This window comes from Clostridium pasteurianum DSM 525 = ATCC 6013 (assembly GCF_000807255.1).
In the GTDB taxonomy this organism is placed as follows: domain Bacteria; phylum Bacillota; class Clostridia; order Clostridiales; family Clostridiaceae; genus Clostridium_I; species Clostridium_I pasteurianum.
This window is the reverse complement of record NZ_CP009268.1, coordinates 230,687-461,372: the sequence shown is the minus strand read 5'-3', so window position 1 is coordinate 461,372 and position 230,686 is coordinate 230,687. Positions and strand designations below refer to the sequence as shown.

General features: G+C 30.4%; 212 protein-coding genes, 3 pseudogenes, 1 riboswitch and 1 other annotated feature (2 of these 217 cut by a window edge). Of the genes and pseudogenes, 38 read left to right on the top strand and 177 right to left on the bottom strand.

Annotated elements, in window-relative coordinates; translation table 11 throughout:
• From ilvD to CLPA_RS02075, 4 genes are all read right to left on the bottom strand, one after another.
• A protein-coding gene (gene ilvD / locus CLPA_RS02090; protein WP_004455101.1) for a dihydroxy-acid dehydratase crosses the window boundary here: on the bottom strand, nt 1-1,642 show its 5' portion. 20 nt of this gene lie to the left of the window's left edge; only the first 1,642 of its 1,662 coding nucleotides appear in the window; the start codon lies at nt 1,640-1,642; the stop codon falls past the left edge of the window.
• A gap of 99 nt (nt 1,643-1,741) precedes the next feature.
• Nucleotides 1,742-2,428 carry a FadR/GntR family transcriptional regulator gene (locus CLPA_RS02085; RefSeq protein WP_004455100.1) on the bottom strand — a complete coding sequence of 229 codons (687 nt, stop codon included), beginning with the start codon at nt 2,426-2,428 and terminating at the stop codon, nt 1,742-1,744.
• Nucleotides 2,429-2,714: 286 nt separating this feature from the next.
• Nucleotides 2,715-3,824: a DUF4179 domain-containing protein gene (locus tag CLPA_RS02080; RefSeq protein WP_003441150.1), complete on the bottom strand. Its 1,110-nt coding sequence runs from the start codon at nt 3,822-3,824 to the stop codon at nt 2,715-2,717.
• A 1-nt stretch (nt 3,825) separates the two neighbouring features.
• The gene (locus tag CLPA_RS02075; RefSeq protein ID WP_003441149.1) at nt 3,826-4,386 is read right to left on the bottom strand and encodes a sigma-70 family RNA polymerase sigma factor; all 561 of its coding nucleotides are present in this window, start codon (nt 4,384-4,386) and stop codon (nt 3,826-3,828) included.
• Between the two features lie 564 nt (nt 4,387-4,950).
• On the opposite strand from CLPA_RS02075, the gene CLPA_RS02070 reads away from it, so the two are divergent.
• On the top strand, nt 4,951-5,511 hold the full coding sequence (locus CLPA_RS02070; RefSeq protein ID WP_003441148.1) for a DJ-1/PfpI family protein: 561 nt from the start codon (nt 4,951-4,953) through the stop codon (nt 5,509-5,511).
• A 49-nt stretch (nt 5,512-5,560) separates the two neighbouring features.
• Here CLPA_RS02070 and CLPA_RS02065 read toward each other — a convergent pair whose 3' ends face one another.
• The 7 genes from CLPA_RS02065 to CLPA_RS02035 form a co-directional block, all read right to left on the bottom strand.
• Nucleotides 5,561-7,000, bottom strand: a complete 1,440-nt coding sequence (locus tag CLPA_RS02065; RefSeq protein WP_003441147.1) for a sensor histidine kinase — start codon at nt 6,998-7,000, stop codon at nt 5,561-5,563.
• A gap of 42 nt (nt 7,001-7,042) precedes the next feature.
• Nucleotides 7,043-7,738, bottom strand: coding sequence for a response regulator transcription factor (locus CLPA_RS02060; RefSeq protein WP_003441146.1), 696 nt, complete (start codon nt 7,736-7,738; stop codon nt 7,043-7,045).
• Between the two features lie 28 nt (nt 7,739-7,766).
• The gene (locus CLPA_RS02055; protein ID WP_003441145.1) at nt 7,767-8,534 is read right to left on the bottom strand and encodes a lantibiotic immunity ABC transporter MutG family permease subunit; all 768 of its coding nucleotides are present in this window, start codon (nt 8,532-8,534) and stop codon (nt 7,767-7,769) included.
• The gene (locus CLPA_RS02050) at nt 8,531-9,289 is read right to left on the bottom strand and encodes a lantibiotic immunity ABC transporter MutE/EpiE family permease subunit (protein WP_003441144.1); all 759 of its coding nucleotides are present in this window, start codon (nt 9,287-9,289) and stop codon (nt 8,531-8,533) included. The genes CLPA_RS02055 and CLPA_RS02050 overlap by 4 nt, the downstream gene beginning before the upstream one ends.
• Nucleotides 9,286-9,984, bottom strand: coding sequence for a lantibiotic protection ABC transporter ATP-binding protein (locus CLPA_RS02045; RefSeq protein WP_003441143.1), 699 nt, complete (start codon nt 9,982-9,984; stop codon nt 9,286-9,288). The genes CLPA_RS02050 and CLPA_RS02045 overlap by 4 nt, the downstream gene beginning before the upstream one ends.
• 165 nt (nt 9,985-10,149) lie before the next feature.
• On the bottom strand, nt 10,150-11,241 hold the full coding sequence (locus tag CLPA_RS02040; RefSeq protein WP_003441139.1) for a radical SAM/SPASM domain-containing protein: 1,092 nt from the start codon (nt 11,239-11,241) through the stop codon (nt 10,150-10,152).
• A gap of 21 nt (nt 11,242-11,262) precedes the next feature.
• Complete coding sequence (locus tag CLPA_RS02035; RefSeq protein WP_003441136.1) at nt 11,263-11,826, bottom strand: TetR/AcrR family transcriptional regulator; 564 nt, start codon at nt 11,824-11,826, stop codon at nt 11,263-11,265.
• Between the two features lie 187 nt (nt 11,827-12,013).
• Here CLPA_RS02035 and CLPA_RS02030 point away from each other — a divergent pair, with 187 nt between their 5' ends.
• Nucleotides 12,014-12,997 (top strand): Gfo/Idh/MocA family protein, encoded by a 984-nt coding sequence (locus CLPA_RS02030; protein ID WP_003441133.1) that lies wholly within the window; start codon nt 12,014-12,016, stop codon nt 12,995-12,997.
• A gap of 242 nt (nt 12,998-13,239) precedes the next feature.
• Here CLPA_RS02030 and CLPA_RS02025 read toward each other — a convergent pair whose 3' ends face one another.
• The 4 genes from CLPA_RS02025 to CLPA_RS02010 form a co-directional block, all read right to left on the bottom strand.
• Nucleotides 13,240-13,692 (bottom strand): C40 family peptidase, encoded by a 453-nt coding sequence (locus CLPA_RS02025; RefSeq protein ID WP_003441130.1) that lies wholly within the window; start codon nt 13,690-13,692, stop codon nt 13,240-13,242.
• Between the two features lie 476 nt (nt 13,693-14,168).
• Nucleotides 14,169-15,050 carry an IS3 family transposase gene (locus CLPA_RS02020; RefSeq protein ID WP_003441126.1) on the bottom strand — a complete coding sequence of 294 codons (882 nt, stop codon included), beginning with the start codon at nt 15,048-15,050 and terminating at the stop codon, nt 14,169-14,171.
• Between the two features lie 44 nt (nt 15,051-15,094).
• On the bottom strand, nt 15,095-15,424 hold the full coding sequence (locus CLPA_RS02015; RefSeq protein WP_003441125.1) for a transposase: 330 nt from the start codon (nt 15,422-15,424) through the stop codon (nt 15,095-15,097).
• 206 nt (nt 15,425-15,630) lie between these two features.
• Entirely contained in the window at nt 15,631-15,918 is a 288-nt protein-coding gene (locus tag CLPA_RS02010; RefSeq protein WP_003441120.1) for a YciI family protein, read from the bottom strand.
• A gap of 104 nt (nt 15,919-16,022) precedes the next feature.
• Here CLPA_RS02010 and CLPA_RS02005 point away from each other — a divergent pair, with 104 nt between their 5' ends.
• A complete protein-coding gene (locus CLPA_RS02005; protein ID WP_003441117.1) occupies nt 16,023-16,616 on the top strand; it encodes a TetR family transcriptional regulator in 594 nt (197 codons plus the stop codon).
• A 93-nt stretch (nt 16,617-16,709) separates the two neighbouring features.
• Here CLPA_RS02005 and CLPA_RS02000 read toward each other — a convergent pair whose 3' ends face one another.
• Both CLPA_RS02000 and CLPA_RS01995 read right to left on the bottom strand, forming a co-directional pair.
• The gene (locus CLPA_RS02000) at nt 16,710-16,952 is read right to left on the bottom strand and encodes a hypothetical protein (protein WP_003441115.1); all 243 of its coding nucleotides are present in this window, start codon (nt 16,950-16,952) and stop codon (nt 16,710-16,712) included.
• Nucleotides 16,953-17,077: 125 nt separating this feature from the next.
• Nucleotides 17,078-18,637 carry a glycoside hydrolase family 32 protein gene (locus CLPA_RS01995; protein ID WP_003441113.1) on the bottom strand — a complete coding sequence of 520 codons (1,560 nt, stop codon included), beginning with the start codon at nt 18,635-18,637 and terminating at the stop codon, nt 17,078-17,080.
• A 550-nt stretch (nt 18,638-19,187) separates the two neighbouring features.
• Here CLPA_RS01995 and CLPA_RS01990 point away from each other — a divergent pair.
• Both CLPA_RS01990 and CLPA_RS01985 read left to right on the top strand, forming a co-directional pair.
• Nucleotides 19,188-19,571 (top strand): helix-turn-helix transcriptional regulator, encoded by a 384-nt coding sequence (locus tag CLPA_RS01990; protein ID WP_076719242.1) that lies wholly within the window; start codon nt 19,188-19,190, stop codon nt 19,569-19,571.
• Between the two features lie 105 nt (nt 19,572-19,676).
• A complete protein-coding gene (locus CLPA_RS01985) occupies nt 19,677-20,261 on the top strand; it encodes an ATP-dependent Clp protease proteolytic subunit (protein ID WP_003441108.1) in 585 nt (194 codons plus the stop codon).
• 220 nt (nt 20,262-20,481) lie between these two features.
• Here the strand turns inward: CLPA_RS01985 and CLPA_RS01980 are convergent, their stop codons facing one another.
• The gene (locus tag CLPA_RS01980) at nt 20,482-20,931 is read right to left on the bottom strand and encodes a hypothetical protein (RefSeq protein ID WP_003441105.1); all 450 of its coding nucleotides are present in this window, start codon (nt 20,929-20,931) and stop codon (nt 20,482-20,484) included.
• Nucleotides 20,932-21,173: 242 nt separating this feature from the next.
• Entirely contained in the window at nt 21,174-21,881 is a 708-nt protein-coding gene (locus tag CLPA_RS01975; RefSeq protein WP_003441102.1) for a nitrite/sulfite reductase domain-containing protein, read from the bottom strand.
• A gap of 337 nt (nt 21,882-22,218) precedes the next feature.
• On the opposite strand from CLPA_RS01975, the gene CLPA_RS01970 reads away from it, so the two are divergent.
• Nucleotides 22,219-23,193 carry a 2-keto-3-deoxygluconate permease gene (locus CLPA_RS01970; RefSeq protein WP_003441100.1) on the top strand — a complete coding sequence of 325 codons (975 nt, stop codon included), beginning with the start codon at nt 22,219-22,221 and terminating at the stop codon, nt 23,191-23,193.
• 93 nt (nt 23,194-23,286) lie between these two features.
• On the opposite strand, the gene CLPA_RS01965 is transcribed toward CLPA_RS01970, so the two are convergent.
• The 4 genes from CLPA_RS01965 to CLPA_RS01950 all read right to left on the bottom strand — a co-directional run bounded on the left by CLPA_RS01965 (nt 23,287) and on the right by CLPA_RS01950 (nt 26,321).
• On the bottom strand, nt 23,287-23,547 hold the full coding sequence (locus CLPA_RS01965; protein WP_003441096.1) for a hypothetical protein: 261 nt from the start codon (nt 23,545-23,547) through the stop codon (nt 23,287-23,289).
• A gap of 74 nt (nt 23,548-23,621) precedes the next feature.
• Complete coding sequence (locus tag CLPA_RS01960; protein WP_003441092.1) at nt 23,622-24,038, bottom strand: hypothetical protein; 417 nt, start codon at nt 24,036-24,038, stop codon at nt 23,622-23,624.
• 67 nt (nt 24,039-24,105) lie between these two features.
• Nucleotides 24,106-25,080 carry a WYL domain-containing protein gene (locus tag CLPA_RS01955; RefSeq protein ID WP_003441089.1) on the bottom strand — a complete coding sequence of 325 codons (975 nt, stop codon included), beginning with the start codon at nt 25,078-25,080 and terminating at the stop codon, nt 24,106-24,108.
• Nucleotides 25,080-26,321 carry a WYL domain-containing protein gene (locus CLPA_RS01950; protein ID WP_003441087.1) on the bottom strand — a complete coding sequence of 414 codons (1,242 nt, stop codon included), beginning with the start codon at nt 26,319-26,321 and terminating at the stop codon, nt 25,080-25,082. Before CLPA_RS01950 ends, CLPA_RS01955 begins: the two co-directional genes overlap by 1 nt.
• 330 nt (nt 26,322-26,651) lie before the next feature.
• Here CLPA_RS01950 and CLPA_RS01945 point away from each other — a divergent pair, with 330 nt between their 5' ends.
• From CLPA_RS01945 to CLPA_RS01935, 3 genes are all read left to right on the top strand, one after another.
• On the top strand, nt 26,652-27,884 hold the full coding sequence (locus tag CLPA_RS01945) for an RtcB family protein (protein WP_003441085.1): 1,233 nt from the start codon (nt 26,652-26,654) through the stop codon (nt 27,882-27,884).
• A 551-nt stretch (nt 27,885-28,435) separates the two neighbouring features.
• Entirely contained in the window at nt 28,436-29,542 is a 1,107-nt protein-coding gene (locus CLPA_RS01940) for an SPFH domain-containing protein (RefSeq protein WP_003441083.1), read from the top strand.
• A gap of 243 nt (nt 29,543-29,785) precedes the next feature.
• Complete coding sequence (locus tag CLPA_RS01935; protein ID WP_003441080.1) at nt 29,786-31,444, top strand: HEAT repeat domain-containing protein; 1,659 nt, start codon at nt 29,786-29,788, stop codon at nt 31,442-31,444.
• A gap of 333 nt (nt 31,445-31,777) precedes the next feature.
• Here CLPA_RS01935 and CLPA_RS20665 read toward each other — a convergent pair whose 3' ends face one another.
• Both CLPA_RS20665 and CLPA_RS19955 read right to left on the bottom strand, forming a co-directional pair.
• Nucleotides 31,778-31,966 carry a hypothetical protein gene (locus tag CLPA_RS20665; RefSeq protein WP_143756623.1) on the bottom strand — a complete coding sequence of 63 codons (189 nt, stop codon included), beginning with the start codon at nt 31,964-31,966 and terminating at the stop codon, nt 31,778-31,780.
• A 100-nt stretch (nt 31,967-32,066) separates the two neighbouring features.
• Complete coding sequence (locus tag CLPA_RS19955; RefSeq protein WP_003441078.1) at nt 32,067-33,071, bottom strand: amidase domain-containing protein; 1,005 nt, start codon at nt 33,069-33,071, stop codon at nt 32,067-32,069.
• A 375-nt stretch (nt 33,072-33,446) separates the two neighbouring features.
• On the opposite strand from CLPA_RS19955, the gene CLPA_RS01925 reads away from it, so the two are divergent.
• Nucleotides 33,447-33,914 carry a hypothetical protein gene (locus CLPA_RS01925; protein WP_003441077.1) on the top strand — a complete coding sequence of 156 codons (468 nt, stop codon included), beginning with the start codon at nt 33,447-33,449 and terminating at the stop codon, nt 33,912-33,914.
• A gap of 482 nt (nt 33,915-34,396) precedes the next feature.
• Here CLPA_RS01925 and CLPA_RS01920 read toward each other — a convergent pair whose 3' ends face one another.
• From CLPA_RS01920 to CLPA_RS01865, 13 genes and pseudogenes are all read right to left on the bottom strand, one after another.
• Nucleotides 34,397-34,996 carry a hypothetical protein gene (locus CLPA_RS01920; RefSeq protein ID WP_152982478.1) on the bottom strand — a complete coding sequence of 200 codons (600 nt, stop codon included), beginning with the start codon at nt 34,994-34,996 and terminating at the stop codon, nt 34,397-34,399.
• 23 nt (nt 34,997-35,019) lie between these two features.
• Nucleotides 35,020-35,643, bottom strand: coding sequence for a response regulator transcription factor (locus CLPA_RS01915; RefSeq protein WP_003441075.1), 624 nt, complete (start codon nt 35,641-35,643; stop codon nt 35,020-35,022).
• Nucleotides 35,621-36,730, bottom strand: coding sequence for a sensor histidine kinase (locus CLPA_RS01910; RefSeq protein WP_003441074.1), 1,110 nt, complete (start codon nt 36,728-36,730; stop codon nt 35,621-35,623). The genes CLPA_RS01915 and CLPA_RS01910 overlap by 23 nt, the downstream gene beginning before the upstream one ends.
• Before the next feature lie 71 nt (nt 36,731-36,801).
• On the bottom strand, nt 36,802-37,902 hold the full coding sequence (locus tag CLPA_RS01905) for an ABC transporter permease (RefSeq protein WP_003441073.1): 1,101 nt from the start codon (nt 37,900-37,902) through the stop codon (nt 36,802-36,804).
• A complete protein-coding gene (locus tag CLPA_RS01900) occupies nt 37,899-38,738 on the bottom strand; it encodes an ABC transporter permease (RefSeq protein ID WP_003441072.1) in 840 nt (279 codons plus the stop codon). Before CLPA_RS01900 ends, CLPA_RS01905 begins: the two co-directional genes overlap by 4 nt.
• Before the next feature lie 29 nt (nt 38,739-38,767).
• Nucleotides 38,768-39,700, bottom strand: coding sequence for an ABC transporter ATP-binding protein (locus CLPA_RS01895; protein WP_003441071.1), 933 nt, complete (start codon nt 39,698-39,700; stop codon nt 38,768-38,770).
• A gap of 430 nt (nt 39,701-40,130) precedes the next feature.
• Nucleotides 40,131-40,589 (bottom strand): peptide deformylase, encoded by a 459-nt coding sequence (gene def / locus CLPA_RS01890; protein WP_003441070.1) that lies wholly within the window; start codon nt 40,587-40,589, stop codon nt 40,131-40,133.
• On the bottom strand, nt 40,590-40,826 hold the full coding sequence (locus CLPA_RS01885; protein WP_003441069.1) for a helix-turn-helix transcriptional regulator: 237 nt from the start codon (nt 40,824-40,826) through the stop codon (nt 40,590-40,592).
• 237 nt (nt 40,827-41,063) lie between these two features.
• A complete protein-coding gene (locus tag CLPA_RS01880) occupies nt 41,064-42,626 on the bottom strand; it encodes a glycoside hydrolase family 32 protein (protein ID WP_003441068.1) in 1,563 nt (520 codons plus the stop codon).
• 443 nt (nt 42,627-43,069) lie between these two features.
• Nucleotides 43,070-44,566 (bottom strand): glycoside hydrolase family 68 protein, encoded by a 1,497-nt coding sequence (locus CLPA_RS01875; RefSeq protein WP_003441065.1) that lies wholly within the window; start codon nt 44,564-44,566, stop codon nt 43,070-43,072.
• Between the two features lie 339 nt (nt 44,567-44,905).
• On the bottom strand, nt 44,906-46,333 hold the full coding sequence (locus CLPA_RS01870; protein WP_003441062.1) for an MFS transporter: 1,428 nt from the start codon (nt 46,331-46,333) through the stop codon (nt 44,906-44,908).
• A gap of 227 nt (nt 46,334-46,560) precedes the next feature.
• Entirely contained in the window at nt 46,561-46,689 is a 129-nt protein-coding gene (locus CLPA_RS20660) for a lmo0937 family membrane protein (RefSeq protein WP_143756646.1), read from the bottom strand.
• Nucleotides 46,690-46,857: 168 nt separating this feature from the next.
• Nucleotides 46,858-47,223: pseudogene (locus CLPA_RS01865) on the bottom strand (RNA-guided endonuclease InsQ/TnpB family protein); the annotation flags it as partial.
• 155 nt (nt 47,224-47,378) lie between these two features.
• Between CLPA_RS01865 and hcp the strand changes: the two are divergent.
• Nucleotides 47,379-49,040 carry a hydroxylamine reductase gene (gene hcp, locus CLPA_RS01860; protein ID WP_003441057.1) on the top strand — a complete coding sequence of 554 codons (1,662 nt, stop codon included), beginning with the start codon at nt 47,379-47,381 and terminating at the stop codon, nt 49,038-49,040.
• 109 nt (nt 49,041-49,149) lie between these two features.
• Here hcp and CLPA_RS01855 read toward each other — a convergent pair whose 3' ends face one another.
• From CLPA_RS01855 to CLPA_RS01830, 7 genes are all read right to left on the bottom strand, one after another.
• A complete protein-coding gene (locus CLPA_RS01855; RefSeq protein WP_242834546.1) occupies nt 49,150-49,740 on the bottom strand; it encodes a TorD/DmsD family molecular chaperone in 591 nt (196 codons plus the stop codon).
• Nucleotides 49,741-50,000: 260 nt separating this feature from the next.
• Nucleotides 50,001-50,576 (bottom strand): DMSO/selenate family reductase complex B subunit, encoded by a 576-nt coding sequence (locus CLPA_RS01850; RefSeq protein ID WP_003441050.1) that lies wholly within the window; start codon nt 50,574-50,576, stop codon nt 50,001-50,003.
• Between the two features lie 36 nt (nt 50,577-50,612).
• Nucleotides 50,613-50,882, bottom strand: coding sequence for a molybdopterin dinucleotide binding domain-containing protein (locus CLPA_RS21515; protein WP_257786238.1), 270 nt, complete (start codon nt 50,880-50,882; stop codon nt 50,613-50,615).
• Nucleotides 50,883-52,928: a DMSO/selenate family reductase complex A subunit gene (locus CLPA_RS01845; protein ID WP_236900368.1), complete on the bottom strand. Its 2,046-nt coding sequence runs from the start codon at nt 52,926-52,928 to the stop codon at nt 50,883-50,885.
• A 234-nt stretch (nt 52,929-53,162) separates the two neighbouring features.
• Nucleotides 53,163-53,624: a YbaK/EbsC family protein gene (locus CLPA_RS01840; protein ID WP_003441047.1), complete on the bottom strand. Its 462-nt coding sequence runs from the start codon at nt 53,622-53,624 to the stop codon at nt 53,163-53,165.
• 259 nt (nt 53,625-53,883) lie between these two features.
• Entirely contained in the window at nt 53,884-54,477 is a 594-nt protein-coding gene (locus CLPA_RS01835) for a sugar O-acetyltransferase (protein ID WP_003441045.1), read from the bottom strand.
• Nucleotides 54,478-54,740: 263 nt separating this feature from the next.
• Nucleotides 54,741-56,375 carry an MFS transporter gene (locus CLPA_RS01830; RefSeq protein WP_003441042.1) on the bottom strand — a complete coding sequence of 545 codons (1,635 nt, stop codon included), beginning with the start codon at nt 56,373-56,375 and terminating at the stop codon, nt 54,741-54,743.
• 257 nt (nt 56,376-56,632) lie between these two features.
• On the opposite strand from CLPA_RS01830, the gene CLPA_RS01825 reads away from it, so the two are divergent.
• Nucleotides 56,633-57,211 (top strand): TetR/AcrR family transcriptional regulator, encoded by a 579-nt coding sequence (locus CLPA_RS01825; protein ID WP_003441039.1) that lies wholly within the window; start codon nt 56,633-56,635, stop codon nt 57,209-57,211.
• A 102-nt stretch (nt 57,212-57,313) separates the two neighbouring features.
• Here CLPA_RS01825 and CLPA_RS01820 read toward each other — a convergent pair whose 3' ends face one another.
• The 5 genes from CLPA_RS01820 to CLPA_RS01800 form a co-directional block, all read right to left on the bottom strand.
• Nucleotides 57,314-57,955, bottom strand: a complete 642-nt coding sequence (locus CLPA_RS01820; protein ID WP_003441036.1) for a YidC/Oxa1 family membrane protein insertase — start codon at nt 57,953-57,955, stop codon at nt 57,314-57,316.
• A gap of 373 nt (nt 57,956-58,328) precedes the next feature.
• Nucleotides 58,329-58,496 carry a DUF2992 family protein gene (locus CLPA_RS21505; protein ID WP_003441022.1) on the bottom strand — a complete coding sequence of 56 codons (168 nt, stop codon included), beginning with the start codon at nt 58,494-58,496 and terminating at the stop codon, nt 58,329-58,331.
• Complete coding sequence (locus CLPA_RS01810) at nt 58,486-59,046, bottom strand: hypothetical protein (protein ID WP_003441020.1); 561 nt, start codon at nt 59,044-59,046, stop codon at nt 58,486-58,488. The genes CLPA_RS21505 and CLPA_RS01810 overlap by 11 nt, the downstream gene beginning before the upstream one ends.
• A gap of 16 nt (nt 59,047-59,062) precedes the next feature.
• A complete protein-coding gene (locus CLPA_RS01805) occupies nt 59,063-59,884 on the bottom strand; it encodes a hypothetical protein (protein ID WP_003441018.1) in 822 nt (273 codons plus the stop codon).
• 105 nt (nt 59,885-59,989) lie between these two features.
• Entirely contained in the window at nt 59,990-61,165 is a 1,176-nt protein-coding gene (locus CLPA_RS01800) for a phosphoribosylaminoimidazolecarboxamide formyltransferase (protein WP_003441016.1), read from the bottom strand.
• A gap of 35 nt (nt 61,166-61,200) precedes the next feature.
• A riboswitch (ZMP/ZTP riboswitch) is annotated at nt 61,201-61,285 on the bottom strand.
• A 286-nt stretch (nt 61,286-61,571) separates the two neighbouring features.
• Between CLPA_RS01800 and treP the strand changes: the two genes are divergently transcribed.
• The 3 genes from treP to treR all read left to right on the top strand — a co-directional run bounded on the left by treP (nt 61,572) and on the right by treR (nt 66,103).
• Nucleotides 61,572-63,515, top strand: coding sequence for a PTS system trehalose-specific EIIBC component (gene treP, locus CLPA_RS01795; protein ID WP_003441014.1), 1,944 nt, complete (start codon nt 61,572-61,574; stop codon nt 63,513-63,515).
• Between the two features lie 109 nt (nt 63,516-63,624).
• Complete coding sequence (gene treC / locus CLPA_RS01790; RefSeq protein ID WP_003441013.1) at nt 63,625-65,304, top strand: alpha,alpha-phosphotrehalase; 1,680 nt, start codon at nt 63,625-63,627, stop codon at nt 65,302-65,304.
• Nucleotides 65,305-65,392: 88 nt separating this feature from the next.
• Nucleotides 65,393-66,103 (top strand): trehalose operon repressor, encoded by a 711-nt coding sequence (gene treR, locus CLPA_RS01785; protein ID WP_003441011.1) that lies wholly within the window; start codon nt 65,393-65,395, stop codon nt 66,101-66,103.
• 237 nt (nt 66,104-66,340) lie between these two features.
• Here treR and CLPA_RS01780 read toward each other — a convergent pair whose 3' ends face one another.
• From CLPA_RS01780 to CLPA_RS01765, 4 genes are all read right to left on the bottom strand, one after another.
• The gene (locus CLPA_RS01780) at nt 66,341-66,967 is read right to left on the bottom strand and encodes a nitroreductase family protein (RefSeq protein WP_003441007.1); all 627 of its coding nucleotides are present in this window, start codon (nt 66,965-66,967) and stop codon (nt 66,341-66,343) included.
• Nucleotides 66,968-67,352: 385 nt separating this feature from the next.
• Nucleotides 67,353-67,661: a winged helix-turn-helix transcriptional regulator gene (locus tag CLPA_RS01775; protein ID WP_003440999.1), complete on the bottom strand. Its 309-nt coding sequence runs from the start codon at nt 67,659-67,661 to the stop codon at nt 67,353-67,355.
• Between the two features lie 164 nt (nt 67,662-67,825).
• Nucleotides 67,826-68,383, bottom strand: coding sequence for a hemerythrin domain-containing protein (locus tag CLPA_RS01770; protein ID WP_003440996.1), 558 nt, complete (start codon nt 68,381-68,383; stop codon nt 67,826-67,828).
• A gap of 4 nt (nt 68,384-68,387) precedes the next feature.
• Entirely contained in the window at nt 68,388-69,008 is a 621-nt protein-coding gene (locus tag CLPA_RS01765; protein ID WP_003440993.1) for a hypothetical protein, read from the bottom strand.
• A 449-nt stretch (nt 69,009-69,457) separates the two neighbouring features.
• Between CLPA_RS01765 and CLPA_RS01760 the strand changes: the two genes are divergently transcribed.
• The 3 genes from CLPA_RS01760 to CLPA_RS01750 all read left to right on the top strand — a co-directional run bounded on the left by CLPA_RS01760 (nt 69,458) and on the right by CLPA_RS01750 (nt 72,031).
• Entirely contained in the window at nt 69,458-70,087 is a 630-nt protein-coding gene (locus CLPA_RS01760) for a TetR/AcrR family transcriptional regulator (protein WP_003440991.1), read from the top strand.
• A 369-nt stretch (nt 70,088-70,456) separates the two neighbouring features.
• Complete coding sequence (locus tag CLPA_RS01755) at nt 70,457-71,326, top strand: hypothetical protein (RefSeq protein WP_080751503.1); 870 nt, start codon at nt 70,457-70,459, stop codon at nt 71,324-71,326.
• A gap of 228 nt (nt 71,327-71,554) precedes the next feature.
• The gene (locus CLPA_RS01750) at nt 71,555-72,031 is read left to right on the top strand and encodes a flavodoxin domain-containing protein (RefSeq protein WP_003440988.1); all 477 of its coding nucleotides are present in this window, start codon (nt 71,555-71,557) and stop codon (nt 72,029-72,031) included.
• A gap of 259 nt (nt 72,032-72,290) precedes the next feature.
• Here CLPA_RS01750 and CLPA_RS01745 read toward each other — a convergent pair whose 3' ends face one another.
• The gene (locus CLPA_RS01745) at nt 72,291-73,235 is read right to left on the bottom strand and encodes a methylenetetrahydrofolate reductase (RefSeq protein WP_003440975.1); all 945 of its coding nucleotides are present in this window, start codon (nt 73,233-73,235) and stop codon (nt 72,291-72,293) included.
• 311 nt (nt 73,236-73,546) lie between these two features.
• The gene (locus CLPA_RS01740) at nt 73,547-74,293 is read right to left on the bottom strand and encodes an EFR1 family ferrodoxin (protein ID WP_003440973.1); all 747 of its coding nucleotides are present in this window, start codon (nt 74,291-74,293) and stop codon (nt 73,547-73,549) included.
• Between the two features lie 336 nt (nt 74,294-74,629).
• Here CLPA_RS01740 and CLPA_RS01735 point away from each other — a divergent pair, with 336 nt between their 5' ends.
• The gene (locus CLPA_RS01735; RefSeq protein WP_003440971.1) at nt 74,630-75,085 is read left to right on the top strand and encodes a MarR family winged helix-turn-helix transcriptional regulator; all 456 of its coding nucleotides are present in this window, start codon (nt 74,630-74,632) and stop codon (nt 75,083-75,085) included.
• A 66-nt stretch (nt 75,086-75,151) separates the two neighbouring features.
• Here CLPA_RS01735 and CLPA_RS01730 read toward each other — a convergent pair whose 3' ends face one another.
• Nucleotides 75,152-76,354: an aminotransferase-like domain-containing protein gene (locus CLPA_RS01730; RefSeq protein ID WP_003440968.1), complete on the bottom strand. Its 1,203-nt coding sequence runs from the start codon at nt 76,352-76,354 to the stop codon at nt 75,152-75,154.
• Between the two features lie 62 nt (nt 76,355-76,416).
• Nucleotides 76,417-76,670 (bottom strand) — a binding site (T-box leader).
• Nucleotides 76,671-76,872: 202 nt separating this feature from the next.
• On the opposite strand from CLPA_RS01730, the gene CLPA_RS01725 reads away from it, so the two are divergent.
• From CLPA_RS01725 to CLPA_RS01710, 4 genes are all read left to right on the top strand, one after another.
• Complete coding sequence (locus CLPA_RS01725; protein ID WP_143756627.1) at nt 76,873-77,754, top strand: AraC family transcriptional regulator; 882 nt, start codon at nt 76,873-76,875, stop codon at nt 77,752-77,754.
• Between the two features lie 84 nt (nt 77,755-77,838).
• The gene (locus CLPA_RS01720; RefSeq protein ID WP_003440962.1) at nt 77,839-79,509 is read left to right on the top strand and encodes a glycoside hydrolase family 13 protein; all 1,671 of its coding nucleotides are present in this window, start codon (nt 77,839-77,841) and stop codon (nt 79,507-79,509) included.
• A gap of 97 nt (nt 79,510-79,606) precedes the next feature.
• Nucleotides 79,607-80,215, top strand: coding sequence for a sugar O-acetyltransferase (locus CLPA_RS01715; RefSeq protein WP_003440959.1), 609 nt, complete (start codon nt 79,607-79,609; stop codon nt 80,213-80,215).
• Nucleotides 80,216-80,380: 165 nt separating this feature from the next.
• Nucleotides 80,381-82,771, top strand: a complete 2,391-nt coding sequence (locus CLPA_RS01710; protein WP_003440955.1) for a glycoside hydrolase family 31 protein — start codon at nt 80,381-80,383, stop codon at nt 82,769-82,771.
• Nucleotides 82,772-83,191: 420 nt separating this feature from the next.
• Here CLPA_RS01710 and CLPA_RS01705 read toward each other — a convergent pair whose 3' ends face one another.
• From CLPA_RS01705 to CLPA_RS01695, 3 genes are all read right to left on the bottom strand, one after another.
• A complete protein-coding gene (locus CLPA_RS01705) occupies nt 83,192-83,395 on the bottom strand; it encodes a DUF6440 family protein (RefSeq protein ID WP_003440951.1) in 204 nt (67 codons plus the stop codon).
• A gap of 225 nt (nt 83,396-83,620) precedes the next feature.
• The gene (locus CLPA_RS01700; RefSeq protein WP_003440948.1) at nt 83,621-84,211 is read right to left on the bottom strand and encodes a hydrolase; all 591 of its coding nucleotides are present in this window, start codon (nt 84,209-84,211) and stop codon (nt 83,621-83,623) included.
• A 28-nt stretch (nt 84,212-84,239) separates the two neighbouring features.
• A complete protein-coding gene (locus tag CLPA_RS01695; RefSeq protein ID WP_003440945.1) occupies nt 84,240-85,448 on the bottom strand; it encodes a multidrug efflux MFS transporter in 1,209 nt (402 codons plus the stop codon).
• Between the two features lie 188 nt (nt 85,449-85,636).
• Here CLPA_RS01695 and CLPA_RS01690 point away from each other — a divergent pair, with 188 nt between their 5' ends.
• Nucleotides 85,637-86,200 carry a TetR/AcrR family transcriptional regulator gene (locus tag CLPA_RS01690; protein ID WP_003440927.1) on the top strand — a complete coding sequence of 188 codons (564 nt, stop codon included), beginning with the start codon at nt 85,637-85,639 and terminating at the stop codon, nt 86,198-86,200.
• A gap of 233 nt (nt 86,201-86,433) precedes the next feature.
• Here CLPA_RS01690 and CLPA_RS01685 read toward each other — a convergent pair whose 3' ends face one another.
• The 26 genes from CLPA_RS01685 to CLPA_RS01560 form a co-directional block, all read right to left on the bottom strand.
• Entirely contained in the window at nt 86,434-86,721 is a 288-nt protein-coding gene (locus CLPA_RS01685) for a Dabb family protein (RefSeq protein ID WP_003440924.1), read from the bottom strand.
• Between the two features lie 49 nt (nt 86,722-86,770).
• Nucleotides 86,771-87,115 carry a nuclear transport factor 2 family protein gene (locus CLPA_RS01680; RefSeq protein WP_003440920.1) on the bottom strand — a complete coding sequence of 115 codons (345 nt, stop codon included), beginning with the start codon at nt 87,113-87,115 and terminating at the stop codon, nt 86,771-86,773.
• Nucleotides 87,116-87,272: 157 nt separating this feature from the next.
• Nucleotides 87,273-88,046 (bottom strand): hypothetical protein, encoded by a 774-nt coding sequence (locus CLPA_RS19950; protein ID WP_003440915.1) that lies wholly within the window; start codon nt 88,044-88,046, stop codon nt 87,273-87,275.
• A gap of 20 nt (nt 88,047-88,066) precedes the next feature.
• A complete protein-coding gene (locus tag CLPA_RS01670) occupies nt 88,067-89,185 on the bottom strand; it encodes a 5-methyltetrahydropteroyltriglutamate--homocysteine S-methyltransferase (RefSeq protein ID WP_003440912.1) in 1,119 nt (372 codons plus the stop codon).
• A gap of 21 nt (nt 89,186-89,206) precedes the next feature.
• Entirely contained in the window at nt 89,207-90,139 is a 933-nt protein-coding gene (locus tag CLPA_RS01665) for a LysR family transcriptional regulator (RefSeq protein WP_003440909.1), read from the bottom strand.
• Between the two features lie 202 nt (nt 90,140-90,341).
• Nucleotides 90,342-91,082 (bottom strand): metallophosphoesterase family protein, encoded by a 741-nt coding sequence (locus CLPA_RS01660; protein WP_003440907.1) that lies wholly within the window; start codon nt 91,080-91,082, stop codon nt 90,342-90,344.
• Nucleotides 91,083-91,113: 31 nt separating this feature from the next.
• Nucleotides 91,114-91,242 (bottom strand): DUF1737 domain-containing protein, encoded by a 129-nt coding sequence (locus tag CLPA_RS20230; RefSeq protein WP_003440904.1) that lies wholly within the window; start codon nt 91,240-91,242, stop codon nt 91,114-91,116.
• Nucleotides 91,243-91,332: 90 nt separating this feature from the next.
• The gene (gene nagB / locus CLPA_RS01650) at nt 91,333-92,058 is read right to left on the bottom strand and encodes a glucosamine-6-phosphate deaminase (protein ID WP_003440901.1); all 726 of its coding nucleotides are present in this window, start codon (nt 92,056-92,058) and stop codon (nt 91,333-91,335) included.
• Nucleotides 92,059-92,262: 204 nt separating this feature from the next.
• Nucleotides 92,263-93,081, bottom strand: coding sequence for a hypothetical protein (locus tag CLPA_RS01645; protein ID WP_003440898.1), 819 nt, complete (start codon nt 93,079-93,081; stop codon nt 92,263-92,265).
• An 81-nt stretch (nt 93,082-93,162) separates the two neighbouring features.
• Nucleotides 93,163-93,591, bottom strand: coding sequence for a 2-thiouracil desulfurase family protein (locus CLPA_RS01640; RefSeq protein WP_003440894.1), 429 nt, complete (start codon nt 93,589-93,591; stop codon nt 93,163-93,165).
• Between the two features lie 222 nt (nt 93,592-93,813).
• Complete coding sequence (locus CLPA_RS01635; RefSeq protein ID WP_003440891.1) at nt 93,814-94,755, bottom strand: lysylphosphatidylglycerol synthase domain-containing protein; 942 nt, start codon at nt 94,753-94,755, stop codon at nt 93,814-93,816.
• A 7-nt stretch (nt 94,756-94,762) separates the two neighbouring features.
• The gene (locus CLPA_RS01630; protein WP_003440888.1) at nt 94,763-95,821 is read right to left on the bottom strand and encodes a glycosyltransferase; all 1,059 of its coding nucleotides are present in this window, start codon (nt 95,819-95,821) and stop codon (nt 94,763-94,765) included.
• On the bottom strand, nt 95,808-96,791 hold the full coding sequence (locus CLPA_RS01625) for a glycosyltransferase family 2 protein (protein WP_003440885.1): 984 nt from the start codon (nt 96,789-96,791) through the stop codon (nt 95,808-95,810). The genes CLPA_RS01630 and CLPA_RS01625 overlap by 14 nt, the downstream gene beginning before the upstream one ends.
• A 28-nt stretch (nt 96,792-96,819) precedes the next feature.
• A complete protein-coding gene (locus tag CLPA_RS01620; RefSeq protein ID WP_003440882.1) occupies nt 96,820-98,274 on the bottom strand; it encodes a glycosyltransferase family protein in 1,455 nt (484 codons plus the stop codon).
• Between the two features lie 316 nt (nt 98,275-98,590).
• Nucleotides 98,591-99,454, bottom strand: a complete 864-nt coding sequence (locus CLPA_RS01615) for an FAD binding domain-containing protein (RefSeq protein WP_003440879.1) — start codon at nt 99,452-99,454, stop codon at nt 98,591-98,593.
• Nucleotides 99,448-99,924 carry a (2Fe-2S)-binding protein gene (locus CLPA_RS01610; RefSeq protein ID WP_003440877.1) on the bottom strand — a complete coding sequence of 159 codons (477 nt, stop codon included), beginning with the start codon at nt 99,922-99,924 and terminating at the stop codon, nt 99,448-99,450. Before CLPA_RS01610 ends, CLPA_RS01615 begins: the two co-directional genes overlap by 7 nt.
• Nucleotides 99,908-102,046, bottom strand: coding sequence for a xanthine dehydrogenase family protein molybdopterin-binding subunit (locus CLPA_RS01605; RefSeq protein WP_003440874.1), 2,139 nt, complete (start codon nt 102,044-102,046; stop codon nt 99,908-99,910). The genes CLPA_RS01610 and CLPA_RS01605 overlap by 17 nt, the downstream gene beginning before the upstream one ends.
• 47 nt (nt 102,047-102,093) lie before the next feature.
• The gene (locus CLPA_RS01600; protein ID WP_003440871.1) at nt 102,094-102,660 is read right to left on the bottom strand and encodes a nucleotidyltransferase family protein; all 567 of its coding nucleotides are present in this window, start codon (nt 102,658-102,660) and stop codon (nt 102,094-102,096) included.
• 83 nt (nt 102,661-102,743) lie between these two features.
• Nucleotides 102,744-103,832 (bottom strand): 4Fe-4S binding protein, encoded by a 1,089-nt coding sequence (locus CLPA_RS01595; RefSeq protein ID WP_003440868.1) that lies wholly within the window; start codon nt 103,830-103,832, stop codon nt 102,744-102,746.
• A gap of 134 nt (nt 103,833-103,966) precedes the next feature.
• Nucleotides 103,967-105,304, bottom strand: a complete 1,338-nt coding sequence (gene ssnA / locus CLPA_RS01590; RefSeq protein WP_003440866.1) for a putative aminohydrolase SsnA — start codon at nt 105,302-105,304, stop codon at nt 103,967-103,969.
• A 17-nt stretch (nt 105,305-105,321) separates the two neighbouring features.
• Nucleotides 105,322-106,704 (bottom strand): dihydropyrimidinase, encoded by a 1,383-nt coding sequence (hydA, locus tag CLPA_RS01585; protein WP_003440863.1) that lies wholly within the window; start codon nt 106,702-106,704, stop codon nt 105,322-105,324.
• 222 nt (nt 106,705-106,926) lie between these two features.
• Complete coding sequence (locus tag CLPA_RS01580; RefSeq protein WP_003440861.1) at nt 106,927-108,111, bottom strand: YgeY family selenium metabolism-linked hydrolase; 1,185 nt, start codon at nt 108,109-108,111, stop codon at nt 106,927-106,929.
• A 161-nt stretch (nt 108,112-108,272) separates the two neighbouring features.
• Nucleotides 108,273-109,859, bottom strand: a complete 1,587-nt coding sequence (locus CLPA_RS01575; RefSeq protein ID WP_003440857.1) for an N-acyl-D-amino-acid deacylase family protein — start codon at nt 109,857-109,859, stop codon at nt 108,273-108,275.
• A 396-nt stretch (nt 109,860-110,255) separates the two neighbouring features.
• Complete coding sequence (gene yqeB / locus CLPA_RS01570) at nt 110,256-111,056, bottom strand: selenium-dependent molybdenum cofactor biosynthesis protein YqeB (protein WP_003440854.1); 801 nt, start codon at nt 111,054-111,056, stop codon at nt 110,256-110,258.
• A 139-nt stretch (nt 111,057-111,195) separates the two neighbouring features.
• Complete coding sequence (gene mocA, locus CLPA_RS01565; protein WP_003440849.1) at nt 111,196-111,774, bottom strand: molybdenum cofactor cytidylyltransferase; 579 nt, start codon at nt 111,772-111,774, stop codon at nt 111,196-111,198.
• Between the two features lie 627 nt (nt 111,775-112,401).
• Nucleotides 112,402-113,289 (bottom strand): LysR substrate-binding domain-containing protein, encoded by an 888-nt coding sequence (locus tag CLPA_RS01560; protein ID WP_003440847.1) that lies wholly within the window; start codon nt 113,287-113,289, stop codon nt 112,402-112,404.
• A 120-nt stretch (nt 113,290-113,409) separates the two neighbouring features.
• On the opposite strand from CLPA_RS01560, the gene CLPA_RS01555 reads away from it, so the two are divergent.
• The gene (locus CLPA_RS01555; RefSeq protein ID WP_003440845.1) at nt 113,410-114,960 is read left to right on the top strand and encodes a nitrite/sulfite reductase; all 1,551 of its coding nucleotides are present in this window, start codon (nt 113,410-113,412) and stop codon (nt 114,958-114,960) included.
• Nucleotides 114,961-115,086: 126 nt separating this feature from the next.
• Here the strand turns inward: CLPA_RS01555 and CLPA_RS01550 are convergent, their stop codons facing one another.
• The 12 genes from CLPA_RS01550 to selD form a co-directional block, all read right to left on the bottom strand.
• Nucleotides 115,087-115,962 carry a VIT1/CCC1 transporter family protein gene (locus CLPA_RS01550; protein WP_003440843.1) on the bottom strand — a complete coding sequence of 292 codons (876 nt, stop codon included), beginning with the start codon at nt 115,960-115,962 and terminating at the stop codon, nt 115,087-115,089.
• Nucleotides 115,963-116,225: 263 nt separating this feature from the next.
• Nucleotides 116,226-116,915: a hypothetical protein gene (locus tag CLPA_RS01545; RefSeq protein WP_003440842.1), complete on the bottom strand. Its 690-nt coding sequence runs from the start codon at nt 116,913-116,915 to the stop codon at nt 116,226-116,228.
• A gap of 23 nt (nt 116,916-116,938) precedes the next feature.
• Entirely contained in the window at nt 116,939-118,447 is a 1,509-nt protein-coding gene (locus tag CLPA_RS01540; RefSeq protein ID WP_003440840.1) for an IMP dehydrogenase, read from the bottom strand.
• Between the two features lie 88 nt (nt 118,448-118,535).
• Nucleotides 118,536-119,402: a GGDEF domain-containing protein gene (locus CLPA_RS01535; protein ID WP_003440838.1), complete on the bottom strand. Its 867-nt coding sequence runs from the start codon at nt 119,400-119,402 to the stop codon at nt 118,536-118,538.
• A 340-nt stretch (nt 119,403-119,742) separates the two neighbouring features.
• Nucleotides 119,743-120,453: a selenium cofactor biosynthesis protein YqeC gene (yqeC, locus tag CLPA_RS01530; RefSeq protein WP_003440837.1), complete on the bottom strand. Its 711-nt coding sequence runs from the start codon at nt 120,451-120,453 to the stop codon at nt 119,743-119,745.
• On the bottom strand, nt 120,453-121,106 hold the full coding sequence (locus CLPA_RS01525) for an HAD family hydrolase (protein ID WP_003440835.1): 654 nt from the start codon (nt 121,104-121,106) through the stop codon (nt 120,453-120,455). Before CLPA_RS01525 ends, yqeC begins: the two co-directional genes overlap by 1 nt.
• A 332-nt stretch (nt 121,107-121,438) precedes the next feature.
• Nucleotides 121,439-122,092, bottom strand: a complete 654-nt coding sequence (locus tag CLPA_RS01520; protein WP_003440834.1) for a response regulator transcription factor — start codon at nt 122,090-122,092, stop codon at nt 121,439-121,441.
• On the bottom strand, nt 122,085-123,275 hold the full coding sequence (locus CLPA_RS01515; RefSeq protein WP_003440833.1) for a sensor histidine kinase: 1,191 nt from the start codon (nt 123,273-123,275) through the stop codon (nt 122,085-122,087). Before CLPA_RS01515 ends, CLPA_RS01520 begins: the two co-directional genes overlap by 8 nt.
• A gap of 142 nt (nt 123,276-123,417) precedes the next feature.
• Nucleotides 123,418-125,598 (bottom strand): MMPL family transporter, encoded by a 2,181-nt coding sequence (locus CLPA_RS01510; RefSeq protein WP_003440832.1) that lies wholly within the window; start codon nt 125,596-125,598, stop codon nt 123,418-123,420.
• Nucleotides 125,599-125,859: 261 nt separating this feature from the next.
• Nucleotides 125,860-126,123: a putative Se/S carrier protein gene (locus tag CLPA_RS01505; RefSeq protein ID WP_003440831.1), complete on the bottom strand. Its 264-nt coding sequence runs from the start codon at nt 126,121-126,123 to the stop codon at nt 125,860-125,862.
• Nucleotides 126,124-126,132: 9 nt separating this feature from the next.
• Complete coding sequence (gene yedF / locus CLPA_RS01500; RefSeq protein WP_003440830.1) at nt 126,133-126,768, bottom strand: sulfurtransferase-like selenium metabolism protein YedF; 636 nt, start codon at nt 126,766-126,768, stop codon at nt 126,133-126,135.
• 154 nt (nt 126,769-126,922) lie between these two features.
• Nucleotides 126,923-127,957 carry a selenide, water dikinase SelD gene (gene selD / locus CLPA_RS01495; protein ID WP_003440829.1) on the bottom strand — a complete coding sequence of 345 codons (1,035 nt, stop codon included), beginning with the start codon at nt 127,955-127,957 and terminating at the stop codon, nt 126,923-126,925.
• Between the two features lie 140 nt (nt 127,958-128,097).
• Here selD and CLPA_RS01490 point away from each other — a divergent pair, with 140 nt between their 5' ends.
• On the top strand, nt 128,098-129,234 hold the full coding sequence (locus tag CLPA_RS01490) for an aminotransferase class V-fold PLP-dependent enzyme (RefSeq protein WP_003440828.1): 1,137 nt from the start codon (nt 128,098-128,100) through the stop codon (nt 129,232-129,234).
• A 12-nt stretch (nt 129,235-129,246) separates the two neighbouring features.
• Here CLPA_RS01490 and CLPA_RS01485 read toward each other — a convergent pair whose 3' ends face one another.
• From CLPA_RS01485 to CLPA_RS01450, 8 genes are all read right to left on the bottom strand, one after another.
• On the bottom strand, nt 129,247-130,017 hold the full coding sequence (locus CLPA_RS01485) for an acyl-CoA dehydratase activase (protein WP_003440827.1): 771 nt from the start codon (nt 130,015-130,017) through the stop codon (nt 129,247-129,249).
• A 60-nt stretch (nt 130,018-130,077) separates the two neighbouring features.
• A complete protein-coding gene (locus tag CLPA_RS01480; RefSeq protein ID WP_003440826.1) occupies nt 130,078-131,229 on the bottom strand; it encodes a double-cubane-cluster-containing anaerobic reductase in 1,152 nt (383 codons plus the stop codon).
• A gap of 192 nt (nt 131,230-131,421) precedes the next feature.
• Nucleotides 131,422-131,802, bottom strand: coding sequence for a RidA family protein (locus CLPA_RS01475; RefSeq protein ID WP_003440825.1), 381 nt, complete (start codon nt 131,800-131,802; stop codon nt 131,422-131,424).
• A gap of 176 nt (nt 131,803-131,978) precedes the next feature.
• On the bottom strand, nt 131,979-134,552 hold the full coding sequence (xdh, locus tag CLPA_RS01470; protein WP_003440824.1) for a selenium-dependent xanthine dehydrogenase: 2,574 nt from the start codon (nt 134,550-134,552) through the stop codon (nt 131,979-131,981).
• Between the two features lie 109 nt (nt 134,553-134,661).
• Entirely contained in the window at nt 134,662-135,888 is a 1,227-nt protein-coding gene (gene dpaL / locus CLPA_RS01465) for a diaminopropionate ammonia-lyase (RefSeq protein WP_003440823.1), read from the bottom strand.
• Nucleotides 135,889-136,395: 507 nt separating this feature from the next.
• On the bottom strand, nt 136,396-136,866 hold the full coding sequence (gene moaC, locus CLPA_RS01460; RefSeq protein ID WP_003440822.1) for a cyclic pyranopterin monophosphate synthase MoaC: 471 nt from the start codon (nt 136,864-136,866) through the stop codon (nt 136,396-136,398).
• 258 nt (nt 136,867-137,124) lie between these two features.
• Nucleotides 137,125-138,870 (bottom strand): ABC transporter ATP-binding protein, encoded by a 1,746-nt coding sequence (locus CLPA_RS01455; RefSeq protein ID WP_003440821.1) that lies wholly within the window; start codon nt 138,868-138,870, stop codon nt 137,125-137,127.
• Nucleotides 138,863-140,605: an ABC transporter ATP-binding protein gene (locus CLPA_RS01450; RefSeq protein WP_003440820.1), complete on the bottom strand. Its 1,743-nt coding sequence runs from the start codon at nt 140,603-140,605 to the stop codon at nt 138,863-138,865. The genes CLPA_RS01455 and CLPA_RS01450 overlap by 8 nt, the downstream gene beginning before the upstream one ends.
• Nucleotides 140,606-140,750: 145 nt before the next feature.
• Between CLPA_RS01450 and CLPA_RS01445 the strand changes: the two genes are divergently transcribed.
• The gene (locus CLPA_RS01445; protein ID WP_034830451.1) at nt 140,751-141,617 is read left to right on the top strand and encodes a LysR family transcriptional regulator; all 867 of its coding nucleotides are present in this window, start codon (nt 140,751-140,753) and stop codon (nt 141,615-141,617) included.
• A gap of 174 nt (nt 141,618-141,791) precedes the next feature.
• Here CLPA_RS01445 and CLPA_RS01440 read toward each other — a convergent pair whose 3' ends face one another.
• The 16 genes from CLPA_RS01440 to CLPA_RS01365 all read right to left on the bottom strand — a co-directional run bounded on the left by CLPA_RS01440 (nt 141,792) and on the right by CLPA_RS01365 (nt 162,438).
• Nucleotides 141,792-142,280, bottom strand: coding sequence for a NifB/NifX family molybdenum-iron cluster-binding protein (locus CLPA_RS01440; RefSeq protein ID WP_003440815.1), 489 nt, complete (start codon nt 142,278-142,280; stop codon nt 141,792-141,794).
• A gap of 19 nt (nt 142,281-142,299) precedes the next feature.
• On the bottom strand, nt 142,300-143,658 hold the full coding sequence (locus tag CLPA_RS01435) for a nitrogenase component 1 (protein ID WP_003440811.1): 1,359 nt from the start codon (nt 143,656-143,658) through the stop codon (nt 142,300-142,302).
• Entirely contained in the window at nt 143,651-145,123 is a 1,473-nt protein-coding gene (locus tag CLPA_RS01430) for a nitrogenase component 1 (protein ID WP_003440809.1), read from the bottom strand. The genes CLPA_RS01435 and CLPA_RS01430 overlap by 8 nt, the downstream gene beginning before the upstream one ends.
• A gap of 875 nt (nt 145,124-145,998) precedes the next feature.
• The gene (locus CLPA_RS01425) at nt 145,999-146,607 is read right to left on the bottom strand and encodes a Fe-only nitrogenase accessory AnfO family protein (RefSeq protein WP_003440807.1); all 609 of its coding nucleotides are present in this window, start codon (nt 146,605-146,607) and stop codon (nt 145,999-146,001) included.
• Nucleotides 146,608-146,634: 27 nt separating this feature from the next.
• Complete coding sequence (locus CLPA_RS01420; RefSeq protein ID WP_003440804.1) at nt 146,635-148,182, bottom strand: hypothetical protein; 1,548 nt, start codon at nt 148,180-148,182, stop codon at nt 146,635-146,637.
• A gap of 421 nt (nt 148,183-148,603) precedes the next feature.
• Nucleotides 148,604-149,764: an amidohydrolase family protein gene (locus CLPA_RS01415; RefSeq protein WP_003440800.1), complete on the bottom strand. Its 1,161-nt coding sequence runs from the start codon at nt 149,762-149,764 to the stop codon at nt 148,604-148,606.
• Nucleotides 149,765-149,831: 67 nt separating this feature from the next.
• On the bottom strand, nt 149,832-150,419 hold the full coding sequence (locus CLPA_RS01410) for an amino acid synthesis family protein (RefSeq protein WP_003440797.1): 588 nt from the start codon (nt 150,417-150,419) through the stop codon (nt 149,832-149,834).
• A 372-nt stretch (nt 150,420-150,791) separates the two neighbouring features.
• Nucleotides 150,792-152,150, bottom strand: coding sequence for an MFS transporter (locus CLPA_RS01405; protein WP_003440793.1), 1,359 nt, complete (start codon nt 152,148-152,150; stop codon nt 150,792-150,794).
• A 24-nt stretch (nt 152,151-152,174) separates the two neighbouring features.
• Complete coding sequence (locus CLPA_RS01400) at nt 152,175-153,533, bottom strand: MFS transporter (RefSeq protein ID WP_003440790.1); 1,359 nt, start codon at nt 153,531-153,533, stop codon at nt 152,175-152,177.
• 396 nt (nt 153,534-153,929) lie between these two features.
• Entirely contained in the window at nt 153,930-154,754 is an 825-nt protein-coding gene (locus CLPA_RS01395) for a UPF0280 family protein (protein ID WP_003440787.1), read from the bottom strand.
• A gap of 2 nt (nt 154,755-154,756) precedes the next feature.
• Entirely contained in the window at nt 154,757-156,268 is a 1,512-nt protein-coding gene (locus CLPA_RS01390) for a DUF362 domain-containing protein (protein ID WP_003440783.1), read from the bottom strand.
• Nucleotides 156,269-156,405: 137 nt separating this feature from the next.
• On the bottom strand, nt 156,406-158,670 hold the full coding sequence (locus tag CLPA_RS01385; protein ID WP_003440781.1) for a xanthine dehydrogenase family protein molybdopterin-binding subunit: 2,265 nt from the start codon (nt 158,668-158,670) through the stop codon (nt 156,406-156,408).
• Complete coding sequence (locus CLPA_RS01380) at nt 158,663-159,148, bottom strand: (2Fe-2S)-binding protein (RefSeq protein ID WP_003440779.1); 486 nt, start codon at nt 159,146-159,148, stop codon at nt 158,663-158,665. The genes CLPA_RS01385 and CLPA_RS01380 overlap by 8 nt, the downstream gene beginning before the upstream one ends.
• A complete protein-coding gene (locus tag CLPA_RS01375; protein ID WP_003440775.1) occupies nt 159,123-160,040 on the bottom strand; it encodes an FAD binding domain-containing protein in 918 nt (305 codons plus the stop codon). Before CLPA_RS01375 ends, CLPA_RS01380 begins: the two co-directional genes overlap by 26 nt.
• A 145-nt stretch (nt 160,041-160,185) precedes the next feature.
• Nucleotides 160,186-161,055, bottom strand: a complete 870-nt coding sequence (locus tag CLPA_RS01370) for an NAD(P)-dependent oxidoreductase (protein WP_003440772.1) — start codon at nt 161,053-161,055, stop codon at nt 160,186-160,188.
• Nucleotides 161,056-161,229: 174 nt separating this feature from the next.
• Nucleotides 161,230-162,438, bottom strand: coding sequence for an MFS transporter (locus tag CLPA_RS01365; RefSeq protein ID WP_003440771.1), 1,209 nt, complete (start codon nt 162,436-162,438; stop codon nt 161,230-161,232).
• 210 nt (nt 162,439-162,648) lie between these two features.
• Here CLPA_RS01365 and CLPA_RS01360 point away from each other — a divergent pair, with 210 nt between their 5' ends.
• Nucleotides 162,649-163,536: a LysR family transcriptional regulator gene (locus tag CLPA_RS01360; RefSeq protein ID WP_003440770.1), complete on the top strand. Its 888-nt coding sequence runs from the start codon at nt 162,649-162,651 to the stop codon at nt 163,534-163,536.
• Nucleotides 163,537-163,647: 111 nt separating this feature from the next.
• Here the strand turns inward: CLPA_RS01360 and CLPA_RS01355 are convergent, their stop codons facing one another.
• The 20 genes from CLPA_RS01355 to CLPA_RS01260 all read right to left on the bottom strand — a co-directional run bounded on the left by CLPA_RS01355 (nt 163,648) and on the right by CLPA_RS01260 (nt 183,127).
• Nucleotides 163,648-164,622: a molybdopterin-binding protein gene (locus tag CLPA_RS01355; RefSeq protein ID WP_003440769.1), complete on the bottom strand. Its 975-nt coding sequence runs from the start codon at nt 164,620-164,622 to the stop codon at nt 163,648-163,650.
• Nucleotides 164,619-165,641 (bottom strand): XdhC family aldehyde oxidoreductase maturation factor, encoded by a 1,023-nt coding sequence (locus CLPA_RS01350; RefSeq protein WP_003440768.1) that lies wholly within the window; start codon nt 165,639-165,641, stop codon nt 164,619-164,621. The genes CLPA_RS01355 and CLPA_RS01350 overlap by 4 nt, the downstream gene beginning before the upstream one ends.
• A 24-nt stretch (nt 165,642-165,665) precedes the next feature.
• Nucleotides 165,666-166,595 (bottom strand): ABC transporter permease, encoded by a 930-nt coding sequence (locus tag CLPA_RS01345; protein ID WP_003440767.1) that lies wholly within the window; start codon nt 166,593-166,595, stop codon nt 165,666-165,668.
• Complete coding sequence (locus CLPA_RS01340) at nt 166,595-167,671, bottom strand: ABC transporter permease (RefSeq protein ID WP_003440766.1); 1,077 nt, start codon at nt 167,669-167,671, stop codon at nt 166,595-166,597. The genes CLPA_RS01345 and CLPA_RS01340 overlap by 1 nt, the downstream gene beginning before the upstream one ends.
• Nucleotides 167,652-169,187, bottom strand: coding sequence for an ABC transporter ATP-binding protein (locus CLPA_RS01335; RefSeq protein WP_003440765.1), 1,536 nt, complete (start codon nt 169,185-169,187; stop codon nt 167,652-167,654). The genes CLPA_RS01340 and CLPA_RS01335 overlap by 20 nt, the downstream gene beginning before the upstream one ends.
• Before the next feature lie 19 nt (nt 169,188-169,206).
• The gene (locus tag CLPA_RS01330; RefSeq protein WP_003440763.1) at nt 169,207-170,316 is read right to left on the bottom strand and encodes a BMP family ABC transporter substrate-binding protein; all 1,110 of its coding nucleotides are present in this window, start codon (nt 170,314-170,316) and stop codon (nt 169,207-169,209) included.
• Between the two features lie 178 nt (nt 170,317-170,494).
• Nucleotides 170,495-172,246 (bottom strand): sigma-54 interaction domain-containing protein, encoded by a 1,752-nt coding sequence (locus tag CLPA_RS01325; RefSeq protein WP_003440761.1) that lies wholly within the window; start codon nt 172,244-172,246, stop codon nt 170,495-170,497.
• 240 nt (nt 172,247-172,486) lie between these two features.
• Entirely contained in the window at nt 172,487-172,885 is a 399-nt protein-coding gene (locus tag CLPA_RS01320; protein ID WP_003440757.1) for a bacteriohemerythrin, read from the bottom strand.
• Nucleotides 172,886-173,004: 119 nt separating this feature from the next.
• Entirely contained in the window at nt 173,005-174,267 is a 1,263-nt protein-coding gene (locus CLPA_RS01315; protein ID WP_003440754.1) for an Nramp family divalent metal transporter, read from the bottom strand.
• 133 nt (nt 174,268-174,400) lie between these two features.
• Nucleotides 174,401-174,661: a DUF6637 family protein gene (locus tag CLPA_RS01310; protein ID WP_003440751.1), complete on the bottom strand. Its 261-nt coding sequence runs from the start codon at nt 174,659-174,661 to the stop codon at nt 174,401-174,403.
• Between the two features lie 24 nt (nt 174,662-174,685).
• Nucleotides 174,686-175,315 carry a uracil phosphoribosyltransferase gene (gene upp, locus CLPA_RS01305; RefSeq protein ID WP_003440748.1) on the bottom strand — a complete coding sequence of 210 codons (630 nt, stop codon included), beginning with the start codon at nt 175,313-175,315 and terminating at the stop codon, nt 174,686-174,688.
• 30 nt (nt 175,316-175,345) lie between these two features.
• Complete coding sequence (rpiB, locus tag CLPA_RS01300; RefSeq protein WP_003440745.1) at nt 175,346-175,786, bottom strand: ribose 5-phosphate isomerase B; 441 nt, start codon at nt 175,784-175,786, stop codon at nt 175,346-175,348.
• Between the two features lie 82 nt (nt 175,787-175,868).
• A complete protein-coding gene (locus tag CLPA_RS01295) occupies nt 175,869-176,321 on the bottom strand; it encodes a low molecular weight protein arginine phosphatase (RefSeq protein WP_003440744.1) in 453 nt (150 codons plus the stop codon).
• A 210-nt stretch (nt 176,322-176,531) separates the two neighbouring features.
• Nucleotides 176,532-177,584, bottom strand: a complete 1,053-nt coding sequence (locus CLPA_RS01290; protein WP_003440743.1) for an L-threonylcarbamoyladenylate synthase — start codon at nt 177,582-177,584, stop codon at nt 176,532-176,534.
• Nucleotides 177,585-177,743: 159 nt separating this feature from the next.
• The gene (locus CLPA_RS01285; RefSeq protein ID WP_003440742.1) at nt 177,744-178,472 is read right to left on the bottom strand and encodes a ZIP family metal transporter; all 729 of its coding nucleotides are present in this window, start codon (nt 178,470-178,472) and stop codon (nt 177,744-177,746) included.
• A 100-nt stretch (nt 178,473-178,572) separates the two neighbouring features.
• Complete coding sequence (locus CLPA_RS01280; RefSeq protein ID WP_003440741.1) at nt 178,573-179,154, bottom strand: hypothetical protein; 582 nt, start codon at nt 179,152-179,154, stop codon at nt 178,573-178,575.
• Between the two features lie 28 nt (nt 179,155-179,182).
• Nucleotides 179,183-180,262, bottom strand: coding sequence for a peptide chain release factor 1 (gene prfA, locus CLPA_RS01275; RefSeq protein WP_003440737.1), 1,080 nt, complete (start codon nt 180,260-180,262; stop codon nt 179,183-179,185).
• A gap of 250 nt (nt 180,263-180,512) precedes the next feature.
• A complete protein-coding gene (gene prmC, locus CLPA_RS01270; protein ID WP_003440735.1) occupies nt 180,513-181,364 on the bottom strand; it encodes a peptide chain release factor N(5)-glutamine methyltransferase in 852 nt (283 codons plus the stop codon).
• 213 nt (nt 181,365-181,577) lie between these two features.
• The gene (locus CLPA_RS01265; RefSeq protein WP_003440731.1) at nt 181,578-182,540 is read right to left on the bottom strand and encodes a DUF1385 domain-containing protein; all 963 of its coding nucleotides are present in this window, start codon (nt 182,538-182,540) and stop codon (nt 181,578-181,580) included.
• A gap of 2 nt (nt 182,541-182,542) precedes the next feature.
• Nucleotides 182,543-183,127 carry a thymidine kinase gene (locus CLPA_RS01260; protein ID WP_003440728.1) on the bottom strand — a complete coding sequence of 195 codons (585 nt, stop codon included), beginning with the start codon at nt 183,125-183,127 and terminating at the stop codon, nt 182,543-182,545.
• Nucleotides 183,128-183,298: 171 nt separating this feature from the next.
• Between CLPA_RS01260 and rpmE the strand changes: the two genes are divergently transcribed.
• A complete protein-coding gene (gene rpmE / locus CLPA_RS01255; RefSeq protein ID WP_003440724.1) occupies nt 183,299-183,511 on the top strand; it encodes a 50S ribosomal protein L31 in 213 nt (70 codons plus the stop codon).
• 88 nt (nt 183,512-183,599) lie between these two features.
• On the opposite strand, the gene rho is transcribed toward rpmE, so the two are convergent.
• The 3 genes from rho to CLPA_RS01245 form a co-directional block, all read right to left on the bottom strand.
• Nucleotides 183,600-185,264, bottom strand: a complete 1,665-nt coding sequence (rho, locus tag CLPA_RS01250) for a transcription termination factor Rho (protein ID WP_236900403.1) — start codon at nt 185,262-185,264, stop codon at nt 183,600-183,602.
• Nucleotides 185,265-185,642: 378 nt separating this feature from the next.
• The gene (locus CLPA_RS21000) at nt 185,643-185,801 is read right to left on the bottom strand and encodes a hypothetical protein (protein WP_155760345.1); all 159 of its coding nucleotides are present in this window, start codon (nt 185,799-185,801) and stop codon (nt 185,643-185,645) included.
• Between the two features lie 120 nt (nt 185,802-185,921).
• A complete protein-coding gene (locus tag CLPA_RS01245) occupies nt 185,922-186,278 on the bottom strand; it encodes a hypothetical protein (protein WP_236900367.1) in 357 nt (118 codons plus the stop codon).
• Between the two features lie 293 nt (nt 186,279-186,571).
• On the opposite strand from CLPA_RS01245, the gene CLPA_RS01240 reads away from it, so the two are divergent.
• Nucleotides 186,572-186,865, top strand: a complete 294-nt coding sequence (locus CLPA_RS01240) for a hypothetical protein (protein ID WP_003440688.1) — start codon at nt 186,572-186,574, stop codon at nt 186,863-186,865.
• 440 nt (nt 186,866-187,305) lie between these two features.
• Nucleotides 187,306-188,904 carry a CTP synthase gene (locus tag CLPA_RS01235; RefSeq protein ID WP_003440685.1) on the top strand — a complete coding sequence of 533 codons (1,599 nt, stop codon included), beginning with the start codon at nt 187,306-187,308 and terminating at the stop codon, nt 188,902-188,904.
• Nucleotides 188,905-189,093: 189 nt separating this feature from the next.
• Here the strand turns inward: CLPA_RS01235 and CLPA_RS01230 are convergent, their stop codons facing one another.
• From CLPA_RS01230 to ypeB, 4 genes are all read right to left on the bottom strand, one after another.
• The gene (locus CLPA_RS01230) at nt 189,094-190,722 is read right to left on the bottom strand and encodes an IS1182 family transposase (protein WP_034830312.1); all 1,629 of its coding nucleotides are present in this window, start codon (nt 190,720-190,722) and stop codon (nt 189,094-189,096) included.
• 107 nt (nt 190,723-190,829) lie between these two features.
• Complete coding sequence (locus CLPA_RS01225; protein ID WP_003440682.1) at nt 190,830-191,246, bottom strand: YwiB family protein; 417 nt, start codon at nt 191,244-191,246, stop codon at nt 190,830-190,832.
• 194 nt (nt 191,247-191,440) lie between these two features.
• Nucleotides 191,441-192,472: a D-alanine--D-alanine ligase family protein gene (locus tag CLPA_RS01220; protein WP_003440679.1), complete on the bottom strand. Its 1,032-nt coding sequence runs from the start codon at nt 192,470-192,472 to the stop codon at nt 191,441-191,443.
• A 191-nt stretch (nt 192,473-192,663) separates the two neighbouring features.
• Nucleotides 192,664-194,037 carry a germination protein YpeB gene (gene ypeB, locus CLPA_RS01215; protein WP_003440676.1) on the bottom strand — a complete coding sequence of 458 codons (1,374 nt, stop codon included), beginning with the start codon at nt 194,035-194,037 and terminating at the stop codon, nt 192,664-192,666.
• Between the two features lie 296 nt (nt 194,038-194,333).
• On the opposite strand from ypeB, the gene CLPA_RS01210 reads away from it, so the two are divergent.
• Nucleotides 194,334-195,497, top strand: coding sequence for an MGDG synthase family glycosyltransferase (locus CLPA_RS01210; protein WP_003440673.1), 1,164 nt, complete (start codon nt 194,334-194,336; stop codon nt 195,495-195,497).
• A 526-nt stretch (nt 195,498-196,023) separates the two neighbouring features.
• On the opposite strand, the pseudogene spoIIR reads toward CLPA_RS01210, so the two are convergent.
• A pseudogene (gene spoIIR, locus CLPA_RS21500) lies at nt 196,024-196,641 on the bottom strand (stage II sporulation protein R); the annotation flags it as partial.
• Nucleotides 196,642-196,791: 150 nt separating this feature from the next.
• On the opposite strand from spoIIR, the gene CLPA_RS01200 reads away from it, so the two are divergent.
• The gene (locus CLPA_RS01200; RefSeq protein WP_003440666.1) at nt 196,792-197,205 is read left to right on the top strand and encodes a LysM peptidoglycan-binding domain-containing protein; all 414 of its coding nucleotides are present in this window, start codon (nt 196,792-196,794) and stop codon (nt 197,203-197,205) included.
• A gap of 514 nt (nt 197,206-197,719) precedes the next feature.
• On the top strand, nt 197,720-198,604 hold the full coding sequence (locus tag CLPA_RS01195; RefSeq protein WP_003440664.1) for an HDOD domain-containing protein: 885 nt from the start codon (nt 197,720-197,722) through the stop codon (nt 198,602-198,604).
• A gap of 117 nt (nt 198,605-198,721) precedes the next feature.
• Here CLPA_RS01195 and ispE read toward each other — a convergent pair whose 3' ends face one another.
• From ispE to CLPA_RS01170, 5 genes are all read right to left on the bottom strand, one after another.
• Nucleotides 198,722-199,564, bottom strand: coding sequence for a 4-(cytidine 5'-diphospho)-2-C-methyl-D-erythritol kinase (ispE, locus tag CLPA_RS01190; RefSeq protein WP_003440660.1), 843 nt, complete (start codon nt 199,562-199,564; stop codon nt 198,722-198,724).
• Between the two features lie 135 nt (nt 199,565-199,699).
• A complete protein-coding gene (locus tag CLPA_RS01185; RefSeq protein ID WP_003440657.1) occupies nt 199,700-201,262 on the bottom strand; it encodes a DUF3794 and LysM peptidoglycan-binding domain-containing protein in 1,563 nt (520 codons plus the stop codon).
• Between the two features lie 510 nt (nt 201,263-201,772).
• Nucleotides 201,773-202,009, bottom strand: coding sequence for a Veg family protein (locus tag CLPA_RS01180; RefSeq protein ID WP_003440655.1), 237 nt, complete (start codon nt 202,007-202,009; stop codon nt 201,773-201,775).
• A gap of 245 nt (nt 202,010-202,254) precedes the next feature.
• Nucleotides 202,255-203,235 carry a sporulation peptidase YabG gene (gene yabG / locus CLPA_RS01175; RefSeq protein WP_003440652.1) on the bottom strand — a complete coding sequence of 327 codons (981 nt, stop codon included), beginning with the start codon at nt 203,233-203,235 and terminating at the stop codon, nt 202,255-202,257.
• A 114-nt stretch (nt 203,236-203,349) separates the two neighbouring features.
• Nucleotides 203,350-204,354, bottom strand: a complete 1,005-nt coding sequence (locus CLPA_RS01170; protein WP_003440649.1) for a CotS family spore coat protein — start codon at nt 204,352-204,354, stop codon at nt 203,350-203,352.
• Nucleotides 204,355-204,537: 183 nt separating this feature from the next.
• On the opposite strand from CLPA_RS01170, the gene CLPA_RS01165 reads away from it, so the two are divergent.
• On the top strand, nt 204,538-205,665 hold the full coding sequence (locus CLPA_RS01165) for a glycosyltransferase family 4 protein (protein ID WP_034830471.1): 1,128 nt from the start codon (nt 204,538-204,540) through the stop codon (nt 205,663-205,665).
• Between the two features lie 20 nt (nt 205,666-205,685).
• Here CLPA_RS01165 and CLPA_RS01160 read toward each other — a convergent pair.
• The 5 genes and pseudogenes from CLPA_RS01160 to CLPA_RS01140 form a co-directional block, all read right to left on the bottom strand.
• Nucleotides 205,686-207,014, bottom strand: a pseudogene (locus tag CLPA_RS01160) (IS701 family transposase).
• A gap of 181 nt (nt 207,015-207,195) precedes the next feature.
• Entirely contained in the window at nt 207,196-208,224 is a 1,029-nt protein-coding gene (locus CLPA_RS01155) for a CotS family spore coat protein (RefSeq protein ID WP_003440644.1), read from the bottom strand.
• 142 nt (nt 208,225-208,366) lie between these two features.
• Nucleotides 208,367-209,125: a protein kinase family protein gene (locus CLPA_RS01150; RefSeq protein WP_003440643.1), complete on the bottom strand. Its 759-nt coding sequence runs from the start codon at nt 209,123-209,125 to the stop codon at nt 208,367-208,369.
• Nucleotides 209,126-209,131: 6 nt separating this feature from the next.
• Nucleotides 209,132-209,344 carry a hypothetical protein gene (locus CLPA_RS01145; RefSeq protein ID WP_003440642.1) on the bottom strand — a complete coding sequence of 71 codons (213 nt, stop codon included), beginning with the start codon at nt 209,342-209,344 and terminating at the stop codon, nt 209,132-209,134.
• Between the two features lie 8 nt (nt 209,345-209,352).
• Nucleotides 209,353-210,363 (bottom strand): CotS family spore coat protein, encoded by a 1,011-nt coding sequence (locus CLPA_RS01140; RefSeq protein WP_003440641.1) that lies wholly within the window; start codon nt 210,361-210,363, stop codon nt 209,353-209,355.
• 155 nt (nt 210,364-210,518) lie between these two features.
• On the opposite strand from CLPA_RS01140, the gene CLPA_RS01135 reads away from it, so the two are divergent.
• A complete protein-coding gene (locus CLPA_RS01135; protein WP_003440640.1) occupies nt 210,519-211,661 on the top strand; it encodes a glycosyltransferase family 4 protein in 1,143 nt (380 codons plus the stop codon).
• A gap of 254 nt (nt 211,662-211,915) precedes the next feature.
• Here CLPA_RS01135 and CLPA_RS01130 read toward each other — a convergent pair whose 3' ends face one another.
• The 10 genes from CLPA_RS01130 to CLPA_RS01085 all read right to left on the bottom strand — a co-directional run bounded on the left by CLPA_RS01130 (nt 211,916) and on the right by CLPA_RS01085 (nt 223,888).
• Nucleotides 211,916-213,181 carry an ABC transporter substrate-binding protein gene (locus CLPA_RS01130; protein ID WP_003440637.1) on the bottom strand — a complete coding sequence of 422 codons (1,266 nt, stop codon included), beginning with the start codon at nt 213,179-213,181 and terminating at the stop codon, nt 211,916-211,918.
• 315 nt (nt 213,182-213,496) lie between these two features.
• The gene (locus CLPA_RS01125) at nt 213,497-214,876 is read right to left on the bottom strand and encodes a radical SAM/SPASM domain-containing protein (RefSeq protein ID WP_003440633.1); all 1,380 of its coding nucleotides are present in this window, start codon (nt 214,874-214,876) and stop codon (nt 213,497-213,499) included.
• Between the two features lie 591 nt (nt 214,877-215,467).
• Nucleotides 215,468-216,304: a carboxylating nicotinate-nucleotide diphosphorylase gene (gene nadC / locus CLPA_RS01120; protein WP_003440630.1), complete on the bottom strand. Its 837-nt coding sequence runs from the start codon at nt 216,302-216,304 to the stop codon at nt 215,468-215,470.
• Nucleotides 216,285-217,586 carry an L-aspartate oxidase gene (locus tag CLPA_RS01115; protein WP_003440628.1) on the bottom strand — a complete coding sequence of 434 codons (1,302 nt, stop codon included), beginning with the start codon at nt 217,584-217,586 and terminating at the stop codon, nt 216,285-216,287. The genes nadC and CLPA_RS01115 overlap by 20 nt, the downstream gene beginning before the upstream one ends.
• Before the next feature lie 4 nt (nt 217,587-217,590).
• Nucleotides 217,591-218,499 (bottom strand): quinolinate synthase NadA, encoded by a 909-nt coding sequence (nadA, locus tag CLPA_RS01110; RefSeq protein ID WP_003440625.1) that lies wholly within the window; start codon nt 218,497-218,499, stop codon nt 217,591-217,593.
• A gap of 229 nt (nt 218,500-218,728) precedes the next feature.
• A complete protein-coding gene (locus CLPA_RS01105; protein WP_003440623.1) occupies nt 218,729-219,505 on the bottom strand; it encodes a hypothetical protein in 777 nt (258 codons plus the stop codon).
• 169 nt (nt 219,506-219,674) lie between these two features.
• Entirely contained in the window at nt 219,675-220,649 is a 975-nt protein-coding gene (locus tag CLPA_RS01100; protein ID WP_034830476.1) for a glycosyltransferase family 2 protein, read from the bottom strand.
• A 22-nt stretch (nt 220,650-220,671) separates the two neighbouring features.
• On the bottom strand, nt 220,672-221,868 hold the full coding sequence (locus CLPA_RS01095) for an ABC transporter permease (RefSeq protein ID WP_003440617.1): 1,197 nt from the start codon (nt 221,866-221,868) through the stop codon (nt 220,672-220,674).
• The gene (locus CLPA_RS01090; RefSeq protein WP_003440614.1) at nt 221,865-222,581 is read right to left on the bottom strand and encodes an ABC transporter ATP-binding protein; all 717 of its coding nucleotides are present in this window, start codon (nt 222,579-222,581) and stop codon (nt 221,865-221,867) included. Before CLPA_RS01090 ends, CLPA_RS01095 begins: the two co-directional genes overlap by 4 nt.
• Before the next feature lie 41 nt (nt 222,582-222,622).
• Nucleotides 222,623-223,888 carry an efflux RND transporter periplasmic adaptor subunit gene (locus CLPA_RS01085; protein ID WP_003440607.1) on the bottom strand — a complete coding sequence of 422 codons (1,266 nt, stop codon included), beginning with the start codon at nt 223,886-223,888 and terminating at the stop codon, nt 222,623-222,625.
• Nucleotides 223,889-224,160: 272 nt separating this feature from the next.
• Here CLPA_RS01085 and srtB point away from each other — a divergent pair, with 272 nt between their 5' ends.
• Together srtB and CLPA_RS20640 are read left to right on the top strand one after the other, a co-directional pair.
• Nucleotides 224,161-224,898, top strand: coding sequence for a class B sortase (srtB, locus tag CLPA_RS01080; RefSeq protein WP_003440606.1), 738 nt, complete (start codon nt 224,161-224,163; stop codon nt 224,896-224,898).
• A gap of 5 nt (nt 224,899-224,903) precedes the next feature.
• A complete protein-coding gene (locus CLPA_RS20640) occupies nt 224,904-225,284 on the top strand; it encodes a YibE/F family protein (protein ID WP_003440605.1) in 381 nt (126 codons plus the stop codon).
• Here CLPA_RS20640 and folK read toward each other — a convergent pair.
• The 7 genes from folK to CLPA_RS01040 form a co-directional block, all read right to left on the bottom strand.
• Nucleotides 225,281-226,108 carry a 2-amino-4-hydroxy-6-hydroxymethyldihydropteridine diphosphokinase gene (folK, locus tag CLPA_RS01070; protein ID WP_003440602.1) on the bottom strand — a complete coding sequence of 276 codons (828 nt, stop codon included), beginning with the start codon at nt 226,106-226,108 and terminating at the stop codon, nt 225,281-225,283. The genes CLPA_RS20640 and folK overlap by 4 nt on opposite strands.
• Nucleotide 226,109: 1 nt before the next feature.
• Nucleotides 226,110-226,919, bottom strand: coding sequence for a dihydropteroate synthase (folP, locus tag CLPA_RS01065; RefSeq protein WP_003440599.1), 810 nt, complete (start codon nt 226,917-226,919; stop codon nt 226,110-226,112).
• 69 nt (nt 226,920-226,988) lie between these two features.
• Nucleotides 226,989-227,474 carry an HD domain-containing protein gene (locus CLPA_RS01060; protein ID WP_003440596.1) on the bottom strand — a complete coding sequence of 162 codons (486 nt, stop codon included), beginning with the start codon at nt 227,472-227,474 and terminating at the stop codon, nt 226,989-226,991.
• Nucleotides 227,475-227,512: 38 nt separating this feature from the next.
• Nucleotides 227,513-228,076, bottom strand: a complete 564-nt coding sequence (folE, locus tag CLPA_RS01055; RefSeq protein ID WP_003440593.1) for a GTP cyclohydrolase I FolE — start codon at nt 228,074-228,076, stop codon at nt 227,513-227,515.
• Between the two features lie 242 nt (nt 228,077-228,318).
• Nucleotides 228,319-229,731 carry a sensor histidine kinase gene (locus CLPA_RS01050; RefSeq protein WP_144311755.1) on the bottom strand — a complete coding sequence of 471 codons (1,413 nt, stop codon included), beginning with the start codon at nt 229,729-229,731 and terminating at the stop codon, nt 228,319-228,321.
• On the bottom strand, nt 229,728-230,411 hold the full coding sequence (locus CLPA_RS01045) for a response regulator transcription factor (RefSeq protein ID WP_003440587.1): 684 nt from the start codon (nt 230,409-230,411) through the stop codon (nt 229,728-229,730). Before CLPA_RS01045 ends, CLPA_RS01050 begins: the two co-directional genes overlap by 4 nt.
• Before the next feature lie 181 nt (nt 230,412-230,592).
• On the bottom strand, nt 230,593-230,686 hold the end of the coding sequence (locus tag CLPA_RS01040; protein ID WP_003440585.1) for a DNA topoisomerase III. 2,096 nt of this gene lie beyond the right edge of the window; only the last 94 of its 2,190 coding nucleotides appear in the window; the start codon falls outside the window, past its right edge; its stop codon occupies nt 230,593-230,595.

The window sequence follows — 230,686 nt, the reverse complement described above, 5'->3', positions numbered from 1 at the left end:
AAATCGCTCCTCTATTTCCTGATGTAACTAAAGCTGCATATCTTGAAAGATATCCTTCTGTAATTTTTGGTTTTCTAGGCTTCCAATTTGCTCTACGCTTTTTCAATTCCTCATCACTAACTACAAAATCTATTTTATTTGCTATAATATCAATACGAATAATATCTCCTTCCTCTATTAAAGCAATATTTCCTCCTACTGCAGCTTCAGGAGATACATGTCCAATTGCTGCGCCTCTTGTAGCTCCACTAAAACGACCATCGGTAATCAGTGCCACACTATCACCAAATCCACATCCCATAATTGCAGAAGTAGGATTCAGCATTTCTCTCATGCCCGGTCCTCCTTTTGGACCTTCATAGCGAATAACAACTACATCTCCAGCTTTAATTTTACCAAAGTTTATTGCATCCATAGCATCTTCTTCACAATCAAATACTCTTGCGGGGCCTTCATGTTTAAGCATTTCTTGTGAAACTGCAGAACGTTTTACAACACAGGAATCCGGTGCTAAATTACCTTTTAATACAGCAATTCCACCAGTTGTACTATAAGGATCTTCTACAGGTCTTATTATTTTAGTATTCTTATTAGTACAGCCTTTAATATTTTCTGCTACAGTTTTACCTGTGCATGTAATCAAATCTGTTTTAAGTAAACTTAATTTATTTATTTCATTCATAACGGCATAAATTCCGCCAGCTTCATTGAGCTCTTCAATGTAATTGTGCCCTGCCGGTGCAAGATGACAAAGATTAGGTGTTTTCTCACTGATTTCATTTGCAATATCCACATTTAGTTCAATACCACATTCATGGGCAATAGCAGGGAGATGAAGCATACTATTTGTACTACATCCTAAAGCCATATCCATAGTCAAAGCATTTATAAAAGCATCTTTAGTCATAATATCTCTTGGCTTAATATTCTTTTTAAGTAGCTCCATTATTTGCATTCCAGCACGCTTTGCTAATTGAATACGTTCTGAATAAACCGCTGGGACAGTTCCATTCCCCTTCAATCCCATTCCAAGCACTTCGGTAAGGCAATTCATACTGTTAGCCGTATACATACCAGAACAAGAGCCGCAAGTAGGACAGGCTTTATTTTCAAATTCCTCTAATTTCTCCGCTGTAATTTTTCCTGCATTAAATGCACCATCTGCTTCAGATACACTGGAAAAACTAACTTTCTCACCATCCACTTTTCCTGCAAGCATTGGTCCACCGCTTACAAATATAGTTGGAATATTTAGTCTGGCTGCTGCCATCAATAATCCTGGAACATTTTTATCACAGTTTGGAACCATAACTAGAGCATCAAAAGCATGAGCTAATGTCATAGCTTCTGTAGAATCTGCAATTAATTCCCTTGTAGCAAGAGAATATTTCATTCCCTGATGTCCCATTGCCAAGCCATCACATACTGCAATAGCTGGGAAAATAAAAGGTGATCCCCCTGCCATTGCCACCCCAAGTTTTACCGCATCTACCACTTTGTCCAAATTCATGTGTCCTGGAACTATATCATTTTTAGAACTTACAATACCTATTAAAGGTTTTTTCATTTCTTCATTTGTTAAACCAAGTGCATGAAATAATGCACGTTTAGGTGCGCTTTTAGTTACTGCATCACTATTCATTATAAACACCTCTATAATATATTTTAGTTGTATAAATTTATTATGTGTTGTATGATGTCTAATGTCAACAACATAACTATATCTCTATATGAATGAATTTTATTCTTCTGTAATTCCAAATCCTCTCATTGCATGAATAATATGCAGTTTCATTGCTGTCCTTGCTCCTTCAGCATCTCGTTTTGATAGAAATTCCATAATCATTCTATGATCATTTAATGTATTCTTTAACATTTCTTCATTTGCATCTGATAAAATAACACCCTTATCAATAGCCTTGTATAGAATAGGTATCAGCTTATTCATAAACTCATTATGACTTGCCTTTGCTATAGATTTGTGAAAAGCCTGCTCCACTTCTGTTCTGTCTTCCTTCTTCAAAATTTGTTCTTCTTCTAATTTTCCATAGTGTAAAATTCGTTCCATTTCCTTATCAGTAGCACGTTTTGAGGCATAGTAAGCAATTTCAGGTTCAAAGATCAGACGTATTTCATATAAGTCCTTTACATCCAATTTTAAAGTTGAAAGTTCATTTAAATTGAATTTTTCATTTAACTCACCATTATTTTTAACGTAGGTTCCCTTTCCCCTTTTAATTTCCAATACGTCATGAGCTACTAAAATACGAATTGCTTCTCTTAAAGTAGTACGACTGACTTTCAATTCTGTAGAAAGCTGATTTTCATTAGGCAGCTTATCTCCAAGTACAAATTTTTTATCTATGGTAATCATGGCAAGAATGTCATCTGCCACATTTTCTGATAAACTTTTTCTTTTTTTTGTCATAGAATACTCTCTCCTTATTAAGTCCTAATGACCTCTTAATTAATTAAGAATTTGTTTTTTCTTTGAATTTTAGTATGTAAAAATAGATAGCAAGGCAAAAATATAATACTATATTAAACAGTAATTTACTTTGAAGTATCTTAAATAAATTATAGGACATACTTCTATTATCTCTGTTTTAACAACATTATCTAATCCTTTATAAATTATATAATATATTAAAAGACATCATTTTTCAACAGTGATGTCTGATGTCTTTACATTAAATTATTATTATATTCTGCATTTATTTCTCTAAATCAACAACAATATCCTCTAATACAATATCACTATTTTCAGGATGGTTTGCATCTATTTTTGGCTTAACTTCAGTTTTCTTTCCATTTTTATCAAAAGAAACTCCACCTCCTGTGTTAGACATATGAATCTTTGGAGTTATTATTAGTTTGTTAGCATTATCATTAAGTTTACCAAAGGTCATACTTCCTTTCATTTTATATAAGTTACCCTGTTCTCCATTTCCTTGACCTTTATAAACATTACCCAAATCATCTTTGATGTCAAAATCATATAAACTTACACTGAACCATTTTTCTTTTACACTCTTAGTAATACTTACAGTGTAATTTATAGTAAAGGACATAGTTGTTTTAGAAATATTATTTACATCTAGCTTTATACCATATTTTTCAATGGATTTATTAACCTGTTGTTTAGCACTTTCTAATGCTTTTAAGTTAATGTCAAAATTCCAATTGCCCTTTACATTTTTATATTTAGCATCACTAAGGTTCCCTATACTTTTAAAATTCATTTTAACACTTATCTGCTTTCTTTCCTCATCTATACTGTAATTATCTTGACCTACATAAGTGTTATCATTAACTTTTTTTGCTCCAGAAGTACCCGCCATAGATCCTTTGTACCCTTTTATATTAACACCGGATGATCCCATACCTCCTAGAATAATTGTTTCGCCTAAATCTCTATCACTTTTTATTTCATAAGTGTAGGATAACGTCTTTCCATCAAATATGGCATCCTTTATAGTAACTGAAATACCATTACTTTTTTTAGTAACATTAATTTCATTTGCATTTTCCTTATATTTATCGTACATTCCCGTTCTACCATTATCCATAAACCTGAATATATCCCCTACTACAGGAATATCTGCAGCACTGGCCGGACTGGCTATTCCAACTATTGCCATAACTCCAATCATTACAAAACAAACTGATGCTGCAATTATACTTTTTCTCCAAATTTTATTTTTCTTTATCGCTTTTTTTAAAGTTCTTTTCACCTTTGCCTTTTCAATGTCCGATACTTCAACGCTATCCATTTCACTTTCATCTATATCTACATCATTTAATATTTCATAAATATCCTTCATATTAAATTACCTCCATACTTGGATTATTAACCTGTTTATTAAGCTTTTTCTTTCCCCTGTAGATTCTGTTATCTACAGCAGACCTGGTAATATCAAATTTTTTAGCAATATCCTCAGACTTCATTCCAAGAAAAAATTTCATAATGAATATATTTCTATCTGTAGCTTCAAAAGTGTTTATAAGTTTTATTAATTCTTTTATATCTTCCTTCATAATAATTTCTTCTTCCAAGGATTTGTTCTCGATTATATGTTCATCTTCTAAATTAACCTCTAAATTTTTAATTTCTTTCCTGTAATAATCTATAGCTTTAAATTTAGCTATTTTATATATCCAACTCTTAAATTGTGATTCTTCACCCTTAAATTTACTTGAGTTATTCCACACAGAAAGAAATACATCATTTATGCATTCTTCTATAATCCCATCCTTTTTTAGTGGTGATAACACCTTGTATACAGCAGATTTAACTAAAGGCAGATATTTATCTACTATGAACTCCAAAGCATCTTCTTTTCCCTTTTTCAGCCTCTTAACATAATTTATTTCATTACTCCTCATGAAATTTTCTCCTATCTGATAGTTTCCGTAAAAGCTTTTACACTATATATAACGCATATAAAAGTATTTTCTCTTAGGCTAATTATAAATTATTTCTATTTTATCAGATGAATTTTTGCAACAAAAAAACGATACACCGTAAGTATGTACCGTTGTTTAATATTAGATTTGCTGTTCTTTTTACTTATCTTCTACTATTTCCTTTACATATTCTATATCAATATCATTTATATCTGCTATATATTCAATAGAAAGCCCATTTTTATATTGCTTTAATATTAACTTAACTGTCTAATGCCTTCTTTTCTTCCTTTTCTCTCAGCTGTTTTAAGTCCAGCTTTGTAATGCCTCATAGCTTTTAAGTCATTTTCATAGCTCAATAAAATGCATTTCAAATACATTGAAAAATTCCCTTTTGCTCTTTGTATTAAACACTTTATATACAGTAGATATATTTACACAATATTCTAATTGTTAGTTGATAATTTTTAATGTATATTATATTGTTTATATAAAAAAGATTATTAGATTTTCAAATAAAATATAATACAGGAAGTGATCTACATGATTAATATTGGTATATTAATTTTTGAAGAAGTTGAAGAATTAGATTTTATTGGACCCTTTGAAGTTCTATCTTATATAAATAAAATAAAACCTGAAAGTACTAATGTTTGGTTCGTAAGTGATCATGAACAAATAATTCAAGGATTTAATGGATTAAGATTTTTTGCAGATTATACTATTAATAATTGCCCACATTTAGATGTATTGGTAATTCCAGGTGGACAAGGTAGAAAATCAGCAATGAAAAATGAAAATATACTTAATTTTATAAAAAATAGATATATTCAATTGAAATATTTATGTTCTGTATGTACAGGTGCTTTTATAATTGCCAGTGCAGGTCTTTTGAAAGATAAATCAGCTACTACCTATCATACTGCTTTTGATGAACTTTCTCAAATGGGTGTAATTGTGAAAAAGTCTAAAGTAGTAAAAGATGGTAAAATCATTACAAGTGCAGGAGTATCTTCTGGTATAGATTTAGGTCTATATGTGTTAAAAGAAATATTTGATGAAACTATAGCTAAGCAGGTATCTGAGAAAATTGAATATAATTGAAATAAGCAATTATATTCAATTTTCTATAATACTTAAGATGATTATATATTCAAATCATTTTCAAAATAAACTCTACACATGCTCCGCCACTTTCTGAATTAAAAGCCTTTATACTACCACCATATATCTCTACCAGTTTTTTTGCAATATAAAGTCCAAGTCCTGCATTACCATTTTTCGAACTGCGGGCTTTATCTCCTCTATAAAATTTGTAGAAAATATTGGATAAATCTTTACTGCTGAATCCCTTACCCGTATCCTGTACTGTAAACTTCATATTTTTATCCTCAACATATACATTAATATTTATTTTTCCCTCTTCAGGTGTATAATAAATGCTGTTTAACACAATATTATCCAATATTCGTTCAAGCTTTAATATATCAATAGAGCAGGATATTTTATAATTATTTTTATAATCTATATTTACTTTAATTTTTATTTTTTTATCTTTACAAATCATCTCATAGCTTTCTTCTTTTATCTTCATGAAAGCCTCTATATCTACTGAGCTACTATTAATTTCCATGTTGGTATTCTCTATTTCAGCAGCATAAAGCATTTCTTTTATAAGGTTGGATCCTTTATCTGTATTTTCTCTTATTACATTCAAGTATCTAATTGATTTTTCATTATCCCTATAATTCCCGTCCAAAAGCGATTCAGTATATCCTTTGATAATGGAAAGGGGCGTTTTTAAATCATGGGCCAAAGTCTCTACCATTTCATGCCTTTCCTGTTCTATTTTCCACTGGGATATCAATGATATCTTAAGTTCAGATTTCATTTCATTAAAGGCCTCACACAATTTGCCAATCTCATTATCAGCAGTATAATCTACACTAAAATCAAGATTTTTCCTCTTAACCTCTTTAGCTGCTTGTATAAGCATATTTAAGGGTTTGCCTATACTATGTTGAAATTTACTGGAAAAAATGATAGTAAAAAATATTATATAGATAAATGGAGAAAAAATAATTATAATAGATAACGGTATCATCCATATTTTATCTGCTGAATTTACATAATAGGGCTTCAGCATATAGGATAAAGATACCACTCCTGCCATTTTGCCCTTAGTATCTAATATAGGAATAATGTTAACATATCTCCCTTTAAGCCCTATACGAGTGTTAACTTTTTTGTATAAGTCAGCACTATCAGCTATTATTTTTTCCCTATCAGTTCCATATATGACTTTTGCATTTTCATTTATAACCTGATATTTAATTCCCTCTGCTGGAATAAGCTTATCAAGAGCTTGTTTCTCTCTAATATCTAAAGTTTCTATACCTTTTTCCTTGAGATAATCTCCAATATCAGAAGCTTTTCTTTCATAATAATTAGCTGGATATATATTTTTATATTCAACAGCTATATAAATATTATAACCAATAAAATAAGTTATAATTGTCGGAATAATGCTAAATATAATAACCAATATAAAACTCATTACAAATTGTGCTTTCAAAGATTTTTTCTCTAACATTAAATTAAACTCCTCCTGAAATACTTCACACTGCAAAAAGCCTTATTTAATTTTTTCCCAGCGGTATCCTATACCCCATGCTGTAGATATATACTGAGTACCTGAATCAATTTCACTAAACTTTGCCCTAATTTTCTTAACATGTTCTGTTACTGTTGAAGAATCTCCTTCTGCATCATATCCCCAAATTTTTTCATAAATCTGTTCTTTAGAAAATATCTGTCCTGGATGTAATGACAATAATTGAATTATGTTAAATTCCTTTTTTGTAAGAATTACAGCTATATTGTTAATATGAACTTCACGAGCTTTTAAATCTATTGTGAGGTTTTTAAAATTAAGCAAGACTCTTTTCCCCGCCTCATTAAGGAAAATAGCTCTTTTCTCTCTCCTTAAGTGTGCATCAATTCTTGCCATTAACTCCTTAATACTAAAGGGCTTTATTATATAATCATCTCCGCCTAATGCAAAACCTTTAATTTTATCCATTTCTGATTGTTTTGCACTTAAAAATATTATGGGACATTGCACCCTGTCTCTTATATTCCTACACACCTCATACCCATCCATATCCGGCATCATTATATCAAGTACTATAATTTCTGGTTGTTCTTCTGACTTTTCTATCCCCCCTAGCCCGTTATAGGCAGTAAAAACAGTATGTCCTCTGTTTTCCAAAGAATCTTTTAAAAGTGTTACAAGATCCTCCTCATCATCTATTATAAGAATTTTACTCATTTTATATCACCTTTTCAAATTTTATATATCAATTATACACTTTTCTTCCTTCCCATTTTTCAAACCATTTTATGCCTCCCGCTAACATAATTATAAGAAAAACTAATGCACATACTGCACCTGCGGCATTCTGTTGAACAGCATAACCAATCTCTTTCTCTGATAAATTAAGAAGATATATCGCTGGAAGAGTAGATATTCTAACAGGCCATGCCCAAGGTATATATTTCCATACCATATTTCCAAGATTTGTACCCATTAATGCAGCTATAAGAAGTCCCCCTCCTCCAACTCCAATGGAAGCTCCCATCCCCCAGGCAAGGCTTATCCATAGATGAAAGGCTAATAGTGGTATTGTACTTAGTGCTGTTACTATTGCTGCCATAATAAAAATGGAAATAGAAACAGGTACATGTATTACATAATTTAATCCAATAATGAGAATAAAGGTTCCAATGAATATACTTAATGTTGTAAGGAAAATAAGAATTATCAATTTTCCTAAATACAGTTTCAAACGAGGCAATTTACTTATTAACAGTCCATTAAACTTCCCTGCAAGCTCTTCCTGATATATCATAAATCCTGAAAACAAACCTGCCCCTATTGGTATAAATATAATTGTCCATACCTCAAAGAAGATCTGAAATACTGAGATTTCCGTACTTAAATCTATGGTTTTTGATGAATAATACCATGTGATTACTAGTGAATATAAAATTGGAGTTAAAAACACAACCCATTTTATCGGTGTACGTTTTGTTTTAATCCATTCAGCTGATAATATTTTTATCATCGGACTTCTCTCCTCTCAAACCATTTAGCTGTTAGAAAAGTAAAAACAATAACAGCTGCTACTGATACAATTATTCCTATTGGTATTACTGAAGAACTCAACAAAGGACTATTATTCTCTAAAGAAATCCCATTAGGATGTATTCCTAGTATTGGACACATAAGTCTGATTGGCCAGCTCCAGGGTATATATATCCAATACTTAGTAGGAGCCTCAGCAACTCCTATAAGAAATCCTAATATACCCATTATCATACTTCCAAATATACCACTCCATGAAGCTATAAATAACTGTATTGGTATTATTGCAAGAGATGTAAGCCAAATTGTAAAAGCACCAATAACTATTTTCAACCAAGGTACATTTCCTGAAGCTAATATCATTCCTGAAATTAGAACAGCAACTATAAGTACAAAAGTTGCAAATAAAGAGTGTATTGCCATAACAATGATCTTCCCTATCCATATAGATATTGGTGATACCTTGCAAGACTTAACAGTTCTATAATTACCAGCTCTTTTTTCCTGTGAATTAACTAATACAGCAAACAATGCAAAACCTATGGGAATAAATATAAAAGACCACCAATTGTACACAAGGTCAATAATAAGATCCCAAGGCCTTAAATATCCATCAGGAATAATTATTTTAGGGAATACTGAAAGTATTACAAAAAACAATGGCACTAATATTATAAGCCACTTCATAAATGTTCTCTTGTATTTAAGATATTCAGCTTGGATTATGCCGATCATACTATCTTCCCCCTTACAGTATTCATAAATAATTCTTCAATATTTTCATTGTGGCTTACTCTATTCTCATATTTTACTTCACCATTATTTATAATGCCAACATAATCAACAATCTGAGAAACCTCTGTCAAAATATGACTTGATAGTATAACTGTTATGCCCTGCTTTGGGAAAGAACATATAAGCTCTCTAAGTTCTTCAATTCCTATAGGATCAAGTCCGTTAGTAGGTTCATCAAGAATTAACAGCTTTGGATTATTCAGCAGAGCTATTGCTATTCCAAGCCTCTGTTTCATTCCCATAGAAAACTGTGATGCCAGCTTCTTACCGGTATTTTTGAGATCTACTATCTCAAGTACTTCATCAATTCTATTTTTTGAAATTCCCATCATTTTTGTAAAAACTGTTAAATTTTCAACTGCTGTAAGATTACCATATAGAGCAGGCGATTCAATGAGGGCACCTATTTCAGCAAGAGCTTCTCTTCTCCAAGGTTCATCAAACACAATTATTTCCCCTTCACTGGGATGCAATAAACCTGTAACCATTTTTAAAATAGTAGATTTTCCTGCTCCATTAGGTCCTAAAAGTCCATATATACAGTTTCTTTTAATGTGAATTGAAACATCATTTACAGCCAGCTGCTTCCCAAAATATTTTTTAACACCTTTAGTTTCCAATATTAAATCATTCATTATGTTTTATCCCCCCATAAATTATTAATGTTTCTTACAGTTAACAATTTATCAGGAGATTATAAAGTTTTTATAAAGTTTTGTATTTAAAAATATATATTATCTTTCTTATCAATGAAAGGCAATGTGACAATTTGAGCTTAGAAAACATATAAATGACGTTTATTACAATCCTAATAACCCTTTAACATCCTCCTCTTTTTCAAATAATAGACATCCACCTACATGGTCTCCAAGTAACATTTCATTGTCTTTTAGTTTCTTAAATAGTGGTGATTTTAAAGCTTCTCTTAGACTAGATTCTTTTAAATTAACATCTGAATAAGGAGAAAGTGGACATGGTTCTGCCCCACCACTTACATTTATATGGAAAAATCCTCTTCCAGCTGCTAAACATCCCCCTGAATATTTCTCATCACCAGGGAATGATAAAAACACCATATTTTCAAATGTTTTTCTTAATTCTTCTATCTTCTCTTCTAATATTAAACGTTCTTTATCTGTAGGTGCAAGATTTCTAGTAGATTTAGCTACTGGAGCATACTCCACAAATAACAATACTCTTGCTCCTTTATTGTAAAGTTCCTGTACAAACTCTTTACCTGTAACAGTCATTATATTTTCAGTTGTTACAGTTATAGAACCTCCAAACAGAATTCCTTTGTCGTTTAAATTATCCATTGCAGTCATTATTAAATTATAAATGCCAATTCCCCTTCTAGCATCAGTTTGATCCTTATCACCTTCAATACTTATTATTGGTACAAGATTTCTATTTTTATCAAATAAATCCATATAACTTTTATCAAACATAGTGCCATTAGTAAAGACTGGAAAAACTATTTCTTTAACAGAGGAAGCTTTTTCAATAACCCCTCTTCTCATTAAGGGTTCTCCTCCTAACAATAGTGCAAATGAAATTCCAAGCTCCCTTGCTTCATTAAATATCTGTCCCCATCTTTCTTCTGATATCTCACTACTTTTTGGCTTATCTCCACAGGATTTATTAGCTCTTGCATAGCAGCCCTTACAATGTAAATTACAATTAGACGCAATACTTCCCATGAAAAAAGGCGGGATATGCTCTCCTTTACTTTCCAGCATATCTCTCTTATTCTTTGCCTGCTTAACTGATAGCATATATTTTATTATAAATTCAGTTTCCTTGGGATTCCTTATAGATGCTTTTAAAATATTCTTTACTATATTTTCAATACTCTCACTCATATATTCAGATAAATTAAATGCTTTACTCATATTTTATATCCTCCCAAATCTTTATTTGATAAACAAATCTAGTTGAATATCAACAAGCCTATCTCTTTCCTGCTTATTCATAATATCAATCTTACTAAAAGACTTAAATTCATCTGCTCTATAGAATACTAATTGCATGAATGAAATTAATTGATATGAAATAATTTTACATTCTTCATCATTTTTACTTTCTTGAAAGCATTCTTTAACTAAAGGAAGTATTTCAATAGTTTGAGTAAATTCTCCTTTTAATAAAATATAAGGTATCATTTCTCTTATATATTTTTTATAATCAACAGCTATATCACTAATACCAACTAAAAAATCTCTAAGTTTATCTTTTGGTGATTTCATATTATTTTTCATATCCTGAAAATAAGCATCCGCAGCATCTCCTATTAATTTATTTACTGCAATATTTATTAGTTCATCTTTAGAAGCAAAATGATAATTTATTGTTGATAAATTTATTTTTGCTCTTTCTGTTATCTTCCTTGATGTTATTTCTGAAACATCATTACACTCTTGCAATAGTCCTATTACTGCTTCTATTAATTGATTTTTAGTATTATCTGATTTATCCAATTTACCACCTCATTTTCAAACATGTTTGGTACATGTTTTATTATAAGCTATTTGCTATAATATATCAATACTTTAAACTATGTAATTGTTTTCTATTTACATTACTACAAATATTACTATACAATATAAACATGAATATTAATTGAAAACTAGTTAATGAACTTATCATAAAAAGGGAGATGATATTATGAAAATAGGCACTATAGGTACGGGATCAATTGTAGAAACTTTTTTAGATGCTGTTCAGCAGATAGAAAATGTTGAATGTACAGCGGTTTTTTCCAGAAGAATAGAAACAGGTGAAACTCTTGCAGATAAATATGATATAAAGCAGGTATATACAGACTTTAATTTGCTTCTCAGTGATGAAAACGTAAACTTTATTTATATAGCTTCACCAAATAGTCTTCATTATGACTATGCTCTAAAGGCTCTACAAAATGGTAAAAATGTAATTTGTGAAAAGCCCTTTACCTCCACAGTAGAAGAAACAAAAACTTTAATAAATTTGGCAAGGGATAAAAAACTATTGCTATTTGAGGCAATCACCACCTTACATTTACCAAATTACAATAAGATCAAAGAAAAACTAAATTCTCTTGGTGAACTGAAATTAGTTCAGTGCAACTACTCTCAATACTCAAGCAGATATGATAAATTTTTAGCGGGAGAAGTTACAAATATATTTAATCCAGCCTTTTCTGGTGGTTCTCTAGCAGATATTAATATCTATAATTTGCACTTTGTAACAAGACTATTTGGAAAAGCTAAAGAGGTAAAATACATTGCTAATATTGCTGAAAATGGAATTGATACTTCTGGAATTGCCCTTTTAAAATATGATAATTTTATATGTGAATGTACCGGTGCTAAAGATTCTGAGGGTCCAAATTTTGCCATTATTCAAGGAACAAAAGGATATATAAAATTAAATGGTGCTGTAAATCGATGTCCTTCTCTTGAAATTGTAATTGATGATAAAATTGAAACTTATAATGAGCAGAGTTTTTCAAATAGAATGGTTTATGAGTTAATAGACTTTGAGAATATATACAATAACAATGATTTAGAAGAATCTTATAAACTATTGGATCACTCCCTAAAGGTCATGGAAACTGCAGTACTGGCAAGAAAAGATGCTGGAATTGTATTTGCAGCAGATAATAAATAATGTGGAAGCTTGCCCTACCCCTAAAGGGATGGGGCTTTCTGTTTCTTTTCCTCAGTAAACTGCCATATTTACAACATTAACTTCTCTAATTAATAACATATACATATGATAGCTGTCACCTGTAACACTCTGTACAGCAGCCACACACTAAGAACTCTGTTTATAGGATAACTATACATTCTAACAACTCACATTCTATTAAAAAAGAATGCCTAGTTCCTAATTTTCTGGGACAGTCAATTCTAAATTTTAATTCTCTTAGCGCCATAATAATCAGGCATATAACATAGTGCTGTTATCTTTACATTTTCTCCTGCTTTAGGTGCATTTATAAAGTTACCATTGCCAATGTATATCCCAACATGATATATGCTGTTAGACTTTTTCCCAAAGAAAACTAAATCTCCAGGCTTAAGGCTATTTTTGCTTATCTTTTTACCATACTTATATTGCTGTGCAGCATTATGGGGAAGATTCACTCCAAAATGTGCATATACATACTTGGTAAATCCCGAGCAATCAAATCCGCTGGGGCTTTCCCCTCCCCAAACATACTTAACAGCTTTAAATTTTTCAGCATAGTTTACAACAGCTTCTCCATTTTTCAGCTCTTTATTGCTAGAAATAAAAGTACTCACCATAATAAATATAAATATTAATGACAGTGCAAATATAATTACCTTTTTATTTTTCATATATTGTCTCCATTGAAGCAAGTTCTTAATTCAGGTGGAGATTCTTTTACCCCATCTGAATTTTAGAACTGCAAATGCATGGCTTACTTGGCGTCGAACTCCCACTTGAAGAAAAGCAGAGAGCCCAAATTTTAATTTGGTGCGAATCGCTTTCACAGAGTGCAAGCAGAAAACCAAAATCTTCTTTTCGATTTTGTGTGAGGGCTGTACAGAGTGCGTGGGAGTCTTACGCCAAGTTAGTCAGGTGAAATAAATTTCATCTAGAATTAATCAGATATTGACTAAAATTCCTTGATAATCTTTATTAAATGTATATGTTATATGATAGCAATTATTTACACAAACACTATTTTAATATTGAAAGATTCATTTTTCATAAATACTTATTAAATATATGTAATACATTTAAGTATAGCAAATCGGATTAACCCCTTCATTTTGGACAAAACATAATAAATTCTTTGATTTTCTTAGAATTAGACCCTTATTTCAATACCAGTTAGATTTTCTCTAAAATGAAGGGTATAAAATTCATTTGGTGACATAAAACCTAAGCTTGAATGTATTCTTCTGTCATTATATCGAACCATAAAATCGTTTACTGCCTCATAGGCTTGTGCATAAGTTTCAAATTCATTATTTTTAAAACATTCATCCTCAAGTATTCGGTGAAATGATTCTATATGAGCATTTTTATTTGGTGTTTTTACTGGTATTCTCTCGTGTTCTACCTTGATTTCCTCACAGCATTCACTAAATTTATAACTTACAAACTGTGGTCCGTTATCTGTTCTTATTACAGGCTTGTTAACTCCTTCCTCAAATAGATTTCTTCTTATTAAACATTTTCTTAATAATGCTGACGCATCTTTAGCTTCACAGTGAAATCCCATGTGATAATCAATAATACTTCTATCAAAAATATCAATTAGGTTTAACAAGTAGAAGAATTTATCTTGACCATGAATATAACCATACTTTATATCCATTTCCCAAAGCTGATTGGAACCTGTTATAATTCTGTTAGCTGCAATAGTTTTTTTCACTTTAGGTTTGATAACTCTTTGATCTTTAAGTATGCCAAGCTCCTTGCAAAGCCTGTAAACCTTCTTAGGATTAATTATAAGATTATAATATTTTCGCAGATGATAAGTTATTTTTCTATAACCATAATTAATGGCATCACCATCAATTGACTCAATAATAAACTCTTTAATAAGGTCATCACATACCTTTTGATTCTTTTTATTTAGGCTGTATCCTCTAGGCTTACCGCCTTTAGGTTTTGATTTTTGTTTGCCTTCAACACTTAAATTATAGTAATATGTTGATCTAAGAAGCCTAACTGTTTTAAGCACAAAAACTGCGTTATATCCTTGATGTATATATTTTTTAGCTATTGCTACTTTATCTTTAATTGAGGGTTTGCTTTTTTTATTAAATCTTTAAGGATAGCTATTTCTAAATCTTTTTCACCTAAAATCTTTTTAAGATGATCATTCTCTTTTGTTACTTCTGTAATTTCACTTTCAAACTCTTTTTGTCCCTCAACTAAAGCCTTTCTTCCTGGCTTAACCTTAATCTCATCCTTATTCTCAGATTTCTTTATCCAAGTAAATATGGTTGATTTTGATATACCATGTCTTCTTGATACTAAAGAAACATTTCCTACATCCTTTACTTCTCTCAATATTTCTTCTTTTAATTCTTTTGTATAACTTTTGCCTTTCATAACTTTCCTCCAATCACTTTCTACATTATATTAAATGTATAGGCAATTGTCCAAGATTATTTCGGGGCTTAAGAGAAATGTAACTATTAGAAAAAGATTAATCAAAGTAATTATATAAATACACATATAGATATATTTATTTTTACTAACTTAAGGCTATTTGTAAAAATCCACGCTATATTAATAGTAAAAACGTTAATTTTTTATTATTGAATAAAAGATTTGAAACTATCGGCATATTTAGTAGGAAAAAATTCCGTAATTTCATAGGCAGCAATTTTTTCTTTATAAAATGGATCTTCACTTATTATGGCATTAACTTCATCAATGTTTTCAGCATTACAAAGAATAATTCCACCTGTACGTGGATTTTTCCTTCCAGAACAAATAAAATTTTTGCTGCTATAATATTTATCTAGAAATAATATATGACTGGATAAGTATTCTTCTACTTCATCCATAGGCTTGATATAATTAAGGCTTAATATAAACATGTTGAAATTCTCCTTTAAATAGCTTATTATAATAATGACTTTAGTCACTGACTACGGTCATTATTATACATTTATAATTAAAAAAAATCAAGAAGGTGATAACTTTGTTAAGAAAAGAAAAATCTATTCTCACTAAAAATAAATTATTCGAAACTGCTATTGAATTAATTAAAGAAAAGGGCTATGACAATGTTACCATAAGTGAAATATGCGAAAAAGCTGGCGTTGCAAAGGGTACCTTTTATGTTCATTATAAAGCTAAAGAAGATATTATAAAAGAAAGTTACTATTCAGATATGAGTCAGTTTGTTTTAAAGCAATATAACAATTTAATTTCACAAGATAAAAGAATGAGTATTAAAAATAAAATAGAAAAATTTCTTTTATCAGAACTTATGTTTAGCAATCATGTTGGTTATGCCATGACCTGCCGTGCTTATGTTACTAATTTAACAGAGTGCATATTGGAAAACAGCAAACATTTTGAAAGGCGAGAATTTACTAAAGAATTAAAGATATTAATTTTACAAGGTATTGATCACAAGGTATTTAACACAAATCAAACAGTGGAAGAAGTATTTTTATATCTAGAAAGTTTTGTAAGAGGACTTATGGCTTCATGGTGCTTTTCAAATGGAGAATTTGACATTGTTAAAAAAGGTGAAAAATATATTGGTAAAATTTTAGAAAGCTTATAGGCATAATGTTTGCTGATTTAATTTATAAAGTAATTATATTACTACAATAATAGTAACAATAAAAAACACATAGAAAAATTTATCAACTATGTGTCATAAATCATTTTCAAGTTTTTTAATTTGTTTTTTAAGATCTTTAATTTGTTTTTGCTTATCTTCTAAAGAACTAAGAGTTTGCTGTTGTGCCGCAATAACAAGTATATTAGCTGAAACGGCCGTTAAGAAGTTACCCAATACGTTATTATCATCGGCTGAATTTCCTTCTGTAAGTGCAACTGCAACTATATTTACCAAAATATTCAGTTCTTTAGGAGTCAATGAATCAAAAAGTGACATTTTAACTCACCTCAAATTTAATATATTAAAATAATTTGAGTATGGTTACACTTTAAAAATATACGAATTTTAAAACGGTACAGTATACCAATTTAAACATATTATAATATACCTTTAAAGATATACTAATTTATCATATTGTTGTTGTTATTTCTTATCTTTAAATAATCTAAATGAACATGACCATCAGTCCATAGTCTTACCCCATCTGATGTTAATGAGGGAAAAATTATATTGCTTAATGTATGTTGTCCATCATTAACAAATATCTCAACTGTACTTACATCTACTAATATAGTTAATTTTATTTTACCGTTTACAGGGTTAACTGTAATTCTCTGCAGATTTATGGATTCGTTTACATTAACAACTATACCCGAATTGCTCCTGTCAAAAGATAATTGATTTATACTCTTATCATAAGTTATATCTGTATGTTCATTTAATCCGTTTCTAACAGAGAATCCAAATTTACCATTTGTTAAATCTGATACATCTATCTGGGTTTCAATACTATAAGATAACCCCTTATAATTGTCAAGAATATTTTGTTGATTATTGTACACCGTTTGATTTTCTACATTCATTACTTCATTAAAATTACTAAGTAAATTCCAAACTGGCACTTGCTGTAATTTTAATCCATTACTAGTTGTATTTAGCCTTATCTCTCTAACGATACTTGTATTTCCTGAATAATTTTGCCATGGAAGCTGAAATGCATAATTCCAATTATTCATCCATGATATAAAATATCTGTAATTACCATCAGTATAAGGTGCATCCCAAGTTACCCCTGTATAAGAATCTGCACCTTCTTCTAACCAATTTAGATCTGAGCCTGGGTCTTTAGTAAATACTTCACCATCAAAGTTCCCTACAAAATAACAGGTCCCTGTTGTCAATCCGTAGTTAAAACCATTGCCGCCCATTGCTAATACCCATTTTTTATTATTACTATTTCCATCTACGTTAATTTGAAATAAATCCGGGCATTCTATAATACCTATATCTTGTCTTATAAATGATGAAACATACTGCCAGCTTTTTAAATTAGATGATGTATAAAATCCAATCTTATTATTTTCAGCCAGTGTCATAACCCATTTTCCTGTATCCTCATTCCAAACAACTTTTGGGTCTCTGAAATCTGAACTTCCTGTTGGATTATGCTGTACAATGCCATAATATTGAAATGAATTTCCATCATCTGTACTATACCACAGATGAGTAGATTGATGTTCATAAGGCATTGTTACCAAAGCAATTACAGCATTTGTGCCAAAGCCTGCAGTATTATTTTTATCTACTACTAAACTACCTGTCCAAGGGTCTCCATAGGGAGTTTGATACTTCTGTATAGCTATTGGTTTTCTATTCCAATTTACTAAATCTGTTGAATCTGCATGTGCCCATGCTGTTCCATTGCCTCCCCAAGAATAATCTAAATTATTTAAATAATAGAGCTGATGTGTTCCATTTATGTAGAGTGGCCTTTGTACATCACCCATCCATCCTGATTGTGGTGTAACATGATATAGCGGTCTATAGGGATCTGCCTCTGTAGCTGCATATACTCCTCTTGATTCTGCTGTGCATAATAAAAAAGCAACTAATATTGGTAATAATAAATAAGTAATAATTAAGTTTATTAATTGTATATTTTTCTTAACTTTTCTTTCCATTGGCAAACTTCCTTTCTATATTTTTTAATTTTAAATTTATCAATGAATCTTACTTAGCTGAAGTTTGTACTCTAACTAAGTTTAAATGGATTATCCATGAACCTGCAGCTGTTATCTCCACCTTATATGCGGTAGAGTGTTCCAAGCACTAGTTATGTGATAAATTGTCTAAATTTCAATAGAAGGAATAAAATTTTTCTGATTATATTTAACTGATATGATATATGGGTAAACCTAAATATTAATGGGTATATTATACTGTTTTTTTAATTATTTATTTCCAGTAAGCATATATAAACACCATTAAATAGTTTATTATTGGAGTTAAAAATATTAATTTGGAAATGTCTTAATTCTATATAGGATTTTTGTTAAGTACATAACAATTTAAGTTTACTTAATTTATTTTTATTATATTGTAAACATTTACATATGTCAACTATCTTATATTTTAAAGTTTTATGATTAAAATATAAGCAAAAAAAGACAGGATTTATATTAAAGCATGAGTTATACTGAAAAAAAGATTGAAGGAGGAAGCAATTTTAATATGAATTATGATACTTGTATTGAAAAATCTATTGAATATATTGAGCGCAATCTGAATAAGAAAATAGAACTTGAAGGCCTTGCAGAAAAAGCCTTTTTATCAAAATATCATTTTCACAGAGTTTTTCATGCTATAGTTGGAGAACCTGTCGGTGAATATGTTAGAAAGAGAAGACTTTCAGAGGCCGCTAGTGAACTAGTAAATACAGATGATAAAATTGTGAATATAGCTTTAAAATATCAGTTTAGTTCCCAGGAATCCTTTACAAAAGCTTTTAAAAAACTTTATGGAATACCTCCAAGAGAATTTAGAAAGAACAAAATTAATATAACTCCAATAAGTTCAAAAAATAAAATCACAAATATGCTTTCCATAGCAGCTTAAATTAGCTTAAATAATTAACTTTAAACTACATTGCTTAATGTAGCCTATATATAAACCATGACAAATTTCTTGTTATATCAAATATATTATACGAGGTGATATATGATGAGTTATGTACCTATAGTTATCGAACAGACAAATTCAGGCGAACGTTCCTACGATATATATTCAAGATTACTTAAAGATAGAATAATTATGTTATCTGGTGAAGTAACGGATGCAAGTGCAAGTATAATTATATCTCAACTGCTATTTCTTGAATCTGATAATCCTGATGCTGATATTCATTTCTATATAAACAGCCCTGGAGGTTCTGTAACCGCTGGAATGGCGATATATGATACAATTCAGTATATAAAATCAGATGTATCCACAATATGTGTTGGCTTCGCTGCAAGCATGGGATCATTTTTATTGACATCGGGAGCTGCTGGTAAAAGATATGCCCTTCCAAATAGTGAAATTTTAATACATCAGCCCTCAGTACAGGGTGGTTTTCAAGGGCAGGCTACAGATATAAAAATCCATTCGGATTGGCTTTTAAAGACTAAACATAAAATAAATAAAATATACAGTGAAAAGACAAGCAATCTCCTTGAAAAAATAGAAAGGGATATGGAAAGAGATTATTTCATGTCTGCTGAGGAAGCTGCAAAATATGGAATAATAGACAAAATACTTTTAAAATAATCTCTTCACTAATGTTATATATAAAAAAAATCTAAGCCTAAAAAGGTTCAAGTTTTTTTGAACCTTTTTATAAATTATTTAATATATTTACAAATTCATATAGACCCATGTAAACTTCTTATACTTTTAATCAAAAGCCTATATAAGTATAAATAAATTTATTCTAAAAAACAACATATACTTAAAAATATTATGGAAATATTTTTATGATAAAAATAACCTATTTCCTATTTTTAAGTTCATTATAATACACCATTACTTTATTACCCAACTCAGCATTTATTTTGCCAAGGCTCATTACGTAAGCTAATGGTGAACCTGTAAACTGTACATTTTCTCCCATAAGAGCAATTTCAAGGGAAGAACGCATTATATTAATAATACAATTATCATCATGATTATCACTGCAATTCTTACACTCTAAATTTATAACAGCCAAAGCATGAGCAACTTCATCTACATCATAAACCTTAAAGTCCTGCTTAGGTATAAGCTTTAATCCACCAGGTATTGCCAAAGCTTTTTTTTCCTCTGCATAGAGAGAAACTATTTTAGCAAATCCTATAAGGCAAGCTTTACCAGCACAAGGTTCACATCCATCTTTAGAACGACAACACTTTTCTATAGTCTCTTTTATATACGGTAAATTTATGGTTTCACCAACTTGCATAACTATCTCCTTCTTTATATTAAAAATTTTGGATTTATAAAAAGCTAATTATTCATTCCTCAACTAATGGCTATAATACTCTATTGCACTCTATATAAGCCTCATACAAAATTAAAACCTTTGGTTCCCTGCTCTATATAAAGCTCATCTAAACTTAGTGATGTAACAAATTTCCATCAAGTAAGATTCATTGATATTATCAGTTAGTAATGAGTATTACAAATTCTTTGTCTAGTTAAGCTTTAATTCATAAAATCCAGAAAATCATTCAATTCTTCTAAAGAAGACTTTTTCACACTATCCTCTGAAGGAATAATTTTATCAACTCCACAGCGTTCTATAGTTTTACACAGACGTTCTCCTGGTTCACCCAATTCACTATATCTTTTTAATACATATTCCAAAACTTCTATAACTCCCTCTGAGGATACTTCTTGAAAAATAAGTTTACCGTGGATTGGCTTTTTACTGCCTCCTCTTCCCCCTATATAAATACTAAAGGTATCCTTAGCTGTAGCAATAACTCCAAAATCTGCACAATAAGGATCTGTACATGCTCTAATGCAGCCAGCAGTTGATATCTTAAAATCCTTTGGAACAGGCTGATTCATAAATTTATTTTGAATTTCTACACCAAGTCCATAGGCATCTCCTAAAGCACGCATACATAGAGCATCACTTCCTGCACAACCCTTTACATTTCTTACAACGTTTCCAAAAACCCCTAAACTAAGCCCAACTTTTTCAATTTCAATTTTGAATTGCTCTAAATCCTCACTATTTATCAAGAAAACAATAGTTGACCTAGATGTCATTTTGATTCCATGTACCTGTATTTTCTTTGCTATTTCTCCCATTCCAATTAATTGATCTGATGAAACAACACCGCAGGCACTAGCCACTGCTACACCTAAAATACCAGAACGCTGCTCAAATATTGCATGTCCCACTTTTATCCCTCCATTTTTGTTACTTATTATGTAATTAATCTATTTTATATTAAACTTCTATCTTTAATAATTTTTAAGATTATATTATATTAATTTTATAAATAAATCAATATAAATCTTTTATTATAATACATTTAAGATAAAAATAGTAGTGTATAAATAAAATTTTTAATATTGTTAAATTTTTATCTTAACTTATTTACATATAATAGTACTTTTACATTTAAGAGTGATTAAGATTTATTATAAAATACATCTTTAATCTATTTTTGTTAGATTATTATATCCGCATATGATATTATAAAAATATAATTTAAATATAACAGAGGTAGAAAAAATGGATTTATTAAAGAGAGTAAATAAAATTCCAGCTGGAACTATGCTTGTTCCATTATTTACAGCAGCTGTTCTAAATACCTTTTGTCCTTCAATTTTAAGAATAGGAAGCTATAGTCAATCTTTAATTTCCAATGATGGAATAAATGTAATGATGTTTTTAACTTTACTATTTACTGGAACACAAATAAAAATAAAAGACATACCAGAAGCTTTAAAACGGGGTGGCAGTCATGTATTCTTTAAATATCTTGCGGGTGCTTTGGCCTATTTTATCATATTGAAATTTTTTGGATATAACGGAATATTCGGTACCTGTACTTTGGCAATCTTATGTGCTTTGACTAATAACAACAGCAGCCTGTATATGGGATTAGTACAAAACTACGGTGATCATGCAGATCTTGCAGCAAGACCAATATTTAACTTTAATTCTGGACCAATGTTAACCCTGCTTACCATTGGAGTTTCTGGAGGAAATGCGGTAAGCTGGGAAGAATACGTAACCGTTTTAATTCCTCTGCTTATTGGAATAATATTATCTGCTATTGATGAAAAAATTAAAACTGCAACTAAAAATGGAATTACACTAATACTACCTGTAATGGGATTTATTTTAGGATCAGGCATTGATCTTTCTAAAATTATAGTCTCTGGCTTTGGAGGAGTTTTTCTTTTTATTTTGGTACTCATTATAACTGGTCCTGTAGCACTGTTTGTAGACAGAATTTTATTAAAAAGACCTGGCTATGGCGGTATGGCAACTGTATCTGTAGCAGGCAATACCATCGCAGTTCCTGCAATGATAGGACAATTTGTACCAGCATTTAGAGATTATGTAAACTTAGCTACTGTACAAATATCCTGTGCTGTAGTACTATCTTCAATTATATGTCCTCTCATTGTACACTGGTTTGCAAAACATTTTGGCTGTCCAAAATACAAGGAAGTTTTTCAAAAAATAGAAATAAGCTAGATAAATATCTCTCTAGCTTACTTCTATAATTGCTACATTTATTTTACCTATAAACAAATATACATTGAAATGTAAAGATTATCTAATTTAACTTTAAACTTCTTTCTTCTCTTTACTTCCTTTTATAACTGTAAACTTTACCTTATTATCAGCTTTTTTTGAACCAGACTCTTCTATAAGTGAATTATAATCTTTATTGCTATATATAACATTTACAACTGTACTAATTATCCATAGAATTAAGCCGAATAGTGTGATTATCATTATGTTAAACCATACCCCTGTAATGCACAAACCAGCTGCAGATAACATTAAAACAATTCTTTTCCACAATACTATAGATCTTCTTTTCATTTTACACACCTCACTGAAAATAATACTATAGTATTTATCTTTTTTGGTATATTATACTTAAAAATAAAATTATTTTATTTCTTTACAGCATTCAAATAATTTGCCACATCTTCCGGCACTTTAAAAGTAAAGTTAAATCCTTTAATCTCTAATTGTACATAAGGTATATCCTTAAAAGTTATAATATTGGCTTTGCCATTATTTAAAACATATTCATATTGAACTTCTGAATTATCTGGCAGACTTGTCATTTGCCACTGCTGAATCTTTAAGTTTTTTACAAATTGATCTATATACTTTTGATCCGTTACTGTAGAAATAACAGAAGAACTATCAATTGACTTAATTTCAATTTTATCACTTTTTATCATCTGTATAAATTCATCAGCTTTAAACTCTCCACTTTTTGATAGATTCTGTTTGAATCCACAAGCTGATAACAACATCATAAACATAGTCATTGATAAAATCAATACTATAAATTTTTTCATATATAATCATCTTTCTTTTTTAGAAATATATTTGAAAAGCATATAATTATATTCTATTTTATTCTCACTAAATTTCCATCAACTCTACCTGTCTTTTTATTCTCTTCTTTAAAATATTTAAAAATCTATCAGGACCTAACACTTTTATTACAGGACCAAAGGAAAGTATCCGTATTAATAGTTCAGTTTCATCCTTCATATCATAATAAATATAAGTTATATACTTTTGAGTATCTTTATGGTATTCTGTATGTTTTTGAAAACTTGCAAAATTTAGCATACACCTCTCCAATGCATTACGTTCATCAGATATTTCTATTACAACAGGTTCTTTGCATTTATTGATTTTTTCATAAATATCAATATTTAGACTAAAATTAAAACTTTCCTTAGAGGCCTGTACACTTTTAACTCTTCCTATATTTATTATTTCAGTATTTCTAATTTTCCCATGGTATATTCTAAAAGTGTGAACTCTAAATTTATCATTTTTATTTGAATACTCTATTTTTACAGGGATATAATTTCCTGTGATACGATTACCCTTACTGCTTTCAAAGGATATTGTTACAGCTTGTTTACTTTTAAAAGCGGATAATATGGATCGAAAATTACGTATATATTCAGGATTCTCATAATCATCACCATCTGAAAAAGTATCGTAGTTGTAAAAGTCATTTACATTAAACAGAGGTTCAATTTCAGATAGATATTCATCTAAAACTCTAATTTGCTCATCCTTTAAAAATAATGATATTCTTTTATCTTGAATTAGTGATTTTAACCAGGCTTTTTCCAAAAGTGTTACAGGCCTTTTAATGGTTCCCTTTAATTTTGATACAAATTTTTCTTTATCCTGTGTAATCAAATTCCAATCCCCATCTATAAGTTTTGGAAATATATAAAAAGCACTTTCACAGAAAGCATTATCCTTAATAATTTTGCTTATATCCTCTTTGGAAATAGGAGTGTTACTACAGGTATTTAAAATTTTTGTTATTACATTATAATAACAATTGTAAATTTCAGAAAATAGTTCCATCAGTCAGTATCACCACCTAAATACATTTCTTTCATCTTTTTCATATCGCTATAAAATCTTTCATCTACAAATTTGTCTCCGCTTTCAATAGATATAATTCTTCCCGTAAAACTCTTTATCCAGGACATTATTTCATTTGTATCAAAGATTTCCTTTGAATAAATATAGATATTTTTATCAACTTTTTTAAGTGTACCCTTTCGACCTTCTTTCTTTATGCGATCAAGTATATACAGTTCCCTTTCCTCATCAACATAAAACTTAGCATAAAATGTCTTACCTCTAATGCTATTGCCAAAGGATACTCCCCAGCATTTATCCAAATTTTTCTCCAGTTTCTGCTTAAAAAAATCATACTCTATACATATATCCAATATATTAACGGACTTTATGTAATCCAATCTGTAATTTACAAAACGCTTTCTTTTCTTATTGTATATATTAACGTAACGCCTGCCAGTTTGATTACTTACAAATATTTTAAGGGGTACACCAGAAACTTTTAGTATATATTCACTACGTGGACTTTTATTAATAAAATTTATCTCTCTTTTTTCATTTATGGCTTTTAAAATCTCAAGTAGAACTTTATCTTCTAGTGTATGGACAACAAAATGATGTTTAAAGTGGAAAATATCATTTTTATTTTCTTCATTGTCAAGAATATAGCTGCCTATAACACCAAAAGGTGCTATTGCCTGATAGTATTTTAAAGCATCTATTATATCATCATAGTTATTCACTAATGTTTTAAGAAAATCCCTTGATAGAGAATAGTATAATTTTCTCCCCTGCTTGCAGGAGTTTAAAATTCCCTCTTTTACAGATTCTTTAACTTTATTTCTTACTGTTTGAGTGTCAAAGCATGTACTATATCTCTCACAAATTTTATCTGACAATTGTTCTATATCAAGTAAAGATTCATATGTTAATATATCCAGTAAATAGAAATGAAGCATTATATCATTGTTTGTGAAACTCTTTGCCTTCCAAACAGAATAAAGGGGATTTTCAGTTACACTGGAGCTGTCTAAGGAGATAAAAGTATTTTTTTCTCCATTCATATTGTTATATTTTATGCAATCACCTAGATAACTTTCAATTCTTCTTTTCTCATTATCATAGGTGCGGAGACTTTTTTGAGTAAAATTACTTCTGGATTTAAAGCCATATACAAAAAAATCTCTCATATAATCTCTAATTTTATCAAAGTTTTTAATTAGTTCTGAAAAATTCTTCATATAATTGACCTTCCTGTGTTTAGGTATAAGATATTATACTCAATTAAATTTTATTCTATCAATTTATAAATTTAAAATCAATTAATAAAGTAAGTTCGCAACTTTTTTTAAATGGAAACTATTATTTGTGATGTTAATATTAAAACATAGATAAGCCACTTCAACTTCAACAATTAATAATTTTATCCGATGACTACCATATCTAATACTCCCATATTTGTGGGGATAAAGAGAGATTATGTTCATGGATAACGATGTTAAGTATCACAAAAGGATATTAAAACTCTATTTATATAGCTTATCTTAGATTATAAACAAGGAGTGACCTATATGTTTGTCATTTGCAGTAAAAAAACAAAACATCCAATTAAAATATGGCTTCAAGGTGAGACTAGTATAGAGGAAAGCTGCCTTGAACAAGCATACAATCTATCTCAACTTCCCTTTATACATAAGTGGGTATCACTTATGCCGGATACACATACTGGAAAGGGAATGCCCATAGGTGGAGTCATTGCAGCTGAAGGAGTTATTATTCCAAATGCTGTTGGTGTAGATATAGGTTGTGGCATGGCTTTTGTAGGAACTAATATAAAGGTACAGTATATAAAAGATATTAAAACTCCAAATGGATCATTGATTCAGGGAATTATTGGAGACATATTAAGAAATATACCTGTTTCCTTTAAACATCACAAGACAATACAAAGCTCCTATACACTTGATAAAGCCAAAAATGAAATGAATAAATATGAAAAGGATGTTGAACTTTTGGATCAGATTGAAGATGGATACTTTCAAATAGGAACTCTTGGAGGTGGAAATCACTTTATTGAACTTCAAGAAGATGAAGAAGGAAATTTAGGTATAATGCTTCATTCAGGAAGTCGTAATTTTGGGAGAAGAGTATGTGATCATTTTAATAAAATGGCAAGAGAACTCAATGAAAAATGGCATTCAGCTGTACCATTGGAATACAGATTGGCTTTTTTGCCTGTAGATACTGATGAAGGTAAAAGATATATAGATTGGATGAATTTAGCTCTTGATTTTGCTTATGAAAACAGGGAAAAAATGATAACAGCCGTTACAATTATTATAGAAAAATGGCTGGAGAAATATACTGATCTTAATATTGAATATACATTGGAAATTAACTGTCATCATAATTATGCAAGTCTTGAAAATCATTATTGCAAAAATGTTTGGGTTCATAGAAAGGGTGCAACAAGAGCAAAACAGGGTGAACTAGCTGTTATTCCTGGAGCTATGGGCTCCTACAGTTATATTGTACAGGGAAAGGGAAATAAAGAAAGCTTTTGTTCCTCCTCTCATGGTGCAGGAAGAAGATATTCAAGAAAGGCTGCAATGAAAAATTTTACTACAGAAGAAGTTATGAATGATCTTAAAAAATCAGGAATAATATTAGGTAAAAATAAAAAAAATGACGTGGCTGAGGAAAGCCGTTTTGCATATAAGAACATAGATGAAGTTATGCTTAATCAAACTGATTTAGTTGATCCATTAAAAAAACTCAAAACAGTTGGCGTTGTTAAAGGATAGTTATTAAAATATATAGGCGAAAGCTTTTTATATATTTGGCATATTATTTCTATGTAAAAGCTTTTTAAGGCTTTACGGTGCTAGAGGTATTAACTTCTTAGTATTCCGAAATAATTGTCATTACCTGATGTGTCAGGGGTTCGAATCCCCTACTGTGACTATACAGTTATCTCAGTTGGTAGAGTAATCAGACGATGTTTTATGTTTAGGTTTAAAACCTTCTCAAAATAAGACCTTCCAAGTCTTAGATTAAATGGTGTTAAGCTGTAGTGCTCAATTATAGTATACATTAAAGGTAGACATAAGAATTCACTACTATAATGATGTAATTAATGCCTTGAAATTTTAGGGATACCGCTTTGTATTTTTTATTTCCATGACTTTACTGAAATGTGAAGGAGCCGAGGTAAATTAATATGAGCTAGGCATATAAAAAATATGGTCAGCAGCTTTGACTTGATATTTTTTATATGATTTAACTAAAATTCCGCAGAGATTATGTGAGCATTACAGCTTATATCAAAATTTTATTAGTAAAAGAGGTTAATATTATGAAGATTATTATTAATGAAAACGAAAGAGGATACTTATTTAAGTATGGTAAATTTATAAAAATGTTGAATTCAGGTAAGCACTCCTATTTATCATGGATGGGTTATACAATAGCAAAAGTAAGTATAGACAGCAGTCAGGTTGTTAATACAGCAGGAATTGATATTAATGTGCTTACAAAGGATGAAAATTTTGAGAAAAGTGTAACAGTTATAAATGTACCTGACAATAAAGTAGCCATACATTATATAGATGGAAGAATAACAGACACTCTTACAAGTGGCGAATATGCTTTTTGGAATATTTTAAAGAAGCATACCTTTGATGTTATTGATATATCAAATCCAGAAGTTAAGAAGGAGATTGATAAAAATATATTTAAATATATTACTGAAAAGCTCTATATTAAAATTGAGGTTTCTGAAGGCGAAAAAGCAGTTGTATACTTTGATAGCAAATTTCAAAGAGAACTTTCAAGTGGTATTTATTTCTTTTGGAATAGCAAAATTAAAGTGACCTTTGAACTTATTGACGTAAGAATTCAACAACTGGATATTTCAGGTCAAGAAATTCTAACTACAGATAGAGTTTCTTTACGTATCAATTTTGTATGCAGTTTTAAAATAATAGATGCTGTTAAGCTTATATCTGAAATCAAAGATTATAAAACACAAATTTATATTTTTTCTCAAATGGTTCTTCGTGAGTATGTTGGAAGATTTAAGTTTGATGAACTTTTAAACCAAAAAGATGAGATTGCAGGTTTTATACTCTCAAAGCTTAAAGAAAAGCAAGGGGAATATTATGTTGAATTTATTGATGCCGGTATAAAGGATATCATATTGCCTGGAGAAATCAGAGATATAATGAATACTGTTTTAATTGCAGAAAAGAAAGCACAAGCCAATGTGATATCAAGGCGTGAAGAGGTTGCATCTACAAGAAGCCTATTAAATACGGCAAAACTTTTGGATGAAAATGAAACACTTTACAAACTTAAAGAAATGGAGTACTTGGAAAAGATATGTGATAAGGTTGGCAATATATCAATTTCAGGTGGGAGTAATCTTTTAGGACAATTAAATGAGCTGTTGTGCCAGAAGTAAAGGCTTAAAATCATAAGTCTTTATTTTCTATCTATAAATTTCTTTCCCCTATGATTATTCGCTAATACTCACATAGTACTATGTATAGCAATTTACACAAAGCCAAGATTTTACTTCTCTACTTATACTCTGTACAGCAATGAAATACAAAAGTTAGATTAGAAAAAATGTTAATAAACAAGAGAGTAAATTATTTATTAGTTATTCTTATATATGGAAATTTTAGCTGGTAAGGAGGTAAATATGAATAAGGAACCTTATAAAGATATGGATTCAAAGACATATGAGTCCCTAAAAAAATTATTAAATTATGATAAAAAAAGATTGATACTACTATCTAGAAAGAGAAGAAATATATTTGTTGAAGAGTTAGACAAAATTCAAGATGTTGATAATATTAGACTTATGAAATATTTACTTGTTTTATGTTTTGATAAAGATTTTGTTGTTGCTTCAAAGGCATTAAAGCACTTAAAGAGAATAATAGATGATTTGACCATTAAGGAATTGTTGTTCTTTGCAGAACATTTTAGAAGTAGTTACTATTATTATTCTATTGATTGTGAAATTGAAAAAAATTATAGAGAAGCCAATAAGTATAGATTTGATTTAACAAATTGTTTTGGAAAAGAAGCAATTTATATATTATCAGTTTTAACTTTGCATCCAAACGGGTATGTACGAGAAGATGCATTAAAGAAATTATCAGAATTTGAAGATGGTTTTAAAATCAAATTTATAATGATAAGGGTTAATGATTGGGTTAAAGAGGTTAGAAATCTTGCTAACAAAGAATTAATTAAGTATATAAGAGATGATTATTTAAAAGATATTATCGAATGTTTACCAATTATAGATAGGATGAATAGTTGGGGGCGTAGCGATTATTCAGGTATATTATTTAAACTAGAAGATTTTATTATTGATCAGAGAAATTATGATTTACTGCTTAATATTTATAAAAATAGTGAAGAAATATTAGTTAAAAGAAAGCTTTTTAAATATTTGCTAAGAATTAATACAACAGATAATTTAGTTATTAATATGGGACTAAAAAGTAAAGATATTATTATCCTTAGAACTGCAATTGAAAAAATTGAAGAAATTATGAATAGATATAATTCATGGGTCATTTTTAAAGTATTGAGACAAAATAAAAATGTAATATGCAGAGTAGCAGCAATTGATATATTAGAAAAAATCAATGTTCTAGATCTTCATAAAGCACTTATACCATTTTTATATGATAAATCGTATACCGTGAGAGATTATGCCAGATATAAACTTAAGAAAAAGGGGATTGCGGACTTTAGAGAAATGTATTTAAGAGAAATAGATAAGAGTAATTATAATTTATATGGAGTACTATTTGGAATTAGAGAAACGGGAGCACAGGAGGATGTCAAGTATATTTTCAAATATCTTAATGACGAAAATGTTAAGGTTAGAAAAATAGCATTAATTACTATATATATGTTGAATCCGAAAGAAGGAACACAATATGTTCTTGATAAGCTAATCTCAGATAATATAAGTGAATCAAATAATGCAACAAAATGTTTAGAGAATGATATTCTATCCTTTGATGAAAATATGATATTTCAATTGTTTGAGTCTGAAGTATATGAAACTCATGTTTATATAAATCTAATAAAAGTAATAAATTACTATCCTAAATGGATTTCAATAATGCAGTTATTAAAAATGTTAAAAATATCAAGTAATACTTATGTTCAAATAATTAATGATGAAATAGAATCATGGATCAATAAGTTTAATGGGAGTTTCATTTCTCTTAAAAAAGATCAAATTGATAATATTAGGAAATTATATATGGAGGTAGATAATAAATTAAATAGTAGTAATAGAGTTCAAATAGAAGCTATATTGAGAGTATTTTAGCTTGACGATACATACTTTCAATACTCAAAATGGTTTTATTTTTGAAATTAATAGAGTTGCCAAATAAAATTATATTGCTATAATCATAAAAAATTAAAGCTTGTACTTTTAAGTCTTTTTTTCCATATATAAATTTACGCATTTACTTACCAATCCTGACCTTTTTGCTGAACTGACACAAGAGGGGTTAATCAGATATAAATTATATATTAAAGCTTAATAAACTAATAGAAGGAGACTCTACTTTAACCAAAGATTTTCCTTCTCTATTTATCCATATTTTACTGTCTATTATCACTTAATTTAATAATACACAAATTGAGATTAATATTTTTAATTCTCTACTAAAGATTTACTTAAATTTTTCCTTCCATAGATACTGCATATAACCCCTACCAAATCTGAATTAATTATTGTAGATGTTCCACTATAACTAAAAAATGGCATAGCTACACCCATTGGTCGCACTGCCACTAAATTTAGATTTATTAGAATTGGTACCAAAAACTCAATTGAAAACAAAAATGAACAATCCTGAAGAGAAAATAAGAACAAAGCTTATTAAAGACTTTGCTCTTATTTATCCAATTACACATAGTAGCATTGTGTATAATTAACATTCTTAATTATTATATCCAAATATGTGAGCTGTTCTCGTTTTAGAAGTATTATAAGCTCCAGTCGCATATGCTGAAGACAATGAATAATCATATCTAAAATTTGAATGACCAGAATAATAGATACCACCATAATCATCTATCTTTGTTACAATAACAGCATGACTATAATCTCCTTCATAGTAACTCCAGAATTCGATAGGATCACCATAATCCATATCTAAATAATGAGTATTATCCATTGATATAGGTCCTGTACCATTATTATTTATCAAGAAATTCCAAAGATTTTTTACATTAATCCAAGCAGGCCCTCCTATACTAGGAGTTAAATAATACCATCCAGCACTTCGATTCATTTTGGGAGCCCCTGCATAAATACATTGAGAAACAAAATTAGTACAATCGCTGTCATAGTGAACATACAGAGGATTATATGAATTTGCCCATTTATGAGCATAATTAACTGCTGCCATACGATTATAGTCAACTTGCCATGTATGTCCTCCATATGAACCCATTGGTGTTATAAGACTTGATGTTTTAATTAGATTATTGTTATTCTTCTTCTCTTCAGACTGCTTAACTTTAACTTTACCTTCAATTTCTTTGTATTCATTTATATCATTATCAATATTTCGTGATTTCAAAGAAGATATTTTTTGATCAAGAGCATTAGATTCATTTACAGCGTTAGTAACGCTAATTTTCATATTAATATTACTATTTGAACTATCAAGTTCACTTTTAGCTATATCTTTATCTATAAGCCATTTATTATTTATTTTTTTTAATGCAATTGTATGCCTGTCATCAAATTCTTTAGAAACTACATCTGGAGCATTACTAAATGAAAATTCAGTATCTTTAGATAAATTAATGGTACTACTATCTTTGTTAAATTCTATAGAAATATAATTTATATTAATAGAATATTTTATAAGCTTATTACCAAGTTTTTTATACCATAATGCTTCTCTAGAATATTTTAAATCTGTAAATTCTTTCAACTTATCATCATAAATAGTATTATCTTCATTAATTGCTTGTCCAATTTTTATAGATTCATATTCATCATTAAAATATTTATTAATAACCTCCTTAACTTGATTTACATCATCAATATTTTCTTCCGCATGAACTTTAGTAATCGGCGAAAATATTATTAAAGATGATATTAAAATTAATCCAAATCTTTTAATAATTTTTTCAAATTATTCATCTCCTTTTATTATTTTTAGTAAAATTTACATATTATACATAAATGTAATTAATTTGTCAATATTATATATAATTTGTATTATAAATAGGTTATATGATAATATAATCTATAATTGTAAATTTTAATAATAAAAATCATGTATAGAAAGGAATCATAAATAATTATGAAAAAGAAACTATTAATAATTATAATACTAATTATTGCTATTTTTAGCACTTGTAGTACATACTACAGATACAGATTAAACAAATCAAATAATGATATAAAGAATTTAATAAATGAAGTTGTTATTTATAAAAATGGATATGATTCTTATATTAAAAATTTTGTATCAAAACAAGCCTTTGAAGCTTTAAATTCTCCTGTATCTATTTTTAATAATAATCCAGATATAAAAAAACCTCTAAAAGTTTCAGTGGAATCAAATAAAATTAAAAGGCATGAGATTAATGGGAAAAAATATATATATATGATATATGACATCCGCATATATGATTCTAAAAAAAAGTTAGTATCTGCAGCTTTAGATACCCCACTTGTATATACTGTTACTCAAAATAAAGACCATCTGTATATTGAAAAAATTCAAGAATATGAAAATGAAAATCAAGTACCTAAAATATATAAATAATATTTTAGTACAGTCTTAATTTCAATTAAGATAAAATTTTATATTAATTGAGTAGATAAATATTTATCTACTCAATTAAACAAATTTATATTGTATTGATATATATATAGTGAAACCAGTCCCAAACTAAAAGAATTAAAAACAATATAATTTGCCATAATAAATATGAAGATAGCAAAACTTAAGGAGAAAATTATTATGGGAAGAACGGCTACAAAAGTTACCAATTTAAAAGATATTTCACTGGATCAATTAAGAACTTTTGAAAAAAACTCAACAAATAAGTATTCGCAAAACTTTTTAAAAACAATTATTATGAGCTATTTAGGTGTACATATCTCTAAAATAGAGGAAATTGTAGGGGTCTCTAGGGCTTCTGTTTTGAGCTATATACACAAATGGGACGAATTTGGTCTTAAAGCAATTAATGATCAACGTGGAGGTTCTGTTAGTCCCTTCACTGATGAAATGCTTTATTATATTCAAGATGCTCTTATTAATAAAGATCCAAGAGAATTTGGTTTTAATGCGTCAACACGGAGTCCGGTAGGACATCCCTCTATAATTGAGAGAAATGCTTCTTCTATTGGCTTAAAGTTAATAGGTGCTACTGAAATACCACAGATTTTCAATCTGTTATTGACGCATATCCATATAGTGAGACTATAAATAATGAATTTAGGTAGATAGTATAAATTTTGTGGTTTTATACTACCTACATTTATTCCACGAGCTTTACAAACGTCTAGTCCTTCCCTAATTGCAAGAAGCGTGTACTTCATAACTTCAGTACCTTCCCCAAAAGCTTTTCCAGAGTCAGCTTTCATCACCCCACCTAGCAAGCCAGCTGCTTCAGCATAATGAGTTAATATCCAAGGTAATATTTGTGTTGATATTTGTGGATTTAAATTAGCCTGCTCCATTGTTTTCGCTATACGTTTTATACGTGATGTTATTTTTCCATCCTTTCCCCCAAGCATAGTAGGAGCTTTTTTATTTCCAAATATACTACAGTAAATACCCGTTTCATCTATGCCCCCTCCCATAATATGTGGAAAGCCAAAGATATATTGAGAAGGCAATAAATAACTTATATGTATTATAGTCAAAAATTCTTAACATAAAATATAGCCAGTTGTGTTCTATCCCTGAAATTCAATTTTTCTAGAAGACCTGTAACATAATTTCTTACAGTACCATCACTGATAAATAATTTTTCTGCTATCTCTTTATTTGATAATCCTTCAACTACCAGCTGAAGTATTTGGAGCTCTCTTGTAGAAATTTTAAGCTGAGAAATATCTATTTTATTATGATTCTTAAGCATTGAAGATATTGAATTTGCTACTTCTTTTTCAAAAACATAATTCCCCTTAGCTACAGTTCTTAAACTTTCAATCATGGTGTCTGCCGGCTGATTTTTAAGAATATATCCCTCAGCACCACTTTTTATAGCTTCTTTTATGTATTCATCGTCCCTAAAAGTAGTTAATATGACTATCTTTATGTTCTTATAACTGCTTTTTATAAGTTTTGTTCCCAATACTCCATCCATTACAGGCATTCTTACATCCATGAGAATAATATCCGGCTGTAGTTTATTGCATAATTCATAAGCTTCCTGTCCATTAGCAGCTAAGCCTACTACTTCAAAGTCATCTTCAATTTCAAATATTAACTTTAAGCCCTCTCTCACCAGAGTATCATCATCTACAATTAAAATTTTCACCTATATTATCCTCCCTTGTCCTTGGAATAATACAAACTATTATAAATCCACTGTCAGAACTAATAGATATATTTCCACCTATATTCTGTATTCTCTCTCGCATACCAGTTATCCCTAAACCTTCTTTTATATTGCTGCATCCCACACCGTTATCCTTTATATAAAGCCTTGTGTATAATTCATTAATATCAATGGATATCTGTATTTCTGTTGCTCTGGAATGCCTTGCTGCATTGGTCAATGCTTCTTTAATATTAGCTGCAGTTATTTCAAGATTGTTTGTAGATAAGGAATTAAAATCACCTGTAAATTTAAAATTTACAGGGCAAAAACTGAAATCTTTTATTATATTTTGTATATACTCTACTCCTAATTTTTCAACAGGTTTAATATTATGAACAGTATCTCTAAGAAGAGTAACAGTATCTGAAAGTGCATGTATGCATATATTCACTATACTTTTAGCCTTTTTATCATCTCTTTCAAATAATTTATAAGCTGCTTGTAATTGAATAAGAATGGCTGTAGTACTATGTCCTATGCTATCATGTATCTCCCTTGCAATTCTGTTTCTTTCCCGTACTTCAGCAAGATGAGCAGCTTCTTTAGAGGATTTTAATAATCGCATCTTATACTGTTCAAGCTCATATCTTAATCCTCTTTCCTCATCAAGTAATTTCCTATAATTTTTTTCTTTCAATTCCCACATTCTAAGCACATAAGCAAATAAACTTGAAATACAAGTTGTCATTAATAGCATTATAAAATCCTGTGTATTATTGAAGAAATAAACTTCAAGAGCTAGTACAATTAATACACCTACATAATTAGCTTTACATATAAAATCAAAGGCTGTTAGAGCTAATAAAATTCCAAAATTATTATTAAAATTTATTCCAAGTATTATAACAAATAAACTTGTAAATATTAAATAACTGGTATCAATATATTTTTCTTTAAAAATATTTATTCCTATAAGAGAAATAAGTATGATAACCTCTTCAAAAGATAACATATTTTCAAAGCCTAATTTATAAGCTGCATACACTAAAAAGATAAGTTTGAAAACATATTTCACCCGCTTCATAAAACAACCTCACAAATCCTTCAATAAATTACTTTTATTATACCAAAAATCAGGTGAAGCAACTAAGTATATTATTTTACAATATCAGCTTTTTTCCAGGTTCCTAAAAAGAAAAACACAACTGCAAAAATAAGCAATATACTTATGTCCTGCATCATACTGCCTAATGCTTTATTATCAATAAGCTTTTCTATTGCCTCCATAGCCCAGGTCACAGGAATTAACTTGGAAATATTTTGAATAACTTTTGACGAGGATTTCATACCCCAGGCACCGCCAATCATACACATTACCGTTATTAAACTGATACCAATCATAGTGGCCTTAGTCACATTTCTGCTGATAGAACTTACTGCAATCCCAAAAGAAACACTTACCAAAGCTATCACTAAAAGTACCAACATTACGTTAATTAAAGAGGTCCCTGCTTCTATTCCAAAGCCAAAGACTACTACAGAAGAAAATATTATTAATTGAAGTAAAGCTATAAAATAAAAACTTAAAATAGTTTCAAACATATAATTTCTAAGGGATACAGGGGAACTTAATGTTCTGAAAAAGGTCTTGTTTTCCTTATCTGTAATTATAGTTGTAGATGCAAATATAGATGAAAACATACAGAATTGAATTATCATTCCCCATGCTGTATTTGAATTCTTTTTAACGGGCTTTGCTTTTGCTTTTTGCCTCTCTTCTATAACAGTTTTCCTAAAAGATTTTAATCCTTCATAAAATATATTACTATTTTTATTTGAAACTTTCGCTATATTTTTTACTGGATTTATAAACCCATCAATAAATCTCTGCATAAAAGGAGTTATATTTTTATCCTTATTTGCATAGCCTTGTATTTGTATATCTTGAAGATTTATTATTTTATCAGTATAGCCTTTTGGTATACTAATAACAAAATCTGCTTTTGCTTCATTTATACTGCTGTTAATATCTTTTTGCTGAATATCTATAATTTTCAATTGTGACTTTAAAATGTATTGTAAAGTCGATGTAAGCTCTGTTTTATCATTATCTACAATACCAATCTTTATTGTATTCATAGAAACAGAATTATCAAGACATATAGGAACTAAAGGTAATAACGGTAATATAAAAAGTACTATAAGCTGGATTTTACTTTTTAGTATTCTCTTTATATTGTTAAAAAATATAGTCATCTTAAAATTCTCCTCCCTGCTATTAATGACACTGAAAATAAAATTATGGTAATAACAATCAATATAGTCATTGAATTTTGCAATAAAATAATATTATTGCTTATATCTGCTAAAATAGATTTATACACATAGTTGTGAAAAGATAAGTTGATCATTATATCAATAATTTCACTCTTGTTAGGATTAAAAGCATTAACCATTATTGGAAAAAACATAAAATAGTTAAAAGCAAAAAAAATCAATGCACAGATATAGATATTTTTAAAGAATACTGTAATTATTATTCCAATACTATTTACTATAATTAAAAATAGTATTAATGACAAAAATATTATAAAATAATTACCATTCCAATTTATATTAAGACCATATTTTATTATTAACACATCAATAAATGCACAGATAATTAAAATTAATATGTTACCTAAAAATTTTCCCATAAAGTTTTCTATAAAACTTACTGATGAGGACTTTATCCTTATATGAACATTACTCTTAAGGTCATCTATTATTGAATAACTCATTAATAATCCTCCATAAAAGAGAAAAAAAAGTGTACATGCTATAGAAATCTTAAGATTTTTATTGATTGTTCCCTTATTGATATCTATAAGGAATGCCTTTAAATTGCTTTTATTATTATCCTTTTTATCTATGTGGATATTTGAAATCTCACTTTGTATTTCTTGTACATTTATATTTTCATAGGATTTATATTCTGTAGATCCTGTTAAAATACTTATAATTAATATAGGTGCTAATATAAATGCAAAAATGGCTATTATATTTCTTGAATACCTCTTTACCGTATAGTAAGCTATAGTTAATATATTCATCTTCTTATCTCCTATCTATCTATTAATTATCATTCCCTAAGCTTTCTGCCAGTTAGAGTTAAAAATACACTTTCAAGAGTAGGTTTATTTACATTTAATGATATTATTTCTGAATTTGCAGCTAAAACTATATTTATTATTTTCCCAACGATGTTACTTTGTTTTTTAGATATAACTGTTAATCTATTTCCATTTATACTGCAATCCGTTACTTCATGCAGATTTTTTATATTATCAACTATAGTATAATTAACAGATGAAAGCTCCATATCTATTTTTTCATTAATTTCTACAAGATCCTTCAGTTCCTCTTTAGTACCTTTTGCTATTACTCTGCCTTTATCAATTATAACTATTTTTGTACATAGTTCTTCAACTTCCTCCATGTAGTGTGAAGTATATATTATTGTTGCCCCCATTTCATTAAGTTTTTTGATAGACTGAAGTATATGATTTCTTGACTGAGGATCTATTCCAACGGTGGGTTCATCCATAATAATAAGCTTTGGATGATGCACTATAGCACAGGCAATATTTAACCTCCTCTTCATTCCCCCAGAAAACTTTTTAGGATAATCCTTTTTTCTATCCAGCAGTCCCGTAAATTCAAGTGCTCTATCAACTCTATACTGTAATTCCTTTCCTCTTAAACCATAGAGCCTTCCAAAATAGCAAAGATTTTCGTAGGCAGTTAAATCTTCATAAACAGCTATATCCTGAGGTACAATTCCAATAAACTTTTTAATGTCTCTTTCATATTTTTTCATATCCATACCAAATATTTGAATTTCTCCACTATCAATTTTTGTCATACCAATGAGTGTATTAATGGTTGTAGTTTTACCTGCACCATTAGGTCCCAGTAATCCAAATATTTCACCTTCTTCAATAGACAGATTTATATTATCTACAGCTATAAAATCATCATATCTCTTAACAAGCTTTTTTACTTCAAGTATCATCTTAATTCCCCCTGTTTTTACTTATATTTATATAATAAGATAAATAAACAATATATAGTAGTAACAAGAGGAATAATTTAACTATGACAAATGTCATAATAATAATAAAACATTGAAGCAAGTTCTAAAATTCAGATGGGGATTCTTTTACCCCATCTGAATTTTAGAACTGCAAATGCATGCCTTACTTGGCGTCGAACTCCCACTTGAAGAAAAGCAGAGAACTAAAATCTTATTTTTGATTTTATGTGAGGGCTGTACAGAGTGCAAGCAGAGTGCGTTGGAGACTTACGCCAAGTTAGGCAGGTGAAAAACAACTTACATTTACTAAAAAGGAACGTGTATAGATTCATTTAAATAAATCTATACACGTTCCTCATCTTTATCTGATGACTACCAGCCGTAATACTCCCATCACACTCTGTTTATATCATTCCACATCTATATACTCAGTAACAAAATCCGTAAACAATTTGCCATCCAGATGATCTATTTCATGGCAGAAACATTTTGCCATATCACCTGTACCTGTTAGTGTAATCTTATCTCCATTTTCATTTAGAGCTTGTACTGTTACCTTTGCAGGTCTCATAAGTTTTCCCCATTTATTCGGGATACTAAGACATCCCTCTATAACTTCCTGCTGACCTTCCTTATCTATTATCTTCGGATTAACTAATTTCATAAGTCCTTGTCCCATATCTATTACAACTAATCTCTTTAATATTCCAACCTGTGGTGCTGCTATTGCTGCTCCATTTTCTGAATTGTGAAGAGTATCAGTCATATCATCTAAAATCTGTCTTATCTTATCATCTAGCACTTCAACTTTTCTGCTCTTTTTTCTAAGTATTTCATCTCCAAAAATTCTAATCTGTCTTAATGCCATCTAAACCACTCCTCTACTCTGCTGTGCTCTTGATTTTCTTTCACTTTCCTCAAAGAGAAAAATATCTTCTATGGTTTTATGAAAAATTTTAGATATATCATAGGCCAGCCATATGGAAGGTTCATACTTTTCCGTTTCTATAGAGTTAATTGCCTGTCTTGATGCTCCTATAAGTTTTCCTAATTGTTCTTGGGTTAGACCAAAGGCTTCCCTAAATTCTCTTAATCTATTCTTCAAAACTCATCACCTCTGTAATGTTTACCTTACATGTATTAATATATCAATGCTTTGAAGTCATGTCAAGTGTACATTACACATTATTTAGCTAATATTTTACACTATAAAAATTATATTAAATAAAATATATATTTAGTTTTTATTGAAAATCCATTTTATTATCTAAATCATAATTACTTTATAGCGAAAAAGAGATAAACTGAAATGAATTTATCTCTCTTTTACTAAATATTATTTCTAATCTTTCTCATTAATTGAATCAAAATGTTTAATTTGAATATTTTCAAAAACAGCTTTTCCCCCAATAGAATAAAGACTTATACCCTTATCCTTTAAATCAGGAAATGCCTCATTGGAATAAGTGACCTTTCCATCATCTACAAATACTTCTATGCTGGTTTTATCCACAATAATTTTAAGATGGACTTTCTTTTTACTGGTGTCAAATGGTGCTCTGCTTTCAATATATTTATTAGCAGCATCTGGATGTGATGTAAATCCTCTGTTCACATAAGAATATTTACCATCAACAAAAATTCCCACATCAATATGACGGCTTTTATCCTCCGATTCTCTAAGCCTCAATCCTACATTTTCAGCATCCTCCCAGCTTATATCTGCATCAAGCTCATAGGATTCTCCCGTGAATTCTAATGTCTTTGTTCCCGTAACTTCAACCCTATTTAAATGTTCAGTGGATTTTACAATATCATTCAAAGTTTCAACAGGCTGCGAAAAAAGACTGTACCTATCATCTTGTTTTTTAAGACTTATCTCTCTTACAATTGAATCTATGCCATTAAAGTTCTCTTTAGTAGTAGGAGTATTATTAGCATAATCCCAGTTATTCATCCAAGCTAATGCATAACGTTTTATAAAACTCTCACTGATATTGCCGCTTTCAAAAGTTACACCTGCATACCAATCAAATCCATAGTCCAGCCATTGAGGTTCACTTTCATCTGGTATAAACTCTTTTCCATTGAAATCACCGGTCCAATAGGCATAGGTATTCGGTTTTCCTACACTTTTTCCATTGGCACTTGCTCCCATAACCCATTTATAAGCTCCATCCTCAGCCTTCATCATAAATAGATCTGGACATTCTACAATACCTATATCTTTTGTAAAAAATCCTCCAGTATATTGCCAATCTTTAAGATTATCCGATTCATAAAAACCTATCTTGTTACCTTCTGCTAATAGTATAGTCCACTTATTACTTTTAGAGTTCCAGATAATTTTAGGATCTCTAAAGTCCTTTACTCCTGGATTTGGCATAACTGGATTATCACTATAGGACTTAAAGGTCTTTCCCTTATCAGTACTGTACCATAGATGCTGCTGTTGAGCACCATCCTTTCCAGAAGGCTGAGTTAAAATAGCCACCACAGCATCTTTTCCAAAACCCGCTGTATTTTCACTATCCACTACCACTGATCCTGACCACACATCTCCATTATTATTAGTAAATTTAGGAATTGCTACGCCTTCATCACTCCAATGCACTAAATCTTCTGATGTAGCATGACGCCACTCTGTACCATTGCCCTTTGGATATTCACCATTATAGAGATAATAGTAATGATATTTCCCATCAAAAAATATGGGCTTTTGGGGATCATTTTTCCACTTGTCAGGAGTTGTAAAATGATATACAGCTCTATAGTTTGGTTTTTCATCAATTACTTTTTTCTTTGGTTCTTTATCTGTATTACTATAAAAAAATAAAAATCCAATTATTATTGCAAAAAAAATACTAATAAAAATACATAATAGTACAATTTTTCTTTTTGTCATATAATCCCTCCACTCTATGTCTTCATTCACTGACTATTCTTTAAACAATCCATTCAAACTTAGTATAAGTATAAAACTTCAAGTGAAATTATTCATTTATATTCTCTTTCTGTAATATGAAATTATACATTTATTTTGACTCTGATGAGTAGACATATAATAAATTTTCTATAGATTGTATAATAAAAATTTATCTATAGATATACAACCTGAAATATAAATTTAGATTTTTTATATTAAGTTACTCAGGCTATTTATGAGTATCAACATTTAATTATGAATTTGGATATCTATATACTTATCTATAATATAAATTATATAATATTCTTAAAAAAAGAAAAAAAGAGGTGCTTTTAATGTATATTAACACATTTCAAAGAACCTCTTTATAAATTTTTTAATACTAATTAATTGTCAATTATCTCTTTATAATATTTTGACTACTATCTTTTATCATTATGTTTTTTCACATTATCAATTGTAAGCTGACCTTGTTCAAGAATACTGTTTGGTACAACTGATGTCTTATCTCCCTTAATATTAAGTAAGAAACTTGGAGCAAAAGTAGCTTTGTGATCTGCATAAAAACCTCTGTTAGTCATATAACTTGTAATTACAACATTATTACCCTTAGTCTGAGGTATAGCGAAATGTGAATAAGTAAATGTCAGATCAGCAGGATCAAGATCCATATGTAATACAAGTCCACTGTCATTTAGTGGTTTAAAAGGTCCATTTATAGAATTAGAAACATAACCCAACATGTATACATCTTTATTTCCTATACCATTGATAGTCATTTTAGATCCTCTGCTATCTGTGAATAAATACCACTTGCCATTAAGTTTAAATATGTTAGCACGTTCAATTTCATCTGTTACTGTATTTGATGCAATTAATGGTTTCATAACTTTTTTTAATGTATAATTATCATTTAATTCAATAATACCTAGCGCACCGTTAGCATAAGAAGCAGTTTCTTTTTTATCACTATTTAATAATGCATTTTTATCTGACTGGAAGAAAGCCTTACTGCCGCCATAATAAGCTCTGTTGTATAAAGAGTTTTCACCTTGATAACCGTCATCACTTCCTGTGTTAGCTTCAAAAACAAGATATTTATGTCCTTTATCTTCTACATAGTGTGGATCTCTTAGTGTATGATTGTCCGGTGAAAGATACATTCCTGCATCTCTGAACTGTTGAACATTTTGATATAATTTACCATCTCCACCATCAAAAATAGATTTATGATCTTCTACACCATCTACTTTAAGTGTATCTCTATCTACTTTAGACATATTAACTTGAGCAGTTGTTATAACCTGATTTCCATCACCAGTTCCACCATCTTCAGGTGCACCAGAAAAATCAGTATAGAATAGTCTAATTTTACCATCAGAAGTTAATGTAGCAGAACCTGACCATTCTTGAGTTTGATATTTAAGATGCGGATCATTTGGATTAGCAAATTTATCACTATCCTTAAATACTCTTCCAGCATTTTTCCAGCTGTCAATAGAAGTTTGTCCTATTTTTTGATAGAATAAATATATAGAAGTATCATTTCCATTTTTAGGATCTCCAGCTAGTGCAAAGACAATATTATATCCCTTATAGTTTGCTACTGTTCCATCAGAATTTTGAAGCGGCCAACTATCCCATACATCTAGATCAATTAAATTACCATTTTTATCATATCCCTTTGCTGACGGAATATTTTTAATAGTTGATGCATCAAATTTAGGCACTTCGAACTGTGCATTTCCATGTTGTGCTGGAATTTTATTCATATCAAATCGAGTTATGTGAGAAAAGCCATAATCATTGTTATAATCAGCATTACTAGCAAAGGCCAACTTTCCTCCCGGTACGGCTACAAGCAACGTTGCAGCAAAAGTAGTTCCTAGAATAAATTTCATAATTTTTGATTTAATCATAAATTATTTTCCCCCTAAAATAATTTTTTATTATAAATATATACTTTAATGTTGCTATTGCCATATTTATAACAGATCGTCTTTTGAAGACACTATATACATACGCTAGTTTTAATATTTTTTTGAGGTAAATTAAACTTTTCATTAAAATTATTCTATTAATATTAAATTTATGACTTTTATTTCATATTGTTATTAAATTTATCTATTTTATGATAATATAAAAAACATCTGCGCTAAGCAGACATTTTTTTAATATATTTTTATTAATTAAGACTATTTTCTTATAATACTCTTAACTCTATTTATAAAATTGTATTTATTTATAATTTAATATATTTATATGGATCTTCTTGTTTGTCTTTCCTTTAAAATTCTGATTATAGTAAGCAGCATCCCCAAAATACATATGACTGCCGTACTCATATATACTATCCTCATTGCATATAAGAAGATTTCCGGTCTTCCGCTTACGTAGCCCGTAACTCTATGACCTATTTTGCTGCTCATTCTATTGTACAAAAGTGCAACAGAAAATGTTATTCCTGAAACCATGCCCACATTCCTTACTAGAGCATTTATACTGCCCACTACTCCCAATTTGTCTTTCGAAACTAAGGACATTACAATAGCATTATTAGGGGCTTGAAACAATCCATTTCCTATACCTATTATGGCAATGCTTATAGCTATATGTATATAACTGGAGGTGGCATTTAAAAAAGACATGCTAAATAGTCCAATGGACATAATAAGCAATCCAAAAATCGTTAAAATTTCTCCGCTTAATCTATCTGATAAATATCCGCTTAAAGGGGCAATCAAAGCGATACTCACTGGAATAGCCATCATTAAAATCCCTGAAGTTGCTGGAGATATTTTTATGGCATCCTGAAGATAAAAAGGTTGAATTATATTTACGCAAAACAAAACTACAAAGGATATAAACGCGCATAATATACTTATATCAAATAATTTATTTTTAAACATAGATAGATCTATTATAGGATCTTCTGCTTTTTTCTCTATAAAATAAAAACCTATTCCACACAAAATGGCTATTACAAAACTTATAAGTATTCTTTCATTGCTCCACCCTAAATCTTCTCCTTTTAAAAGTGACCAGAAAAGAGATACTATAAAAACTATAAGTAAAATAGCTCCTTTTAAATCAAATTTTGAAATATCTCTACTTATCTCTTCCTTAGGAAGTATTATTTTCCCTGAAACAAAAGCCAAAATAGAGATGGGTATATTTATTAAAAATATAGACTGCCAATTAAAAAACTGAACCATTAAGCCGCCAATAGGAGGTCCAAGCATAGTTCCTATAGCTACAGTACTTCCAAGTAGTCCAAAAGCTCTTCCCCTTTCATTCTTTGGAAAGGTAATTGCCAATATAGATTGATTTGCAGACATAAACATAGCTGCTCCCAAAGCCTGAACTACTCTTGAAAAAACCAAAAAACTCAGAGTGTTAGAAATAGCACATAAAAAAGATCCAAGACCAAATATAAGAAATCCATAATTAAAGATGATATTTCTTCCAAATTTATCTGATAATTTTCCAAATATAAGCACAAAAGCCGATATTACTATTAAATAACTGGTTACTACCCACTGTATACTATTTATCTCTACAGATAGATGTTTTGATATCATCGGCAGTGCTATGTTTACAATACTGCTATCCAGATTACCCATAAAAGGAGATAGCAAAACTACGGCTAGAATTTTCCATCTATTTTTATAATTTTTTTCTTCCATATACAATTCTCCCACTTAAAATTCACTATAAGTAATACTATACAACTATAAGTTGATTTGTCAACTATAAGTAAGCTTTAATTTTTTAGGCTAGACTATTCAGATTATTTATGCTTATTAATATTTAATAACCAAATTGGATATCTATATAATATAAACAAAAATAACCTATGTAAATTTCATTATAGAAATCCACATAGATTATTAAAAAATATTATTATACATAATTATCCCTTATTTTTTCTTCCTGTAATTACATTCACTATAAATACTAACACTGCTACTATAAGCAGCATATGAATTAAAAATCCTCCAAATCTAAATATAAATCCTAACAACCAAAAGAATAGTACTATACCGTTGCCAAAACTTTATAGAACTCCATAAAGCTTGTTTAATTCCCCGTTCAATGTGTCCGATTTTGTAATTCTAAAAGAATACACTACTTTCGTTTGATATGACACTCCAAGGGCTTAACTTCGGATACAACGAATCCTACACCTCAAACATAACTGTTCATGTAGTTATGCTGAATATCTGCTTAAATTAATTGAAGCATTTAAATCTCTATCAATTACTGCTCCACATTCTTCACAGATATAAGTTCTTTCTGATAGTGATAATTTAGTCTTTTTATGTCCACACTCACTACAAGTCTTTGATGATGGATACCATTTATCAGCTTCAATAAATTTAATTCCATAAAATTCACATTTGTATTGAAGCTGTCTTTTAAACTCATATAACCCTTGCTGTGCTATAGCTTTGGATAAATGCTTATTCTTAATCATACCTTTAATATTAAGTGTTTCCATAACTACTCTTGATGGCTTGGTTTTCACTATCTTAGTAGTTGCTTGGTGTAAATGGTTATTCCGAATGTTAGATAAGCAAATTATTTCTATAGAAATTTATAATTAAAAACTTTAATCATATCTGAATAATTTTATCTATAATATGACATTATATAATTGAAAAAACCACATATTGTAAAGCATTTAAATATACAAAAATAATTGTTAACTATAGGAGGATATATTAAACAATGGAAAACTCAATGTTTTGTTATCAATGTGAACAAACTTTTGGCGGAAAAGGTTGTACAAAAAGCGGCGTATGCGGTAAAACACCAGAAATTGCAAATCTGCAAGATTTACTGATATACCAATTAAAGGGAATTTCCTGCTACGCAAAGCCGCTCATCGAAAGTGGAAAAGTTATTGATGAGGATATAGTGAAATTTGTAGAAAACTCATTATTTACAACCTTAACCAATGTAAATTTTGATCCAGGAGCTCATATTAAGCTGTTAAAGGAATCTCAGAAAATAAAAGAATTTTTAAGAGATAGTGCTCCTGAAGGAGAATATCCAGATTCTGCTACATATAACTTAAGTGATACAAAAGAAGAAATGCTAAAAGATTCAGTTAAAGCTGGAATTATGTATGATGAAAGTCTTGACGCAGATATTAGATCTCTGCGTTCTACAGTATTGTATGGACTAAAAGGTATAAGTGCATATGGTCATCAGGCAAGATTTATAGGCTATAATAGTGAGCAGGTAGATAAATTTTATTTCTTAGGCTTAGAATCCACTACTAATGACAATTTAACTTTAGAAGACATGATAAATATTACAATGAAAACTGGAGATATGAGTGTAGAAGTTATGAAAACATTAGATGCTGCTAACACATCTAGATATAATAATCCTTCTATGCATAAAGTTAATATAAACATAAAAAAGGGACCATTTATAATTGTATCTGGTCATGATTTAAGAGATTTAGAAATGCTTCTTCAACAAACAGAAGGCAAGGGAATCAATATATATACCCATGGAGAAATGCTTCCATCTCATGGATATCCATCACTAAAAAAATATAAACATTTAGTAGGAAATTATGGTTCAGCCTGGCAAAATCAACAAAAAGAATTTGACGGAATACCTGGATGTATTCTAATGACAACCAACTGTTTAATGAGACCTAGAGAAACCTATAAAGATAGGATATTTACTACCAGTGTTGTAGGCTGGGATGGAGTAAAACACATAGATGCAGATGAAAATGGAGTAAAAGATTTTAGTGAAATAATAAATAAAGCTTTAGATCTTGGAGGCTTTGAAGAAGATGAAGAATCCAAGGAAATTCTAGTAGGATTTGGACACAATGAAACACTTTCTCATGCTGATGAAATAGTTAATGCAGTTAAAAATGGCAAAATAAGACGTTTCTTCTTAATAGGTGGTTGTGATGGAGCTAGGCCTGGCAGAAATTATTATACAGAGTTTGCACAAAAAGTACCAAAAGATTGTGTGATATTAACCTTAGCCTGTGGTAAATATAGGTTTAACAAATTAGATTTTGGAACAGTTGCAGGTCTTCCAAGACTACTGGATATTGGTCAATGTAATGATGCCTATTCAGCCGTTAGAATAGCTACATCTCTAGCAGATGCCTTTGATACAAACGTAAACTCCCTGCCACTAACAATTGTACTATCTTGGTATGAACAAAAAGCAGTAGCAGATTTACTGGCACTCTTATCCCTTGGAATAAGAGGCATGTATTTAGGACCAAGTTTACCAGCATTTATATCTCCCAATGTGCTTCAATATTTAGTAGATACCTTTAATATAAAACCAATCAGCAACGCTGAGGATGATTTGAAAAATTCACTTAATCAAGTTGAAATGACAAATTAATTTTATAATTTAAACTTACCTAAGTTCTATAAGAAGTCACTACATTGAGTTTATCTCTGTAGTGATTTTTTAGTTATTCTGCCATTAAAAATTATTGATAAACTTAAATTTAAAGACATTTGCTTCTAGCTTTAAGTTCAACTAAATCTTCCTTAAATGATTTCACCATAATTTCAGAAATATCCCTCCAAAATCCAGTGCTTGAATTTTCAGATACGTCCTGATTCCACTTTGGTGTCCAAGATAATAAATGCTTAGTTATAAAGTCTATCTGGGCTCTAACATTTTTCTTAACAGTTTTTAAATCTTCATAATCTACAACAGAACATAATCTTGATATAAAAGCTAGTTCAAAAGCTAAATGATCTGCAGCTACCCTTACACTTACATCTAATCCAAACTTTCTATAGAATCTGCGAACCTGCAATTCCGATTTTCCAAATAACAACCTATCATTGTTTTCATAGACAGACTCCCAAGGTGGAGCTAGTATGTGTGATGGTCCCAAAAATAAACTTTCATAATCCTCTATAAATGACTTTCTACTATTTTTAATTTCTTCTGTAATATCTCTGCCATAACCTTTTTCAATTAAAAAATCTTTAAATACTGGAACTTCCTTAGAAACTTCCAGTACCTTGTTCAAATCTCCACGATAAAGTGCAGATAACAGTGCATAGATAGCTTGTCTTTTTGTCATAAAATCTTTTACAGTATCCATAATTTTATTTGTCTTTAGCAAGAAATAACAATTTATTAACACTACACTATTATTTTAAACTAATTTCTTTGCTTATATTACTTATAAATTTCCTGCTAAAAACCTACTCTCCCTTCCTATCTACTATGCTAAGTGTATTCACCATAATTAAAAACATAGCTTATATATTTTAACTTTCACCTTTCATATCATCTATAATCCGTTTCTAATTTTATTAGTAAAAATCATATTCACTGAGTCTAAGACTTCCCTTTATGTGGTGTAATTACTAAGGCAGGATTAGTTATACTTGCTTCTGGCATACCTTCTGTTTCAGCAATACATCCAAACTTTTCACGCAGCTCCTCCAGTACACCATAGTCCAATGCCCTCATGGGACAAGATGAAACGCAGACAGGATCTTTTCCCTGTTCCAATAAATCCGTGCAAAAATCACATTTGTTAACCTTTTTAGATACCTTATCATATTGAGGTGCTTTATAAGGACATGCTTTTATGCAACTTTTACATCCTATGCATTTTTCTTTATCTATATATACAATTCCGTTCTCTTCTTTTTTACTAATGGCTCCTGCAGGACAGACCTTTAAGCATATTGGATTTTCACAGTGATTACAACTCATAGAAATCCAAAAGGCATATACATTAGGTATAACTACCTTTCCCTTCTCTATAAAATCTCCACCAGACACTTCATAAACTTTTCTAAACTGCTGACCTGCAGGGAGATTATTTTTATCTTTGCAGGCTATTTGGCAGGTATTACATCCCACACAATAATTTTGCTGAAAATAAAATGCTAGTTGTCTGCTCATACTTATATACCACCTTCTAGTTTTAAGTTTATTATGTTAAGCCTTTACTACTTCAACTAAGTTAGTATGAGAGGGATTTCCAAAAGCCAGTGGAGTGGGATGATATTTTGTAAGAGTATTAATACATCCTCTCCTGTCAATTCCCTCTTTATCAGGAGTCCACCATGCACCTTGAGGCACCGATACAACTCCCGGCATAATTCTTGGTGTAACCTTTGCAGGTAAAATTATTGTACCTCTACTGTTAAACACCTTCACTCCATTTCCATTTTTTATATATCTTTTTTCTGCATCTACGGTGCTAATTCAAATTTCCTGTTTTCCTGCCTCTTCCATCCAGCTGGTATTATCAAAGGTAGAATGCACACGTCGTTTATAGTGATGCCCTATACATTGAAGAGGATAGATTGTCTTTATAGGATCTTCCGGTCCTTCCCAAGCCGATATGTATTTAGGCACTGCTGGAATTTCAAAAGGATTATTCATACCCCACAATCTCTTTGAAAAAATCTCTATTTTACCTGATGGAGTTGGAAAAGGATTATTTTCAAAGTCTTCAATCTGATCTTCAAAGGCTATGGAGCACTTATCATAGTTCCATCTGTATATGGATTTTTCCTTAAATTCATTAATTGATGGAAAATCATTATTTCTTTTAGCAGTTTCCCCAATCAAATATTCCATCCACTGCTCTATGGATTTTCCCTCTGTAAATTCATCTTTAAGACCAAGCTTATCCGCTAAATCTCTTATCCAATCATACCCATTATGACACTCAAAAATCGTGTCCACCGCTTTATTCATATATATTACATAGTCTCCAATTCCCCAAGGAGTTACAATATCCTCCCTCTCCATCATATTGTCCGCAGGCAAAAGTATATCTGCAAATTTAGCACTTGGAGTCAAGAAGTGATCACTGACTACTATAAATTCCACTAAACTTTCATCTTCTAACAATTTAGCTGTACCATTAGAATCAGAATGCTGATTTACAAGAGTATTTCCACCTAAATTAAACATAAGCTTAATATTTGAAGACAGCCTTTTTACACCCTTTACACTTAAATCTGCTCCCATTCCCTTTCCTCTTATAATGGCATCCGGCCAACTGTATACAGATATCTGTGATTTATTTGGATTATAATACGGAATGGATGCAACAAACTCCTGACGGACAGGATACCCCGTACCAGAAGCCCATCCCCCATTAATTCCTATATTACCTGTTATGGCGGCCAGTACAGTACCACTTCTGGTATATTGTTCTCCATAGGCATGTCTTTGTGGTCCAAAGCCTTCAATTAATGCAGCCGGTCTATTTACAGCATACTCCCTTGCCAATTCAATAATTGTCTCTCTCAGTATACCTGTTATGGCTTCTGCCCAAGCTGGGGTTTTTGGAATTTTATCTTCACCTTCTCCCAAAATATAACTTTTATAGGAGTTTCCCTTTGGAATTCCTGAAGGCATATGCTCTTCATCAAAACCTAAACAATATTTATCAAGAAAATCTTGATCCTGTAGATTTTCTGTAATTATAACATAGGCCATAGCATCCAATAGAGCACTATCCGTAGTGGGACGAATTGGTATCCATTTATCCGCAAGTCCTATGGCTGTATTTGAATATATTGGATCAATGCTTATAATTTTTGCTCCAGCTTCCTTTGCCAATTTTAAATAATAGGCAGTATTAGTACCATGAATTGTTTCTGCAGGATTAAACCCTAATAGAATAATCAATTTTGAATTTTGCCAGGTATCCCTGCTGCTGCCGGTATAGATGGTTCCAAAGGTATAGGGGGTGGCAATTTGAGTACAAGCTGTACTGTAGCTGCCATAATAGTCCAGATAACCACCATACATTCCTATAAGTCTTTTCATCCAGTTTCTCTCCGCTAACCTTCCTGCGTTGCCAGTAGCATATTGAAGATATATAGAATCAGGTCCATACTCTTTCATGCTTCTCTTAGTATTTTCTGCAATGGTGTCTATAGCTTCTTCCCAGCTAATACGCTTAAATTTGCCTTCACCTCTTTTGCCAATTCTCTTCATGGGATATTTCAGTCTATCATGATTATACATACGGTTTCTATAAGAACGACAACGAAGACATCCTCTCAGCTGTGGATTTTCCCTTGTATCCTTTATATCATCCTCCGTAGAAATTCTAACAATTCGCTCATTTTTAACATGAGCTTTTATAACACATCTTCCGCCGCAATTGTGAGAGCCTGAAGTTCTAACAATCCTTTCATGATTTTCATTTATTTCATCCTTGGAATTGGGTATATAACTATGAAATCCATCTTCCTCAAATAGCTTCTTTATGAATTTAGAATTTTCCAATTTAAATCCCCCCTCTCTTTATTAGCTCTTTAGAATTATTTTTATATATTTAACTAATGTGTTTTTTTCATTTAATATTGATTTCTGTATTCCCTACTATTTTTTGAAAATCATCCTTATACTAAAATATATCAACAAAATTCCAACTGCTATGTTTAAAATTTGTATTATGTATGTTGGAAAAAATACTTTAGCAAAACTTCCCATAATAGCAATTAAGGTTAAAAAGAAAAACTAATATGTACACACATCTATCCAAATTGCATCAGTAAGTTCTTCTATTTTATCTGGTTCTATCTTTAAAGCTGTAGTCCTAGAGCCTGCTGCTGGATAAACATACTTAAAATCCCTTATGGACTCATCAAGAAATATCTCTACATTTTCCTTAACGCCAAAAGGGCAAACTCCTCCTACTGGGTGCCCTGTTAAATCTTCTACTTCATCAGATTTAATCATTTTTGCTTTCGTATTAAAATACTTTTTAAATTTTTTATTATCTACTTTAGCATCTCCTCTAGTAACTATAAGCACATTTCTTTCCTTTACCTTAAAAGCCAAAGTTTTTGCAATAAATTCCGGTTCAACTCCTATGGTCTTTGACGCAAGATCTACTGTTGCTCCACTTTCCGGCAGTTCAAACACAGGATCTTCAATTCCTCTGTCTATAAAAAATTTTCTTACATTTTCTACACTCATACTAACACTCCCATATCTTCATATACTCTTAAATTATTTATTACTTTTTATTTGTATTATACTATATATTTCATAGCTTTCCTATTGATTTTATTCTTTTTCATAGCAACCCTATAATAGTAAATATGCTTAAGTTAATTGGAATACCATTATAGTTAAATTGTTATTTAAATTTTATAAAAAAATCATGTCAGTAATTTACCGCCATATATAACATAAGTTGGGAATACCAATCGAAACTATTTTTCTATGTTCATTATTACACTTCAAGTTTTTTAAAATAATACTTTTTATCATCCTCATTAATTTCTCGTATTACCTTACAGGGATTTCCCACTGCTATGCAATTAGAAGGAATATCCTTTGTTACTACACTGCCAGAACCAATTACTACATTATCACCAATTGTAACATCTGGATTTATAATAACTCCACCACCTACCCATACGTTATTCCCTATTTTAATAGGAAAAGCATACTCAAGGCCTTTATTTCGGCATTCAAAATCTATAGGATGCCCTGCTGTAAAAAGACTTACATTAGGAGCAAATAAAACATTATCTCCAATAGTAACCTTAGCACAATCTAAAATAGTACAATTGTAGTTACTGTAAAAATTCTCACCAATATATATATTACGTCCATAATCACATCTAAAAGGAGCTTCTATAAAGAATTTATCACCAGTATTGCCAAATAGATTTCTTATAATCTCACTCTTTTTTTCAATTTCCTTTGGTCGTAAATTGTTATAATCAAACATAACTTCCTTTGCGTGTTGATGTTCACTTACCAGTTCTTCTCCGCAGGCTTCATACAATTCCCCATTTAGCATTTTTTCTTTTTCTGTCATTAAAAAACATTACCTCCTCATATTTTAAATAAAATATCTACTAATTAACTGCATAAGCAATATTAACAAAACCCACTTAACATCGTTTATACGCCTTGTTAAATTTAGATATGGCTGTTATCTCTATCTGTAGAAGTATTGATTACTACAGCAGATAGTTATGATATAAAATTTATATATATATACTATAATGAAATCATGTATATTGTAAACACAAAAAATCATGACATTAATTTTTATGTCATGATTCTATAAATCAATTCCTATTCCCTTATCTTTTTATCTGTAAACAATCCAAATATAGAAAACACAAATAGTATAATATAGGATACTCTAAATGTATTATTAAAAGCTTTGCTAATTTCTTTATTTTTTATATCCTGACTATAATCAATTATATTTAATACCTTACTCTTTTGCTGCTCTAAGTTACTTAGTACAAATACCCTTTTTTCCTGTGGAGTTTTTGCAAGTACCTTTTTACCTTCTTCATCAATGTTTTTTTCTATATCTTCTTTTGAAAAAGAATTGGAATCACTTTTTATATTATCTACTTCTATCACCATATTTTCTTTAATATCAGAATTCAAAGTTTTATCCATATTTATTTCATGTTTCACATTAGTTTTAATATTAACAATTGCATTACTTACATTAGTATTTAATATACTTACAAGTATTGCCACTCCAATACACGTACCAATTTGTCTCCCTGCATTAATTATCCCAGAAGCCATACCACTCTTTTCTAAAGGTAAATATTTTATTGCTGACGATATGGATTGAGCAGAAAATCCAAGTCCAAATCCAAAAATAACAAGTACCAGTCTTATATTTAAAATTGCAGTATTATTATCTATATATGAAAGACCAACAGTTGCAATTGCCATAAAAATAATTCCTAAAAAATTTATTACTCGTGATCCTATTTTTGAAGATAAAAAGCTCCCCAATGGAACACTTACAACTCCACTTAAAGAAAGGGTCATGAGTATTAATCCAGACTTTAATGCTGAATACATCAATATCTTTTCCAAATAAAAATTCAATATAAGCAAAGGTGCAGCTATGCCAAATCCCACCATGGTATAACAAATGCATGAATTAGTAAAGGTACTCTCTTTAAATAAATTTAATGGAAGCATGGGCTCAGAAATTCTACTTTCAATAATTAAGAATACAATCATTGATATAATAAAAGTAATAAAAAGAGTTACTATAGTAGAAGAATTCCATCCATAATCTCCACCTTTAAGTAGTGCAAAGGTTAGACAAAATAAACTTAAAGTTAATAAAATAATACCTGCTATGTCTATTTTCTTTGAAACTGTATTGTCAAAAGATTCATCTAGAAATACTATGCCTAAAAATACAGCTATCATACACAAAGGAACATTTACATAAAATATAGTTTTCCAATTTAAATATTCAAGCATTATTCCTCCAAGTGGTGGACCTGACGCTGCAGCTAAGGCTGAAATAGCTCCTGAAACTCCTATTATAAAACCTCTCTTTTCCTTTCCAAAAATCTCAAGTCCCAGTGGTATTATTACAGGAGTAAGAATTGCAGCTCCAATACCTTGAATAAATCTCATAATGATTAAAAATAGAATTGAATTTGAAAATCCACATAAACCCGAAGCTCCTCCAAAAACTATGAGTCCAATTATAAAAACTTTTTTTCTCCCAAACTGATCTGCAATTTTAGAACCTATAATAAGAAATACAGAAAATGAAAGTAGATACCCAGTAGTAATCCAGCTTATATTATTGATACTTTCATTAAAATAATTAGCTATATCTGGCAATGCTATATTTACTATAGTACTATCTAGAATACTTAAAAAACAACCAATAATTAAAGCTGTAAATCCTAAAATAACTTTATTTTTCTTCATAATATTCCTCCTGATAACTTTTCTCTATTGATAATTGACACTATGTTCATTATAATTTAGAGAGGAATATATAAACAATATACAAAAAACTCAAAAGTGTACATTAATCAAACCCATATTTATCAAATAATCTTCTTAAGTATTCATATAACTAGACATACTTGTAAAAATTTTTTTATAAATAAAATTAAGTATTGTGAATACTTTACTAGATTATTTGCAGAATTAAAGTTAAAGATTTTCAGCAGGAGGATAACATGAATAAAAATGATAAAAGATATATTCAAACAGAAGAATTGATTCTAAAGGTTTTTTACGATTTAGTATATGAAAAGGGATTTGATAGAGTAACAGTTAAAGATATAACTAAGGATGCAGGTATAAGCAGAGGAGCCTTTTATATTCATTATGAAGATAAATATGATTTGTTATCCCATTGTGAAAATACAGCTTTAAATGAATTAAAACTGATATCTTATGATATGAACAAACTTGAAAATGCTCCTAGTGAAGAGGACTTTAAATATTTTTTTACTAAAATCATTTGCTATTATAGAGATAATTACAAGCTGGCAAAATCACTTTTAGATGAAAATAGAAATTCAGAACTTCAAGAATGGATAAAAAACAATCTTGGGAATAATATCTTTAACTTTTATTGTAAGATAACTGGTAAAGATAAATTACCTATATCTAGAGAATATTTGTCTTCATATCTCTATTATGCTCATTTAGGTATTATCTCTGAATGGTTTAATTGTGGAATGAAAGAGCCTCCTGAAAAAATTGCTGAAATTATAACTAAGTTATCCTTTAATGGAGTTTTCAATTTATGAATTTTAGTCAAATACTAAAATATTTTACTTTTATTATCTATCAAAATCTATGACAAAAGAATCATGACAGAAAAACTAGTGCCATGATTCCATAATTTTTTATTATACAGTTTTAACTTTTCTCATATATAATCTAAATGCAAGTTCTTCGATAAAATTAAATAAGCTGGTGGTTATAAGATATATTCCCACTGCAATAGGCGCTGCTTTGGCAACGATCAACCCAAACACTGCCATTATTATAATATTTCCTTTGGTTATCTTGGCCTGACCTTCAATTTTGAAAAAACTTATATAGGAAAGTAAACTAGGAGTTAAAGATGCAAGGATATATATCAGAGGTACAATAAAATAGCTATCAGATAATTTGATACTAGATACCCAAGGTATAAGCATAGTTCCAGCACTTACAGGTAGTTTGTTGATTACAGTCCACATTGTCATTAATATAGGTAACTGCAAAAATGTAACTAAACATCCAAACATACTTTTTGCACTCTCCGCAGCATGCTTTTTCTGTTCCTCTTCAAGCTTAACTTTATCGTTTTTATACTTCTCATTAATTTCCTTCATTTTTATACTTAGCTTTTGCTGCTGATACATAGACTTCTTTTGCTTAAAAGACATTGGTGAAAGTACTATTCTCACTACCACTGTCAATAAAACAATGGCTAATCCCCAATCTCCAGTAAAATTGAAAATATTACTTAATAGGTTACTTAAAAAATTAAAAATGATGTTCATTATATCTCTCCTTAGAAATTATAATATTTATCTCTAAAACATCATTTTCATTTTTAATCGTTCCACGTATCGCCATATTCCATATTTTTGATAAATAATATACTGTTCAGGTGGCAGTGTTTTTGCAAAATCAATCCATTGAAGTAAAATTTTCTTTATAATACTTTTCTGAAATTTATGTTTAAACTTATTATAATTGTATACTACATAGGAGAATATGCCAGTAAAACATATTATAAAAAACATAAATTGAATCATACTCATTAAGTTAGAATCCAATGCATACTCACCCTTCTTTAAATATTTTAGTTTATTATAACATTAACGCTTTAAACTTCCAACAGGATAGCTGAAAAGTACACATATTATTCAATTAGTGTCCCTTATGCCTCATTAATTTTTTCTTTTGCCTTAATAAAAATTTTCTCTTTTCTTCTTTTTCTTTCTCTTCTTTTGATTTTTTTCTTTTTGATAGTTTCATTGCTTCATGCTGTAGCTTTATTGCACAATGTGATAAATATACATATATCCTATGTACCAAGATACATCCTGCACTTTCTTAGGATAACTATAATGCAAATAGCTGCTATTCCTTTTATTATGGAAATAATAATTATAGCCATATTATAGTTTACAGGTAAATTCATAGAAAAAGGTAAGCACAATAAAAATATTAAAGAAATACCCAAATAAAATTTCCATGCATCCTCTGAATTTATCATAAGTGACTCTAAATTTCTTTCTCTTGAAGAATCATATATACCACTGCATATTATATATATAAGATATATATCAATTATAACTGCTATACCCCCAATTATCATCATAAATACATTTATATTATAAAAATTCCCTGTGAAAACATTACTGTTCTTATTATTCCATATATCTTTTAAAGAAAGTACTACAAGTATAGCTGCTGGCAATTTTCCTCTCTTATAAATTTCATTTTGTGATGACAAAGTATTTAATCCTGAATAAATAAGCATATATCCAACAAAATTAGGCAATATACTTATAGGTCCTAAATTTATATGAAAAATAAGTATTATCATTCCCCAAAACAATTTGTTATAAGCTGAAGCATACATACTGTTTCATCTCCTTTTATCTTTTCAAAATATCAACATTTATATTGTCTACAGAATTCGGATAGAAATCTATATAGCAATTGCTAATTCCTCTATTCCCCTGAAGATCTTCCGTTGAAATATCAAAGACTAGATTATATGCATTATTTAATCTTGTATCTTTTTTATTACTGAATTTAAATTGATAAGTCATATCAATAGTTTGTCCTGCTTTTAATTTTATTGGAAATTTGACATCGGAAAGAGGTTTTCCATCAATACTTACTCTTAAAATGTCCTTTATTTCATTATAAAATCTATTACTTATACTTGTAACATAAATATCCTTATCAGTATATAGAGTAGTACCACCATTATTATCACTGCTTGATGATTGTCTCTCAAGTTTCAAATCTGAATTTTTATTTGCATAGCTGTGAAAATATAGTCTACCTACATTTACATTCATTATTTTACCACTTGAAAATCTGACCTCAGCTGTTGTTATAAGTTTATTTTTATATTTATCAGGTAATGTATTTATTCCACCACTATATAAATTTACTGTAATAGTCTTTAATTTATAATAAGGACTATTACTGCTTCCGATATCAGTCTCAATAAAATTTTCATACTCTTGACCTATTTCAGGAAACATAACACTGGTTACATTATCCTTTGAATTTATACTTTCAACATAGTATAAACGTAAACTATCCATAGATTCTGATACATCATAATAATGTTTTATAAACAAATGTTCATTAATGACGTGCTTTTCATAATAAATAATATTTCCTACCCAAACTCCCATTAGTACAAATGCAATAATATATACTATTTTTTTATTTATATTCATGCTCTTCTCCTTTTGAATTGAGAAATTTTAAGATAATAATCATATACCCTATAACTTAAGTTATAGGGTATATGATTATTAGATATTAAAAATAAAAAATACATCTTAATGATGAAATAATCTAACCTTTGAAAAAGCCATCACCATATCATACTCATTACATGCTTCTATAACTATATCATCCCTTATGGAACCACCTGGCTGAACAATATATTTAACTCCACTTTGTGAAGCTCTGTCTATATTATCACTAAAAGGGAAAAATGCATCTGATCCCAAAGCAACTTCTTTTAGGCTAGAAAGCCACTCTGTTTTTTCTTCCTTAGTCAGTCTTTCTGGAATCTCTTTAAGTATATCCTTCCAGCCTTTAGTCTCCATAGTAGTAACGTCATCTCTTAAAAATTGATCAATCACATTATCTCTTTCTGCCCTTGAAACACCTTCTTTAAAAGGTAAATTTAATACAACAGGATGCTGTCTTAAATACCAAAGATCCGCTTTTGATGAAGCAAGTCTTGTACAATGTATTCTTGACTGCTGACCAGCTCCAACCCCAATAGTTTGACCATTTAAGGCAAAACAAACAGAATTAGACTGAGTATATTTTAATGTTATCATAGAAATAAGCAAATCTCTTTTGGCTTCATCTGTAATATTTTTATTGTTAGTCACTATATTTTCAAGCATTTCCTCTTTTATATTAATATTATTTCTCTTCTGTTCAAAGGTCATGCCATATATCTGTCTTCTTTCTATAATATTTGGCTCATAGTCAGAATCCATCTTAATTACACAGTATTTTCCCTTTTTCTTTTTCTTTAAAAGATCTAAAGCTTCATCTGTATAACCAGGAGCAATTATTCCATCTGAAACAGATTTACTTAAAATTATTGCAGTAGGTAAATCTACAATATCACTTATAGCAGCCCAATCACCATAGGAAGAAACTCTGTCTGCACCTCTAGCTCTCGCATAAGCGCAAGCCACAGGTGATAGTTCTATATCCTCAACAAAATATGCCTTTTTTAATTCATCACTAAGAGGCACCCCCACTGCTGCACCAGCTGGACTTACATGCTTGAAAGAAGCTGCTGCTGGCAATCCTGTTGCTTCCTTTAACTCTTTCACTAACTGCCAGGAATTAAAGGCATCCATTAAATTTATATAACCTGCATTGCCATTTAAAATTTCAAAGGGTAATTCCTTATCCTGAGTATAAATTCTTGCTGGCTTTTGATGTGGATTACACCCATATTTAAGTATAATTTCTGAATCTTTCATAATATTACCTCCAAAAAATAACCGCCTGAGTAAATTAAACTTACCCAGACGGTCGATATTTTATATAATTAATCATGTTCCCTATGGTTAATTCCATTTCCGCCAGTTACATGATCACTTTATTAACTTTTACTAAATTATATTATATATGTTTTTCTATGTCAAATTTAAACTATTACATGTTTGTGTCAAGTTTACGTTGGCAAATTTCTTATTCAAAAATATCCGCTTTGTTCTCTACAACATATTCATTTTTGCTAGATCTACGCTTTTTTCATCCCTCATAACTTATACCTAATTTTAGTTCCTTAATTCATTTCAACATGTATAAACAAGTGTTGACAAACTTGTTTATACATGTTATCATTTATATAACGTTTACATATGTTAAAAGGAGGAATTATTAATGGATATTTCAAAACAATCTGTAGAAAAAATTATTGCAGCCGTTGGTGGTAAAGATAATATAATTGCTGCAACTCATTGTGTTACAAGATTAAGATTTGCTTTGAAAGATGAAAATAAAGTGAACAAAGACAATCTTGATAAAATAGACATAGTTAAAGGATTTTTTTCAAGCAATGGTCAATTCCAAGTAATTATAGGCCCAGGACTAGTTGATAAAGCTTATGATATTTTTATTTCTATTACTGGAATTCAAAGTGCAACAAAGCAGGAAATAAAAGATGCAGCAGAGGATAATCTTAACATAATTCAGCGTTTGGTGAAAACGTTGGCAGATGTATTCATACCAATACTTCCAGCCATTGTTGCTGCCGGTTTGCTCATGGGTATAAATAATATTCTTGCTGGCAAAGGCATCTTTTTTGCAAATAAGGCATTAATTGACGTTTATACCCAGTGGAAAGATCTTTCTGATGTTATAAATCTTATAGCTAATACTTCCTTCACATTTTTACCAGCATTAATTGGTTGGTCAGCAGTTAAAAAATTTGGTGGAAATCCACTACTTGGTATTGTATTAGGATTAATGCTCATTCATCCATCCTTACTAAATGCCTATAATTATGGAGAGGCTGTTACAAAAGGTACAGTGCCTTATTGGAATTTATTTGGTCTAAAAGTAGCTAAAGTAGGATATCAAGGACAAGTTTTGCCAGTTCTCTTTTCATCATTTTTACTGGCAAAATTAGAGTGTCAATTAAACAAACGTATTCCAGATTCAGTTAAATTGCTTTTTGTTGCACCTATCGCCTTACTTATAACGGGTTTCTTATCCTTCATCATAATTGGACCAATAACCTTTACTATAGGTAATGCAATTACTTATGGATTGGTTTTTATCTTTGAAAAACTTCCGCTAATTGGTGCTATTTTATACGGCGGTTTCTATTCAGTACTAGTTATAACAGGTATGCATCAAATGTTCCTTGCAATAGATTTTCAGCTAATAGCAAGTACAGGTGGAACTTTTCTTTGGCCTATACTAGTTCTTTCAAATATTGCACAAGGCTCTGGTGCTTTAGCTATGATGTTTGTATCTAAGAATGAAAAAATAAAAGGACTGTCTTTCACCTCCGCTATTTCAGCCTATCTTGGCATAACTGAACCAGCTATATTTGGAGTTAACCTAAGATTTAAATTCCCGTTCTTTTCAGCTATGATAGGTTCGGCAGCAGGTGCCATAGTTATAACATTAAATCATGTTAAGGCTCCAGGCATAGGCGTTGGAGGATTACCAGGATTTTTATCAATATTTCCACAGCAATGGAGTATCTTTTTTGTTGGAATGCTTATTGCTATAGTAATTCCTTTTATATTAACCTTGATATTATCAAATTTTAAAGGTTTTAAATCAAGTGATTCTACTAATAAAGAATCATTAGAAAACAAAAAATCTGACAATGAAGAATCTATAAATTATATAACTAAAGAAAATGAAATTATCTTATCACCTCTTAATGGTAAAATTATACCACTTAAAGAAGTACCTGATCCAACTTTTGCACAAGAATTAATGGGTAAAGGTATAGCTATAGATCCTTCAGATGGAGTGTTGGTATCACCGATAGATGGAACTATAACCCTTTTATTTCAAACAAGACATGCAATTGGAATAAAAACTGACAGTGGAGTAGAACTACTTATTCATATAGGAATAGATACAGTCAAAATGAATGGAGAAGGATTTAAGAGTTTCATAAATCAAGGACAAAGAGTAACAGCTGGGCAGAAGTTAATTGAATTTGATTTAAATTTAGTTAAAGAAAAATCACCTTCAGCAGTAACAATGATTTTGGTGACTAATGTAGATGACATAAAATCTGTTGAACCATTAAGTATAGATATTATTAAACAGGGAAATGAATTATTATCAGTAACTGTATAGTATAGATCTATATTAAAAAATAATTCTTTACCAAATTACTTTTCTAATAGAATTAAATATAATATTTAGTAAAAAGAAATAATTAAAAATATAGATGGCGGTGTTAAATATGAACAAATTTTGGTGGAAAAAATCTGTTGTATATCAAATTTATCCAAAAAGTTTTAAGGATACAACAGGAAATGGAACAGGAGATTTACAGGGAATAATAGAGAAACTTGATTATATAAAAACTTTAGGAGTAGATGTTATATGGATAACCCCTATATATGAATCTCCTCAACATGATAATGGCTACGATATAAGTAATTATTATAAAATAGATTCTCGATATGGAGATATGGACACTTTTGAAAATTTATTGTCAGAGGCTCATAAAAGAGGACTAAAGATTATATTGGATATGGTAGTTAATCATACCTCTACAGAACATAATTGGTTTAAGGAATCCTGCAAATCCAAAGATAACCCATATAGAAATTTCTATATATGGAAAGATGGCAAGGACAATATGCCTCCTAACAACTGGCAGTCCAAATTTGGAGGTAGTGCCTGGAAGTACGACGAAACCTCAGGCCAATATTATCTACATCTTTTTGATACTACCCAAGCAGATTTAAATTGGGAAAACCCAGAACTTAAAAATAGCATATATGATATGATGAATTTCTGGTTAAGCAAAGGAGTAGATGGTTTTAGATTAGATGTAATTAATTTATTATCAAAAGATCAGGCTTTCCCTGATGATACTTTAAATACACCTTCAGAAGATGGTCGTAAGTACTATACGGATGGCCCTAAAATTCATAAACTATTAAAGGGAATTAACAAAAATGTATTTTCAAGATACAATAATATGTTAACCGTTGGTGAAATGTCTTCTACTTCTATAGACAACTGCGTTAAATATACAAATCCTGATGAGAACGAGTTAAGTATGAGTTTCAGCTTTCATCATCTAAAGGTAGATTATCCTAATGGAGAAAAGTGGTCCAAAGCTCCCTTTGATTTCATAAAACTTAAGCAGATACTCAGCGACTGGCAGTATGGTATGATTAAAGGTAATGGATGGAATGCACTATTTTGGTGTAATCATGATCAGCCAAGAGTAGTATCACGTTTTGGAAATGATAAGGAATATCATAATGAATCTGCTAAGATGCTAGCAACTACTATACATTTATTGCAAGGTACTCCTTATATATATCAAGGTGAAGAAATAGGAATGACTAATCCAGACTTTGACAAAATACAGGATTATAGAGATGTAGAATCTATAAATGCCTATGATATATTAAAAGCTAAAGGTAAGTCTGAGAAAGAAATTATGGATATACTTAAGCAAAAATCCAGAGATAATTCCAGAACTCCAATGCAATGGAATGACTCTAAGAACGCAGGCTTTACTGATGGAACCCCCTGGATAAATGTATCCTCAAATCTTTCAAATATAAATGCAGAAAATGCATTAAAATATAAAAATTCTGTTTTTTATCATTATAAAAAACTTATAGAATTAAGAAAAGAATATGATATAATTGCCTACGGAGATTTTGAGCTTATACTAAAAAATGATCCACAAATATTTGCATACATTAGACGTTATAAAAATGAAAAACTATTAGTAGTAAATAATTTTTATGCTGAAAATACAACTTTTACTCTTTCGAAAAATATAAATTTGGAAGGAAAATCACAAATATTAATATCTAATTATAGTGACACACAAAACAATATAAATGAATTTGTATTGCGTCCATACGAATCCGTAGCCTTCTATATAAGGTAATTTATAATAACCATAAAAATTCACTGATACTTTTCTTGTAATTATATGATATACTCTTTATGAAAAATAGCTACTGGAGGACTTCATAATGCATAAAAAATATACATATATATACGAAAGTATAAAAAATGATATAATTAATGGAAATTACAAGTCAGGTGAAAAACTTCCTTCTGAAAATGATTTGTGTAAAATTTATAATACAAGTCGCGGTACAGTTAGAAGAGCTTTAGATATACTGTCAGAAGAAGGTCTGGTAAATAGTGTCCATGGTAAAGGAGCTTTTGTTTTAGATAACAATCAAATTACTTTTTCCTTTGGTAGTATTGTGAGTTTTGCGGAAGTTTCCAGTATAAATGGGAATAAATTTGTTACTTCTGTACCAATATTTGAGGAAGTATTAATAGATAAAGCTTTACACAAAAAAACTTGTTTAACAGAGGGAAAAGAAGCTTATAAATTATACCGTATCAGAAGTTTAGATAATGAAAATATTATTTTGGATATAAATTATTTTTTAAAAGATATTGTTTCAAATCTTACAAAAAAGATTTCAAAAAAGTCTATTTATAAATATATTGAAGAAGATTTAAATACTAAAATAGGCTTCGCTAAAAGAATTATAAAAATTGAAGCGGCCAATTCCATTGATAAAAAAAATCTAGATATGCAATCCTATGATTTTGTAGTAGTAGTAAAGAATTTTGTATATTTAAACGATGGAACTCAATTTGAATATACAGAATCAAGGCATCGTCCTGACCGTTTTGAATTTTCTGATTTTGCTAGGAGAAGGTAGCACTAAAAACATAAATTCTATAAGTGAAGTAACAGATACTACAAATTTTTCTGAAATAGAAAGGAGCACATATAATTTAAATCTATATGTGCTCCATTTTTTCCTTTAAAAAGTTATTTATACCTTAACAATAATCTCAAATTTATAATAAACAAAGGATACTATTCTCAAGTTTAATGAATATTTATTCCTTTTTACACATCTACTTTTTGTAACTATTTAGCCCATTATAATACATTATTTAAATACTTTAATACGTTCTCCTAATGGTTTATATTCCTTTTCACCAGGGCCCTCAGTTGGCTTTCCAAAAGGCATTTGTGCAATTAACTTCCATTTATCCAGTATACCCCACTCTTTTTTAACTTCAGCTTCAATAAGTTCATTATAGTGTTGAAGTGATGCACCAAGACCTTCAAGCTCTAAAGAAGTCCAAATAACATATTGATGCATTCCACTTGATTGTTGAGACCAGATAGGGAAATTATCCTTATATAATGCAAACTGATTTTGAAGTGCTTCAATTACACTATTATCTTCAAAGAATAAAATTGTACCATATCCATTTTTAAAAGAATCTATCTTACTTTCAGTTTCAGCAAAATTTTCTGGTGGAACAATTTTTCTTAAAGCTTCTTTTGTAATGTCCCACAATTTATCATGATTCTTACCAAGGAATAAAACTACTCTGGCACTTTGTGAATTAAAAGAAGATGGAGTATGCTTTACTGCATGCTCAATTATTTCTTGAATCCTTTCATCAGAAACAGGTGATTCTTTGCTTATTCCATAAAATGTACGCCTAGTTGCTACCGCATCAAAGAAATTTTTTTCTTTATTTCCACTAAAAACATTTTTCCACATATTAATCCTCTCCTTTAAATTAAAATATATTTACTGATTTTTTATAATAAACCTATTATATATAAAAAAATACTTAAAAAAGATATATAAGTTATAAATTATTATTTTATATTTTTAATATACTTAATTATTTTTAGTAACTTTCTTTATATTTATTATTGCACAAATGCCACTATTAGTCAATAATTATTTTCAATTAATAAATATCATTCACTAAATTAATCTTACTTTTTCTATTTTAATTATAAAATAATTCCTAAGCTTAACATACATTTACTTTTCAAGTCAAAGATCAGCCATTAAATATCTCTATAAAACAAAATAGATACAGAAATTTTTCCACAATTCAACGTAAGAAATTTTTCTGCATCTATAAAACATTTTATTAATTCCATTTTTCTGCCCATTTCTGAATTTCATTCATAACAGGTTCCAATTCTTTCCCCTTTTCTGAAAGCTCATATTCTATACGAACGGGAGTTTCTGGATAAACTCTTCTAATTATTATACCCTCTTTTTCTAATTCCTTAAATCTTTCTGTGAGCATTCGAGCACTCATATTAGGAATAGTTTCTGCTACATCAGAAAATCTCTTCTGTCCGCTCAGTAGAGTTCTTATAATTAGTCCAGTCCATCTTTTCCCTAATAATTCAAAAGCATTTTCAAATTTGGGGCACATATGGTATTTTTCCATAAAATCACCTCCCCATTATCATTTTATCATATTAGCTTCAAAAAAGTAAGTATGTTATTATATTACACCAATCCATGCAATTAATAACATACTCAATTGATTACTTTTCTTCTTACATTTAAAAATAATTCAACAATACATAATTAGCTATAATGTATTAATATTTAGAGAACATACTTATTTTCTAGATCTTCTAAAATTTTTATATAACTCTTCTGAGTTTGCTTTTTCTCAGCATCCTTTTCAAATATTTCACACTGTTCATTTATTTCTTTAATAGTATCTTCACTTAGTTTACGTTTTGCAAAAGTATAAGCTACATTGTCCTCTTTTTCGATATGTCTTTGTAAAAGATGAGTATAGGATACAGCATTTGCTATAACATCTACCTTTGCCTCTTCATCCCCTTCTTTTACCTTTGTTAAAGCCTCTTCCATCTCTCTAATAAAAAGTCTTCCCATATCATGTTCTGCAAGCATTCCATACTTTACAAGAGGTTCTGCTACCCCTCCAATTTCATCTATCATGCGATTGAAGAGCATTTTTTCTTCTTTTCCATGATGATGTGCATCCGCATAATTCCTTATAAAAGAAATCATTTTATTAAAATCATCATAGTCAATTTCACCTGTATTCATCACCTTAACACTGGCTTTTCTTACAACCAAAAGCATTCTCTTAATATTCTTGTGTTCTTCTATCATTAAATTAATAGCATCCATAATTCTACCCCCTTGTTATTTTACTGTTTCCATTTTCGCTGCGAATATAAGAATATTCAGTTATATCTAAGAATCCCTTTATCCATGCATTTCTCAAGATGTAAAAATTATTTACATCTCCCTTAACCTTATCCCAGTGCTGTTTATGAATACATCTTGTAGTTTCCCAAGAGAACTCATTTTCCGATTCAAATATAGGTTTATTAATCATGTCACAAGGCATGCCTTCCAACATATAAGTAAATATAATATCAAACAAATCTTTTGGCAAAAAGTTTTCTGTATCAATGGATTTCATAATCTTTTTACCATTCTCATAGTATATTTTAGAAATATCATCAATATTTATAGAATACTTATTTATTAATTCTGTAACAATTGCTGCAGTTCTATTTTCTACACTTTGTATTTTCTCTTGAAGCCAGCCATGTATATTCCCTTGGTCAATGACCTCTTCCAGCGCCCTTCTCTCTGGATAACCATATTCCTCGTAAACTCTATTTTCTATATCCTTAACAGGAATATTTTTACCCTCTGCAAAATTTAATATACCTTCTAGTAAATCCTCATTTAACTGTATTTTATTATATAGTAGATAATGTATTTTTCCTAAAAATGCACTCATTCTTATTACCTCCAAATTATTTTTATTATTTAAATTCTTTTAATTTTTTTCGTAAATTAATTTAAAAATATGATAATTTCTTACTAAAATTTCATCTATGAAGATTTTCATTCACAGATATTATCAGGTTACAAACATTATTATATAGAGTTTTTATTTAGCAGTCAGTAACCTCTGTTACTAACGGTATAATATTTAATTTCAATTATAGATACATAACTTGAACTAAGTAAGATTTATTGATATCAAATTACTCAGTCTATTCACGAGTATCAACATTTAACTATTAATTTGAATATCTATACTTTATTAAATATTTATATCTCAATAATTACAAATCCATAGTTCCTTTTGCTAAGTAAATGTAATATTGACATTAAAATATTTAAATGCTATGATCTTATCAAACACTGTTCAATAAATAAACATAATTCAAAAGAGGCTATAATATGGGAATAAAAGAACGAAAAGAGCGTGAAAAAAATACACATAGAGAACTTATTCTAATCAGTGCTGATAAAATTATAAAAGGGGAAGGTTTAGATAAATTATCTATAAGAAAAATTGCTTCAGACATAGAATATTCTCCAGCAATTATATATCATTATTTTCATGATAAAGAAGAAATTATAAACACCATCATAAAAAGAAATTATGAAAAAATAATAAGAACATTATCATCTTTACAAGTTTCAGAATATAAACCTGAAGATAAAATCAAGTATTCTCTAGAAAAATATATACAATTAGCTTTAGAAATGCCCGAAGAATACAAAACTATACTTCTCAATAACTCAACAGAAGTACTTAAACATACATCACTACTTTTTGAAGGTGCTTCTGTAAAAAGAAAAGCTTTAAATATACTATATGAATCCTTAAAAGAAATCTATATGGATAAAAGTTTGGGGGATAATTTTATTGAGTTGACTGCTCAAATAATATGGACATCTACCTTTGGACTTATTTTAAAACTGATAATTGAAAAAGATATTCCTTCAGAGCAAAGAAAGTTACTTATCCACCACCATATAAGCCTTATGGTGGAAGGCATAATATTGAGAAAAACCATTAACTAGTTATATAAAATCTATATTCAGTAAATTAAGTATATCCAATACTTTGCTGCATTACTTACTTAATTCAGGTGGGGATTCTTTTACCCCATCTGAATTTTAGAACTGCAAATGCATGGCTTACTTGGCGTCGAACTCCCACTTGAAGAAAAGTAGAGAACCCAAATTTTAATTTGGTGCGAGGACTGTACAGAGTGCAAGCAGACAAAACAAAATTTATTTTGTATTTGGTGTGAATCGCTGTACAGAGTGTAAGCAGAGAACCAAAATCTTTTTTTGATTTTATGTGAGGGCTGTACAGAGTGCGTGGGATACTTACGCCAAGTTAGTCAGATTAAATATAATTAATTATGTAAATGGAGGAAATTTATTATGAAGTATAAACAAATTATCACTATACTGGTTATTTTCACCGCCATTTTATCCTTGTTTGCTTCTACCTTCGGCGTATTCTCAACTGGAGGCATTGGTCAGCATGATATCACCTCCATATATGGGAACAGAGTATCCATATATGGAAAGGGACTATACCAAAATGATTCAATTTCAGTTGCTTCACAGGGTATAGCGCAAGACATAATTACAATGATTTTAGGAATTCCTCTATTAACAGCATCACTTTATCTTTCAAGAAAAGGTTTGTTGAAAGGTAAATTACTTCTTTCAGGAACTTTAGCATACTTTTTATATACTTATACGTCTTATTCCTTTCTTTGGATGTATAATTCATTATTTTTAATTTATGTAATGCTTATGTCTATAAGTTTTTTTGCCTTCTTACTTACTATGATGTCCTTTGACATAGAAAGCTTACCACTTCATTTCAATAAAAAGTTTCCAGTAAAATTTTTAGGATCACTCTTCATCTTTATTGGAATATCCATTGGACTAATGTGGATTGGAAGAATTATTCCACCTCTTATAACTCATAGCATTCCCCCTAGTTTAGAACACTATACAACTTTGCCAATTCAAGCATTAGACCTTGGCTTTATAGTTCCATTGGCATTCTTAACTGGAATACTTATAATAAAGAAAAAACCTTTTGGATATCTACTATCTTCCATAATAACAACTAAAGGAATAACCATGCTCACCTCAATTACAGCAATGATAATTGGACAAATTTCATTAGGAGTAAAAGTTAGTTCCATAGAGTTAATTATATTTCCCGCATTTAATCTGATAATAATATATTGTTTATTTTTGGTCATGAAAAATGTAAAGGAGATAGTAAAATGACCTATAAAAAATTATTTAAACTTCTCATTATCAGCCTCATAAGTATGCTGATTAGAATTCTATTTCAATTGATTATACCCTTATCAGAACAATCCATATTTAAGCCAAGTATATTTGTCCAAAGTTATCCATGTCCCTATCAGACTTTATAACCTGCTTAATATACGTTGTGAGTATAGGTCTGGTAACCATAATATAAATATTAAAGAAAACAGGGAGTGAATAAAAATGAAAACACTTATAGTATATGCAACAAAACATGGTTTTTCCGAAAAGTGCAGCAAACTTTTAAAAGATAAGTTTTCTGGAGAAGTAGTTGCTATAAATATAAAAAAAGATACAATTCCAAATCTATCTTCTTTTGATAATATTATCATTGGCGGCTCTATTTACATGGGAAAAATTCAAAAGGAAATAATTAAATTTTGTACAGAGAATCTTAATATACTGAAAAATAAGAAAATAGGACTTTTTATTTGCGGCATGCAAAAAGATAATATAGAAACTACCCTAAGCAACTCTTTTCCTGTAGATTTATTATATCATGCTTCCATTAAAGAATACTTTGGAGGTGAATTTATATTAAAAAATATGAATGTTACGGAAAGGTTTATAGTAAAAATGGTAGCTAAAATAAAAGAAGATGTTTCTAGTATTTCTGAGGAAAATATTAATAAATTTACAAAGATAATGAATGGACTTTAAGTAATTTAAATATCAGCACAGATTTTCTATTCTCTTTAGTTTAAGTTGGTTTTTTAAACTTTAAGTTATTCACAATTGAAAAAAAGTTCAAATATCAAAGTTCAAAGAACAAATACGGAAGAAAAATATCCTTCACTATCCACTTTCCACTGACAACTATCCACTTATTAGGTGAATTCACTACTAGCACTTTTCTAAATCTGATATTTGTTCTTTGAACTTTATACTTTAATTTTAATGTTTGTTTCGTCTTTTCCCACTAAAGTGTAACATTAAATGAATTTCTTTTCCCCTCAATAAGCAGCTTTATATCCTTTGCCAACTGCACTGAAGCTTCAATTTCAACTTTTCTTATGGACAAGCTCTCAATATTACATCCAATAGGTATACCCTTGTCTAATGCAAATTCTAACAATTCTTCAAATATACTTTTAGACAAGTCAATTGATTTATCCAATATATCCTTAGAATGGATTAAATCATTCTCCAGCCACTTTGGCATATTTATACCCAGCCACTTCATGAATTCTAAAGTCTTCAAAGAACCACACGGTGCAAGAGTAAATAATATAGGAACCATTTCTATATTATTTTCCTGACAGTAGTAAAAATAATCTGAAAGCAAATTTTTCGAAGCCTCCACATTATAAATCACCTGTGACACAAAAAATTTACATCCCTTATTCATTTTACTAATAAGTCTAATATGCTCGTCACCATTCTGAGTATGCCTCTCTGGTATTACAACCCCTCCTAAAGTTAAATTATCTTTCAATATTTCTCCTATATTATAGGCATCTGACAGTTTTAATTTAACCTTCTGTTCTTTAGAGGAAGCTCCCACAAATACTGAAAATTTATCCTTTTGTATTCCTGAATTCACAGAATCTTTTAGTTCTCTCTCATCATATTTACCAACACAACGATATATAATCTTTTCCACATTTAGATCCTGCATATATTCATTACCATATACTGCCGGATCTATGGTTTCAAAAAATGGAAATGGCCTTTCATCCTTTAATCTATCTGCTTCATCCTGTATATCATATATAATTAACCCGTCAATATCTATATTTTTTATTCTCTCCATATGTTTTTGCGAAATTTCAATAATTTTTTCTTCTGAATTTACTTTTCTTGGTGGAGTTATAGCATAAGTTATTATTCCTGTATCCCTATTTAATACTTTATTTCTTAACATAAATTTCTCCTTATCAATACATTTAAAAAATACTTATAAAGTAACTGTCAATAATATAATATTATCATAAACTCTTATGAAAACAAATCATAGAAAAGCAGAGATCTTACTTCTCTGAATTTCTTATGGCTTCCAAAATAGCTTCATTCTTATTTTTGAAATTCAATTACTTGATAACTAATTTTAGTGTGAATTAAATATAACATGACACTGATACTCTAGGGTAACTCCAAAAAACTATTGCCTGTTATAGTTAATTGCTATAGCAGGCGATTTATTCACAGTTTATATGCTAAAAGGATAAAATAAAATTAATTGTTAGCATCTATTATTTCTCTTAACCTAATATTTTGATTAATAAATCTAGCGGTACTTTTCTCTCCTTTTATCCTTATTGCCTTCTGTGGGCAATGGTTAATACAAGCTAAACATTGTTGACAGTTGTCTTTAAAAACAGGCTTATTATGCACCTGTATATTATCTACAGGACAAACTTTTTCACATATCTTACAACTATTACAATTATCCCCTATAGAAAACTTCTTTTCAAATTGACTTTTTTTACTTAGATTTTTTATCAAAAATCTAATAGAATTCCTAATGATAGAATGTTTATTAATATACTCTCTTTTAAATTGAATATCCCAAATTATTTTTTGAAGATTTTCTTCTATATTCTTCTTTGGTTCTTTTTCCATCTCCTTATTAATATCAAACATAGGAAGATAGTTGTCCACCATAAGTATTTCATTAATATAAGAAAATTCAATTCCATTCCTTTTCCCAATTTCTAAAAGATGTCTTGTTGCTGCACCAGAAAATCCTCCATAAGATGCTACTGCAAAAATATACTTACTTTTTAACTTTGCTTTATTTAGAAATTCTTCAACAATTTTGGGAATACCAAGAAAATAAACCGGAAATACTATACCAATTTTTTCATCTTCAAATTCAAATTGCCTTTCTTTCATTAATTTAGGAATAGAGTAATACTCATTTCCAATTCTCTTTGCCAAATATAAATTATTTCCCGTTGCTGTGAAATACAATATTTTCATTTTTATTTCCTGCTTTCTTTTTTAATTTAAATACATGATATATCATCTATTTTTATAAATCAATAAAAATAATTTGACATTTAAATAATAAATACTATTATTATTAATAATGCTATATAGAAAAATATACTTTTATATTTACAGTAAATGATTAGTCATGTATTTATTATATTTAAAAGAAATATATTTATGAATGAAATTAGCTTAGAAAATGGTAAATTAAAAGTTTCAAAAAAATATATAATTACGATTGATGAAATCTGATTAATATATTATTATCAAAACAATTAGAACAGTTTTTATTATACTAGAAGTTTGAACTGAAGGAGTGAAATAATGAATATAATAGAAGAACTACGTTATTTAATTGTTTGCGTTAATAAAGAAGGAACAAAGAAATTGGCTGAAATATTAAAACCATTAAATATTACTCCCAATCAAAGCGAAGTATTAATGGTTTTATCTAAAAATGAACCCCTATCCCTTAAGGAATTAGGAGAACTTCTGATTTGTGAGAGTAAAAGTCCAAGCCGCTTAGTACAAAGACTTGTAAATAATGGTCTTGTCTATAAAAGTAAGTCAATTAATGATAATCGTAAATCTGTTTTACATTTGACACAAGAAGGACGCAAACTCATTCCATTAATAATGGAAAAAGAAATAATTTTTAATCAAATACTATCTGACTCCATTTCAAATAAAATTGATATTAGCATATTAAATGATATTTTACACACTCAAATTAAAAATACAGGCAGTGAAAAAAAGATAAAAATTCGAAAATATATGTAGAAAAAATAAATTCAGACTGAAACTATTTATAGTCTGAATTTTTAATATCTTATTTATTACATAGTCTTATTTTGTACTGTAAACAGATACTTTTATAATTTCATTAATTGCCTTTCCAAGTCTTTTAATCCCCTCTTCAATCATATTTTCATCTGAATTTGTATAATTAAGCCTTAATGTATTCATACCAGTTTTGTTGATATAAAACGGATCACCAGGTACAAAAGCAACATTCTCTTCAATTGCAGTATTGAATAAATCTAAAGATGAAACTCCATCTGGAAGAGTAATCCACAGGAACATACCCCCTTCTGGTTTTGTACTCTTTACTTGCTCTGGAAAATATTTTTCAATCATTTCTACCATACAATCTCTTTGATTCTTATAAAGCCTTTTTATCTTCTTTATATGCTCATCCAAATCATTATCCATTAAAAACTGGTATACCACTCTCTGAGCATAATAGTTGCTGTGAAGATCTGCAGCCTGCTTTGCAACCAATAATTTCTCCATCATTTCTCCTTTGGCACAAATCCAGCCTAATCTCATGGCAGGAGCTACTATCTTTGAAAAAGATCCTAACATAATTGAATTATCTTTAAGTTTAGACCTTATAGGAGGTAGATCTTCTCCCATAAATCTTATTTCACCATAAGGATCATCCTCTATTAGAACTGTATCACGCTCTTTTAAAATATCTGCTATTTTTTCTCTGTTTTCTGCTGAATATGTAATTCCTGAAGGGTTTTGAAAATTTGGAACTGTATAAAACAGCTTAGGATTACACTGATCTAAAGTTTTCCTCAGGGCAGCTGTATCAACTCCTTCGTCATTTAAAGGTACTGAATTAAAAACCGGTTCAAAAATTGAGAAAGCCTGTATAGCCCCCAAATACCCAGGACGTTCAATTAAAATATTGTCATTTTTATTAAGAAGTACTTTTCCTATTAGATCAAGCCCTTGCTGTGATCCATTAGTTATAAGTATCTCGTTTGCATGAACCTTTAACCCAAATCTCTTATAATATCTCTCAGCAATATATTCCCTTAGAGGGAGATATCCTTCTGTTGTACTGTATTGAAGTACAGAATTCCCATTTTCACTTAATACCTTCTCAGAAGCCTCTTTAACTTCTTTAATTGGAAAGGATAGAGGATTGGGAAGTCCCCCTGCAAAGGATATTACATCAGGATTTTCTGTTACCTTTAAAATCTCTCTTATAAATGACTTTTGAACCTTATTCATTCTATCAGCAAATACTATACTCATAAATAATTCACCGCTTTCTTAAAATTTTTATCATAAAAATAAAAACCCTTCGTCCTTAAACATTTAAGGACGAAGGGTTATATCTCCGTGGTACCACCTAATTTTGTACATATGTACACACTCTATATAGTACAGGCAAATTAGCCGATACTACTTCCCTTTTAACAGTGGGAAACTCCGTTAAAACCTACTTGCATAAAGCTTTCAGTCTAAAGCTCCGCGGCTACCTTCATTACATCAATCATGGGAAATTTCCACCAGCATTCCCTCTCTTTATTTCAACAATATAATTACTCTTCCGCATCAATGCCTTTAATTTTACTTATATTGTATTTATAATATCAACTTTATATATTAATGTCAATATGGAATTTTTGCATAGGTTCATAAAATTGACTTTATAATATAGATTATATTATGATTATAGAAAAGTATATAAACATACATTTATCAGCTATATTATAATCTAAACATTAAGGATAAAACAGCCGGATTGATATTATGTAGAAAGGATTTTAATGATGCATAGAAAAGACCTAAAAGAAGGAGTTAAACATGGAAATATAAGCTTTCCTTTAGCCTGTTATAAATGGAATTGTAACAAAGAATTTTTGGTTAAATTACATTGGCATGATGAGGCAGAATTAGTGTTCTTTCAAAAAGGGCAGTTCTTTGTAAACATTAATATGAAAGAATATAAAATTACTGCTCCTGCATTTATGTTTATTAATTCTGGAGATATTCACTCTATTATTAGTGGAGAAAACTGCCAGGAAACCGCTGTAGTCTTTAATCTAAACATGCTTAGTTTTGAGCATTTTGATGGGATCCAATACCATATTATAAGACCACTAATTGAAAAAAAGATACAGTTCCCTCAATTTATATTATCAAAGGATGATATATTAACAGATATAAAAAAGATATATATGAAAATAATAAAAGAATCAAAACACAGTAAATTAAGTTCCTTCCTTCTGGTAAAATCATATATTTATCAGTTGATTGCCCTTTTATATGAAAGTAAAAAATTTTGTTATTTTGATGATGTTAAAGAAGAAGATAACTACAAGATAGCAAATATCAAAAAAATTCTCAGCTATATTCAACATAATTTCAGTAAAAAAATATCTACTAATGATATGGCAAAACTACTTGGAATGAATCCACAATATTTTTGCCGATATTTTAAAAAGCTCGCAGGCAAAACCTCCACTGAATATATAAATGAAATCAGAATTGAAAAAGCTTCAGAACTTTTATCTGAAACAGAAAGAAAAATCCTCGATATTGCCCTATCCTGTGGATATGACAATATAGGATATTTTATTAAACGTTTTAAAGAAATAAAGTATATAACTCCATCAGAATATAGAAACCAAATAAAAAAGTCAAAATAGTATAATATTTTATCAAAATTGAAGAAGAAATAACCTTTTCATATATATATAATGTAATTATATTCATATTGGAGGGGAGTTTTTATGAAAAATAAATGGTGGCACAATAAAGTGGCGTATCAAATTTATCCAAAGAGTTTTAAGGATACAAATGGCGATGGAATAGGTGATATTAGGGGTATTATTGAAAAATTAGATTATCTGAATGATTTGGGCATTGATATCATCTGGATTTGTCCTATATATAAATCTCCTTTTGTAGATCAAGGATATGATATATCAGATTATTACAGTATTGCTCCTGAATTTGGAACCATGGAAGAATTTGATACACTTCTTGAAGAAGCAAAGAAAAGAAATATGTATATTGTAATGGATTTAGTCATTAATCACTGTTCTGATCAGCATGAATGGTTTCAAAAGGCATTAGCTGAACCTGAAGGTGAATATGCGGATTATTTCTATTTTATAAAAGGCAAAAATGGAAATCCTCCAAGTAATTACCGCTCCTACTTTGGCGGAAGCGTATGGGAACCAGTAAAAGATACAGACAAATATTATCTTCACATGTTTGCAAAAGAACAGCCGGATTTAAACTGGAATAATCCTAAGGTAAAAGAGGAACTATTTAAAATGATCAACTGGTGGCTGCAAAAAGGTGTGGCAGGTTTTCGTATTGATGCTATTATCAACATTAAGAAAAATTTAGAATTTCCAAGTTATCCTCCTGATGGAGAAGACGGTCTTGTACGTGTAACAAAAATGGTGGAGGAAGTAGATGGAGTTGGTGAAATGCTTCAAGAACTAAAACATGAAACTTTCGATAAATTTCAAGCTTTTACTGTAGCAGAAGTGTTCAATATGAAAGAGGATGAATTAGCTAAATTTATTGGAGATAATGGTCATTTTTCTACAATGTTTGATTTTTCTGCACACATTCTTACAGATGGTAAAAATGGCTGGTATGATTCTAAACCACTAGACTTTTGTGAATGGAGAAATGTTACGTTTCAGTCACAGCAGCAATGTCAGGGTATAGGATTTTTAGCTAATATTATTGAAAACCATGACGAGCCAAGAGGTGCTTGTACTTATCTTCCTGATTATGCACAAAATGATGCTGGAATAAAGATGCTTGCAACTACTAGTATTTTATTACGTGGAATTCCTTTTATTTATCAAGGTCAGGAAATCGGCATGAGGAATTGCAAAATGAAAAGCATTGATGAATATGATGATATTAGTACAAAAGACCAGTATAAAAAAGCTTTAGATGCAGACCTCAGTATTGAAGAAGCCTTAAATGCATGTTATGCACACAGCAGAGATAATGCAAGAACCCCAATGCAGTGGAGCAGCAAGGACAATGCTGGATTTACAGAGGGTAATCCTTGGATTAAAGTCAATCCAAATTATTCTGATATTAACGTAGAATCTCAGTTAAAAGATGAAAAGTCAGTATTAAGGTACTATCAAAAGCTTATTTCTTTAAGAAAATCAGAAAAATACGGAGAAATTTTTACTTATGGAGATTTCATTCCTGCATATTTAGATCATGAAAAAATATATGCCTATTACAGACAATTAGGAAATCAGAAGATACTAATAGCTGCTAATTTTAGTCAAAATGGAATAGCATTGAAAATGGAACATACTAAAACTGAAGTACTATTGTCCAATATGGATATTGCTGAACCTATTGGTAAAACACTTACTTTGGAATCATGCCAGGCAGTAGTTTTACAGGTTGACTAATAACAAAGCATAATGTTATTGAAGAATATATAAACTTTATAGTATATATCCATTTTTCTTTTGCTGTTTAATAAAAAATGCTAAAAGGAGATGTACAATGAATCAAAAAGAAAGAATGTTGGCTGGATTACCTTATAAAGCTTGGCTGGATGGACTTAATGAAGAGAGAATACAAAACAAACTGAGGATATATGATTACAATCTAATTCCTCCTGATAAGCAAGAAAAAATGCTGACAATGATTAAAGATATATTAGGGAAAACAGGAGACAATGTTTTTATAGAACAGCCTTTTCATTGCGATTATGGAAAAAATATAGAAGTGGGAAATAATTTTTATGCAAATTATAATTGTATAATATTAGATGTAGGTAAAGTAACAATTGGCGAAAACGTTATGTTTGCTCCAAATGTATCAATTTATACAGCAGGACATCCAATTCATCCTGAGTCAAGAAATTCCGGTTATGAATATGGCTTTCCTGTGACAATAGGTGATAACGTATGGGTTGGTGGAAGTGTTGTAATAAACCCTAACATTAAAATAGGAAATAATGTAGTAATAGGCTCTGGAAGCGTTGTTAGAAAAGACATACCAGATGATGTTATTGCCGCTGGGAATCCCTGCAGAGTAATACGAAAAATAACCGATATTGATAGAAAATACTATTTTAAACATAGAGAATTTGACGTTGATGATTATTAATTATAGTAAAATCGTATCTCACTAAGTACCTAGCCAATTGGAAAAACTCTATATATGCAAATTCAGATTATGAATTTGCATATATAGAGTTTACAGTAAAAATTGAAAATAAATAAATTGTGTAATTTACCTAATTATGGAGGTAGATAATAGGAGAGATTTAAAATGAGAGTTATTTATAAAATGAAAACTCATCCTGAATGTCATAGGGATGCAGTAGTTCAGGGCAGTAATTATAGATTCACAGTACTTACATCAAAGCTTATACGTCTTGAATATAATAGTAAAGGACTATTTGAAGACAGAGCTACACAAACCGTATTAAACAGAAATTTTCCAGTACCACAATTTGAAATAATAGATAAAGAAAACTCTTTGGAGATTATAACAGATGATGTGCATATGATCTATAATAAAGGTAAGTTTACTAAAAGCGGTCTTTCCTTTCAGGTGAGAGGTAATGTAACCAACTACCATAGTATATGGCACTTTGGAGAAGAAACTACTGATTTAAAAGGTACAACACGAACACTAGATCATGCTGATGGGGAAATTCCGCTAGAACATGGACTCATTTCAAAGAATGGCTTCTCAGTTATTGATGACAGCCATTCACTAATTATATCGAAAGATGGCTGGGTAGTGCCCCGTAATGAAGAAACCATTGATTTTTATTTCTTGGGATATGGCCATAGCTACCAAGAATGTCTTAAAGATTTTTACACCCTTTGCGGAAAAACACCACTACTTCCACGTTACACACTTGGCAATTGGTGGAGCCGTTATCACAAATACACAGAAACTGAATATAAAGAGTTAATGAAAAGATTTGAAAAAGAACAAATACCATTTTCTATAGCTGTTATAGATATGGATTGGCATCTTGTAGATATTGATCCCAAGTTTGGAAGCGGTTGGACTGGCTATACTTGGAATAAAGATTTTTTCCCTGACCCAGAAGGCTTTATGAATTGGCTTCATAAAAATCACATGAAAATCACATTAAATGTTCATCCAGCAGATGGAGTAAGAAGTTTTGAAGATAATTATATAAAAATGGCTAAAGCACTTGGAATAAATTATGAAAAAGGAGAAAAAATAAATTTTGATATAACTGATGAGGAGTTCTTAGATGCTTATTTTCAATATCTTCACAATCCTTTAGAAGATGAAGGCGTTGACTTTTGGTGGATTGATTGGCAATCAGGTAATCTTTCAAAAATTCCAGGACTTGACCCTTTATGGATGCTTAATCACTATCATTATCTTGATAGTAAAAGACGTGGTACAAGGCCATTAATATTTTCAAGATATTCTGGTTTTGGAAGTCATCGTTACCCAATAGGCTTCTCTGGAGATACCGTTATCTCATGGGAATCTCTTGACTTTCAGCCTTACTTTACTGCCAATGCCAGTAATGCAGGCTATAGTTGGTGGAGTCATGATATTGGTGGCCACATGCATGGATATAAGGATGATGAATTATGTACCCGATGGGTTCAGTTTGGTGTATTTTCTCCTATTATGCGTCTTCACAGCACAGATAATCCCTTTAATGGTAAAGAGCCTTGGAATTACAATAAGATTTCTGAACTTACTATGAAGAAATACCTGAAACTCAGACATGCGCTAATTCCATATCTATATACCATGAATCGCTATGCCAGCAGAGAAGGTAAACCTCTTTTAAGACCTATGTACTATTTGGAGCCAGAGCAACCAGAAACTTATGAAGTTCCAAATGAATATTACTTTGGTACTGAACTCATTGCCTGCCCAATTACAAAAACTATAGATAAAAAGGCTTCTGTAGCTAAAGTCAACGCATGGATTCCAAAGGGACTCTGGTTTGATTTTTTTAACGGACGCATATACACCGGAAATAGAATGGCTTCTCTATACAGAGGAATAGAGGATATTCCGGTACTGGCTAAAGCTGGTGCCATTGTACCTATGACTGATTTAACGGAATATACAAATGAAGTTAACAATCCTAAAGCTTTAGAAGTGAAAATATTTGCTGGAAATAGCGGTGAATTTCACCTCTATGAAGATGCAGGAGATACTGCAGAAGATTTAGATGAAAATTGGGCAGACACTATTATGAAACTTAATTGGTGTGAACATCCTGAATTTATTATAGAAGCCGCGAAGGGAAATATATCTGTACTTCCTAAAAAGCGAAGCTTTAAGTTAAAATTTTATGGAATAACAAATAATAATATATTATTAAAAATTAATGATATAGAAGTTGAATCCAGCGTTATATATGATGATAAAATGCACCTGCTTACAGTTCATATACCTAAAGTAGATATCCTTAACAAAATCACCATTAGGTTCCTTAACAGGACAGAAGTTGCTAATAATAATATTGTTTCTGAAGCCTATGAATTCCTTCATAACTGCCAGATTGAATATGATTTAAAAAGTAATATTTATAACTATATAAAAGAAGCTCCAAACTCTATCAGTGCTATAAGTTCTCTTGCAGCTTTAAACCTTGAACCAACAATATTTGGGGCTCTATGCGAAATATTATCGGCCAAGTATTAAATTTTGTTTGCCATTCCTATACCAAACAACATATAAAGACATAATTATTCAATGTTAGAAATTTGTTATTTGACTTACTGTAAATAATCATATGTTCTTTTAACAATTTTTATTTTTAACCTGACTAACTTGGCGTAAGTCTCCCACGCACTCTGTACAGCCCTCACACAAAATCAAAAAGAAGATTTTGGTTCTCTGCTTGCACTCTGTGAAAGCGATTCACACAAAATCAAAAAGAAGATTTTGGTTCTCTGCTTTTCTTCAAGTGAGAGTTTTACGCCAAGTAAGCCATGCATTCGCAGTTCTAAAATTCATATGGGTTAAAAGAACCACCACCTGAATTAAGAACTTGCTTCAATTTAAGAATCATAAGGAATTATTATAAAAATTACATACAATAATTCCTTATGATTCTTGTTATTAATTATCCTTGGCCTTAGGAATCACAGATGATATTACAGGCTTTCCTTCACTATCCAAAAGTACAGTTAAACCACCAGCGTATCCATCAGCAGTAAACAAATAGTTTACCCCTGTCTCTGTGTCTACAATTATCTTACAGCTTGGTGCAAATCCTTGTTTATATATAACCTTAAATCTCTTATCTTCATTACTATTAAACATTTTACACCCCCATATCTCTTGTAAAGCTACATTTTATATTTAGATTATAACATACTGCTTTACATACTCCATAATTTATCAAACAAATATTTATTGTAAATCCATTGAATAATATAACAAAAGATACTTCCTATTCTCTAGAAAGTACCTTATGAAATAATTTAAAGCATTCAATTAACAGGCAGCTTTACATATTTTTTATATAAATCATAAATCTCTTATAAGTTATTTCAATGATAAGATAATTTGTTCACTACTTCTAATCTTACCTATCCTAGGAAATATATATTTAAAAACATAATCATGTTCTTCCTTTGTGGAAGCAGTCATTGCATCTTCTGCAAAAATTTGATTATAACCATATTGAAAAGCCTCTCTTGCTGTGGTATCTACACCAATTCCTGTAGAAATACCGCATAATACAATGGTATCAATTCCACGGCGTCTTAACTGCAAATCAAGGTCAGTACCATAAAATGCTCCCCACTGCCTTTTAGTAATAGTATGAACACCTTTACCTTTTGCTATTTCAGGCACATAATTATCCCAACCTTCAGCAAACTGTACATGATTAGCCTTTAAATCCACATCTGGCTTTAACATATCTTTTCCATCTATAGAAGAAACTCTTACAAGAACTACAAATGCTCCTTTTTCCGTAAACGCATTAACTAATTTAGCTGACTTTTCAACAACTTCTGCACCTGTATATGGTAAACGTTCTGTGTTTACAATTCCATTCTGTAAATCTATAGCTACAAGTGCTGTTTTTTCTGATTTAATAAATTCATTTTCTGATATCTTTAAATTTTCCATTTACTATCTCCTATAAGTTAATTTATTTTCATATGCCTAATGGATCTTCTTTTAAAACAAGTTTTTTATAAACTTTAAAATAAACCCAAATTGCATTCATAAGTAATAATGCTCCTGTAATAAAGAATACATATCTTATACCTAAACAAGCTGCTACTTGTCCTCCTAAAATTGAACCACCAAATACTCCTAAATACTGTGCAGAAATATTAAATCCAAATACTCTTCCTGTAAGAGATTCCGGAGTAATCTTTTTAACTAAAGTATTTATAGAAGGATTAAGCCCTCCCATTGCTAATCCCAATAAAAATCTAAGCCCCATTAATTGCCATGGATTTTTTACAAAGGCCTGTGGTATAAAAATGACTCCTGCTAATATAAGTGCTGCCAATATAACTTTATGTGCCCCAATTTTATCAGAAAGCTTTCCAAGCCTTGGTGCTGATATTATATTTGCAAAACCTGCTGCTGAAAATACCATTCCGGCCAATAAAGCTACATGACTAGTATTTACAGATAATTGAGTAACGTATACTGTTACAATAGGTTCTACAGAATATAATGCTAAGGCTAATATAAATGAAGTGATGAACATTATAATAGTTAAACTCTTATCAGGAACAATACTCCATATTTCCTTAGCACTGAGTTTTCCTTTATCTTCACCAATGAAAGATTCCTTTACAAATAACAAAGTTGCAATAAATGCAATCATAAGTAATGAACCTGTTATAAAAAATACATTTTTCAAACCAAAATTTTCTTCTATAAAACCTCCAATCATTGGTCCAATTAGTGAACCTGCAATACTTGATGTTGAAAGGGTACCTAATGCCCAGCCTGCATTTTCCTTATCTGTCTGAGTGGCAATTAGAGTAGTGCAAGCTGTACTGTAACCAGTTATGATTCCCTGCAATAATCTCAATCCTATAAGCACATATACATTTGGTGCAAATCCCATACTTCCTACAACTATTGCCATGCCTAAACTTGCCCTTAAAAGCATTGGTTTTCTTCCAAATTTGTCAGCAGCATGCCCCCAAATTGGTGAAAATATAGCAGAAATTATGAAAGTTGCACCAAAAGCAATTCCTGAAAATTGTTCAATTAAATTAGTATTAGAAATACCCAGATGTTTTATATACAGTGGTAATACCGGTGCAATTTGGCTCATACCTATACTGGTTACAAACATTCCAAACCAGCAGACTATCAAATTTCTTTCCCACATTTTCATGCTTACAACCTTCCTTCTTTATATAATAATAAACTATAATATATAGTTTGTAAACTACTAACTATAGTTTGATAAAAATCTTTTATAATGTTAAACTATGCTTGTGGATTAGATTTATTAGATGAATATCAGAATAGTAATGAGTAATTCTACGAGTAAGATAGATGAATTATACAAGGAGTGTTATAATGGCTCAAAAAAGAAATTTAACCAAGGAAAAAATTATTAAAGCTGCTTTTATATTAGCTGATGAAATTGGAATAAATCAACTTACTTTTCCTAAACTTGCAGAAAAACTGGATATAAAATATCCATCTCTATATAATCATTTTAATAATATGGATGATCTTAAAACAGAAATGACAGTATCATTTTTAAAGGAACTGAATTTAAATTTAATGCAAAAGCTAGTTGGCAAAAGCGGCTCTGATGCCATTATAGAATTCGCCTATACCTACAAGAAATTTGCTTTTGAAAACAAGACGGCCTATGGTCTTTTTATGAGTATTCCAAATGCAGAAAATGAAAAAGTGCATAGTTTAGTTAAGGAAATTGGTGGTATTATACGTCAGATTTTAGCGTTTTATATTAAAGACCAAACATACTTGATTCATAAAAGCCGAGCTTTAAGAAGTATGCTGCATGGCTTTATTTCACTAAGTTTTCTTAATTACTTTAGAAACAAAGCAGATTTAGATGATAGCTTTAATTTTATGATAGAGGACTTTATTTTCTCATTTTCCAGAGAATAAAAATGTTATAAGCCTATTAATATTATTTCTTTAAACTAACATTTTTAAGATAACAGTAGCAATTTGTAAACAAGTCTTCATTGCCTACTGTCTCATTAATGGTATTAAAAAGTAAGGCTAAAGGACCCTTCGTACTCATTATTATAGTAACGAAGGGTTATAACTCATATTTCTGGCATTGGCAGTATTAAAAATAGATATTTTTGAAATTTTGATGTTAAATATTATTTCAATTAATCTAAAGACTTATATCTTAAGGATACCTGGTTATCCAATATATTTACAATATATTTTGCTACTTCTATATGAACTGGGTGACTTAAATAGGCATTTAAATCATTAATTGAATTATATTTAGTAATTAACATGAGGTCATAATCACCTTTACTTATATCAATTTCAACTTTTAAATCAAGAAGGGTTTCGATCTTCCCCTTCATACTTAGTAAAATTACTCTTGTCTTTTCAATATTTTCATTATTTCTTTCCTTTAATCTGATAAACAAATTATTGACAATCATTTAAAACTTTCCTTTTTTTACTTATAATATTTTTATAAACAAATCATTTTTACTGCTTTTCTTCAGGAAGTAAAATTTTCAGATTAGTAATCCTATCATTATTTAAAGTAAAATAAAAATCCAGATTGGTAGGACTTCCTTTGAAATTTCCAGAAGCAATTGCTGTAAGTATTATATTTCCATCTATTTCTAGTAAATTTACAGCTTTTAGAGTATCATTATACTTTTTATTAGTCTTATCACTCCACTCCTTTATAGCCTTCACTCCAGATATATTTTCTCCTTCATCTTGTACGACAGCGTTATCTGAAAAACAAGAAATAAATTCATTACTGTTATGTTCATTTTTTGCTTTGATAAAATCAGCAATAGGTTGTGGTAATTTAATATTCATAGCACATTCTCCTTCTAGCAAATCAGTAATAACATTAAAAAATCCATCTTTATTTTTTAGAATAGTTTTTTCATTTTATCAATTAAGATCAATATTACAACAAGTAATAATTCTATATTGATTTCTAAAGCTTCTGCATAAAAAATAATTTAACTAATTAAAACTGCTTCTCCTCTGAATTAGCCTTAAAATCTTTTAGATTCACAAGTTTTTTCTTTTCTCTATTCCCTTTTGTAGTAACCAATTCACCTTTATCATTAGCTTTTTTAAATACATAATCTCCTGTAAGTAGATTATAATCCTCCGTATCAGCATTATCTCTTGTTGTTGTAGGGTTATAATATGAACCTAATGTAGCACCTATTAAATACCACCCATTATTTTGATATCTGAATCTATAGGAACTAAACCATCTATCATTGCTGCCTCCATAAAAGCTTAATAAAACTGATCCTCTATCTATAGTTATGCTTTCAAATGGATCTCCAAAAGCTCCCCCTTCATTGGAAAGCAATACTGCCTTCGGCGCTGTTATTGAAAGCGAATAGGAATTATTCTTGTTTCCTAAAAGTATCATTAATGATCTAGGTGCTGCTTCCCCCTGAGATTTACTAGTGCCTTCAACAACCATCACCTCAACAATATGCCATCCTTTTGGAATAAATGAATTTATATCTAATTCAGTATTCACAGTATTCCCAGTATCAATTCTGTTTTGATTAGCAGTTTTTTCCGTTGAATTGCTTTTATTGCTACTGTTATCTTTATCCTTTGAAGAACTATCTTCTGATGAAGATACTGCATTATTAATATTATTTATCTGATTATTGCTATTTTCAGATTTATTAATACTACTGATTGACTTATTATCACATGCTGTTACTACTATGAAACATATTAAAATTGAAATTATTACAAATATTTTCTTCATAGCTATTGATCAACTCCCTATTATTCTTTCCATATCTCCTTAGCAGTTTCCACCACAAGCTTTATCTTCTCCCACTGCTCTTCTTCTGTTAATATATTGCCTTCTTCCGTAGAGGCAAAACCACATTGTGAACTAAGGCAAAGTTTATTTATATCCATGTACTCACAGGCTTCAGCAACACGGGCTTTTAATCCCTCTTTACTTTCAAGTCCTCCATGTTTTGTAGTGACAAGTCCCAGTACCACATATTGATCCCCTATATACTTTAAAGGCTTGAAATCTCCCGAACGTTCGTTATCATATTCTAGAAAAAATCCATCTACTTTACAGTTTGGGAATAAAACTTTGGCAATAGGTTCATATCCTCCAGAAGCAAACCAGGAAGAGTGAAAATTTCCACGGCATATGTGAAGTGTTATAATCATATCACTAGGATGATCTTCAATACTTTCATTAATAATCCTTACATAATCTTCTGCAAGCTTATCAGGATCTATTCCTCTATTTCTTAAATGATCCCTATGAATTTCGCTGCAAAGGCTTCCAAAGGAAGTATCATCCAGCTGAAGATATCTGCATCCTGCTTCATAAAAGGCCTTCACCGCTAATCTATAAACTTTAACAATATCCCTTAGTAATTCTTCATTAGTTTTATATATATTATTTCCATTATGATTTTGAACAAAATGGAAAAGTGCTGGTGATGGAATTGTAAATTTAGGAATGCTGTCTTCTGCTATACTTCTTAGGTATTTAAAATGTTCTATCATTGGATGATCTTGAAATTTTATTTTATCTACAATACGAAAACTTTCTGCTTTTATTTTGGATCCATTAAGATTTCTCCCTTGATTTAAATTTATTTTCTCCGTTCCCTCTATGCCTAAAAAAAAGTCAAGATGCCACCAGGTTCTTCTGAATTCTCCATCTGTAACTGCTTTAAGTCCCATTTTTCTTTCTTTACGTACAAGCTTTTTTATTTCCATATTTTCAATATCAGTTAGCCGTTTAAGATCTATTTCGCCCTTTCGAAATTGAATATGAGCTTTTTTGATTTCATCCGTACGAAGAAAGCTTCCTACAATATCATATCTAAAGGGAGGAGTTTCTTTTCCTTTGCCCATTAACTTTCTAATCATATTTTCTCCTTTCACCCATACCTATAACAAATAATAATTTGGATCAAAATAATTTATTGAAACAGTAGAATTAAGCATATCTACAAATTCTGCTGCTATATTACTAAGTTTAATATCCTTATGAGCAATCCATCCTACAGTAAATATATCGCTATTTTCAAGTGGAATGGACTTGATATCCTCTCCATTTAAATCTGAAACCACTATTCCCGTACCTATAGTATAACTGTCCGTACCTATCAATAGATTGGAAAGGGTGGCTCTGTCATTCACTCTTATTATCTTATCGGTTTCATAAATATTTATCATCTCTTCTGAAAAATACAGAGAATTATTTTCTCCCTGATCAAATTTTAAATAAGTAAAAGATTCTAGATCTTTAATGAGGACACTTTCTCTTTTTGAAAGGGGATGATTTTTACCTAAAATCACATGAGGATTGCTATTAAATAAAGGTGTAAATTTAATATTGCTGTCATTAAATATTTTGTTCATAATTTTAGAATTGTGCTCATCAATATAGAGTATTCCAATTTCACTATGAAGTGTTCTCACATCTTCAATTATTTTATAGGTTTTTGTCTCTCTCAGATTAAATTCATATCTGTCATTATCTATCTTTCCTAGCAATTTTATAAAGGTTTCTACCACAAAAGCATAGTGCTGAGTTGAAATAGAAAAATGTAAGGGCTTCAGTTTTATTCCTTTATAATGAGCTTCCATAAGTTCTGTCTGCTTTATTATCTGCCTTGCATATCCCAAAAATTCAATGCCTTCTGACGAAAGAGTTATCCCCCTATTTGTTCTGTCAAATATAGTTATACCCAGTTCATTTTCCAATTCTCTGATGGCATTAGAAAGGCTGGGCTGAGATATAAATAGTCTTTTGGCAGCTTCGTTCATTGATCCGCAATTTGAAATCTCAATGGCATATTTTAATTGCTGCAGAGTCAAAATATCCCCCTCCTCCTACTTTTCATCAAATCTATTATTTTTTTATGTCTATCATAACTCCTTTTATAAGTTTCACTTTCTATATTTGAACTTCTCATTATTATTCCATCAGAATTCTTATCATTGAGAACATAAAAATTCTGTGGGAATACAAAATAGTTACTAACAAAATTATTAACATGTTATACACATATCCACAGGCTTATACATAAAATTCTGCTTTATCTTCTAGCCTAATACAAGCCAATTTGCCTTTAGCCTGTGAAAAAACACATCCACAGTCTATATAATAGGTATCATTTACATTCAGTATTCTTACATCTTTATAATTTTTATTAATAATCTGAACGGGAGTGTGACCACAGATAATATTATATCCTTTTATTTTTTTCTCATGACCTATACTTTCTCTGTACCACATTAGAGTATTTTCCTCCTGGACATCCATTATTTCCCTTAAGGATAATTTATCGTATTCATCAGGAAGCTTTATTCCCCCATGAACCAATATATTATTACCAACTATTTTATAAAGGGGAAGTTTAGAAATATACTCATATAATGAACTATTAAACTCTTCTCCCCTTTTCATTATTTCCATATAGGTTCTTTGACCGCCATTCATAAACCAAGAAATGTCTAAACTCTTACCTTCAATTTTATCTTTATAAAATCTTTCATACATAAGTTCGTGATTACCTTTTAGTAAATATATGTTTTCATGTCCTCTGATATAATCCAATATATGAAGTGGCTTCTCTCCTCTGTCAAATATATCTCCTATTACATATAATTCATCTGACTCAGAAAATTTTATAAGCTTTAGAATTTCAACAAATTTTTCATAACATCCATGAACATCACTTAAGGCATACTGACCCATATCTATCACCATACTTAAAATTAAGTTTTTAATATTATTTACTTTTTTCAATATTATCATCAAAAATTACAGCTTGTGCTACGATTACATCCTAACCGTTAAATGTACAAGAAGGAGACCCATATAATTTATAACCTTCATCAAGTAATTTAGAAACCCTTTTACAAAAATTAGAATCATCTTTTCCAGTAATTAATTTATATCTAAGTTTATTTTCCATATAAATTACCTCCACTAGTTATTTTATTAAGCTCACAGTTAATTTACATAAAGTAATATCAGAATTTTATATAGTATAATGTAATTTTTATTATATAAGAGATGCAGCTTTTTTATCTGCAATTACAGCTACAGATGGATGCAGCTGAAGTATGGAGGAAGGATTCTCCGTACTTATTTTTCCATTAAATATTCTACCTATAACCTTTGCCTTGTTAACCCCCGATGCTAAAAGTATAATTCTTTTTGACTTCATTATTTGCCCCACTCCCATGGTAATAGCTTTACTTGGTACCTCTTCAATATTTTTAAAGAATCTTGAATTTGCCTTTATTGTATCTTCAGTCAAATCAGCTAAATGAGTATATGCATATAATTCCGAAGAGGGTTCATTAAATCCTATATGTCCATTACTTCCAACCCCAAGTATCTGCAAATCTATGCCACCTAATTCATTAATCTTCTCTTCATAATCTCTACATTCCTTTGCTACATCTTCACAAGTACCATTAGGAATAAAAGTGTTATTCTTATCTATATTAACATGATCAAAAAAGTTTTTATTCATAAAATATCTATAGCTTTGAGGATGTTCCCCAGAGAGCCCTCTATACTCGTCTAAATTAAAAGTTTTTACTTCTGAAAAATTTACTATTCTATCTCTGTTATATTCTATCAATTTTTTATACATACCTAAAGGAGTCGAGCCCGTTGCAAGACCCAAAACACAATTAGAATTTTCATTTATAAAATCAGAAACCATTTTGGCTGCATATCTGCTTATTTCATCATAATTATCAAAGACATAAAGTTCCATTAAAATCTCCCCTTTAATACTATAATTCACGATAATAGTATAAATATTTGTATCCTACTTATATTATAATCAAAATAAGGTATTAATTTCAAAATATTATAATTAATTTGGTATAATAAAATAAGAAATACTATATGATTTAAATTGCTTTGAATCTTATATAGCAATTTAATTTACAAGCTATAGTATTTCTTTAACAAATATCTAGAAACCTCTTCTCAATAAGCGTAGAATATAACTGATTATATAGGATATTATAGAAAATACCAATGCCATAATAAGCAGTGCTGCTGCATAAGCGTTATATTTCCCTACCCTTGATATATATTCATAAGTGTTTATGTTAAAATACATTGCAATAAAATTAACTACAACAATAACTAAAAACAAAAATATGAATCCATCTAAAGCTCCTTTTATGTCTGGAGTACTCAAAGCAATATGTGATGAAACACAAAAAGCCAATATTATAAATATCCAAAAAGTTATTTTTGTAATATTTGATAAGGTAAATATACTTTTTATCAAAGTAATGGATATAAGTACATTAGAAGTTATCAAGCTCTTATCTAAAATATTATAATTTCCCTGAACCCTTAAATTATTTTGTAGAAGATGAAAGGATTCTGGTAAAAGAAAATACAGACCTATCAATAAAACAAATATACCGCTTATAATGGGTCCAATACCTATAAAAAAATTTCCTATTCTTTGATATATATTATTGGGATTATAGGAATGCTCTACATATCCCAGTACTCCTGTTTTACTATTAGTATCAATTAGCTTCATCTTAGTAATTTTATGTCCAAATATAATACACATAACAGCATGTCCTATTTCGTGAATAGGTGTACCAATTAGTGCAAAAGTCATAATTCCCTTGATGCCAAAAGCCCTTTGCATATTTCTGTTTGTGCCTTTTTCCAAAATTCCAAGCAACAGTCCAATTATTATTATCAATGCTGTAAGATAAAATAATTCTGCTGCACTTCTCTTTAAAACAACAATAAATAAATCCATCTCAATTCCTCCAGAGTGCTTTACCAAATATTTTCATATTATAAAATCAAACTTGGCTAAAGCAATTAGAATAGATTAAATCTATATATCCTTTTCCGTACAGACTTCAATGCCATTTTTCATAAGCAACTCCGCGGTAAGACCTTCACCTTCTATAAGTTTTCCAGAAAAAGTTCCATCATATATAATACCACAGCCACAGGAAGGACTTTTTGACTTAAGTATAGCTTTCTCTATTCCCATAGCCTTTGCTATTTTTAAAACTTCTTCTGCCCCTCTAGTGAAGTTATCAGTAAAATCCTCTCCATCTTTACTTAACACTTTTTTTATGCCATCATCTCCAAGAGTAATCTCACAGCTTACTCTTGGAGTTTTCAGTCCTCCCAATTGCTCAGGACACACCAACATAGCTTTACCCTGTTTCATTAAATCCATAACAAATTTATTTTCGCTATTCTTGCCATCATATCTACAATTAACTCCACCTAAACAGGCACTTATTAAATACATGATTTTATCTCCTTTCTTAGTTAACAGTGGATAGTTGATAGTGGAAAGTTAAAAAAGTTCAGATATCAAAGTTCAAAGAACAAATAAAGATGTTTTTTCTGTAGTGTAACAGCGGAAAAATATCCATCACTTTCAACTTTTAACTCTCCACTTATTAGGTGTAATTGCTACCATCGCTTTTCCCGATTTGATATTAGTTCTTTGATCTTTATACTTTGATTTTTATTTCCTACCCCTGTTATAGTATTTTATAATCACCGGTTCCGTTATAAATGCTATTAAGTCTCCTAAAGTTGATATGATTCTAAGCAGAACCGCTGCCAGCAATACTATACTATTAGTATAAAATGGTGTCAGTATAAAAATTAAAAGGGCCTCTCTTATACCCACTCCTCCAGGAGCGCCAGGTACTATGAAACCAAGTACCCAAGAAAGTATATAGGAAAATATTATTATAGTGATTGCACCAGCAGATACTTGTGCACTTAAAATTAATTTTAAACACAATAGAAGAAATACTCCTGGAACCACCAAAGTTAAACCATAGATAAAGAACAGTTTAACTAAAAGTTTTAAAAACCCTTTGGTAAATAGATGACTATAGTTTTTTAGAAATTTTGTCCTTTTACATATAAACCAAATTGATATTGCTATTACTAAGATCACAGCTAAAATAACAGCTACCACAATACTGATATTTACTTTAGTCAATACATATTCTATAGAACTCTTTAAACTTCTCATTGCAAATATACAAGACAAAATAAGAGAAGTAAAAACAAGCATTAATATTTCCAGTATACTGCAAAAGGTAATATCCAGTTGTTTAAATCCAAGTTTTCCAGCCAATAAATTTCTTCCTGCAAAATGCATAAAGTTCCCCGGCAGATATTTTGCAATATTAGATTTTACATAAACACCTGTAATCTCATTAAAAGGTATTTTATCTTTGTTTATAAATTCCAATATACTTTTCCAGGCATAGGAAGATACATATACCATTATTGCATATCCTATAGACATCAATATGATGAATATTACGGCTGATAAAGGGTTTGTTATATATCTCACATCTAAATCCATAGAAATTAAAGACTTTCCTATAAAAATAAATGCTGCAATTGTGATTATGTAACCTATATATTTAATAAATTTATTATTCATATAAAACTCATTTCTTTCTAATTTGGAATTTATAATTTTTAACTGCAGGAAATTTCTTATTCTCCATTACATAGAGTATTTTTTCCTTTAATTTATCTGAACTACCCATTTCCACATAATAATAATTATCATTGTCTTCTTTGAATAATTCATGATTGGCAGGATTATCTCCTAGTATCATTGGCTTTTCCATGACGTTATATATATAAGCCTTACCGGGAATAGTCCTTAATGCCTTTTCAATGCTATTGTTAAAATGTCCTGCAAGACATAAATCTGCTGCTGCAATCTTTTCTGCCAAAGCTTTTTGAGAGAGCCAAGGTATAAACACTACATTTTTATAGGTTTTATACTTATCCATGTACTCTTTAGGTACAGGTCCTATAATTTGAAAAATTACAGATTCTATATCTTTCATTTTTTCAATGCACTGAAGAATGACCTCTATACCCTGAAGTGGCAGAATGCTTCCAAAATATAAAACTAAAAACTTATTATTCAGTTCTTTTGATTTTTTAACGGTTCTTGGATAATATATGGACGAATCCGCCATAAGATACATTACATTGATTTTACTTTTATCTGCTCCAAGTTCCCTTACAAAATAATTTCCGTGGGCATGGGTATCTACAATAATTTCATCTGCCCTTTTCAATGTTATTCTATCTAAATATAAGAGTATTTTTCCAATTAAACTACTGGATTTAAATTTTTTTCTGTCATTTATCATTGTATCATAAAGAGAAATAAAGAAATCTTCTATAATAACTTTTTTTCTAAATTTAAAACCAAAAAAAGGCAGAATCAATTGTGGAGCAAAGCCCACAAATACCTCATCATAATTTTTTATGGATATAGTAATTAATTTCCAATATATTTTAATAAGCCTTGAAATATAGCCTTTATCATCATAGCCTATTATTTCAACCTCTGAGGATAATTTTTTTAACAGTTCTATTTCCTGCGAATTACGAATATAGTCAATATTCTTTGTAGTTATAAACAACACTTTCTTATTTTTTATAACATTACTAATATGATCCTTTTTAAAATTAATCTGTTTCATATTTTTTTTCTGCCTTTAAATTTTTTACTTCTGAATCATAATCCAATTTGCGTACCCTGTATTGAATATCTTCTAACAGCTTACGATTGGAGGCAATTAAATCTGCTTGAAGACCAGTAATGACAGTTTGAAAACCAAGTATTAATAGAAGAACACTTAGTAAAATAGACTGCACATGACCAGCACCATTTCCTTGAACAAAAAATACTAGAAATCTCAGTGCTATTAAAAGACCTATAATAAATATAGTTAATCCTATAAGGCAGAAAAACTTAAGAGGTTTATACATCATATATGCTCGTATAATAGTAACAGAAGAACGTTTTATGTAATTTCCTATACTTTTAAAGAGACGAGATTTTCTAATCTCTGGATTAGTCTTTATGGGAACAGAAGTCATGGCTATTTTATCTTGACCAGCCTGTATTATCGTTTCAAGGGTGTATGTATAATGATTTATAACGTTTAACTTCATTGCCGCTTTGCGTGAATATGCTCTAAAGCCACTAGGTGCATCGGGAATGTCTGTATTAGAGGCCTTACGAACTACCCAACTGCCTAAATGCTGAAGCATTTTTTTCCTTTTAGAAAAATGCTCTGTATCATCTATAGGACGACTTCCAATGACTATGTCATATTGTCCATCTATAATTGGTTTTACAATATTTTTAATATCAGATCCAGAGTATTGGTTATCCGCATCAGTATTTACAATAATGTCTGCGCCCAATCTAAGGCAAGCATCTATACCCGCCATAAAACCTGCCGCCAGGCCCTTATTTTGTTTAAAGGATACTACGTGATGTATTCCCAGTGACTTGGCTACTTCAACGGTATTATCAGTACTACCGTCATTTATTATAAGGTATTCTATTTCATCTATACCTTCAATAAAATTAGGTAAATCTTTAAAAGTATGTGGTAAGGTATTTTCTTCATTATAACAAGGTATTTGAACTATAAGTTTCATAAAATCAATTATCTCCATTCTATTAAAATTATAAATAGTCTTTAAAATTAATTAAGAAATATATGAAGTCTTCATATAAGAGTAAGAAAATAAAAAACAAACTTATACTATATATAATGAATCTTCTAGTATTTGAAACCTTTTTTGTAGAATAATGTTGAATTACTAGATTACTTTCTAAATTTAAATTGATTTCAGATCTTTTCTCTTCATCTTTCAAAAAATCACTAACAATTTTCACTATTGCTAAAGCTATTACAGATATTCCGCATAAATAATATCTGGATTGAAACCCTCCTAAATATCCAGAAACATTAGTAAATTCATTGTAAGCACGCAGACATTGTATTACTATTGATATCACAATCCCTAAATATACTGCAATTAATGCTAGTACATCAGAATGCTTTTTCGTAGATTTTTTTACTTTAAATATTAATATCACTGGAACAATTAAAAGTGCTAGTAAGCCAATGTTATTTATGGAAAGAAGGCTATCTTCCTTTATAAGCGAAACATGGGAAGCTATACCAGTCCAACTCCTCAAAAAGTTTTTGCTAAAATATGATATATACTCTACAAAATCCATATGCATGCGATTTTCCACAGCTACATAAAAATCTGATGCATAATATCCCTGAGGATCTAATGCTTTATATGTAGGCATAATAGTTCCTGTTTGAAAGTATACTATAATGTAATACATAGCTGTCAAAATATAAATTGGTAAAGTAAAAAATGCCTTTTTGGATATTAAAAACCATAGATTCTTTTCTTTTATTATCAGTAAAACAATATATAAGAGCAATGAAATAAAAACTACTAGTCCGGTTGTAAGTTTAGACATAAATGAAAGAAATACACCTAAACTTATTATAAGGTAAGTGCTAAAATTTCTATTTTTCTCGGAAAACCGTAACAATCCCAATACAAAAACAGATAATCCAAGCAGAGCTAGGTTGTCATTGTTAATACCTGCTGAATCATAAGCAAGCATTGGTACAGATATTACTATAACTGCATAGAGGCAATGTAATAATGGATTTTTATTAATTCTAGTATATCCAATATATAGAATAAGTATAATAGCTAATGAACTAAAAATCATATTAAAATGTCGCAGCTTAACAAGATTAACAATTACAGAATTGTTGTCAATCTTTATGGATCCGCTTAACCGCATGATTTGATAATACAAAGGCGGATGACCTAAATAATTTAAATTACTTCCAAAAGTATAGGCGGAAGTTGTACTATCAATGGATTTTACTTCTTGTAGTATAGTCATATTTTTAAAATTTGGAATTATTTCATGAGATTTTTCAAGATAAGAAATATAAGAAATATGAGTAATTTCATCAGGAAATCTTCCCACATGTTCCGAATAAAATAACATCTTGAACCCAAAAAATAAAAATGCCAATAAATAAATTAAAATTATAAAATATTTAACTTTATATTTCTCTCTTCTGAACTCTTCCACAAAACATACCCCTTCTAATACAGCAATACTTTTTAATATATAAAAAATTATATATTAAAGCCAATCATTTTATACTTTAACATTCCTTTGTGACAATTTAGTTTCAATTAAATAAATAAACTATTAAACATTAAAATTTTTTTCTAAATATCTATAAAAAATTATTATGAATAGAATAAATCATAAAGTAAAAAAACTACACCAATCTATCCAAAATGGCCAAACAATTCTTTTATTTCTCTTCATTTCTAATAAAGAATTATAGCATTTTAGATAAATCAAGTCTAGTTTTTTACAAAATATCTCTTTCATCTGACTAACTTAAATGTTTAAAAAAATCTACCAATAGATTTATTGATACTTTCTTTCTATATTTTTTGTTAGATCTTTGATCGTCTATGGGATTTATAAATTTACAGTATTCTTCTATAATATGAGCTTTAATTGAATCTATTTCCTTAAAACTTTTTCCTATAATATCCCTCTCTATAATGTCTGATTTAACAACAGTAGGAGCTACGGCACCAAAGGCTATTCTTATATCTTCCACAATATTATCCTTAACTCTTGCAATTCCAACAAAAGACAACTTTGATATAGCTGTTGCCTTTCTAGTTCCCACCTTTTTATAATAAAATTTATTGAACTCCTCCAGCGGCAGTTTTATTTCTGCTACCATTTCATTTTTATTCAATATATGCCTGCCAGGACCCGTAATAAAGTCCTTTATACTCACTAATTTTTCTTTCTTTAGGCTCTTTATAAGTACCTTTGCATCAAGTGCATATAAAAGAGGCAAAGTATCCCCAGCGGGTGATGCATTACATATATTTCCCACCATAGTTGCTGCATTTCTTATGCCAAGAGATGCAAAATCTGATATCACAGTCTTTATATAGTCAGGTATTATATCATTATTGCTAATCTGAGAAAGTGTACATCCTGCTCCTATATTCAAATAATTATCATCTTTATAAATATTTTTAAGCTCTTTTATATTATTTATAAATAAAGTATTTTTATCAAATCTAGGTATAAGTCCTGAGGGACTCTTTCTTCTCACCATGAGATCAGTGCCTCCCGCAAGAATTATAACTTCATCTTTATCCAATATTTTAAGCGCTTCCTGCAGATTTTCAGGCATATAAGTTATTATTTCTTTTTTACTCTTATCTACCATATATTCTCACCCTTTTTTACTGCTATTTTAACGGCATCAATTATTTTATCATATCCTGTACATCTACATAAATTGCCCGATAATGCTGATCTTATTTCATCTTCATTAGGCTTACTGTTTTTAGTAAGCAGTGCATAGGAAGCTATTATCATACCAGGAGTACAGAAACCACATTGTACTGCTCCTGCTTCATCAAAGGATTCTTTCAAAATATTAAATTCTTTTGTACCAATAAGTCCTTCTATAGTTATAACCTTAGCCCCCTCTATATTACCTACAGGAATACAGCAGGAATTAACTAGATTACCATTTAATATAACAGAACATGCCCCGCATTCTCCCTGACCACAGCCTTCTTTTGGAGATATAAGCTTTAAATCCTCTCTCAATAAATCCAAAAGTCTTCTAAGTGGATTTACTTCTAATGTTGTTTCTTCGCCATTTAAATTAAACTTAATTTTTTTGTTCATGAGACATCACCTCCATTAACAATTCTGGTGTCACAGGTATTTCACTAAGCGGCTTCCCTATGGCGTTCTGCACAGCAATGGCATAAGCTGAGGGTGCTCCTATTAATGTAAGTTCACCTGCACTTTTAGCCCCTGAAGGTCCATTATTATAAGGGCTGTTAACTAATTTACTGTGTATTTTAGGAAAATCTTTAGAAGTAGGTATAACATAATCCGTATTAGTTCTTTGAATCAGTCTTCCTTCTTTTGATCTCATAACTTCCATGCTGGCATATCCAAGCCCCTGGGCTACTCCACCCTCTATTTGTCCTTCTATTATTCTTTCATCTATAGCTCTCCCAATATCATAAACTGTCCATACACCTTTTACATCCACTTCATAGGTCACCGGATTAACTTCTACTTCCACCACATTAGCTCCCCAGGAATAAGTATTATAGGCATCTCCAATAAATTTTTCTGCATCCCAGCTGAAGCCTGTTGGATGTACATATTTTTTCATAACTTCCATTTCCTTATGCGGCACCCAGTTTTTCTTCATTTCAGCAGCAGCATTTTCAATTATTTTTCCAACTACCATAGTAGTTCTTGAAGCCACTGTCGGTCCTGAATTTGGAACTCTATCTGTATCAGGATTAACAAATATAACATCTTCCAGCGGTATCTCTAAAGTATGAGCTGCAATCTTCCTAAGACTGGTGCTAACCCCTTGTCCCATCTCCACATTAGATATAAGTATTTCCACTTTATCATCAGCATATTTCTTTAATTTTACCTTTGCCTTTATAATATCTCTTTCTCCATCACCAGTAAAACCGCCCCCATGAAAAAACACAGACATACCAATCCCTTTAAGAGTATTTTTATAATTTTTACGTTTTTTACTGTAATCAGACATATTTTCTATGGTATCGATAATATCTGGAAGCAATATATCTTCTCTGAATAAGCCTCCGGTAGAAGACAGATCTCCTTTTTTAAGAAAGTTCTTCTTTTTAAAATCCAATACATCTATATTAAGTTTTTCAGCAATATACTCCATATTAAGTTCCAAAGCGAGAAAGGATTGTGGCGCTCCAAACCCTCTGTAGGCCCCTGTGACTATATTATTAGTAGCGAAAGCTCTTCCCCTGACCTTTACATTTTCTACATTATAAGTTCCTATAGCTGCAAAGATTGCCCTTTGGAGCACTATATTTGATATTCCTGAATAAGCTCCGGCATCAAGTTTTACATCTGCTTCTACACCAATTATTTTATATTCTTTATCTACATAGGTCTTTAAAGTTATATCTGAAGGATGCCTCTTAGTAGTACATTGTATATCCTCGTCTCTATCAAATATGAGTTTAACAGTTTTTTTAGTCTTTAAAGCCGCTGCTGCTACTTGACCAGCTATAAGCGAAGGATATTCCTCTTTTCCTCCAAAACCACCACCAGTATTACTTTGTACTATTTGAACTCCATCATACTCCACTCCAAGAGCCTCTACTACAGCATCTTTTACATAGTAAGGACACTGCATTGAACCAATAACCTTAATACGTCCATTTTCATAGGAAGCTGCCATTCCTTGAGGTTCAAGATATATATGTTCCTGATATCCTGTTTTATAATTTCTCTCAAATACATGATCTGCTCTATCTTTTATGCTGTCAATGTCACCTTTAGAGTATTTATAATCTACAAAACAATTGTCATCTCCATGTATAAGCTCATCACATTGTTCAGCCTGATCCATAGTAAATACCCCTGGGAGTTCTTCATAATTCACCTTTATACTTGAAGTTATCTCCTCAACTTTTCTTTTATCTGGTCCTACTACTAGGAGAATCGGTTCTCCTATATAATTTACAGTATCTTCTGCAAAAAAAGGCTGATCATAAAATATTATTCTCACTTTATTTCTACCTGGTATATCATCTTTATCTACGATAAAATATCCTTTTGGTATTTCAGGCAACTCTATAGAGAGCAATTTAGCCCTTGCCTTTTCTGACCTCAAAGTCTTTGCATATAATGCATCTTTAAATTCTATGTCAGCTAAATACCTTGTGGTACCGCATATTTTTCCATCTACATCTATTCTCTTTACAGGTTTACTAATATCTTTAATTAACATAATAATCCTCCTCTCTGATATATCTTTTACTTTATTTTAAGCATATTCTAATATTTTAAGTTCAACAAATCTTCATAGTCTTGTATGGTATCTATATCCCGTAAAATCCCCATATCCTGAACCTCTACAGTACTAAATCCCTTACTTATGGTAAACTCCTTTAAATTACTGTAATTATCACTACTTAAAATTTCTCTTGCCACTGGAGTATTCATTAATATGGGATGACCCTTTTTACCTTTAAAAGTAGGAATTACTACATCCTTACTTAAAGTTAAAAGTGCCTTATAAGTATCCTCCTTAACTGCTGGATAATCTCCTGGAGTTAAGAAGAACTTATCTCCCCTAAGCTTTTTAATTCCTGCTTTTACTGAACTAAACATACCTTCCTTGAAATTTTCATTAAAAACCACATCTACATCCTCATAACCCTTTAGTATCTCTTCTATTATCTCTCTTCTATAACCACTAATTACATAGATTTTTGAACAGCAGCTTTTCATACTGTCAACAGATCTCTCAATTACAGTTTTACCTTTAAAGTCCAAAGCCATTTTAAAAGTTCTAGCCCTTGATGAAAAACCCGCCGCCAAAATTATACCCTCTATTTTCATATTTTTTCACCAATCCTTTCGCTTACTAAATATATTCAAAATCTTATCTTTGGAAACTATTTAAGGATTTTATATTGTCATAATTAAAGCTTTATAGCTCCCACTGGACATCGAGTTGTGCAAAGACCACATCCAAAGCACTTAGAACTATCCACAGCTGCTTTTTTATTGTCCACAGTTATAGCTTGATATACACAGCTTTCCTTACACTTTCCACATCCAATACATTTATCTACAATCACTTCAGGATATACAGTATCATACTGAGGTGCCTTTCTTGCCTTCATCTTTTCTATAGTTATACCTTTTATATCCTCTATAGATTTATAACCATGACTATCAAGCCAATTATTCGCCTCTTTTACTATTCTTCTAAAAGCCTTATTTCCTTCCACTATAGCCTGAGTGCAGACTTGAACTGCTGATGCACCCGCCATAAACATTTCAATAACATCTTCACCTTTAGTAACTCCTCCTACTGCCAGTACAGGAATTTTTACTGACTTGCAAAGTTCATACACATGCCTTAAGGCTATTGGTTTTATTGCAGCTCCAGACATCCATCCGTAACCTGCTTCGCTTCCCATATTAGGAAGGCCAGTTTCTATATCTATGGCAAAACAGGGTCCCACAGAGTTAATGGCAACTAATCCATCTGCTCCAGCTTCCTGAAGAGCTCTTCCAAATTCACCTATATCTGCAATTCCCGGACTTACCTTCATAAATACAGGTTTTTTAGTGCAGGCTTTTGCTGCCTTCAAAGTATTTACTACAGGAGTTATATCTCTTCCCACATAATGACTGGATATTTCGTAGGCATCCGCAAACTTATCCACTCTTGGAATTAAATTTGTTATTTGCTCCGGGGTATATCCCATTCCAACAATCAAAGGTGCTTTGCAGGTTTTAGCCTTTTCATATTCCTTTTCAATCCAATGCTCCGGGCTGAGTTCTGACCAAAGCTCTGTATTTAAAAATCTAGTCTTATAATCTGCCATACAAGGCTTAGGTATATGAGCCGCCTCCGTGGATATGGTCTTGCTTACTACCCCTCCAGCTCCATTTTTTACACAATCTATAATCATTTCTGCATTTCTTGAAGGCGGTCCTGCTGCAACCATAACAGGATTTTCAAACTCCATACCGTCTATCTTTACTTTTAAATTTGCCATCTGTGTATCCTCCCATTTATCAATTAATATATTGTTCTTCATGTTTAAAGGCCGCTTTGATAGTATAATTTTCACCACTGAAAAATTTTTCTATGAAATTTCAATAACTGTCACATACCATCTAAATTCATCCTTCAATTATCAGCTAACCTGCTCCATAAGTTCTTAGAAACTTCTCTTGACTTTTTCATAATTGCTTCCTCATCTACATTTACTAATTGTCTATTTTTCATAACTATTTTTCCATTTATTATAGTGCTGATTACATTATTGCTGTTCATTCCAAAAATAACATGTCCTCCTGCATTTAAACTATTTAAAGGTGTTGGACTATTATAATCTAGTACTATCAAATCTGCAAAGCTGCCTGGTTTAATAGCCCCTGCAGGCTTTCCAAATATTCGTCTCACTACTTCACCATTATTGTGAAAAGCCAGCTTAATAGTTTCAGGAACACTCATAACCCTTGGATCACTCTTTATAAATTTATGCACCACATAAAGGTTTTCTATTTCTCTAAACATATTTCCAGTAAAACCATCTGTCCCAAGTCCTACCAATATATCTTTATTCATCATATCTAAAACAGGAGGTATCCCTACCGCATTATTCATGTTGGATTCAGGATTATGAACTACTATAGTATTGGTCTTCTTTAATATATCTAAATCATCTGTACCTATGTTTACGCCATGTACAGCTATAGTTTTTTCTCCTAGGATATTCATATCCTCCAGCCTTTTTACTACACTTTTTCCATAATTATATTGACTTAATTCCTCATCCATTCTTCCTTCTGATACATGTACATGAAATCCGCAGTGAAGTTCATCTCTCATAGCTGCTGCTTCTTTTAGGATATCATCAGATACTGTAAAAGCGGCATGAAGTCCGAAAGATCCTGTTATCAAATCATCTCTGTCATCATTGCACTTCTTTATAAAATTATAATTTTCATATAATCCTTCTTTTGCTATATCAGTGCCATCTCTCTCAGATACTTCATAGCAGTAATTTCCTCTTACTCCAACCTTAGAAAAAGCTCTGCTCAGTTCGTTAAGACTACCTGTACAGGCATAGGGACTGGCATGGTGGTCTACTAAAGTAGTAGTACCACTTTTTACTGCCTCTATAGCAGACACTAATCCGCTGTAATACACATCTTCCAAAGTAAGCTTTTTATCTAATCTCCACCAGACTTTTCTTAAAACCTCTATAAAATTGGAAGCTGGTTCCCCATCTAAAATCATTCCCCTGGCAAAAGCACTATAGGCATGATAGTGTGAACATATAAGTCCAGGCATTACTATCTTGTCATTGGCATCCAAAGTTTCTTCTCCATTATACTTTTTCTCCAAATCCGAGGATTTCCCAACTTCTTTTATTATATTATCTTCTATATAAACAGCACCATTTTCTATAACTGTATTCTTCTCATCAAAGGTAATAATTGTTCCATTTTTTATAAGCATATTATATTTCATCCTTTCTAAAGGATATTTGACTTTCTAGATAAATATTCTCCATAGCCCTTTTCTCCAACAAACACATTATCTCTAGCTACAACTTTTCCTCTAACCATAGTCAAAACAGGATATCCCTTTAATTTTATACCTTCATAAGGAGTATAATCTACATTTTCATGAAGCATTGCTTTTGACAATGTAACTTCTTTCTCTGGATCTATAATTATAATGTCTGCATCTGATCCTACACCTATTGTTCCCTTTTTAGGATACAATCCAAATATTTTTGCTGGATTGGTACTCACTATAGTCACAAATTTCTTTATATCAATTCTACCTTTCATAACTCCCTCAGAAAAGAGCAAAGGTATTCTAGTCTCTATACCCGGTCCACCATTAGGGCATTTTGTAAAATCATCTTTTCCCCTTTGTTTGTCTCCTTTAAAATCAAAAGGACAATGATCTGTTGCCACCACTTGTATATTATTATTTGATATATCCTTCCAAAGTAAATCTTGATTTTCTTTTTTTCTAAGAGGGGGACTCATTATATACTTTAATCCCTGAAGATTTTTTTCTCTATACATAGTCTCATCTAAAAACAGATATTGAGGGCAGGTTTCTGCCATTACATTTTTATCTTGCCTTTGAGCTTTTACTATATGCTCCATACTCTTCTCACAGGATACATGTACTATATACAGCGGTGCATCCCCAGCAACATCTGCTAGGCTAATCATCCTATTTACAGCTTCTGATTCACTTTCTTCCGGTCTGCTTAAAGCATGATATATGGGATCCGTTTTCCCTTCACGGACAAATAGATTTCTAAAATAATTTATAACACCATCATTTTCACAATGTACTGTAGTAACAGCTCCCAGTTCTTTTAGTTTTATAAGTACCTTTAGTGCTTCTTCATCACTGACTTTATTGTCATAAGTGAGATATATCTTAAAGCTGGATATACCTTCATCTCTAACCATAGACTCAATTTCATTGATTATACTGTCATCTACCTGCTGAATCACTCCATGAAAACCGTAATCTATAACTGCATTTCCAGCAGCATATTTATGATATACCTTCAATTGATGATGAAGATTGCAGCCTTTTGGTCCAAAACCCATGTGGTCTATAATAGAAGTAGTGCCGCCGCAGGCAGCAGCTACTGTTCCTGTATAAAAATCATCTTTGGCTACTATGTCTCCCATATGAATATTAAGATGGGTATGAGCATCAACTCCACCGGGAAGCACAAACTTTCCCCTGGCATCTATAATCTCATCTGCAGTCTTATCTATATTTTCCCCTATTTCTACGATTATTCCATCCCTTATATAAATATCTCCTAAAAACTCCTTGCCTTCAGTAACTATAGTTCCATTTTTTATTAATGTATCCATATAATTCACCCCCTCTAATTTCCTGTTATTGTTTTATACCATAACTTCCATAGCACTCCGTATAGTTATTCACGCAAAATTGAAATTTTACCTCTCCACTTTCACTCTGTACAGCGACCAAATACAAAATAAATTTTGTTTTGTCTGCTTTTCTATCAAAGTGGGGGATAATGGCTTATGCGTTCTTGGTAACGATTTTAACTTTCCACTATCAACTTTCAACTAAACAAGATTAGCCTTAGCTATAGCATAATAACCCTTAACTGCCTTAAGCAGCTGTTCTATTTCAATATATTCATCTATAGTATGAGCTAGATTTTCCTTTGAAGGTCCAAACCCTATAGTTTTTATACCAGCTTCTCCTGCATAATGACTGCCATTGGTACAGAAGGAATAGTGAGTTATTTCTGGTTTTAATCCTGCCTCTATAAGTCCTTTATAGGATTTTTGTACATACTCATCCTTTTCATCAAGAACCCATCCTGGAAAGAATCTCTCACCTTCAATAGTATTTCCCGTATAACATTTTTCAGTTCCTGAAGCAAAACTTGCCTTTGCTTTAAAACTAGAGTCTTCTCTCTCTGCTTCACTGATTATATCTAAAATAGGTTTCAATACACTTTCCCTAGTCTCACCTACTAAAAGTCTTCTGTCATAAGTTACTTTACAGTAGTCTGGTACTACAGAAGCCCCAGGATAAGGTGAAGATTTTATATCTGTAAGTTCTAGAATTCCATCTCCAAGAAAATCATCATTTTTCTTTTCTATATGTCTTATCTTTTCAATTAACTTATTCATTTCATAAACTGCGTTTATTCCCTTTTCAGGATTGGCTGAATGAGCTGGCTTTCCAAAGGTTTCTACTAATATCTCTGCTCTTCCCCTTTGGCCTCTTTTAAGATTACAATTTGAAGCTTCTCCTATGACCACGTAGTCTGGCTTAACCTTTTCACTTATCTTTCTGGCTGCAACCCCTTCAAAACACTCTTCATGAACAACTCCTGCCACGTAAATATCTCCTGCAAAATTCTTATTAGTATCCTTGGCAAAATATGATAGAGCACAAATCATAGCGCAAAAAGCGCCTTTCATATCAGAAGCTCCTCTTCCATATATTTTGTTATCTACTATATCTCCGCCAAAAGGATTTTGGCTCCATTTTGTCTCATCAGGAACTGTTACAGTATCTATATGTGCATCAAAAAGTATCTTTTTACCTTCTCTATTTCCCTTTATATGCCCTATTATATTTCCATATTCATCTACAAAAAAATCATCATATCCCATAGCTGTAAAAGCTTTTTTTGCCTTTTCAGCCACTCCATCCTCTTCACCGGAGTAACTTCTTATACGAAGTAAATCCTGGCACAATTCTATTATTTCTGCTTCTCTTTCCTTAGATATCATTTATACTACCTCCAAATATAATTCCTATTTTAATTTTATAAATAAACCATTGCTATTATCCAATAAAATCATATCATTATGTATATTATCCTATACATATTACAATGGCGTAATTTCTATTTACTATTCTACTTATAAAATATATATTTACTTAACATTCTCTATTCCCTTATTACTTTTCCTGTTAACTCTTTAGATCTATTTCCATCATGAAGAACTATTTTCCCATTTATGATTACAGTTTCAATACCTTCTGAATATTGATCCGGTTCTATAAAAGTAGCCTTATCTATAACTGTATCAGGATTGAATATTACTATATCCGCCTTCTTTCCTTCAGATATTTTTCCTCTGTCCTTAAACTTAAATACCGCAGCTGGTTTTGAAGTCATCTTGTATATGGCTTCTTCTAGTGTAAGTGCCTTTTCTCTTCTCACATATTTGCCAAGTACTCTTGGAAAAGTGCCATATACTCTCGGATGAGGTTTACCTCCAAGTAATCCATCGGTACACACATTTTGTTCTTCTCTTTTCATAAATTTAATTACATGTTCCTCTTTACCATAATAATCATACATACCCACTGCATTTCCCTCTTCATAGAGAAGATCAAAAGCTGCATTATAGGCATCTTTTCCCCTAAGCTTACCTATCTCAGCTAAATTTTTACCTATACAATCCTTATTTTTATCAGTTTTAACACTAGTGACATATATATTATCAACCCCTGCAAAGTCTATAAAATTATCCCATCCAGGTATACCTTTTTCTATATCATAAATCATCTTTTTTCTCAAATCCTCATCTTTAAGTCTTTTCAAAAGCTTGTCTGTTCCCCCATCATGTACCCAAGGTGGGAGTATTACTCCAAGCATGGTGCTCCCTGCTACGTAAGGATACTGATCCAAGGATACTTTTATACCCTCCCTTTTAGCTTCATCTAAAAGAGCAATCATAGCATCTATCTTACCCCAATTCTTTTTACCGCACACCTTAAAATGGGAAAAATGAATTTTAACTCCACTTTCTCTTCCTATTCTTATTATTTCCTTCATGGAATCCACTATAGTATCTGCTTCACTTCTCTGATGAACTACAAAAACCTTGTCACATTTTGCTGCCACTTTACAAAGTTCAATAATTTCCTCTGTGTTTCCATAAGCACAAGGCATATATATGAGACCAGAAGAAAAGCCAACTGCTCCAGCCCTTAGTTCTCTTTCCAACACCTGCTTCATTTTTTCTATTTCTTCTTTATTGGGTTGTCTATCATCTAGCCCTAAAACTTCCATTCTCACATTTCCATGGGGTACTAGATAGGCCATATTAGGTCCTATACCAGATTTTTCTAATAAATTAAGATATCCTTCCGTGTTATTCCAATCCCAAGAAAGTTTATCACTGTCGCCATCAAGTCCTGCCAGATTTTTTCTCCAAGGACTTACATATTCCTTTGGAAGTGGTGCCATAGATATTCCATCCTGTCCTAAAACTTCTGTAGTTATACCCTGCCTCACTTTAGGTTCTATATATCCATCCACCAGCACCTGTAAATCAGAATGACTATGTGTATCTATAAATCCAGGGCAAACAACCCTTCCTTTGGCATCTATTATTTTACAATCATCTCTTTCATCTATATTACCTATCTTATAAATATTTTCATCTAATATTAGTATATCTCCTAAAAATCTATCTTTACCTGTACCATCAATTATAAACCCATTTTTTATAAGTATCTTATCCATCCGATGATCACCCCTTTATACAATTATATTTGAAAATTTTTACCATATCCTTATATCTTTCTAATAAATTACTATATATTAATACAAACCCTTTGTAATAATTTTATTTTCCTATTTTATAGATATACAACTTGAAGTATAAATTTAGATTAATCTAATAAAGTTATACATTATTATCAACATTAAATTATGAGTTTGGATATCTATAATATTTTTAATGTATGTTTATATTATGTAGCAAAATTTATGCCAATTAAAAAAACAGGTCTTTTTTTATTACTTTGTCAAATTAAAGCCTGTTTTACACTATAGTTATTATTAAAATTATGATATTTTTTTGTTTATCTTTATGATAAATTATATCATTTTGATAATCAAATTTCTAATATGATAAATTTATTTGTTTCTAATAAGATACAAAATGGACTCCAATACTGCTCCACCAATATTCCTAGCTTTATCAGAAATAGTGAAACAATTTTTTGTCTCTGAAAGCCTTGGATCAATATCTGCTATTTTTAATCCTTTAAAAACTTCCGTATTATTTCTTATAGTTCCTCTCAGCACCCCATCTATAGTAGCTTTAACAGTTTCAGTACCTATATATGAGAGTATATCCCCCTTATTTACTATATCTCCAATATCTCTTGCATTATTTATAATACCACTGGCAGGACTGTATATTACCCTTTCTTTAGAATATCCTGCTATCACTCCAGGAATTCCTGTATCCTTTGCTGCTTTCCCTTCAAATATCAACCTTCCCAAGTTGTGCCCCCTATTAGTTTCTACCACTATATTCACATCAACTCCGGCTTCAAATCCAGGCCCCAGTGCAATAGTATAAGGTGCCATATTCATATTTGTACCAAGATTTTTCTTAGCCAGTATTGCATCCACTACAATTTCAGGTTTTAGAAGCTCTATATATTTGCCCTTTGGATCTACAACTACAGGGATTACATTATCTCTCCATGCCTTAAAAATTTCAGCTTCACAATTTACTCTGACAGCTCTTATGCCCTCTATATTAGTCTCTTCATCATATATAGCCTCACTAAAGCATACCTTTCTTCTAATAGCACTAGGCTTATTCACTTCCAGAACCAAAACTCTAAATCCACTTCTATATAACTTTTGTATAGCTCCTGAAGCAATATCTCCCCCACCTCTTACAATAACAACTTCACTAAACAAAATTTATCATCTCTTTTCTACAATTAATTAAATAAATATATTCTAGCAAATTTCCCACATTTCCACCATAGGCATCAGCATTAATAAACCTGCCCCGCTCAGCATTATAATACCTTGCATTTAAGTAATAATTGTGCCGCTATTTTAAATTTATTAATTTACAATAATCTTCATAGGTATCAATATCAAAAAGTACTTCTTCTCTTGTAATCTCTGCAAAAACTACAGCTTCTTTATTATTATCTATAACTTTTTTACCTCCCACATCTCCCTGTAATTCCTGTAATTCTTTAAGAAATCGTGAGGCAAATATTACTGGACTTCCTCTTCTCTCTCGAAATTTCGGAATTATTATACTATATTTATTTTCATTAAAAGTCTTCATTAAAATCTCAATGGTTTCAATATCTAAAAGAGGCTGATCTGCAGTAAAAAACATATATCCATCACTCTTTGGAGAATTATTTATTCCAAGCTTTATAGACTCACTCTGACCCTTAAACGCCTGTTCATTTTCTATAGCCTTAAATCCTAGTGATTCAGCCAATCCAAGAATTCCTTCATCTCTTGCTACAATTACTCTACTATAAAAATCACATTTTCTAATATTCTCCAAGATATGTTCCATAAAAGTTTTATTTTTATATTTTAATAATAACTTATTTCTCCCCATTCTTCTTCCATATCCAGAGGCCATTATTATAGCTGTTATATTCATATTATAATTCCTTTCCTATCAAGATATCTATAATATATATTAGCAAATTTCATTCCACATATTTAGCATATACTATAATATAACTTAAGCCACAAACCACTGACTCCATGCCAAACATAACATTTTAATATTATATAATGTATATTAACATTAAACAGATAATATTTTTTCGTATTTTCCATTTGACTATATCTTGTACATGTTATATAATTACATCATAGTAAATCATACTATAAAAGTGCCACTTTCATAATTATATAATATTTAAATTATTTAACTTAAGGCACTAAAATATTGCTATTATGCATTTTGCTTTAAATAATAGATAACCAGTTTAATAACATTTTATTTTGAGAACATAAGGGTAGCATACTTTTACGTTCTCCTTTTTTTATCTATAATTATTTAATAGATAATTTATTAACTACAATATAATTATAATTCAGTACACTAATAAATTTATTCAAGTAAATTATATACAAAAAACAAAAGGTACACTCTAACCTAGTGTACCTTTTCAAAATTTATATATTAAAATTTAGGGGAATATAATGAATAATTTTCATTACCTTTTAATTATTGACAATATTTCTTTATATATTCACTTATATAAAATTTTTTTATAATTTAATTATCTATATTACTGTACAATTTTAATTTTTCAAGAAACACGGATGCCAATCTAGAAATATTATTTTCATGTACTAAATAGGAAAAATATCTATTATAATTATCCTTTATAGAAATAACCTCTACTTCATTATTTTTAACTGCTTCATTAATTACTAAAGATGAAATAAAACTTATTCCCAGATTATTTTTAACCGCTTCTTTTATTGCATAATTACTCCCTAATACAATAAAATTTTTAGGATGTATATCTTCATCATTAAGAAAAATATTCAGGTTTTCTCCTGTTCCCGAACCTTCTTCTCTATGTATCCAGGTTTGTTTTGACAGATAGTCTTTTAAATTAGAATTTAAATTTTGGGAAGATAAATATGGTACCACGATAACCATAGTATCTTTGTAAAAATTTTTATATACATAATTTTCTACTGGCACCGTACCTTCAACTAAAGCTATATCTATATCATAATTTTTAAATTTATCATAAATATGCTTAGTATTTTCTATAGTAACATCCAGCTTTACTTCAGGAAATTCTTTAATAAAATCACCCAATATGGAAGGAAGTAAAAATTCTCCTATAGTCATACTTGCCCCAATCTTTAAAGTCCCAGAAATGGAATTATGATAATTGTTTAATTCTTCTTTAGTCTCCTCTAAGAATCCTATCATCTGTTTAGCCCGCTTATATAAAATTTTCCCAGTTTGTGTAATTAATATATTCTTCTGTTTATTTGATCTTTCTATTAATCTTGTATTGAAATATCTTTCTAAAATGGATATATGCGAACTAACACTTGGTTGAGATATATTAATGAAATTAGCAGCTTTAGTAAAACTTTTCTTATCTACTACAGCAATAAAGGTCTTTAATTCCTCTATCACAATATCACCTCGTCTATTAAAAATATTAATAAGTATAATAAAAAATACGTATTATACTTATTGATTAAAAGAAACTATACTATATATATATTAATATTTCAACAAAGATAGGTGATTTAAGTGAAGACTTTGAATGATATTCTTTTAAAGGAAATTGATGATTTTAGAAATTTAGGCTATAAATTTTTAAATAATGAGATAAGTAAAATGGATTTTAAAAAAGTTTCTGGTGGTATGGGTGTGTATGCACACCGAAATAAAAAAGATTTTATGATAAGGCTCAGAATACCTTCTGGAATAGCTTCTAGAAAAGATTTAAAATTAATCTATAACTTTGCAAATAAGTATAATTTAAAAGGAATACATTTTACTACCCGCCAAGCAGTTCAACTGCACGGAATTGATATTGACGGTATTTGCCATATAATGAAGGAAGGTATAGAAAATGGATTATATTCAAGAGGTTCAGGTGGAAATTTTCCAAGAAATGTTGCAATTTCCCCTTTATCAGGCGTAGAAAAAAATGAGGCCTTTGATGTATCTCCCTATGCTCTAGCTGTAGGAAAGTATTTTTTAGACAGGATATATAGCTATAAACTTCCAAGAAAACTTAAAGTTTCATTTTCCAGTAATTATGAAGATGCATCTCATGTAACAGTAGTAGATCTTGGTTTTTTAGCTGTGAAAAAAAATGAAAAAGAATACTTTAAGATATACTTTGGTGGAGGCCTTGGGAGAAATCCTAAATTATCTGTAGAATTTCCCGATCTAATATATCCGAAAGATGTATTATATCATATTGAGGCAATGACAAAATTTTTCATAGCGGAAGGAGATTATAAAAATAGCGGTAAGGCTCGTGTAAGGTATATATTGGATAGAATGGGTAAAGAAAATTTCATAAACTGCTATAAAAATCACTTGAAAAAAGTAATTGTAAATGAAAATTTAGACCTAAATGTTAAAAACAAAGTTTATAGCAAAAAAGGATTAGAAACTTCAATAGAACATCCTAGATTATTTCCTCAAAGACAAGCTAGATTGTATAGTGTATATATACACCCAATAGGAGGACAATTACAATTAAAAGACTTAAAACTAATATTAGAAGAAACAGAAAATATTGAAGATGTTGAAATAAGATTATCCTTGACTGAAGGTATATATATTAGAAATTTAAACGGAAAAGAAGCAGAAAGCCTTCTTAAAAGTACAGAACATATAGGCGGCACTACAAAACTAGAGCATTCTGTATCCTGTATCGGTGTTCCAATCTGTCAGATGGGAATTTTAAATACTCAGAATACCTTAAAAGAAATAGTAGACTATTTTCACAAAAATAATTTTACTAAAGATATATTGCCACAAATACATCTGTCTGGATGCCCAAATTCCTGTGGTGTACATGAAATAGGTAAAATTGGATTCTGTGGAAAGATGAAGAGAATTAATGGTGATTTAAAAAATGTATTTGAACTTCATTTAAACGGAACTCTTGGTATAGGCAAAACAAAACTTGCTGAATACAAAGGGGATATCCTTCAAGAAAAAGTGCCTGATTTTTTGTATGAATTGGCTATAAGCATAGATGAATCTATGGAAGAGTTCTCCGAATATATTCAAAATCATAAAGAAAACTTAAATAACATTCTCAATAAATATATTGTGTAAAGAAAAAGGTACATGGATTTTCTAAGCAAAAATCTATGTACCTTTTACAGTTTAATATATTGTATTTAGAATTTCATTCCATATATTTATGGATTTCAAGGAATACAAACGAAACGTACTATTATATTATAAATTTATATTTAATATGTTTTTTACTAATAGTCCTACAATGAAAGAAAAAGCCGCCACCCCTAAACTTACACCTGCCATCTGAAGAAACCTTTTTTTAAAATTAAGTCCTTTGGCCACAGATATATAATAATTGAATAAAGATATTATGACTACAGCAATAATAAGACTTATTATAAGAGCTTGTATATACATATTTTCATGTGTAAAAATAAATGGAAGTATCAACAAAGCCACAGTTCCTAAATAGGAAATACCTGTATATAAACTAGATTTTAAAGCATTTTTGGTACCTTCTGTTTTTTCAGCAATATACTCACTAGCTGCCATGGAAAGGGTGGCTGATATACCCGTAATCAATCCCGCCAAAGCTATTACTCTGGTGTTTGCCATAGACAAGGTAAATCCCGCCAAACTGCCTGTTATCTCTACTAATGCATCATTTAATCCAAGCACTATGGCTCCCACATATTTAAGTCTCTCTTCATCCAGCATATCGATTAACAACAACTCATGTTTTTCTTCTTCTTCTGCTATTTTTGAAAGTTTAGGAAAATTTTCTGACAGCTTTTCATAGCTATACCCTCTAACCACCTCATTTTCTCTTCCTTCCATTTGCTTAACGGCAAATGTAAATCCAAATACCTTAGCTGCTAAACAATAGAACCATACTCTTTTTTTGTTTACGGGAACCTCTTCATTAGTATAGGATTTTATCAAATTATAATGCTGCTCTTCTTCCTTAGCAATTTTGAGCATTATATTTCTGTTATTTTCATCTTTTGTAATCTGTGAAACTTTAGTATAGATTTCTTTTTCAGTTATCTCATTGCACTGCATAGTAATTAAAACTTTTTTAAAATCTTCTTCCATATTCATCCTCTCCAATATTAATATAATTTAATTATACTACCGTAAGCAAAACAATAGACATATATAAAAGAATTTTTATTTGATGATGTAACCATGCATGAGATTTTTTCTATAAAAGTCCAATGGTCCAATGGAACTATAATTGAATTTAGAAGAATATTACAAACTAATATTCAATAAAAAAGCACCCTTCATTCAGAGTGCTTTTTGCTATTTTAGATTAGATGTTTCTTACTTAATCTAAAATTTTTAAAAATTATATATTATTTATTGGAATTTATAGATTTAATACCATTTGTAAACTCTTGTATATTTTTATTATTATATTTAGATTTTAAAGCAGCACTTTGCGGCTGAATTCTATCACCATTTTTTAAGAATCTACCTTGAAAGTCTCCTGTACCTATATATGCATCTTTAGTAATTGGACCATCATATTTAGTTAAAAACAAAATATTAGGTTGACCTTCTTTTAAAACAGGAGAGTTTTCTAAAACCACTTCAACTTTTTTACCTATATTTTTTTTAACTTCAGTAGGATTATCAAAGGATTTACTTAAATTAGCATTTTGTTTGATAGTTTCTATTCCACCGGTTTGTAAAAGATTTATAGTATCTCCAACTTTAATATTATCATAATCTTTTAGTACATTCGTGACTTTAACTGTTGAAATTGTAAAAACAGTATCTTTAAAATTTATATAGTTGTTAGCTAAAATACTGCCTTCTATTATTAAAACACTATCTGAAGCTAATTCATTTATATTATTATAAGTTTTAACCATTGATGCACTTATATTTATAGTTTCAATATTCTCATTAGAATTTTTAGCAACAGAACTTTTAATTTCAGTATTTATGCTTTGATTTGAATTTTTGTTTATATCATTATTAGAACAACCATAAATAAATAATGAACTAATAGCACAAAAAATTAATAATAATTTTTTCAAATTAATTCTTCTCCAATAAAAATTTACTTTAAAACATTATTGCTAGTATCTTTAAGCACTACATCATGAGCTCCGCCTTCTACAATAGAAGTGGATGATACCAATGTGATTTTTGCATTTTTCTGAAGTTCTGGAATACTCATGGCTCCACAATTACACATAGTTGAACGTACTTTACTTAAAGTCAATGATACATTATCTTTAAGGCTTCCTGCATAAGGTACATAGGAATCTACACCTTCTTCAAAAGATAATTTTTTATCACCGCCCATATCATATCTCTGCCAGTTTCTTGCACGGTTAGAACCCTCTCCCCAGTACTCTTTCATATAAGTTCCGTTAATACTAACTTTATTAGTAGGACTTTCATCAAAACGAGAAAAATACCTTCCAAGCATAATAAAGTCAGCTCCCATAGCAAGAGCAAGAGTCATATGATAATCATATACAATTCCTCCATCGGAACATATAGGTATGTATACACCTGTTTTTTCAAAATATTCATCTCTGGCCTTAGCCACTTCTATTACTGCAGTTGCCTGCCCTCTACCAATACCCTTTTGTTCTCTTGTAATACAGATAGAACCTCCGCCTATTCCTATTTTCACAAAGTCAGCCCCAGCTTCTGCTAAAAACAAGAATCCATCTCTGTCCACTACATTTCCTGCACCTACTTTTACCTTATCCCCATATTCTTTACGGATATAATCAATGGTCAATTTCTGCCATTCGGAAAATCCCTCTGAGGAATCTATACATAGTACATCAGCACCCGCATCTACTAGCGCTGGTACTCTTTTCTCGTAATCACGAGTATTAATTCCTGCACCTACAATATATCTCTTAGAACTGTCTAAAAGTTCCAATTTATTTTCTTTATTTGAATCATAATCTTTTCTAAATACCATATATGCAAGATGCTGATTTTCATCTACAATTGGCAGTGAATTTAATTTATAATCCCATATAATATTGTTAGCTTCTTTTAGAGTAATTCCCTTTTTCGCAGAAATTAATTTTGAAAAAGGCGTCATAAAATCAGCAACTTTGCACTCTGGTGACATTCTGCTTATACGATAATCTCTGCTGGTGACAATGCCTAAAAGTTTTCCTGTAGCTGTTCCATCCTCTGTAACCGCAACTGTAGAATGACCTGTCTTTTCCTTTAAATCTAAAATATCCTTTAATTTTTGATCTGGTCTTATATTTGAATCGCTGACAACAAAACCTGCTTTGTAATTTTTAACACGAGCTACCATAGCAGCCTCATCTTCTATTGATTGTGATCCATAAATAAATGAAATACCACCTTCTTTAGCCAGTGCAATTGCCATTTTATCACCTGAAACAGATTGCATAATTGCAGAAACTAAAGGTATATTCATTTCTATCTGAGAGGTCTCGCCTTTTTTAAATTTTACTACTGGCGTTTTTAAACTAACATTAGCTGGCATGCATTCTGCAGAAGAATACCCAGGCACTAATAGATATTCACTAAAAGTATGTGAGGGTTCATCAAAGTAAAAAGCCAAATTTATCAACTCCTTAAAATATAATTTAGTTAGTATTAACAATTATACATCATAAATTCTCTATTTGAAAATTATTTATAAATTACATTTAAACAACTATTCTGTTTTTACCATGTTTTTTGGCCTTATATAAATTTTTATCCAATTCTTCTATTACAGCATTAAACTCTACTTGACTATCAACAGTATATATTCCAAAACTTACAGTAATATTAATGCTTTTATCATTATATTTAAATTTATGTTTTTCTATTTTTATTCTCATGGATTCTATAATTTTATAAGCTTCTTCTCTATTAATATTATTTAATACAATCAAAAACTCATCTCCGCCATATCTTCCTACCCAATCTTCATTTTTAATTAAAAAATCTTTTATAATTTTACATGTATCCTTAAGTACTATATCACCCATTACATGACCAAAGTCATCATTAATCTGCTTAAAAGAGTCAAGATCTGCAATAACTATTGATATTGGTTTTTTAATTTTTATACTATTATCTATATCAATGGGCAACCTTTCATTAATATATCTTCGATTATATACATTAGTGAGGTAATCAGTTATAATTTTTTCATTTAAGGCACTAATTAGGTCTTTTAAATCACCTTTTCCATCTATATTTAAATCAGTTACAGACATTTCCTTTATCATTTCTAAGATATATTCTTTCCCACGAAATTTTATAGGTGTTGCAATTATGGAAAATATTTTTCCATTAATATATTCAAATTTAGTGAAAGTATCTTGTTCTATATAAGCTCTCATAGAAATACAATTTTTACATGAAGAATTACTTCCCCAAAATCTATAGCAAGGGCTTTCTATTTTTTCAACGTTATCATTTTTAGATATTATAGCTTTTTTATTCACAGGGTCTATAATTCTAATGACATCATATAAATTTTTAAATATAGACAATCTTTCTTTTACTTCTTCACATATATCCAACTTACCACACCAACTTTTTATTAATAAATTATTTCAATATATTTATATTAAGATGAAAGCATTAAGGAAAACTCTATTATAATACATTTTTAATTACTTTATTGAATATATTATAAAATACTAAAGTCTAGAATTCAACATAAAATATAATAGTTATTACCTAATAATTCAAAAACTTACCTAATTAGATATTTTTTTGACGATGATTATATACATTTTACCTCACTTAATGGAAATATAAATTTATATCAATTAACATCATATGTATAAAAAAAGACTCCATTATGGAGCCTCGGCCTTCATTTTTTCTTTAATATTATATAATTTTCATAATGCTTTGCTATTGTAATCGTCCAAATACAATACTATCAATATATCCGTGATTATTCTTATTAATATTGTTTATCAACTTTCTTGTTAAAACAATATCACTTTCATTTTCCACCTTATTTATAAATAAAATTCTATGTCCAACAGCGTTCTTGAATAATCCTTTAGAATGAAATATCAGCTTTGTAATATGATCTATATTTATAGTATCCCCCTCACAACTATCGGTAATATTCATAAATTGTTTAATTCTGTGAACATTATTTTCATTTATTTTTCTTCCTATATTTTCTATACTAAAAATCCCTATGGTATTATTGGTTTTATTACTTATAACAGGCTCATAATCACCCCAGCCCTTAATAGTTTTCCCCTTAGAACCATCTGATTCTATTAGGACATAATCAAAATAAGATAACTGCTCTTCTAAAAGTCTGCAATCTAATCCGATTAATTTATTATTGCTATTTACACTATCTCCATATACATAAATTCCCTTACAGCTTAACTTATTATAATAATCAAATTCACATTCACTCTTTGCAATATAATCATATTGATATTTTTGAGGTACGTATATTTTGGTAGTAGTAGTTACAAGAACTTTACTTTTCTGCCTTAATTCTTCTGCTAAGGAAAACATCAAGGTAGTTTTTCCACCTGCTCCAACAATAGATGTAATAGAACCTTTATGAATATTCAACAATTTCCTAAGTTTCATTATAAAAGTTTCATAAGTTCCATAGGACTATCAATTATTGTCTTTGCACCATTTTCCAGTAATTCATCAGCTTTTCTAAAACCCCAAGTAACTCCTACAGCGTACATACCAGCTGCATTTGCAGTTTTCATATCTACTCCTGTATCCCCAAGATAAAGATATTCATTTTCAGGTATTTTAGACAATTTTGATATTTCAAAAGCTGCTGTAGGATCAGGTTTTTTAGGTACATCCCTTCTTGCGCCCAAAACAACTTTAAATCGTTTTAATCCAAAAAATTTATCTATTAACAATCTGGTAAATTCATTAGGTTTATTTGAAAGTACAGACATTTCTATTCCCTTAGAATCTAAAGCTTCCATTAAATCGTTTATACCTTCATAGGGTCTTGTTAAATTATCCCATCTTCTATCATATTCTAACATAAATTCATCTAAACATGTCTTTACCATTTCTTCGTCTTTTGCACTACTTTCTGGCAAAGCCCTCCTTATAAGCTTTTCCATTCCATTGCCAATAAAATATTTGTACTTTTCTAAATCATGTATAGGATATCCATGATTTTGCAATATGCAATTCACTGAATCAGCCATATCATCAAGGGTATTTAGAAGTGTTCCATCAAGATCAAAAATAACTCCAGAATAACTCATATAGTTTCCTCCGTTTAATAAGACTAAAACTTCATTTATAATAAAATATGCCTCTATGTATAAATACTGCTACTACATTGATAATGTTTACCATGACTCTTATTAACTATTTTTTATAATAATTTAAATTTGTATGCTAAATATATTTTAGAAAAAAAAATATATATTTGCAAGTAAAAACTCTACTAATAAACTAACATTGCAAATTGAATCATTCCCATTAATCTTTTTCTTCTAGCCCTTACACTAAAAAAGAACAGTATAAAGTTGGTTTTTCATCTATACATAAAGTACAAAGTCCACAGCAAGTAGTATCACAACCTTTTCTCACATTACCTGTTAATATGTATAATTCCTCGTTCTATTGCTACAGCAGCAGCCTCGGACCTAGACTCAACATTAAGCTTACTATATATATTTGTTAAATGTGCTTTTACTGTCCTCTCTGATACTCCCATATCAAAAGCTATTTCTTTACTAGTGCATCCTCTTACAATAGCTTGAAGAATAAATAACTCTCTCTCTGTAATTTCACTATTAAAAGATTGATCTATTTGATTGACTTTCTTTTGTGTATTAAAAAGAGCTTTTGTTACTTCTGACTGAAGAAGAATTTCTCCTCTAAATGCAGCTTCAACAGTTCTAATAAGTTCCTCTCGTGTACTGTCCTTAAGCAAATATCCTTTTGCACCTAATGAAAGTCCTTGTTTTATTAAATTATCTTCATTGTAAGTTGTCAAAATAATTACAGGAATTGTATTATTCCTTTCATTTAATATTTTTATTGCCTCTAATCCACTCATTTTAGGCATAGATAAATCCATTAATATTACATCTGGTTTTAGATCTTCTACGAGCATTAAAGCCTTTTCACCATTTTCAGCCTCTCCAGCAACTTCATAATTATCTTCTGTTTCAAAAATTAATTTTAGGCCTTCTCTAACTACTAAATGATCATCAACTATCAGTATTTTTATTTTACTCATTTCCGTTAAATATTCCTTTCTCAGCCGGTATTATAATGTTAATTTGTGTACCGACTTTTTTTTCACTTTTAATTTTAATTTTCCCCTGAATCGCACGTACTCGTTCAGTTATTCCCAGTATTCCATAGTGACCATAAACTTTATCTAAACTTCTAACATCAAATCCAACACCGTCATCTATAACATTTATATTTATTTGTCTATCTTTTTCTGTTATATCAATTTGTACATTTTTTGCCTTTGCATGTCTTGCAATATTGTTTAAACATTCCCTTACTATATATAAAATGTATTCTATAACTTTTGTATATAATTTTGATTTTATATTAATATCTAAGTTAACAAAGATGTTTGAAATATTTTTAAATTTAGCAACTTCATCTTCTATTAAATTAACAAAATCTATCTCTAAATTATCTTCATTTCTCAAATCATCTATAACAAGTCTTGAATCTGCCAGAGTTTTTCTTGCATGTACCATTGCATTTTTCACAATTTCCTGAGCTCTAGCCGTATTATTCTTATTTAAATTAGCATTTACCGCCTCTAATTGCATAATTACACCAGCAAGACCTTGGGATAGCGTATCATGTAAATCTCTTGCCATCCTCTGTCTCTCATTAGTTAAAGTTAATTCTTCAACTCTATCATATGCAAGTTCCAATTCTTTTAAAATTTTCTGTGTATGAATACGTAATTTTACTTGTTTGAAAAAAATAGATGAATATGCAACCACAGCAATAACAGCTATAAGAAGGAATGGAATAGTTTGAGCAAGTTGATTAGCACCATCTATTATTACTACAGTGCCACAAAATACAGCATATAGAAATAAAAATATAAAAATAACTTTAAATTTATCATAATAAAATCCAATACCTTGAGAAATCAACACCGGAATCATTCCCATAAATAAAGCGTAATATCCTTTTTGCATTATAAACGCAGCACCAAAAATAATTATGCCTTGTATCACAAAATACACCGAATATCTTGCCTTAAAAGTATTACAAAATAAGTATATAATTAAATAGCTTATAATTACTACAGTAAAAATCATACTGGCAAATAATGAAGGTTTTCTGATATTTTGCAAAAATAAAGTTGCTATATAAATTAAAATAATGCATACGATTGTAGGCATTTTAAAAATATCATTCTCATCTATTTCAATTTTGTTCATAAATTTATTTAATATTTTGCTCACCTACCTTTTACCCAAGATTATGTCACACATTAATTTATTTGTCAAAGTGCGCAAAGCTATAGTATTCATTTTGTAACTTGAAATACTATAGCTTCCATTTTATTATTCCTTAGATATTTTAACTAACCTGTTCTTCTTTCATCAAATCTTCGCCTTCAACATCAATTTTAGGAAGAATTTTGTCTAACCACTTTGGCATGTACCAAGTTTTTTTACCTAATAGTACCATAACTGCTGGTACAAATGTCATTCTTACAATAAATGCATCAAATAAAACTCCGAAAGCAAGTGTAATTCCCATAGATTTAACGTTAGCATCAACATTGAAAGCAAATCCTAAGAACACCGCTGTCATTATTAGTCCTGCTGCAGTTACTACAGTACCACTATTTTTTATTCCAGAAATGACTGATTGTTTTGCATTACCTGTTTTTGTGAATTCCTCTCGCATACGGCTTACTAAAAACACTTCATAATCCATAGCTAATCCAAATAAAATTCCCGTAACCAATATAGGTAAGAAACATAATACAGGTTCACGTGCCGCAACATTAAATAATCCAGATAAATGTCCATCCTGCAAAACCATAACTCCAAATCCTAAAGTTGAAAATATAGTCATCATAAAACCCAAAACAGCTTTAATAGGCACAAATATAGATCTAAAAACCAAAGTCATTAAAATCAAGGCGAGTCCAACAATTACTAGTATAAACTTAGGCATAGCTTTGCTGAGCATATTTTCAGTATCTATATTAACTGCTGTTGATCCAGTTACCATAATTTCAACTTTTTTATTCTTCTGAATAGTTTCAGCTTCTTTGTTAATTTTCTCAACTAAATCCTTAGTTTCTTTATCATTTGGTCCACTTTTAGGTATTATATTTATCATCGCTAATTTTCCATTACCTACTGGGATAGCTGGCGATATAAATTTTATATCTGGCAATTTTTCTATTTCTTTAGTTACCTCTTGAAGCGTAACTAAATAGTTTCCGCTAGCTTTAGAAGCATCTGCTACAACTATAAGCTGACCATTAATACCTTTCCCAAAGCCCTCGGACATAATATCATATCCTTTACGTTCTGTGGAATTCTTTGGTTTGGCTCCATTGTCGGGAAGTCCCAATTCTAAATGAAGAGCCTGATAACTAAATAAAGCAGTTACAATTAAAACAGAAACCACTATAATAATTGGATATTTACTTACAATACCTCCCCAAAAGCTATGCTTTTGTTTCTTATCCTTAACTTTTATGGATTTGAAAATCTTATTTTTTCGCTTTGGACTTATACGTTCCCCAGCAAGACTTATTACTGCTGGAACTGTAATAAGCGAAGCCACTACTACCAAAAGTACCACTGCGGCTGCACCTAATCCCATAACCTTTAAAAATGGAACCCCAACTAGGGAAAGACCACTAAGTGCTATAATAACAGTTACACCTGCGAATAATACCGCACTACCCGCTGTAGCCATTGCTCTTGATACTGATTCTTGTAAGCTATAGCCTTCTCCTACATTTTGACGATACCTGGAAATTATAAATAATGCATAATCAATTCCTACCGCTAAGCCAATCATTGCTGCTAAAGACAGAGAAAAGACTGGTGTATCAACATAATTTGAAGATATAAATATACACATTAATCCTGATAATAACCCGATAATTGCTGTCATTATTGGTAAGCCAGCTGCTAAAAATAGTCCAAAAGTAATTAAAAGAACAACGAACGCAGCTATAAGCCCAACTGCATCGGAGGCTCCAACGATTTCAAGTTCAGAAAAACTAACGTCTCCTCCTAATTCAGTTTGAATTCCTGCATCTCTTGTAATACCTATACTTTGCAACACTTTATTTTTTGATTCTTCTGATACTTTATCTGCCTTTTCATTGTATGTTATATCTGCATAAGCTATTTTTTTGTTTTCGCTTATAGTCATCATCTTATATGGATCAGATACAACTAAAACATTCTTATCTTCTTCTTGTATTTTAGTTCTTAATTTATCTATTGAATCTTTAATCGATGTATCCATAAGAGTTTTGCCATTGTTAACTTTGAAAATAAGCCTTATTGTAGATGTATCATTATTTTTATTTGTAGATGTAGCTTTTTCTAGCAGTTTGCCAGCTTTTTCAGATTTACTTCCAGGAATAGAAAAACTATCACTAAATTTCATACCTGAACTTAAAGTTACAACTGCTAATGCTACTATAATTAACAGCCATGCTAAAATAACTCTTTTTGGTCTCTTATAAACCCAATCACCTATTCTGTACAATAATTTTGCCATGAATACCCTCTTTTGATCTATTTACGTACTAGATCATTTGTATACATTTCATTATAAAGCTAGCATGATATCCAAACAATTGTACCTTAGGGCAAACGGATTGTACTTTTGGGCAAAAATTGAAAGCTGAATATTAAAATCAACTTGCTTAACCCCCAGCTCTCACCCTTTTATTCTTAACTAGTCTGCTATTTTTTAGGTCTTCAACATATTCATCTCTAGTTATTTTATCTGACAAATAGCCGCTGTAACATTATTAATTTATCTGGCACTTATATTTTTCTTAAGTCCTAATTTTTCCACATGATAATAACCAGCTGTAGCTATATCATTATTCTTTAGTATATTTTTAACTTTCTCTAAATCCTCTAATTTCATTCTTATAGAGAGTCCGCAGCTGGCAGTTATCTCTGTAGGTACAGGTATAACCTTAACTTTTATACCCTCATTCAACAATTCTCTTTCTGCTCTAATGGCACTATGAGTGGAATTAAAGGTTACCAAATTAAATATTTCTCTATTCATACTCTCCCCTTATGGCTTAATTATTTTATCTGCTACATTCATCTTTTCTACAATACTATACATATTGGTTATTTTACCTACGGCTAAATTATCTTTTATATTGTAATAATCAAGACATGTTCCACAGGTTAATATCTCTACTCCAAGCTGTTCTAATTTCTGCAAATCTTCTATTACTGGAGAATCCTTCACAGAAAGTTTTGCTCCTCCATTATAAAAAATAATACTGACTGGCAGTTTCTCTACTTCTGTTAAAGCATAGATAAATCCTTTAATAAGAATTTTGCCCAGTTCTTCATCGCCGTCTCCCATGGTAATAGAAGAAATAACTACTAAAGTGTTATCTTTTTTATACTGTTTAATTGCTTCATTATTTTCCAATGTATCAATCTGATTTTGTGAGAGCTTATCCTCTGCTTCTGAAACTTCACCTTTTATAATTTCAACTTCATAGTGCTCTTTATTTACAGTTTTACTACTATACTTGTACCCAAGCTCCTTAGCCATTTTTTCCAAGTTTTCCTTAGCTGTTTCATTATCTACAATAACTAAAACTGTTCCGTTCTTTTCAATATTTTTAAGTTCCTTCTTTGTCTTTATAATTGGTATTGGGCACACATCACCCTTTGCATCTATTCTTATCATAATATTCACTTTCTCTCCTTATTTTGTACAATTTATCATTTCACCTGACTAACTTGGCATAACTCTCCCCCTTCTTAAAGTGGGAGTTCAACGCCAAGTAAGCATGCATTTGCAGTTCTAAAATTCAGATGGGGTAAAAGAATCCCCACCTGAATTAAGAACTTGCTTCAACTATTATGTTTACATCCTGTCTCTCTATTACTTCTCCCACTATTTGAGACTTTATTTCAAGTTCATTTAAATCTTTTATTAGATCTTCTGCCTGAAATTTATCCACACTTGCTAAAAGTCCGCCGGAAGTCTGTGGATCAAATAGTATTTCTTCTATAGCAAATTCAATATTTTCAAGTTTAACTTTTTCAAGAAGATGTTTTCTATTCTTTTGCCCTGCGGCGGTTATAAAAAATTCCTTCGCATAGTCATAAGCTTCTTCAATATATGGAACACTGTTTACATCCACAGAAATAGTATACTCAGTACTTGCCATTTCATTTAAATGTCCCAAAAATCCAAAACCCGTTACATCTGTACAAGCATTAACTTTATATTTTTTAATCTTTTCTGCAGCATATTTATTTAAAGTTTCCATAGACTTTATAGCTTTTCTATAAGCAGTTTCATCGGCTTCTCCTACCTTATTGGCAGTGGTTATTATGCCCACTCCCAGTGGTTTTGTAAGTATAATCTTATCTCCTATACTACAGTTATTATTGGGAAGTATTTTTTTAGGATTTATTATTCCAGTTACAGACAATCCATATTTAGGCTTATCATCATTTATGGAATGTCCTCCACATACTATTCCCCCTGCTTCCTGAACCTTTTCGGCACCACCTCTCAATATTTCTGCAAGTATTTCTCCCTCTAATCTTTCTGGAAAACATACTATGTTAAGAGCAGTTTTAACCTCTCCTCCCATGGCATAGACATCACTAAGAGCATTGGCAGCAGCTATTTTCCCAAAGGTATAGGGATCCTCAACTATAGGTGTAAAAAAATCTAAAGTTTGTATTATAGCTATGTCCTCAGTGAGTTTATAAACTGCTGCATCATCTGAGCTGTCAAAACCTATAAGCAGATTCTCATCAAATCTATTTGGAATATTTTTAAGTATCTTTTGCAAAAATCCTGGTGCCAGTTTTGCACTGCATCCTCCTCCACAGGAGAATTCTGAATTCTTTTTTTCCACATTTTTCACCTTATTTCTAATTATTAAAATTTTATATTAAAAAGTAATCCTCTTATCAGTTTTACTTTCCAATATTAACCCTGCAGCTACTTTAGAAATCATGTTATAATATATTACAATGCGAAAGGAGCATCTTACTAATGATCTACTTTGATAATGCAGCTACAAGTTTTCCAAAACCACCGGAAGTTGCAAGGTCAGTATTTGAAGCTATAAATAGCTTTGGGAATCCATCCAGAGGCAGCTATAACCTATCCCTTGATGCTGCAAGAAAAGTGTATGCCGCAAGAGAAAAGATTGCAATGCTATTTAACTTAAAAGATCCATTAAATGTGGCCTTTACCTCCAACGCTACGGAAAGCCTCAATATTGCCATAAAAGGCTCATTTAAGCCAGAAGATCACATAATAACTACAGCAATGGAGCACAATTCTGTATTAAGACCTCTTTATGAGCTTAAAGAAAAAGGGGTTCAAGTTTCCATTATAAAATGTAATAAAAGAGGATTGTTAAATTACACTCATGTTGAAAATGAAATAAAGCAACACACTAAAGCTATAATCTGTACTCATGGTTCAAACTTAACAGGTAATCTAATAGACATAGAAAAAATAGGAGAAATATGTAAAGTCCATAATCTATTGTTTATATTAGATGCTTCTCAAACTGCGGGGGTTTTTCCCATTGATATGGAAAGACACAATATTGATATTCTCTGTTTTACAGGACATAAATCTCTCTATGGTCCCCAAGGTACTGGTGGAATATGCCTAAAGAATCACTTAAGCATAAATCCACTGAAAACAGGTGGCAGCGGAAGTTTTTCTTTTGCAGAACATCATCCATGTGCTATGCCGGATGCACTGGAAGCAGGCACAATTAATGCTCACGGTATTGCTGGACTTTTATCAGGCATTCAGTTCATAGAAAATACTGGTATAGATACAATACTAAGTCATGAATTAAAGCTTATGTGGCAATTTTATAATGGAGTTAAAAATCTTCCAAAGGTGAAAATCTATGGTGATTTTTCTACTACTCTAAGAGCTCCTATTGTCTCCCTTAACATAGCTGACTATGACTCCAAAGATATAAGCCAAGAGTTAGCAGATAGCTATGATATAGCCACAAGGGCTGGAGCCCACTGCGCCCCGCTAATGCATAAAGCCTTAGGCACAGAAAAACAAGGTGCTGTCAGATTTAGCTTTTCCTACTTTAACACTGCTTTAGAAATAAAAACCGCTATTAAAGCTATAAAAAACTTAGCAGATAGTTAAATAAAAATTTAACTATTTGCATTTTTTAAACTTATTGTAACCTATTACTGCTGCTCCGATAGCTCCAGCATATTGAGACAAAGAAGATGTTTCTATGCGAACACCTAAAAATTTTTCTAATCTAATTTTTAATTCCTGGCTGCCGCTAAGTCCACCTGTAAAAAACACTGTACTTTCAACATCGATTTTAGAAACAAAATTAGCTGTTCTTTTAGCTATAGAGGATAAAATTCCAGATAGGATTTCTTCCCTTGGAACTTCCTCTGCAATTAAACTTATAACCTCAGATTCAGCAAATACAGTACACATACTGGATATAGAATAGGGTTCTATCCCTTTAATCATAGTATCTATGGATTTAACATCTGTATCCAATATATTTACTATTACTTCTAAGAATCTTCCCGTGCCTGCTGCACATTTGTCATTCATTAAAAAGTCCACAATATTACCATCTCTATCTAACTTTATAACTTTGCTATCCTGTCCACCTATATCTATTACAGTTTTTACATTTGAATTAAGATATTTTGCCCCTTTTCCATGACAGGTTATTTCTGTGACCTTCTTATCTGCAAAATCTGCTAATTCTCTACCATATCCCGTCACCACCATATAAGGCTTTTCTTTCAGTCCCTCAGACAATTCCTCATATATGTTAAGTATACTTTCTCTAGGCTTCACAGAAGTTTTTCTTATAAGCTTTTTTACTATATCACCATTATATAAGATTCCCTTTGTGGTGGTAGAACCAGAATCTATACCTATAGAATAAAACTTCACATTATCAGCCCCTCTGATTCAATAATCTTTAACATAATCAGCTAACATTCCTATGCTGAGCTACAGCATTTCAATAAAAGCTGCCATTCTAGTATTTAACTGTCCTATATCAGACTTAGAATAGTCTGTTTCCAAAGCCATGTAAGGAATATCAAACTTACTGCTGGTAAATTTCTTTACGGAAAGAGTTTCTACAGCATAGGTATGACAAGCCTGCAGCACCACATCTACTACTCCATCTACTTTATATTCTTCTATCATTTTTCCCAGCAAATCCAGCCTATTAGGATTAGGAGACATACAAGAACAACCTATAGCTAAATACTTTTCTGCTAAAGCATCAAAAACATTCTTATCCTCATCTACTAAAAGTTCATTCGCCTTAGATACATTGCAATTCTCAAAGGCAACTACATAGGCACCATTATCTTCTATAGCCTTTATAACCTTTTCTGCCGCTCCTCCAATAGGACAGCCTGTTATTAAAATTCTAGGTTTAGACTCCAGCCTTTTACCTTCTTCATAACCTCTTCTCACTGTTTCCGTTAGTTCAGATAATTCTTTTATAGAATTTTCCTTATTAAATTTAAATCCAGATCCATTTATAACCTTGAATATATCATGACCTGTAAGTGCTGGTGGTTCTAACTTGCCTAGAGAATAAAATCTCTTCAGTGCCTGTCTTTCTTTATTTTTAATTTTAATTGCCTCTTTTATTCTCTCTTCAGATACTTTAATACCAAACTTTTCTTCTATGGTCTCCTTTAATTTTACAATTTCACTTTTCCAAAGTCCAAAGCTCTTATCTCCACTTTGACTATTAGGCAGCTGCATTACATGTACAGATTTAAATTCTCCTAAATACTCATACATTTTCTTTTTTCCATCACAGGTAGTTTCCCCCACAATCAAATCAGAGAAATAGAAATATGGACACTTATCTGTCTTTCCAAAACCATAGCTGCTTTTTATTAGAGGACATAGATTTCTTGGTAGATCTTTTTCTGCATCTCCTATAGTTTCATCTGAAGTAGAACACAACGAAACCACCACAGCCCCTGATGCCATGGCTATTTCCTGAGGCATATAAGTACAAAAGGTTCCTATTAATGCTATACCTTTGTCTTTTAAATTCTTTGCTGTAATAAATCCATTTTTTCTAGCTTCGGAAAAACTTTCATATATTTCTGGTAAATCCTTTTTAATATTCATAACAACCCCCAATAAGGTATTTTAAAAAAGTAAAGTTAAATATATCCGTATCTTATCATTTAAACAAATAACTTGCTGACTATTAATCAACAAGTTATTTGTTTAATTTCCAATATTTATTGGCTATATAAGCCCAGATTTCTATCAAAAGCCTAATTTTTTGTCTATATAATGTATCCTGAAATTCATCAATTATACTTCAGCAATAGCTTCAACCTCTAATTTTGCATCCATTGGTAACTTACCAACTTCAAAGCAGGATCTAGCTGGATAATTGCTTGTAAAATAAGTAGCATAAACTTCATTTACTGCTGCAAAGTCATTTATATCCTTTAAATAAACTACTGTTTTTACTACTTTATCTAAAGAAGAACCACCTTCTTCTAAAATAGCTTTTAAGTTTTCAAAAACTCTAACTGCAGCTGTCTTTATATCTCCATCTACTAACTTTCCTGTAGCAGGATCTAGTGGAATTTGGCCTGAAGTGAATATTAAGTTTCCTACCTTATTGGCCTGTGAATATGGTCCGATTGCTCCCGGTGCATTTTTAGTTGCTATTATTTCTTTACTCATTTTTTATTCCTCCTATTTATGTACTAACTTTAATTTATTTTATTATAGTAAATACCATTAAAGTTTAAATTTTATATTATTAATTTTAATGGTATATTTTAAACTAATTTATTGTATCTCAACTATATAAACCAATATACTAAAATCCTTAAGACTTAATTAGTATATAATTCAAATCATTTTCTGCTCTTTCTATAGGCCGTATTTTCTAAAGGCAATTTTGTCCTGAATACTCCATCCAAATTGTAGTAGGCTCCTTGAACTGCTGGTGCTGTAGGTACTACTACTATTTCTCCTACACCCTTAGCTCCATAGGCAAGTTTATCTGTATTTTTTTCTATTATTATAGGTTTTATTTCAGGCACAGTATTAGCCCTAAAAAGTCCTAGTGTTCCAAATTTAGCAGTTGGTACAGAATTTTTTAACGGATAATCCTCTGTAAGGGCATATCCAAGCCCCATTACTACACCGCCTTCAATTTGGCCTTCAACATTGGTAGGATTAATAGCTCTCCCCACATCATGGGCTGCTATAAATTCTTTTATAAATCCCTTTTCGTCCAATATTACCATTTGAGTAGCATACCCATAGGCCACATGGCTCACTGGATTAGGTTTATCTGATCCTATAGGATCTGTATCGAAGGAGTACTCTCCATAAAAATCTTCCCCTTCTAATTCCTGCAAAGTTCTAGTTTCTAAAACTTTCTTTAACTTCTCTGATACCACTCTCACTGCCTCTCCCGTAAATACTGTCTGTCTTGAAGCCGTAGTAGTACCTGAATCTGGTGTTATAGAGGTATCAGGGTCATCTAATACTACAAACTTTGGACTTACACCTGTGGTTTCACAGAAGATCTGTGTTGCAATTGTACCAAGTCCCTGACCTATACAAGCAGCACTGGTTCTAATATGAATTTTCCCATTAATTATAGTAAGTCTGCATCTTCCTATATCAGGCAGACCAACACCAATTCCGCTGTTTTTCATAGCACAAGCTATGCCTACATATTCCTTTTCTTGATCCTTATGCTTAAAGTATTCATCTTTTACTGCCAAAAGTGTTTCTTTTAATGCTGTACCTTCGTCAGCAATTTGACCATTAGGTAATTCCTGACCCTCTTCAATAGCATTTATATACCTGATTTCCCAAGGAGATATTCCTACCATCTCAGCCAGTTTATTTAGATTACATTCTGTAGCAAAGGCTGACTGTGTAACTCCAAATCCCCTAAAAGCTCCTCCAGGGGGATTATTAGTATAAACAGATTTCCCAACTATATCTATATTTTGATAATTATAAGGTCCCGCGGCATGAGTACAAGCTCTTTGCAGTACTGGTCCTCCTAATGATGCATAGGCTCCTGAATCAGATATGAGAGTAGCTTTCATCCCTGTAAGAACTCCATTTTCATCACAAGCTGTAGTAAATTCCATTTCCATGGCATGTCTTTTAGGATGAACAGCTATACTTTCTTTACGGGACAAGGTAACCTTCACTGGCTTTCCAGTTTTATAGGCAAGAAGAGCTGCGTGATGCTGAACACTCATATCCTCTTTTCCACCAAAACCTCCACCTACGTAAGCACTTTTTACTCTTATCTTATCTTCTGAAAGTCCTAAAAGTTCTGTTATCTCACGTTTTTCATCATATACACTTTGACCACCAGTATAAAGCAGTATACCTTCCTTATCAGGTACCCCTATAGCACATTCCGGTTCTAAAAATGCATGCTCTGTAAAGGGAGTAGAATACTTATATGTTACCACATATTTTGAATTTTTAATAGCTTCCTCAGCATTTCCTCTTCTTAATACCTCTTTTACCAATAGATTACCTTTGGAATGAATCTTAGGTGCATCTTTCTTTAATCCTTCTTCTGGAGTTGTAACTGTCTTTAACTTTTCATATTCTACTTCAATAAGTGCTAAAGCTTCCTCTAATATCTTCTTTGACTTTGCTGCTACCAAGGCTACAGCATCACCAATATATCTAGTTTCTTCCCCCACAGCCACAAGTGCTGGCCAATCCTTAACTATATGCCCTAAATATCTCTTCCCAGGTATATCCTCTGCGGTTAAAACTGCCTCTACTCCCGGATATTTTAAGGCTCTGGATACATCTATATTCTTAACTAAAGCTCTTGGATATTTTGTTCTAAGGGCGGATCCATAAATCATTCCAGGCATTTTAATATCATCAACATATTTAGCTCTTCCCAGAGTTTTTCTAATGGCATCTATCCTGTGAAATCTCTCTCCAACTTTTCCATCTTCATCTTCTATGGGTATTTCCCTATTTTCTCTTAGAATTTCAGCGGCCATAAGTATAGCTTTTTCAATCTTCACATATCCAGTACACCTGCATATATTTCCTCTAATAGCAGCTTTAACTTCCTCAGAAGTAGGATTATTGTTTTTATCTATTAATGCCTTAGCACTTACCACCATTCCCGGTATGCAAAAACCACATTGTACTGCCCCAGCCTCCGCAAAAGAATAGGCAAATACATCCTTTTCCCTCTGAGAAAATCCCTCAACTGTTAACACTTCTTTATTTTGGATCTTTGATATGGACAATATACAAGCTCTCATGGGCCTGTTATCTACTATTATCATACATGCTCCACAGGCACCCTCAGAGCAGCCATTTTTTACAGAAATCAAATCTTCCCGCTCTCTTAGATATTCCAAGAGATTCATATCCTCATTAACTGTAACCTCTGTGTTATTGAGTATAAATGTGTACACTTAATCACCGCCTTTCTATGTAATTTTAAGCTTAGGAAAAAAGTGCGAAGCTTTTCTCCATTTGATATTTGTTCTTTCAACTTTATACTTTGGATTTTTCCACTATTACCTACTTACTTTGGCAAACTCCATCCCAAGTTATTCTTCTATAATTTTCAGGATCGGTATCTCCTTCAGTACTTATTACAAGCACTCTTGATTTTTCATTCAATTTTAAATTCTCAGCTATTTCCTTTAGATGCTTATCTTCAAGTATTAAACTTAGCATGCCCAGTCCCACTGCTCCTGATTCTCCAGATACAACCTTAGGATCTCCCTTTAGTGGATTTCCAAGTATTCTCATTCCTCTTGCACTTACATAATCAGGACAGGAAATATACATATCACCATAATCTCTTAGTATTTTCCATCCATTTATATTTGGTTCACCACAGGCAAGTCCTGCCATTATAGTAGGCATATCACCAGTTACAGCATGAGACTCTCCGTCATTAGCAAGAGCTGATTTATATATACAAGCTGCTTCATTTGGTTCTACTATAGCTGTTATAGGTCTTTCCCCTTTGAACTTTTCTGCAAGATATCCCTGCATTCCACCTGCAAAGGAACCTACACCTGCCTGTAAAAATACATGAGTTGGCATTTCTTTTCCCATTTCACTTATCTGTTCAAGTATTTCATCCATCATTGTAGTATAACCCTGCATAATCCAGTTTGGTATCTCTTCATAGCCTTTCCAAGCTGTATCTTGAATCATAACACCATTATGTTCCTCAGCATATTTATTTGCAAGTCTTACAGCATCATCATAGTTTAAATCCGTTATGCTTGCTTCTGCTCCTTCTGCTCTTATATTTTCAAGTCTTATATTTGATGATCCCTTAGGCATAAATACAACAGATTTTTGTCCAAGCTTCTTTGCCATCCATGCAACCCCTCTGCCGTGATTACCATCAGTAGCAGTAACAAAAGTTATATCTCCTATCTTTTGCTTAACTTCTTCTGATACAAGTTCCTGAAAGGATACCTGATCTATTCTTTTGCCTATTTTTTTACATATATAATTAGCTAAAGCGTAAGATCCCCCTAAAACTTTAAAGGCATTAAGTCCAAATCTATAGGACTCATCTTTAACCATTATTTCATCTACTCCCAAATAGGATGCCAAATTTTTAAGACTATGCAGGGGAGTTATCTCATAATTCGGTAAAGTCTTATGAAATTTTCTTACTCCATCCACCACACTTTTAGATAAAAAATCTGTTGAAAATTTATTTTCCTGTATCCCTCTTGCTGACTTATTGCATATACATTTTATTTGATCTTTATTTGACATGATATTCTATACCCCTTTTCAATATATAAATAACTACAAATCACATATTTCATCTTATTCACAGAAAATTTATTCCATGACTAATCACTTTAATGATCTATTTTATTCCATTAATAGATTTAAACTTAAATCAAAAACTATTCTTAGAAAAATAAGTTTAATGAGACTTACAATAATTTATATAGCAAGGTTCATGCCAATTTTAGAACTGCGAGCATGGCTTACTTGGCGTCGAACTCCCACTTGAAGAAAAGCAGAGAACCAAAATCTTCTTTTTGATTTTGTGTGAGGGCTGTACAGAGTGCATTGGAAACTTATGCCAAGTTAGTCAGGTTAAAATAAAATTTTACTAAGGATTTTATTAAACATTTGTTATCCTTTATAGGGTTTTATTATTATAATCAGTAAACATTTTTATTGAATAGATGTGCAATATATTAGCACTGATATTAGCAATTTTATTTATCATAATGATAAATAATTATTGTTATGATAAATATTCTGTAGTTATCTCTTATAAACTCCGGATTTTCCACCACTCTTCTCCATAAGCATTATATCCTTAATTACCATTCCACGATCTATAGCTTTACACATGTCATATATGGTAAGGGCCGCTGCAGATACCGCTGTGAATGCTTCCATCTCCACCCCTGTTTTACCCACAGTTCTAACTACACAGATAATATCTACTTTATTGTTTTCAAAATCCAAATTGAAATTTATATCACATCCCGTTATAAATATAGGATGACACATAGGTATAATACTCGATGTGGACTTGGCAGCCATTATTCCCGCTACCTGAGCTACTGCAAGTACATCTCCTTTTTTTATAGTACCTTCTTTTATTTTTTCAAGGGTTTCTCTTTCCATACATATGCTTCCCTTTACAACAGCTTCCCTTTCTGTTTCTGCTTTTTCTCCTACATCCACCATTTTAGCTCTTCCTTCATCATTTATGTGTGTAAATTCCATGTTATTCTCCTCCTAATATCTACAACTTTACTTGAAGCAAGTTCTTAATTCAGGTGGGAATTCTTTTACTCCATCTGAATTTTAGAACTGCAAATGTATGGCTTACTTGGCGTTGGGCTCCCACTTGAAGAAAAGCAGACAAAACAAAATTTATTTTGTATTTGGTCGCTTTCACAGAGTGCAAGTAGAGAGCCCAAATTTTAATTTGGTACGAGGACTGTACAGAGTGCGTGGGAGACTTACGCCAAGTTAGTCAAGTTAAACTGCTTCTCCAGAATTTTTAAACTGACTTTCATAGAGCTTAGCATAAACTCCTTCTTTTTTAAGCAATTCTTCATGATTTCCTCTTTCAACAATTTCTCCATTATTCATTACCAAAATTACATCTGCATTACGAATAGTAGAGAGCCTGTGTGCTATGACAAAACTTGTTCTTCCTCTCATCATGGAGAGAAATGCATCCTGTATTTTAATTTCCGTTCTAGTATCAACACTACTGGTGGCCTCATCTAAAATAAGCATTGGAGGGTCTATAAGCATAACCCTTGCTATAGTTAAAAGTTGTTTTTGACCTTCTGAAAGATTGGAACCAGCTTCTGTAATTATAGTATTATATCCTTCTGGAAGCTTTTCTATAAAACTGTCTATATATGCTCTTTTTGCCGCCGCCTCAACTTCACTATCTGTTGCATTTTCTTTTCCATAGGCAATATTATCTCTAATAGTACCTTCAAAAAGCCAGGTATCCTGCAGTACCATCCCGAATAAGCTTCTTAGATTATTCCTTTTAACCTTATAAATATCAGTTCCATCAATTAGTATTTTCCCTTCAGTAATATCATAAAATCTCATAAGTAAATTTACAAGAGTAGTTTTACCTGCCCCGGTAGGCCCTACTATAGCAATAGTGCTTCCTGCTTTTACATTATCACTAAAATTATTAATTAATGGTACATCTTTTGTATAGGAAAAACATACATTTTCAAATCCTATATTTCCCTTGCAATTTACAATGTTTTCAGTATTATGTTTATCGGATACCTCTGGCACCTCATCAATTATAGAAAACACCCTCTCGCAGGACACAAGAGCTGCCTGAAGCTGAGTGGCTACACTTGTTACATTATTTATAGGCTGTGAAAATTGAGTAGAGTAAGTTAAAAAACTTGAGATTGTTCCCACACTGAGGCCACTTAAAATCGAAAGTAATCCTCCAACTATTCCTACGAAAGCATAGGTAACATTGTTTATATATCTTGTACCTGGATTTGTTAGAGAAGAATAAAATTGTGCCTTCTGACCATATTTATATAATCTGTTGTTTATTTCATCAAACTTGTCCTGAGACCTCTTTTCATATCCAAAAATTTTAACTATCTTCTGATTTCCAATAATCTCTTCTATATAACCATTTAATTCACCAACAGTTTTCTGCTGCTTTTTGAACATATTATTAGTTCTTTTCGTAATAAAAGAAGCTATCAAAAAACAAAGAGGTGTCATAACAAGAATCACCACAGTTATCCTTACACTTAGAGTGAGCATTAAAACCAGTGAACTAACTATAGTTATAATTCCAGGATAAAATTGAGTTATCCCCTGAAAAAGTCCATCTGAAATGGCATCTATGTCATTTGTAAGTCTGCTAATTATATCTCCATGAGAATTCCTGTCAAAATATTTAAGAGGCAGACTACTTATCTTATTAAAAGCCTCTTCTCTTATATCTCTTATAGTTTTAAAAGCTGCAATATTTGCTATAACTGTAAATACCCAAGTAAACAGAGCACTGGTTAAATATATCACTGCCAAAATGATTATTACCTTTAAAAGATTATTAAAATCAACTTTGCCTTTGCCAATAATTTTATCTATGCCCTTTCCCACTGCAAAAGGTATAGAAGCTATAAGGACATTACTTATAAGAGCACATAAAAGTGCCATAAACATATATACTTTATACTTTCCAACATATTTAAATAATCTCATTAAACTACTATTCATTTCTGCCGGCCTCCTTTGAAAGCTGAGAATTACATATTTCTCTATATACACTGCAGTTTTCAATTAAATCCTCATGTTTTCCAATTCCAGAAACATGTCCGTCATCTAAAACAATTATTTTATATGCGTCTTTTATAGTACTTATTCTCTGGCTTACCATAATAACTGTCCTTTCCCCTGTATTTTTCTTAAGATCCCTTCTAAGAGCCGCATCTGTAGCATAATCCAATGCACTTAAACTGTCATCCATAATTAGTATTTCTGATTTATGCACAATAGCCCTTGCTATGGTAAGTCTCTGTTTTTGTCCACCGGAGAGATTTACCCCTCCCTGAGATACATTTGTTTCATATTTCAAAGGAAGCTTCTCAATAAATTCTTCTGCCTTACTGATTTCTGCAGCTTTTTTTATCTCATCCATACTGGCATCTTCTTTTCCCCACCTTATATTTTCTATAATAGTTCCAGAAAACAGAACTGCCTTTTGAGGTACTAAACTTACTTTATCTATAAGTTCTTCTTTTGGATATTCTTTTACATTAATTCCATGAATAAAAATACTTCCCTCAGTAACATCATAAAGCCTTGAAATTAAATTTATAAGTGTAGTTTTCCCCGCTCCAGTACCACCTATTATTCCAACCATTTCTCCTCTCTTTATTTCAAAAGATATATTCCTAAGAGAATACTTTTTAGATCCTTTATAGGCAAAATATACATCTTCAAATTTTATTATGGCTTCCTTTTCATCCTTAAATTTATTTATTGATAATTTATCTTCATACTTTATACTTGGATCTATATTAAAAACTTCATTTATTCTTTCAGCACTAGCTGCCGCTTTGGTAAAGAGTACAATAAGGTTGGCAACAATGATAAGTGCTGACAAAACCAATGTAATATAATTTATGTATGCAATAATTTTTCCAGCGCTTACAAATCCATTATTTACCCTTATCCCACCAAACCATAATATGAAAATAACAGAAAAATTCATTATTAAACTGGTAACAGGATTCATTAAAGCTGATATTTTTCCCACTTTTATAGATGTGTTTGTCTGATCTATATTGGATTTTTGAAATCTTTCTTTTTCGTACTCCACCTTTGAAAAAGCTCTTATAACTCTTATTCCTGATAAATTTTCCCTTAATATTAATGCCAGTTTATCCAGTTTTCTCTGCACTGTTTTATAAATAGGAAGGGACCTGCTCATTATCATATATATGGCAAATGCAATTATAGGCATGGATAAATACATAATACTGGAAAGTTTTATGTCAAGAATCATTGCCATTACAATTCCGCCAATGCATAAAAAAGGCACTCTTATAGCAAGTCTCATAAACATAGCTAAGGCCAATTGAATCTGATTTATATCATTTGTCACACGATTAATGAGAGAAGAAGTACCAAATTTATCAATCTCACTATAAGATAGAGTACCTATCCTTTTAAATAATTCTTTTCTCAAAATGGTTCCAAAGCCCTGAGATGCTATAGAAGCAAAATATTGACAGGTAAATGCAAATATAACTCCTAGTGTAGCTGTCAAAAGCATTAATCCCCCTATTTGAAATATGTAAGTTATACTTCTTATTCTTATGCCTTTATCTACAATTAAAACCATTATAGTTGGCAATAATATTTCAAGTATAGCTTCTAGTAGCTTAAATATGGGTCCTAAAATAATCTGCTTTTTATAGGGCTTAGCAAATTTTAGTAATTCAAGCAAAATATAACCTCCTCTTTCTAATAAATATTAAATCTTCATCGCTTATTTTTATTATTTCTTTTATAATTATATCAAAGATAAATATATATAAAAAATACATAATATATATCTGTTATATATAAATTTTGTATATGAGGTGGTTATCATAGATATCAAACAATTAAAATATTTTTACACAATAGTGGAAGAAGGGCAAATAACCAATGCTGCCAAGAAGCTCCATATGGCACAGCCGCCTTTAAGTTATCAATTAAAAAATCTCGAAGATGAATTAGGTGTGAAGCTTCTTGAAAGAGGAAGTCGAAATATTAAATTGACAGCAGCAGGACTTATGCTCTATAACCGGGCAAAACAAATACTCACTTTAACCAAAACCACTATAGATGAACTTAAAGACTTCAATAATGGACTTAATGGAACGCTATCCATAGGCACAGTTTCATCCTCTGGATCTTCCCTGCTTACAGATAGATTAAACAGATTTCATGATAAATATCCCTCTGTAAGTTTTGAAATTCATGAGGGCAATACTTATAAGCTTCTTGAAATATTAAGCAGAGGTATAATTGAAATTGCAATTGTAAGAACACCTTTCAGTACGGCTGGTATAAATTATATTTATCTTCCAAAAGAGCCTATGATAGCTGCTATGACTGAAAATTTCAATTGGAATGATGAAGTGATTATTAAAATAGATGAGTTAAAAGATAAACCCTTGATTTTTTATAGGCGTTTTGAAAAGATCATATGCGATGCCTGTGAGAATTCTGGATTTCAGCCAAATACATTTTGTAAAAATGAAGATGCAAGAACTTCTCTATTATGGGCTAATGCAGGGCTTGGAATAGCTTTAGTTCCAAAATCTTCTCTTAAACTCATAGGTTCTTCAAACTTAATTTACAAAGAAATTGACAACAAATCTCTCAGAACTCAAATAGCTGCTATCTGGCTGAAAGAGGGGTATCTTTCCCCTGCTGCAAAAAATTTTTTAGATACTTTTTATGATAACTAACTGTGCAAATTATTCAAATAAGATTAATTAAAAATTTCCAAATTATTGTATAGATTTCGAATTGAATCATAAAAATAAATATTAATAAAGTACTGTATTTCAAATTATTTATATACATTTGAAATACAGTACTTTATTTTATTCAAGATAATTGGAATTAAAAATTAATGATTATTATATTGCCTTCGTTCTTTTTAAATAAGTATATAATTTGGGTAAAGCTTCTTCGATTGTGCCATCATTTTCAAAAGCATGTAAGCCACTGAACACTAATAACTTTTCAGCTCTATTTCCAATTTTATTTACTAAAACGGCATCATATTTTGAAAGCAGGCTTATCTTTCCGATTAATTGAGAATCATCCTGTCCTCCAGAGCATGAACCACCACCACAGCTACTTTGAGAACTGCCACAGCTGCTTTGTGAACTGCTGCCACATCCTCCAACAAAACTTCCACTGCGGGCTCCATCTAAACTACGTACCTTTTTTGAATTATATTTTTTACTTGCATTGATTATATCTTCTTCCTTAATATCAAAGTTTTCAAGGTATTGATTAGTACCATCTTCAAAAACTTCAAATATATAAAACTTATTTCCACTGCCAAAATGTTGATCAATAATCTTTCCATCACTGCTTCCTACAGCAATTTTAATAGACATAAATAATTCCTCCTTTAGTCTATATAGATATAGCGTTAACTCTTTGATTGAAATTCTTATTACTTAAAATAGAAGAGTAAATTTCTTCAATAAGATTTAATCCCCCAGTATAACCAATGTAAGTTTTATTTACAATTAGTCTATCTAAAATTGGATTACTTATATAAACTACTGGTGCATTTAAATCTTCAGATAACTTATCTTCCCAGGTACTTCCTAAAATGAGGGTTTTTCTAGGAATATTTACGTCATTTCTTATTATTTTTTCTATAGATCCACCGTCAGTTTCAAAAAATACTTTTCCTTTGTATTCCTCATGAATTCCTTCAAATATATTAGTAACATTATCTTTATATTTTTGTGGAACATTATCTATTAGAAAAGCGCCCTTAGGAACATATCCTAATTCATTAATGAGAAAATTACTAGTACCTATTGCATAAGCAGAATCAGCAATAGTATACAATTCAAAAGGTAATCCCGCTCTTGATTCAGCTATAAAATCACCAATATCTAAAAAATATTTATAAAATGAAAATTCCTCTTCCTTTATTACTTGTTCAACCTTATCTCTATCAAGATTTGCAAACTCTCCAACAGTTCTTAAAAATTTACTAGTTGCAGAAGCACCAACAGGTAACTCTTGATAATGAAGAAATTTAGTTCCAAATTTTCTTTCAAGAAGTTTTGCTGCCTTTAATCCAACCCATGGGTTTAGAACTAAATTAAATTCCGCATTGGGAATATCCTTCCACTCTTCAACACCCTTACTCTCATACCCAAAAAGTATATTTACTTCTAAGCCTATGGCAGTTAAAATTCTTTTTATTTCCTTTAAGTCACCTCTCCAAAATGGATCTTGATTTGGAACAACTGAAAATACATTTACTAAGCCCTTTCTAACCTTTGGCTTATCGTCTCCTATATATTGTTCAATTATGCTTTTTATGACAAGCTCATGACCTACGTAGTTACTTCCTTTGAAACCTGCTGTTTCTGCATTAATAACCGGTTTTCCTTCTCTTTGATATTTACTAGCTATAGATATAACATCATCTCCAACTATATCTGCTGTACATCCTGTCAAAACCACAAATAAATTACCCTTAATTACCTTTAATGCACCATCAATTGTTTCATCAAGTTTCTTCTCCCCACCAAAAACTATATCCTTTTCTGATGAATTTGTACAAGGTATGTGAGTTCCTCCAAAATCACTTTCCCCTTGATAACCTGCTGAGGTAGTTAAATACAATGAAACTTTATTACTGCAGCCAGGTCCACAGTGTAAAACCGGCACTGCTCCTTTTATTGCAAGAACTGTGTGTTGTGCTCCTATTGCACAGGTATATCTTGGTTGTTCAATTACGTTACCCAAGTTGCTTTCCTCCTTTTGCAAATGTAAATGAGTCTTGCTTTGACCACCAGTCCGTATATGGTGATTCAAAATGTTTAGCTAATGTCTGAACATATTTCTGAGTTCTTATTGCCTCATAAACCTTTTCTCCTAAAGCAATTACTCCATCATAGCCTATTATCATGTTTGGATCAGCTAAATGAAAAGCTGGGATGCCTAATTTATTAATTACTACTGCAATGCCCGGATGCCTTACAAGTACAAAATCAGGTTTAAATTCCTTTAGTATATTTGTAAATTGATAAGGCTGCTTATTAGTTACACAATAATTTTCAACATCTCCAATATGCTTTAACATGTTCCCTACTGTATTAAGCTCTTGATAATCATTATCATAAGCTTGATCATGGTGAAAAGCTACCGCTCCTATTACTTCAAGTCCTAGGGAATCAGCAACACTTACATAGCTTTGAACAATTGCATCTCCAGCCATAATATATATTTTCTTTCCCTTTAGTTTTGTTCTAAGATAGTCCAATTTGGGCTTAATTTTCTCATGTTCTTCCTTTATTACTTCTTCAACTCTTTCTTCCTTATTTGTCATTCTCCCTATTTCTCTTAACCATTCGTCAGTCCACTTTATTCCTGTTGGAACAGGTGCCCTAACTTCAGGTACATCAAATTCACTTTCTAAAGCTGCTGCTACATATGAAGCTAGAGTTTCACATATATTTGCTGTTGCCACTGCATCTGATATATTCTCAATTTCTTCAATAGTTGAAAATGGGAATAAATATCTTGGTTTTAAATCAAGTTTTCCCAATAAATCATCAAAAACATGAGCTCCCTGGAAATTAATAATATTTATATAATTAGTCTTTTTATCAGACTTTTTAACTATCTTTCTTAATATTGCATGCCCAGATGCATCAAAACCAGTTGTCCAAACTTTAGATTTAAATCCTTCACAATAAACAGGTACAACATTAATTCCCGTTTCTTTACTTAAATTATCTGTTAAACTTTCTAAATCTTCCCCGATAATTCCTGAAGCACAGGATGCAGTTACAAATATTACCTTTGGATTAAATCTTTCTTTTGCAAGCAGCACAGCTTCTCTTAATTTACCTGATCCACCATATATGGTATCTTTTTCTTCAAGATTTGTACTTATAGCTTTAAAATTACCAACATCTATTCCCCTCAATGCAGATCCTCTTCTAATGTTATTCTGCGCTGTAGCGAAATCTGATGCACAGCCAATTGGTGCATGATTTATAACTACGGACCCAATGATATTTGATACAATTCCAAAAGCACAGGAAGATGAGCAAGCTCCACACTGGCTAAAACTTCTTTCCTGTGGTTTTATACTACGATCTAGAGATTTTTCATAAATATCTTGTGCAGAGCCCTTATAGGATATGATTGCTCCTAATCTCTTATCTCTTATATCTAGTTCTGGTAAATTTAGATTTATTGCCATTTAAATCACCTCTTCATTTTTCTATTAATACCCTGTTATAACCCTCTAATTCAAATATTTACATTGAAACAAGTTCTTAATTCAGGTGGGGATTCTTTTACTCCATCTGAATCTTAGAACTGCAAATGCATGGCTTACTTGGCATCGAACTCCCACTTGAAGAAAAGCAGACAAAACAAAATTTATTTTGTATTTGGTATGAATCGCTGTACAGAGTGCAAGCAGAGAACCAAAATCTTCTTTTTGATTTTGTGTGAGGGCTGTACAGAGTGCGTGGGAGACTTACGCCAAGTTAGTCAGGTGAAATCAACTGTAATTTTATGATATCTCACAAAGTAGAATATAATCTCATAATCAACACATCCTTTTTTCTAATGTTATTGCAGGTTTTTAAATAGTATAAAATAACTATGTATAATGATTAAAATTTAAATTACAACTAAAAAAGGAGGACAAAATTCAATAAAGAATATTTGTCCTCCGGTTTTCCAGTTAGAAAATAATCATTTCCATATTTTGCAATTAACAATACTATTTAGTAAACTATTAATTTATATCCCCGTTTGCATATATGTTTTATATGATTTTCAGTTTATCTTATTGACTATCTATTGTCAATGTTTTTTTGAAGCAAGTTCTTAATTCAGGTGGGGATTCTTTTACCCCATCTGAATTTTAGAACTGCAAATGCATGGCTTACTTGGCGTCGAACTCCCACTTTCACAGCGTGCAAGCAGACAAAACAAAATTTATTTTGTATTTGGTATGAATCGCTGTACAGAGTGCAAGTAGAGAACCAAAATCTTCTTTTTGATTTTGTGTGAAGGCTGTACAGAGTGCGTGGGAGACTTACGCCAAGTTAGTCAGGTGAAATTTTACTTAGGATAAACTTTTATCTTAACTAGACCTTCACTTATAAACTCAGCATAAAACCTTAAATTTAATTTTTTAAATTTATCTTCAAACCAACGTGGCACGTGAGTACAGTAAATCTCTAATTCTTTAAACTTTACACTTTGAAAAAATGGTAAAAGTACTTGTTTGGAACTAACTTTTTCATTACCCTCCATAACACTTCTAAGATCTATATAATAATTAGAAGTTTGTCCTTTTTGTACAGGTTTAGGTGCATTTTCTCTGCTTATTTTTTCAATTTTCTCTTCTTGTTCCATTCTAAACACATATTCCAAAAATTCTTCTGGCACTCCATCGATTGTCCAAATATCGAAGTCCATACAATCCAAAATTGTATAGAAAACATCTTTAACCTCTGCAGCTATAATAACTTTACATTGTCCTAAAGATTCCGCCATATTTTTTATCTTTTCACAACGTGCATCCTCATCTTCTATATTAGTAATATCAAAGGATTTTTTCCCTATTACCTCCCATTTTCCTTCTTTATTTGAATATATATTCAATATACCACTTTCATTAAAAGATATTGTTTTACCCTTATCATTTAGAAATACAGCTATCTCCATAACTATCTATATTCATCAAAAATCATTTTAATCTGATGAATTTGCTTTCCTCCCTATGTCACATTTTTTCAACTCTTCAATAATTTCCTCTTCCACAAGATCCATATTGGTCTTTCCAATGTATCCAAATTTAATTTGATTGATTCTAATAATTTTCATAGCTTTATTATAGGTAGAATGACTCATAAGTCCAGTATAAAAAAATACATAATCTACATTTTTTAAAATGCTTGTATCAAAATTTTCATTAAATCCATTTAGAGTACGTATCTGCTCATACTTTTCTTTAAACTTCATTCTCCAATATTTACTACCACCTATTATTAGAATATTTTTGTCCTTAATATAATAATCTAAGTCCTTGTCTGATTTAATAGGCACATATTCATTCTTTACCTGAAACATATATTCCCTTAAACTATTTAATTCAGCTCTATACTCTTTTTCTCTATCTAATTCATGCTCAAGAATTCTCATATCTTTTTTTACATCAAATATCTCTGAATTATGAACTTTATTTAATTTATTTATCTCATTGCTTAAAGTTTTGTCAAATGCTTCCTTTTCACTTCTAAGAGAATCAATTTTGGCCTTCATCTCTTTATGTTCACTTTCAAGAGCATTAACTTTTTTTTCTAGAGTATCTAATTTAAAGTATAACGTTTCCTGGCTATTTTTGTAATATGTCCCTCTGGCTTTTTTATATTCATTGATAAAAGACTGAATATAAATTCCATTAACTAAACCTTGCATTATATCTTTAGTTTTTAAATCTTTATTGCCGCATTTTATGCAGGCTAAAATTATATTATCAATATTTATTTCTTCAGATTCATCAAAAAATTGAGTAATGTCAATTTTATTTATCATAAAGATATTTTCTATTATACCATCTACATCCATAACCTCATCATTTTCACAGTACAAAATATCTTTATAATTAGAAAATTCACCATAGTGTTCTTTTACCAGGGACTTAATATCCTGTATTTCTTTATAATTATTATCTATCTCTTTATGTATATCCGTTGTCATAGGACTGTATAGACAATAGTTTTTTATATCATTTACAATAAAGGATATATGATTATAATCTACTTTTTTTGTATAACAGTACATAACAAAATATAGATATACTGCACCATCCAATCTTTTTTCTGTAGATATCTCAACTACATCCATATCAAGATATCTTTTTATAATCTCTTTATTACTGCATTTTTTTACAGCACGATAAATTAAATAGTAGTACTTACGAAGTAATTTTATGACTTTATTTCTTAAAGTTTTATCTTTCTCTGCAATTAAAAGTATTCCTAGCATTTTTCTAGCATGGATTTCCTGAGTTAAAGATCCCTGACACATTATGTCATGATTAATACATGAGGAAGATCTATAGGCATCATAGTATTTTAATTTATCTGTATTGTATAAGTCCTCCACATCTTTTATCATCTCTTTACTTCTTGTAAGTCCCACACTTATATTTACTAATATATAATCTTTAAGAATATTCGAATGCAAATCCCATTTATCTTCAATATCATCATAGAAGCATTCTACATTCGTATACATTGTTTACACATCCTTTAATTATAAAAAATCAATACTAAAAGCTTCTTAAAATGACTTTTATAATAAAATATTCTATAGTATATAAATTATTAAAAAATAAAAAATAAGATATTAATATCTTATTTCAAAAATTTGTCATAAAATCTTCTTTAATGCCATGTACTAGACTTATAATTATATTCTATATATTCAAAATTATATTTAATTTTTTATCAAAAGTCAATATTTTTTCATATTTATAATCAAATTCATAATTTTTATAGATTTAATTAATAATTTAATAATAGCAAACATTTATTATAAAGTTTTTATAGTACTAAGAAATAATTCATTTTCCACTAATATATAAAGCACCCTGTAAGTTACACAGCCTATCCTCTGCGTCAGACTTACAGGGTACAGTTTAATTTTAATAGAATAATTATAGGATAATAGCTTTTGAAGCGGCTGGTGGAGTATTTTTGCTTTTATTAACTAAGATTTCTCCATCAACAACTACCATTGAAACTCCAGGCAAATCTCCAGCTTCCAGAGCTTCTAAACTATTTTCACCTACAGAACCCATAGGTGTATCCATTATGACAAAATCAGCTTCTTTTCCTTCTTCAATTATTCCTACATTTAATCCAAAGGCTTTTGCTGTATTTCCTGTAGCAAAACACAGAGCCTGTGCTGCTGATACTTCTGATTCCGAAGCAATATAAGATATTGAACGCAATATTCCCAGTGGAATAATTCCTGTACCAGAAGGTGAATCATTTCCAAGTATTATTCTTTCTAATTCTTCCTTTTTATAAACTTCATTAGCTACATATTTCATTATCTTAAAATTACCACATTGAACAAGCTCCAGCGTATATTTTGTATCATTTATCAATTTATCAACTTCCTCTACAGAAATTGATGTTGGACCTCCATTTAGATGAGATACTATATCAGGGTCAGTATCCATTACATTTTGTGCAGTAATAGTACTGCTTCCCGGTATAGATGTTCCTCCAGTATGCATCATAACTTTAAATCCATATTTTCTTGCCCATTTTACCATAGGGGCTGCTACTTCTGACGTATTAGCTGAACCAAGACCTATTTCTCCTACCAGCCACACACCATGCTTATGAAGTTCTTCAAAATCTTTTTCCTGCATTCCTTTTTCTAAAATTAATGCACCTCCATGAAGTTTAACTCCACCAGGTCTTGAATTCTCTGAACTCTTGTGAGCAAGTACAGCTAATGCTTTTGCACCTTCCACATCCTTTGGTCTTCCAGGTGTATGGCATTCTCCTGCAGATATCATTGTAGTTACTCCTCCATGAAGTGAACCAGATATATAACCTAAAGTATTTTGTCTTGGAGTAAAATCTCCAAGTACTGGATGAGTATGTGAATCAATAAGTCCTGGAGCTACTGTTGTTCCTTTCGCATCAATTATATTATCACATTGTACTTCATCTAAAATTTCTTCATTTCCAATTTTTTTTATAATTCCATTTTCCACTAATATCGCATTGTATTTTAATATAGGATCTTTAATATCTCCTGAAACTAATATACCAATGTTTTTTATAGCTAATGTTGACATTATAATTCCTCCTTTACTTATTTCTACATTATTATAATGTGGTATTCCATATAAATTTAAAATTCAATTATCTTAATCCATCTTCGCATTTTGCATCTTCAACCTTTAATCCACCTACTCTTGGATGAGGTCTTCCGCAATTTGTAACTACCAATATTACAGCTATTTCATTATCTCTTGGACCATCCGGTATTCTTACTTCCATTGCATCAAAGTGTGTTCTTACAAAAGCTGCATCTTTATAGTGAAGAGGAACATCTAAGGTACAACCTGGATATCCCATTTTCTTTGCTGAAGGAATTATTGCTTTTCCACCGTCCACTGCATCTCTAAAAGGTTTCCCTAGCTTTGGATGAAGTATTGCTGCAGCATGTTCTAATTCTCCATTACCACCTACAATAGCACCTTTACCATAGCTTTCAACCTCTGATTTATCTATCCCAGCTGTTTTTAGCGCTTTTTCTACAAGTACTGGTGCTATTTCTACGCTCCAATCTGTAAGTGCTGATAAATCTTCTACGTACTTTCCTGCAAAAGGATTTTCAATTACAACTGCTGAAGCTGCTCTTATATGAGTTTTGTCAGTTATCTCTTTCCCTCCATCTGAATTGATTTCTTCAACGAATGTATAAAATTTTCTTATCTTGATTTCCATAAATAAATCCCCCTCTATATATAGATAATAATTTAAAATCTAAACGTCTTATTAAATAGACACTTCTAAAATTTACTGTGAATAAATACTCTCAACAGATCTAGAAATTGTATTTTTACCACTTAGTAGAAAATAAGCTATTTAATATTGAATCATCATAATAATTCCTTTAATATTATATTATTAACAAAAATGCTGTATCTTTATTAATAAATTAATTTTATTATAACAGAAACATATCCATATTTAAAATATTTTATATGTATTAATCCATATTCAAAACATATGGATATATTAAATTTATAGAAAAAAGCAAGTAATCTCACCTTATGCCACAGACTACTTGCTCTTTTAATTATTATATTTTTAATTTTAATCCTTTAAGATCATACCTTTAGTTTCATCACCAAAGATTCCTACCATTAAAGCAGCTATTACAAAGGTTCCTGCTACAATACCAAATACTCCTGTTATACCTAAAGAAGCAAGTCCACCACCAATAACTATAGGTGCTAGCATAGATCCTATACGTGAACAAGCTGATGCAAATGCAACTCCTGTAGCACGAATTCTGGTAGGATATGATTCTGGAGTATATGTAAACAAAACAGCCCAAGTTGCAGAAACAAAGAAAGAAGTAAATATACCTAATATCATTACGATTGTACTACTAACACCATGTCCTAAAGCCCAACCGTAAGCTATAGTAGTTATCCCAGATAATATTAAATTGGGAACAAGTAAAACTTTACGTCCTATTTTATCCATAAGATAAGCACATATAAATTGATTAGGTACAAAAGCTATTTGCATAACTAAAACATAGAAGAAAGACTTAACCATAGTGTGTCCTGCTGCTACAAAAAGTGATGGCAACCAGGAGAATAGTCCGTAATAACCAAACATACCTAAAAACCATACAATACAAAGCATAATACTTCTCTTAATATATTTCTTAGAGAATAATGAGGCAATGCCTACCTTTTCATCAATTGCTATTTCATCTTCTTTAATATCTTCTATATTTATCTTAGGAATAGTAAGACCTTGATCAATTAGTGATTGTTCTATATCATTAACAATTTTGTCTGCTTCTTTTACTCTTCCTTTTGACATAAGCCATCTTGGTGATTCTGGCAAATGTCTACGTATTACAAAGATAAAGAAAGCTGGCAATGCTCCTATAACAAATGTCCATCTCCAACCTACTGTTGGAATAACAAAATAAGCTATTATTGCTGCAGCTAACCAACCTACTGCCCAAAATGTATCTATAAGCCCTTGTAATTTACCACGTTTTGATGCTGGGATAAATTCTCCTAAGATAGAAGTAACAACTGGAGTTTCTCCACCAATTCCAAAACCTACAAAGAATCTAGCTACTAATAGAAATGTAAAATTAGGTGCAAATGCGCATATAAGAGAAAATAAAGAATAAATTAACATTGTTGCCTTAAATACTGATTTACGACCAAACTTATCTGCCAAAGGACCAGATGCTGCTGCTCCAAAGAACATTCCAAAAAGACCGACGCTTAAAAATAATCCTACCTGTGCAGTACTTAAATGCCAAGATTTTGTAAGAGCGGTAACAATAAATGTAACTATACCTACATCAAATGCATCAAAGGCCCATGCTGCACCATTTATATATAATAATTTGTAATGAAATTTTCCAACTGGTGAACTTTCCATACGCGCCACCAGTGTTTTATAAGATGCTGTTTCCATTATAATATCCTCCTTTGTAAAGTTTTAATCTTTTAACACTAGACCTTTAGTTTCTATCCCAAGAACAGCTACTAATATACCTGCTAGTATAAATGCTCCAGATACAATTGCAAATACTCCACTTATACCCACAGAAGTAAGTCCTGCACCAATTACCATAGGGGCAAGCATTGATCCTATACGAGAACAAGCTGAAGCAGATCCAACGCCAGTAGCTCTCACAGTTGTAGGATAAAGTTCTGGAGTATAAGTATAAGTTATTCCCATTATAGCTGAAACAAAGAAGGAAGTAATAACGCCAAGTAATACAACTACTCCTGTATTAACCCCATGACCTAATGTCCATCCATATACTATAGCAGCAATGCCAGCTAATATAAGGTTAGTAACAAGGAGCTTTTTACGTCCTATCTTATCCATAAGATAAGCACTTAATACTTGATTAGGTACATAAGCTATTTGCATTATCAATACATAAAGGAAAGATTTTACCATAGTATGTCCTGCCTTTACAAACAGTGATGGCAACCAAGAAAATAATCCGTAATATCCAAACATAGCTAAGAACCATAACCCCCAAAGCATGATAGTACGTTTAATATATTTATTTGAAAATAATAATGCAACATTGACTTTTTGCTTCTTTTCCACTGTATCTATTTTAACTTCCTTTAAATTAACCTTTGGAAGTTCAAGTCCTTCTGACGTTAATTTTTGCTCTATGCTTTCAACTATTTTTGCTGCCTCTTGGTTTCTTCCTTTAGAAATAAGCCATCTTGGTGATTCAGGTAGATGTCTACGAACTATGAATATATAAAAAGCTGGAAGTGCACCTGCAACAAAAGCCCATCTCCATCCTGCTGCTGGTATAATAAAATAAGATATAACTGCTGAAGCAAGCCAGCCTACTGCCCAGAAAGTATTAAGTAACCCCTGCAATTTACCACGTTTTGAAGCTGGTATAAATTCTCCTAAAAGTGATGTAACAACTGGTGTTTCTCCACCAAGCCCAACTCCTACAAAGAATCTAAAGATTACCAGTGATAAAAAGTTCGGAGCAATTGCACATAGTAAAGAAAATACTGCGAAAAATAACATTGTGATTTGAAATACTGCCTTACGACCCCAGCGATCTGCTACGGGTCCTGATACTACAGCACCGAAGAACATTCCAAATAAACCTACACTTAAAAATAATCCCACCTGAGCAGCTGTAAGTCCCCAGGATTTTGTAAGTGCAGTAACAACGAAAGTTACTAAGCCTACATCAAAGGCATCGAAGGCCCATGCTGCACCATTAATACCTAGCATTTTATAGTGAAACTTTCCTACTGGTAATCTTTCCATACGTGCAACAAGCATTTTTGAAGATGATGTTTCCATTTTTGTTTCCCCCTCTAAGATAATAAATTTACTATAATTTCGTTTCCCTTGGTTTTATAATATCCAATAATAAATTCTTAATTCATATTAAATAATATAAAAATCAAAGGTTTAATTGAGTGATTTAATAAAAATTTGATTAATTTATTAATAAATTGTTTTTATTATATCAGAAAGATATTCATATTAAAAATATTTTATTTATATTAATCCATATGTAAAACATATGTAAATGTTATTATTGTAGCCTCTTCAATAAATTATCATACCTTTTATAATTAATTTGTAATTTAGCTGAAATTCTATACCAGTTCTTTTATATAATTCTATTTAATTTTTAATAAAATAAAAAGAGAGTCCCCCTGTTAAAAACTCTCTTTCATTGATAAATCTATATCATTTTAATACCGCAATATTATCAGGTACCATTACAATTTTATCCTTTACACACAATACTGCACCTTTAATTATATTTTTATTGTACAATTCTTCTGCTTTTTCAAGGCCATTTAACAAAGCCTTGTACACATTTTTTTCACCAATATCTCCTACTTTTAAAGTTACTAAATGACCTGGGATATCCGTTTCAGAATCTATTTCTTCCGCATAACAACGTACTATATTCTCATTATCAACATTAGTTGCATTGCCCAAACAGCTAGCACAAGCATCTGCTATAGCCGCATTTTCTCCTAGAGAAACTGCAGCAGTAGCAATTCCCTTTGTAAAGCTTCTTCCTCCAAGACCACTAGTACAAATACCCTTAATATTGCTTTCAGAAGTAATATTAAGTACTAGTTCTGTATCATTTAGAGGTATTCCAACATTTAAAGGATGACCAGTTATATCCTTTAAAGCTATATCTCCGCCATTATTTACAATAACTCTAGTTGCTCCTAATTCCAATGCCTTTTCCAGTGCAAAATCTGAAAAGGAACCAGCTACAGCAGCGAGAGGTGTTAAACTTTTATCACCTGATCTTTCAACTGCATTTATCATTTTTTTAAGAACTGCAGAAGGTCTATTTTCTTTTATTTTCACAAAGCTATTGTTTTTTATATAAGGAATATATTCCGCCAATCTATTGAATTCATAAATTACATATTTTGATACTTGAAGACCTAATTCAGGAGTTTTTTTATCTCCTATAGATATATCAAGTACCATCTGAATAGGTCCATTGTCTATAAATACCTTTTCATTTTCCAGTATTTCTACCATAATTATTCCTCATTAAGTTCTTTCAGCAATTGTTCCTTTGTTATTATACTCTTTACATGTCCACCAATTTCTTCGTATTTTTCTCTAGTCATAGTATATTCTACAGGTGCCACAGTAGCAGGTGTTGGTACCCACGTTGTAGCCTCCGGTACCATTTTAGAAACATCTACCATAAAATTTATTCCTCCACCAGGAAGAACAAAAGTAGGTGCTCCTGCTATAGTCATTGTAACCTCATTGTTATGAATTGCATTGGTAAGTTTTTTTGGAAAAGTTGTAACTCCAGCTCTAGCACTTCCTCCTGTACCCCCTGTGTATATAATTGAAACATTTGATCTCTCGCAGTTATCAGAAATCAAATTAACACATTTTAGTACCTCCTCAGTCATTTCAATTTCATTTACAGATCCGTCTTCTTGTACTTCTAATAAGGCAGCCTTTTGTGCTGTAGTCTCCGTTACTAATATTTTATAACCCGCCTTTGCTATAGTCATATCCACAGATTTTACAGCATCCAATGGAGTCATAATTTCTGTACCACCCCAACCATGTCCATGACCTCCAAAATATCTTCCCATAGTACTTTTTCTTCCATAAGGTATTACTCCACTGTATTTCATACCAACTTCTTTTCCTGCTGCATGTTCAGAAAGCAAGCCTACTACATGAAAGTCCAATATAATTGCCTCATCCACCACCTTGCATAAACTTCTTGCAAACATACCTATGGTTGCACTACCACAGCCAACTCTCATATAGGTTTCTTCAATACCATCTATAATAGGTGGCTGATTCTGCTGAACTTCTATTGTACTTCCATTATCTATTTTCAATGTAACTCTTCTTCCGTTAGCTAAATCCACAATTGTCTTTGCTACTATAAAACCATCATTACTTCCACTTAGAAGATTAGCTCCTCCTATAGTAAGCATTTTGGAGCCATATTCTTCAGTAGTTACTCTTCCAACACATTTACCATTTCTTTTTACCTTTGCACCTTCTTCGCCTATGTCCATATTTGTGTCAATTTTAACCTTTACTCCGCTATAGCTAAGGGGTGCTTCTGTAACTACAGTTACCACGTCTACTCCATCTATTGTATCCTGAACTATTTTAGGTGCTGGTCGTAAACAGGGATAATTTGTACCACTTCCTACTGCCGTAATAAGTGGTTTATAAGTTCCTTTACATTCAGAATCCTTTGCTACCGACTCTACCACAAGTTTTCTATTTCTAATAAGTTCCCCATTTACATTAGTATACCTCTTACAAGCTCCAGTTTTATCTTGTGGCACAGAGCAATTAACAGGACAATGAGTACATGTAGAATTTTCAGCCTTTTTTTCTTCTGTCTTTTCAATGACACCAAAAGGACACACCTTAAAACATATACCGCATGATACGCAATTATCATTTAATCTTGCTTTTTTATCTATAACCTCTATTGCCCCAAGAGGACAATTATTCTCACAAATTTTACAAGCTTTACATTTATCAATATCAACTGAAATCAATTAAAATACCTCCTCAATAATTATCAATGAACCTTACTTAGTACTAGTGAAAATTTGTACTTCTACCAAATTTACATAAATTATTCACAGAAGTACCCCTATAATATAAAGTATTAGCTTCTCAAAATAGTTTATTTTTAATTAAACTTGTTATTTAATCCCTCCACTACCTTTTCAAGAGTTAATGGTATTTCTGTAAATCTAACTCCAATAGCATTATGTACAGCATTAAGAATAGCTGGTGCTACAGGAATTAATGCGGGCTCACCTACACCTTTTGCCCCAAAAGGGCCAGTTGATTCTTCACTTTCTACAATTATAGGATATATTTCTGGTATATCCTTTGCAGTGTAAATTAAATAATTTGAAAAATTCAATGTTTTCATCTTTGCATTTTCTACCTGCAGATTTTCAAGAATTCCAAGCCCCATTCCCATTAAACAGCCACCTTCTATTTGACCTTCTACCATTTTCCTATTGATTGCCTTACCTACATCATGAGCTGCAATAACCTTTAATACTTTAACTTCTCCAGTATAGATATCAACTTCAACTTCTATAAAATGTGTAGCAAAAGCATAAGTAGCAAATGGAACACCCTGCATAGTATGTGGATCAAGGCCTGTTGTATTAGGATTAAAATAGCCTGAACCAACTATCATAATACCCTTAGCTGCACATCTACTTAAAATTTCCTGAAGACTTACGTTGTTATCTTCATGACCTTTTACATAGGCTCTCTTATTTTTTAATATAATATCTTCTTTCGGAGAATTTAATAATTCCTCAGCCACCTGCATCAAGCTTTCCTTAGCCATTTCAGCTGCCTTTTTACAAGCATTTCCCGATATGTAAGTCTGCCTGCTGGCTGAAGTTGCCCCTCCATCAGGAGTAGAACCTGTGTCCGCTGATATAATATTTACTTCTTCATAATTGACCCCCAAAGTTTCCGCTACTATTTGGCACATTACTGTGTTTGATCCCTGACCTATATCTGCACATCCTGCCATAACTGTTACTGATCCATCTTTATGCATTTCTAAAAATGCTGATGCAGGGTTTGGAAGGCCTGTATTTCCTATGCCATACCACATACAACCTATTCCCACACCTCTTCTCTTCCTGCTGCTTAACTCACAGGTACTATTTAATATGACCTCTTCTGCTTTTTCTCTTGCCTTTTCCAAAGTCTCAACAACACCAATACTATCCTCCAATTTTTGCATAGTACAGGTATAAGATCCTACTCTAAGTGCATTTATAATTCTTATATCATAGGGGATCATATTTAATTTTTCTGCCAACATATCCATCTGCTGTTCATGGGCAATTGACACCTGTGGTACTCCAAAGCCTCTGAAAGCCCCTGCCATTGGATTATTTGTATAAACCATGCTGGCCCTCACTCTTACATTAGGTATTTCATAGGGACCTGTGGAATGAACAACTGCCCTTGTAATTACTGCTGGTGCATAAGATGCATATGCCCCAGAGTCCTCAATGAATTCTGCCTCCATGGCAATCAATTTTCCATTTTTATCTGCTCCAGTTTTGTATTTCATAATATGAGGATGTCTTTTTGAAGAAACTTCCATGGATTCCTCTCTGGTATAAGCTAGTTTTACAGGTTTCTTTGTATGATAGGTAAGAAGGCCAAGAAAACATTGAGTAGAAATATCAAGCTTACCTCCAAATCCCCCGCCAGTTTCAGCCTGTACAACTCTTACTTTACTTTGAGGAAGTCCTAATACTCTTGCAACCTCTCCCCTATCAAAATGAGGATTCTGCGTAGATGCCCAAATAGTAAGTAATCCATTTTCATATTTTGATACTCCAGCTTCTGGCTCTATGAACATATGAGCATAATAATTTGTTTTATAGATTTTTTCTACTATTACATCACATTTTTTAAAAGCCTCATCTACATCTCCCTTTATGAGAGTCCTAGTTGTAAGTAGATTTGTATCACCATGTACTTTAGGAGAATCTTCCTTTAAAGCTTCATATACATTGGTAACTAAAGGCAGCTCATCATACTCAACTTCAATTAAATTCAGTGCCTCTTCTGCAATTTCTTCTGTTTCTGCCGCAACTACGGCTAGAGCATCTCCGTATCTTCTGATTTTATCATCTACTAATACCGGTTCATCCTTCATAATTATTCCAATCCTATTACTGCCTGGTATATCCTTGCTTGTGAGTACTGCAGCTACACCTGGTAATTTTTCTGCTTTGCTGGTATCAACTCTCTTCAATAGGGCATGAGCAACTTTACTTCTCAAAACTTTAGCATAAAGCATACTCTCAAACTTTATATCTCTTGCAAAAAGGGCTTTTCCAGTAACTTTAGGAATTCCATCCTTTTTTTGAACACTTTTACCAATAACATTGAAATCATTCATTTATATCACCATTACTTCTCTCTACCGCCAACTGTACTCCATCTATAATCTTCTTATATCCTGTACATCTGCATAAATTACCTGATATAGCTGTTTTTATTTCTTCTAAAGTAGGATTTGGATTTTTCATTAACAAAGCCTTGGCAGAAAGTATCATTCCCGGAGTGCAAAAGCCACATTGAACAGCACCTGCATCTAAAAATGCTTGCTGAAGTATATCTAGTTCTCCATTTTTTTCAAGCCCCTCTACAGTAGTTACTGAACATCCATCAACCTGAGCCCCTAATATACAGCAAGATGTAACTGCTTCTCCATTTAGTATGACAGTACATGCTCCACACTCACCTTCAGAACATCCTTCCTTCACACTGGTAAGCCCAAAGTCTTCTCTTATAACATCTAGCAATCTCTTACTAGGATCAATTTCTGATGAAACATCTTCCCCATTCAGCTTAAAGAACACTTTCACTTTTCCCATAATTATGCCTCCTTACTGACTTTATCTCTGAACAAATTCTTTCAAATACTTCTAATCCAATTCCCTTTACTGCATATCTTTTATGTGAAATTAAATTTCTAAAAGGTGATTTTTCAAGATTACTAACTGTAAATTCTGAAATTTTGTCCAAACATTTTTCAATATTATCTACATTTATTTCTTTACCTATTAAAATATCCTCAGCCGCTTTGGCTCTACATGGATTTCTTGAAATTGCCCCAAGAGAAATTCTAATATTTTTACATATATTTTCTTCTGGCATTTTTTCAATAATTATACCGATGCTTACTACAACTATAGCTAAAGCACTTCTTCTTCCTAATTTTTTAAATCCAGATACAATATTACTATTTGGTGTTTTAAAGAATATTTCTTTTAAAATTTCGCCTTTATTTATAACTGCATTACCATTCTTTCCATAAAGATCATTTATATTTACTAGTCTTTCTCCTTCAGATCCAACAATAACACAGCTAGAATCTAATGCAACTAGTGCAGCCACAGAATCTGCAGCTGCGGATGAATTCATAATATTTCCACCTATAGTCCCTAAATTTCTTATTTGAGTAGAACCAACATCTCTGCACGCTTCAGCCAAAATTGTAGCTTTTTTATTAATTATTTTATTTTGTTCTATCTGGGAATGAGTTGTCATAGAACCTATTTTAATAATATTATCTTTTTCTTCTATATAACTAAGTTCTTCAACTTTTTTTAAATTCACTACATTTTTAGGTTCTACTATTTTTTTTCTCATTTTAACAATGAAGTCAGTACCACCTGCCAAAATATATGTATTCTCACCGCATCTGTCTAATATATTAAGAGTTTCTCTGACACTCTTTGGACTATAATATTGAAATGAATTCATTTTGCTCATCCCCCCTTGCTTTACTAATGCTAATCATTTTAATCTTTAAAATAAAGCTAGTTATACGAAATTAATTACTATATTATATATCATTTGTCAAATTGTAAATATTTTTGTCGATTTATTGTAATATCGATTTTTAAATCTACAACCACTTCTCATAAAGCTTCATCATTGCTGAAATATCTTCTTTACCCATTCCTTCACTTCTAGCCATTTGATACATCTGCTGAGTTAAATTTCCTATAATCAGTGGCATTTTTAAATCCTTTGCTGTATCTACTGCAAGTTGTAAATCTTTATATTGGAGATCTATCATAAATCCAGGTTTAAAATTTTTTTCTTTTATAAACCTTTCATATTTAGAGGTTAAAGCATAGGAATTACCTGAGCTTTTACTGATGATTTCAAATAAAATATCTGTATCCAAACCAGCTTTCATTCCCAAAGTAAGTGCTTCTGATACTGCTGCCATATTTGCACCAAGTAAAAGATTATTTACAAGCTTTACTGTATCACCTGCCCCTACACTGCCTACATAATAAATTTTTTCCCCTATACTTTTCAAAACTTTTTTTACGTCATTAAATACTTCTTCCTTACCTCCAGCCATAATAGTCAGTGTACCTTTTTCAGCACCAGTGGAACCACCACTAACGGGAGCATCTATTACTTCTACGCCTTTCTTCTCAGCTTCCTTAGCTATATGTTGAATAGTTTTAGGCGTAATACTGCTTAAATCTATTATTACAGTTCCAGCTGAAGCACTCTCCAAAATACCCTTTTCACCTAAAATAACACTTTTAACTATTTCAGAGTTTGGAAGAGAAGTCATTACTATATCTGCTCCCTTGGCCACTTCAGCAGGACTCTCTCCAACTAGAGCTCCTTTTTCCTTAAATTCCTTAACAACATTTTCTGACAAATCATAAACCTTAAGTTCATAGCCTTTTTTTAATATATTATTAGCCATATTTTTTCCCATAACACCTAATCCGATAAAACCTATTCTCATTTGTATACCTCCAAATATCTTCTATATAAATAACTCATTAATTTCTAATCTTTATTTTCCTATATAAAAATTCATATTTTTACTCTAAATATATTAATCCACTAAAAATTCTTCACACTATATTAATATAGAATAATTATGATTTAAATTTGTATAATATCAACTCTTTAAATATTAAACATCACTATCTATAGATACAACATCTTTTATGTTTCTCGTTTTTTCTTTAACTAAATCTACCTTTGGTTTAGTCAGCATAGATGCTAAAAGCACCGCAACAATAGGTATAATAGTTAAACTGGATACCGCTGCATGTATTCCATGATTATCTGATATCCATCCAAGCAGTGGTGAAACTATTCCTCCCATAGTAACTGCCAGACCTAAAGTAACTCCAGAGGCCAATCCCATATGATTTGGCAAGTATTTTTGTCCAAGTACTACCATTGGACTAAAAGGAGTATAAAGTGCAAAACCTATAGGTATTAATAACCCTGTAGCAATAGTAATATTATGAACATTTATAAATATAAATAAAAGTGGTATAAGAGCAGAATATCCACCTATTATTACTTTTTTATTTCCTATTTTATCCGATAGACGTCCTGCAATAAGATTTCCAACAACTCCTGAAATAATCAATATTGATAATGCTATACTTCCAGACCTCTCTGATTGATTAAATACATGTATCCAATATAGAGGCAGGAATGTATTAAGTCCAAAGAATACTATAGCACGACAAAGAAGTGTTGCAGTTAAATTTACAAAAGGCTTCCATTCATCAGCAGTATTACTAATTCCATTTAATGCCTTTTCCTCATTAATACTTTGTAATTTGGCATAAAAAGTATTTAATTGTAACAATAAGATTAAACTCATTATCATTGCTGGCAAACAAAGAATGATTGTTCCTTTTAGTCCAAATAATAGCAATACTTCTGTTGTTATTATTGGCCCTACGGCAAAGCCTACATTTCCACCTGCTGAAAATGTGCTCACACTAGTGGCTTTATTTTTATCGGCAAATTTATTTGCCAAACGTGCTCCTTCTGGATGAAAGGCGGCTATTCCAATACCACTCACAGCCACTGCAGCAGCCATAACCCAATAGTTAGAACTAATTCCTGCTACACCTATTCCAAGTCCTCCAAGAAAAACTCCTAACGGCAATGTCCAAGGTGCTGAAATCTTATCCGAATAAAGTCCAAATATAGGCTGAACTATAGAAGAACTGAGATTAGCTGCAAAAATCAAAAATGCAGCCGCTGCATAGCTGAGATGTTTTTCTGTAATAAGAAATGGCAGCATAGCAGGTAATGCCCCTTGATAGATATCTGTAATTAAATGTCCTGATGTCAATAATTTAATATATCGATTCATTTTTCTCTCCTTTTGTTATATTTATTATGTCTTCATTGATAAATTATTATAAAATAAATATAAAAATCTACATTTTAATAATTTTCAATAATTTTTATTGCCAAAAATCTATTTTTTTCTTATTATTATAACAAAAACATATTCATATGAAAAATATTTAATATATATCAATTCATATGCAAAACATATGGATATAAAGGAGATTGTAAAATGGATATTAGACAAATTAGATATTTTCTTGCCGTTGCAGAGGAAGGGCAAATAACTGCTGCAGCTAAAAAGTTAAATATTTCCCAGCCCCCTCTTAGTCAGCAACTAAAAGCTTTGGAAACTGAACTTGGAGTTAAATTATTTATACGAAATAGTAGAAATATAGAATTAACAGAAGCTGGAATCATACTTAGAAATAAATCCGAACAAATAATTGAATTAGTTAATGCTACTGAAAAGGAATTAAAAGATTTAAATAAAGGATTAGAAGGCACCCTTAATATTGGTACTGTAGGCTCTTCTGCCATTACTGTGTTACCCAAAAAAATATATGAATTTCATCAAAAATATCCTAATATAAACTTTCAGATGTGGGATGGAAGCAGTACTAGAATAATGGAGCTTTTAAATAATGGAATTATAGAGCTAGGCTTTGTACGTACTCCCTTCAATACTAAAGTCTATAATTCATTATATATAAAAAACAGTGAATTAAAAAATCATACTCATGATATTATGGTAACTGTAGCAAAATCAGAATTATATGGAAATATAGACAAAGATAAAATATCAATAAAAGAACTGGAAAATAAACCCCTTATAATTCATAGAAGATTTGAAAATGTAATAACAGAAGCTTTCAATAAATTAGGTTTATCTCCCAATATAATATGTAAAAATGATGATATTATATCATCATTAACTTGGGCAAATGCTGGTATTGGCATAGCATTAGTACCAAGAACTTCTTCTACACTTATGTACAATACAAATCTTGAAATTAAAGAGATTACAAATCCATCTATGGAAGCTAAATCAGCTTTAATCTGGATGAAAAATCGATATTTATCTACAGCTGCATCTCATTTTATAGAGTACTTTTATTGATTAATCTTTTCATCAGCAGGGATTTATAAACTAATTGTCCCTGCTCTAATACCTTCATAAACTAAAACAAAGCTGCCTAAGAAAGTTTTTCATTTCCAAACAGCTTATAAATTACAACAATCCACCTACAGCTAACTTTAAGAAAAAATCCCTATTTAATTTCTCTTTACATACTATAAGTGGTAAAACCATATCAAATACAGTTTTATCATTAAAAATTGCCGCTGTAGGAATTCCCATAACTGGTATATGATTTTCATATCCAAGCAAAAACATATTCCCAGGCTGTACTGGCACCCCATGAACAATTAGTTCCTCTATCTCTTCCTTTATAGCTATTGGAGTTAAATCATCCTCATCTACGGACATCCCTCCAGTACAGACCACCATATCGACTCCCATGTTGATAGCTTTTCTTATTTCCTCTTTTATTCTCTGCTTATCATCTGGAAGTTTTACTGTTTTTATAATATTACAGCCATAATATTCAAACTTAGGTCTTAGTGTATCATAAAATTTATCTTTAATAGTACCATTAAATATTTCAGTACCTGTAATTATTAAATATATATTTTGTTTCACAAAAGGAATAACTTTAAATATTTCTTCATAACTACATAGTCTTTCAAGCTTTTCAATATTTTCTCTCTTAGTATATAAAGGTACTATTCTCTCCGATATAATTTTCTGCCCTTCTGATACCACTGCATTATTGACAATAGTTGCTATAGTAATGTGCTCTATTTCGTTAAGCTCATAAAGTCTTTTTTCATTTACTCTAAAAACTCCATCAATTTTTGAGTATATATTTATTTTTCCTTCTGATACGCCACTTATATCATAATCACTATTATTGCAAATAGCCTTGGCAATTCTTACAGCACAGTCATCTTCATGGATGAATTCATCAGGTATATCTTCTATATAAATATGTTCTTTACCTAAGGATTTTAACTTATCTATATCCTTTTCTTCTATTATATGCCCTCTTTTAAAAGCTACTCCCTTAAACTCTCCTGGAATAATCTGAGTAATATCATGTCCTATAGGAAGACCTATAGCTTCTTTTATATTTATAGTTTTCATTTATTTTCTCCTCTCACCTTAATGAGCTCTGCCGCTATACTGACAGCTATTTCTGCAGGAGTATCTGCATTAATTTCCAATCCTACAGGAGAATGAATCCTTAAAAAATCCTCTTCTACATATCCTTCAGCTTTAAGTTTTGAACATATTTCTGTTCTTTTTCTCTTACTTCCTATCATTCCTATATATTTAGCTTTTGAATTTAATACCTGTTTCATAACTTTAAAATCCGATGCATGGCCTCTAGTTATCAAAACCATATAAGTATCTTCATCAATTTCAATGTTTATATCTTCATCAAAAGAATTTATCACCATAATTTCATCTACTGATGGAAATCTCTCTCTACTGGCAAAGGTATTTCTATCATCTATTACTACAGTTTTAAAATCCACCATTTTTGTGAGCATTGCCAATTTTTCAGATATATGTCCAGCTCCAAAAATATATAACACTTCATTATTAGATATGGATTCAATAATATAAGTATAACTATCTATATCTACAGTTTTTAACTGTTTTTTACCTAAGCTATCTTTAAGTTTATCATAAAGTTCTCTGTCTAATCCCCTGGAGCCTTTAATATTTTCATTGTTATAAGTATAAAGATACCTATTTACAGTTAGGTTTTCTTTATTCAAAGAAGTTATAAAATAAGCTCTTTCATTTTTTTCTATAGAATTAAGAGAAGTTTTATAGATATCTACATCCCTTGGATTTAAATATTCTAATAAAACTTCTACTTCTCCACCACATATCATATCCGTTTCTTTTAATCCATTCAAATCAAAATGCATGGTAATATTTTTTTTACTGCTAAATATTTCAGTGGATTTGGTTAAAACCTGTGATTCAAGTCTTCCTCCTCCAACGGTACCAAAAATATTTTTATCTTTAAATATTATCATTTTAGCACCTGAAGTACGAGGAGAGGAACCTCGACTTCCAAATATAGTTGCACATACTACAGGTTCTCCCTGTTCTAATGAATCACATATTCTGTTAAATAATTCTTTCATTAAATCCCTCCTCTAATTTAATTTTTATCTTTCTTCTCTAAAATAAGAATTTCCAAGTGCATTTGGTGGAGCATTCTTCTTTGATTTTCGCATAGAAACCACTATAAGTATTATAAAAGTTACTATATAAGGAACTGCGGCAATCAAATACTGAGACACTATAGGTTTTGCAAGTCTAAATCCTATTATATCTAATCCACCGAAGAAAAACGCACCTATTATAGCCTTGAAAGGATTCCATCCTGCAAAGATTACGAGAGCTACTGCAATCCATCCTCTTCCTGCTGTAACATTATCCTGCCAGGTTGGTACATAAACCAGAGATAAATATGCTCCTCCAAGGCCCGAAAGAGCTCCTCCTAATAATATATGCACATATTTATACAAATTAACATTTATACTTGCCGCATCTGCCGCTGCAGGATTTTCACCTATAGCAGTTAAATTTAAACCCTTTGAAGTCTTATACAGATATATTCCAAGTAAAACAGCACATACATATCCCAAATACACAAATACATCATGAGTAAAAAATATAGGACCTACAAATGGTATTTTAGATAATATAGGCAGATCAATAGGCTGAAAGAAATTTTTTATAGAATTTGGAGCAATCTGTCCAACCATTTTTGAACCCACCATACTGGAAAATCCGCTTCCAAAAATAGTTAGTGTAAGTCCTGAAACTACCTGATTTGCTCTAAGTCCAACAGTTAAAAAAGCATATATAAGTGCACCGCCTGCACCGGCTGCCATAGCCGCAATCAATGCAAGAATAGGATTACCTGTCTTAAATCCTACAATAAATCCAATTACAGCGCCCATAAGCATTATACCTTCAACACCAAGATTTAAATGACCTGCTTTTTCTGTAATTATTTCTCCAAGTGTTCCAAAAAGTAGTGGCGTTCCTGCAACTACCGCTGCTGTTAAAAAACTAATTAACCAACTCATTATGCTACCTCCTCAGCCTTTTTTTCTTTTGATGCAAATTTAACTTTAAATCTTATAAAGAATTCACTTCCCAGTACAAAGAAAAGAATAGTTGACTGCAGTATAAGAGCAGCAGACTGAGGTATTCCAAAGGCTGTCTGTATATAATTCGCTCCCGTTATAAGTGCTGCAAATAATATGGAAACTAAGGCCATTGCTATAGCGTTAAGATTAGCAAGCCATGCTACTATTATAGCTGTATTACCAGCACCACCTGTTATTTCTACAGATAAAGTATGACTTACTCCAGAAGTCTGCAAAAAACCCACTATACCACAAATAGCACCACTTAAAAATAAAGCTCCAAGAGCTGCTCTTTTTATATCTATTCCTGAATACAAAGCTGTATTCTCACTTTCACCTATTACTGAAATTTCATATCCTTTTTTTGTATAGTTCAAGTAAATGAAAACTAATATGGTTACAATAATGGCTATAATCCATCCTATATGTACCCCAAATATTTCTGGAAGAGTAGCATTATCTGAAAAATTTGGTATTTTAGGGAATCCGAGAGCTGCTTTATCTTTCCAAGGCCCATACTGAAGATAAGTTACAAACTTCAGAGCAATATAATTCATCATAAGAGTAGTAATAGTCTCATTAGTCTTCCAGTTTACTCTAAAGAAGGAGGGTATAAACGCCCATATACCACCAAATATAAATGCTGATATAAACATTAATATAAGTAATATTGGCTTTGACATATCTGGAAAGTTTAATGCTATTAGAGAAGCTCCAAAAGCCCCCATCATTATCTGACCTTCTCCTCCAATATTCCAGAATTTCATTTTAAAAGCTATACATACTCCAAGAGCTGATATAAGTAGTGGAATAGCTTTTATTATAGTTTGTCTTATATTATAAGGTGAACCAAAAGCTCCTTTTATCATAGTTCCATAAACCATAATCGGATTTAATCTAAGTATTGCTAAAAATATACTTACTACTAATAGAGCAAGAATTATAGCTGCTATTCTTATCTGCATACTTTTTTTATTGCTTATATCTGATCTTTTAGCAAGCCGTATCATCATAATTATCACCGCCCTTATCTGCATTTGATACCATCAGCATTCCAAGCTTTTCTTTTGTAGCATCTTTTGCCTCTAGAATACCTGTAACATTACCACTGTTTAAAACCATTATTCTATCACAGAGTTTCATCAATACATCTAAATCCTCTCCTACAAATAAAACAGAGTTTCCCTTTTGTTTTTCTTCATTTATAAGATTATAAATTGTATAACAGGTATTTATATCTAATCCCCTTACAGGATAAGCCATTACAATTAGTTTTGGATTCAAACTAAGCTCCCTTCCCAGTAATATTTTTTGTATATTACCACCAGATAGATACCTTATAGGATAGAATATTCCCGGTGTCTTTACCTCTAATTTTTCTACTAACTTCTTTGCTTTTTCTATTAAAGGCCTTCTGTTTAATAATAGTCCCTTTTGATTCTTATAATCTTTAAGCATAAGATTATCAACTATATTCATAGAACCAACCAGTCCCATTCCAAGTCTATCCTCTGGTATGAATCCAATAGCTATATTATTTTTCATCATTTCCTTTGAAGATTTTCCTGATATATCTTGTCCCTTAAATATAATTTTTCCACTTTCTATATTACATATGCCGGTTATAGCCTCACAGAGTTCTTTTTGTCCGCAGCCTGCAATACCAGCCACCCCAAATATTTCTCCCTCTTTTATTTCAAAGTTTACATCTTTTAAAAGTTTTACATTATCACTACCTAAAACATTTAAATTTGAAACCTTAAGAACTGTATCTCCCGGCTTATATTCAACTCTATCTATGAACAAATCCATTTCTTTTCCTACCATAAGCTCAGTAAGATTTTTAGGATTGGTAGTTTTCTTATCCACTGTACAAATTGCTTCACCTTTTCTAAGAATAGTTATCCTGTCTGCTACTTCCATAACCTCATCCAATTTATGAGTTATAAATATGACAGCACAACCTTGTTCTTTAATCCTATTCATTATATTAAACAACTTTTTTGTTTCCTGTGGTGTAAACACAGAAGTAGGCTCATCTAAAATAAGAATATCCGCACCTCTATATAGTATTTTTAAAATTTCAAGATTTTGTCTTTCTCCTACAGACATATCATATACATACTTATCTAAGTCTATATTGAACCCAAATTTTTCACAAATTTCATTTATACTATTAGAAGTATTTTTTTCATCAATAAATAATTTGTTATTCTGACCAAGTAAAATATTTTGCCTGGCAGTCATTGATTCCACCAGTTTAAAATGCTGAAATACCATTCCTACACCTGCTTTAATTGAATCCTTAGGAGACGAAAAATGCACTTTTTCCCCATGAATAAATATAGAACCGCTATCAGGAGTATAAACTCCTGACAGCATGTTCATAAGAGTACTTTTACCAGCGCCATTTTCACCTAAGAGTGCATGTATTTCTCCCGCATTAACACTAAAGTCTATATTGCTATTAGCTATAACTTTTCCAAATACTTTTGTTATGTTTTTTACAGAAATCAACTCTGAACTCATAAGTATCACTCCACACTAGTTATTTTTGTATAGTTCCATCTACTCCTTCAACAAACCAATCCATAGATTTTATTTGTTCATCTGTTAAAGAACTGCCTTCTTTAATTTTTACAGTACCTTTTTGATCTTTGATTGGTCCCTGAAATATTTTATTTTTACCTGAAATTATATCTGCCTTTGCTGCTTCTACTTTTTCTTTTGCTCCTTGTGGTGCATTAGCTGTAAGTGGTGCTATATCTACAATACCATCTTTTATTCCGCCCCAATAGCTGCTTGATTTCCATGTACCTGCCTGTATTTCTTTTATCTGAGCTGTATAGTAAACTCCCCAGTTAAATACATCTGATGTTAAATTAGCTTTAGGAGCATATTTGCTCATATCTGTGTTATAACCTATAGAAAATACTCCAGCTGCTTCTGCTGCTTCCTGTACACCAGGAGTGTTTTGATGTTGTCCTACTACATCTATACCCTGTGCTATTAAAGCCTTAGCTGCTTCTTTTTCCTTTGCAGGATCATACCAAGTATTTGTCCATACTACTTTTACTGTAGCATTAGGATTTACAGATCTAACACCTAAAGTAAATGCATTTATTCCTCTTATAACTTCTGGTATTGGGAAAGCTCCAACAAATCCAACTTTATTGCTCTTAGTTTTCATACCAGCAACAATTCCTGATAAATATCTTGCTTCATATTCTCTTCCAAAATAGTTAGACATATTTGTTTCCTGTTTATATCCACCAGCATGAAGGAATTTTATATCTGGATGTTTTTTAGCCTCTGCCTGTATTCCATCCATAAATCCAAAACTTGCACCTACTATTACATTAGCTCCTTGATTTATCATATCTTCACATACTCTTTGAACTTCCGCTGTATCTTCTGGTACTGATTCTTTGTATATAGTCTCTACTCCAGTTTCTTTTTCTAAGTATTTTCTTCCCAAATCCTGAGCATAGTTATAACCACCATCTGTTACAGGACCACTAAGTAAAAATCCTACTTTTATTTTTTTGTCTTTGTTTGATGAATCTGATGAAGTGCTGCTTTGACCTGATGAACATCCTGTCAGAAGCATAACTAACAATAATGTTCCTATTGCCATCTTAGTAAATATTTTTTTCATGTTTGTTACCCCCTTAAATTTATCACTCAATATTATATCAGCAATATTCATGCCAACATCAATATTGCAATTTTGTTAATACTTTTTTATTATTATATTGCATTTATTGATAATTTATTAAATATTACCAATTAAATTATCATTATCATTGTGATAAAAATTATTATAACGATAATCATTAAGTGTTTAATTGATATTCTTCAATCTTTCTATAAAGAGTTGCAATTCCTATACCCAGCTTTATAGCTGCCAATTTTTTACCTTCTGTAGTAACTCCATAGATATTAAGTGCATTTTTTATAGCCTGTTTTTCTAATTCCTTTAAATTTAGTATTTCTGTATACTGAGTATTTAATAAATTGTTCTCAGTTTTTTCAACTATTCTCTTAGGCAGTGTTTCTTTTGTCATAATTCCACTTGAATCCATCATATTTATCATAAATTCCACTGTATTTTGAAGTTCTCTTATATTTCCCGGCCAGTTATAGGTAAGCATATGGTTCCATATGTCTCCATCTATACCTATAAACTTTTTATTAAATAACTTACAGTATTTATTTGCAAAATTATAAGTTAATATTTTTATATCCTCTATTCTTTCACGAAGAGGCGGCAGGTCTATAGGTATTACACTTAATCTATAATATAAATCTTCCCTAAATTTATCTTCTGTTATAAGTTCTTCTAAATTCTTATTTGTAGCTGCTATTATTCTTATATCTATTTTTATAGGATCATTGGCTCCAAGTTTGGTTATTTCCTTCTCCTGGATTACTCTCAAAAGTTTCACCTGCATATGGAGAGGCATGTCTCCTATTTCATCTAAAAAAATAGTACCACCATTAGCTAATTGAAATTTACCTTCTCTTCCCTTTGGATCGGCTCCTGTAAAAGCTCCTTTAACATAGCCAAAGAGCTCACTCTCTAAAAGATTCTCTGGTATTGCACCGCAATTAACTGCTATAAAAGCTTTATCATTTCTATTACTAGCTTTATGAATTGCTCTTGCAAACATCTCTTTACCAGAGCCGCTTTCTCCTGTAATAAGTACTGTAGATATGGATTTTGCTATTTTTAATATTTTCTTTTTAATAGTCATTATTTTTGTAGAAGTTCCAAGTATATTGTCAAATACTATGTCATTTCCGTTATCCGTCAACCTATTTATTTTATTTTTTATAGTTTTACTTTCATTGAATATAAATATGTACTTATATCTTTCTCCTAGTTCTATATCACTCATATTTCCCACCAAGAAATATTCTTCACCCTTTAGTAAAACTCTAAATTCCTGATCTTCCCATAAATAATTCCCCGTAAATTCTACATTCATTTTTACACTGCTTCCATCATAGAGATCTAATATTTCATTGGCTTTTTTATTACAATGAGATATATAATAGTTTTTGTCCAATATTACTACTCCTTCAGCTATCTCATCTGTCATCACTTTTAATAAGTTAGCCATGTTAGTAGTATTTTCATTTTTTATAGTTTCAGAAGCTTTAGCACTTATAAGATCAGATATTTGTTCTAGAAAAACTGAATAGGTATCTATATTTGATAAAATTTTATCTTTTTGATAATCATCAAAACAAATGAGGCCTATTACTCCTATTACCTGATTATTTAAATTTATCGGTGTGCACATTTCAAATTTTTCTATACAATTATTGTGACTGGGACATTCTAAACAAATCTCATGTTTTCCCGGCTCAGTTATTATATAATTTTCTCCAGTTTTTAAAATGCTCTTATAGACATGACCTTCATTCTCAAGGCTAGAATTTATGGCATCTTTGTACTTACCCGTACCAGCAATTCTAACAAGCTTGCCATCTACAATCTCCACATCTACCCCTAAAACTTGGGACAAAATATCGGCACATTGAATTGCAGTATTTTGTATTTTTTTCAATATACTACTCATAAGTTTCACTCCAATGTAAGTTAGTTAATGTCTATGAGTATATTATTAATAAGTGTATATGTCAATAATCATTTTGATAATTTAATAAAATTATATTATAATTACTAGAATTTTATTATAAAATTGATAATTTTATATCCATATTATAAAATAGCATCCATATTTTATCCATAAAATAAAAAGTAAACTGATTCTAAAATATAGACACAGTTTACTTTGATTTTTTTAAATTATTACATATTAACGAACCTTATTTACTATTTTAAAATCAGTAACAAAAATATGTTCACTTATCCAATTCACTATAAATTCTAATAATTCCATAATATATTTATCTTGATTTTCATCTATAGCTTTTAGATCAACCTCATTTAATTTCTTGATAAAATTATCATGTTCCATTTTATGAGAAAAGAATTTTTTGTATTTTATACTCATCATGTATTTTTCTTCTTCCTGGAAGTGAAAAATAGTATAATCTCTAAGCTCCTCAACAATCTCTATTATTTTATTATATTTGTCCACAAAATACTCACTTTTAAGCAAATTATAAGCTGACTCTGCTATTCTAAAAAGCTCCTTATGCTGTTCATCAATTTTTTCAATCCCAAGCAAATAATCATCTTTCCATTTTAACATGCTTTATCCCCCTCATTTTTTTGTAAATAGACTTATTATTTTACAAAGTATATCTCTTAAATTTATATATAATAAAAACCATTCTTTACGCAAATTGTCTTTACAATAGAATTATTCTGTTAAAAATAGCTTATAAGTAATGCTATATTTAGTATTGTAACAATTATTCCTATTACCCAAAGAAGTATTTTATCTATAATAGAATTTACAAATTTACCCATAACTTTTTTTGATGAAGTGAGATAAATTTGAGTAAAAATAGTTATAGGCAATTGAACACTTAAGAACATTTGAGAATAAACTAATCCCCTAAAAGGATCTCTTATAAAAAATATCACAAGAGCTGCTAAAATCAATGTAATAAAGACCCCAACTTTTGTATGACTATCACTTATATCATAAGGTTCACCATATATACCGGCAAAAATACTCCCCCCCGCCATTCCTGCTGTAACTGTAGAAGATATTCCTGCAAATAAAAGTGCCAAAGCAAATATTATAGACGCTCCACTGCCTAAAAGAGGTTTAAGCATTTCTTGAGCTTGACTTAATTCAGTTACTTCAACATGATTTACAAAAAAAGTTGAAGCTGCCAAAAGAATCATGGCACTATTTATTGCCCATCCTATTATCATAGAAAATAAAGTATCTGCAAACTCATATTTAAGCTGTTTTTTTATAACACTCTCATCCTTTAAATTCCACTGTCTGCTCTGTATAATTTCTGAATGTAAAAATAAGTTATGAGGCATGACTACAGCCCCCAGCACACTCATTATAACAGGCATAGAATTTTCAGGGAAAGATGGGGTAACCCAGCCAGTAACTGCTGATTTCCAATCCACATGTACCAAAGTCAATTCGAATATAAAGGATATTCCTATAATTGAAACAAATCCAATAATCCATCTTTCAAGTTTTTTATAAGAATTTGTAAACAACATCCATACAATCAACAGAAGCATTATAATTGTACCCAGCTTAATCGGTATTTTAAACAGCATATTAAGAGCTATTGCACCTCCCAATAGCTCAGCTAAAGCTGTTGATATCGAGGCCGCTACAGCAGTTATAAGTATTATGTTTTTTATAACAGGCTTAATATTTTTAGTGGCCGCTTCTGAAAGGCAATCTCCTGTAACTATACCAAGATGAGCTGCATTATGTTGTAATATTATGAGCATAATAGTTGACAGAGTTACCATCCATAAAAGAATATATCCAAAGTTTGCTCCCGCAGATACATTTGATGCCCAATTACCGGGATCAATAAATCCCACAGTTACCAGTAATCCCGGTCCTATATACTTAAAAAAATCCATAGCGGTAAGCCTGGGTTTATGTTCTCCTTTGAATATATTAAATTTAAGAAGACTTTTCATAACCGCACCTCCAAACAATAAAATTATTACTAACTGAACTTAGATACTATAAAAAAGGCGAAGCAACTTATATAATTATGAGTACACTTGCTTCGCCTTTTGTCCTATTTTATAACACTTTTTTATGTAAAAATCACTTAAACATCATAATCATAATAGAAATTGCAATGAATATAAGGAATGCAGAACTAGATATCAAAAATATTCCAAATCCTTTTCTATCTATACTCTTGCTAAAAAAATCTAATCCATTGAATAATTGAAGAATTCCTAATAACAAAAGTATGGTAGGCATCATTATCCTCTTATCGCCAATTTTTAAGAAAGTAAGTACAGATATTAAAACAATTAATACTCCAAGTATTACTCTTATAATTAAAAACTTATTTTTCAAGTATATATCCCCCTCGCTGAAAGATTAACGTGTTCCGAACAATCTGTCTCCTGCATCTCCAAGCCCTGGAACTATATACCCTTCTTCGTTCAATTTTTCATCGATTGATGCCAAATATATATTTACATCTGGATGCGCTTCTCTAACAGCATCTACCCCTTCTGGAGAACCTATAAGACACATGAGCTTTATACTTCTAGCTCCCTTTTTCTTAAGAATAGTTATTGCATCAATGGCAGATCCTCCCGTTGCAAGCATAGGATCTGTCAATATTATATCTCTTTCTTCAATGTCCTTAGGAAGTTTACAGAAATATTCTACTGGCTGAAGAGTCTTTTCATCTCTATATAGTCCTATATGGCCAACTTTAGCCGCTGGAATAAGTTTAAGCATACCCTCTACCATACCAAGACCTGCTCTTAAAATTGGAACTATAGCAACTTTCTTACCTGTAATTCTCTTAGATTCCATCTTACAGATAGGGGTTTCTATTTCTACAGTTTCCATCTTCATATCTCGTGTTACTTCATAAGCCATAAGCATAGCAACTTCTTCTACTAATTCTCTAAAATTCTTAGAAGGTGTATTTTTATCCCTTATAAAAGACAACTTGTGTATTATTAAAGGATGTCTTATTTCTATTGCTTTTCCCATATTATATTCTCCTAACTAACGTTAAAATTACTATTTACTTTCAATTTCAGAAATTTTATTTATTCTTTTTTCATGCCTTCCGCCTTCAAATTTTGCCTGTAAAAAAGCATCCACTATATCTATAGCAAGTCCTGGCCCCACTACTCGTTCTCCAAGAGCAATTATATTGGCATTGTTATGTTCTCTGCAGGCATGAGCTGAAAAAGTATCAGAACAAGCTGCTGCCCTAATTCCCTTTACCTTGTTGGCCGCAATACTTATACCTATTCCAGTACCGCAAACTAATATACCCAAATGAAATTTATTATCAGCTACTTGAACCGCTACCTTATATGCATAATCTGGATAATCACAGGAATCTTCCGTATATGTACCAAAATCCTTTATTTCTACTCCCTTTTCTTCCAAATGTTTTATTATTACTTTTTTAAGGGATAGACCTGCATGATCACTGCCTAATGCTATTTTCATTATAATACCTCCACTCAATAAATTATATAATATATCTAGATAAATTAATTATTATATCTTCACAAAAAAAGATAAATGTATCTTAGTCAATACCTTTATCTTGTAATTTTTTAATTAAAAGTTCTATACTTTCCTTTAAATCATTAAAAGTATTAGTATATATATTGATATCCCCACCATAAGGATCGGTTATATCTTTACCTAAAGAAACATACTCATTTAAAGGATATACCTTAGACTTATGTTGTTTAAACTTATTTTTAATTATGTCAGCCATGTAAGAAGTCATAGTAAGAATAAGCTCCGCCTCTTCAATCATTTCTTCCGTAAGCTGAACTGCTTTTCTACTCGCTAAATCCATGTCTAGATTTTCTTTAACTAACAAAGCTGAATTTTTAGAAGTAATACTTTCAGGTACTACACTTAGTCCTGCCGAAAAAGCTAAAACTCCTTCTATATTACAAAACTTATTGAATATAGCTTCTGCCATACAACTTCTACAGGTATTTCCTGTACAAACAAAAAGTATCCTCAATATTACTCTTCCCCTTTGCATATTAAAATTATAGAATAATTATTATAGATATCAAAACCATAATTAACCGCTGTTCATTATAAATATATTTCAAAAACTAGATTTTACTCAACAATTTATATTGCAGCTATCTGAATACATACATTGATATTATTATACCACAAAGCTGCAATTATCCTAAAAGTATTTAATTATAAATAAGTATTTCTTCTAGACATCTATTACATTAAATCCTGCAGACTTTTTTAATCTATTCATTATGGCTATGCCAAATCCTTTTTCCTCAAAGGCCTCAGATAGTATAACATCCACTTCGTTGTCATCAAAAGTTCTAAGAGTTTCAAAAAGATTTCTTCCTATACTATCCATATTTTTTCTAGTTCCAACAGATATAATCAAAGCATTTTCATATTGATCCTTTGTCTCTTCAGTAGCCATAATTCCAACCTTTTTGCCGTCATTTCTATAAGCTTCCACCATTTCATTAATTCTTACAATGGTTTTCCTCAATTCTCCATTAACAATTTTTACAGGTGCTTTAGGAGCATAATGTCTGTATTTCATGCCTGGAGCTTTGGGCTTAAAATCTTTTTCTGGCTTTTTCATTATTGATTGATCTATGTAAATATCTTTATCTACTTCTTTAAGCATATCAAGAGTTATACCACCGGGTCTTAATATACAAGGAGGAGTGACAGTACAATCTATAATAGTAGATTCTAGTCCCACTTCTGAGATTTCGCCGCCTACTATATAGTCAACTTTTCCCTTTAAGTCTTCCACACATCTCTCCATATCTGTAGGACTAGGCCTCCCGGATATATTGGCTGAAGGTGCTGCAATAGGCACTCCTGATTCTTTTATTATTGCTCTTGCAATAATACTTTTTGGCATTCTTATACCAATAGTACTTAGTCCCGCAGAAGTAACTTCCGGTACTAGATCTGTCTTTTCCAGTATAATTGTCATGGGACCAGGCCAAAATTTATCCATAAACTTTCTGGAAATTTCAGGTATATTCCTAGCTAAAGAACTTATTTGATCCAAATCATAGATATGAATTATCAAAGGATTATCCTGTGGTCTTCCTTTAGCTAAAAAAATCTTTTTTACAGCTTCTGGCTCCAACGCATTTGCACCTAATCCATAGACTGTCTCTGTTGGAAAAGCTACCAATCCCTTATTTCTTATGACATTTGCAACTTCTTTCAGTATATTCTCATCTAAATTATTAGAATCTAATACATTAACTTTAGTCTCCACTAAAATACACCTTCCAAACAAAATAAAATCGTACTACAAACAAATTGACTTCATTGTACTATTAAATATTTTAACTGTCAAATTCTCATAATGTAAGGCTATAAGATTAAAGCAGCATTTTATTATAATAACTAATAATATAACAGGTACTTATATCATCTATAAAACTGTGCACATAGTAAGTCCAAGCAAAAAACCCCCTAAAGTTCCCAAAGTAGTTGTAATTCCAGAATAAATAGCATTAGATTCTGGTATCATTTTGCCACATACTACATATAACATAATTCCAGAAGCAAGTCCAAGACTTGTACCTAATACACCTTGGGATATACCTCCTATAAATATTCCCATAGCTGCGCCAAAAGCTGTAGGCAATGCTGTTAATGCCGTATACATAAAAATCTTAAGAGAATCCACTTTAGATGCTACCATAGGAGCTGCCACCGCAATTCCCTCAGGTATGTCATGAATTGCAATAAGTATACACATTTTAATTCCTAAACTTCCCCCTGCAATAAATCCACATCCCATAATTATTCCCTCTGGGAAATTGTGCAGCATAAGCCCTAAAGCTGTCAAAAATGCAATTTGTAAGTGTTTATTTGAATTAAACTTTTTACCTGCAGTAAGCTTGTCTGTAAAAGCTATAATTGCTATTCCCACAAAAGCAGTACTAATAGTACTCGAAAAGTTCCATCTTTTTATACATTCTGGAATAAGATCAAAAGCTACAACTGCAAGCATAATTCCCGCTGCAAAGCCAATAAGTCCTCCTAAAAGTCTTTTAGATGGATTCCTGATTAAAAGTCCAACTGAAGAACCTATCAAAGTTCCAAGCAAAGATACTGTACTCACAAACATCAATATTATTATAGTATCTACATTCAAAAAATCACCCCCATATCTATAACATTCTATTTATAGATATGGGGATTTATTCATTTATAGGACATATAAAAAAATAATCTATGCATATTGCTGTTATTTTCTATTGCCTGTTTCTATATTCTTTTATTTGAAGTATGGCCTCTTCTGTAAAAAAAGCACTAGTACAAGATTTGTATAATTCATTTAATAATTTATATTTTTTATAACCTCCAGTAGAAATTACTGTATAAAAATAATTACTTTCAGGATTATTTTTTTTAAATCTGCCATAATGGTATCCTGCATAGGGATATCTTTTCAGAAAGTTAGCATCAACTTTTCGTATAAATCTACTGCGTGTAGTAGCCTTAGTTATTAAAACTACTCTCATATCCTTTTCACTGCCCTCTGCATGAATTATATCTACTTTTTCACAGAGTAATTTTATATCTTTTTTAGGGAAGCCAATACTAATCTTAATTTTATATCTGTCTATTTCGTAAGTTAAAACCTGAATTTTGGTTTTAAAAATCATTGCCGTTAAAATAAATATCTCTATTAAAGATAAGTACACGAAAAAAAATATATTTATCTGCTCAGATAAATACCAAACTAAAGGAAGGAAAACAAGTATAAAGCTCATGGCTATCATAGACCTCCTATAAGAAGCTCTCTGTTTTTTAATAGCTTTATCTATACTCATTATCCTTCCCACCACCTTAGCAATTGATTTATACTGCTTCGTTACCTATTGCTTTCATCTTTTCTGCTTGTTCCTCAGTAATTAATGCATCTATAATCTCATCTATTTCTCCATCTAAAAAGGAATCAAGCTTATATAGTGTCATTCCTATTCTATGGTCTGTAACTCTTCCTTGAGGGAAATTGTAAGTTCTTATTCTCTCACTTCTATCTCCTGTTCCCACTTGACTTCTTCTATCCTCTGCAATTCCCGCATTTCTCTCTTCCTGAGCTTTTTCATATAATCTTGCTCTTAAAACCTTCATGGCTTTTTCTTTATTTTTAAGCTGACTCTTTTCATCCTGACAGGAAACTACCATACCTGTCGGCAAGTGTGTTATTCTAACAGCTGAATCCGTAGTATTTACACACTGACCACCATGTCCAGAAGCTCTAAATACATCTATTCTTAAATCATTAGGGTTTATCTCTACATCAACATCTTCAACTTCTGGTAAAACTGCTACAGTGGAAGTTGATGTATGGATTCTGCCGCTGGATTCTGTATCCGGAACTCTCTGAACTCTATGAGCACCACTTTCAAATTTAAGTCTGCTGTAGGCACCTTCACCCTTTATCATAAATACAACTTCCTTAAATCCTCCTATATCCGTTTCATTAGCACTCATAATCTCTACATTCCACCCCTTTCTTTCTGCATATCTTGTATACATTCTAAAAAGATTCGCGGCAAATAGTGCAGCTTCCTCTCCTCCGGCACCACCTCTTATTTCTACAAATACATTTTTATTGTCATTTGGATCCTTTGGAAGAAGCAATATCTTAAGCTCCTCCTCATATTTAGTTAAATTTCCCTGAAGTTCCTTAACTTCTTCTTCAACCATTTCCTTAAGTTCTCTATCTATTTTTTCACTTAACATTTCCTGATCGTCTTTGATGGTTTCTTGAGCGCTTTTGTACTGTCTATATTTAGTCACTATGGTTTCCATTTCGGCATGTTCTTTACATAACTTTTGCCATTCTTTTTGATTTGCCATAACAGTTGGGTCGCTAATTTTAATTGATAATTCTTCATATTTATTCTCTATAAAATTAAGTCTTTCAAGCATTAATTTATCACTCCGTATTTAGATATTTATTTGAATTTCAAAATCTTTAATGAAATTTCTATTTAAAAATATCTTATATTTTAATAATTCTATATTATAACATATAATTGTTTTTATAACCATAAATTTTTAAACCTTAGTTCACTATTGGAGAAAAGGACGAGACATTTACCCCCTATTATTTTCCCCATTTGATATTTGTTCTTTGAACTCTGAACTTTGATTTTTACTTCGTCTTTTTCAACAAGTCCTAATATAATCTTCCTTTAATTACTCTATCATTCCCAGAAAGATCTTTAACACATACCACATCTTTAAATCCACTTACTTCCAATAACTCAGTAATTTCTTCTTTTTGATCATAACCTATCTCAAAAATTATTGATCCATCAGGATTTAAAACTTTCTTTGATTCTTCAATTATTCTCCTATAAAAATCTAATCCATCTTCTCCTCCGCAAAGTGCTATAAAGGGTTCGTAATTTTTCACATCTTCCATCAAAGTTTCTATAACTTCTTTCTTTATATAAGGAGGATTGGAAACTATAATATCAAATTTACATTTATCCTCTATAGCCCTTTTAAGCAAATCACTTTTTAATACTTTAACTCGCTGCTTAAGATTAAATCTTTCTACATTTATATTGGTTACCTCTATAGCAATACTGGAAATATCATAGAAAATCACCTGTAAGTCCTCTATGTAATTTGCTAAAGAAATACCTATTATTCCACTTCCACAACATACATCACAAAGTTTTCTTAAATTTCTCATTTTAATTTCTGATAGAGCTTCTTCTACTAATATTTCCGTATCTGGCCTAGGTATAAGAACTCCTGATTTAATAAAATAGTTAAATCCCATAAATTCTGCACTTTGTAAAATATATTTTACAGGCATTTTTCTCTCTCTAAATTTTATTAATCTAAAAAATTCTTCTATTTTATCTTTGTCTAACTGTAAATCCCTATTTGTGATTATAAATAATTTATCTCTATTTATAACCTTACTTAATATGAGCTGAGTATCTAACATATAAGTCTCAATATTTTTTGATTTTAATATATCATAACCTGATTTCAAAAGTTCCTGTATTTTCATCTTAATCCTCTATATTTTTACATCTTCTATATAATTTTCATTTTTCACCTGACTAACTTGGCATAAGTCTCCAACGCACTCTGTACAGCGATTCACACAAAATCAAAAAAAGATTTTGGTTCTCTGCTTTTCTTCAAGTGGGAGTTCGACACCAAGTAAGCCATGCATTTGCAGTTCTAAAATTCAGATGGGGTAAAAGAATCCCCACCTGAATTAAGAACTTGCTTCAACTTCTTCTGCTACTATGTTAATCTCTTCATCATCTTCTATACCCTCTGCTGCTTTCAAAGCTTTAATGGCAACTTCTAATTGACTATAGTCCGGTTCCCTTGTAGTAAGCTTTTGCAGCATTAATCCTGGATATGAAAATATTTTTGATAACTCATTATCACTTCTTCCCATCCACCTTATTACTTCATAAGTTACTCCAGATACAATAGGTAAAAGTACTATTCTTGAAATAATTCTAAATACAAGAGAGTTCCACCCTGTAAGTGAAAACACCAATATACTTATTATCATAACCAAGAATAAAAAATTTGTTCCACATCTTGGATGAAACCTAGAATATTTTGATGCATTTTCAGGAGTTAGCTCCTCATTATGCTCATAGCAGAATACTGTCTTATGTTCTGCTCCATGATACTGAAAAACTCTTTGTATATCTTCCATTTTACCTATTAAAAATAAATAGAGAATAAAAAGTGACACTCTTATTATTCCTTCTAATAGATTTAAAACAACAGTATTATGAATATTTAAATATTTAAATATATTAGCTGCAAAAGTTGGCAGTACAAAAAATATTCCCATAGCAAAAATAATTGATATACATAAAGATACTGCCATGAGTACATCGTTGACTTTATCTTTAAATATTTTCTTCAAAAATTCATCAAATTTAGAAGTATTACCTTCATTCTCTTCATCCTCAAAAAAGGAAGCTGAATAATTTAAAGTTCTTATTCCTATAATCATGGATTCTAAAAGGGATACAAATCCTCTTATAATCGGAAGTCCAAGAAATCTATTCTTTTTAGTATAAGGTATTATTTTTTCAACTTTTAATTCAATAGTGTTATCTTCTTTTCTAACGGCAGTGGCAACTCCTTTAGAGCCTCTCATCATAACGCCTTCAATTACAGCCTGCCCGCCTACAGAAGGTTTTTCATTCATATCTACACCTCACCTTTCGGAACACAATGACATTTCCTGCATCGTGCCTCATAGGATTCCTTAGCTCCTATTAATATTATAGAATCATTATAATTTGCTGGTTTACCGTTTATCAGTCTTTGAGTTCTTGTGGCTGGATTTCCACAGCACATGCATATTGCCTGTATTTTATCAACAAATTCAGCTATTGCCATAAGCTTTGGAACACAACCAAAAGGTTCTCCTCTAAAGTCCATATCCAAACCTGCACATATAACTCTTTTACCACTATCTGAAATTTTTGTTAATATATCTATTATATTTTCATCAAAAAACTGTACTTCGTCTATAGCTAAAACATCTATATCTTCTTCAATAAAATTCACTATTTCCTGACTATTTTTTACCGAAATAGCTTCCTCTTTTTCTCCACAATGAGATACTACATCATCTAGGCTGTATCTATTATCAATTTCCGGTTTAAAAACCTGCACTTTCTGCTTTGCGATCTTTGCACGCCTTATACGCCTGATTAATTCCTCTGATTTTCCACTATACATCGGCCCAACTATTACTTCTATCCAACCATGATTTTTAGGTCCATACATTTAATATTTTCCTCCCCAATTTAATGAACTATAGACATAATATATTTTATCAGAAGTCTATAATTTATTAAAGAGTAGTTTTAACATATATTGACGAACTTTAAATACATATGATATAATAGCAAAGTTGATATTGTAGTTACTTATCATGTATTGAAAGAGGTGAAAAACATGAAAGAAGGCATACATCCAGAGTATCATCATGATGCAGTTGTTAAATGTGCATGTGGAAATACTTTCACAACAGGTTCAACAAAAACAGAACTTAAAGTAGATATTTGTTCAAAATGCCATCCTTTCTTCACTGGACGTCAGAAGTTAGTTGACGTTGGTGGTAGAGTTGAAAAATTCAGAAAGAAATACAATTTATCTGAAGAAGAATAATATGGTTTTAAATATTACTACGTGAAAATAAATACAACATTAAATACAACAGCGCTGTTTTATGATGTTTTAAATGGGAAAGATAATATTATCTTTCCCATTTTTCTTTACTTATGATATCTACAAATTCTTTATTGTTTTTAGTTTCACTCAAGAGATTTATTACCTTTTCAGTTACACTTTGAGTACTATTTTCATTATACAATACTCTTCTTATTAAATATGATGCATCATATTCTTCCTGTGATAAAAGAAGCTTTTCTTTTCTCGTTCCAGATTTATAAATGTCAATTGCAGGGAAAATTCTTCTTTCTTGGAGTCTTCTATCAAGATGTACTTCCATGTTTCCTGTACCTTTAAATTCTTCAAAAATCATATCATCCATTCTGCTTCCTGTATCCACAAGAGCTGTAGCCAGTATAGTAAGGCTTCCTCCTTCTTTTATGTTCCTAGCAGCTCCAAAGAATTTCTTAGGCATTATTAAAGCCCCTGGATCAAGCCCTCCAGATAAAGTTCTTCCCGTAGGTGTTATAGTAAGATTGTATGCTCTTGAAAGTCTGGTTAAACTATCTAAAAGTATTACCACATCCTGTCCCTGTTCAACCATTCTCTTAGTACGTTCCAAAACCATATATGCAACTTTTGTGTGATGTTCTGGCTCCTCATCAAAGGTAGAATATATAACTTCTCCCTTTATAGATTCCTTCATATCAGTAACTTCTTCCGGTCTTTCATCTATTAAAAGCACTATGAGTTTAACTTCTGGATGATTATGAGATATGCTTTGGGCTACTGTCTTTAGTAAGGTAGTTTTTCCTGCTTTAGGAGGGGCAACTATAAGTCCTCTTTGTCCCTTACCAATAGGTGACATAATATCCATAAGTCTGGTTGCCAACTCTTTTTCATTTTTTTCCAACTTCAATCTTTTATTTGGATAAACTGGTACTAAGGTTTCAAAGGGTTTTCTTCCTACTGCCTTGTCTGGATTTTCACCATTTACACTTTGTACATATAAAAGTGCTTTAAATTTTTCTCCTTCTTTAGGTATTCTAACTTTACCTTCTACCTCATCTCCTGTTTTCAGATTAAATCTTCTTATCTGAGATGGAGATACATATATATCGTCTGGACTAGTTAAATAATTCTTACCACGTAAAAATCCAAAATTATTATTATCTACTAATTCTAAAACTCCTTTAGCAGAATTAGATTCATGTACCATTTCTTTAAATTTATCATCTTTTTCTTCTCTAATATGTTTGTCTTTGTCATTGGCATTTCTTGTTTGATCAAAATTACTTTTAAAATTATGTGAGTCTTTTCTTTCATGATTTTTATCAAATTCAGCTCTATTCCTATCATGTTCCAATTTAATATTGGTTTCTGTCCTATGGTTTTCCCTAACAACCTCAGTATTTCCCTTTTGAATCTCTTCCGCACTATTTTTTGAACTTTTAGTATTACTGATGCTAACTTGAGTCTTTTCTGCTTTTATTTTTGTTTCATCTTTTTTTAATATATTTTTATTTAATATCTCTTTATCATTAACGATTACATCATTTTCATTTTTTAAATTTTCACTATTATTCTCATCTATATCCGAAGCTACATTTTTACCTTTTTTAGGAGATATTTTCTCACTAAGCACAACTCCATCTTTTTCTATAGAAACAGGAGAAACTTTTTTAATTTCTTCAATAAGATCTTTCTTTTTAAATTTTGAAATATTTTTTATTCCTAGCCCTTTTGCCATTTCTCTAAGCTGTACAAGCGTCTTACTTTCTAAGTCAACACTAAACAAAAAGACAACACCTCCATATTGTATTTTTAAATTTAATCATTAGGGAATTTACAAAGAATTATCAGATGTGAAATTCAACTTTTATAGATTATAACCTATATTTCTTTATTTATCCATAGAAGCAGAAAATTTAGCACCTTAGAATTTTCCATCCATATAATATTTTGAACTACTAACACTCATAAGAGTGATGGATTCGTGTTATAAACATAATAGACTACCAACATAATTAAAAGGAATATATAGAAAATTTAACAGAAATGTATAGAAATTATTATATAAAAATAATGTTACCCACACAAGTAACATAAATTTATTTTAAGAACTGTGCTAATATGTATTATTTAAAAACTCCTTCTTAAGATGTACATATCTTTCATATTCATCATCTTGTATTGATCTCTTATCTTTAAGTTCATTTAATAAATAAATCATATCATTGCAAAGGCTCTTTAAATACTCTTCACACTTTTCCATATCTTCGTCCATAATTTCCTCCAATACATAAGCATTTGAACAAATTCATCTATAATAATATCACAATGTAATAAAATTTCAAGATTAATCAATATGTATAATTATAGTATAGATGAAGTTATTCTTCAATATTTACAGCATAGCATATACTTTACTTTTTATATTTATATATTTATTTATTACACCAGCTACCTTTTCAGTATGACCTATCAAAAATATCTGCTCTCCTAAAAGTTCACATCCACCTATAGTAATTTCTCTCTTAAAAAATGTATCCAGATTATAGGTATAATAATGATACTTATTACATAAAGGACATTTTATCTTAAACGTAATTTCTTTATTTTCGGTATACTTAACATATACCCCCTTAAATTTATCATTTAAACTATTTATTTTAAACAAAGCAAAGTCTCCAACATCATATTGTCCTACTTGGTTTTTCAAAGCGAAACTTAAGTTTGTATCATATAAAAACAAAATTTGCACCTCCACTACCTTTCAAAGATAAGACAAATATTTATTATTCTATATATAATAATATTCTATAATTTTTTTAAAATTCCTTTAAACTTAACATTTTTTTTTACTTTAAAAAAGTTAAAATATTTGATTTATTGTCATTAAATATTATATTTTTACTTTTTTAGATATATCATTACATTCTATAATTGAGTTTATACGATAAACTATATGTAAAAAATATATATCATTTATTTAATTACCTATTTGAGGGTTTAACTTTATTATATTTGGACAATAATTCAAATGAGGTGTTGTATATGGAAATTAATAGTAGGTATCAGAAAATTATTGAGTTTATGTGTGAATATAAAAATATCTCTGAAGATGAACTTTTAAAAATATTAAAAGATAAAAATTGCAAATATCTGTTTTTATTACTTTTAAAAAAATATAAATGTACTGACTTAAGCTTACTAAATAATTATTTCCCTGATTATAGCAAAAAATCCTTGAATTACGGTTTAAAAAAAGCAAAAGAAAAATTTTTTATAAATAAAGAATTTAGAGATGAATATTTTCAAATTGAAGATGATATAAAAAAATCTTTATAAAATAAGGTTCTAAATTTTTAATAAAAATAATATATTCATAAAATAATTTGATATTATTATTAAAATGTTCTATACTTTACAGTTGTAGTCAGTAAAATCTATCCTATTCACACATCTTTTATAAAACATTATTTAAATTAAAAAAGAAAAATTTAAAAAAATGTAGAAAAACATAATTATATGTGTTACAATATGATTTATGTTAGTAAGAACACAGAAATCCCATTTTAAATATTTTATAGGGTAATTTTTATTATAAATTTAATTTATGTGTTTGTCAACTAATTTATCCAATTATTATCTAAAATCACATTTAACTTTATACTATAATTATTATTTAAATAAACTTAGTGGAAATGTAAATTTCCACTAAGTTAGATTTTATTGTTAAATTATATTAATGTATCATATGTAATTGTTTATACGTGGGAGGATATCAAATGAAAAATACTAAGTACATTTTTGTAACTGGTGGTGTCGTTTCATCATTGGGAAAAGGAATAACAGCGGCTTCTCTTGGAAGACTGCTTAAAAATAGAGGTTTAAAAGTCTCCATACAAAAATTTGATCCATATATAAATGTTGATCCAGGCACTATGAGCCCATATCAACACGGAGAAGTTTTTGTTACAGACGATGGCGCCGAAACCGATTTGGATCTTGGTCACTACGAAAGATTTATAGATGAAAATCTAAGTAAAAATAGTAATGTTACTACAGGTAAAGTCTATTGGTCAGTTATATCAAAAGAAAGAAAAGGTGACTATCTTGGTGGAACCGTACAAGTAATTCCTCATATAACAAATGAACTTAAAGACAGAGTATATAGAGTTGCTAAGGAAAAAGATGTAGACATAGTCATAACAGAAATAGGTGGAACTGTTGGAGATATAGAATCCCTTCCATTCCTAGAAGCTATACGACAAATAAAATATGAAGTAGGTAGTGGTAATTCATGTTTTATTCACGTAACCTTAGTTCCATATTTAAGAAAAGCAGGAGAAATTAAAACAAAACCAACTCAGCATTCAGTTAAAGAATTAAGAAGTATTGGTATTCAACCTGATATAATAGTATGTCGTACAGAAAAAGAATTATCTGAGGACGTTAGAAATAAACTTGGTCTATTCTGTAACGTAGACGGAAAGGCTGTAATACAAAATTTAGATGCCGAAAACCTTTATGAAATTCCTCTATTACTTCACAAAGAAGGCTTAGATACTCTAGTATGCGAAAAACTTGCACTAAATTGCAGTGATGTTGACAATACTGAATGGATAGAAATGGTGAAAAATCTAAAAAATCTATCAAAAGAAGTTACAATAGCACTAGTTGGTAAATACGTAGAATTACACGATGCTTATCTTTCAGTGGTTGAATCCCTTGGTCACGGAGGGCTTGCAAATGGAGCAAATGTAAATATAAAATGGATAAACTCCGTAGATGTTACCAGCGAAAATGTCAATGAAATCTTGAAAGATGTAGATGGAGTATTAGTTCCTGGTGGTTTCGGAGACAGGGGTATTGAAGGGAAAATAGAATCCATAAGATGGGCAAGAGAAAACAAGCTTCCATTCTTTGGTATATGTCTTGGAATGCAATGTGCTGTAATAGAATATGCTAGAAACGTACTGGGATTTACAGATGCCCACAGTTCAGAAATAGCTCCTGATACCAAGCACCCTGTAATAGATTTAATGCCTGACCAAAAGGATATAGATGAAAAAGGCGGCACTATGAGATTAGGTCTATATGCTTGTAAATTATACAAAGATACAAATGCTATATCTGCATATAGCGAACCTGTTATATACGAAAGACATAGACATAGATATGAATTCAATAATGAATATAGAAGCAGTTTAGTTGAAAATGGACTTATACTTTCAGGAACAAGCCCAGATGAAAGATTAGTAGAAATTGTAGAAATTAAAGATCATCCTTGGTTTGTAGCTGTTCAGTTCCATCCTGAATTTAAATCAAGACCAAATAAACCACACCCACTTTTCAGAGACTTTATTAAAGCCGCATTAAAATAAAAACAAGAAACGGAGCTGTCGCATTAGCATAAAAAAGTATGCTAACGCGGCAGCGTTTTTTGTGTGTGTCATAGAAAATTTAATGATATTTTAATCCCCAATAAGCTCGATAATTAAAAAATGGCGCACTTTAATAAACCTTTGATATTAAGGCCTTTTTTGATTTGCAGAGTTTTTAAGATTTTAAAATTAAGCACTCTTTTTAAGTGGAAAAAGATGTGTTCCAGTTCTATCTGACTGGATTTTATTATGTAGCTTATTTATATTATGTGCCATAGCTAACAGAATACTTTCCGCCAAAACATTCTTTTTACCTCTACTTAGATATCTACGAAATCCCATATCCTGTTTTATCTCTGCAAAAGAGCCTTCGGCTTGAATACTTCGATTCATTCTTAACTCGCAACCTTCTTCACTTACAATTCTTTCAAGATTCTCTTTGCGAAGCATGTTGAAGAGCTTTGAAGTTTCAAGATTTTTAACTCTATCCTCTAATGGCGTTTTACAGTTATGTCCTTTTATACATTTATTTTTTTGATTACAATTACTGCAATCCGCACATGTGTAGATTGTTTTTTCACTTACATAACCAGTCTTACTTTTTCTTTTTATTATTCTATTTACTGTTAGCTTCTTATTATTTTTGCAAGTATAATAATCACCAAATTCATCATAGTCCATGTTTTCTATTCGGCTTATATCATCCTTATATTTTCTTGTTTTAGCTATTTCATAATTTGCTGGCTTAATATATGATAACTGTCCATTTTCTTTAGTATAAACATAATTTTCTTCACTCTCATAGCCTGAGTCTGTAGTTATTTTTAAATATCTAAAATGCAAGAAGTTCTCCATGCTTTTTAGAAATGGAATCAACGTTGTGGTGTCCGCAGGCTGATCGCCTACAGTAAGCCACACTATATATTCAGAATCAACTCCATGCTGCACATTGTAAGCAGGTTTTAACTGACCGTTTTTCATGGCGTCTTCTTTCATCCTCATAAAAGTTGCATCTTTATCTGTCTTCGAATAGCTATTACGCTTACCGCAGATATGGATTTTCTGTGTGTATTCTTTTAGCTTATTAAGATATTCCTCGAGTTTTTCAATAGAACGTTGAATTGGAGTTTTCCTTTTACCACATCCATGTACAAATTCAATATTTTCTTCTTGTTTCAAGGCATAAAGTTTCTTGCGTAGCTTCTTTACATGCTTTATTTTTACTCTGTTTTCATATACGAGCTTTAGTCCGTATAGTTCTTCGCATTCAGCTACAAAATCAGCTAATTTATAAAGTAGTCTCTCCAAATTTTTTGAAACTGCTTTTTTCCAAACGAAAGTATACTTATTGGCACATGCCTCTATCTTTGTACCGTCAATAAATATAGCGTCCCCTAATATTTCTCCAATTTCATAAAGAAAGTTTGTCATTTCTGCCATAATTGTTTCTGCGCATTGAGAAAGGTGGATACTACGGAATCTTGCAAAGGTAGAATGATCTGGTACTGGTGAACCCTCTAAAAGGTACATGAAATTTACATCTCTTTTGCAGGAGGTTTCCATTTCCCTAGAAGAATATCTATGATTCATGTAAGAATAAAGTACAATCTTCAGCATCTGACGAGGCGTAGCCTGATTTTCCCTTAATCGAGAATAAGTCAAATATAAATCTGTTAAATCCATCTCCTCTACAAACTGACTTAGCAAACGCACCGAATCATTATCTGGAATCATGTAATCCATATTTAGTGGAAGTTTTAATTGATAACTTCCGCGATTTAAAGTATAATTTTTATGTAAATTAATATATTTTGCCATATGTTAATTTTACTATAAATCTTTCACTCTTCCGAGTGGGAGATTTATTTTTTTACGCAAAAAACTGTCCCACTAATTTTTTAGTGCGACAGCTCCGTTCTTTTCTCCTATTGCACCTTTATATTTATATCAAGGGAGGTTTCGGGAACCATTTGCCCAGATATATTCATATCATATTTAACTGCAATATTTCCGCCTTTTTCATTTATATCTATATCTATGTTTTTTGTATTCACTTCCATTTTGAGTGTTCCATAAGGAGTATCATACATAGATAAGTTATTTTTACCATTAACAAAATGCATATTTGCATTAGTGGTCCCTTCTCTTAATAATATCAACTCCTCAGGACCTATTTTCAACGTAGTAGTAGTCCCCTCCATACCTGATATTTCTGTTTCTTCATAAACAGCATAATAACAATCATCCTTTGAATAAAAGCTTCCTGGAGTAACCACTTGTATAGAATCATCTTCTTTATTCCCTTGTATACTAGAAATAGTTATAATAGCTCTTTTCTCCATATTTATCTCCTTGGTATAATAATAAATAATATATAAAATCAATTTATGTATTATTTATTAAATCATTAATTAAATGCAAAATCAATATAATCCATTATAATATTATAATAAATTATATTGATTTTATAATATTTGACTGAAACTTTTTTTCAAATTAGTAATGGTAAATAATAATTTAACTATTAATTTCTATATTAATTATTATTTCTCTCTATTGCAAATTCTATAAGTTCACTAATTAAATCTTTATATGCCTTTCCTGCTGCTTCCCACATTTTAGGGTACATACTTATTTTAGTAAATCCCGGAATAGTATTAACTTCATTCAAATATATCTCTGCAGTTTCTTTATCCACTAAGAAATCAACTCTTGCCATACCAGCACAATCTAGTGCGGTATATATTCTTACAGCAGTATTCTTTATTTCTTCTAATTCCTTGTCATTCATATTTGCAGGTATTAGTAATTTTGATTCTACATCTTCATATTTGGCTTCGTAATCATAAAATTCTTTGGCAGGAAGAATTTCTCCTGGTACACCAGCTTTAGGTTTATCATTTCCAAGTACAGCCACTTCAACCTCTCTAGCATTAATAGCTTTTTCAACTAACACTTTTCTATCATACTTTAAGGCTTCTTCTATACCATCTACAAGTTCTTTTTTGTTATGTGCCTTAGTAATTCCTACTGAAGAACCACTATTTGAAGGCTTTATAAATACATCATAATTTAATTTTTTTTCTATTTCATCTACTATTTTTTCCTTATTTTCATTATATTCAACTGAGGTTAAAACCACATAATCTGCTTGTTTTATGCCAAAATGTTCCAATAAATATTTTGTGTATACTTTATCCATACATACAGCTGAAGACATGACATTAGGTCCTACACAAGGAATATCTATAAGTCTGCATAATCCCTGTATAGTACCATCTTCTCCGCATAATCCATGCAGCACAGGGAAAACCACATCTACTTCTCTGTTAAATAAAACCTTTTCTCCCTCCGGCTTTTTATAATATTCATCTTTTTCCCATTGACCATTTTCTATTTTATCTATGTCACCAGTATATTCAAACCATTCTCCTTTTTTTGTTATACCTATAGGATACACATCGTATTTTAATAAATCAATATTTCTGAGAACAGCTGATGCCGATACCCTTGAAACTTCATGTTCTGTTGACTTTCCACCAAATAATACACCTATTTTCTTTTTCATAAAATTCTCCTCCGAAAAATTATTTAATAAAATATTATAACAGTTTTTAAGCTAAAAGTGGCGTAATACTAACCTTAAAACTACAAACAAAAACACATCTACTATGATTCCCTTTTATATTTTATGATTTTATTCCCATAAAAAAAAGAACCACAGCAAGCTCAGTTTTTCTTTTCTGTGGTTCTATTATATCATATTGTAAGTTTACCATTTGGTGTATTTCTTATTTGCAGTATCCTCATCTCATATCCAGTCTGAGCATTTACATAAACTATAAAGGAATCACCATTATAATTACCCACAAATTCATAACATAATACTTCTTTGTTTGACTCAGTAGGTATAACAGCTAATCTAGAAGAAGTAATATTCAATCTTTTACTTACTCTTTCCTGTGCCTTATCTTTGCTTATAAGGCTGCTAATATCAGGAATTTTCCTATTTTCATCATGAGCTGTAAGATATTTTGCAGATTCCATGCCAATTATATCGCCTTTATCTAGTGCAATTTTTAATTTTATTTGATCCGTATATACAGCTACATCACCTATGTTGTAAATATAGCTTATAATAGCAGTATTATTGTATACCAAACTATATGTAGGCGTCATATTATGATATCCCCTATCCGCTAAATATTTACTTCCTATATCCTGAGCTCTATTCACATCTATTGCAGGTTTACCTATATTCCTATTATCCAAAATATAGTATATCATTCCACCTTTTTTAGTAACTTCACAGGATACTGGATTATCCTCATTTCGTCCTTTTATATTTACATTAAAACTATAACAAGGAATTCTCTGCTTATTTACATCCTCTTGCCTTTTAATATTAGCTATTTTTTCATTACCAATAGCTTTTCTTACAACAGCTTCTGCTTCCCCTACTGTGACATCTTTTGCAAAATTAATCTTTGGCTGTATATCCAGGTTATTATCGGAAAATGGTCCATCATATATAAGTGCAGGATATTGTGCTATTTGCTTTTGAATACTTTCAAAATTGTTGGATATTGAATTTTTATTATCAGCAAGAAAGACTCCGCTGGCCTTTTTTCTTATCTCTCCCCACTTTACATCACCATTATTTATACTGTTTTGTACATTTTTCAGCTGGTTCTCAAGTACATAGGACTGCTTCTTTAATGTTTCAATCTTTGTTATATCCTCATCTGAAAGTTCCTGACCTTGAACAATTTTATTTCCTAAGGTGTAGCAAAAATCTCCCACTTGATTTATAAATTTACTTGTTCCACTTAATTGCTGTTGATCAACTGGCAGCGAATGAAGTTTATCATTAGCCATTGCTGAAAATCTAAAAATTTCACCTAGTGCTACGATATTTTGATCTTTAGAACCAAGTACTGGTACTTTAGATAAATTACTTCCTATATTCTCAACTGAATTTATTAATTGGTACATACTCTTACTGTATTCCCCCATTAAATAATTCCTATAATCAATTCTTTCAAGTGTCATAAGAATCGCAAATGTTGTTGAAAATACCACAATTAAAGCTACTGATATAGTATATATAATTCTTTTTTTAGTTGTGTTCATTGCAAACTCTCCTTTATCTCAACCTTTATTTTTTTATTATCTGTAATTTATTTTTACTTATTCATCCTATAATCTCTATAGTTATATTTTTGTAAAAAATATAGAAAAATATTTGTGCTTTTCCTTAAATTTTATATAATTAAATTGGTATTTTACATATAATTTGTTTTATAGTGCTAAAAATAACTTAATCATACTTTTACTTGTTATTTATTTTCCTAAGTCTAAGTTGTATAATATAGACTATACATATATAATTAATATTTGCAGTTTAATTTAATTGAAAGGTGAAAATAATGAGAGCTTTAATACTTTCAGTTTCAGCAGGCGGAGGGCATAAACACGCAGCTCTTGCACTTAAAGACTATATTTTTAAATTCGAACCAGCTTCAGAAGTTAAAATTTTAGATACAATAAAATATATAAATCCAATTTTAAATAAAGTTTTAATAGGGGGATACCTTAATACTTTAAAAATTAAGCCTTCACTTTTTGGGAAAATTTACAAAATTACAGAGAGCACTAATAAAACTGATGGTATATCATCTTTTAAAAATAAATTAACTAAAATTATGGCAAATAAAATATTATCAGCAATAGAAAAATTCAAACCAGATATAATAATATGTACTCATTGGTATCCAGTAGAAATGGTATCAATATTAAAGAAAAAAGGTAAAATCAATATTCCTATTGCTTGTATAATCACCGATTATGCCCCCCATAGTTTTTGGATATATCCAGAAGTTGATTCTTACATAGTTTCTAATGGAGATATGATAGAAGAAATGATACATCAAGGTATAAATAGAAATTCCATATTTGACTTAGGTATACCTGTGAGCTTTGATTTTTTTGATAAATACGATCGAAAAGATACCCTAAAAGAACTGAGTTTAGATCCAGATAAAAAAGTTATACTTATCATGGGCGGCAGTCTTGGTATGGGAAGAATTTCAAATATATATTCTGAACTTGCCAGTTCTACTAATAAAGATGCTCAAATAATAGTAATTACAGGTAAAAACAAAAAATTATATGCAAAACTTATGTCTCTCAGTGAATCTTCCAATATAGATACCAAAATACTAGGTTTTACTAAAGATGTTAACAAATACATGAAATGCAGTGACATTCTCATTACAAAACCTGGGGGTTTAACTATATCAGAAGCCTTAATATGCGAATTACCCTTAGTTCTCTTTTCACCTATTCCAGGGCAGGAAGAAAAAAATGAGGAATTCTTATTGAAACATAATCTTGCCATAAGTATAGGTAATGGCAATAATTGCAGAAAAAAAATTGAGGATCTTTTATCTTCATCTGAAACCCTAAAAATAATGAAAGGTAATTGTAAAAAATTCTCAAAGCCAAATTGTGATTATAAAATTTTTAATGTTATAAATGACCTAATTAAAAGAAGAGAAATTGCCATTATGAAAAATGATATGGAAATATAAATAAAGAGGCTTTTTAAGGCCTATTTATTTATATTTTATCTAGTATATTTCCCAATTTTTTAAATTCATCTACTAATTTAAATTTCACTACTATTTTTTGGTTATCCGCTGTATTTACAATATTCTTATCATTGTTTTCAGAAGTCTTTTTATTGCCCTCTGATTTATTTTCCTTCTGTTCATCCCCAATATTATTTACATTATTATCATTTGATGTAGAAATCTGTGCAGTATTCTCATTGTCAGCAGTTATATTTTCACTGGATCTATTTTCATTATTACTTTTATTTACAGGCTTACTTTGGTTATTTTTTATACTATTATTCTGTAACTTATTGTCATTATTTTTTTTATTAATTACAGATTTGGATTTACTTTTAATGTCATTTCCCCCGCTATTTTCATTATTACTGCTGCTATTATTTCCATCTATACTATTACTTTTATTAATATCTTTATTGTCATTTTTATTGTCATTTTCCTTTATATTTTTATCTACAGCTGTAGAAGTACTTTTATTACCTGAGTTATTGTTATTTGAACTATTATCTACTAATTCATACTCTCCTTTAGTTAAAACACTTTTCATTTCTTCCTGAGTTTTTTTTGGTTCTACATTCCCTTTAGTTATATCAGTAAAACAAAGAGGCGGAAACATAACACACCACCAGTTATGTCCCTTTGCATTGCCTATTAAAATTCTATAGGCTTCATATCTTCCCTGAGGAAGTATTATATTTCCATAAAGCTTAACTGGGAAATCTGTATAGCTCAATTCTGTCTTAACAGAATAATTATAACCATTTTCTTTTATTACTTTTTCAGCTATATCATTAATATCTTTATCATATTTTTTAAGTATTTCTCTAGATTCATCAATACTTTTAGAATTACTAAGTTTAGGTGAAATGTATTCTAATACTTTATCTCTTACTTTTAACTTTAAAGCTTGATCTTCATTGGAATCACTATTGGCTAAAATATGAAGTCTTATTATCTTTTTGGCTACACTCTGTTGATCAGCCTTTCCACTAATAGCTTTAACTTTAACATCTTCTGTAATAACATCTGTATTTTTATTATAATTCCAAATTAATATACTACTAAATAATAATATTATTATTAAAACAATTCCCTTTTTCATTAATAAATCCCCCTAAAATAAAATTTATATTGTAAATTATTTACATAAATAAAATTTATATTCACAGATAAAAAATTTTTTAGTTTATAAATTAATATTTATGACAAAAATATTAACTGAAATACGTTATTTATAAGGGGCCTTAATCTTATGAAAAATATATTTAAAATTTTAAGTTTTAATATAAATAAAACAGAGGAAGAAAAAAGAACCTTTAAAGTTGGCATACTTTCTACTCTTCTATTAGAAGCTGGAATTGTAGTAACTTTAATTAGAAATGATAAACATGATTCAATAAAATTTATATTTCTTTCTATAATTATTGCTATTATATGCATTTTAATGCTGATTTCCATAAAATTATATGAAATATATATTTTTTTAAGTGCTGATTATATCATATATACTGTAAGAACAGGAGATAATCTTATAACTATATCAGAACAATTTCTTCCGGAATGCAATCCTTTTAGAACTGCATATATTATTAAAATTAAAAACAACATAGATGAGTCACTATACCCAGGGGAACAAATACTAATCCCCATAAAACATAAAATTTAAATTATAGATAAACAACTTTAATAATTAATCTTTATAAGTAAAAGCATTTAAAATATTCTGTTTTATCAATGCGTAAATTAAGTTTTCATATCGTTTATCTATAGTGAAACTAGTTTGAAACTAAAACTAAAAAATTTATAAGCCTTGATAATACTATATTTGTATCTATTAATTTCAAGCTTAAATGTAGCTTCACTATAGATTGAAAATAGAATACACCAATATTTTATTATTTTTAACATTATATAAATATTAACTTTTTATATTTTTGTAGTATAATATGTAATATAAAAAATAAGGAGTATATGTATTTAATAGTCATAAATTGTAAAATAAATTGATGAATGTAGGGATTTTTCCAAAATAAGAAGTAAATCTACTAAGATAATTTCTACCATAAATAATCTAGTGAATTGCGCATAAACAAGTTTAATTAAGAACTCTGAATTTATAAAACTTTATCTTATCATGTATATATTAAAAATAATATAAAATAATTTAGGAGGTATTTACTATGAATAAATCAGAAATTATAAATTATATTGAGCAGTCTCATAGATTACCTAAAATAAATAAAGAAATTACCAATATGATATCTATATTACAGACATCTGATAAAATAGATATAGATAATCTTGTAGATGAAATCTCAAAATGGTCAACATTAAAGTTCTCTCTTCTTCAAATGATAAACTCTGGTTATTTTAAAATTCCTAAAAAGGTTGATAGTTTAAAAGAATCTATAATGTATCTGGGCACAACTACACTTTATCGTCTAGTACTATCTTATTTAATTAAATGTTTACTTCCCGACAATCTTGGCAGATCAGACTCAATTGACAGATTAAAATATTTGAAGCATTGTTTAGGTACATCCATAGCGGCCACCGCTATAGCTGATAAATTAGCCTTAAAAGATAAGTATAAATATTTTGCCTATGGATTAGTACATGATATAGGAAATGCTGTACTTGATATTTGCTTACCTGGAATTATTAACGAAGTTGTAAAAATAGAATTAAGGGGAGTTCATCAAATTGTTGCTGAAAGAACTGTAATGGAAGGTTGTACCCACTGCGATATTGGAAATTGGTTATCTAAAAAATGGAATTTCCCAAAAGATGTGGAAGCTGTAATTACCTATCATCACACACCATTGCTTGCCACTGAATATATAGAAGAAGTTAATGTTATGAGTGTAGCTGATTCCATTAGTACCTTATATTACGAAAAACTGTTATGTCTTAATACTTTTTATGTATTAAATAAAACAGTTACTGATTCCTTAGGACTAACCATGAAAGATATTGAAGAAATCAGTAAAGAGTTACCTGCAAAAGTTGATGAAGTATTAAAGATGTTAGATAATTCAATTTTTAAAGCCAAAATGGCAATTTAGCCATAATTATTTTGTGATAGATTATTTATTAATAATCTAATCACTTCAAAGATCTTGTAAACGTTCCTACCAAAAACCATAATTACTCTCAAAAATATTTCATATAAACTATAAATATCATATAGTTCTGGTTATGTAAGTCTCATCATATTTTTTCTTTAGATTTTCAAAGCACTGCTGCGCTTTTATACTGTCATCAAAAAATCCAAAAATACTAGGTCCGCTTCCACTCATCATAGCTCCCAAAGCACCATCTCTTATAATTAGATCTTTAATATTTTTTAATATACTGTATTTCTTAAGTGTAACATTTTCAAGTAAATTTTTCATATTTTTACTTACAAATTCCAAATCATTTTTTCTCATAGCTTCCATTAGAGCCTCTGTATCTGGGTGCTTAAAGACTTTCTCCATATCAAAATTTTTATACACTTCTTTTGTAGATACTCCAAAATTAGGTTTAACCAATACCAATATTTTATCTTTAAATAATTCCAAAGTAGTAATTTGCTCTCCTATACCTTCACATAGGGCAGTACCGCCCACTATACAATAGGGCACATCTGCACCTAATTTTAACCCAAGCTCTATAAGTTCTTTATCATCTGCATCAATATTAAAAATACTCCTCATAGCACGCAGTACTGCCGCCGCATCTGTACTACCACCTGCAAGTCCAGCAGCTACTGGTATATTTTTATTTATCTCAATACTAATACCTGATTTTATATTATAAGTATTCATAAAAAGCTGTGCAGCTTTATAAGCTATATTTTTACAATCGGTAGGTACGTATGGTTTATCACAACTTAATTCTATCCCATTGCTTATTTTATTTATATTTATTAAGTCATACAAATTAATTGTCTGCATTATCATTCTCAATAGATGATAGCCATCCTCTCGCTTGCCCACTATATCTAGAGATATGTTTATTTTCGCATATGCTTTTACTAACATGTTTTTCTCCTCCGTATTAATTTAAATCTACATCTACATTATAACAAAAAAGCCTTTAAGCACCTATAGTTCAGTGCTAAAAGGTTTTAGTTCCAATACTTCCTAAGTATATCATTTTTAATTTTTATTAATAAGCTATATTACAGCCCTTCCCGGAATTATAAGTTTTTGTCCTGGCAAAACATAATCTGTATTTTCTATACCATTAATATCAACTATTGATTCCACTGTAGTAAAGTATACTTTAGCAATTTTCCATAATGTATCTCCTGCTTGAGTAGTATATATGGTAACACTGGCCTTCTTTTTAGGCTTTTCACCTTCTAGTGGAACTATATTTATAAGAAAATCTTTATTTGAATTGTAGTTTACCCTTCCATATACAGATACAATTGCTTTAATTGCTATTGTATTAGCTTCAATTGAAGCCTCAATATTATCCAAATCAACCTTTGCAACAGAATTCATATCTATTTTGGCACCAGGTATATCTACAGTACTTGTAAATGGTATATCTTCATTTAATGAACTTAAATTATCCTTTTCACTATTTATTTTATAAATAACAGAAACATTTACTATTCCTTCTATTGATAATTTATCCTCTACTAATTTTTTATCCGTTACAGAAACCTTTCCAGTAGCTAAGATTACTTCCGTAGGAACTGCATTTTCTTCTTTAATTTCAAGATTTTCTTTAACTATATTTTCGGTATTTCCCTGACCATGTACTAAATTAAACTCATAATCTTTTTTCTCTATTTTAAGATTTAAATCTGGTGAATATGCATCCTGTATAACATCTAAATTTTCTCTACTCTGAATTTTTATATTAGCTTTTACTAAAGCTTCTATATCAATATTTCTATTCTCCCCTAAATCATCTTCTTTTATATTACATTCTGTAGCATCCACAGTAAATTCTCCATATGCATTCATAGTTGAATTTACATCTTCCACTTCAACTTCCTGCGTTAAAGGTACATCATCAGACAAACTAAATACGTCTGCAGTATCTTTACCTTTATATAAAACATTTATTTGAGCAAATGCTTCTATACCTATCTTACCCTCTAGTATCTTTAATTGTTTTTTATGGATATTAACATCGTATTTTAATATGTTTCCAATTTGAGGATTTTCCATAGGAACCTGTAAATGTGATTTAGCCACTAAATCCACAGATGTATTATTGGCTACCTTATCAATAGAAGTTGGATTCCTAAGAAATTGAACATCTCCAAGCCCTGTAACATCCTTGACTATCTCCAATTCATTTTTATTGTATACTTCTGATCTAAGCTTGATTATTCCCTCAACAGATATCTTTCTTTCATTTACAGCATTACAATTAATATGTTCTACATCATAATCTGCATTAGAAATCATCTTATGGGCAGCACCCTCTATTTCTACATAATTACTGAATTTAGCTGAATAAGAAACTCCACATATTTCTGTATTCTCTTCTGCCTTACCTAGATAAATTACATCAAACTGTACTTGTCCTTCTATATATACCTTGTCCTGCATTACTTCTGTATTGGTTATAGAAGGTTTTGCATCTACCATAAGTATCTTTAATACATCCGGTTGAGTGTCTGGTATAATGTATTCTTCCTGTACTACAGTATCCGCTGTATTTTCCCCCAATAACTGTTCATATTCTATATTCTCTTTAACTAACTCTATAGCCATATTACCTATCCCTCCTATGAAATACCTAAGGTATTTGAGATACCTTATATAATGTATATAAGTATTCCCTTAGAAATATGATAATTTTTTTAATTATTTTTATTTTACATGATCCAAAAATTAGAATAATTATTTTTTATAAAAATTAAAAAGTAGCTATTTTCCTTTAATCTTTATTGTATTTTCTACATATTAATTCTTATTTCAACATATTTATTTAAATATACTTATGTTTTATATTGTAAATCACTTAAACTTATTGACAAAATTCACAACATCACGTAATATAGAAGATGGTTATTGACCATATAACCTCTCATAAATTCTCAATACCCTTTTATACCATAGTTGAAAGATGGAACCCACCATCTTTCTTTTTTATTACCTTGAATTTTTATACTTATGTTTTGTTAAATAATACTGCAAAGCATATAAGTTAAAGTATTAATAATTTTCGGTACACAAACTACTTAATAAAAAAACGATACTAAAAATTTAGTATCGTTTTTACTATACTGCAAAAACTAATTGAACTGTTTTAGTTAATACATCCGAATAACTATATGTGACTTTCCTTTGGGTGTCTGACTCTAATCTAACCACAAATATACTAGGATAAGTTTTTTCTATAACTCCATTATTGACCACAACTCTTTTTCTTCCACTATTTGCCTTCAAAACTACTTTCTCTCCCAAGTGGTCCTCAATATTTCTTTTAATAGAATCTAACACATTCATTTTCTCCACGTAAAACACCCTCTTTCCATATCATATATTATATAATATAAATTTATAGATGTCAAGTAAACTTATTATTTTAACAGTAAATAATACAAGTTGTCAAGGTAAAATTTTTGTTAATAAAATAAACTTTAGATTTATTTTAGCTATATTCCTCCCATTACTTTAATCTGTTATATAATAACTAGCTTTTTATAAAATAAGCATACAAATAATTATTACACTAACTATAATAACCAAAAAAATTTATTTTACTTGAAAAAAGCTGAACGTGGATATCCTTCTCTGCATTTACCTCTGGTTTGAAGTCCTCCTACTCCTTTTGCACCAGTTATTGTATTACTGACCACTTCTCTTATATTGACAATATCATTTATATTTGTATAAGCAACCTTTTGACATACAAAAACCGGATCCAAACAATGTATAAGAACTCTTTCAGGAGAACTTGCATAATTAGCACCTGCATCCAAAATTGCCTCGTAAAATGACTGACATGCCCCTGCATATATTACCAGATCATCATAATTAGGTTCATAATCTCTTAATCGTGCTACAGAGTCAACAAAATATTTTGAATTTCTATAATTATTTAAATCAAAATAATCCTTTACTCCTTTTGCCACCCCGTCATGGCCTGTTATTACTACTATATCCGGTTTAACTTCCTTTACAATATCAACTATCTTTGAAGGCTGCTCACTTTCAGAAATTACTTTTCCTATTGCATTTATGGAAAGCTGTTTATATACTTTAATACAAACATCCAGATAATTAGGGTCTCCATCTACATGCAGTATTTTACCAGGTCTGCTGAATATCATACTATCACTATTTTCAACTTGAGTAATTTTAATTTTTTTTAGATCTCTAGGATAAATTTCTGCTAATGCAGTTTGCCTGCTGCTGCTTGTATCTTTAGATTCTCTGTAAGATTTTTCTCTTTTTTTCTTTTTGTGATTTTTATATTTTCCAGTTTTTCTATTATTTCTTCTGGACTCAATTATATTTTTTATGGATTCATTGACCTTTTTATTAAATACAACATCAGATAATCCAATATTATCTTCATCAACCTGTTCAAGGTCTTCTAAGGGTGAATCTGCAACTATTCTTAAATTAACTCCATTAAGTACATACATTGTACCTTTATCAGTATCCTTAATATCAATAATTTTAAAAGTTACATCTTTATCATAAGACTTTCTTACTACTATATCTCCTATTTTCATAATTTCACTCCATAAAATTACTATTACATTCTATGAAATATAGCGGAAAAATGTTAAAAGTCATGTAAAATATAAATATATTTTACATGACTTAACTAATTATCATATAATCTCTTATTCCTCTTGATTATACATTTCTTTAAAATCATCAATAAATTTGTTATACTTTTCTCTCTCATCTATCAGTTCTTGTATTTTTTTATTAAAAGTACTTTGTCCCCAATTGACTTCATTATAATAAAATCTATTGGAAAGCCTCCAAAAACGTTGTGGAAAGAGTAGAAATGCAAATAATACTCTGTATTCACCTTCTTCTAACGGCGATATTTTATTATAGGCATCAATTATCAGCTTTGCATATTTAATATCCCAGTCACATCTTTTCAGTACCTTCATCAAATAATTTGATAAATCATATGCCCTTATTTCTCTTTTACAATAATCAAAATCAATAATATTCACCTTATTTTCATTATCTATAATTATGTTATGATAAGTATAATCATGGTGGCAAAATGCCTTTTCTTCCTCAGTCTTTTTACATAAGTTCATATATTCAGAAGTATTTAAAATCTTTATGGCCTTTAGTCCAATTTTCTTAAAAAAATCATAATTTTTAATATAGTTTAAATCAAATTGAGCTTTATTACTTTTCTTTCTAGCCATATCCCTCATTTTTTCAAAGGATCTGACTCTCTTTTCCATAAGATGAGGCCACCTTCCCAGATCTGTTTTTAATTTACTATTTTCCGGTGGTTCATATCCTTTTGATCTCTCATGCAATATAGCAAGAGTTTCAGATGCATTTATTAACTCTGCATCATCATGAAAATTACACTCTCTGCCTTCAATCCACTCTGAAAGTGTATATATATCTTCATTTACAAGTGCATAGGGATTGCCTTCAGTATTTAAACAGTATCTATCCACTTTTGTAAATCCTTTTGAAATAAGATGTTCTTTTGCAGAATAAACAAATAGAAGCTTTTGAATACCATAATCTATTTTTTTAAGGCATTTATTGCCTTTATTTGTTTTTAAATAATACACTCCTCTATTGGGTTTAATAGATTCAATCTTTAAATCAAATTGCCTTTCTATTTCAAATTCCCTCATCATCTTTTAATCACCCCCCATAGAAATATGTATATGATTATTATTACTTTTTTAGAATAAATTTATTGTACAAGTTACTGATTAACAATTTGTTTTAAGTAATCATGGCAAATATACAAAATTATTAACATTTTTTAACTTATATTAATATACTAAAGTGAAGCAATTATGAAAGGTAAATATATTATGAGAATAGGAATAGATGCACGAGCTGCTAAACTCTATAGAGGTACTGGTATTGGAACATATACTTATCAGCTCATAAACTGTCTAAATAAAATTGATACTATTAATGATTATTTATTATTTATGCCTGAAGCTTCAAACATAGATATAAACTTTTCTAATAAATTTAAAATAAATAATATAAATGAAAAAACTAATAATAATTTTTGGGATCAAGTTAATATACCCAATATTTTAAATAATAAAAGTATAGAATTATATCATGTACCACAAAATGGAGTTGGACTTCCTTTAGAAAAGACATGTCCCTTTATTATAACCTTACATGATGTAATTCCCTATAAAATGCCTGATACTGTAAGCGATAGGTATCTTCATATATTTAACGAAGAATTACCTAGCATAGTGTCTATTTGTGATGCTATTATAACAGTATCAAATTTTTCAAAAAATGATATAGCAAAAACATTTAATTTTCCAGCTAATAAGATATATGTGACTTATCTTGCAGCTGAAAATATATATAGACCTTTAAATAAAGAGCTGAGTAAGAAAATTATTAAAAATACTTATGGAATAACTGGAGATTTCATATTGTATGTAGGTGGCTTTAGCCCCAGAAAGAATATAATAGGTCTTTTACATGCCTTTAAAAAACTTATAGCAAAAACTCCAAATGATTTAAAGCTGGTCATTGCAGGTACAAAGGGAAAATCCTATAAGAACTATAAAAGTTGTGCTCAAAAGCTCCATATTGAAGACAAAGTTATATTCCCTGGTTTTATTCCTATAAATTATATGCCATACCTTTATAATTCAGCAAAGCTTTTTGCATATCTATCCCTATATGAAGGTTTCGGTCTTCCTCCTGTAGAGGCTATGGCCTGTGGTGTACCTGTGGTATCATCAAATGTTACCTCTCTTCCCGAGATACTCAATAATTGTAGTTTACTTGTAGATCCAAGAGATGAAGACAAGATTTGTGATGCACTTTATAAAGGCCTGAATGATGAGAATTTAAGGAAAAATTTAATCCATAAGGGTTTAAGTATAAGTAAAAATTTCATCTGGGAAAATACTGCTCTTTCAACCTTAAATATATATAAAAAAGTATTTAAAAATACTTAAAACACCACTTTACAATAAAATTAACTAGCGTTATCTTGAGAAGCCAAGGAATTAATTACCTTTAGAACTTCTTCTTGAATTTTGTTCTTTTGTAGCTTTTGCACGAAAGTGCGTAATATTAATTCTTTTGACATTTGGTAAGATATAGTATTTTTAGTTACCTGGGGACTCTTAAATTGGTATTTCGAAAAAGCTTTATTTATAAAAGGTAATATTACCGTAAAACTGTAGGCGATAGCCAGTAAGTTAACATATTTCTCTATAGCCTCTTGAGACCTTACCATATATTTACCAAAAGACCAGAAGAATTTATGTTGATAAAAAATAACTTCTATGTTCCATCTTATTTTGTATGTATAAAATGGAATAAGATGTGGTTTGTTTTTATCGATAGTTAAGTCATCAGTATTGTAGTTCTTAAAAACTTCCAATTCTGAAGGTTCTATAGAGCTAATATATAACCTTACAGATGAAAATTTATCAATATCTGTAGTGCTTACAGTTACAAATACTGGTTCATCAAATAAGTTTGTTATTACTTTTTTAGTTGCTATATAGTAGTTATCTACTTTTTCATAGTTAAAGTTTTTAATATTGAGTTTTTCACCTTTTTTTCTTGGGCGTCCTCTTTTACCTGTAGGTTTAGGCTGTAAATCATATAAGCACGTATCAGAACGAACTGCCCCTATTACATTAATGTTATTGAAATTCTTTGATATTTTTAAAAATGGCTTTTTAGTATACCAGCTGTCGCATAGTACAATAACTTGATAATCTATAAGTAGTGGCATAACATTTACAATCATATTACCTGCAATTTCAAGTTTACTTTTTGTTTTATCATAGAGCTTATACCCTACGGGTAGGCTAATATACTTGATTTTTCCATTAAAAAGTATAGGTATATTTATAACTAACGATACAAAACAATGCCCATTTAAGTACGAAGTACCATTATGCTGTGTATGGTCAAAAAGTTTACTATAACAATCAAATTTGTTCCCAAATTTAGGTTGAAGAGTATCATCTACAATTAAGAATATAGTAATAGATGATTTTATATCTTCTGGAATGAGAGTTAATGCTATTCTAACTGTAACTATCATTAAACTCTCTACCGAAAACTTGGTGTAGGATAAAAAGTAATAAAAGCTATTTAGAACTTTAGTCCAATATTTTTTTATAAAATTATCATATAAAAATTTTATTGAGCGAAGCTCTTAAACCGCTAGTATAGCTTCAATGAGTATAACAAATATAACAAAGCTTCGCTTCTTAAAAATTGATCTATATTCACTTAAATAAATTTTTATTGTTTGAATTAATGATTTTTGGTCAATACTAACCATAGTACCAGATACCTCCATTCTCTACTGGTTTCTTTCAAAGTTAGTATTGATATTTTAGAGGTATTTGGTACGTTGTATTTTTTGGTATTTTTTAATTACTTGTAAAGTGGTGTACTTAAAATAAAAAACCCTTTATATCTGAATTACTCAGTTTAAAGGGCTAATTTTTTATATTCATATTTTAAAATTTATCTATTTCTTCTCTAAATTCCTGCAAGAATTCTTCTCTATCTGGTTCAAACCTAATTTTTCTATTTAGCCTAGATACAAAAATATTTTCTTCCCAGTCTTTTCTCTTAGAATAATAATCTTTTGAAATATCATAAAAGTCTTCTGGAAAAGTCATCATTCCCAGTAATACACTGAGTTCATTTTTACTTAATGTATTAGTACTACAGTAATTATCTAAAATAGTTTTCGCCTTATCTATATCAAAAGAAAAATTCTTTATTACCTTGTTTATAAAATTGCATAAGTCATGAACCTTTAAATCAATTACAGAAAAATCAAAATCTATAAAGTAAGCCTTATCATTATTAATTATTATATTATGATGAGCAAGATCATGATGACATAACACTATCTTATCCTCTTCACTGCAAAGTTTATAATAAGGAGTATTGTTTAAAAATTCCAAACACTTGTCAATTTTCTCTATATAAATATCCACATTGTCTAAAAATATTTTGTCAAACTCCGATCTGTTCTCATAGAGACTTACCATTCTCTTAAAAAATAATATTTCTTCTCTTTTTCTTGTAATATTTTTTAAGAGATTACCACATATATTTTTATTAGAATTTTTATACCTAAAGCCTTCTGATGCCCTATGAAGCTTTCCAAGTCCTTTAGATGATATAGATAAATCTACAGGATTACTGAATTCGCATTCTCTGCCTTCAATTTTATCCATAATACAATAGTACTCGCCTTTCCACTGAGCATATTTTTTATTATCTATACTATCTTCAAAATCCATTATGAAGCTAAAACTTCTATTTATATATTTTAGAGCTTCCACTATAAAATGAAATTCATCTAAAGTACAATCTATTCTCTTTAATATTTTATCCCCTTTATCGGTATTAATTAAAAATACTTTCCTTACAGGAACTAAATCTGTAACCTTTAAGTTAAATTTTTCAAAAAGTCTTATATCTAAATCATATTTGGACAAATAAGCTTTATCCCTATATCCTAAATCCACCATAACATAACCTCCTCCTATTAATGAATATATTAATCATAATTTATATTATAGTCAGTCTAAATTTTAATAAGTCATTAAATTTTTAGTATCTTTTACAAAGGTATATTCATCTATTATTAGAATGAGAGCAGCAAATACCTAGTCATAGGATAATATCATTACAATCAAGTTTCATGGCTCTATTAAGGCTCATGACATATTCATTTATATCCCACTGCTTTTTGCTTAATCTGTATCTCTCACAACACTTCATATATGCATGGGGATAGGATATTAAGGCTCTAATAAAATTATTACTGTACTTATCAAATTGTTCTATTTTACAAAAATAGTTTATTATTTTTTCTAAATCTATATCGTTTTTATTTTTCTTAACCTTGTTGATTAAATATATACCATCCATTTCCAGCATATTATAAGCACACTTTTTTAAACTATTTATTTCTAATCCATCACTATTTCTAAGATTATCAAAATAAGTATTTCCAAGACAAATTTCAAATCTTTGCATACTTCTTTTAACTAAGTTTATATAATTACATCGATTTACTATATCAATACACTTTTCTGCCCTGCTTAAATAATTATCTGAAGTCTTTAACACCATATTTTCAAATTCATTTAAAGTACTTTTATCCTTAAAGCCTTTTAAATCTCTTTTTAAATTTTTTATGCGTATTTTATATTTTTCAACAGTCTTTCCTATTTTATTTGGGATAGATTTAAAAATTATGGAATTACATCCCAGCACAGACTTATGAAAACCATATATAGTATCTATTTGCTCTAAAACTTTATTTTCAGTAATATTTTCCAATACATTATCAAAACTATTATTTGTTAATCTAATATTACTTTCATTTAAATATTGCTCTAAGGAAATTATTCTACTTTCAGCCATAGATAATCACCTCGATTTATGATGCTTACTTAATTTTCTTATTATTTCATGCTCCTTCTGCTCTAGTTCAGCAAGTTTTTTTGTTCTCCTTTTAATCCTTTTTAACCTCTTAACTCTCTCACTTAATTCTTCAATCTTTTTATCATAATCATTTATATCCTTTTCATCTACATTTACAGTTTCAATACACTTATTATTTATATGCTTGTGTTTTCCCATAGCCTTACCTAACCTCCGTAATCTAAATTTCTAAATTTCTCTAGGAATTCTTGTCTTTCATCTATGTCAAGTTCTATCTTCTTTAATTTATTTAGGAAAAACTCCTCTCCCCAAGGTTGTTTTTCCCAATAATATTGAATACCTACTTGCCAAAAATCCTGTGGAAATTCCATAAATGCAGTCATAACAGGTATGTCACTTTTTTCTATAGAATATATGGAATTATATGCATCTAACACATAAAGAGCATTGTCCATATCCCATTTACCATTCTTCATTTTTCTTATTAAAAGACTTGATAAATCATGAAGATGAGTATCTAAAATACAATAATCAAAATCTATTATTACTACCTCTTGCTCTTTATCTATAAGTACATTGTGATGTGCAAAATCATGATGACAGTATCCATTTTTTTTCATCTCTGTTTTCATTTTATGACAATAATCTGTCTTATTTAAATTCATTATACTTCTATTAGCTCTATTGATCTCTTTGTCAATCACATCTTTGTACCTATAATCAAATTCTGTCTTGTTATCTTTCTTTTGAATTCTATCATTAAAATCTAACATTTCATCTATTCTGGTAGTAAACACTTCTGGCCATTTAAGCCAATTATATCTTGGGTGCATTTCTTTTGTGACAACAAAACCTTCGCTTTTTTTATGCAAACTAGCAAGGGTAGAAGAGGCTAACACTAAATCTAGAGGATTATCATAATTACATTCTCTAGCTATAGCCCATTTTGTAAGATATGCATAATTCTCACCAAATTTTATATACTCTTTACCTTCTCTATTTTTTATTATTTTAAGTACATTATTAAAACCTCTATTGATTAGATGTTTCATGGCTTCTAATATGAATAAAAAATGTCCATATTCATAATGAACAATCTTAAGACAATACTTCTCTGATTTTCCTTCTAATTTATAAACATTTTTTATCTTTGTAACTTTATCTACACCTATTTCATAATTATCCATTATCAGCTTTATTATAGCTTCTGTTTGCATAACTATGCCTCCACTAAGCATTGTTCTGATTCATTATATGAGTTTTTTTTCAACAGTGTGAATGCTGACACATTTCCTAGCTTAAATTAATATTATTAATATAAGTAAAACAATTATAACCTTACTTATTAATCAATTTTTGAGGAGTGTATTCAATGAGAATTGCATTTGATGCCCGAGGAATAAACTGGTATAAAGGCACAGGAATAGGAACTTATGCCGAAAACCTTATAAAAAATCTTATTCTCATAGATAAATTAAATAAATATATTCTCTATTGGTCTGGAGAAAATTATGAAAAATTTAAAAATAATAATACAATTATACGAATGGCTTCGAGGAGATATCATAGATTTTTTCAGGAATATTTTTTCCCAAAAGATATAAAAAAAGATAATATAGATATATATCATATATCTCAAAATGGAATAGGACTCTCACAGAATATAAATTGCCTGAAAGTAGTAACAATACATGATTTAATTCCATATATAATGCCTGAAACTGTGGGTAGAGGATACCTATTAAAATTTTTAAAAGATATGCCGCAAATTATCAGTGAAGCTGATGCCATAATTACTGTCTCTGAATACTCAAAAAAAGATATATTGAAATTCTTCCCAATTAACCCGGATAAAGTATTTGTCACTCCACTAGCTGCGGATAAAATATACAAACCTCTAGATAAAAATTATTGTAAAAAATATATTTCTAAAAAATATAATATAAATTCTCCTTTTATATTATACTTAGGAGGATTCAGTGCACGAAAAAACGTATCCTCTTTGATTAAATCCTACGAAAAAGTATCTAAGGATATAAGTAAAGATATTAAACTTGTAATCTGTGGTTCAAAAAAGGATGATATTGAAAATTTAATACGAATGAAACTTAACTCAAAAATATCTGAAAATATAATATTTACAGATTTTATACCCAATGAAGACTTACCTATTTTCTATAATTCCTGTGAAGTATTTGTATATCCATCTTTGTATGAAGGCTTTGGACTTCCTCCGTTGGAAGCAATGAGCTGCGGAACCCCTGTTATAACTTCCAATACTACTTCTATACCAGAAGTTACTGGAAATTCTGCTCTATTAATAGATCCACAAAATATAGATATGCTTTCAGAAAAACTTTACAAGGTACTTACTAGTGATTTGATAAAAAAGGATTTGTCTAATAAGGGTTTAAAACGTTCCTTGGAATTCTCTTGGATAAAAACAGCCCAGGACACCTTAGAAGTATACGAAAAGATATATAGGGAATCAAAAATATCCTCAAGTATAATTTGAATAAATTAGTTCAAAAAAACATTTTAGGCATTTTAAATAAATGACAAGTCAAAGCTTTAACCTGAATTAAGAACTTGCTTCAAAACAAGCTTATTTGACTGTCTTTCTTTAAGATGCCTAACAAAAATATCCCTTGATCAAACCCAAATAATCATAGCTAATCTATATATTTATGCTATACGTAGATTATATACTAATCCTCCAACTTTGTAAACGTTTTTAAATGCTTATTTTAAAAATATTAATATATAAAATTATTTTAATTCATCTGATTGTTCTAATGCCGTCTGCAAATTATATAGACTCTCATTTAATGGTTTATTATTAGCAGAGGCATCAATTATAGTCTTTAAACTCTTATCTCTTATAATATTAAAATTATATTCATATTTCATATTTCTAAGTCCTAAGATTTCATCTACAGCCATAATACCTATATATTTGTTATAAAATTCGTTCTTCTTATAAAAACTATCCTCTACATAAGATGTAGTATCAGAGGATATAAATCCATACCTTTTAAATTCATAATCAGCGAATTCTTTATCAGAACTCAGAAATTGTACAAACTGCAGTGCAGCAGAATTACTCTTACTAGATTTCAAAAGCATTAAATTGTCTCCAAAATTTATATTATCCCTATTTCCTCCTGGTTCAAAGGCAGGAATTTTTTGTATTCTTATTTTGTCCTTTAAATCTGGATATTTACTTTCTATGTTATACATAGTGCTTACATTACATATTAATGATATGGCATCCCCATTTATAAAAGATTGTATTTTATCGGTACTATCCCGTGAAATTTTGCTTTTATATATTTCATTTAAAATACCAGCTGCCCTTACGGACTTCTCATTAAGCAAATCTATATTTTCATTATTGTTAAAATAGCTAACTCCAAGCTGACTTAAAAGCAAGTCATAAATAGTTCCATCATTAATATCCATTGAAGAAAGCATAGCTTTACCCTCGGGTTTTAGTATATTGTTTCCTATATCTATATATTGTTTCCAAGTTTTAATATCATCAGATTTTATATTTAAACTTTTAAGTATATCTTCCCTATAAAGCATAATTGTCGGTTCTACATACCAAGGGACAGCATAAATTCTATTTTTATAGGTATTATTATTTATTTGATTTTTGATAAATTTATCCTTTTTAAATTGTGGAATTTCTGAAGCATCCAAAATATTATTTTGAGCCTTATTTAATACTACAGGTATATTTTTATCTCTCACAATCATAATATCAGGCAAATGGACATTTTCCTTTGAACTTTTAGATATACTATCTAAAGCTGTATTCACATCTGAATATGAAACATTAATACTTACCTCAGGATACCTTTTCCTAAATAGTGCCGCTGCATCATTTATTAAAGCTGCATTTGCGTCAGTAGTCCATATAGTCACTTTTCCACTGAGTTTTTCTACATTACTACTATTAGATGCAGTTTCACAGGAAATTAAACTTATATTTACTAAAAATATAATTAATATAGAAATTATTTTCTTCATAAAGATTTCTCCTAAGTTTAAGAAAATTTTAAACTATTCTTTAAATATAATTAATATACCATCAATTCTATAAATAATATAAATTAAATAAGGTTATATATTTCAATAACAAATATTTAATAAAAAATGATATGTATATATTAATTTTAAATTTATAGGTTAAAAATGTCTATAGATATATAACTTTTTATATAAGTTTTAATTTATTAAATTTAAATTAACAGCATTGATAAAAATTAAACAAAATATTCCCTAACATAAATACAATATTTATTGTTAGGGAATATTTTAGTTATTTAAATTATAAATTATTAATTAATCCACTTTAGACATCTTATAGTTTCCTTCTTCATTAAAGACTTCTTTCCAAGCTTTTTCTGCTTCTGGTTTAAATTTAGCTGCTAAATTATCTAATTGTTTCATGAATAAAGGATCATCTATCATCTTTGCAGCACTTGGATGTGTTGGATAAGCTCCAGTCTTCTTAACTATTTCTCTTATTTGATTAGTATTATCTATCATCATACAAGGTAATAATAAATTCTTATTATAAGGCTGTCTGCTTCTTATTTCTTTAAAATATTCAGTCTTAAAGGCTTCTTTTAAAGGCTTTCCTTTAACATTATAAGCTGCAAAATGTGAGAAAATACATGGCTCCACATCTTCATTTGAATTTATATGACAATAATATTTACCAGCAATGCATCCTCCAACATAAGGGGAATCATTAAAGAAATCTATAGTAAAGTATGATTTTTCAGTTCTTATAGCTCTTGTTCTCTCTCCTAATCTCAATCTCTGCTCTGGAGTAAGCATAGCACTAATATCTGGTTTTTCACCAATTGGCATATACATAAAATACCAGCTCATTTTTGAGCCTTTTTCTATTAGCATATCTATGAATTCATCTGAAGTAACAACATCTATATTATATGCTGCAGTTGCTGAGGAAACTCCAAATAAAACTCCTCTTTCTTTTAAAAGATCCATAGCTTTCATAACTGCTTTAAATACACCTTTTCCTCTTCTTGCATCAGTTTCTTTCTCAAAACCTTCAAGAGAGAACATAGGAATTACATTTCCAAGTTTCTGTAATCTGTCTGCTACTTCTTCAGTAATCATTGTACCATTAGTAAATGGTGTAAACATTACATCATTAAATTTTTCGTATACATCTAACATATATTTATTTATAAATGGTTCTCCACCAAGTATTACCATATAATAAATTCCAAGGTCTCTAGCTTCACTTATGATTCTTTCTACTTCTTCTCTAGGTATATCATCTTCTTTACTATAGTTACCTGCATAACAACCTGTACATCTTAGATTACATCTCATGGAAGGGCTTAAAAGAATGATAAATGGCACACTGCCGCCCTCCTCTTTAAGACTATCTCTTATAGGAGCTCCAAACCACGCAGCGTTTGCAAAGAAATTAGTAAAAAATTTCTTTAGACAATTTTTATCTGTAGTTTTCAATATATTTTGTACAAAATCATGTATATGTTGGTTTTCATTATAGTAATCACATACAAAGTCTATTTGAGCTTTCTCATCTGGATCTTTAATTGTTTTCTTTATTAGCGCAAAAATTCTGTCAACATTTTTCTCAGGATTTTTATCTAAAATATCAACGATAGTATTTACTAACGTACTTTTTAGACCCTTCTCTACTGAATTAATAACACTCATGAAAAATCCTCCTCACAAACTAATAGTAAATAGAACTCATGTATCCTACAGGCTATTAAAAAATTGTTAGAATTGTTAGATTAGATAGTACCATCTTTTATCTATAGATTTATTATATTCCTATTATATAAATTTACAAATCTTATAAAGGTTCATAATTCTATAAAATATGAAATAAATTTCACATCATCTGGTAATACCATTAAAAAGCTTGAAATTTCTTCGATTTTCTCTTTATTAGAGGCATGTTTGTAATTTTATGTTAATTATAAAGTATCCAAATCCAATTAAAATCAACATTTTAATTAATGTAAACATTTTTTTAATTTTTATAAATATTGTAGACTTGCAGTATAATTGTAGATTATTATAATAATTTTTATCTTAGCTCTTCATATTAAATTTTTTTCTTAAGTTAGGCGTAATAAAACAAATTAATTTATTATGTTATAAAAATTTACTAGCTAGTTTTAAATTTATAAACCTATTATACTACATATAATACAAAATAATACATTTCAATTAAAATTTTTTATTAATTTTTTGCAAACAAAAGAGCATATTTATAAAATTACAAATATACTCTTTTGCTTAAATCAAAGTCAAATTTTTCATACTTAAATCAAGTACTTTATAAGAGTGCGTTACATAACCTGTAGATATATAATCTACTCCCGTTTCGGCTAAAGATCTTATAGTTTCAAGATCCACATTGCCAGATACTTCTGTAAGGGCCCCACCATTAATTATATCCAATGCCTTTCTTATGGTATCAACCTTCATATTATCTAACATTATTACATCTGCCTTAGCCGAGACAGCCTCCTTTACCTGTTCTAAGGTTTCTGTTTCAACTTCTATTTTCTTTACAAAAGAAACATTTTTTCTGGTCATTTCAATAGCATTTTTTATGCCTCCAGCGGCTGCTATATGATTATCTTTAATGAGCACACCGTCACTCAAATTATATCTATGATTTTCTCCTCCTCCAATTTTTACTGCATATCTCTCTAATACTCTCAAATTTGGAGTAGTCTTTCTCGTATCCAATAATTTAGTTTTTGTTCCCTGAAGTTTTTCTATAAACTTATTAGTTAAAGTTGCTATGCCACTCATCCTCTGAAGTATATTTAAAGCTACTCTTTCTCCACTGAGTACACTGGAAGTTGAGCCTTTTATTTCTGCAATTACCTGTCCATTCTTTACATTATCACCATCTTTAGCATAAAACTCTACTGATACACCACCTAAAACTTCAAATACTCTTTTAAACACCTCAGTACCGCAAAGTATACCATCTTCTTTCACTATAAGGTCTACTTTGCATCTATTCTCTGTATTTACAATAGAATTTGTAGTAATATCATCATAGGCACCATCTTCTTTTAAAGCATCAATTATTATATTATCAATTATTAATGAGTTCATGTCTTTTTTCTCCTAATACTTTTTTAAATTCATTAGTTATACATTCTAGATTTAAATTGATTAAATTATCAGCCTCTTCCAGGCTAATATCTCTTTTTATATTCACTATATTTTTATCATATATATTTTTATTTATATCTAAAGCCGCTCTTCTAGAAAAAACCAATCCCTCTAACAATGAGTTACTGGCAAGTCTATTGGCACCATGAACACCTGTACAGCTTACTTCTCCACAGGCATATAAATTATTCATAGAAGTTTTAGAATTTGAATCCACCTTTATACCACCCATAAAATAATGCTGTACTGGTGTAACCGGTATAGGCTCCTTTGTAATATCTATTTTTCTATTTTTACATTCTCTATATATACCAGGAAATCTATTTATTAAAAAATCGCTGTTCATAAAACTTGCATCTAAATACACAAATTTCGAGTTAGTATTTTTTTCTTCTCTCCATATTCTATCAGCCACTATATCTCTTGGCAAAAGTTCATCTACAAAACGCTGTTTATTGATATTAAAAAGTTTTGCACCTTCACCTCTTAGGGATTCAGATATAAGAAATTTCCTTTCCTGTGAATTATCTTGATATAATGCAGTAGGGTGAAATTGGACATATTGTAGATTTTCCACTTCTATATCATTTCTTAAAGCTATAGCGATACCATCCGCAGTAATAGTCCTTCTGTTTGTAGAATTTAAAAATAATCCCCCTATACCTCCAGAAGCTAAGATTGTATATTTTGAGTGAATATAATCTACTCTATTGTCTATCTTTACTATACCTCCGCAGCACCCTTCATTAAGCTTTAATATGTCAACTAAAATAGTATCTTCATACACAGTTATGTTATCTCTGTTTTTAACTTGATGAAAAAGTGTTTCAAATACTTTCTTGCCAGTTTCGTCCGTAGAATGGACTATTCTATTTATACTATGAGCACCTTCTCTAGTATAATCCAATTGACCATCTTTATAGTCAAATTTCATACCAAATTCAATTAATCTATGAATATTTTCCACAGATTCTTCTGCCAGAATTTTTACTGCTTCCAATCTATTTTTATTCTTACCAGCTTTAATAGTATCTTCCACAAAAAGATCTATATCTTCATAACCTCTAGCACAGGAGATTCCTCCTTGAGCAAGATAAGTGTTACATTCTTCTGCTTTAGATTTTGAAATTATAACAACTTTATATTTTTTATCTATATTTAAAGCTGAATACATCCCTGCTACGCCACATCCAACAATTAAAATGTCTGTATATATATCCATTTAATCACTTCCCTAAAATAAGCATATTTTCTAAAGCATTAGCAGCCTTTTTCCTTATTTCTTCATCTATATTTATCTCATAGTAATCTTCATCGAGACTCCAATATACGTTGTCCAAAGAAGTTTTTTTCATGTTTTTACAGGTCATGCCTCTTAATGAAAAGAACTGCTTATTAGGATTTTCCTTTTTTAATTTATGCAGAACTCCTTCCTCCGTAACAATGAGAAATTTATCATATTTGCTTTCTCTTGCATAATTAATTATTCCACTGGTACTTCCAATATAATCAGCTAAATCCCTAACTTCTTTTCTACATTCAGGATGAACTAAAACTTTGGCTGTACTACACTGTTCTTTGCCCCTGAGAACGTCTTCTTTACTAATTCTGTCATGAACACAACAATGACCCTTCCATAAAATAATTTTCTTTTCTGGAACATTTTCTTGAATATATGAACCTAAATTTTTATCAGGAGCAAATATTATCTCATCAGCATCTATATTTTTAACAATATTTATAGCATTAGATGAAGTGCAACAGACATCTGAAACAGCTTTTGCCTCTACAGAAGAATTTACATAAGTAACAACTTTTGCATTAGGATATTCCCTTTTCATATCAACAATCTGCTTAGCTGTAGCCATATCAGCCATTGGACAGCCTGCTTCTTTCACTGGAAGTAATACTTTCTTATGTGGTGATAAAATTTTTGCACTTTCTGCCATAAACCTTACACCGCAAAAAATTATCAGGTCTGCATCATTTTCTTTGGCACGCCTACTCAATTCAAAAGAATCTCCTATAAAATCAGCAGCATCCTGAATCTCAGGTACTTGATAGTAATGTGCTAAAATTATAGCATTTTTATTTTCTTTAAGTTTTCTTATTTCTTCATTTAAATATTCAGACATTTCCACAGTCCTCCGTTCTATATTAAAAGCTGTATATACACTTATCTCTAAATATATCACTATAGTTTTGTATTATCAAGATATAAAATAAATTAAGTTGATAATGCTATAAAAAGCTGTCTCACAATATATAAACATACATTGTGAGACAACTTTTATAAAAGAATACCATCTAAAGAATATTCTTATATCAAATAACCAATAGTTATTTTTTATATTAGTAAAAGATTTATCTATTACTATTACTTTTATATTTATTATTTGTTGTATTATTTTGTGTTTTATTGTCTTTAGAAGTATTGCTTTTAGCATTTTCTTTATTGGCTTCATTTTCTATGTTACTTTTATTATCTGAACTATTTTCGCTACTTCCCTTATTTTCACTATTCACATCATTTTTATTTGTAGTACTATCAGTAGTTTCTTTATTTGTATTACCTTCACTTGTTGTACCCTTTTTAGATGAATTATTTTCATCATTTACATTACTTCCGCTATTTCCCTCATTAAAATTCTCTTTAGTTTTATTTTCCTCATCTCTATTGTGTGAATCTTCTTTAAGATTTCCATCCCAATTTTTAATTTTCTCATTTACTATATTTTTTATTTGATCAGCTTTTTCCTTGGTAATTTTTTTATCCTTAACTGCTTGATCTATATAATTATTTCTATCTTCTATCATTATTTTTTTTACTTCTGATTCACTGTGGCCTTTTGCCTTAGCAAGATCAAAAAAGCTTTTGCCAGATCCTCTTGCCTCTTCTAATTCTTCTCTTGTTATACCTAGTTTATCTAAAATCTTTCCCTTATGGTGATGACCTTCATGTGATCCTTTATTTTCTGTATTATCATGGCCCTTATTTTCTTCATTAACCCCTTTATTGTACTGATTAATATTTTCTTTTTTAGCTGCATTATTTGTTTCGGGATTAGCATAAGCTGTAGCACTTATTCCTATTGCTAAGCAAAGAGCCATTGCTGCAATTTTTTTTACAAATTTAATCATATTGTTACCTCCTAATAGTTATTTACGAGGTTATTATAACCATATGATTAATTATTAATTAGATATATGACAAAGTTTTTATTAGTAATTTTTACATTTTATATATTTAATTCTTGTTTATTTATTATAATTATATATTTAGAAATTAATTTTTTAGTATAAAATATCTTTATTTTATATATTTAATTTCCTGTCTTCCCTGAGTATTTTTATAATTGATTATATTATCTACTATATATAATGGTCTATCCTTAGTTTCATCCATTATTCGTCCAATATATTGTCCCAGTATTCCCATACTTATTAATATAAAACCACACATTATAAGATTTATGGATAATATAAAACTGATATTTAACAGGCTGATATGTTTAATTAAATCTCTTATAGATACTCCAATAAACAATATTATACCTATAAAGAGGGATATAACTCCTATATATGCCGAAAATATAAGTGGTTTATATGAAAATGCAGTTATTCCATCAAAAGCTAATTTCATCATTTTACTAAGAGGATATTTACTCTCTCCTGCAAATCTTTCACGTCTTACAAATTCTACAAAAGTTTGTTTATATCCTACCCAGCTTACAAGACCTCTTACATACCTATTTTTTTCTGGTAATAACTCCAAAGCATTACGTACTTTTCTATCTATAAGTCTAAAATCTCCCGTATCTACTGGAATATCAATTGTAGTCATACTCTTTAATACTCTGTAAAAAGCCATAGACGTAAATTTCTTAAAAAAAGTTTCTCCTTCTCTTTTAACTCTTTTTCCGTATACAACTTCATATCCTTCTTTCCACTTTCCAATCATCTTTAATATTACTTCCGGAGGATCCTGAAGATCTGCATCTATTACTATAATAGCAGCACCTTCGGCTATATTCATTCCCGCAGTTATTGCCGCCTGATGGCCAAAATTTCTTGAGAAATTTACAAGTTTTATTTTACTGTCTTCTCTACATATCTCCTGAACTTTACTTTTAGTTGAATCTTTACTTCCATCATTTATAAATACAATTTCATAATTTTCTTTAGTACAATCCATCACCCAAGTAAGCTTTTTATAAGTTTCATTGATTACCAATTCTTCATTATATAAAGGCACTACTACAGAATAAACAGCTTTATCTTCCAATTTTATCACCTCATTTTTTATCTTATTCAAATCTTAAAGCATCTATTGGATTTAATTTTGATGCCTTATTAGCTGGATAAATTCCAAATATTAATCCTACTAATACCGAAAATAAGAAAGAACCTAGCACCACATTATTAGATATGACAATTGTTGTGGAAAAAAACTTTTCTCCTATAAAGGCACCTATATATCCAAAAGCCACACCAATAGCACCACCCACAGCACTTACGGCTGCTGCTTCTATTAAAAATTGTAAAAGTATGGTTCTTCGTTTAGCTCCAATAGCCTTTCGTGTTCCTATTTCTTTTGTCCTTTCAACTACTGACACAAGCATTATATTCATTATTCCTATGCCACCTACTACAAGGGATATAGCTGCAACACCTGCAAGCATAGTAGTCATGCTTTTGGTAGTTGATGTAGCAGTATCAAGGAGACTTGTTTGACTCATAACTCTATAATAACTATTAGTAGTTGTGCTGCTGGCATTTCCTGGCAGTCCAAATTTTTTATCTAAAAATAATTGTATATATCCCATTGCTATGTCAACTTTGTCTTTATCCTCTGCTGATATATAATAGGTTTTTGCATTGGCTGTCTTTAAAAGTCTTTGACCGGAAGTTAGCGGAACTATTATTCTGTCATCACTGGAACCTGAACTTGAGGTTCCCTCTGATTTTAGGACACCAATTACCTTAAACTCTATACCATTAATATATATTGCATTTCCAACTACATTTGTATCTCCAAATACATTTTCTGCAGTTTCAGTACCTATTACAGCTACATTAAATCTATTTTTTACATCTCTATCCGTTATAAATCTCCCTAAACTTACTGAAAGACTTCTAATATCTAAATACTCTGGAGTGGATGCTTCTAATGTAGTAGTACTGGATTTACTTCCATATTTTATATTTATATTTGATTCCGATATTTGAGGAGCAATTTCTTTAATACCTGGTTTAGCTTTTAAATCAGCTAAATCTTCATCACTAATGGTTATGGATTTAGAACTCATAATATTTGCTGTTATAAGATTGGTCCCTAAACTTTCAATCTGGTCGCTAACCTCTTTTTGAGTTCCCTGTCCTATGCCCACAAGTATAATTACTGAAGATATGCCGATAATTATACCCAGCATTGTAAGAAAAGAACGCATTTTATTATTCCACACTGAAGATAGGGCTATTTTAACAAGTTTTGTGAATTTCATGCTCCTACCTCCCTATTATTTAAACTATCTGAGATTATTCTTCCATCTTTTACAGTAATAATTCTTTTAGCATGAGAAGCTATCTCCATATCATGTGTAATCATTACTATAGTATTTCCTTCATCATTTAAATCCATTAGCATCTTTAATACTTCTTTACCGGTTCTACTGTCCAAAGCTCCTGTAGGCTCATCTGCAAGAATCAACTGTGGATCTGTAACTAAAGCCCTAGCTATGGCAACTCTTTGCATTTGACCTCCGGATAATTCTGAAGGTTTATGTTTTAAATGATTTGATAATCCAACTTTTTCAACAACGGATTTTATTTTCTCTTTTGACTTATTATTTGGATATCCTAAATACAATAATGGTAATTCCACATTCTCAAATATATTTAATTTAGGCAGTAAATTATAATTCTGAAATATAAATCCTATCTTTTTATTTCTTATTTCAGCCAATTTATTATCATTACAACTAGTATTTAATCCATCTAAAATATACTCACCACTACTGGCCTTATCAAGACATCCTATAATATTCATAAGAGTAGATTTTCCAGCTCCAGAGGGCCCCACAATAGCCACATATTCTCCTTCAGAGATAGTTAAGTTCACATCACTGAGTGCATTAAATTCATTATTGCCCATTTTGTATACTTTATTTATATTAGTCATTTTAATTATATCTTTACTATTTAAAGCTTCTGTCATTTCTTTCCCTCCTTACATAACTCTCTGAGACTGTCTCTCATCTAATTTCCACCTCCAGGTGCTTGAGAACCGCTTCCACCCTGTGAACTTCTGCTACCTTGAAAACCACTTCCGCCTCCTTCAAGACCTCTGCTATTCATACCACCAAATCCGTTATTTCTATTGCTATTTGTAGTAGTGGACTGAGGCAGCTGAACCAATACTTTTTGCCCTTCACTTATCCCTTCCGTAACTTCTATGTAATCTTCAGTTTCCAATCCTGTTTTTATTGCTACTAATTTGCCGCTATTTGAAAAAGTTGTTGTACCATTTCCACTTCTGCTGTTTTCACTGCCAAAATTGTTACTTTGTGCATTAGCCGTGCTATTTGTTGCAGTTGAACTGCCATTACTGCTTTGAGAGGAACTACTGCTGCTATCTACTCTTACATATTTCTGACCATTTGTTTCCACTAAGGCTTCTGCCGGAATTACTAAAGCATTTTCTTTACTCTGTACTGCAATAGTAGCAGTACCATTCATTCCTATTTTTATATTTGAATCAGGATTCGTTATACTGACAACTACATTGTATGTAGTTACATTATTTGAAGTAGTTCCTGTCTGTGATATTGCTGCAACTTTTCCTTCATAACTTTTATCTGAAATTGCATCAAATTTTATGGTAGTTTTTTGATTTAAAGCAACTTTGTTTACGTCTAATTCATCTACAGATACATTAATATTTAAATTGCTCATATTCTGTATTGTAAGCACGCTTTTCCCTGCTTGAACTGTATCGCCATTTACATTATTTACTGCAGTAACAAGGCCCCCTATAGGAGCAGTGACTGTTATATTATTAGCTGCTGCCTTTGCATCTGCTAATTTCTCTTCCGCTTCACTTACAGATATTTCATCTTGTTCAACTTTATTCGAATCTACCTTTTCTGCACTCTGATCTGACTCTAAGGCAAGCTTTGCCTTTTCAAGGTTATTTTCTGCCGAAGTCACGGCAGAAGTTAATTCACTGCTGCTGGCTGTAAATAAGGTCTGACCTGCCTGTACAGTATCTCCTACCTTCACAGTCAATCCAGATAGTGTCCCATTATTATTTGGGGATACTTCCTTCGTTGACCCTGAATAGACCGCTCCCGTTCCCTGTATAGTTTCACTTAAATTCATCTTCTTAACTGCTGTACTATAATATCTTGTAGATGCAGTAGTTGTCTTCTTACCAAAATAATTTTTATATCCAAAATATCCGCCTGTACCTAAAACAGCAACTACTACACATGCAATAATAGCCTTAATCAACTTGCTTTTCATTCTTATCCCTCCACCAATACAATTTTATATAATATTTATAATTACTCTTTATCTTATGGGTCAATTATAATTATGAATTGTTGGACTAATATCAAATAATTATGTGAAGTTTATGTGATTACGCATATAAGTATATTAAAGGTATTGTTAAGCTACTTAGCATGTGAGATAATTGATTATATAGTGATTCTTTTTGTATCTAAATTATTAATAACGCAACTTAAAAATTCATCTTACATAGTAAATAAAAAACTAGGAAGTGAAAAAATACTATGACAAAGGAATATAAGAAAAGCTTGCATGTTATCAGAGCAGCAATTATAATAATTCTTTTTATAATTGCCACCTATTGTGTGTATTATATTGTAAAGCCTATGATTATCACTTATAAAAATGATAACTTAAACAAAAATATAAGCAAAAAATATCATCAATCTATAGAAAAAAATACAAATTTTAAAGATAGATACAGTGATTTGGAAAAAATAAATCCAGATATAGTAGGATGGCTTAATATATCTGGAACAAAAGTGGATTACCCTGTGGTAAGAACTAATGATAACAGCTTTTATTTAATTCATAATTTTGAAAAACAGCCTTCAAACCATAGATCTATTTTTATGGATTTCAGAAACATGGGCGATTTAAAAACAAAGAACAATATAATTTATGGTCATAATATGAAAGATGGTTCTATGTTTCAGCAACTCATGAATTTTAAGGATAAAAGTTATTTTGAAAGTCACCCTATAATTGAATTTGATACTTTGACAGAACCTATCAAATGGCAAATTTTTTCTGTATATGTAACAAGTACAAAGTTTAACTACATAAGAACAGAGTTTAATAACGATTCTGATTATGAAGATTTTCTAAAGCAGCTTAAAAGCCACTCTATGTATGATACAGGCGTAAATGTATCAAAAGACGATACCATACTTACATTATCCACCTGCAGCTATGAAATTGAAGATGGAAGATTAGCCATAGAAGCAAAACTAATAAAATAATAATATTGAGCATATCTATAGCTTCTTCTATTCAAGAAATATACATATCTAATCCTAAGCTCACTTCAAAAGAACTGTTTAATTCAGGAATGAATGTTGGTAAAGATATGATGGGAACTATGGCAAACACTCTTATCCTTGCCTTTACAGGTTCATCATTGAACATGATAATGGTTATATACTCTTATAATGTGAATTTTATTCAATTAATGAATATGGACATGGTAAGCATAGAAATTATTCAAGGACTTACCGGAAGTCTAGCCATAATTTTTACAGTTCCTATAATATCTTTTATTGCCTCAAAAATTATACCAAGTTTATTATTTGAAAACAGAAGTGAAATTGTCAATAACACACTGAATACTGATATAGACAACAGTTAAATACCTGTTGTCTTAGTAATCTCAGCCTTTATATCACATATTCTTTTGTTTAAAACAGGATGTATTACATAGGGTGCTATATCACAGAGTGGCTCTATAACAAACATCCTTTCTGCCATTCTTGGATGAGGTATAATATACCTTTCATCAGAAGTAACTAGATTATCATATAAAAGTATATCTAAATCAATGGTTCTAGGTCCCCAATGTATTAATCTTTCACGTTTTAAATCTCTTTCAAAGTCAAGAAGCATATTCATAAATTCCTCTGGAGACAACATAGTTTTTACCTCTAAAGCACAGTTTAAAAAATCATCTTGATCTAAGTAACCTACAGGAGCTGTAACATAAAATTTTGAAGTTTTTGTAACCCTGCTCTTACCACTGTGGTGAATTAGTTCAATGGCATCTTTTAAATTCTTTTCCTTATCTCCCATATTTGACCCCATGCCTATGTATACTGTATGCCAGCCTCTTTTTATTTCTACAGCTGCATACTTAACTGGTCTTCCTATAGGTGCCCAAGGCTTTTTTATAAGAACTTTAACACACTTTACCTTTTCATATTCTAAAAGTATAAATTCTGCTACCTTTTCAGCGGCAGTTTCTATTAAATCATACTTTTCTCTTGTAAATTGTTCTTCTACTTTAAGGCAAAGCTCTCCGTAATTAACAGTTTGCTGTAAATCCCCAGTCGCTCCTGCCTTTTTAAGGTCCAAACTCAATTCTATAGATATAATAAATTTTTGTCCCAGCCTTTTTTCTTCTTTGAACACCCCATGGTTTGCATATATTTCAAAATCTTCAATAAATATCTTATCCACTTTAAGATCTCCTTACTATAGCATCTGTCATGGCACAGGCTCTTTTATTCTCAAGTACATCATGAACTCTTACAAAATCACAGCCTTTCATTACTCCTATAACAGAAGTGGCCACAGTTCCTTCCATTCTTTCTTCTACAGGTAAATCAAGAGTATTCCCTATAAAAGATTTTCTGGAAGTTCCAAGAAGAATTGGATAGTTTAACTCTTTTAATCTTTCTAAATTATTCATTAAAATAAGGTTTTGTTCATAGCTTTTTGCAAAACCTATCCCCGGATCAATTATAATGTTATCTTTGTCTACTCCAGCTTCAATTGCTATGTCTATAGATTCTTTCAAATCTGCAAGTACATCTTCTATAAAGTTATTATAATCTCTATTCTCTCTATTATGCATTATGCAGCAAGGAACCTGGTACTTTCCAGCAACTTCTGCCATATAAGGATCTTTTTTAAAGCCCCACACATCATTTATAAGATTAGCCCCTGCTTTTATGGCAAGTTCTGCAACCTTTCCCTTATAAGTATCTATAGATATAGGTACATCTATTTCCTTAGTCAAAGCCTCTATAACTGGAACAACTCTCCCTATCTCCTCAGCTTCGCCAACTGGAGTGTGATTAGGCCTTGTAGATTCTCCTCCAATATCTATAATATCTGCTCCTTGCTCAATCATTTCTCTTGCATGCTGTATAGCATACTCTATACTATTAAACTTTCCTCCATCAGAAAACGAATCCGGAGTAACATTTAAAATTCCCATTATAAATGTTTTTTCACCTATATGAAAATTTTTATTTCCTATTTTCATATTATTTACCTCTCTTACATAATAAAATAACAATAAATATCAAACATGAACTTACTATAAAACCTATTATCAGTATATTATCTGCAAATTTTTCTTATCAATACTCCAGTTACAATGGCTAAAGGCACTGCAATCATAGCACTTCCTTGAAAGTTTATCGCTGGTATATAGCAAAAATCCAAGTTCAGAGTTTCTTTCTTTATTTCTGTGATTTTTTATAGCTTTAGTTATGAAATTTATCTCTTCATCATTGAAGTCAGCAGCTTTTAAAATATCTATGGAAAGTTCAGCACTAGCTTCATCGTGAGGAATATCATATTTGTACTGTTTCCATCTTCCAACATCATGAAGTAATGCTGCTCCATAAATAATATCTTTTTTTATGTTCATATTTTTTTCTAAAGCTATTATATAAGCTATTCTTGCTACATCTAAAAAATGCTGCAAATCATGGAGACAAAAGATTCGTTCTTTTTCACATTGCCTGTTCTTATCCAAATATTTCCTATAAATCTTATTATGAAGTATTAAATTAATTCTATCAATTTTATCCATGAAAATAGCTGCTCCTCTAAATAAATTTATATTAAATATTATCTTCCATTAATAAGTGAAAGAGCCTCCATCCTTATCTGAGAATCTGTCTTAATTACTCCTCTTAATGCTGAAGTGATAGTTTTAGATCCTGGCTTTCTAATTCCCCTCATAGTCATACATAAATGCTCAGCTTCAATTACTACTGCAACTCCTTTTGTATCTACAGCCTCTATAATAACATCAGCAATTTCATTACCCAGCCTTTCCTGAAGTTGAGGTTTTTTGGCTGTGGTATCTACAATTCTTGCCAATTTACTTAATCCTAATACCTCATTTCCACTAGGTATATATACAACATGTGCAACTCCCATAAATGGCAGCAGGTGATGTTCACACATAGAATATACAGGTATATCCTTTACTATTATCATTCCATTATCATGATCCTCATGAAATTTCTTAACATCATCTAAAGGATTTTTATGAAGTCCTGCAAATATCTCTTCGTACATTTCAGATACTCTTCTAGGTGTTTCAATAAGTCCTTCTCTATCGGGATTTTCTCCTATTCCTATTAAAATCTCTCTTACAGCTTTTTCAATTTTAATTTTATCTATCATTGCATTTTTCTCCATTCGTACATCAGGCTCAAATAAACAATCAGTTGTTAGTATGCTGATTTACCTAAAATCCAATTGTGCCTATAACAGATCAATTGAGACTGTTATAATTCCGACCTATCATAATTGTATGATTGAAAATAAATCTTACATCTTTAACTTATTATTTATTTTCATATGCCCTAAAATAATATAAACTATTTTTATTTTACCATTGCCTTAAAGAAAATACACCTGATTTTTTAACTTATAGGAGCTTTAATTATAAAACTTACTCCCTTATCTCTATTTACAGCTTTAATTTCTCCATCATAAAAATCTATAATCTTTTTAGATATAGCCAATCCCAATCCAAAATTTCCTGTTTTATCCTTATAGAGATTATCAAAAATGTTATTTATATGTTTTTCATCTATATTTGGACCATCATTATATATTTCCAATATTACATTTGAATTTTCTACATTTAGTTTAACTGAAATTTTTTTCTCTGCATACCTAAGAGAATTTTCCAATATATTTTCAATGGCAACTTGAATTTTTTCCGCATTACCTATGATAAAAGCATCTTTTATATCTAAGTCCCATTTAATTTTATTATTGACTATCTCAAATCTATTTGATATATATAATATCAATTGATATAAATTAATCTCACTAGCCTTACTATTATTCTCAAGAACATAATCTAAAGTGTTTAAATATAATAGCTGTTTTATTTTTTTCTCCAGTGCAATGGCCTCATTTTTTATTATATCAGCTGTCTTTTCTACAGAATCTATATACATACCATCTATTATAGCCTCTGCATGACTCATTATCACCATAACTGGTGTCTTTAAATCATGGGAAATACTCTGTAAAAACATTTTTTCCTCTTCATCTGCTCTCTTTAATTCTGTCCTCATAATATTCATGGCTTTTGCAAGTCTTCCAATTTCATCTTCATTTTTAATCTCAATAGGTTCCTTCCAATCCTTATGAGCTATTCTAAGGCTATAATCTTCTAATTTCTTAAGAGGTTTTGCAATATATCCAGCCACTATCTTAGCTGCAATAAAACCAAAAACTATAAACATAATACCAATTGCTATAACCATATACAATAAGCTGTTATCTTCTATATTAGATAGAGGGATATAAGATATTAAGTAAATCTTATCTGAGGTATCAGTACTTTTAATTGAACTTACTATAAAAAATACTGATTTACCATTATAGGACTTCTTAAATTGCTGTTGATATACAATATCATTTTTTATAAAACCAGCCATCCACCTCCCAAGGGAGTCTTCACTAACCCTTAACTCCGGGGGAAATCCCTGTACAGGCTGCTGGTCTAAGGGCCTTCCTATTTTGTTAATATTTCTTACATTTACATTATTATCACTATCTATGGTTATAATAACATTACTACTTCTTTTAAGATTCTTAAGCTCATCGAATCTATTTTCAGGTCCATAAAAGTTGTTTGCATTTAAAAGAATACTATGAGCGACTTTTAAATCCTGCATTGTATCTTTTTCCTTAATTGTCCTAAAAACAGACAGATATATAATTGAAATACTGCATATTATTATCAAAATTATAAGTGTGAATGTAGCCCATATTCTTATGGTTAACGATTTAAATTTAAATCCCTTTACCTTCATCATTTGACCACCATTTTATATCCATAGCCATATACCGTTTCAATATTAAGTCTGCTCAATTTTTTTCTCAGTCTTCGTATGGTATCATCTACAACTCTATCTGAACCAAAATAATCATCACCCCACACACTTATTAAAATCTGTTCTCTGGATAAAAGGTTATTTTTGTTTTCTATAAAATAACTTAACAATTCAAATTCCTTATTTGTAAGTTGTACTTCATTGCTATCTAAGAAAATCGTTCTCTGATTTTTACTTATTTTATATCCATTTATATCTATTATATGCTCTTCAGCTTCTTCATCTTCATTTCCCTTACTATAAATTCTTTCAAGAAGCTTATTAGTCCTTATTACAAGCTCTCTTGGAAGAAAGGGCTTTGACAAATAATCATCACTTCCAAGCTCTAATCCCACAACTCTATCCAGCTCCTCATTTCTAGCAGACATAAATATCACAGGTGTATTTCTGTTATTTTGTTTAACTGCTTTAATTATTTCATATCCGTCTATATCTGGCAGCATTATATCAAGTATCCACAAATCAGGCATATCTTTTATTCTTTCCAGTGCAGATTTCCCATTAGAAAAAGTAACAACCTCATATCCCTCTCTTTGCAGATATTTTTCCAATAAAATATTTAAACTCTTCTCATCTTCTACAAGATATATTCTCTTTGACATATTTACCACCCCAATAAACTGTATTTAATAAATTCCTCGTATTTTCAAATATATATTAATATTTACTACAATTATATATTAGGATTTTAACATAACATTTCAGAAAAATTATATATAAAATATGTGAAAATTATGTGCTTACTTAATTGTAAAGTAATGCCTACAGAGAATTCAAATAAGTTTATTTTAATTTAAGTTTAGCCAATGCTTCTGCCAATGCTGAATTAATTGGCTCATCATTTTGTTTGTTCTGTTGTTTCATATACCTTGATACA

What these genes read in the sequence shown, in the direction of transcription:
- CLPA_RS02085 (WP_004455100.1), bottom strand. Translation starts at nt 2,428, where the DNA reads ATGACAAAAAAAAGAAAAAGTTTATCAGAAAATGTGGCAGATGACATT.
- CLPA_RS02080 (WP_003441150.1), bottom strand. Translation starts at nt 3,824, where the DNA reads ATGAAGGATATTTATGAAATATTAAATGATGTAGATATAGATGAAAGT.
- CLPA_RS02075 (WP_003441149.1), bottom strand. Translation starts at nt 4,386, where the DNA reads ATGAGGAGTAATGAAATAAATTATGTTAAGAGGCTGAAAAAGGGAAAA.
- CLPA_RS02070 (WP_003441148.1), top strand. Translation starts at nt 4,951, where the DNA reads ATGATTAATATTGGTATATTAATTTTTGAAGAAGTTGAAGAATTAGAT.
- CLPA_RS02065 (WP_003441147.1), bottom strand. Translation starts at nt 7,000, where the DNA reads ATGTTAGAGAAAAAATCTTTGAAAGCACAATTTGTAATGAGTTTTATA.
- CLPA_RS02060 (WP_003441146.1), bottom strand. Translation starts at nt 7,738, where the DNA reads ATGAGTAAAATTCTTATAATAGATGATGAGGAGGATCTTGTAACACTT.
- CLPA_RS02055 (WP_003441145.1), bottom strand. Translation starts at nt 8,534, where the DNA reads ATGATAAAAATATTATCAGCTGAATGGATTAAAACAAAACGTACACCG.
- CLPA_RS02050 (WP_003441144.1), bottom strand. Translation starts at nt 9,289, where the DNA reads ATGATCGGCATAATCCAAGCTGAATATCTTAAATACAAGAGAACATTT.
- CLPA_RS02045 (WP_003441143.1), bottom strand. Translation starts at nt 9,984, where the DNA reads ATGAATGATTTAATATTGGAAACTAAAGGTGTTAAAAAATATTTTGGG.
- CLPA_RS02040 (WP_003441139.1), bottom strand. Translation starts at nt 11,241, where the DNA reads ATGAGTAAAGCATTTAATTTATCTGAATATATGAGTGAGAGTATTGAA.
- CLPA_RS02030 (WP_003441133.1), top strand. Translation starts at nt 12,014, where the DNA reads ATGAAAATAGGCACTATAGGTACGGGATCAATTGTAGAAACTTTTTTA.
- CLPA_RS02025 (WP_003441130.1), bottom strand. Translation starts at nt 13,692, where the DNA reads ATGAAAAATAAAAAGGTAATTATATTTGCACTGTCATTAATATTTATA.
- CLPA_RS02015 (WP_003441125.1), bottom strand. Translation starts at nt 15,424, where the DNA reads ATGAAAGGCAAAAGTTATACAAAAGAATTAAAAGAAGAAATATTGAGA.
- CLPA_RS02010 (WP_003441120.1), bottom strand. Translation starts at nt 15,918, where the DNA reads ATGTTTATATTAAGCCTTAATTATATCAAGCCTATGGATGAAGTAGAA.
- CLPA_RS02000 (WP_003441115.1), bottom strand. Translation starts at nt 16,952, where the DNA reads ATGTCACTTTTTGATTCATTGACTCCTAAAGAACTGAATATTTTGGTA.
- CLPA_RS01995 (WP_003441113.1), bottom strand. Translation starts at nt 18,637, where the DNA reads ATGGAAAGAAAAGTTAAGAAAAATATACAATTAATAAACTTAATTATT.
- CLPA_RS01990 (WP_076719242.1), top strand. Translation starts at nt 19,188, where the DNA reads ATGAATTATGATACTTGTATTGAAAAATCTATTGAATATATTGAGCGC.
- CLPA_RS01985 (WP_003441108.1), top strand. Translation starts at nt 19,677, where the DNA reads ATGAGTTATGTACCTATAGTTATCGAACAGACAAATTCAGGCGAACGT.
- CLPA_RS01980 (WP_003441105.1), bottom strand. Translation starts at nt 20,931, where the DNA reads ATGCAAGTTGGTGAAACCATAAATTTACCGTATATAAAAGAGACTATA.
- CLPA_RS01970 (WP_003441100.1), top strand. Translation starts at nt 22,219, where the DNA reads ATGGATTTATTAAAGAGAGTAAATAAAATTCCAGCTGGAACTATGCTT.
- CLPA_RS01965 (WP_003441096.1), bottom strand. Translation starts at nt 23,547, where the DNA reads ATGAAAAGAAGATCTATAGTATTGTGGAAAAGAATTGTTTTAATGTTA.
- CLPA_RS01960 (WP_003441092.1), bottom strand. Translation starts at nt 24,038, where the DNA reads ATGAAAAAATTTATAGTATTGATTTTATCAATGACTATGTTTATGATG.
- CLPA_RS01955 (WP_003441089.1), bottom strand. Translation starts at nt 25,080, where the DNA reads ATGGAACTATTTTCTGAAATTTACAATTGTTATTATAATGTAATAACA.
- CLPA_RS01950 (WP_003441087.1), bottom strand. Translation starts at nt 26,321, where the DNA reads ATGAAGAATTTTTCAGAACTAATTAAAAACTTTGATAAAATTAGAGAT.
- CLPA_RS01945 (WP_003441085.1), top strand. Translation starts at nt 26,652, where the DNA reads ATGTTTGTCATTTGCAGTAAAAAAACAAAACATCCAATTAAAATATGG.
- CLPA_RS01940 (WP_003441083.1), top strand. Translation starts at nt 28,436, where the DNA reads ATGAAGATTATTATTAATGAAAACGAAAGAGGATACTTATTTAAGTAT.
- CLPA_RS01935 (WP_003441080.1), top strand. Translation starts at nt 29,786, where the DNA reads ATGAATAAGGAACCTTATAAAGATATGGATTCAAAGACATATGAGTCC.
- CLPA_RS01925 (WP_003441077.1), top strand. Translation starts at nt 33,447, where the DNA reads ATGAAAAAGAAACTATTAATAATTATAATACTAATTATTGCTATTTTT.
- CLPA_RS01910 (WP_003441074.1), bottom strand. Translation starts at nt 36,730, where the DNA reads ATGAAGCGGGTGAAATATGTTTTCAAACTTATCTTTTTAGTGTATGCA.
- CLPA_RS01905 (WP_003441073.1), bottom strand. Translation starts at nt 37,902, where the DNA reads ATGACTATATTTTTTAACAATATAAAGAGAATACTAAAAAGTAAAATC.
- CLPA_RS01900 (WP_003441072.1), bottom strand. Translation starts at nt 38,738, where the DNA reads ATGAATATATTAACTATAGCTTACTATACGGTAAAGAGGTATTCAAGA.
- CLPA_RS01895 (WP_003441071.1), bottom strand. Translation starts at nt 39,700, where the DNA reads ATGATACTTGAAGTAAAAAAGCTTGTTAAGAGATATGATGATTTTATA.
- def (WP_003441070.1), bottom strand. Translation starts at nt 40,589, where the DNA reads ATGGCATTAAGACAGATTAGAATTTTTGGAGATGAAATACTTAGAAAA.
- CLPA_RS01880 (WP_003441068.1), bottom strand. Translation starts at nt 42,626, where the DNA reads ATGACAAAAAGAAAAATTGTACTATTATGTATTTTTATTAGTATTTTT.
- CLPA_RS01875 (WP_003441065.1), bottom strand. Translation starts at nt 44,566, where the DNA reads ATGATTAAATCAAAAATTATGAAATTTATTCTAGGAACTACTTTTGCT.
- CLPA_RS01870 (WP_003441062.1), bottom strand. Translation starts at nt 46,333, where the DNA reads ATGGAAGAAAAAAATTATAAAAATAGATGGAAAATTCTAGCCGTAGTT.
- hcp (WP_003441057.1), top strand. Translation starts at nt 47,379, where the DNA reads ATGGAAAACTCAATGTTTTGTTATCAATGTGAACAAACTTTTGGCGGA.
- CLPA_RS01855 (WP_242834546.1), bottom strand. Translation starts at nt 49,740, where the DNA reads ATGACAAAAAGACAAGCTATCTATGCACTGTTATCTGCACTTTATCGT.
- CLPA_RS01850 (WP_003441050.1), bottom strand. Translation starts at nt 50,576, where the DNA reads ATGAGCAGACAACTAGCATTTTATTTTCAGCAAAATTATTGTGTGGGA.
- CLPA_RS01840 (WP_003441047.1), bottom strand. Translation starts at nt 53,624, where the DNA reads ATGAGTGTAGAAAATGTAAGAAAATTTTTTATAGACAGAGGAATTGAA.
- CLPA_RS01835 (WP_003441045.1), bottom strand. Translation starts at nt 54,477, where the DNA reads ATGACAGAAAAAGAAAAAATGCTAAATGGGGAATTGTATGAAGCCTGC.
- CLPA_RS01830 (WP_003441042.1), bottom strand. Translation starts at nt 56,375, where the DNA reads ATGAAGAAAAATAAAGTTATTTTAGGATTTACAGCTTTAATTATTGGT.
- CLPA_RS01825 (WP_003441039.1), top strand. Translation starts at nt 56,633, where the DNA reads ATGAATAAAAATGATAAAAGATATATTCAAACAGAAGAATTGATTCTA.
- CLPA_RS01820 (WP_003441036.1), bottom strand. Translation starts at nt 57,955, where the DNA reads ATGAACATCATTTTTAATTTTTTAAGTAACCTATTAAGTAATATTTTC.
- CLPA_RS01810 (WP_003441020.1), bottom strand. Translation starts at nt 59,046, where the DNA reads ATGTATGCTTCAGCTTATAACAAATTGTTTTGGGGAATGATAATACTT.
- CLPA_RS01805 (WP_003441018.1), bottom strand. Translation starts at nt 59,884, where the DNA reads ATGAATATAAATAAAAAAATAGTATATATTATTGCATTTGTACTAATG.
- CLPA_RS01800 (WP_003441016.1), bottom strand. Translation starts at nt 61,165, where the DNA reads ATGAAAGATTCAGAAATTATACTTAAATATGGGTGTAATCCACATCAA.
- treP (WP_003441014.1), top strand. Translation starts at nt 61,572, where the DNA reads ATGGATATTTCAAAACAATCTGTAGAAAAAATTATTGCAGCCGTTGGT.
- treC (WP_003441013.1), top strand. Translation starts at nt 63,625, where the DNA reads ATGAACAAATTTTGGTGGAAAAAATCTGTTGTATATCAAATTTATCCA.
- treR (WP_003441011.1), top strand. Translation starts at nt 65,393, where the DNA reads ATGCATAAAAAATATACATATATATACGAAAGTATAAAAAATGATATA.
- CLPA_RS01780 (WP_003441007.1), bottom strand. Translation starts at nt 66,967, where the DNA reads ATGTGGAAAAATGTTTTTAGTGGAAATAAAGAAAAAAATTTCTTTGAT.
- CLPA_RS01775 (WP_003440999.1), bottom strand. Translation starts at nt 67,661, where the DNA reads ATGGAAAAATACCATATGTGCCCCAAATTTGAAAATGCTTTTGAATTA.
- CLPA_RS01770 (WP_003440996.1), bottom strand. Translation starts at nt 68,383, where the DNA reads ATGGATGCTATTAATTTAATGATAGAAGAACACAAGAATATTAAGAGA.
- CLPA_RS01765 (WP_003440993.1), bottom strand. Translation starts at nt 69,008, where the DNA reads ATGAGTGCATTTTTAGGAAAAATACATTATCTACTATATAATAAAATA.
- CLPA_RS01760 (WP_003440991.1), top strand. Translation starts at nt 69,458, where the DNA reads ATGGGAATAAAAGAACGAAAAGAGCGTGAAAAAAATACACATAGAGAA.
- CLPA_RS01755 (WP_080751503.1), top strand. Translation starts at nt 70,457, where the DNA reads ATGAAGTATAAACAAATTATCACTATACTGGTTATTTTCACCGCCATT.
- CLPA_RS01750 (WP_003440988.1), top strand. Translation starts at nt 71,555, where the DNA reads ATGAAAACACTTATAGTATATGCAACAAAACATGGTTTTTCCGAAAAG.
- CLPA_RS01745 (WP_003440975.1), bottom strand. Translation starts at nt 73,235, where the DNA reads ATGTTAAGAAATAAAGTATTAAATAGGGATACAGGAATAATAACTTAT.
- CLPA_RS01740 (WP_003440973.1), bottom strand. Translation starts at nt 74,293, where the DNA reads ATGAAAATATTGTATTTCACAGCAACGGGAAATAATTTATATTTGGCA.
- CLPA_RS01735 (WP_003440971.1), top strand. Translation starts at nt 74,630, where the DNA reads ATGAATATAATAGAAGAACTACGTTATTTAATTGTTTGCGTTAATAAA.
- CLPA_RS01730 (WP_003440968.1), bottom strand. Translation starts at nt 76,354, where the DNA reads ATGAGTATAGTATTTGCTGATAGAATGAATAAGGTTCAAAAGTCATTT.
- CLPA_RS01725 (WP_143756627.1), top strand. Translation starts at nt 76,873, where the DNA reads ATGATGCATAGAAAAGACCTAAAAGAAGGAGTTAAACATGGAAATATA.
- CLPA_RS01720 (WP_003440962.1), top strand. Translation starts at nt 77,839, where the DNA reads ATGAAAAATAAATGGTGGCACAATAAAGTGGCGTATCAAATTTATCCA.
- CLPA_RS01715 (WP_003440959.1), top strand. Translation starts at nt 79,607, where the DNA reads ATGAATCAAAAAGAAAGAATGTTGGCTGGATTACCTTATAAAGCTTGG.
- CLPA_RS01710 (WP_003440955.1), top strand. Translation starts at nt 80,381, where the DNA reads ATGAGAGTTATTTATAAAATGAAAACTCATCCTGAATGTCATAGGGAT.
- CLPA_RS01705 (WP_003440951.1), bottom strand. Translation starts at nt 83,395, where the DNA reads ATGTTTAATAGTAATGAAGATAAGAGATTTAAGGTTATATATAAACAA.
- CLPA_RS01700 (WP_003440948.1), bottom strand. Translation starts at nt 84,211, where the DNA reads ATGGAAAATTTAAAGATATCAGAAAATGAATTTATTAAATCAGAAAAA.
- CLPA_RS01695 (WP_003440945.1), bottom strand. Translation starts at nt 85,448, where the DNA reads ATGAAAATGTGGGAAAGAAATTTGATAGTCTGCTGGTTTGGAATGTTT.
- CLPA_RS01690 (WP_003440927.1), top strand. Translation starts at nt 85,637, where the DNA reads ATGGCTCAAAAAAGAAATTTAACCAAGGAAAAAATTATTAAAGCTGCT.
- CLPA_RS01685 (WP_003440924.1), bottom strand. Translation starts at nt 86,721, where the DNA reads ATGATTGTCAATAATTTGTTTATCAGATTAAAGGAAAGAAATAATGAA.
- CLPA_RS01680 (WP_003440920.1), bottom strand. Translation starts at nt 87,115, where the DNA reads ATGAATATTAAATTACCACAACCTATTGCTGATTTTATCAAAGCAAAA.
- CLPA_RS19950 (WP_003440915.1), bottom strand. Translation starts at nt 88,046, where the DNA reads ATGAAGAAAATATTTGTAATAATTTCAATTTTAATATGTTTCATAGTA.
- CLPA_RS01670 (WP_003440912.1), bottom strand. Translation starts at nt 89,185, where the DNA reads ATGATTAGAAAGTTAATGGGCAAAGGAAAAGAAACTCCTCCCTTTAGA.
- CLPA_RS01660 (WP_003440907.1), bottom strand. Translation starts at nt 91,082, where the DNA reads ATGATAATATTGAAAAAAGTAAATAATATTAAAAACTTAATTTTAAGT.
- CLPA_RS20230 (WP_003440904.1), bottom strand. Translation starts at nt 91,242, where the DNA reads ATGGAAAATAAACTTAGATATAAATTAATTACTGGAAAAGATGATTCT.
- nagB (WP_003440901.1), bottom strand. Translation starts at nt 92,058, where the DNA reads ATGGAACTTTATGTCTTTGATAATTATGATGAAATAAGCAGATATGCA.
- CLPA_RS01645 (WP_003440898.1), bottom strand. Translation starts at nt 93,081, where the DNA reads ATGGATTTATTTATTGTTGTTTTAAAGAGAAGTGCAGCAGAATTATTT.
- CLPA_RS01640 (WP_003440894.1), bottom strand. Translation starts at nt 93,591, where the DNA reads ATGTATTTAATAAGTGCCTGTTTAGGTGGAGTTAATTGTAGATATGAT.
- CLPA_RS01635 (WP_003440891.1), bottom strand. Translation starts at nt 94,755, where the DNA reads ATGAATAATAAATTTATTAAATATATAGGTTACATAATCACAATTGCA.
- CLPA_RS01630 (WP_003440888.1), bottom strand. Translation starts at nt 95,821, where the DNA reads ATGAAACAGATTAATTTTAAAAAGGATCATATTAGTAATGTTATAAAA.
- CLPA_RS01625 (WP_003440885.1), bottom strand. Translation starts at nt 96,791, where the DNA reads ATGAAACTTATAGTTCAAATACCTTGTTATAATGAAGAAAATACCTTA.
- CLPA_RS01615 (WP_003440879.1), bottom strand. Translation starts at nt 99,454, where the DNA reads ATGGTAGATAAGAGTAAAAAAGAAATAATAACTTATATGCCTGAAAAT.
- CLPA_RS01610 (WP_003440877.1), bottom strand. Translation starts at nt 99,924, where the DNA reads ATGAACAAAAAAATTAAGTTTAATTTAAATGGCGAAGAAACAACATTA.
- CLPA_RS01605 (WP_003440874.1), bottom strand. Translation starts at nt 102,046, where the DNA reads ATGTTAATTAAAGATATTAGTAAACCTGTAAAGAGAATAGATGTAGAT.
- CLPA_RS01600 (WP_003440871.1), bottom strand. Translation starts at nt 102,660, where the DNA reads ATGAAAATAGAGGGTATAATTTTGGCGGCGGGTTTTTCATCAAGGGCT.
- CLPA_RS01595 (WP_003440868.1), bottom strand. Translation starts at nt 103,832, where the DNA reads ATGGCAAATTTAAAAGTAAAGATAGACGGTATGGAGTTTGAAAATCCT.
- ssnA (WP_003440866.1), bottom strand. Translation starts at nt 105,304, where the DNA reads ATGCTTATAAAAAATGGAACAATTATTACCTTTGATGAGAAGAATACA.
- hydA (WP_003440863.1), bottom strand. Translation starts at nt 106,704, where the DNA reads ATGGATACATTAATAAAAAATGGAACTATAGTTACTGAAGGCAAGGAG.
- CLPA_RS01580 (WP_003440861.1), bottom strand. Translation starts at nt 108,111, where the DNA reads ATGATATCTAAGGAAAGAGAAGCAGAAATAATAGAATTGTGCCAGGAT.
- CLPA_RS01575 (WP_003440857.1), bottom strand. Translation starts at nt 109,859, where the DNA reads ATGGATAAGATACTTATAAAAAATGGGTTTATAATTGATGGTACAGGT.
- mocA (WP_003440849.1), bottom strand. Translation starts at nt 111,774, where the DNA reads ATGAATATAACAGCTATAATAATGGCCTCTGGATATGGAAGAAGAATG.
- CLPA_RS01550 (WP_003440843.1), bottom strand. Translation starts at nt 115,962, where the DNA reads ATGGAAGAAGATTTTAAAAAAGTTTTAATTACTATGCAGTGCAATGAG.
- yqeC (WP_003440837.1), bottom strand. Translation starts at nt 120,453, where the DNA reads ATGAAACTTAGGAAATTGTTGAATATTCATAAAGGTTCTATTACATCT.
- CLPA_RS01525 (WP_003440835.1), bottom strand. Translation starts at nt 121,106, where the DNA reads ATGAGTTATTCTGGAGTTATTTTTGATCTTGATGGAACACTTCTAAAT.
- CLPA_RS01520 (WP_003440834.1), bottom strand. Translation starts at nt 122,092, where the DNA reads ATGAGTAAAATAAAAATACTGATAGTTGATGATCATTTAGTAGTTAGA.
- CLPA_RS01515 (WP_003440833.1), bottom strand. Translation starts at nt 123,275, where the DNA reads ATGAACAAAATTGAAATAGATGAGAATGATATTTTTAAAATGCCTACA.
- CLPA_RS01510 (WP_003440832.1), bottom strand. Translation starts at nt 125,598, where the DNA reads ATGGCAAAATTATTGTACAGAATAGGTGATTGGGTTTATAAGAGACCA.
- CLPA_RS01505 (WP_003440831.1), bottom strand. Translation starts at nt 126,123, where the DNA reads ATGAATAGAGAAATATTTAATTTGGTAACCTTTAATTCCACTCATAGT.
- yedF (WP_003440830.1), bottom strand. Translation starts at nt 126,768, where the DNA reads ATGATAAGAATAGATGCAAAGGGTGATGTGTGCCCAATACCAATTATA.
- CLPA_RS01490 (WP_003440828.1), top strand. Translation starts at nt 128,098, where the DNA reads ATGATCTACTTTGATAATGCAGCTACAAGTTTTCCAAAACCACCGGAA.
- CLPA_RS01480 (WP_003440826.1), bottom strand. Translation starts at nt 131,229, where the DNA reads ATGAATATTAAAAAGGATTTACCAGAAATATATGAAAGTTTTTCCGAA.
- CLPA_RS01475 (WP_003440825.1), bottom strand. Translation starts at nt 131,802, where the DNA reads ATGAGTAAAGAAATAATAGCAACTAAAAATGCACCGGGAGCAATCGGA.
- dpaL (WP_003440823.1), bottom strand. Translation starts at nt 135,888, where the DNA reads ATGTCAAATAAAGATCAAATAAAATGTATATGCAATAAGTCAGCAAGA.
- moaC (WP_003440822.1), bottom strand. Translation starts at nt 136,866, where the DNA reads ATGGAATTTACACACATAAATGATGAAGGAAGAGCTAAAATGGTGGAT.
- CLPA_RS01455 (WP_003440821.1), bottom strand. Translation starts at nt 138,870, where the DNA reads ATGAATAGTAGTTTAATGAGATTATTTAAATATGTTGGAAAGTATAAA.
- CLPA_RS01440 (WP_003440815.1), bottom strand. Translation starts at nt 142,280, where the DNA reads ATGTCTATTAAAATTGCTGTAGGAAGCAGTGATGGAAAGATTATTGAT.
- CLPA_RS01430 (WP_003440809.1), bottom strand. Translation starts at nt 145,123, where the DNA reads ATGGCAATAAATCTAAATTTACCAGAACTAGATATAAGAGATAAGAGA.
- CLPA_RS01425 (WP_003440807.1), bottom strand. Translation starts at nt 146,607, where the DNA reads ATGGAGATAGCTGTATTTCTAAATGATAAGGGTAAAACAATATCTTTT.
- CLPA_RS01420 (WP_003440804.1), bottom strand. Translation starts at nt 148,182, where the DNA reads ATGTATACGAATGTAGAATGCTTCTATGATGATATTGAAGATAAATGG.
- CLPA_RS01415 (WP_003440800.1), bottom strand. Translation starts at nt 149,764, where the DNA reads ATGTCAACATTAGCTATAAAAAACATTGGTATATTAGTTTCAGGAGAT.
- CLPA_RS01410 (WP_003440797.1), bottom strand. Translation starts at nt 150,419, where the DNA reads ATGGAAATCAAGATAAGAAAATTTTATACATTCGTTGAAGAAATCAAT.
- CLPA_RS01405 (WP_003440793.1), bottom strand. Translation starts at nt 152,150, where the DNA reads ATGGAAACAGCATCTTATAAAACACTGGTGGCGCGTATGGAAAGTTCA.
- CLPA_RS01400 (WP_003440790.1), bottom strand. Translation starts at nt 153,533, where the DNA reads ATGGAAACATCATCTTCAAAAATGCTTGTTGCACGTATGGAAAGATTA.
- CLPA_RS01395 (WP_003440787.1), bottom strand. Translation starts at nt 154,754, where the DNA reads ATGGTAGAAATACTGGAAAATGAAAAGGTATTTATAGACAATGGACCT.
- CLPA_RS01385 (WP_003440781.1), bottom strand. Translation starts at nt 158,670, where the DNA reads ATGAATGATTTCAATGTTATTGGTAAAAGTGTTCAAAAAAAGGATGGA.
- CLPA_RS01380 (WP_003440779.1), bottom strand. Translation starts at nt 159,148, where the DNA reads ATGGGAAAAGTGAAAGTGTTCTTTAAGCTGAATGGGGAAGATGTTTCA.
- CLPA_RS01375 (WP_003440775.1), bottom strand. Translation starts at nt 160,040, where the DNA reads ATGAATTCATTTCAATATTATAGTCCAAAGAGTGTCAGAGAAACTCTT.
- CLPA_RS01370 (WP_003440772.1), bottom strand. Translation starts at nt 161,055, where the DNA reads ATGAGAATAGGTTTTATCGGATTAGGTGTTATGGGAAAAAATATGGCT.
- CLPA_RS01365 (WP_003440771.1), bottom strand. Translation starts at nt 162,438, where the DNA reads ATGAATCGATATATTAAATTATTGACATCAGGACATTTAATTACAGAT.
- CLPA_RS01360 (WP_003440770.1), top strand. Translation starts at nt 162,649, where the DNA reads ATGGATATTAGACAAATTAGATATTTTCTTGCCGTTGCAGAGGAAGGG.
- CLPA_RS01355 (WP_003440769.1), bottom strand. Translation starts at nt 164,622, where the DNA reads ATGAAAACTATAAATATAAAAGAAGCTATAGGTCTTCCTATAGGACAT.
- CLPA_RS01350 (WP_003440768.1), bottom strand. Translation starts at nt 165,641, where the DNA reads ATGAAAGAATTATTTAACAGAATATGTGATTCATTAGAACAGGGAGAA.
- CLPA_RS01345 (WP_003440767.1), bottom strand. Translation starts at nt 166,595, where the DNA reads ATGAGTTGGTTAATTAGTTTTTTAACAGCAGCGGTAGTTGCAGGAACG.
- CLPA_RS01340 (WP_003440766.1), bottom strand. Translation starts at nt 167,671, where the DNA reads ATGATGATACGGCTTGCTAAAAGATCAGATATAAGCAATAAAAAAAGT.
- CLPA_RS01335 (WP_003440765.1), bottom strand. Translation starts at nt 169,187, where the DNA reads ATGAGTTCAGAGTTGATTTCTGTAAAAAACATAACAAAAGTATTTGGA.
- CLPA_RS01330 (WP_003440763.1), bottom strand. Translation starts at nt 170,316, where the DNA reads ATGAAAAAAATATTTACTAAGATGGCAATAGGAACATTATTGTTAGTT.
- CLPA_RS01325 (WP_003440761.1), bottom strand. Translation starts at nt 172,246, where the DNA reads ATGAGTAGTATATTGAAAAAAATACAAAATACTGCAATTCAATGTGCC.
- CLPA_RS01320 (WP_003440757.1), bottom strand. Translation starts at nt 172,885, where the DNA reads ATGTTAAAATGGAAAGATGATTATTTGCTTGGGATTGAAAAAATTGAT.
- CLPA_RS01315 (WP_003440754.1), bottom strand. Translation starts at nt 174,267, where the DNA reads ATGAAAAGTCTTCTTAAATTTAATATATTCAAAGGAGAACATAAACCC.
- upp (WP_003440748.1), bottom strand. Translation starts at nt 175,315, where the DNA reads ATGGGAAAAGCAATAGAAATAAGACATCCTTTAATAATACACAAGTTG.
- rpiB (WP_003440745.1), bottom strand. Translation starts at nt 175,786, where the DNA reads ATGAAAATAGCATTAGGCAGTGATCATGCAGGTCTATCCCTTAAAAAA.
- CLPA_RS01280 (WP_003440741.1), bottom strand. Translation starts at nt 179,154, where the DNA reads ATGAGTATAGATAAAGCTATTAAAAAACAGAGAGCTTCTTATAGGAGG.
- prfA (WP_003440737.1), bottom strand. Translation starts at nt 180,262, where the DNA reads ATGCTTGAAAGACTTAATTTTATAGAGAATAAATATGAAGAATTATCA.
- prmC (WP_003440735.1), bottom strand. Translation starts at nt 181,364, where the DNA reads ATGAAAATACAGGAACTTTTGAAATCAGGTTATGATATATTAAAATCA.
- CLPA_RS01265 (WP_003440731.1), bottom strand. Translation starts at nt 182,540, where the DNA reads ATGAATGAAAAACCTTCTGTAGGCGGGCAGGCTGTAATTGAAGGCGTT.
- CLPA_RS01260 (WP_003440728.1), bottom strand. Translation starts at nt 183,127, where the DNA reads ATGTATGGACCTAAAAATCATGGTTGGATAGAAGTAATAGTTGGGCCG.
- rpmE (WP_003440724.1), top strand. Translation starts at nt 183,299, where the DNA reads ATGAAAGAAGGCATACATCCAGAGTATCATCATGATGCAGTTGTTAAA.
- rho (WP_236900403.1), bottom strand. Translation starts at nt 185,264, where the DNA reads ATGGCAAAAGGGCTAGGAATAAAAAATATTTCAAAATTTAAAAAGAAA.
- CLPA_RS21000 (WP_155760345.1), bottom strand. Translation starts at nt 185,801, where the DNA reads ATGGACGAAGATATGGAAAAGTGTGAAGAGTATTTAAAGAGCCTTTGC.
- CLPA_RS01240 (WP_003440688.1), top strand. Translation starts at nt 186,572, where the DNA reads ATGGAAATTAATAGTAGGTATCAGAAAATTATTGAGTTTATGTGTGAA.
- CLPA_RS01235 (WP_003440685.1), top strand. Translation starts at nt 187,306, where the DNA reads ATGAAAAATACTAAGTACATTTTTGTAACTGGTGGTGTCGTTTCATCA.
- CLPA_RS01230 (WP_034830312.1), bottom strand. Translation starts at nt 190,722, where the DNA reads ATGGCAAAATATATTAATTTACATAAAAATTATACTTTAAATCGCGGA.
- CLPA_RS01225 (WP_003440682.1), bottom strand. Translation starts at nt 191,246, where the DNA reads ATGGAGAAAAGAGCTATTATAACTATTTCTAGTATACAAGGGAATAAA.
- CLPA_RS01220 (WP_003440679.1), bottom strand. Translation starts at nt 192,472, where the DNA reads ATGAAAAAGAAAATAGGTGTATTATTTGGTGGAAAGTCAACAGAACAT.
- ypeB (WP_003440676.1), bottom strand. Translation starts at nt 194,037, where the DNA reads ATGAACACAACTAAAAAAAGAATTATATATACTATATCAGTAGCTTTA.
- CLPA_RS01210 (WP_003440673.1), top strand. Translation starts at nt 194,334, where the DNA reads ATGAGAGCTTTAATACTTTCAGTTTCAGCAGGCGGAGGGCATAAACAC.
- CLPA_RS01200 (WP_003440666.1), top strand. Translation starts at nt 196,792, where the DNA reads ATGAAAAATATATTTAAAATTTTAAGTTTTAATATAAATAAAACAGAG.
- CLPA_RS01195 (WP_003440664.1), top strand. Translation starts at nt 197,720, where the DNA reads ATGAATAAATCAGAAATTATAAATTATATTGAGCAGTCTCATAGATTA.
- ispE (WP_003440660.1), bottom strand. Translation starts at nt 199,564, where the DNA reads ATGTTAGTAAAAGCATATGCGAAAATAAACATATCTCTAGATATAGTG.
- CLPA_RS01185 (WP_003440657.1), bottom strand. Translation starts at nt 201,262, where the DNA reads ATGGCTATAGAGTTAGTTAAAGAGAATATAGAATATGAACAGTTATTG.
- yabG (WP_003440652.1), bottom strand. Translation starts at nt 203,235, where the DNA reads ATGAAAATAGGAGATATAGTAGTAAGAAAGTCTTATGATAAAGATGTA.
- CLPA_RS01170 (WP_003440649.1), bottom strand. Translation starts at nt 204,354, where the DNA reads ATGATGAGGGAATTTGAAATAGAAAGGCAATTTGATTTAAAGATTGAA.
- CLPA_RS01165 (WP_034830471.1), top strand. Translation starts at nt 204,538, where the DNA reads ATGAGAATAGGAATAGATGCACGAGCTGCTAAACTCTATAGAGGTACT.
- CLPA_RS01155 (WP_003440644.1), bottom strand. Translation starts at nt 208,224, where the DNA reads ATGGTGGATTTAGGATATAGGGATAAAGCTTATTTGTCCAAATATGAT.
- CLPA_RS01150 (WP_003440643.1), bottom strand. Translation starts at nt 209,125, where the DNA reads ATGGCTGAAAGTAGAATAATTTCCTTAGAGCAATATTTAAATGAAAGT.
- CLPA_RS01145 (WP_003440642.1), bottom strand. Translation starts at nt 209,344, where the DNA reads ATGGGAAAACACAAGCATATAAATAATAAGTGTATTGAAACTGTAAAT.
- CLPA_RS01140 (WP_003440641.1), bottom strand. Translation starts at nt 210,363, where the DNA reads ATGCAAACAGAAGCTATAATAAAGCTGATAATGGATAATTATGAAATA.
- CLPA_RS01135 (WP_003440640.1), top strand. Translation starts at nt 210,519, where the DNA reads ATGAGAATTGCATTTGATGCCCGAGGAATAAACTGGTATAAAGGCACA.
- CLPA_RS01130 (WP_003440637.1), bottom strand. Translation starts at nt 213,181, where the DNA reads ATGAAGAAAATAATTTCTATATTAATTATATTTTTAGTAAATATAAGT.
- CLPA_RS01125 (WP_003440633.1), bottom strand. Translation starts at nt 214,876, where the DNA reads ATGAGTGTTATTAATTCAGTAGAGAAGGGTCTAAAAAGTACGTTAGTA.
- nadC (WP_003440630.1), bottom strand. Translation starts at nt 216,304, where the DNA reads ATGAACTCATTAATAATTGATAATATAATAATTGATGCTTTAAAAGAA.
- CLPA_RS01115 (WP_003440628.1), bottom strand. Translation starts at nt 217,586, where the DNA reads ATGGATATATATACAGACATTTTAATTGTTGGATGTGGCGTAGCAGGG.
- nadA (WP_003440625.1), bottom strand. Translation starts at nt 218,499, where the DNA reads ATGTCTGAATATTTAAATGAAGAAATAAGAAAACTTAAAGAAAATAAA.
- CLPA_RS01105 (WP_003440623.1), bottom strand. Translation starts at nt 219,505, where the DNA reads ATGATTAAATTTGTAAAAAAAATTGCAGCAATGGCTCTTTGCTTAGCA.
- CLPA_RS01095 (WP_003440617.1), bottom strand. Translation starts at nt 221,868, where the DNA reads ATGAAATTCACAAAACTTGTTAAAATAGCCCTATCTTCAGTGTGGAAT.
- CLPA_RS01090 (WP_003440614.1), bottom strand. Translation starts at nt 222,581, where the DNA reads ATGACAGAAGCTTTAAATAGTAAAGATATAATTAAAATGACTAATATA.
- CLPA_RS01085 (WP_003440607.1), bottom strand. Translation starts at nt 223,888, where the DNA reads ATGAAAAGCAAGTTGATTAAGGCTATTATTGCATGTGTAGTAGTTGCT.
- srtB (WP_003440606.1), top strand. Translation starts at nt 224,161, where the DNA reads ATGACAAAGGAATATAAGAAAAGCTTGCATGTTATCAGAGCAGCAATT.
- folP (WP_003440599.1), bottom strand. Translation starts at nt 226,919, where the DNA reads ATGAAAATAGGAAATAAAAATTTTCATATAGGTGAAAAAACATTTATA.
- CLPA_RS01060 (WP_003440596.1), bottom strand. Translation starts at nt 227,474, where the DNA reads ATGGATAAAATTGATAGAATTAATTTAATACTTCATAATAAGATTTAT.
- folE (WP_003440593.1), bottom strand. Translation starts at nt 228,076, where the DNA reads ATGATAGATAAAATTAAAATTGAAAAAGCTGTAAGAGAGATTTTAATA.
- CLPA_RS01050 (WP_144311755.1), bottom strand. Translation starts at nt 229,731, where the DNA reads ATGATGAAGGTAAAGGGATTTAAATTTAAATCGTTAACCATAAGAATA.
- CLPA_RS01045 (WP_003440587.1), bottom strand. Translation starts at nt 230,411, where the DNA reads ATGTCAAAGAGAATATATCTTGTAGAAGATGAGAAGAGTTTAAATATT.